The sequence below is a fragment of the Acinetobacter sp. YH01011 genome (genome assembly GCF_013420785.1).
Taxonomy (GTDB): domain Bacteria; phylum Pseudomonadota; class Gammaproteobacteria; order Pseudomonadales; family Moraxellaceae; genus Acinetobacter; species Acinetobacter towneri.
The window spans coordinates 57,318-267,661 of the sequence record NZ_VOYG01000001.1; the positions used below are offsets into that span (position 1 = coordinate 57,318).

The 210,344-nt window shown below is 41.4% G+C and carries 199 protein-coding genes, 2 tRNA genes and 2 pseudogenes; 115 read left to right on the top strand and 88 right to left on the bottom strand.

Annotated features, from left to right (window positions below; genetic code table 11):
- Positions 1-47: 47 nt before the first annotated feature.
- The 4 genes from FTT78_RS00310 (at position 48) to FTT78_RS00325 (ending at position 5,621) form a co-directional block, all read left to right on the top strand.
- Positions 48-797 (top strand): electron transfer flavoprotein subunit beta/FixA family protein, encoded by a 750-nt coding sequence (locus tag FTT78_RS00310; RefSeq protein WP_096901145.1) that lies wholly within the window; start codon positions 48-50, stop codon positions 795-797.
- Between the two features lie 18 nt (positions 798-815).
- Positions 816-1,748 carry an electron transfer flavoprotein subunit alpha/FixB family protein gene (locus FTT78_RS00315; protein ID WP_179990119.1) on the top strand — a complete coding sequence of 311 codons (933 nt, stop codon included), beginning with the start codon at positions 816-818 and terminating at the stop codon, positions 1,746-1,748.
- A 403-nt stretch (positions 1,749-2,151) separates the two neighbouring features.
- Positions 2,152-5,127, top strand: a complete 2,976-nt coding sequence (gene gyrA / locus FTT78_RS00320) for a DNA gyrase subunit A (RefSeq protein WP_180043349.1) — start codon at positions 2,152-2,154, stop codon at positions 5,125-5,127.
- 68 nt (positions 5,128-5,195) lie between these two features.
- Positions 5,196-5,621, top strand: a complete 426-nt coding sequence (locus FTT78_RS00325; protein ID WP_179990115.1) for a DUF3887 domain-containing protein — start codon at positions 5,196-5,198, stop codon at positions 5,619-5,621.
- 27 nt (positions 5,622-5,648) lie between these two features.
- Here the strand turns inward: FTT78_RS00325 and FTT78_RS00330 are convergent, their stop codons facing one another.
- From FTT78_RS00330 to FTT78_RS00360, 7 genes are all read right to left on the bottom strand, one after another.
- Positions 5,649-6,749: an ABC transporter permease gene (locus FTT78_RS00330; protein ID WP_096901141.1), complete on the bottom strand. Its 1,101-nt coding sequence runs from the start codon at positions 6,747-6,749 to the stop codon at positions 5,649-5,651.
- A complete protein-coding gene (locus tag FTT78_RS00335; RefSeq protein ID WP_131261184.1) occupies positions 6,746-7,876 on the bottom strand; it encodes an ABC transporter permease in 1,131 nt (376 codons plus the stop codon). The genes FTT78_RS00330 and FTT78_RS00335 overlap by 4 nt, the downstream gene beginning before the upstream one ends.
- The gene (locus tag FTT78_RS00340) at positions 7,876-9,006 is read right to left on the bottom strand and encodes an HlyD family secretion protein (RefSeq protein WP_180043348.1); all 1,131 of its coding nucleotides are present in this window, start codon (positions 9,004-9,006) and stop codon (positions 7,876-7,878) included. The genes FTT78_RS00335 and FTT78_RS00340 overlap by 1 nt, the downstream gene beginning before the upstream one ends.
- An 11-nt stretch (positions 9,007-9,017) precedes the next feature.
- On the bottom strand, positions 9,018-10,499 hold the full coding sequence (locus FTT78_RS00345; RefSeq protein ID WP_004971852.1) for a TolC family protein: 1,482 nt from the start codon (positions 10,497-10,499) through the stop codon (positions 9,018-9,020).
- A 397-nt stretch (positions 10,500-10,896) separates the two neighbouring features.
- Positions 10,897-11,710 (bottom strand): IS5 family transposase gene (locus tag FTT78_RS00350; protein WP_180043346.1). Its coding sequence is split into 2 segments (ribosomal slippage): positions 10,897-11,322 and positions 11,324-11,710, totalling 813 coding nucleotides; the frame shifts between segments, so codons are not numbered across the junction.
- Entirely contained in the window at positions 11,700-12,014 is a 315-nt protein-coding gene (locus FTT78_RS00355; RefSeq protein ID WP_035310653.1) for a hypothetical protein, read from the bottom strand. The genes FTT78_RS00350 and FTT78_RS00355 overlap by 11 nt, the downstream gene beginning before the upstream one ends.
- Positions 12,015-12,255: 241 nt before the next feature.
- Positions 12,256-12,699, bottom strand: coding sequence for a hypothetical protein (locus FTT78_RS00360; RefSeq protein WP_180043344.1), 444 nt, complete (start codon positions 12,697-12,699; stop codon positions 12,256-12,258).
- 254 nt (positions 12,700-12,953) lie between these two features.
- Between FTT78_RS00360 and serC the strand changes: the two genes are divergently transcribed.
- The gene (gene serC / locus FTT78_RS00365) at positions 12,954-14,033 is read left to right on the top strand and encodes a 3-phosphoserine/phosphohydroxythreonine transaminase (RefSeq protein ID WP_004971842.1); all 1,080 of its coding nucleotides are present in this window, start codon (positions 12,954-12,956) and stop codon (positions 14,031-14,033) included.
- A 96-nt stretch (positions 14,034-14,129) separates the two neighbouring features.
- On the opposite strand, the gene FTT78_RS00370 is transcribed toward serC, so the two are convergent.
- On the bottom strand, positions 14,130-14,270 hold the full coding sequence (locus FTT78_RS00370; RefSeq protein WP_004971840.1) for a hypothetical protein: 141 nt from the start codon (positions 14,268-14,270) through the stop codon (positions 14,130-14,132).
- A 489-nt stretch (positions 14,271-14,759) separates the two neighbouring features.
- A complete protein-coding gene (locus FTT78_RS00375; RefSeq protein ID WP_019837949.1) occupies positions 14,760-15,692 on the bottom strand; it encodes a hypothetical protein in 933 nt (310 codons plus the stop codon).
- Between the two features lie 239 nt (positions 15,693-15,931).
- Between FTT78_RS00375 and FTT78_RS00380 the strand changes: the two genes are divergently transcribed.
- Positions 15,932-16,399 (top strand): YaiI/YqxD family protein, encoded by a 468-nt coding sequence (locus FTT78_RS00380; protein WP_004971836.1) that lies wholly within the window; start codon positions 15,932-15,934, stop codon positions 16,397-16,399.
- Positions 16,400-16,411: 12 nt separating this feature from the next.
- A complete protein-coding gene (locus FTT78_RS00385; RefSeq protein ID WP_179989282.1) occupies positions 16,412-17,323 on the top strand; it encodes a DMT family transporter in 912 nt (303 codons plus the stop codon).
- A 76-nt stretch (positions 17,324-17,399) separates the two neighbouring features.
- On the opposite strand, the gene FTT78_RS00390 is transcribed toward FTT78_RS00385, so the two are convergent.
- Positions 17,400-17,963, bottom strand: a complete 564-nt coding sequence (locus tag FTT78_RS00390; RefSeq protein WP_004971830.1) for a PilZ domain-containing protein — start codon at positions 17,961-17,963, stop codon at positions 17,400-17,402.
- Positions 17,964-17,988: 25 nt separating this feature from the next.
- Between FTT78_RS00390 and FTT78_RS00395 the strand changes: the two genes are divergently transcribed.
- Both FTT78_RS00395 and lolD read left to right on the top strand, forming a co-directional pair.
- Positions 17,989-19,224, top strand: coding sequence for a lipoprotein-releasing ABC transporter permease subunit (locus FTT78_RS00395; RefSeq protein WP_104853304.1), 1,236 nt, complete (start codon positions 17,989-17,991; stop codon positions 19,222-19,224).
- Positions 19,217-19,900 (top strand): lipoprotein-releasing ABC transporter ATP-binding protein LolD, encoded by a 684-nt coding sequence (lolD, locus tag FTT78_RS00400; RefSeq protein ID WP_180008355.1) that lies wholly within the window; start codon positions 19,217-19,219, stop codon positions 19,898-19,900. The genes FTT78_RS00395 and lolD overlap by 8 nt, the downstream gene beginning before the upstream one ends.
- Here the strand turns inward: lolD and FTT78_RS00405 are convergent.
- A complete protein-coding gene (locus tag FTT78_RS00405; RefSeq protein ID WP_180043280.1) occupies positions 19,897-20,124 on the bottom strand; it encodes a hypothetical protein in 228 nt (75 codons plus the stop codon). The genes lolD and FTT78_RS00405 overlap by 4 nt on opposite strands.
- Here FTT78_RS00405 and FTT78_RS00410 point away from each other — a divergent pair.
- Positions 20,033-22,468, top strand: a complete 2,436-nt coding sequence (locus FTT78_RS00410; RefSeq protein WP_180043341.1) for a DNA internalization-related competence protein ComEC/Rec2 — start codon at positions 20,033-20,035, stop codon at positions 22,466-22,468. The two genes, FTT78_RS00405 and FTT78_RS00410, sit on opposite strands and share 92 nt — an antisense overlap.
- On the opposite strand, the gene FTT78_RS00415 is transcribed toward FTT78_RS00410, so the two are convergent.
- A complete protein-coding gene (locus tag FTT78_RS00415) occupies positions 22,425-23,414 on the bottom strand; it encodes a lysophospholipid acyltransferase family protein (RefSeq protein WP_004971822.1) in 990 nt (329 codons plus the stop codon). The two genes, FTT78_RS00410 and FTT78_RS00415, sit on opposite strands and share 44 nt — an antisense overlap.
- A gap of 127 nt (positions 23,415-23,541) precedes the next feature.
- On the opposite strand from FTT78_RS00415, the gene sppA reads away from it, so the two are divergent.
- A complete protein-coding gene (gene sppA / locus FTT78_RS00420) occupies positions 23,542-24,564 on the top strand; it encodes a signal peptide peptidase SppA (RefSeq protein ID WP_180043339.1) in 1,023 nt (340 codons plus the stop codon).
- Positions 24,561-25,379, top strand: a complete 819-nt coding sequence (locus FTT78_RS00425; protein WP_004971819.1) for an alpha/beta fold hydrolase — start codon at positions 24,561-24,563, stop codon at positions 25,377-25,379. The genes sppA and FTT78_RS00425 overlap by 4 nt, the downstream gene beginning before the upstream one ends.
- 89 nt (positions 25,380-25,468) lie before the next feature.
- Here the strand turns inward: FTT78_RS00425 and purN are convergent, their stop codons facing one another.
- Positions 25,469-26,098 carry a phosphoribosylglycinamide formyltransferase gene (gene purN, locus FTT78_RS00430; RefSeq protein WP_179990107.1) on the bottom strand — a complete coding sequence of 210 codons (630 nt, stop codon included), beginning with the start codon at positions 26,096-26,098 and terminating at the stop codon, positions 25,469-25,471.
- A gap of 10 nt (positions 26,099-26,108) precedes the next feature.
- Complete coding sequence (purM, locus tag FTT78_RS00435; RefSeq protein ID WP_104853216.1) at positions 26,109-27,179, bottom strand: phosphoribosylformylglycinamidine cyclo-ligase; 1,071 nt, start codon at positions 27,177-27,179, stop codon at positions 26,109-26,111.
- A gap of 134 nt (positions 27,180-27,313) precedes the next feature.
- Between purM and cxpE the strand changes: the two genes are divergently transcribed.
- The 4 genes from cxpE to FTT78_RS00455 all read left to right on the top strand — a co-directional run bounded on the left by cxpE (position 27,314) and on the right by FTT78_RS00455 (position 33,665).
- A complete protein-coding gene (gene cxpE / locus FTT78_RS00440; RefSeq protein WP_167845886.1) occupies positions 27,314-28,534 on the top strand; it encodes a chloramphenicol efflux transporter CxpE in 1,221 nt (406 codons plus the stop codon).
- 14 nt (positions 28,535-28,548) lie between these two features.
- On the top strand, positions 28,549-29,253 hold the full coding sequence (gene hda, locus FTT78_RS00445) for a DnaA regulatory inactivator Hda (protein WP_004971812.1): 705 nt from the start codon (positions 28,549-28,551) through the stop codon (positions 29,251-29,253).
- Between the two features lie 122 nt (positions 29,254-29,375).
- On the top strand, positions 29,376-31,193 hold the full coding sequence (gene rbtA, locus FTT78_RS00450) for a rhombotarget A (RefSeq protein ID WP_167845887.1): 1,818 nt from the start codon (positions 29,376-29,378) through the stop codon (positions 31,191-31,193).
- Between the two features lie 57 nt (positions 31,194-31,250).
- The gene (locus FTT78_RS00455) at positions 31,251-33,665 is read left to right on the top strand and encodes a CSLREA domain-containing protein (RefSeq protein ID WP_228153770.1); all 2,415 of its coding nucleotides are present in this window, start codon (positions 31,251-31,253) and stop codon (positions 33,663-33,665) included.
- 100 nt (positions 33,666-33,765) lie between these two features.
- Here FTT78_RS00455 and FTT78_RS00460 read toward each other — a convergent pair whose 3' ends face one another.
- From FTT78_RS00460 to FTT78_RS00480, 5 genes are all read right to left on the bottom strand, one after another.
- Positions 33,766-34,167: a DUF3106 domain-containing protein gene (locus FTT78_RS00460; protein WP_004971806.1), complete on the bottom strand. Its 402-nt coding sequence runs from the start codon at positions 34,165-34,167 to the stop codon at positions 33,766-33,768.
- Positions 34,157-34,477 (bottom strand): hypothetical protein, encoded by a 321-nt coding sequence (locus FTT78_RS00465; protein ID WP_004971804.1) that lies wholly within the window; start codon positions 34,475-34,477, stop codon positions 34,157-34,159. Before FTT78_RS00465 ends, FTT78_RS00460 begins: the two co-directional genes overlap by 11 nt.
- A complete protein-coding gene (locus tag FTT78_RS00470; protein ID WP_180043365.1) occupies positions 34,474-35,088 on the bottom strand; it encodes an RNA polymerase sigma factor in 615 nt (204 codons plus the stop codon). The genes FTT78_RS00465 and FTT78_RS00470 overlap by 4 nt, the downstream gene beginning before the upstream one ends.
- Before the next feature lie 156 nt (positions 35,089-35,244).
- The gene (locus FTT78_RS00475) at positions 35,245-36,021 is read right to left on the bottom strand and encodes an RNA methyltransferase (protein WP_004971802.1); all 777 of its coding nucleotides are present in this window, start codon (positions 36,019-36,021) and stop codon (positions 35,245-35,247) included.
- A gap of 50 nt (positions 36,022-36,071) precedes the next feature.
- Positions 36,072-37,046: a class 1 fructose-bisphosphatase gene (locus tag FTT78_RS00480; RefSeq protein ID WP_096901127.1), complete on the bottom strand. Its 975-nt coding sequence runs from the start codon at positions 37,044-37,046 to the stop codon at positions 36,072-36,074.
- Positions 37,047-37,223: 177 nt separating this feature from the next.
- Between FTT78_RS00480 and FTT78_RS00485 the strand changes: the two genes are divergently transcribed.
- Positions 37,224-37,409 carry an NF038105 family protein gene (locus FTT78_RS00485; protein ID WP_004971800.1) on the top strand — a complete coding sequence of 62 codons (186 nt, stop codon included), beginning with the start codon at positions 37,224-37,226 and terminating at the stop codon, positions 37,407-37,409.
- Positions 37,410-37,565: 156 nt separating this feature from the next.
- Here FTT78_RS00485 and pal read toward each other — a convergent pair whose 3' ends face one another.
- The 6 genes from pal to ybgC form a co-directional block, all read right to left on the bottom strand.
- Positions 37,566-38,135 (bottom strand): peptidoglycan-associated lipoprotein Pal, encoded by a 570-nt coding sequence (gene pal, locus FTT78_RS00490; protein ID WP_004971799.1) that lies wholly within the window; start codon positions 38,133-38,135, stop codon positions 37,566-37,568.
- Positions 38,136-38,205: 70 nt separating this feature from the next.
- A complete protein-coding gene (gene tolB, locus FTT78_RS00495; protein ID WP_026438303.1) occupies positions 38,206-39,489 on the bottom strand; it encodes a Tol-Pal system beta propeller repeat protein TolB in 1,284 nt (427 codons plus the stop codon).
- Between the two features lie 193 nt (positions 39,490-39,682).
- Complete coding sequence (gene tolA, locus FTT78_RS00500) at positions 39,683-40,870, bottom strand: cell envelope integrity protein TolA (RefSeq protein ID WP_180043336.1); 1,188 nt, start codon at positions 40,868-40,870, stop codon at positions 39,683-39,685.
- 3 nt (positions 40,871-40,873) lie between these two features.
- Positions 40,874-41,323: a protein TolR gene (tolR, locus tag FTT78_RS00505; RefSeq protein ID WP_070154130.1), complete on the bottom strand. Its 450-nt coding sequence runs from the start codon at positions 41,321-41,323 to the stop codon at positions 40,874-40,876.
- Complete coding sequence (gene tolQ / locus FTT78_RS00510; RefSeq protein WP_104851739.1) at positions 41,323-42,021, bottom strand: protein TolQ; 699 nt, start codon at positions 42,019-42,021, stop codon at positions 41,323-41,325. Before tolQ ends, tolR begins: the two co-directional genes overlap by 1 nt.
- Before the next feature lie 27 nt (positions 42,022-42,048).
- Positions 42,049-42,456: a tol-pal system-associated acyl-CoA thioesterase gene (gene ybgC, locus FTT78_RS00515; protein WP_004971791.1), complete on the bottom strand. Its 408-nt coding sequence runs from the start codon at positions 42,454-42,456 to the stop codon at positions 42,049-42,051.
- Between the two features lie 228 nt (positions 42,457-42,684).
- Here ybgC and FTT78_RS00520 point away from each other — a divergent pair, with 228 nt between their 5' ends.
- On the top strand, positions 42,685-43,263 hold the full coding sequence (locus tag FTT78_RS00520) for a hypothetical protein (RefSeq protein WP_180043334.1): 579 nt from the start codon (positions 42,685-42,687) through the stop codon (positions 43,261-43,263).
- Positions 43,264-43,345: 82 nt separating this feature from the next.
- Here the strand turns inward: FTT78_RS00520 and ruvB are convergent, their stop codons facing one another.
- From ruvB to FTT78_RS00535, 3 genes are all read right to left on the bottom strand, one after another.
- Positions 43,346-44,353 (bottom strand): Holliday junction branch migration DNA helicase RuvB, encoded by a 1,008-nt coding sequence (gene ruvB / locus FTT78_RS00525; RefSeq protein ID WP_180043332.1) that lies wholly within the window; start codon positions 44,351-44,353, stop codon positions 43,346-43,348.
- A 242-nt stretch (positions 44,354-44,595) separates the two neighbouring features.
- Positions 44,596-45,198, bottom strand: coding sequence for a Holliday junction branch migration protein RuvA (gene ruvA / locus FTT78_RS00530; RefSeq protein WP_179989042.1), 603 nt, complete (start codon positions 45,196-45,198; stop codon positions 44,596-44,598).
- A gap of 129 nt (positions 45,199-45,327) precedes the next feature.
- A complete protein-coding gene (locus tag FTT78_RS00535; protein WP_104851741.1) occupies positions 45,328-46,668 on the bottom strand; it encodes a deoxyguanosinetriphosphate triphosphohydrolase in 1,341 nt (446 codons plus the stop codon).
- 264 nt (positions 46,669-46,932) lie between these two features.
- Between FTT78_RS00535 and FTT78_RS00540 the strand changes: the two genes are divergently transcribed.
- On the top strand, positions 46,933-47,250 hold the full coding sequence (locus tag FTT78_RS00540; protein ID WP_096901118.1) for an NGG1p interacting factor NIF3: 318 nt from the start codon (positions 46,933-46,935) through the stop codon (positions 47,248-47,250).
- Between the two features lie 540 nt (positions 47,251-47,790).
- Here FTT78_RS00540 and FTT78_RS00545 read toward each other — a convergent pair.
- Both FTT78_RS00545 and FTT78_RS00550 read right to left on the bottom strand, forming a co-directional pair.
- Positions 47,791-48,567, bottom strand: coding sequence for a nitroreductase family protein (locus tag FTT78_RS00545; RefSeq protein ID WP_180043330.1), 777 nt, complete (start codon positions 48,565-48,567; stop codon positions 47,791-47,793).
- Positions 48,568-48,717: 150 nt separating this feature from the next.
- Positions 48,718-49,518, bottom strand: coding sequence for an enoyl-CoA hydratase-related protein (locus FTT78_RS00550; RefSeq protein ID WP_131261168.1), 801 nt, complete (start codon positions 49,516-49,518; stop codon positions 48,718-48,720).
- A gap of 411 nt (positions 49,519-49,929) precedes the next feature.
- Here FTT78_RS00550 and FTT78_RS00555 point away from each other — a divergent pair, with 411 nt between their 5' ends.
- Positions 49,930-50,502, top strand: coding sequence for a nicotinate-nicotinamide nucleotide adenylyltransferase (locus FTT78_RS00555; protein ID WP_096901115.1), 573 nt, complete (start codon positions 49,930-49,932; stop codon positions 50,500-50,502).
- Positions 50,503-50,580: 78 nt separating this feature from the next.
- Here the strand turns inward: FTT78_RS00555 and FTT78_RS00560 are convergent, their stop codons facing one another.
- From FTT78_RS00560 to dapD, 5 genes are all read right to left on the bottom strand, one after another.
- The gene (locus FTT78_RS00560) at positions 50,581-51,039 is read right to left on the bottom strand and encodes a peroxiredoxin (protein WP_096901114.1); all 459 of its coding nucleotides are present in this window, start codon (positions 51,037-51,039) and stop codon (positions 50,581-50,583) included.
- A 70-nt stretch (positions 51,040-51,109) separates the two neighbouring features.
- The gene (locus tag FTT78_RS00565; RefSeq protein WP_004971768.1) at positions 51,110-51,514 is read right to left on the bottom strand and encodes a hypothetical protein; all 405 of its coding nucleotides are present in this window, start codon (positions 51,512-51,514) and stop codon (positions 51,110-51,112) included.
- A 13-nt stretch (positions 51,515-51,527) separates the two neighbouring features.
- The gene (gene queC, locus FTT78_RS00570; RefSeq protein WP_136144778.1) at positions 51,528-52,199 is read right to left on the bottom strand and encodes a 7-cyano-7-deazaguanine synthase QueC; all 672 of its coding nucleotides are present in this window, start codon (positions 52,197-52,199) and stop codon (positions 51,528-51,530) included.
- A gap of 89 nt (positions 52,200-52,288) precedes the next feature.
- Positions 52,289-52,999: a 7-carboxy-7-deazaguanine synthase QueE gene (gene queE, locus FTT78_RS00575; RefSeq protein ID WP_180043328.1), complete on the bottom strand. Its 711-nt coding sequence runs from the start codon at positions 52,997-52,999 to the stop codon at positions 52,289-52,291.
- A gap of 80 nt (positions 53,000-53,079) precedes the next feature.
- On the bottom strand, positions 53,080-53,901 hold the full coding sequence (dapD, locus tag FTT78_RS00580; RefSeq protein WP_004971762.1) for a 2,3,4,5-tetrahydropyridine-2,6-dicarboxylate N-succinyltransferase: 822 nt from the start codon (positions 53,899-53,901) through the stop codon (positions 53,080-53,082).
- 299 nt (positions 53,902-54,200) lie between these two features.
- On the opposite strand from dapD, the gene carO reads away from it, so the two are divergent.
- A complete protein-coding gene (gene carO, locus FTT78_RS00585) occupies positions 54,201-54,932 on the top strand; it encodes an ornithine uptake porin CarO (RefSeq protein WP_180043326.1) in 732 nt (243 codons plus the stop codon).
- Between the two features lie 57 nt (positions 54,933-54,989).
- Here the strand turns inward: carO and FTT78_RS00590 are convergent, their stop codons facing one another.
- The 7 genes from FTT78_RS00590 to FTT78_RS00620 form a co-directional block, all read right to left on the bottom strand.
- Positions 54,990-56,186 carry an outer membrane protein transport protein gene (locus tag FTT78_RS00590; protein ID WP_180043324.1) on the bottom strand — a complete coding sequence of 399 codons (1,197 nt, stop codon included), beginning with the start codon at positions 56,184-56,186 and terminating at the stop codon, positions 54,990-54,992.
- Positions 56,187-56,373: 187 nt separating this feature from the next.
- A complete protein-coding gene (locus FTT78_RS00595; RefSeq protein ID WP_096901109.1) occupies positions 56,374-57,297 on the bottom strand; it encodes a CysB family HTH-type transcriptional regulator in 924 nt (307 codons plus the stop codon).
- Positions 57,298-57,349: 52 nt separating this feature from the next.
- Positions 57,350-58,411, bottom strand: a complete 1,062-nt coding sequence (locus FTT78_RS00600) for a sulfate/molybdate ABC transporter ATP-binding protein (protein WP_180043322.1) — start codon at positions 58,409-58,411, stop codon at positions 57,350-57,352.
- Positions 58,412-58,422: 11 nt separating this feature from the next.
- On the bottom strand, positions 58,423-59,316 hold the full coding sequence (gene cysW, locus FTT78_RS00605) for a sulfate ABC transporter permease subunit CysW (RefSeq protein WP_096901108.1): 894 nt from the start codon (positions 59,314-59,316) through the stop codon (positions 58,423-58,425).
- Entirely contained in the window at positions 59,313-60,146 is an 834-nt protein-coding gene (gene cysT, locus FTT78_RS00610; protein WP_004971748.1) for a sulfate ABC transporter permease subunit CysT, read from the bottom strand. The genes cysW and cysT overlap by 4 nt, the downstream gene beginning before the upstream one ends.
- A gap of 87 nt (positions 60,147-60,233) precedes the next feature.
- The gene (locus tag FTT78_RS00615) at positions 60,234-60,839 is read right to left on the bottom strand and encodes an alpha/beta hydrolase (RefSeq protein ID WP_179989036.1); all 606 of its coding nucleotides are present in this window, start codon (positions 60,837-60,839) and stop codon (positions 60,234-60,236) included.
- A gap of 319 nt (positions 60,840-61,158) precedes the next feature.
- Positions 61,159-62,166 carry a sulfate ABC transporter substrate-binding protein gene (locus FTT78_RS00620; RefSeq protein WP_178318838.1) on the bottom strand — a complete coding sequence of 336 codons (1,008 nt, stop codon included), beginning with the start codon at positions 62,164-62,166 and terminating at the stop codon, positions 61,159-61,161.
- Positions 62,167-62,326: 160 nt separating this feature from the next.
- Here FTT78_RS00620 and pabC point away from each other — a divergent pair, with 160 nt between their 5' ends.
- The 5 genes from pabC to mtlD all read left to right on the top strand — a co-directional run bounded on the left by pabC (position 62,327) and on the right by mtlD (position 67,681).
- Positions 62,327-63,160 carry an aminodeoxychorismate lyase gene (pabC, locus tag FTT78_RS00625; RefSeq protein ID WP_154320893.1) on the top strand — a complete coding sequence of 278 codons (834 nt, stop codon included), beginning with the start codon at positions 62,327-62,329 and terminating at the stop codon, positions 63,158-63,160.
- Positions 63,153-64,217 (top strand): endolytic transglycosylase MltG, encoded by a 1,065-nt coding sequence (mltG, locus tag FTT78_RS00630; RefSeq protein ID WP_136144436.1) that lies wholly within the window; start codon positions 63,153-63,155, stop codon positions 64,215-64,217. Before pabC ends, mltG begins: the two co-directional genes overlap by 8 nt.
- Positions 64,218-64,219: 2 nt before the next feature.
- Positions 64,220-64,828, top strand: coding sequence for a dTMP kinase (gene tmk / locus FTT78_RS00635; RefSeq protein WP_131261157.1), 609 nt, complete (start codon positions 64,220-64,222; stop codon positions 64,826-64,828).
- A 118-nt stretch (positions 64,829-64,946) separates the two neighbouring features.
- On the top strand, positions 64,947-65,357 hold the full coding sequence (locus FTT78_RS00640; RefSeq protein WP_096901103.1) for a PaaI family thioesterase: 411 nt from the start codon (positions 64,947-64,949) through the stop codon (positions 65,355-65,357).
- A 194-nt stretch (positions 65,358-65,551) separates the two neighbouring features.
- Complete coding sequence (gene mtlD / locus FTT78_RS00645) at positions 65,552-67,681, top strand: bifunctional mannitol-1-phosphate dehydrogenase/phosphatase (RefSeq protein ID WP_180043320.1); 2,130 nt, start codon at positions 65,552-65,554, stop codon at positions 67,679-67,681.
- Positions 67,682-67,859: 178 nt separating this feature from the next.
- Here mtlD and nadB read toward each other — a convergent pair whose 3' ends face one another.
- Positions 67,860-69,494: an L-aspartate oxidase gene (gene nadB / locus FTT78_RS00650; protein WP_154320890.1), complete on the bottom strand. Its 1,635-nt coding sequence runs from the start codon at positions 69,492-69,494 to the stop codon at positions 67,860-67,862.
- A 331-nt stretch (positions 69,495-69,825) separates the two neighbouring features.
- Here nadB and FTT78_RS00655 point away from each other — a divergent pair, with 331 nt between their 5' ends.
- The 11 genes from FTT78_RS00655 (at position 69,826) to FTT78_RS00705 (ending at position 79,276) form a co-directional block, all read left to right on the top strand.
- Positions 69,826-71,208 (top strand): Do family serine endopeptidase, encoded by a 1,383-nt coding sequence (locus tag FTT78_RS00655; protein ID WP_131261155.1) that lies wholly within the window; start codon positions 69,826-69,828, stop codon positions 71,206-71,208.
- 167 nt (positions 71,209-71,375) lie between these two features.
- Complete coding sequence (locus FTT78_RS00660; RefSeq protein WP_004971726.1) at positions 71,376-71,831, top strand: thioesterase family protein; 456 nt, start codon at positions 71,376-71,378, stop codon at positions 71,829-71,831.
- 309 nt (positions 71,832-72,140) lie between these two features.
- Positions 72,141-73,958, top strand: a complete 1,818-nt coding sequence (lepA, locus tag FTT78_RS00665; protein WP_004971725.1) for a translation elongation factor 4 — start codon at positions 72,141-72,143, stop codon at positions 73,956-73,958.
- 21 nt (positions 73,959-73,979) lie between these two features.
- A complete protein-coding gene (lepB, locus tag FTT78_RS00670; RefSeq protein WP_004971724.1) occupies positions 73,980-74,807 on the top strand; it encodes a signal peptidase I in 828 nt (275 codons plus the stop codon).
- Positions 74,808-74,831: 24 nt separating this feature from the next.
- Entirely contained in the window at positions 74,832-75,203 is a 372-nt protein-coding gene (locus FTT78_RS00675) for a DUF4845 domain-containing protein (protein ID WP_004971723.1), read from the top strand.
- Positions 75,175-75,876: a ribonuclease III gene (gene rnc / locus FTT78_RS00680; protein WP_004971722.1), complete on the top strand. Its 702-nt coding sequence runs from the start codon at positions 75,175-75,177 to the stop codon at positions 75,874-75,876. The genes FTT78_RS00675 and rnc overlap by 29 nt, the downstream gene beginning before the upstream one ends.
- The gene (gene era / locus FTT78_RS00685) at positions 75,873-76,901 is read left to right on the top strand and encodes a GTPase Era (RefSeq protein ID WP_004971721.1); all 1,029 of its coding nucleotides are present in this window, start codon (positions 75,873-75,875) and stop codon (positions 76,899-76,901) included. Before rnc ends, era begins: the two co-directional genes overlap by 4 nt.
- A 22-nt stretch (positions 76,902-76,923) precedes the next feature.
- Complete coding sequence (locus FTT78_RS00690; RefSeq protein ID WP_019837686.1) at positions 76,924-77,124, top strand: NF038104 family lipoprotein; 201 nt, start codon at positions 76,924-76,926, stop codon at positions 77,122-77,124.
- An 8-nt stretch (positions 77,125-77,132) separates the two neighbouring features.
- Positions 77,133-77,846 (top strand): DNA repair protein RecO, encoded by a 714-nt coding sequence (gene recO / locus FTT78_RS00695; protein WP_178865723.1) that lies wholly within the window; start codon positions 77,133-77,135, stop codon positions 77,844-77,846.
- Positions 77,847-77,857: 11 nt separating this feature from the next.
- Positions 77,858-78,583 carry a pyridoxine 5'-phosphate synthase gene (gene pdxJ / locus FTT78_RS00700; RefSeq protein WP_167846448.1) on the top strand — a complete coding sequence of 242 codons (726 nt, stop codon included), beginning with the start codon at positions 77,858-77,860 and terminating at the stop codon, positions 78,581-78,583.
- 39 nt (positions 78,584-78,622) lie between these two features.
- Positions 78,623-79,276, top strand: coding sequence for a tRNA-(ms[2]io[6]A)-hydroxylase (locus tag FTT78_RS00705; protein ID WP_004971715.1), 654 nt, complete (start codon positions 78,623-78,625; stop codon positions 79,274-79,276).
- A 281-nt stretch (positions 79,277-79,557) separates the two neighbouring features.
- Here FTT78_RS00705 and FTT78_RS00710 read toward each other — a convergent pair.
- Positions 79,558-79,633, bottom strand: a tRNA-Asn gene (locus FTT78_RS00710).
- 250 nt (positions 79,634-79,883) lie between these two features.
- On the opposite strand from FTT78_RS00710, the gene FTT78_RS00715 reads away from it, so the two are divergent.
- A complete protein-coding gene (locus FTT78_RS00715; RefSeq protein WP_179990066.1) occupies positions 79,884-80,342 on the top strand; it encodes a hypothetical protein in 459 nt (152 codons plus the stop codon).
- 124 nt (positions 80,343-80,466) lie between these two features.
- Positions 80,467-81,294, top strand: coding sequence for a DMT family transporter (locus FTT78_RS00720; RefSeq protein ID WP_180043318.1), 828 nt, complete (start codon positions 80,467-80,469; stop codon positions 81,292-81,294).
- A gap of 195 nt (positions 81,295-81,489) precedes the next feature.
- Here the strand turns inward: FTT78_RS00720 and FTT78_RS00725 are convergent, their stop codons facing one another.
- Positions 81,490-82,725, bottom strand: a complete 1,236-nt coding sequence (locus FTT78_RS00725) for a pyridoxal phosphate-dependent aminotransferase (protein WP_004971708.1) — start codon at positions 82,723-82,725, stop codon at positions 81,490-81,492.
- Between the two features lie 218 nt (positions 82,726-82,943).
- Between FTT78_RS00725 and FTT78_RS00730 the strand changes: the two genes are divergently transcribed.
- Positions 82,944-83,123 carry a hypothetical protein gene (locus FTT78_RS00730; RefSeq protein ID WP_004971707.1) on the top strand — a complete coding sequence of 60 codons (180 nt, stop codon included), beginning with the start codon at positions 82,944-82,946 and terminating at the stop codon, positions 83,121-83,123.
- Positions 83,124-83,180: 57 nt separating this feature from the next.
- On the opposite strand, the gene FTT78_RS00735 is transcribed toward FTT78_RS00730, so the two are convergent.
- The gene (locus tag FTT78_RS00735) at positions 83,181-83,969 is read right to left on the bottom strand and encodes a hypothetical protein (RefSeq protein WP_004971705.1); all 789 of its coding nucleotides are present in this window, start codon (positions 83,967-83,969) and stop codon (positions 83,181-83,183) included.
- A 252-nt stretch (positions 83,970-84,221) separates the two neighbouring features.
- Here FTT78_RS00735 and uvrB point away from each other — a divergent pair, with 252 nt between their 5' ends.
- From uvrB to FTT78_RS00760, 5 genes are all read left to right on the top strand, one after another.
- Positions 84,222-86,249 (top strand): excinuclease ABC subunit UvrB, encoded by a 2,028-nt coding sequence (uvrB, locus tag FTT78_RS00740; RefSeq protein WP_104851763.1) that lies wholly within the window; start codon positions 84,222-84,224, stop codon positions 86,247-86,249.
- A gap of 170 nt (positions 86,250-86,419) precedes the next feature.
- Positions 86,420-87,019, top strand: a complete 600-nt coding sequence (locus tag FTT78_RS00745) for a lipocalin family protein (RefSeq protein ID WP_004971700.1) — start codon at positions 86,420-86,422, stop codon at positions 87,017-87,019.
- 177 nt (positions 87,020-87,196) lie between these two features.
- On the top strand, positions 87,197-88,120 hold the full coding sequence (gene rarD / locus FTT78_RS00750; RefSeq protein WP_154320882.1) for an EamA family transporter RarD: 924 nt from the start codon (positions 87,197-87,199) through the stop codon (positions 88,118-88,120).
- A gap of 265 nt (positions 88,121-88,385) precedes the next feature.
- Positions 88,386-89,843: a glyceraldehyde-3-phosphate dehydrogenase gene (locus FTT78_RS00755; protein ID WP_004971695.1), complete on the top strand. Its 1,458-nt coding sequence runs from the start codon at positions 88,386-88,388 to the stop codon at positions 89,841-89,843.
- A 217-nt stretch (positions 89,844-90,060) separates the two neighbouring features.
- Positions 90,061-90,423: a helix-turn-helix domain-containing protein gene (locus FTT78_RS00760; RefSeq protein ID WP_004971692.1), complete on the top strand. Its 363-nt coding sequence runs from the start codon at positions 90,061-90,063 to the stop codon at positions 90,421-90,423.
- A gap of 64 nt (positions 90,424-90,487) precedes the next feature.
- On the opposite strand, the gene FTT78_RS00765 is transcribed toward FTT78_RS00760, so the two are convergent.
- The gene (locus FTT78_RS00765) at positions 90,488-91,684 is read right to left on the bottom strand and encodes an MFS transporter (RefSeq protein ID WP_167845911.1); all 1,197 of its coding nucleotides are present in this window, start codon (positions 91,682-91,684) and stop codon (positions 90,488-90,490) included.
- Between the two features lie 215 nt (positions 91,685-91,899).
- Between FTT78_RS00765 and cgtA the strand changes: the two genes are divergently transcribed.
- Positions 91,900-93,114 carry an Obg family GTPase CgtA gene (gene cgtA, locus FTT78_RS00770; RefSeq protein WP_004971687.1) on the top strand — a complete coding sequence of 405 codons (1,215 nt, stop codon included), beginning with the start codon at positions 91,900-91,902 and terminating at the stop codon, positions 93,112-93,114.
- 27 nt (positions 93,115-93,141) lie between these two features.
- Positions 93,142-94,275, top strand: a complete 1,134-nt coding sequence (proB, locus tag FTT78_RS00775) for a glutamate 5-kinase (RefSeq protein ID WP_004971685.1) — start codon at positions 93,142-93,144, stop codon at positions 94,273-94,275.
- Between the two features lie 101 nt (positions 94,276-94,376).
- Here proB and FTT78_RS00780 read toward each other — a convergent pair whose 3' ends face one another.
- The gene (locus FTT78_RS00780; RefSeq protein WP_096901090.1) at positions 94,377-95,081 is read right to left on the bottom strand and encodes an SIMPL domain-containing protein; all 705 of its coding nucleotides are present in this window, start codon (positions 95,079-95,081) and stop codon (positions 94,377-94,379) included.
- A 494-nt stretch (positions 95,082-95,575) separates the two neighbouring features.
- Between FTT78_RS00780 and FTT78_RS00785 the strand changes: the two genes are divergently transcribed.
- The 9 genes from FTT78_RS00785 to FTT78_RS00825 all read left to right on the top strand — a co-directional run bounded on the left by FTT78_RS00785 (position 95,576) and on the right by FTT78_RS00825 (position 106,368).
- A complete protein-coding gene (locus FTT78_RS00785; RefSeq protein WP_004971681.1) occupies positions 95,576-96,949 on the top strand; it encodes a diaminobutyrate--2-oxoglutarate transaminase in 1,374 nt (457 codons plus the stop codon).
- 4 nt (positions 96,950-96,953) lie between these two features.
- Entirely contained in the window at positions 96,954-98,486 is a 1,533-nt protein-coding gene (locus FTT78_RS00790; RefSeq protein WP_179989311.1) for an aspartate aminotransferase family protein, read from the top strand.
- Between the two features lie 474 nt (positions 98,487-98,960).
- Entirely contained in the window at positions 98,961-99,983 is a 1,023-nt protein-coding gene (locus tag FTT78_RS00795) for a substrate-binding domain-containing protein (protein ID WP_180043316.1), read from the top strand.
- A 100-nt stretch (positions 99,984-100,083) separates the two neighbouring features.
- Positions 100,084-101,463 carry a phosphate ABC transporter permease subunit PstC gene (pstC, locus tag FTT78_RS00800; RefSeq protein ID WP_004971674.1) on the top strand — a complete coding sequence of 460 codons (1,380 nt, stop codon included), beginning with the start codon at positions 100,084-100,086 and terminating at the stop codon, positions 101,461-101,463.
- Positions 101,463-102,851, top strand: coding sequence for a phosphate ABC transporter permease PstA (pstA, locus tag FTT78_RS00805; protein ID WP_180043314.1), 1,389 nt, complete (start codon positions 101,463-101,465; stop codon positions 102,849-102,851). Before pstC ends, pstA begins: the two co-directional genes overlap by 1 nt.
- 15 nt (positions 102,852-102,866) lie before the next feature.
- Complete coding sequence (pstB, locus tag FTT78_RS00810) at positions 102,867-103,793, top strand: phosphate ABC transporter ATP-binding protein PstB (RefSeq protein ID WP_004971671.1); 927 nt, start codon at positions 102,867-102,869, stop codon at positions 103,791-103,793.
- Positions 103,794-103,888: 95 nt separating this feature from the next.
- Positions 103,889-104,533, top strand: a complete 645-nt coding sequence (locus FTT78_RS00815) for a hypothetical protein (RefSeq protein WP_180043312.1) — start codon at positions 103,889-103,891, stop codon at positions 104,531-104,533.
- A gap of 73 nt (positions 104,534-104,606) precedes the next feature.
- Positions 104,607-105,569, top strand: a complete 963-nt coding sequence (gene sohB / locus FTT78_RS00820; RefSeq protein ID WP_004971667.1) for a protease SohB — start codon at positions 104,607-104,609, stop codon at positions 105,567-105,569.
- A 172-nt stretch (positions 105,570-105,741) separates the two neighbouring features.
- Positions 105,742-106,368, top strand: coding sequence for a cytochrome b/b6 domain-containing protein (locus tag FTT78_RS00825; protein WP_004971665.1), 627 nt, complete (start codon positions 105,742-105,744; stop codon positions 106,366-106,368).
- Between the two features lie 30 nt (positions 106,369-106,398).
- On the opposite strand, the gene FTT78_RS00830 is transcribed toward FTT78_RS00825, so the two are convergent.
- From FTT78_RS00830 to FTT78_RS00850, 5 genes are all read right to left on the bottom strand, one after another.
- Complete coding sequence (locus FTT78_RS00830) at positions 106,399-107,019, bottom strand: DUF2238 domain-containing protein (RefSeq protein ID WP_004971662.1); 621 nt, start codon at positions 107,017-107,019, stop codon at positions 106,399-106,401.
- A gap of 91 nt (positions 107,020-107,110) precedes the next feature.
- Positions 107,111-108,499: an adenylosuccinate lyase gene (gene purB, locus FTT78_RS00835; RefSeq protein ID WP_019837658.1), complete on the bottom strand. Its 1,389-nt coding sequence runs from the start codon at positions 108,497-108,499 to the stop codon at positions 107,111-107,113.
- A gap of 55 nt (positions 108,500-108,554) precedes the next feature.
- Positions 108,555-109,286, bottom strand: a complete 732-nt coding sequence (gene hflD / locus FTT78_RS00840; RefSeq protein ID WP_004971659.1) for a high frequency lysogenization protein HflD — start codon at positions 109,284-109,286, stop codon at positions 108,555-108,557.
- Positions 109,287-109,298: 12 nt separating this feature from the next.
- Positions 109,299-110,432: a tRNA 2-thiouridine(34) synthase MnmA gene (gene mnmA, locus FTT78_RS00845; RefSeq protein WP_004971657.1), complete on the bottom strand. Its 1,134-nt coding sequence runs from the start codon at positions 110,430-110,432 to the stop codon at positions 109,299-109,301.
- Between the two features lie 4 nt (positions 110,433-110,436).
- Positions 110,437-110,922, bottom strand: coding sequence for an NUDIX hydrolase (locus tag FTT78_RS00850; RefSeq protein ID WP_096901080.1), 486 nt, complete (start codon positions 110,920-110,922; stop codon positions 110,437-110,439).
- A gap of 133 nt (positions 110,923-111,055) precedes the next feature.
- On the opposite strand from FTT78_RS00850, the gene FTT78_RS00855 reads away from it, so the two are divergent.
- Positions 111,056-111,262, top strand: coding sequence for a DNA-binding protein (locus FTT78_RS00855; protein ID WP_104851773.1), 207 nt, complete (start codon positions 111,056-111,058; stop codon positions 111,260-111,262).
- Between the two features lie 42 nt (positions 111,263-111,304).
- Here FTT78_RS00855 and FTT78_RS00860 read toward each other — a convergent pair whose 3' ends face one another.
- The 4 genes from FTT78_RS00860 to FTT78_RS00875 form a co-directional block, all read right to left on the bottom strand.
- Positions 111,305-111,835 (bottom strand): gamma carbonic anhydrase family protein, encoded by a 531-nt coding sequence (locus FTT78_RS00860; RefSeq protein ID WP_004971648.1) that lies wholly within the window; start codon positions 111,833-111,835, stop codon positions 111,305-111,307.
- A 106-nt stretch (positions 111,836-111,941) separates the two neighbouring features.
- Positions 111,942-113,090, bottom strand: a complete 1,149-nt coding sequence (gene dacC, locus FTT78_RS00865) for a D-alanyl-D-alanine carboxypeptidase PBP5/6 (RefSeq protein WP_004971646.1) — start codon at positions 113,088-113,090, stop codon at positions 111,942-111,944.
- Between the two features lie 117 nt (positions 113,091-113,207).
- A complete protein-coding gene (locus tag FTT78_RS00870) occupies positions 113,208-113,600 on the bottom strand; it encodes an MCR_0457 family protein (protein ID WP_004971644.1) in 393 nt (130 codons plus the stop codon).
- Positions 113,601-113,917: 317 nt separating this feature from the next.
- A complete protein-coding gene (locus FTT78_RS00875) occupies positions 113,918-114,289 on the bottom strand; it encodes an MCR_0457 family protein (protein WP_026438310.1) in 372 nt (123 codons plus the stop codon).
- A gap of 211 nt (positions 114,290-114,500) precedes the next feature.
- Between FTT78_RS00875 and surE the strand changes: the two genes are divergently transcribed.
- The 3 genes from surE (at position 114,501) to FTT78_RS00890 (ending at position 117,236) form a co-directional block, all read left to right on the top strand.
- Positions 114,501-115,277 (top strand): 5'/3'-nucleotidase SurE, encoded by a 777-nt coding sequence (surE, locus tag FTT78_RS00880; RefSeq protein ID WP_096901077.1) that lies wholly within the window; start codon positions 114,501-114,503, stop codon positions 115,275-115,277.
- A gap of 106 nt (positions 115,278-115,383) precedes the next feature.
- Entirely contained in the window at positions 115,384-116,211 is an 828-nt protein-coding gene (locus FTT78_RS00885) for a peptidoglycan DD-metalloendopeptidase family protein (RefSeq protein WP_096901076.1), read from the top strand.
- Between the two features lie 95 nt (positions 116,212-116,306).
- Positions 116,307-117,236: a LysR family transcriptional regulator gene (locus tag FTT78_RS00890; protein WP_180043310.1), complete on the top strand. Its 930-nt coding sequence runs from the start codon at positions 116,307-116,309 to the stop codon at positions 117,234-117,236.
- An 82-nt stretch (positions 117,237-117,318) separates the two neighbouring features.
- Here FTT78_RS00890 and FTT78_RS00895 read toward each other — a convergent pair whose 3' ends face one another.
- The gene (locus tag FTT78_RS00895) at positions 117,319-118,530 is read right to left on the bottom strand and encodes an aspartate aminotransferase family protein (protein ID WP_131261143.1); all 1,212 of its coding nucleotides are present in this window, start codon (positions 118,528-118,530) and stop codon (positions 117,319-117,321) included.
- A 161-nt stretch (positions 118,531-118,691) separates the two neighbouring features.
- Between FTT78_RS00895 and grxD the strand changes: the two genes are divergently transcribed.
- Positions 118,692-119,033, top strand: a complete 342-nt coding sequence (gene grxD / locus FTT78_RS00900; RefSeq protein WP_019837647.1) for a Grx4 family monothiol glutaredoxin — start codon at positions 118,692-118,694, stop codon at positions 119,031-119,033.
- Positions 119,034-119,156: 123 nt separating this feature from the next.
- On the opposite strand, the gene FTT78_RS00905 is transcribed toward grxD, so the two are convergent.
- The gene (locus tag FTT78_RS00905; RefSeq protein ID WP_180043308.1) at positions 119,157-121,850 is read right to left on the bottom strand and encodes an ATP-binding protein; all 2,694 of its coding nucleotides are present in this window, start codon (positions 121,848-121,850) and stop codon (positions 119,157-119,159) included.
- A gap of 194 nt (positions 121,851-122,044) precedes the next feature.
- Between FTT78_RS00905 and FTT78_RS00910 the strand changes: the two genes are divergently transcribed.
- The 4 genes from FTT78_RS00910 to rpmE all read left to right on the top strand — a co-directional run bounded on the left by FTT78_RS00910 (position 122,045) and on the right by rpmE (position 126,263).
- Complete coding sequence (locus tag FTT78_RS00910; RefSeq protein WP_004971628.1) at positions 122,045-124,243, top strand: MFS transporter; 2,199 nt, start codon at positions 122,045-122,047, stop codon at positions 124,241-124,243.
- A gap of 1 nt (position 124,244) precedes the next feature.
- Positions 124,245-124,646, top strand: coding sequence for a lactoylglutathione lyase (gene gloA / locus FTT78_RS00915; protein WP_213064880.1), 402 nt, complete (start codon positions 124,245-124,247; stop codon positions 124,644-124,646).
- Positions 124,647-124,836: 190 nt separating this feature from the next.
- Entirely contained in the window at positions 124,837-125,835 is a 999-nt protein-coding gene (locus FTT78_RS00920; RefSeq protein WP_180043306.1) for a bile acid:sodium symporter family protein, read from the top strand.
- A gap of 203 nt (positions 125,836-126,038) precedes the next feature.
- Positions 126,039-126,263 carry a 50S ribosomal protein L31 gene (gene rpmE / locus FTT78_RS00925; protein ID WP_004971624.1) on the top strand — a complete coding sequence of 75 codons (225 nt, stop codon included), beginning with the start codon at positions 126,039-126,041 and terminating at the stop codon, positions 126,261-126,263.
- 86 nt (positions 126,264-126,349) lie between these two features.
- On the opposite strand, the gene FTT78_RS00930 is transcribed toward rpmE, so the two are convergent.
- Genes FTT78_RS00930 through epmB form a run of 3 tightly spaced genes read right to left on the bottom strand, consistent with a single transcriptional unit; the run spans position 126,350 to position 131,231 of the window.
- The gene (locus FTT78_RS00930; RefSeq protein WP_004971622.1) at positions 126,350-128,473 is read right to left on the bottom strand and encodes an EAL domain-containing protein; all 2,124 of its coding nucleotides are present in this window, start codon (positions 128,471-128,473) and stop codon (positions 126,350-126,352) included.
- Positions 128,455-130,200, bottom strand: coding sequence for a hypothetical protein (locus FTT78_RS00935; protein WP_004971620.1), 1,746 nt, complete (start codon positions 130,198-130,200; stop codon positions 128,455-128,457). Before FTT78_RS00935 ends, FTT78_RS00930 begins: the two co-directional genes overlap by 19 nt.
- A gap of 14 nt (positions 130,201-130,214) precedes the next feature.
- Entirely contained in the window at positions 130,215-131,231 is a 1,017-nt protein-coding gene (epmB, locus tag FTT78_RS00940) for an EF-P beta-lysylation protein EpmB (RefSeq protein WP_096901068.1), read from the bottom strand.
- Positions 131,232-131,543: 312 nt separating this feature from the next.
- Here epmB and efp point away from each other — a divergent pair, with 312 nt between their 5' ends.
- From efp to FTT78_RS00995, 11 genes and pseudogenes are all read left to right on the top strand, one after another.
- Positions 131,544-132,113, top strand: a complete 570-nt coding sequence (gene efp, locus FTT78_RS00945; RefSeq protein ID WP_004971615.1) for an elongation factor P — start codon at positions 131,544-131,546, stop codon at positions 132,111-132,113.
- A gap of 577 nt (positions 132,114-132,690) precedes the next feature.
- Entirely contained in the window at positions 132,691-134,790 is a 2,100-nt protein-coding gene (locus tag FTT78_RS00950; protein WP_131261139.1) for a carbon starvation CstA family protein, read from the top strand.
- 10 nt (positions 134,791-134,800) lie between these two features.
- Entirely contained in the window at positions 134,801-135,106 is a 306-nt protein-coding gene (locus FTT78_RS00955; protein WP_171324790.1) for a YbdD/YjiX family protein, read from the top strand.
- A gap of 157 nt (positions 135,107-135,263) precedes the next feature.
- Positions 135,264-136,223: a MoxR family ATPase gene (locus tag FTT78_RS00960; protein ID WP_096901148.1), complete on the top strand. Its 960-nt coding sequence runs from the start codon at positions 135,264-135,266 to the stop codon at positions 136,221-136,223.
- A 7-nt stretch (positions 136,224-136,230) separates the two neighbouring features.
- A complete protein-coding gene (locus tag FTT78_RS00965; RefSeq protein ID WP_167845921.1) occupies positions 136,231-137,139 on the top strand; it encodes a DUF58 domain-containing protein in 909 nt (302 codons plus the stop codon).
- Positions 137,140-137,144: 5 nt separating this feature from the next.
- A complete protein-coding gene (locus tag FTT78_RS00970) occupies positions 137,145-139,172 on the top strand; it encodes a DUF3488 and transglutaminase-like domain-containing protein (RefSeq protein WP_179989321.1) in 2,028 nt (675 codons plus the stop codon).
- Between the two features lie 32 nt (positions 139,173-139,204).
- Positions 139,205-139,281: transfer RNA gene (locus tag FTT78_RS00975), tRNA-Val, on the top strand.
- A gap of 204 nt (positions 139,282-139,485) precedes the next feature.
- Positions 139,486-140,022: pseudogene (locus FTT78_RS00980) on the top strand (ABC transporter permease); the annotation flags it as partial.
- Positions 140,023-140,138: 116 nt separating this feature from the next.
- Positions 140,139-140,318: a hypothetical protein gene (locus tag FTT78_RS00985; RefSeq protein WP_004971601.1), complete on the top strand. Its 180-nt coding sequence runs from the start codon at positions 140,139-140,141 to the stop codon at positions 140,316-140,318.
- Between the two features lie 418 nt (positions 140,319-140,736).
- Positions 140,737-142,059, top strand: a complete 1,323-nt coding sequence (locus tag FTT78_RS00990; protein WP_096901065.1) for an NCS2 family permease — start codon at positions 140,737-140,739, stop codon at positions 142,057-142,059.
- 99 nt (positions 142,060-142,158) lie between these two features.
- Entirely contained in the window at positions 142,159-143,160 is a 1,002-nt protein-coding gene (locus FTT78_RS00995) for an adenosine deaminase (protein WP_096901064.1), read from the top strand.
- 105 nt (positions 143,161-143,265) lie between these two features.
- Here the strand turns inward: FTT78_RS00995 and FTT78_RS01000 are convergent.
- A pseudogene (locus FTT78_RS01000) lies at positions 143,266-143,701 on the bottom strand (cytochrome b).
- Between the two features lie 517 nt (positions 143,702-144,218).
- On the opposite strand from FTT78_RS01000, the gene FTT78_RS01005 reads away from it, so the two are divergent.
- Both FTT78_RS01005 and rnhB read left to right on the top strand, forming a co-directional pair.
- The gene (locus tag FTT78_RS01005) at positions 144,219-144,605 is read left to right on the top strand and encodes a hypothetical protein (protein WP_004971594.1); all 387 of its coding nucleotides are present in this window, start codon (positions 144,219-144,221) and stop codon (positions 144,603-144,605) included.
- A gap of 89 nt (positions 144,606-144,694) precedes the next feature.
- On the top strand, positions 144,695-145,279 hold the full coding sequence (gene rnhB, locus FTT78_RS01010) for a ribonuclease HII (protein WP_286416765.1): 585 nt from the start codon (positions 144,695-144,697) through the stop codon (positions 145,277-145,279).
- Between the two features lie 156 nt (positions 145,280-145,435).
- Here rnhB and csrA read toward each other — a convergent pair whose 3' ends face one another.
- The 3 genes from csrA to alaS all read right to left on the bottom strand — a co-directional run bounded on the left by csrA (position 145,436) and on the right by alaS (position 149,980).
- On the bottom strand, positions 145,436-145,690 hold the full coding sequence (gene csrA, locus FTT78_RS01015) for a carbon storage regulator CsrA (RefSeq protein WP_004971589.1): 255 nt from the start codon (positions 145,688-145,690) through the stop codon (positions 145,436-145,438).
- A gap of 250 nt (positions 145,691-145,940) precedes the next feature.
- Positions 145,941-147,221, bottom strand: coding sequence for an aspartate kinase (locus tag FTT78_RS01020; protein ID WP_004971586.1), 1,281 nt, complete (start codon positions 147,219-147,221; stop codon positions 145,941-145,943).
- Positions 147,222-147,286: 65 nt separating this feature from the next.
- Positions 147,287-149,980 carry an alanine--tRNA ligase gene (gene alaS / locus FTT78_RS01025; protein WP_180043304.1) on the bottom strand — a complete coding sequence of 898 codons (2,694 nt, stop codon included), beginning with the start codon at positions 149,978-149,980 and terminating at the stop codon, positions 147,287-147,289.
- Between the two features lie 462 nt (positions 149,981-150,442).
- On the opposite strand from alaS, the gene FTT78_RS01030 reads away from it, so the two are divergent.
- From FTT78_RS01030 to FTT78_RS01055, 6 genes are all read left to right on the top strand, one after another.
- Entirely contained in the window at positions 150,443-151,477 is a 1,035-nt protein-coding gene (locus tag FTT78_RS01030; protein ID WP_004971581.1) for a type I glyceraldehyde-3-phosphate dehydrogenase, read from the top strand.
- Between the two features lie 135 nt (positions 151,478-151,612).
- The gene (locus tag FTT78_RS01035) at positions 151,613-151,927 is read left to right on the top strand and encodes a hypothetical protein (protein WP_004971580.1); all 315 of its coding nucleotides are present in this window, start codon (positions 151,613-151,615) and stop codon (positions 151,925-151,927) included.
- A 164-nt stretch (positions 151,928-152,091) separates the two neighbouring features.
- Positions 152,092-153,258, top strand: a complete 1,167-nt coding sequence (locus tag FTT78_RS01040; RefSeq protein WP_096901061.1) for an ATP phosphoribosyltransferase regulatory subunit — start codon at positions 152,092-152,094, stop codon at positions 153,256-153,258.
- A gap of 69 nt (positions 153,259-153,327) precedes the next feature.
- Positions 153,328-154,647, top strand: coding sequence for an adenylosuccinate synthase (locus tag FTT78_RS01045; protein ID WP_004971574.1), 1,320 nt, complete (start codon positions 153,328-153,330; stop codon positions 154,645-154,647).
- A gap of 238 nt (positions 154,648-154,885) precedes the next feature.
- Complete coding sequence (locus FTT78_RS01050) at positions 154,886-155,194, top strand: hypothetical protein (RefSeq protein WP_004971573.1); 309 nt, start codon at positions 154,886-154,888, stop codon at positions 155,192-155,194.
- A gap of 156 nt (positions 155,195-155,350) precedes the next feature.
- On the top strand, positions 155,351-156,133 hold the full coding sequence (locus FTT78_RS01055) for a M48 family metallopeptidase (RefSeq protein WP_179988412.1): 783 nt from the start codon (positions 155,351-155,353) through the stop codon (positions 156,131-156,133).
- A 169-nt stretch (positions 156,134-156,302) separates the two neighbouring features.
- Here FTT78_RS01055 and FTT78_RS01060 read toward each other — a convergent pair whose 3' ends face one another.
- Positions 156,303-157,352, bottom strand: a complete 1,050-nt coding sequence (locus FTT78_RS01060) for an NADP(H)-dependent aldo-keto reductase (RefSeq protein ID WP_179989325.1) — start codon at positions 157,350-157,352, stop codon at positions 156,303-156,305.
- A 205-nt stretch (positions 157,353-157,557) separates the two neighbouring features.
- A complete protein-coding gene (gene crp, locus FTT78_RS01065; protein WP_004971566.1) occupies positions 157,558-158,262 on the bottom strand; it encodes a cAMP-activated global transcriptional regulator CRP in 705 nt (234 codons plus the stop codon).
- A 148-nt stretch (positions 158,263-158,410) separates the two neighbouring features.
- On the opposite strand from crp, the gene FTT78_RS01070 reads away from it, so the two are divergent.
- The 3 genes from FTT78_RS01070 (at position 158,411) to FTT78_RS01080 (ending at position 163,236) form a co-directional block, all read left to right on the top strand.
- A complete protein-coding gene (locus FTT78_RS01070; RefSeq protein WP_004971563.1) occupies positions 158,411-158,833 on the top strand; it encodes an OsmC family protein in 423 nt (140 codons plus the stop codon).
- A 311-nt stretch (positions 158,834-159,144) separates the two neighbouring features.
- Positions 159,145-161,724 carry an ATP-dependent chaperone ClpB gene (clpB, locus tag FTT78_RS01075; protein ID WP_180043302.1) on the top strand — a complete coding sequence of 860 codons (2,580 nt, stop codon included), beginning with the start codon at positions 159,145-159,147 and terminating at the stop codon, positions 161,722-161,724.
- Positions 161,725-161,952: 228 nt separating this feature from the next.
- Positions 161,953-163,236 (top strand): DUF945 family protein, encoded by a 1,284-nt coding sequence (locus tag FTT78_RS01080; protein WP_179995349.1) that lies wholly within the window; start codon positions 161,953-161,955, stop codon positions 163,234-163,236.
- A gap of 73 nt (positions 163,237-163,309) precedes the next feature.
- Here FTT78_RS01080 and rlmKL read toward each other — a convergent pair whose 3' ends face one another.
- Positions 163,310-165,514: a bifunctional 23S rRNA (guanine(2069)-N(7))-methyltransferase RlmK/23S rRNA (guanine(2445)-N(2))-methyltransferase RlmL gene (gene rlmKL / locus FTT78_RS01085; protein ID WP_167845927.1), complete on the bottom strand. Its 2,205-nt coding sequence runs from the start codon at positions 165,512-165,514 to the stop codon at positions 163,310-163,312.
- Between the two features lie 327 nt (positions 165,515-165,841).
- On the opposite strand from rlmKL, the gene FTT78_RS01090 reads away from it, so the two are divergent.
- From FTT78_RS01090 to FTT78_RS01105, 4 genes are all read left to right on the top strand, one after another.
- Positions 165,842-166,231, top strand: coding sequence for a hypothetical protein (locus FTT78_RS01090; protein ID WP_104851793.1), 390 nt, complete (start codon positions 165,842-165,844; stop codon positions 166,229-166,231).
- Between the two features lie 305 nt (positions 166,232-166,536).
- A complete protein-coding gene (locus FTT78_RS01095; RefSeq protein WP_004971550.1) occupies positions 166,537-167,553 on the top strand; it encodes an aspartate carbamoyltransferase catalytic subunit in 1,017 nt (338 codons plus the stop codon).
- 10 nt (positions 167,554-167,563) lie between these two features.
- On the top strand, positions 167,564-168,799 hold the full coding sequence (locus FTT78_RS01100) for a dihydroorotase (RefSeq protein ID WP_004971548.1): 1,236 nt from the start codon (positions 167,564-167,566) through the stop codon (positions 168,797-168,799).
- Positions 168,800-169,030: 231 nt separating this feature from the next.
- Complete coding sequence (locus tag FTT78_RS01105; protein WP_180043300.1) at positions 169,031-170,515, top strand: OmpA family protein; 1,485 nt, start codon at positions 169,031-169,033, stop codon at positions 170,513-170,515.
- A 277-nt stretch (positions 170,516-170,792) separates the two neighbouring features.
- Here the strand turns inward: FTT78_RS01105 and FTT78_RS01110 are convergent, their stop codons facing one another.
- The 7 genes from FTT78_RS01110 to FTT78_RS01140 form a co-directional block, all read right to left on the bottom strand.
- A complete protein-coding gene (locus FTT78_RS01110) occupies positions 170,793-171,431 on the bottom strand; it encodes a CoA transferase subunit B (protein WP_004971544.1) in 639 nt (212 codons plus the stop codon).
- Positions 171,432-171,434: 3 nt separating this feature from the next.
- Positions 171,435-172,139 carry a CoA transferase subunit A gene (locus FTT78_RS01115; RefSeq protein ID WP_004971542.1) on the bottom strand — a complete coding sequence of 235 codons (705 nt, stop codon included), beginning with the start codon at positions 172,137-172,139 and terminating at the stop codon, positions 171,435-171,437.
- Positions 172,140-172,238: 99 nt separating this feature from the next.
- On the bottom strand, positions 172,239-173,141 hold the full coding sequence (locus FTT78_RS01120; RefSeq protein ID WP_096901054.1) for a hydroxymethylglutaryl-CoA lyase: 903 nt from the start codon (positions 173,139-173,141) through the stop codon (positions 172,239-172,241).
- A complete protein-coding gene (locus FTT78_RS01125; RefSeq protein WP_180043298.1) occupies positions 173,138-175,132 on the bottom strand; it encodes an acetyl/propionyl/methylcrotonyl-CoA carboxylase subunit alpha in 1,995 nt (664 codons plus the stop codon). Before FTT78_RS01125 ends, FTT78_RS01120 begins: the two co-directional genes overlap by 4 nt.
- A 15-nt stretch (positions 175,133-175,147) precedes the next feature.
- Complete coding sequence (locus FTT78_RS01130; RefSeq protein WP_131261349.1) at positions 175,148-175,945, bottom strand: enoyl-CoA hydratase/isomerase family protein; 798 nt, start codon at positions 175,943-175,945, stop codon at positions 175,148-175,150.
- Between the two features lie 11 nt (positions 175,946-175,956).
- Positions 175,957-177,558, bottom strand: a complete 1,602-nt coding sequence (locus tag FTT78_RS01135) for a carboxyl transferase domain-containing protein (RefSeq protein WP_131261348.1) — start codon at positions 177,556-177,558, stop codon at positions 175,957-175,959.
- Between the two features lie 33 nt (positions 177,559-177,591).
- On the bottom strand, positions 177,592-178,764 hold the full coding sequence (locus tag FTT78_RS01140; protein ID WP_004971528.1) for an isovaleryl-CoA dehydrogenase: 1,173 nt from the start codon (positions 178,762-178,764) through the stop codon (positions 177,592-177,594).
- Positions 178,765-178,912: 148 nt separating this feature from the next.
- Here FTT78_RS01140 and FTT78_RS01145 point away from each other — a divergent pair, with 148 nt between their 5' ends.
- The 6 genes from FTT78_RS01145 to FTT78_RS01170 all read left to right on the top strand — a co-directional run bounded on the left by FTT78_RS01145 (position 178,913) and on the right by FTT78_RS01170 (position 185,003).
- Positions 178,913-179,539, top strand: a complete 627-nt coding sequence (locus FTT78_RS01145) for a TetR/AcrR family transcriptional regulator (protein ID WP_004971526.1) — start codon at positions 178,913-178,915, stop codon at positions 179,537-179,539.
- An 83-nt stretch (positions 179,540-179,622) separates the two neighbouring features.
- Entirely contained in the window at positions 179,623-181,311 is a 1,689-nt protein-coding gene (locus tag FTT78_RS01150; protein ID WP_180043296.1) for an AMP-binding protein, read from the top strand.
- A gap of 191 nt (positions 181,312-181,502) precedes the next feature.
- Complete coding sequence (gene bioB / locus FTT78_RS01155; RefSeq protein WP_131261347.1) at positions 181,503-182,495, top strand: biotin synthase BioB; 993 nt, start codon at positions 181,503-181,505, stop codon at positions 182,493-182,495.
- A 60-nt stretch (positions 182,496-182,555) separates the two neighbouring features.
- The gene (locus FTT78_RS01160; RefSeq protein ID WP_004971520.1) at positions 182,556-183,242 is read left to right on the top strand and encodes a class I SAM-dependent methyltransferase; all 687 of its coding nucleotides are present in this window, start codon (positions 182,556-182,558) and stop codon (positions 183,240-183,242) included.
- An 82-nt stretch (positions 183,243-183,324) separates the two neighbouring features.
- The gene (locus FTT78_RS01165) at positions 183,325-184,122 is read left to right on the top strand and encodes a thioesterase family protein (protein ID WP_104851802.1); all 798 of its coding nucleotides are present in this window, start codon (positions 183,325-183,327) and stop codon (positions 184,120-184,122) included.
- A 104-nt stretch (positions 184,123-184,226) separates the two neighbouring features.
- Entirely contained in the window at positions 184,227-185,003 is a 777-nt protein-coding gene (locus tag FTT78_RS01170; protein WP_180043293.1) for a Rossmann-like and DUF2520 domain-containing protein, read from the top strand.
- A gap of 70 nt (positions 185,004-185,073) precedes the next feature.
- Here FTT78_RS01170 and trmB read toward each other — a convergent pair whose 3' ends face one another.
- Both trmB and FTT78_RS01180 read right to left on the bottom strand, forming a co-directional pair.
- A complete protein-coding gene (gene trmB / locus FTT78_RS01175) occupies positions 185,074-185,790 on the bottom strand; it encodes a tRNA (guanosine(46)-N7)-methyltransferase TrmB (RefSeq protein ID WP_004971514.1) in 717 nt (238 codons plus the stop codon).
- Positions 185,791-185,975: 185 nt separating this feature from the next.
- Positions 185,976-187,427 carry a SulP family inorganic anion transporter gene (locus tag FTT78_RS01180; RefSeq protein WP_179989757.1) on the bottom strand — a complete coding sequence of 484 codons (1,452 nt, stop codon included), beginning with the start codon at positions 187,425-187,427 and terminating at the stop codon, positions 185,976-185,978.
- Positions 187,428-187,645: 218 nt separating this feature from the next.
- On the opposite strand from FTT78_RS01180, the gene FTT78_RS01185 reads away from it, so the two are divergent.
- Positions 187,646-188,257, top strand: a complete 612-nt coding sequence (locus FTT78_RS01185; protein ID WP_131261343.1) for a glutathione binding-like protein — start codon at positions 187,646-187,648, stop codon at positions 188,255-188,257.
- Positions 188,258-188,356: 99 nt separating this feature from the next.
- On the opposite strand, the gene FTT78_RS01190 is transcribed toward FTT78_RS01185, so the two are convergent.
- From FTT78_RS01190 to FTT78_RS01210, 5 genes are all read right to left on the bottom strand, one after another.
- Positions 188,357-189,139: a thiazole synthase gene (locus FTT78_RS01190; RefSeq protein WP_004971502.1), complete on the bottom strand. Its 783-nt coding sequence runs from the start codon at positions 189,137-189,139 to the stop codon at positions 188,357-188,359.
- Between the two features lie 13 nt (positions 189,140-189,152).
- A complete protein-coding gene (gene thiS / locus FTT78_RS01195; RefSeq protein WP_004971499.1) occupies positions 189,153-189,350 on the bottom strand; it encodes a sulfur carrier protein ThiS in 198 nt (65 codons plus the stop codon).
- Positions 189,351-189,392: 42 nt separating this feature from the next.
- Positions 189,393-189,758 (bottom strand): DUF423 domain-containing protein, encoded by a 366-nt coding sequence (locus tag FTT78_RS01200; protein ID WP_180043291.1) that lies wholly within the window; start codon positions 189,756-189,758, stop codon positions 189,393-189,395.
- A 170-nt stretch (positions 189,759-189,928) separates the two neighbouring features.
- On the bottom strand, positions 189,929-190,798 hold the full coding sequence (rpoH, locus tag FTT78_RS01205; protein WP_004971496.1) for an RNA polymerase sigma factor RpoH: 870 nt from the start codon (positions 190,796-190,798) through the stop codon (positions 189,929-189,931).
- A gap of 162 nt (positions 190,799-190,960) precedes the next feature.
- Positions 190,961-191,218: a sulfurtransferase TusA family protein gene (locus tag FTT78_RS01210; RefSeq protein ID WP_179994075.1), complete on the bottom strand. Its 258-nt coding sequence runs from the start codon at positions 191,216-191,218 to the stop codon at positions 190,961-190,963.
- Positions 191,219-191,695: 477 nt separating this feature from the next.
- Between FTT78_RS01210 and FTT78_RS01215 the strand changes: the two genes are divergently transcribed.
- Positions 191,696-191,908 carry a cold-shock protein gene (locus FTT78_RS01215; protein WP_004648643.1) on the top strand — a complete coding sequence of 71 codons (213 nt, stop codon included), beginning with the start codon at positions 191,696-191,698 and terminating at the stop codon, positions 191,906-191,908.
- A 110-nt stretch (positions 191,909-192,018) separates the two neighbouring features.
- Positions 192,019-193,170 carry an ATP-dependent RNA helicase RhlB gene (gene rhlB, locus FTT78_RS01220; protein WP_004971493.1) on the top strand — a complete coding sequence of 384 codons (1,152 nt, stop codon included), beginning with the start codon at positions 192,019-192,021 and terminating at the stop codon, positions 193,168-193,170.
- Between the two features lie 109 nt (positions 193,171-193,279).
- Here rhlB and FTT78_RS01225 read toward each other — a convergent pair whose 3' ends face one another.
- Complete coding sequence (locus FTT78_RS01225) at positions 193,280-193,657, bottom strand: hypothetical protein (RefSeq protein WP_004971490.1); 378 nt, start codon at positions 193,655-193,657, stop codon at positions 193,280-193,282.
- A 380-nt stretch (positions 193,658-194,037) separates the two neighbouring features.
- Between FTT78_RS01225 and FTT78_RS01230 the strand changes: the two genes are divergently transcribed.
- From FTT78_RS01230 to FTT78_RS01295, 14 genes are all read left to right on the top strand, one after another.
- The gene (locus FTT78_RS01230) at positions 194,038-194,613 is read left to right on the top strand and encodes a nitroreductase family protein (RefSeq protein WP_180043289.1); all 576 of its coding nucleotides are present in this window, start codon (positions 194,038-194,040) and stop codon (positions 194,611-194,613) included.
- A gap of 26 nt (positions 194,614-194,639) precedes the next feature.
- Positions 194,640-195,713, top strand: coding sequence for an NAD(P)H-dependent glycerol-3-phosphate dehydrogenase (locus FTT78_RS01235; protein WP_004971486.1), 1,074 nt, complete (start codon positions 194,640-194,642; stop codon positions 195,711-195,713).
- A gap of 154 nt (positions 195,714-195,867) precedes the next feature.
- The gene (locus FTT78_RS01240) at positions 195,868-196,323 is read left to right on the top strand and encodes a histidine phosphatase family protein (protein WP_004971483.1); all 456 of its coding nucleotides are present in this window, start codon (positions 195,868-195,870) and stop codon (positions 196,321-196,323) included.
- 46 nt (positions 196,324-196,369) lie between these two features.
- Positions 196,370-197,509, top strand: a complete 1,140-nt coding sequence (gspL, locus tag FTT78_RS01245; protein WP_131261339.1) for a type II secretion system protein GspL — start codon at positions 196,370-196,372, stop codon at positions 197,507-197,509.
- The gene (gene gspM / locus FTT78_RS01250) at positions 197,509-197,988 is read left to right on the top strand and encodes a type II secretion system protein GspM (protein ID WP_096902527.1); all 480 of its coding nucleotides are present in this window, start codon (positions 197,509-197,511) and stop codon (positions 197,986-197,988) included. The genes gspL and gspM overlap by 1 nt, the downstream gene beginning before the upstream one ends.
- Positions 197,989-198,099: 111 nt before the next feature.
- Entirely contained in the window at positions 198,100-199,101 is a 1,002-nt protein-coding gene (locus FTT78_RS01255) for a quinone-dependent dihydroorotate dehydrogenase (RefSeq protein ID WP_004971477.1), read from the top strand.
- 3 nt (positions 199,102-199,104) lie between these two features.
- Entirely contained in the window at positions 199,105-199,686 is a 582-nt protein-coding gene (locus FTT78_RS01260) for a CvpA family protein (RefSeq protein WP_004971476.1), read from the top strand.
- 25 nt (positions 199,687-199,711) lie between these two features.
- Positions 199,712-201,250, top strand: coding sequence for an amidophosphoribosyltransferase (gene purF, locus FTT78_RS01265; RefSeq protein WP_096902526.1), 1,539 nt, complete (start codon positions 199,712-199,714; stop codon positions 201,248-201,250).
- 96 nt (positions 201,251-201,346) lie between these two features.
- Positions 201,347-203,236: a M48 family metalloprotease gene (locus tag FTT78_RS01270; protein WP_131261361.1), complete on the top strand. Its 1,890-nt coding sequence runs from the start codon at positions 201,347-201,349 to the stop codon at positions 203,234-203,236.
- 170 nt (positions 203,237-203,406) lie between these two features.
- Complete coding sequence (locus FTT78_RS01275; protein WP_004971470.1) at positions 203,407-204,057, top strand: hypothetical protein; 651 nt, start codon at positions 203,407-203,409, stop codon at positions 204,055-204,057.
- Positions 204,058-204,120: 63 nt separating this feature from the next.
- A complete protein-coding gene (locus FTT78_RS01280; RefSeq protein ID WP_131261338.1) occupies positions 204,121-205,095 on the top strand; it encodes a D-glycerate dehydrogenase in 975 nt (324 codons plus the stop codon).
- A gap of 105 nt (positions 205,096-205,200) precedes the next feature.
- On the top strand, positions 205,201-206,637 hold the full coding sequence (locus FTT78_RS01285; RefSeq protein ID WP_171458219.1) for a M48 family metalloprotease: 1,437 nt from the start codon (positions 205,201-205,203) through the stop codon (positions 206,635-206,637).
- 49 nt (positions 206,638-206,686) lie between these two features.
- Entirely contained in the window at positions 206,687-207,061 is a 375-nt protein-coding gene (locus tag FTT78_RS01290; protein WP_131261337.1) for a GFA family protein, read from the top strand.
- A gap of 64 nt (positions 207,062-207,125) precedes the next feature.
- A complete protein-coding gene (locus FTT78_RS01295; protein ID WP_131261336.1) occupies positions 207,126-207,488 on the top strand; it encodes a hypothetical protein in 363 nt (120 codons plus the stop codon).
- 225 nt (positions 207,489-207,713) lie between these two features.
- Here FTT78_RS01295 and FTT78_RS01300 read toward each other — a convergent pair whose 3' ends face one another.
- Together FTT78_RS01300 and rpsU are read right to left on the bottom strand one after the other, a co-directional pair.
- On the bottom strand, positions 207,714-208,160 hold the full coding sequence (locus tag FTT78_RS01300; protein ID WP_131261335.1) for a GatB/YqeY domain-containing protein: 447 nt from the start codon (positions 208,158-208,160) through the stop codon (positions 207,714-207,716).
- Between the two features lie 31 nt (positions 208,161-208,191).
- A complete protein-coding gene (gene rpsU / locus FTT78_RS01305; RefSeq protein WP_001136722.1) occupies positions 208,192-208,407 on the bottom strand; it encodes a 30S ribosomal protein S21 in 216 nt (71 codons plus the stop codon).
- A 146-nt stretch (positions 208,408-208,553) separates the two neighbouring features.
- On the opposite strand from rpsU, the gene tsaD reads away from it, so the two are divergent.
- A complete protein-coding gene (gene tsaD, locus FTT78_RS01310; protein WP_131261334.1) occupies positions 208,554-209,570 on the top strand; it encodes a tRNA (adenosine(37)-N6)-threonylcarbamoyltransferase complex transferase subunit TsaD in 1,017 nt (338 codons plus the stop codon).
- Between the two features lie 94 nt (positions 209,571-209,664).
- Here tsaD and FTT78_RS01315 read toward each other — a convergent pair whose 3' ends face one another.
- Positions 209,665-209,922: an EexN family lipoprotein gene (locus tag FTT78_RS01315; RefSeq protein WP_131261333.1), complete on the bottom strand. Its 258-nt coding sequence runs from the start codon at positions 209,920-209,922 to the stop codon at positions 209,665-209,667.
- Between the two features lie 125 nt (positions 209,923-210,047).
- On the bottom strand, positions 210,048-210,344 hold a 297-nt coding region (locus FTT78_RS01320; RefSeq protein WP_306669874.1), incomplete at its 5' end, for a transposase.

Below are 210,344 nucleotides of genomic sequence, written 5' to 3' on the forward strand. Positions count from 1 at the left end.
ATTAACTTTTCTCAATATTTACTTTTGCTAAAACAGCCGAGGATTACATGAAGGCTCTTGTTGCTGTAAAACGTGTGGTAGATGCCAACGTTAAAGTTCGCGTTAAGCCGGATAATAGTGGAGTTGACCTAACTAACGTTAAGATGTCAATTAACCCATTCTGTGAAATCGCAGTGGAAGAAGCGGTTCGTTTAAAAGAAAAAGGAACTGTTTCAGAAATCGTAGTGGTATCCATTGGTCCTAAAGAAGCGCAGGAACAAATTCGTTCTGCAATGGCGCTTGGTGCAGACCGTGGTATTTTGGTTGAAACAGCCGATGAGATTGGTGCACTTGAAGTGGCTAAAATCTTAAAAGGTGTTGTTGAACAAGAACAACCACAACTTATTTTATTGGGTAAGCAAGCTATTGATGACGACTCTAACCAAGTTGGTCAAATGCTAGGCGCTTTACTTGGTGCAGGTCAGGGTACTTTTGCTTCAGAAGTAAAAGTAGATGGCGACAAAGTTCAGGTAACACGTGAAATTGACGGTGGTTTACAAACTGTTGAGCTTGCACTTCCTGCAATCATCACCACTGACTTACGTTTGAATGAGCCACGTTATGCGGCACTTCCAAACATCATGAAAGCACGTAAAAAACCGCTAGACACCAAATCTCCTGCAGATTATGGCGTTGCAACAGGTACTAAGCTGAAAACTGTAAAAGTTGAAGCACCTGCTGAGCGTAAAGCGGGCGTACAAGTGAAATCTGTAGATGAGCTTGTAGAAAAATTGAAAAACGAAGCGAAAGTGATCTAATACAGAAGGATAAAAATCATGAGTATTTTAGTTATCGCTGAGCACGACAATAAAGCACTAAATGGTGCAACATTAAACGTTGTTGCTGCAGCTCAAAAAATCGGTGGTGATATCACTGTATTGGTTGCGGGTTCTGGTGCACAAGCAGTTGCAGACCAAGCAGCTAAAGTTGCAGGCGTAAGCAAAGTATTACTTGCTGACGATGCGGCTTATGCAAACCAATTGGCTGAAAACGTAGCAAAACTTGTTGCAGAATTAGGCAAAGGTTATAGCCATATCCTTGCTGCCTCTACAACAACAGGTAAAAACATTTTACCGCGTGCGGCTGCACTTCTTGATGTTAGCATGATCACAGACATCGTCGCTGTAGATTCTGCAAAGACATTCAAACGTCCAATTTATGCAGGTAACGCGATTGCAACTGTAGAATCTTCAGAAGCGATTGTGGTAGGTACTGTACGTGGTACAGCATTTGACCCAGTGGCTGCAGAAGGTGGTTCGGCTGCGGTTGAAGCTGCGAGTGTGACAGGTGATGCTGGTATTTCTAAGTTCGTGTCTGAAGAAATTGTGAAATCAGAGCGTCCAGAATTAACTGCAGCACGTATTGTAGTTTCTGGTGGTCGTGGTGTAGGTTCTGGTGAGAACTATCACAAAGTACTTGATCCATTAGCAGACAAACTTGGTGCAGCACAAGGTGCTTCACGTGCAGCGGTTGACGCGGGCTTCGTACCAAACGACATGCAAGTTGGTCAAACAGGTAAAATTGTTGCACCTGATTTGTACATCGCTGTGGGTATCTCTGGTGCGATTCAGCACTTGGCAGGTATGAAAGATTCTAAAGTGATTGTTGCAATCAACAAAGACGAAGAAGCACCAATTAATGCAGTAGCAGACTACTGGTTAGTGGGTGATTTGAACACTGTTGTTCCAGAATTGGTTTCTAAAATCTAAGTTCTGAGCACAGTTCAAGACGCCTCTATGTGAATTGCATGGGGGCGTTTTTTATTGTCTTTTTTTAATTAAGATGCAGTGATTGGTTTTAAGTACATTATGTGAACTTAGCGTATATGTGGGTACATATCGAGCAAGTATATGTTGAAGATATTTTGACGTGACTCTTAAAAATATGAAGCACTTTTGTTTCTTGAGTGTGAATATTTTTTGCCTAAAAAATCACCGTTAAATTTAAGTAAATTAACAAGATTAAGATCATCTCTAAAGCACAAAAACACAGGCGTATATGCTATAATTTTTTGCTAGTTTTTATTTTTAGCCTGCATTTCAGGCTAATCATTTGCAAGTTTTACGACATATAAAATGCAAGCAAAATTTGTTTGCAGAATAAGGAGTATGCATGAGCGTATCGGAAATTAGACCGATTGCCATTGAGGATGAACTCAAGCACTCGTATTTAGACTATGCGATGAGCGTGATTGTGTCACGTGCGCTGCCAGATGTACGAGATGGTCTAAAACCTGTGCATCGTCGTGTGCTATTCGCAATGCACGAATTGGGCAATGACTACAACAAAGCTTACAAAAAGTCTGCCCGTGTAGTCGGTGACGTCATCGGTAAATATCACCCTCACGGTGATTATGCAGTTTACGAAACAATTGTTCGTATGGCGCAAGATTTCAGTTTGCGTTATCAATTGGTCGATGGTCAGGGTAACTTCGGTTCGATTGATGGCGATAGTGCCGCAGCCATGCGTTATACCGAAGTCCGTATGCGCAAACTTACTCATGAACTGTTGGCCGATTTAGAAAAGGACACTGTCGATTGGGAAGATAACTACGACGGCTCTGAGCGTATTCCTCAAGTGATGCCTACTCGTATTCCAAACCTATTGGTCAATGGTGCTGCAGGTATTGCTGTAGGTATGGCGACCAATATGGCACCGCACAACATGACTGAAGTGGTGCATGCATGTTTGGCTTATGCAGACAACCCAAATATTTCAATTGAAGGGTTGATGGAACATATCACAGGTCCAGACTTCCCTACAGGCGGTATTATTTACGGTAAATCAGGCATTGTTGATGCTTACCGTACAGGTAAAGGCCGTTTGCATATTCGTGGTAAGTACCATTTTGAAGAAGATCAAAAATCTGGTCGTACCACCATCGTCTTTACTGAAATCCCTTATCAGGTCAACAAAGCCAAAACCATTGAGCGTATTGCTGAACTGGTGAAAGAGAAGAAACTCGAAGGTATTTCAGAATTACGTGATGAGTCTGATAAAGAAGGGATGCGTATTGCAATTGATCTGAAGCGTGGTGAAAACGCTGAAGTGATTGTGAATAACCTGTTCTTAAATACGCAGTTAGAAAACTCATTCAGCATCAACATGGTCTGCCTAGACAATGGTCAGCCAAAATTGATGAACCTGAAAGATATTATTGCGGCATTTATTCGTCACCGCCAAGAAGTAGTGACCCGCCGTACCATGTTCGAGTTGCGTAAAGCGCGTGAACGTGGACACATCTTAGAAGGCTTAACCGTTGCGTTGGCCAATATTGATGCCATCATCGAAACGATTAAATCTTCTGCCAACCCAGCCGAAGCGCGTGAGCGTTTACAGGCAGGCGAGTGGGCAGCAGGTGGTGTAGTTGCGTTATTGGAAAAAGCAGGTTCAGTTTCTGTACGTCCAGATGAAATTGAAGGCGAAGACCCTAACCGCCCGTTTGGTTTAGATGGTCAGGTCTATCGTTTATCACCTGCGCAAGTGACCGCAATTTTAGAATTACGTTTGCATCGTTTAACAGGTCTAGAACAAGACAAATTACATGCAGAATATTCTGAAATTTTGGCACAAATTGCTGAATTAACTGCAATTCTAAATGATTTTAATTTGCTAATGGGCGTGATTCGTGAAGAGTTGGCGCAAGTTTTACAACAATATGGCGATGCACGTCGTACTGAAATTGTAGAATCGCGTATTGATTTCTCGCGTGAAGATTTAATTCCAGAAGAACAAGTGGTACTGACAGTATCACAAACAGGTTATGCAAAAACTCAACCATTGTCAGATTACGCAGCACAGCGTCGTGGTGGTCGTGGTAAATCTGCAACGTCGATGAAAGAAGACGATTATGTGCAGCATTTAATTGTGACTTCTAATCACGCAACGGTGCTGTGCTTTACTGATGTGGGTAAAGTCTATCGTCTGAAAGTGTTTGAAGTGCCGCAAGCATCGCGTGGTGCGAAAGGTCGTCCAATGGTGAACTTGTTGCCGTTAGATGCGAACGAAACCATCACCGCGATTTTACCTGTCATTGATGCACCGAAGAAATTTACCGAGCGTTTGGCAGACTTCCGTAGCTATGTGAAAGCCAATGCGGCACATCTGCAAACTAACGCGATCATTGCCGCTCAATATGCAGAATTAGAAGCTGCCTTTACTGAATTAGCAAATGGTGATGATTTATCTGACGCATTACGTGTGCAATTGAAACAATTGGGTGTAGAGCTTTCTGCAACCGATTTAGATGACGAGATCATTGCAGAGTTTGCATCACAAGCTGAAGCCTTACGTAAAAACTTCTATGTCTTTATGGCAACGGCATCGGGTACGGTAAAACGGGTTGAATTGGAACAATTCAGTAACGTGCGCTCGAATGGTTTACGTGCCATTGAATTGAATGAAGACGATACCTTAATTGGTGTTGCAATTACCGATGGCGAACAGCAAATTATGTTGTTCTCTAATGAGGGTAAAGCCATTCGTTTTGCTGAAACCGATGTACGTTCAATGGGTCGTGCGGCCAAAGGCGTACGTGGTATGCGTGTCAGCTTCGGTTCAGCACAAGTTGAAGATGTAGAAGATGTAGAAGTCGATGGCGATGATGAAGACAGTTCAGATTCAGCACTCATCAGCCGTATCGTATCGCTAGTCGTAGTACCAGAAACAGGCGAAGTTTTGTGTGCTTCGGCGAATGGTTATGGTAAGCGTACACCTGTAGATGACTTCCCAACCAAAAAACGTGGTGGTAAAGGTGTGATTGCCATTAAGACCTCTGAACGTAATGGTGAATTGGTCGGTGCAGTTGCTATTGATGAAAGCAAAGAACTGATGCTGATTTCTGATGGTGGTACTTTGGTGCGTACGCGTGCATCTGAAGTAGCGCAAACAGGCCGTAATGCACAAGGTGTACGTTTAATTCGCTTGGGTGAAAACGAAACATTGGTGGGCGTAGAAGCGATTGAAGCTGTTGAAGAAGACGAGTTTGTTGAAGCGATTGAAGGTGCAGAATCTTTAGTGGCTGAAACGGATGCAGTTGCTGAAACTGAGCAAGTGGAAAAAGACGGTGAAAATTCAGTAGAAGAATAAGTTTTTTACTGATAAAAAGGGCGCTTCGGCGTCCTTTTTTATAAACGTTGACTGCATAAGGGTAAGCGATGAAAACCAAATTAATGTTGTTGGCAGCAGCGGTTGCATTGAGTGGCTGTAATTCAATGGACAATATTCCAGATCCGAGTCCTGAACAGGAAAAGGCGGCACAGCTAGCCTATGAGGATTTGCGTGATGGGAAGTATGACGAGTTTTTGGATCAGTTAGAGCCGCAGTTGCAAACCCAGTTTAAGGACAATGAAAAGCTGATGAAACGCTTTTCACGTTCAATTCCTCAAGGTGAATACAAGTCTAAGACTTTAATGACCAAAGAGATTGAAGAAGCAACCGATCAGCTTGGGCAATATAAGGTCAGCTATGAAATTGCCTATCCAGAAAATCTGGTTCAGTATGATGTTAGTTTTGACAAGCCGAATGGTAGCAACAAGATTCATAATTTCAATATTCAAGTCTTTGGCGAATCGGGTAAATAAGTGGAATAGGAGCATTGCTATAATGCTCTATCTGCTTTGATGACCAGAAATTAAACGTCGATAAGCCAAAAAAAAGCACAAGCTACCGATCATTCCAAGATAGAGCAATTTAGGCAAGATCAGTGTTGTAGGCACACCCATCTGATTGAGTTGAATAAACATCTGCACAATTTGGGTAGAGGGCAGGATTTCGCCAACGACTTGCATCCAGGTGGGCATGGCAGCATGCGGCCAGGCCGCACCAGATAAAAAGAACAGTGGAATAGAAGTGAATACAATGACATGCCCCGCACGTTCCGGCAGATCCAGAAAACTAGCAAATAAGCAGGTCATGCCAATTATCGTGTAGATAAAAACCGCAACAGCCAGCAGCATCCCGAGCAGGTTGCCACCGCGCGGATAATCAAATAGCCAGAAGCTAAAGCCGAATAAATAGAAACATCCCAGACAACCAATGGTGAAGACCGCTAAACACATCCCAATCAATGCATTTGTGTTTAATTCTATTTTTCTTTCCCGATATACCAAAATCAGCATACTCAAACCCAAAAGAATGGTTTGGTGGATAATTAAAGGTGCAACCGCAGGAAAGACATAGCTGCCATAGCCGGACAGCGGATTAAATAAAGGAATTTGATGCACAGAAAGGGCAGGTGAAAAATCCGAGACCTTGCCAAAGCGTTCAGTATAATCTGCCAAAGTTTGCTCAACTGATGTGGCTAAGCCCAGACCAATTTGTTTGGTTACTAAAAAGTTGGCTGTACTTAAATACAGGCCAATGCCACCTGTTTCACCATGCCTTAAGCTTTGCGATAAATTGTCCGGCAGAAGTAAAATACCATCGGCTTTTTGTGATTCCACCCATTGTTTGGCCTCGGAAAAATTGCCGGTAATCGCCTCAATCTCCACATTGGGGCTTTGTGCCACTTGACCAATAATACGGGTGCTTAAGTTACTTTGTTCTTCATCGACAATAATAATCGGTAAGGCTTCAGCCTGCTGTGCCTGATAAGCGGTTGGATAAAAAAAGCTGTAAAACAAGACGGATAGAATAAGCGTGGTAAAGATCGTGCCGTGACTGACAATATCCTTAAAGCTTTGCAGATAGTAAAACCAGAGGGATTTCATTGGACTGCTCCTTTAACTATTTTTTTAAGAAACAGATAAGCCAGCAGAGCGTAAACTAGGGCATAGATCAGCAGCATGAATCCAGCTTGCAGTGAAATATGCAATGGACTACCAATCACCCATTGTTCAGTTTGTAATTTGGCATAGGGCGTAAACGGAATAATATTGGACCAGAGCTGGGTGAATAGGGGCGCATTATTTAAAGGTAAAGTCACACCGGCAAAACTTAAAGATGAACCACCATAGACCGCAATGATGCCAAAAGATTTACTTAAATCTTTGGTTGCCAGAACCACTGCACTGCTTAAAAATGCATAAGCGCTATATAGCAGAAATTGTGCCGATAGAATCAGAGCGAGCGAGCCGGCAACAAACCAGCCGCGAATTTCAATCAGCCAGAACATCCAGATCCAGGTCCATAGACTAAAAATAGCCACATAGATCAGGTTCTTAGACAGCAATGCCATCCAGATGGATGAGTTGCTAATCCAGCTTGTTAAGGTCTGCCGCTTCAGTTCCTGACCGACGGAAAATGCCACACAACAACACAGCAGTAAATGCAGAATTGCCGGAATGACATAGGGTTCCAGATAGAATTCATAATTCAGCTGCGGATTATACAGCGGAGATATTTTAATATGCGGTGACGGTGCTTCGAGAGAGGGGAGTCGGTTGCCCAGATATTGCTGTCCGCTAAATTCAGCGAGTGCTTGTAGGGTACTGACCAGCATGGCCGAGGAAATGGTATTTCCAATACTGAAATAACTCTGGTTAAAAGCAATACTGATGTCAGCATCCTGGGCACGAACCAGACGTTGCTCGGCACCGCTTGGAATATGGATATAACCCCAAATTTTATTTTGATTTAACAGGCGCTCAATTTCAGCTGTTTGTTCCGACACCGTAGCAATTTTAAGAGTATGATTCAGCGCCACATGTTGATAAATGCTTTGACTCAGCGCACTCTGGTCTTGATCAATAATCGCAATCGGTAAATGATCCGATTTCCCTTGAGCAAACATGCTGCTGAATAAAATAATCACCAGTGCAGGTGCCAGCGTGACCAGACACAGATCCCATTTTTCGCTGAGCAGATAGCGCAGTTCGCGCCATATACCCGTCCACATTATCGGGTCTCTTTCAGTTTAAATAACACGCTCATCCCGACTTTCAGTTCAGAAATCGCTGGTGTGGGTACAAGATGCAGCTTAAAACTGCGCACATCATAACCGCCGGTTTGACGTGTGGTCTTAATGGTGGCAAATTCACCTTCAGCACTGATCTGTCTAATTTGAAAAGTGGCGGTTTTATCTAGGGCGGGAATATAACCTTTAATACTGCTCATTTTCTGAAATGGGGCATATTGGTTTTCACGAATATTCAGGCTCACCCACATTTGATCTTCAATCAGGCTGACCACAGGGACTGCGGTGGCTACCAGCTCCGAGACTTTGCCATAGGTTTTAGACACCGTTCCGTTTACAGGTGCTACTAATTGGGTTTCTGCTTCTAAAGCATTGGCTTCATCCAGCGCAGCCTGGGCAATATCTACTTGTGCATCGGCAGAACTCTTTTGCTGCGAGGTGCTGCCACGTTTGGCACGTGCGTATTGCTGATACGCTGCTTCTGTCATTTGCGCCGCTGATTGACTGGCTGCATACAATTCATCACGGCGCTGGCGTGAAATCACACCTTCCTTCAATAAATTTGCACCACGCTCATAAGAAACTTTGGCTAAATTTTGCTGTGCTTTCAGCGATTGCCAGTTGGCATACAGACTGGCGATATTTTCTTCCTGCGAGCCACGTTCAGCAGTCGATTGTAAGGCCAGCGCAGATTGTAAAGCCGCTGCGGCTTGCTGTTTTTTGGCCTGAATTTCCGGGCTGTTTAAGCGCACCAGTACATCGCCTTTTTTGACCCGCTGACCTTCTTCTACATAGATTTCTTCAATACGGCTTGGCACTTTGGTCGCCACCTGAACTGTTTCAGCTTCTACACGACCCTGCAATTCAAGCGGAGCCGGTTGGTAGCTTTTCCACAATCCAAAAGCGATGACTGCCAGCAGAACTGGAATCAGGGCGAGCAATAAATATTTTTTCTTTTTAGCGATTTCAGGAGCTTGTTGTTGCTCGGTCGAAGTCGTCGCGTTGTTTTCTATTTCAGTTTTTGTTTCTACCTGTTGCGCAGGCGATTTTTCTGTATCGCTGGATGAAGCCACTTCATTCACAGGATCATTGGGTTTTTGATCTTCGTTCATGTTCGGCTCCATTAGCGAATATAGTGGGTGTTGGCATGTTGAATGTAGGTTGGAAATTCTGCAATCGAGCCATGGCTTTGTAATAGTGTGGCCAGTGACATCACATATTTGTAAGCATTCAAGGCAGTTTCAGCTCGTAGTCCGCTCAGCATATTTTGTGCATCGATGACCTGTGTGGCGGTGCCCGTATCTTCTTTAAAAGACAATTCTTGGATGCGTAAATTTTCCTGTGCGGCTTTCAAGTTTTGTGCCAGAAGTACATCACTTTGCTGTGCACTAAGTGCTTCGCTATAAGATTTATAAATCAGATTTTCAATTTCCTGCTGGGTGCGTGCAGTAAGCAGTTCTGTTGCAGAGCGTTTGAGTTCGGCAGCCTGAATATTCTTGTTTTTATCGATCCCGGAAAACAGGTTATAGCGTGCGGCAACCCCGACAATCCAGTTTTCATTTTGATCCAGACTATATTCGCCAAAAGCAAATACATTTGGTTTTTTCGCTGCTTGCTGGGCTTTCACATTGGCTTGGGCCAATTGGGTATCCAGCTGCATTTTTTGAATCAGCGCAGAGTTCTGACTAAAAGTTTTTAGCAGATGATTTAAGGCCTGTGGCTCGGTTTTATTGACAAATAAAGGCGTCGAAAGCTCAGTGATGCTACTTTCCTGAAGCAGATTATTCAGCTGGAACAGCGCAGCATTCAAATTGGCCTGCGTATTTTGCTGGCTGCGCTCGGCATTATTACGTGCCACTTCAAATTGCATACGCTGGCCTTTACTGATAAAACCTTGCTGTTCCATTTTTAAGGCATTGCGATAATGCTGCTGCATGGCATTCAGATTAAACAGCGCAGCTGCATGCAATTGCTTTTGGAGCTGCACATTAAAATAACTTTGAATCAGTTCAAAACGCTGCGTATCTTGCTGCTGTTTGTTGCTGAGCTGACTACGACCGACCTGAATATTGGCAATTTCTTTGGCACTACGGGTGAGGCCTCCAGTATATATTGGCATAATCACGGAAACAGTGGGGCGAATCACCTGATCTTCAAGGATGACATTAGACGTATCCGGAATCAGACCAACTCCGCTATGAATAGTATTGTTAAGTCCATCACGCAGTGGATCGGTAATACCTGCAGGTAGATCCACGCCATTACTGGCCTCCCACTCATTAAGCCGGCCATTCACGCCTTGAGAGAGTGAATTCTCCAGATTATTTTTAAATTGCTTTAATGGAATATCGACTTCACTGTGAAAGGCATAGGCACGAACATTCAGGTCGACACGTGGCAGACCTACGCCTTTTACTGCTTCAGCTTCAAGTTTTGAAGCCTGTTCCAGACTTTGATAGGCTTGGCTGCTATAAGAATTTTGCAACAACTGACGTTCAGCATCCTGAAAGCTGATGCTCTGTGCATGAGCAAAGCTGCCATACATCATAGATGCAAGCAGATTTAAACCCCAGACAAGCTGTCTTTTATTTTTCTTTAAGTTCATAAAGTCGCTAAACTGATTTAAAGCCGGTAATGTTATCCCGCTAGTATAAATCAAAGGTCCGCAGATAGAACTAGTGTAAAGTTATAGTATTGTTTCTTGTACATTTGTCTATAAAAAGCACGCTTATGCGTCCTCTAATCTTCTTTTTTTACCTTTTCTTTTTAAATAGCGTTTTTTAGCTACTTTTTCTCTATATTCTTTTAAAAGTCTTGGATTTTTTGCGATTAATTCATCCATATTGCTTTTTCCCCCCTCGAAATTCAGGATGTTGCTCTCGCATTTTTTTACATTCACTCTTTTCTCGCCAGATTTTAAAGAATAAATAAAGCTTGCTGAAGCATCTCTACGTAAAACTTCTTCTTTAAATAAAGGGGTGGCAATAGATCTCTTACGAAAGTTAATTTAAGAGCATCCAATTCACCATTCCAGCAATTAAATTCATTCTTAGACCAAATCGTTTCCGTCTATTTCTATAGCGTTCTGTTAATATCCGAAAATGTTTAAGTTTGCCGTTGATATGTTCAATTGTGATCCTACGCCGACTGATTTCTTGGTTGATCTGTTTTGCTATTTGGGGTAATGATAAATTGTTAGGTTTCTTGATTGGAATGAGTAACTTACTCTTAATCTGATGAAATCCTTTATAGGCTAAATCTGCCATGATATAAGGATAAATAATCATCTCCTTCAAATGCTTACGCGCAATGTTCAGATCGTGTTTTCTGCCATCTTCAATCTGTATACTTACAATTTGCTTTAATTGGGGGTTAAAAATGACCTGTGTTTTTAGCGTATGTTTCTTCTTTTTACCACTATAGAATTTTCTTTGTTTTTTTGGGACGCTCAATCTGTGACTCAGTAACATCAACGATTACATAATCCCCCTCATTAAACTTTTGATTCCTTTTCGGCAATGCGAAAATCCGTGATTGAATCAGAGCATTTTCAACTTTCTGAATCGTACGATTCACATTACTTTCAGCTAGGTTATAGTCGGCGGATAACTCAATTTGAGTTCTATAACAGCGTAAGTAATTTAAAGTTAACAACAATTGATCCTCTAAACACAACGAATGAGGTCTTCCAGATTTTTTCTTGGCAAGTTCAGCATGTTGTAACACTGATACCATTTTTAAGAATAATGGACGAGGAACTCCAACAAGTCGTTTAAATTCTTCATCATTAAATCTTGTTAAATTTTCATATTTCATGAGATGAGTATAAACAATTTTTTACTTTCGCAAGAGGTCTAATATTAGTGAAAAAATAATTAGTTTTATAGCTAATCATAGATTCCAAGATATTTTGAGGTAACAAAATTACAGGTCCAACAACTTTATTAGGCCCCCAAGGAGCGTGAGGAAGTGAAAATTTTGATTTTTTCCATTCGTTATCGATTGCACAAAAGAAATGAATAGCCTCTTTTGTTTCAGTCGTTTCTATACCTAATTTTTCACATTGTTCTAATGTATATTCTGCAAAATGTTTAAAGCAAATATTAGGGTTTGTTGACAATTCGTCTATGTTTGCGGCAACGCATATTTTTTAGCTGCTATAAGGCATGGGACAGGAAATTTAGTCATTTTAAATGACTGGCACATAACGCAATAGCAGCAAAAAATATGCTCGCCCTGAAAGGCTGTGGCTAAAACTTTCTCAGATTGCGTTATGAAACTTAGCAATAATCTCGCTATTCCTTGCGTTTCATGCCTGATCTGCTCAGTTTTAGCCTACAGCGCAAGCCATTTATGAAATGTCAACAGACCCTAGTCGTTATATCTGAAATAGTGTCCGGACCTATACCATCTGCAACTAATATTAATTCTTCAAGATCTTCTAATAAGCCTGTCTGAGCTACCTGAGAAGACTTTAAGCATGTGAGTATATATTCAACTTTAATATCGTGTGATCCTTTGCCATTTACTCCTTCTTTAGTTGCACCAATGCCAGTATATTTGGGCTCAGGAAAATGGGAGCATAATTTTCTTGCTTTAATTTCATCTTTTTCTTTAAGAGCTTCCATTAAACATTTCATAAAATTTTGCTGAGTAGTCAGAGCAGACTTGGAATGTATGTTCTCACAACGAGTTAAATAATAACTATCAATGTATAAGCGAGTATCTGTTTCCAGATTAGGGTCAAAGAAGTCAACTTCAAGTAAATTTTTATCTACCTTAAAGTGATTGAGGAATGTTGTCATTGTTTATTTCTCCTTTAATATTTATTTAAAATATCATTTAATTAGGAGTAGTGGGTGGTTTTTTGATCAATTTGCGACAGATATTGTCGCACACATTTCAACCTCTTTTTTTGATTTAGTAAATTTATCCCTCGAATCTACATTGATTTTTTGACTCTATCTTGGCTCATAGATTGAAATAATTTTGTGCAAGACCCTGCCAGATATGGTTAAATGCCATCATTTTATTGTGTTTCACTCTGAAAGGAAAAATCATGCGCGCGTACAACTTCTGTGCTGGTCCTGCAGCATTACCGACTGCCGTACTTGAAAAAGCTCAAGCTGAAATGCTTGACTGGCATGGCAAAGGTCTTTCGATCATGGAAATGAGCCACCGTAGTGCCGACTATGTTGCCATGGCTGAAAAAGCGGAAGCAGACCTGCGCAAACTCATGAATATTCCTGAGAACTACAAAGTATTGTTCTTGCAGGGTGGTGCATCGCTACAATTTTCTGCGATTCCATTGAATTTGTTGGGTAAAAACAACAAGGCAGATTATATCCACACGGGTATTTGGTCTGAAAAAGCCTTAAAAGAAGCGCAGCGCTATGGCGATATTCATGTCGTTGAAGCGGGTATTCAGATTGAAGGTAAGCATGCCATTAGCGAACAAAGCCAATGGAACTTATCTGCCGATGCTGCCTATGTGCATTATGCAGATAACGAAACAATTGGTGGTTTGCAGTTTGCCAATATTCCAGAAACAGACAAACCGTTGGTATGTGATTTCTCATCAAGCATTTTATCTGCACCTTTAGATGTATCTAAATTTGGTCTGATTTATGCAGGTGCGCAAAAAAATATTGGCCCAGCAGGCTTAACCATTGTGATTGTACGTGAAGATTTGCTTGATCAAGCCAAGCCTGAAATTCCAAGCATTTTGAAATATTCAGCACAGGCAAAAAATGATTCCATGGTGAATACACCTGCAACTTATGCATGGTATTTGTCTGGTTTAGTGTTTGAGTGGTTATTGCAAAACGGTGGTGTAGATGCGATTCATCAAGCTAACCTAGAAAAAGCGAAATTATTATACGGTTATATCGATTCAAGCGATTTCTACGCGAATCCAATTTATAGCGCAAACCGTTCAATTATGAACGTTCCGTTTACTTTGGCTGATGCCGCACTGGAAAAACAATTCTTGCAAGAAGCTGAAGAAAACCGTTTGTTGAACTTGGCAGGTCACCGTTCTGTAGGTGGTATGCGCGCAAGTATTTATAATGCAGTGCCATTAGATGGCGTACAAGCTTTGGTTAACTTTATGGATGACTTTGCAAAACGTCACGGTTAATTGATAGTAGTAAAAAGCAAAAACCCAGCTGAATTAGCTGGGTTTTTTTTTATAGAAATAGGTGAAAAGTCATAGAGGCTTGTTGATGAGTGAAACTCAGAACACAAAATAGTGTAAGCCGTAGGCGGAGAGCAGCATGCCTAATGCAAAAAATAGGCAAGACATCGGGTCGAGCTGATAGCGTTGCTCAAGTTGATGTTCTACATGCTGTAAGTTTTCTTCTTGCACGATTTTCATAGATATTATTTTCCGATGATCTATTTATCGTTAAATATTTAAATACGGCTATATTTTTAGCATAAAAAATTGATTAAATAAAGTACTAATTTTATTTTAAATATAATATCTGCCAATAATGAATTAATTCTGTGTTGATTTTTAAAATCCGCACCACTCAAGGCTTTCAGATTATCTACGGTGCTTGGTGCAGATGTTTGGGTTTTAAAATAACTTATCCACATATTCGATTTAAAATATGGCTGATTTTGAATTTATAATAAATTTAAAGCTGTGGATAACTGCGTTTTTTTGAATTTAAAATGCTTAAATAAGCATCAATATATTCATACTATCAATAGCACGCTTTTAACAATCAAAAATTGATTATAAGCCATCAGTGAAATAAGTATTGAAAGTTCCTTCTCCCTGAGGAGAAGGCGAGGATGGGGGGATGATGAATATGAATTTATTATTTAGACAGCTACTTTGAGGTTTATTTTTAATAAACTACTGTTTTATATTGTGAATATTGGCTTGAATCCAAATATTGCCACGAATGTATTGTCCAATTTCAAAGTTTTGGTGCGCAGGATTTTTAGTTGCAAGACGAATTAAAATCGCAGGCTGATTTTCATCATGAATTAGAGTGACATCATAAACAGTATAGGCTTGATTCATGAATTCAAAACTGGTTTTACCAACAACATTGCCCTGAAACCAAGCTTCATCTTCCTGACCGATATTTTCGCCATATAAATATGCGACCATTTTAGAAAAATCCACCGTTACAGGTGCTTTGTCATCTTCGGACTTAGGTTGCCATGCGTCAATTTGTTCTTGCAGATTGGCAGGTGCAACACCATCATTGGCTGCTAAAATATCATTCAGCGCACGATGGTGTTTAATTGACGCAGGATCATCGACCACCAATTGTTCGCCTTCAGCAACAGCTTCAAGTTCATACGCCCATGCGTTTAAATGCACCCAGTAGGTTTGATCTTTTTGGTATTGTTGATGGTTGACGCTGTATAAACTGTCAAAAGCATAGACAATACTGTTGTTGCCTAAATTGAGTCGAAGCACCGCTTGAGTGTTAGATTTGCAGCTAATGATACGTTCAATTTTAGCTTCAACTTTGTAAGGACTTTCAAAGCAAGGGAAAGCCGTTTTTACAGCTTGTGGTTTGTTATTTTCAACCGCAATCACTTGTGTCAATTGAATTGCCTCTTTGCTTGGGCCTTGAATCAGCCATGTGCTTTGATCCATTTCTGCTTCTTGGCGGCATAAACCCATTGGCATAATTGGTGCATCTAGAGCCAGTCCTAACCATTTTGGAACTTCGGTGCAGGGTTCATCCGTGAGTAAATTCCAATGTTCAACATGGCTGCCGAAGTTCTGATCTTCAATGCGGATGATTTCTGGTCTATTTTGATTGTTCATAAGCACTTTGAGATGTTGGGTTCTTTTCTTTACTCTTAGATCGAGGGTTATTTCGATTTTTCAAGTCTTTGGCTGAAATTTCATGTAATGCCACTGCATTTGTACAGATTGTGGACAGCGATGCAGCAGAAACAAAATCACATCCATCTACACTTTAGCATGCAATTCTGAGCATTTTAAACATACTGCAATGTAATGAGTTTGATACACTAGTCGCATATTATTATCAGGGTTGCACAGTGCTGCCATTTAAACTTTGGGTTGATGCAGATGCATTACCTAAAATTCTAAGAGAAGTCATTTTACGTGCTTCAGATCGTTACCAACTTGAAGTCACTTTTGTTGCCAATCAATCGGTCGGGATTACGCCTTCGGTACGGATTAACTCTATTCAAGTGATGCATGGTGCCGATGCCGCCGATCAGGAAATTGTAGATCGCATGAAGGAACACGACATTGTGATCACGCAGGATATTCCACTAGCGGCACAAGTGATTGAAAAGGGCGGAATAGCGATTCATCCACGTGGTGAAATTTATACTGTTGCCAATGTGAAAGCGCGTCTGCATTTGCGTGATTTTATGGATACTTTGCGTGGTGCAGGCGTACAAACAGGTGGGCCAGCACCTATTTCAGAACGTGATAAACGTGAGTTTTCAAGTAGTCTAGATCAAACCATCCAAAAGCAAAAACGTAAAACTGCTTAATACGAGTCACGCATGCCTTCTAAAACCAATATTATGATGACCTATGCCTTATTGGTTTTCATTTGGGCAACAACGCCTTTGGCAATTGTCTGGAGTGTGTCAGATTTACACATGCTTTGGGCTTTGGTGCTACGTTTTTTCATTGCTTTGCCCTTAGCTATTATTTTATTGCTGCTGTTAAAAGTGAAATTTCCACATCATCTACAAGCGTGGCATAGTTATTTGGCAGGTTCGTTTAGTCTGATCGGTTCACAAATTTTCACCTACATTGCCACCGCTTATTTAAGCTCAGGCATTATCGCCCTGATGTTTGGTCTGACCCCCATCATAGCAGGTTTGATTGGTCGTTTTGTGTTTCAGTTGCATTTGGCACGTATTCAATGGATCGGAATGACAGTGTCCATTTTAGGGCTTGGCATCATCTGCTTTGGCGGCGAAACACAGCATGTGCATCCTCTGGGTATTGTTTTAATGCTGTTTAGTGTATTGACCTACACCATGTCTATTTTCTGGGTGAAAAAAGTTAATGCGCAAGTTGAACCTGTAGCACAGGCAACTGGCTCGATTTTGGTATCAACCATTGCGGCTTTATGTATTGTGCCGTTTATTTGGCAATATGTACCGACTAGTTTGCCGAGTCTTAAATCTATCGCAGCTTTACTTTATACCGTGATCATGGCTTCTTTGATTGCAATGTTCTGTTATTTTAAATTGGTGCAGAATATTCAGGCGACCACCTTATCTTTAACCACCGTCATGACGCCAATGATTGCTTTGTTGATTGGTGCTTTACTCAATCAAGAAGCTTTATCGGTCATGGTATTTTTGGGCGCTTTGGTTTTATTGTCAGGCTTAGTGCTGTATTTTTATCGTGATCTTAAAGCAAGTCGGGCATTGGCTCAGAAAATCAAAACACCATCCTAACGATATGCAAAGATGGCGTTATCCACGTGATTTTATATACGCGAACATGCAGAAATGATTTATTTTATTTCTTAGATTATGCTTGTTTTAAAGCAACGGCTTCTGCAAGTTTGACGCGATCTTGAGGGTGTAGAGTAATAAAATACGCCCCAGTACGATATTGTCCATTTTCTTCTTCACGGCTGTAAACCACTTGCGCGGTTGCGGCTATATGGAAAAAGTTTTCAGGATGGCTGAGCGTGACATGAATATAACTGCCCGTGTTTAATTCACGTTCACTATAAAAACTGAAACCACTTTCTGAAAAATTGACCTGTTCAGGGATAGGTAACATGCTTTGTACAATTGCATCGTATAAAGACCCTGTAATAAGGTTTAATTTTTGGTTGAATAAGGATAAGATTCGAGCAATTTGTTGATCTTTTTCAGTTAATTGTTCTAATTCGTAGTTTAATGCATGATCAAATTGATCTAATTCTGCGAGTAGTAGAAAATAACGCGGTAAAACAAAATTAGCATCGTAAGGGTCGTTCAGCGCAACATCGTCAGAAATGATCTGGTAATTGATTCTCAGGGCAGCATCAATTCGTGACATGACACGACGTTCAGACGCGACGCTTTGATGCTGTAAATTTTCCATAATGTATTACCTCGGACTTGATGGTATGTTTAAACCAATCTCGCTATATATAGGGTTGAGATATACGCGCGCTCGGCGCAGTAACCACTTTATTTCTTTTATTGCCTTAGTTTCGATGATCGGTCTAACTTTGGGTGTTGCCGTCCTCATTACCGTACTTTCGGTCATGAATGGTTTTGATCGTGAATTAAAAAATCGTGTCTTGGGCATGATACCTCAAGCCACTGTTTCATCAACACAAATTTTAACAAATTGGCCAGAACTTGCAACGAAAGTTGAGCAACATAAGCATGTTGTTGGTGCTGCACCATTTACGCAATTGCAAGGCATGTTGACTGCACAAGGGCAAGTGTCGGGCATTATGGTCACGGGAATTGAACCCGAATACGAAAAGAAAGTATCCATCATTCAAAACCACATGGTTGCAGGCAGTATCGACAATCTGAAAAAGGGTGAGTTCGGTATTGTTTTGGGCAAACAAATGACTGATGCCTTGGGTTTGGGTTTAAACGACAGCATCACCTTGGTTTTACCTGAAGCAACGCCATCCCCTGCAGGGGTTGTACCGCGTTTTAAACGCTTCAAAGTGGTTGGTATTTTTAGTATTGGTGCAGAAGTCGATTCGATGATGGGATATATCGCCCTGAATGATGCTTCGACTTTGCTGCGTTTACCCGATGGTGCGCAAGGTGTACGTTTAAAACTGGATGATATTTTTGCTGCACCACAAGTATCTCGAGATATTGTGCAAGAGCTACCTGCCAATTTTTATGCTTCGGACTGGACTTATACGCACGGCAACTTGTTTAGCGCCATTCAAATGGAAAAGGCGATGGTGAGCCTATTGTTATTCCTAATTGTTTTGGTGGCTGCATTTAATATCGTGTCTTCTTTGGTGATGGTTGTGACCGATAAAAAATCGGATATTGCGATTTTAAGAACTTTGGGTGCATCACCAAGCACGATTACCAAAATTTTTATGGTGCAAGGTACGGTCATTGGGGTTATTGGTACGGTTTCAGGTGCAATCTTGGGGATTATTTTCGCGTCTAGTATCAGTGGTTTTATTGCATGGTTGAATAATGTATTAGGGCTAAATTTATTTGATGCTTACTTTATCAACTACTTACCTTCATATTTAAGATGGCAAGATGTGGTGGTGATTGTGAGCTTGTCGTTAATTTTAAGTTTCTTGGCGACGATTTACCCTGCGTTACGTGCCGCGAAAATTCAACCAGCAGAGGCATTGCGTTATGAGTAAGATTGTTCTGGAAGCCAAGCAAGTTTCTAAACACTTTACCGATGGCAAAACCACTGTTGAAGTGATTCGTGGTCTAGATTTACAAGTTCAGCAAGGGCAGTTTGTGTCGATTGTCGGAGCGAGTGGTTCGGGCAAAAGTACCTTATTGCATGTGTTGGGTGGTTTAGACCGTCCAAGCACAGGCGAAGTATTTTTACATGGGCAGCGTTTTGACAATTTAGGCGAAGCTGAACGCGGCTATTTGCGTAATCGATACCTCGGTTTTGTTTATCAGTTTCACCATTTATTGCCTGAGTTTAGTGCGCTTGAAAATGTGGCGATGCCGTTAATGTTACGCGCAGGCACGAACTATAAAGAGGTGAAGGCACAGGCAGAGTATCTGCTTGAGCGTGTCGGTTTGTCGCATCGTTTAACCCACAAACCGGGTGAGCTTTCTGGAGGGGAACGTCAGCGTGTTGCATTGGCACGTGCGTTGGTGGCGAAACCCGCACTCATGCTTGCCGATGAGCCTACTGGAAACTTAGACCGCAAAACTGCAGTTAAAATTTTTGAATTGCTGCGTGAATTACGCAGTGAATTTAACATGGCGATGCTGATTGTGACCCATGATGAAGAACTGGCAAAATCTGCCGATACCATTCTGCACATGCAAGATGGTGTTTGGGTAGATGCTTAGGGGCATAGCTCGTAAAGCCGCTCAAAAGCGATTGCGTTTAAAATAGCAATTGCTGGAATAAGATTGTTTTGTTGAAGCCCACTTCGGTGGGCTTTATGATGCATGCCAATAAAAATAATAAGTTTAATATTCATGCTGCAATTGATGGGACTAGCTTGGGTGATTGGGATCGCCTGTGTCGGAATACGTTCTTCTTCTTTTCCAATACATTCATTGACTTCCATGCCTAGTGCAATGGTTTTACTGATTTTATGCAGTATCGTTGTGCAATACTTGTTGCAAGCTCGCTTATCTTCAATCTATTGGAAATGTTTGAATGTAGGAGTGGCAGGTGTTTTGAGTCTTGTTTTCGGTTTGATCTATGCGGATACGCAGATGCAGCAGCGTTTGCAATGGCGTGAACTACAACCTGAATTTGCTGAAGTCGTGGTTTATGTCAGACAGTTAAATCAGCTAAATGACAACAGCATTTCACAAAGGGTTGAGGTGTTAAACCGACATCCTCAAACAGTGACATGGTTAGCAACTTTAGCACAAACTCAGGTAGATCAAGAGCAAAATTTAGAACTTGGACACTATTACAAATTAAGTGGAAAAATTCGCCCTGCGCATAGTTATGCCACAGCAGGTGCATTTGATGTAGAGCGGTGGTATTTACAGCAAAATATTATGAGTGGTTTTCGGGTTGAGCAGATTCAGCCTATCTCGGCTGAACAAATTTATGCCATGGGGTTTACACAACATTGGCGTGCCCAACAGACGCTATGGGCAAAATTTCGATTATGGATTGAACAGCAGCGTTATCAAATTCGACTGTTTATTCAGCAGCAACCTTTGCATCATCAAGGTTTAATTCTTGCATTACTCACAGGAGATAAAAGCCTATTAGATGCAGAAACTGAAGCACAGTTTCAGCGTTTTGGAATTAGCCACTTATTGGCTATTTCAGGGCCACATGTGCTGATTTTTGCAGGCATGCTATGTTGGGCATTACGTCAGCTGATTAGGTATTACCGTCCGCATTGGTATTTGTGGATGCCTAAACAATACTTGCTCATGTTGCCATTTTTAAGTTGTGTATTGCTGTACACCGCCTTTGTCGGTTTTGAAATTCCTGCATTAAGAACCTTGCTGATGTGCAGTCTAGTGACAGTAATGTTAGTGCTGAAGCAGAAGCTTCAAGGCTTTGCCTTGCTGATTTATAGTGCTGCCTTATTATTATGGTTTGATCCTTTAAGTGTACTGTCTGCTGCTTTTTGGCTGTCTTACGGGGCCTGTTTTATTCTACTGCGTATTTATCAGAGCTTGAGTGCGCAACCACGTATAGAGCTGAATCGTTGGCAGCAACTGAAACATGCCAGCAAAATTCTAATCGAGTCGCAATGGAAAATTTTTATTGCCTTATTTCCTTTGGTGATTGTGTTTTTTAAACAAGTGGCGTGGATTGCACCGCTTATTAATATCATCGCAATTCCATTGATTGGTATGCTGATCGTGCCTTTAGATGTTTTGGCAGGAATTTGCTTTTTTATTTTTGAACCCTTGGCGTCAATACTGTTTCAATTGAATGATCTAGCTATGGCTTTGTTGCGCTTGATTTTTCAGGGGATGGAAACCATTTTTGCACCACAGTTGCATACTTTGTCGATGTCTGTGGTGGTATATGTCTGTCTTTGTCTAGGCTTATTTCTGCTATTTTTACCACAATCGGTATTACCTAAAACTTGGGCAATCTTGTGTTTTGTTCCGTTGGTTGTAGTAGATAGCCAGCGGCAACCATTTGAATTAACAGTACTCGATGTGGGGCAGGGACAAGCTTTATTTTTACGTTCAGGTCATTACAATATGATGATTGATGTGGGCGGTTCTTATGATGAAAGTAAGTTTAGTATTGGACAGCAAATTTTACGTCCATTTTTAGCGGTACATGGCGTCAAGCAACTGGATTTGGTGATTTTAAGCCATTTAGATCAAGACCATAGCGGTGCATTTTCTTATTTGCAAAATGAAGTCAATATTCAGCATGTCTTTGCCAATCAGACCGTAGATGTGGCAGTAAATAGCAAGTTTAATTTGTGTCAGCAAGGGCAACAGTGGTCTTTACCACATCAGGTACAGATACAAGTTTTATCTCCTAAACCGAGTCAATTACCTTATGCCGCACAGCAACAAAATGAGTTGTCATGTGTGTTGTATATTTCAGTGCCATCCGCACAGCCATATCAGCATTTTTTAGTGATGGGCGATGCAGGTTGGGCAACTGAATATCAATTGTTGCAGGAATATCCTGATTTAAAAGTAGATGTGTTAATTTTGGGTCATCATGGGAGTAAGCACAGTTCTGCCTATGATTTTTTAGCACATTTTAAACCCAAATTGGCCGTGGCATCTGCAGGTTTTGATAATCGTTATGGACATCCTAGTTCTTTAGTTCAGCAACGCTTGGCTGCGCTCAATATTCCGTTCATGAACACCATACAACAAGGCAGCGTACGTTTTTCTGTAGATGCACAACAGCGTATGCTTATACAGCCGTATCGGCAGCAGAAATTGTGGTTGCAGCGTTAGTTTGGTTCTGTGTCTGGGCACGTACAGCCTGCACATCTGCCAAGGCTTCTTGCACAGGTTTATGATAGACCCCGCGTAAATCTGGATGGGCTTTATAGCGTTTATAACTCCAGTGATAATGTGTAGGATAACGACGGATCAAATCTTCAATTGCACGGTGAATAATAGCTGTCCCTGCATTGGCATCACACTGATAAATGTGCTCATCTATCGCTTCGATATACATATCAAAGCCTTGATCTGCATTTCTTAACGCATATAAGAACAAAGCTTTTGCTTTAGTTTTCTGAATCAATTTGGCGCTTAAATTACTCGATTCCAACGGAATACCAAAAAAAGGAATCATCTCACCACCTATATTTGGGGTATGGTCTGGCAAAATGACAGTGGTTCCGCCTTGTTTGAGTGCTTTAAAAATTTGACGTACCCCAGATTCATCTGTTGGGACTAAATGTGCCTGTTCACGGCTACGTGCTTGGCGCACAAAATCATCTGCCGCAGGGTTTTTGACAGGTTTATACATGATGGTCATTTGCGTATATTGAGCGATCCACGCATTCATAATTTCCCAAGTGCCAAAATGCGGCACAATTAAGACCAAACCCTTTTGTGCAGCCAGTGCATCTTGTAATAGTTCTAAACCATGTACCTGATGGATTCTTTGAATATTTTTTTGATTGCTTGATCCCCAAATATGAAAAAACTCAAAATAAGAGGTCAGTTCGTTACGAATTGCTTGCTGGGTAATCTGTTCGCGTTGTTGTGAGTTCAGCTCAGGAAGCGCAATTTGTAGATTGAGTTGAATAGTTTGAGAGGTTTTACTCAAACGCAGTGTATTGACCAAAAAAGCCAAAGATTTTGCAAAAAAACGCGCAACTGTTAAAGGTTGTCGACTGACAAAATCAAGCAGGCGCGATAAAGCCGTTGTCGGTGCAGGTTCGGTCATAACGACAGCATCAATTGATAGAAAGGATAAAGATGTAAAATATTATAGGAGAAAATACAGGCTTTAGACAGTTTTTGCCAATTCCGTGTATATAATGGAGCAAATTTACTATTTTTTGGATTGTTTCATGTCCGATTGGCCACCAAAACCACAAAATGAATCACAACAAATATCTCCACAAGCACAGCAGCCCACAGGCAATGAGTGGAAACTATTAGAAAAAGCTGTTTTAGCTTCAGTTGAAGAACAACGTCGTGCACGTCGTTGGGGGATTTTCTTTAAGTTTTTAACTTTTGCTTATATATTTTTACTGTTGGTGATAATGGGCAAAGGGTGCAGTACTACGACGACGAATCCATCTGCGGCGAGTCCGCACATAGCAGTAGTCGATATTGTTGGAACGATTGCATCAGATAAGCAAAGTGTGAATAGCAACGACACCATTAAGTCGCTGAAAAAAGCCTATGAAAATAGTAACAGTAAAGCCGTTGTATTGAACATCAATTCACCTGGCGGTTCACCTGTACAGTCCGATGAAATCTGGCAAGAAATTCAATATCTGAAAAAACAGCATCAGGATAAAAAACTGTATGCTGTCATTGGCGATACTGGTGCCTCAGGTGCCTATTATATTGCCTCTGCTGCAGATGAAATTATTGTCAATCCATCTAGTTTGGTGGGTTCAATTGGCGTAATTATGCCAAATTACGGCCTGAGCGGTTTAATGCAGAAGATGGGTGTGGAAGATCGTACTATGACCTCAGGTGAAAATAAAGCCTTATTGTCGATGACACAACCTGTTGATCCTGAACAGAAAAAACATGTGCAAGCCGTATTAGATAATGTGCATGGCCACTTTATTCAAGCAGTGAAAGATGGACGCGGCGCGAAACTGAAATCACAAGATCCTGCGATTTTCTCAGGTCTGTTCTGGACAGGTGAGCAAGCCGTGACTTTAGGCATTGCCGATAAGATTGGCAGTTTAAATAGCCTGAAGCGTGATTTAAACCTAGATAAAACAGTGAACTATACCATTGAACATAGTCCTTTAGACTCTGTGTTGGGTCGTATGGGTGCAGCAGTGGGAGAGGGCTTTGCCACTTCTTTATCTCAACATATTCAGACTGAGCAAAACGCGAAATTACAATGAAACCACTGATTCATTTTGCGCATGCCAATGGCGTGCCATCGAAGGTTTATCAAAAACTGTTTGATTTACTTAAAGATGATTACGATGTGATTTACGTCCCTTTGTTGGGGCCAGATAAGCGTTATCCGATTGATAATCATTGGCAAAGCTTAACCCAACAAGTGATTGATAGTGTTGTACGTCAAGCTCAGGGACGTAAAGTGATTGCGTTGGGGCATTCTTTAGGTGCAGTGTTGTCGTTTCAAGCCTCTTTACAACGCCCTGAATTATTTGAACAAGTGATCATGCTTGATCCACCTTTAATTATGGGTAAAGCATCGGTGTTTTTACATTTTGCCAAAATGTTTAAGCTTAAAGCAGTAGATCAACTGTCGCCTGCATCTTTGTCTTTGCGCCGTCGTGATCATTGGGAAAGTCGTGAGCAAGCAGCAGACTTATTGCGTCCGAAAGGTTTTTATCAAGATTTTGATGCCGACTGTTTTCAGGCTTATATCGAGCATGCTTTGACTGATGACCATGTACGAGGCGGGGTACAATTGACCATTCCAAAAATGGACGAGGTCAATATTTTTAGAACCAATCCATCACTGTGGTGGTTACCGCAAGCAAAACTGCAAGTGCCGACAGAATTGGTGATTGCAAAAAAAGGGCCGTTCTTAAAAGCAGGTTTCCCACAAATTACCGCCAAGAAATTCAACATTGCTTATCAGGTGGTTGAAGGTGGACATATGTTCCCTTTAGAAAAACCTGAAGCGACGGTGCAGTTGATTAAAGATTTGATTCAAGCACAGCAGAGTAAAGCTGCTTCTGTTTAATTCAGTCTGAACCAAATACGAACCATAAAAAACGCCTGATCAACAGGCGTTTTTTCGTATATATCAAAAGCTACATACTTAAAGAATATTTAAAAATTGCAAAACTGCACAGGTTGTTGTAACAGTTGTTGGCGATACATCACACCTTGCGCAGTGTGCTGAATGGTTCCGTTACAAATCCATTCAACCACTTGCGGATAAATCAAATGCTCCAACACATGCACACGGTTCGCCAAGCTTTCGGCATCATCGTGGATGTTTACTTGCAACACACCTTGTGCCAGTGCTTGACCTGCATCTAATTCAGCAGTGACATAATGCACGGTACAACCATGTAAAGTATCGCCTGTATTGAGTACACGTTGATGGGTGTGCATGCCTTTATAATGCGGCAAGAGTGAAGGATGAATGTTGAGCATTTTACCTTCCCAAGCGTGCACAAATTTGGCACTTAAAATACGCATAAAGCCCGCAAGCACCACCAAATCAACATCCCATGCAAGTAATTGTTGATGCATGACATCATCAAATAATTCACGACTCGGATATTGTTTGTGCTCAATCACTGCAGTTTGAATCCCTGCTTGTTGAGCGCGTTGTAAAGCATAAGCATCAGGCTTATTGGAAATAACCCCAACAATTTGCCCTGAAAGATTGGCATCTATCAGGGCTTGTAAGTTACTTCCGCTGCCTGAAACGAGGACAGCTATTTTGATCATCTGAGTCAAATCACGCAAAAATTACGCGAATTTTTTCATCTGCGCCTTCAACGGATTCGGCGTTGTCTTGAATATGACCCATCACCCAAGCTTTTTCGCCAAGGCTGTTGAGAAGTTCAACTGTTTTGTCTGCATCGTTGGCATCTACAACAACAACCATACCTACACCACAGTTAAAGGTGCGATACATTTCAAACTGTTCTACACCGCCTTCACGTTGTAACAATTTGAACAGTTCTGGCCATTCCCAAGATGATTCGTCAATCACTGCTTGCGCACCATTTGGCAATACACGTGGTAAGTTACCTGGTAAACCGCCACCCGTAATGTGCGCCATAGCATGCACATCAACTTGTTTGCACAGTTCAAGCATTGATTTGACATAAATGCGTGTTGGTTCCATGGCAACGTCAGCCAGTGGACGACCATCAACCAGTTGAGTTAAATCAACATTTTTTACGTCTAAAATTTTACGAAGTAAAGAGTAACCGTTTGAGTGTGCACCTGAAGAAGCGACACCAATCAGAACGTCACCAGCTTTTACTTTAGAGCCATCAATAATTTTGCTTTGCTCAACCACGCCCACACAGAAGCCTGCAAGATCGTAATCTTCACCTTCATACATGCCTGGCATTTCAGCAGTTTCACCACCTACAAGCGCACAGCCTGCAAGCTCACAGCCTTTACCAATTCCTGTAACAACATTGGCTGCAACGTCTACATTTAAGTGACCTGTTGCATAGTAGTCTAAGAAGAATAAAGGTTCAGCACCGCACACCAGTAAGTCATTTACACACATTGCCACCAAATCTTGACCAATTGTGTCATGGCGGTTTAGGTTCAACGCTAAACGTAATTTAGTTCCTACACCATCTGTGCCAGATACGAGCACAGGTTCTTCATAACCTTTCGGAATTTTACAAAGTGCGCCAAAGCCGCCTAATCCACCCATCACTTCAGGACGAGTCGTGCGCTTAGCGACAGATTTGATACGATCGACTAACGCGTCGCCCGCTTCAATATCGACACCAGCATCTTTATAGCTTAAACCAGTGGTTGGGTTAGAAGTTGAGTTGCTCATAATGAAGTCTCCGCATTCGCGGGGCGATTATACCTGAATATACGAAACTCTTATGTTATTTATGCGCTAAAATGCTATCTTTATTCAAATATTTTAACTTCTATAACGAATAAACTGAAAAAAGGCGAATTTCTATGGTCGATCGTACCTTGCGTCGCATTTTTATCCTGTCTGGGATAGTTCTGCTCCTTTGGGTGCTGTACTTATTAAAACCGGTTGTCATTCCTTTTGTTGTTGCATTTTTCATGGCTTATTTATTTAGCCCATTGGTTGAACAATTTTGCAAAGTCGGTTTGCCACGTTGGCTATCTATCAGTTTGGTTTTTATTGGGATTGGCATCGCGCTGACTTTGGCAGTTTGGTACATCATTCCTTTGGTTTGGAAGCAGTTGATGATTGCGCGTGACAGTATTCCTGTCGGTATTAACTGGATCAATTCGACCTTCTTGCCGTGGGTGTCTTCGACTTTTCATATTGAAGAAATGGAAATTGATACCTCGCACATGAGCAGCATCGTCATGGATTATGTGCAAACCAATTATAGTGCCGATAGTATTCAGGCCATGTTATTGAGTGTTGCACAGTCTGGTCTGAATTTTATTCAAATTGGTGGTACCGTAGTGCTGATTCCAATTATTGCTTTCTATTTTCTACTCGACTGGCAGCGTATGCTCGACAGCCTGCGTCGCTTAATTCCGCGTCCTTATGAGCAAAGCACTTTAGCTGTGGTGCAAGAATGTCACAGTGTATTAGGTGCTTTCGTTAAAGGTCAGTTTTTGGTGATGATCTTGTTGGGCGTCGTTTATGCGACTGGATTGCAACTGATTGGTTTAGAAGTCGGTTTGATTATTGGGATGGTTGCGGGACTTGCTAGTATTATTCCGTATTTAGGTTTCGCTGTAGGGATTGTTGCAGCCATTATTGCCACTTTCCTACAATTTGGCATTGACTGGATGCAATTGGTTTTAGTCCTTGTGGTCTTTATGATTGGACAGGCGGTGGAAGGCTATATTCTACAACCGTTTTTATTGGGTGATAAAATCGGGCTTTCGCCAGTCGCGGTGGTGTTTGCTGTTTTAGCAGGTGCACAACTGGCTGGATTCATGGGTATGTTGATTGCTTTACCAGTAGCAGCAGTGATTGTGGTTTTACTGCGTCATTTACGTGATTTTTACGAAAAAAGTTATTTGTATGGGCAACCTGTGGTGGTGTCGGAAGATGGTGCATCGGGTGACATCAGCATTGATACAGCACAAGTTCATATTGATATTGAGCTTGATCCTCAGTCAGCAAATTCACTGCAACAGACTGAAAAATCAAGTAAGATAAAGCCCTCAGATCAGCAAAACTCCTAGGTGATTACAATTCTATGCGTCAACTGCAGTTAGATATCGAGCCTCAATTAGATGCACGGATCAGTGATTTTTCTGGTCCGGGTTGGGGGCATGTGATTGATGCAGTTCGACAGCTTCATGCAGGATTGGTCAATCGCTTTTATGTCTATGGTGGTGCGGGCACAGGCAAAAGTCATTTATTGTCTGCAATTTGCGATTCCTATTTAGAAATTGGCAAATCAGCTATTAAAGTATCCTTACTTGAATTATTGGATGCCCCAACAGAAGCAATTACCTCTTTAGACCGTTATGATTTGGTTGCTTTAGACGATATTGAAGCGATTAGTGGTGTACCACATTGGCAACGTGCGGTGTTTCACTTAATCAATTACAGCAATGAGGTTGGTGGTCAGTTGGTGTTTTCATCACGTTTTGCACCGATTGAATTAAAGCTTGAATTGCCCGATTTGCAATCACGTTTGACGCAGGCAGTGAGTGTTAAAGTGCCTTCAGGCAGTTTGTATGCAGACCGACAAGCTTTAGTGAGTTCCGTGTTAGAGCGTCGCGGGATTATCATCGACCCACAAATTATTGATTATTTGTTGTTACATGGCCCACAGCAGACCTCGATTTTGCTGCAAAGCCTTGAACAGTTGGTGCAATTACTTAAAGGAGAGAAAACGAAATTAAGTGGAGCAAACCTGCGTCAGATTTATGCTTTAATTGACGAATATCGGTAAAAATTAAAATTACTTGAGAATTTGCGCAAGCTATGCCAAATTATTCGGAAAATAATTCGAAGTTGCAGGGAATTTGCAACTAAAGAAGAAAAAAAACAAAGAAAATTACAAGGAGTACGCTTATGCTCAAGCAGAGCATCGGCATTGGTATGCTGTTTATCGCAGGTCATGCATATAGTAGTAATATCATTGTCACCACCACTGCTGACACCAAAGCAGATGATCAACAATGTTCTTTGCGTGAAGCCATTGAGTATATTAATTTAGGCATGCCCGAAGAAGGCTATTTGGGCTGTGGCGGCAAAAATGCCTCAAGTGTGATTTTATTAGAAAAGAAAGCCGTCTATCAAATTGATACTCAACTTAAAATTACAGAAAACCTTGAAATTAAAACCACCTATGACAGTAGTCTGAATGATAAAACTGCCCCAGGTTTGAATAATGCTACGATTCAGATGCGCGGCAATGAGCGAATTTTCCACATTGAAGATAGCAAGGATCGTTTCTTAAAAGTTTCTTTAAAAGAATTAACTTTACAGGGCTGCGGTGAGGAACGCTGTCGTCAGCAACAAGGTGGTCTGATTTATAATAATGAACATTTAATTTTAGACTATGTGAAACTGAGTCAGGGTGTAGCCAATCAAGGTGGGGCAATTTATAACCTCGCACAAATGACTGACGAGAAGATCCCTGCAGGTTTTATTGAGATCAAAAATAGCTTGCTTGAAGCTAACCAAGCGCAGGAAGGTGGCGTCATTTATACGCAATTCCCACGCTTTGTGATTACAACTTCAGTATTTAAAGGCAACAAAACCATATCAGTTGCTTCAGCCAATCTCTATTCTGCAGCAAGTTTGGCAGATGAAGAAATCAAAGCCTTTCCTAGTATGGGGAATATGATCGTGAGCAGTACTTTTACTGCAAATGAAGGCTATGTCATGAATGTGCTGGATGATATTGGTGTCAATAACATTAGCTTGATTGGTAACAGCCGTGGTGTGTATCTCAACGCACCTTTGGGTAAAGCCTATATTGCCAATAGTGTGATTTTGGGTAATCCACATCCTGTGAGTGTGAATACTGCAGCAAACTGTGTGCAAGCAGGTTCAGATGCAACAAGATTGCAAAATAATTTAGTCGGCGCAGGCTGTGGAGCAGGCGATAGCAACTATCCAAATACGCTATGGACTGCAAATTCGGTGCTTGCAGGTAATCTGCTTGAAGGTGCATGCCAAACCCTCAGTCAAGATAAAACGGCACTCTTTTGTCCATATCAAGTTCCTGAAAACTCATTCTTGGGCTTTATGCGCCCACGCGTATTGCTCAATTATAACAGCCTGAAAGATTCTGTGGTGTTGAATCAGGGGCAATTACAACTGGGGGATAATACGGTAGTCGGTTGTGCTGCTTCAGATCAGCGCGGTAAAAACCGTCAGTCAGATATTACCTTATGTGACCGTGGTGCAATAGAGGTGATGGTTCCTGAAACTATGGGGCTTATAGGTCAAGATATTTTGGCGGGTCAAATTGCTAAAATGTCGGTGAGTGATTTGTTGGGTGATAGTGATTTGGTGCCTAAAGAATTTTGTGATCAAGTCTATCCAAACAATCCGACAGGCCAAGCATGGCAAGCAGGTTGTGTGCAAATTGAGCAACTCGATACACGTTCTAAAGGAAAATTGACCGTAGATGAGTTGGGGAATTTGGTATATACCCCAGATTCTGCTTGGCATGGTGCAGATGTTTTTAAAATTAAATTAGTCACCAGTACCACACGTTTTAACAGCACAACACCTTATATGGAAGTGAAAGTCCAAGTTATTCAAGAACATGAAAATCGTATGGAAAGCGATAAAATAAAAGTTTCTGGCGGTGCATGGAGCGCTTACGGATTAATGGCTTTATTGGGCTTGTTGGGTTTACGCCGTAGAAAAGCATAAAGGATGAATATGAAAAATAATAAAAAAACACTATTAGGGATAATGGTGCTGTCTGCTATGTCGCTTATGGCAGCAGATAATCGTGTGATTCAGGTCACGACCTTTGAAGATCAAAATGGTGAAGACTTAAGCAAATGTTCATTACGTGAAGCGTTAGTTGCGGCCAAGCAGAATATTGCGTTCGGTGGATGTAGCGCAGGCAATACCAACCGTGGTGCAACCGATATGATTCAGTTGCAGGCTGGGGAATATATCTTAAACTCAGAATTACGCCCGCAATCTATGGTGCGTATTTATGGGGCGACAGCGGTCGACTATAACCAAGTAGATCCAATTACACATCGTTATCCTTCAATTGCACCGTTAAAAACCACTATTAATGCACATGGCAATAGCCGCATTATCAATACTTCAGATACCCAAGCCAGCGTGGCGCTATACGATGTCATTCTAAAAAATGGGAATGCCCATGGTGGTGGTAATGCAAACCCTGCAGATGCAGGCAAGGGTGGTGCATTATTTGTGGCAGGCCCATTAGCTGCGAACAATGTCGAAATTCAAAATTCGCATGCAGAACAAGGTGGTGCAATTTACGTTGTTGCTCATCAAGCGGAGCGTCAAGTCAATTTAGAGAATGCTTATATCCATGCGAACCAAGCCAAAGTAGGTAGTGTGTTGGCAATGGATTGTAGTGCCAACTTGGTCAATACACGCTCTATGGTGAAAATTGACCGCAGCAGTATTGTGAAAAATGGTGCTGCAAATAGTCTTAGTACTTTTGATCTTTGCGGCCAACCAGATCTTGCGTTGACTGCCAGTACGATTGCACAAAACCAAGCTGATACCAGCAAAGGTCATATCTTTAACTTAAGTAATGCAGAAAATCATCCGCTTAGCACTTTGTCACAGGTGTATTTGCAAAGTAATACCATTGTTGAAAATAAAGCATTGAGTACTTTGTTTTATGACAATTATCCACGTATTGTCCTCTCTTTTAATATGTTGGCCTTTAACCAAGGTAAATCTTGTCGTTATGCATTCCCTGCGAGCTTAGAGCAGGCGCGCAACATCAACACAATTCGCAATGCCTTATTCGCAATGGGATCAGCGACAGAGCAAGGCGAGTGTGATTTGCCTGAAACAGCAAATAGTTCTTATGATGGTGCTAAAAATTTGGATTTGACAGGGCTTAGCTTTGATCAAGTATTGCAGCCCTTGCAAGAACCATCTGCTTATAATTTATTCCTGCCGTTGTATTATCCAAAACTTGGTTCAGACCCTGCGAAAGATTTGATTGATGTAAACAGCATGGGGTGTAGTGATTATGAACAACGTGGTTTAGCGCGGGTGAGTAATGCAACTTTAACTTTAAATCCTGATGCAAAAAATACCTGTGAAATTGGCTCTGTAGAAGTGATGCGCTTAAATGCAGCCGATATTCAAAGCTTGCGTAATGTCTCTTATGAAAGTTTATTTGCCAATTATCAGCAACAAATTGACCGTATTCAGTCTGCGATAGATCAAAGTAAAGATGCTGCATCTTCGGTCGTTTCTCAATCGCGTACTGATTTGAAAACGATGCAGGATTTGTTGGCGAATACCAAAGCTAAGCAGCAATATCGTGCCATTTATGTTGATCCATTTGCGATGGCATTAAAGCAAGATGAACCAACTGCAGATGGGAAATTTGTTCAGTTAAGACAGCTTAATTCTGACAACTTTAGCATTAGCACTGAAGTATTGGGGATTGGTGCAATTTCGGGTTCAGGTACCACATTTAGTACCGATAAATTGACCCAAGATCCACTATTCAAATGTGAATGGGATGCACAGTTGCAACGGATTGTGATGTATCGACTGAATGATAAAGTCACAGAAGCAACCGATTCAGCGTATTGTAAATACACCATTACCTCAAAATTGGACAGTAATTTGCATTCTTCGGGCTTACTTGAAGGTAAATTTAGCAATATTGCCCCAATTGCAAAAGATGATCGTGTACGACTTGAATATGGTACAGACCTCAAAGTGAGTTTTAATCCATTGCTGAATGATAGCGATGCAGGCGATGGTTCTATCAGCACTTTGAAAGAAAATACCAATAAGCCTGCATTCTATAAAGATAGTACAGGACAAGAACTGGCAATTCGTTTTACACAAGTACCTTCAGGTGTGGTACTTACGGCAGATCGTCAAGCACCTTGTCCTGGGGATTATGCACGTGAAATTTGTTATGGTGGCAATATTCAGGTTCAAGTACGAAATAGCTTTAGCCCATTTGATTATGAGCTGAAATACACGATTTTCGATCATGAACTGGAATTATCGCCTGAAGCGACCATTACTTTAGAAAATACAGCGAAAAATACCAATTATGAAGCCAGTGGTGGCGGTGGGGGAAGCTTAGGTTTCTGGGGTATGTTTGGTTTAATCGGATTGGCGTTCTATCGTCAACGTCCAAGAAAATCGTAATCTACCGACTCTTTATTGCAAAAGCCTCATCTGTTTTACACGATGAGGCTTTTGTTATTGGTGACTTCAAGTACTTTCTATTATCCATGAACAGATAAAATTAGTGACTCATTGCAGGCTGCTGATATTTAAGAATGTATTCCTGACGAATTAAAGGTCGTTGTTCAGGTGTTGCTTGTTGCAAGCGTTGTCCTAATTCACGACGTTCTTGCGTGCTCATTTTTTGCCAAGTTTCACGCATTTTTTGTTTTTCGCTATCAGGCAGTTGAGTAAACCAATCCATCCGCTGCTGTAAAGCTACGCTTTTTTCTGCAGGAATTTCTTTTAAGTTTTGATAGCGCTTAATTAAGGCCAATTGTTCTTCTTCAGAAAGAGTTTCCCAGGTTTCTGAAATTTGCGTATCTGCATCTTTGGAAAAAATCCAAAAACGCTCAAACCCTGCAAAACTGGTTTGTAAAAAACTGAGCGCACAACACGCAATCACAATTCGTTTAGCTGCCATGTGGAACTTTGTCCTCACCCAACACCATTAACATTTCTAAATCTTCCACCATTTGTGGAGAAAGTTTAGGAACAGATACAGCTTGATTCTGCGGCTGTGTGGTCATTTCCATTGAATTTGGCAAGACCACAAAACCTGCAATTGCCGCAGCCAATGCAAAACCTGACATTTTCCAAAGCCCATAGCGCGATGTTTTCTTGTCTTGAATATTGTCCAAGACATGATTCATGACCGCGGCTTTGTCTTGATGGTGGCGAGCCAATCCATCAAGTTTAGATGTCACTTGTTTTAAGAAATCATCTTGTTTCATTCTGATGATCCTCCCAGATACGGATTCATATGTGCCAAACTGTTGCGTAAAGCTTGAATAGCACGGTGATAATGCGTTTTTACACTGCCTTCAGTGCAGTTCATAATTTGTGCGGTGGTTTGCGTATCAAAACCTTCCCAAGCACGTAACATAAAAGCTTGTTGTTGCCGCACAGGAAGCCCCGCAATTGCTGCCTGAATTTCTTCTACAGTCACAGCTTGATCTAAAAACTCTGCAGGATTGAGTGCTTGCTCATCGACAATATCAAGTTGTTCAACATCGTCATCATCTAAACTGATTTTTTTGAACCATGAAAACGGTTGAGCGCGGCGAGCTTCTTTACGACGCCAATCTTGTAATTTGTTATTTAAAATGGTGTAAAACAGGGGATACCATTCCTCTGTGGCTTTGTCAGCATAAGATTTATGCAAGGAAATAAAGGCTTCTTGCACCAAATCCATAGCAATGCCGTGCTGTCCTTGCGTTGCACTTTCCATCATCACTAAGGCACGCCCCGTTACTTCTTGCATAAAATTCTTCAGACGTTGCTCAGCCGTACTCTTAAGAGCACTCAAATTTTCCGAGTGTGACGACTTCGGGTTTAAATCCATAGAGATGGAAAATCCTGTCATTGGATACCCACGATTATTTTTAACATCATATTTTTATAACGCTAAAAACAATGGTTTGGTTGACATTGCAAGTTATTATTTTCAGTCTAATCTATTTTTTTTGCAGGGCTAGTCTTTTTAAAATAAATTAACCATTTACAGACGTTGGCGTACCATTTCAAAGAAACAGATTGAGCCTGCAATTGCCACATTCAAAGATTCCTGTCCACCTGGTTGTGGAATACTTACCGCTTCTGCATGCTGTAAGGCATAATCGGACACACCTTGACCTTCATTGCCTAGAATCCAGACGCAAGCCTTACGCAGATTTTTGGAATAGAGACTTTCTGCATGGTGTGAACTGGTCACATATACAGGAATCTGAAATTGTGCTAAGACATCTTCGAGTTCAATATTTTCAAAGGTATGCAAGCTAAAGTGTGCGCCCATGCCTGCACGTAACACCCGTGGCGACCAAAGTGAGGCAGAGCCTTTGGTACAAATAATTTGTTCAATACCTGCTGCTGCTGCAGAGCGCAATAAGGTGCCGACATTACCCGGATCTTGCACATTTTCTAAAATCAGTGTGTCTGCTTTAAAGTCTAAAGCTTGGCTTGAACTTGGCACGTCGACAATGGCTAAACAGGCAAGGGAAGTGCCTAAAGTGCTTAAATCTTTATATAAAGATTCGCCAATGACAAAGACCACGCCTGTGTATTTAGCCAAAATACGCTCATAGTCAGGATGGCTTAGTGCATGTTCGGTGGTAAAAATCGAATTGATTTTTTTATTTTCATGTAACCACGCCAGACACAAATGTGTACCTTCAAGTACCGTTTGTCCCTGTTTTTTGCGATAGTTATTTTGTTCAATTAAACCACGTAAGTGTTTAATTTTCGGGTTATCTTTTGATTCTAAAAAAATCGTAGGCATGCGATAAAATCCACAGCAGTCAGCGAATGGCCGACTGCTGTTGTTAAAAATTATTGATGGTAGCTGCTGACCAAATCGACTTCATTTTTTGAGCCAATGATGACAGGCACACGTTGATGTAGGTCTGTGGGTTGGATGTCTAAAATACGCACACGACCTGTGGTTGCCGCACCGCCTGCTTGTTCCATGAGCATACTCATTGGATTGGCTTCATACATTAAACGTAAACGACCTGCTTTTTTCGGGTCTTTTAAGTCGTATGGATACATGAAAACCCCGCTACGGCAAAGGATACGGTGAATATCGCCTACCATACATGCAACCCAACGCATGTTAAAGTCTTTTTCGCGTGGCCCAGTTTTACCAGCCAAAAGCTCATCAATATAGCGTTTTACAGGTGCTTCCCAATGGCGTTGGTTTGAAGCATTGATCGCGTATTCTTTTGTATCGGCAGCAACTTGAATGTTGTCTGCAGTCACCAAAAACTCTTGGCTTTCTGGGTCAAAGGTAAAGAATACCACGCCTGCACCAACAGTGAGCGCCATCATGGTAGATGGGCCATACAGGACATAACCTGCAGCAACTTGTTGTGTACCTGCTTGCATAAAGTCTGCAGCTTGGGTCACGGCATGTTTTGCAGGTAAAATTGAGAAAATAGTACCCACACACATATTGATGTCGATGTTGCTTGAACCATCCAGTGGGTCAAATAACACTAAATATTGACCATTTTCCTGAGCAGGAGTGAATTCGTCTAATTCTTCCGACGCCAAACCACCCACATTAGGATGTTTTTGTAACGCATCAATTAAATAATCATTTGAAATAACATCTAATTTCTTTTGTTCTTCGCCTTGTACGTTTTCATTTTGCGCACTGCCTAATACGCCCGCCAACGCACCTTTTTGTAATGTTTGGTCAATTGTTTTGCAAGTATTGGCTATAGTTTCAATTACTTGAGCAAGTTCGGGTGTTAAATTTCCAGTTTGTTGTTGTAGAAATTGGGAAAGGGTGCGGTATGACATGACTGGAAAACTCCGAATGACTGCAAAAATGAGGATAACAATATGCTGCAATAGTTTAGATGAGAACGCGTTAAAAGAAAAATTAAACTCGACTATTTGCTGTGATTTTACCCTTGCAAGTCCTGCAGAAAGTGCTATGTTGATGTGAAGGATTTAATTTGAGATAGGAGCACAGATATGACAACGTTAAAGTTTGATGCGACTCCAACGCCAAGCGAAGGGATTAGTTTAGACGATATTTCTGAGGACAAGATGAAAGCCGCTTGGAAAGATTACGAGTCTAAACCTGAATATAAAAAGTTTAACAAGCATGATTTGATTGAATCTATGCAAACTGCAAAAGCTGATGCCGAGTCGGAATAACTGAAGCAAAGCTGTATTTCTGCACTTATCTGTTAGTTTTTAAAATATTCGTTTGCCCAGTTTTTTATGTCATAAAAAAGCGCCCTTGTAATAAAGAGCGCTTTTTTCGTATTGGGGAAACACGTTCTAAACGAGTTTTTCCCAAACAGCAAATTATTATTTCAATAATGGTGGAACAGCTTCGTAGTTAATTTCTACGCGACGGTTTTCTTTCCATGCATTTTCATCATGTCCAGGGTTGACTGGCATTTCTTTACCATAGCTCACTGCTTCAAGCTGACCTGCGTTAACGCCGCTGGTGATTAAGAAGCTCTCAACCGCTTTGGCACGACGCTCGCCTAAAGCCATGTTGTATTCGCGTGTACCGCGTTCATCGGTATGACCTGTAAGCGCTACTTTAGAGTTGGCATTCGCCATTAGAAACTGTGCATGTGCTTGTAGGGTCTGGTAATCATCATTAGATAATTCGCTGCTGTCGTAGTCAAAATGCACCACGCGCTTTGCCAAGAAAGCTTTGTTGGCTTCGGTTACACCTTTGGCAGATGCACCTGCAAGGTTTTGTGCATTTAAAGCTGCATCTTCACTCAAACCTTGGGTGTTGACTGTAGTTGCACCACTTGGTGTTTGACCTGCTTGTGAGTCAGTCGTTGGTTTGCGGTTTGCACAACCTGTCATCACTAAAGCCGATGCCAAAACAGGGAGTACCAATAATTTAACTGCGTTCATCCTCATCTCCATGAAGCTTGATTTTTGGTTTTAAAACAGAACTGAAAAGTGTTTACCTTGCGGGTACTCATTATTTTGGTGCCCACGCAGGTTCACGCACTTCACCTTGTTCACTAGGTAAGTTCATGCGGAAGCGACCGTCTAAAGACATAATTGACAATAAGCCACGTGCGCCTTCGCGCGTTGCATACACCACCATTTGCCCATTTGGTGAGAAGCTTGGCGACTCATCCAAACTGGTTGGGGTTAAAATATTGGTGATATTGGTGTTGATGTCTTGAATTGCGACTTTGTAATTACTGCCACTTGGGCGATGCACCAATGCCAGTTTACGACCATCGGCACTGAGCGTACCACGTGCGTTAAATGCACCGCGGAAGGTTAGGCGTTTGCTGCTGCCTGTGGCAAAGTCATAACGATAAATTTGTGCGGAACCACCACGATCTGAAGTGTAAATAAATGATTTACCATCTGGTGCATAACGTGCTTCGGTATCAATCGCACTGTCATTGGTCATGCGTCGCAGTTCACGGGTGCTTAAATTCATTTGATAAATTTCTGGATTGCCATGCATGGATGCGGTAAACAACATACTTTGACCATCTGGTGAGAAGCTTGGAGCACCATTTAAACCACGGAAACTGGCTAATTTTTCACGCTGACCTGTCGCCAAATCTTGCACATAAATAGCAGGGCGTTTGGTTTCAAACGACACATAGGCAATTTTTTTGGCATCTGGTGTCCATGCAGGCGATAAAATAGGATCACGCGAAGTCAAAATGGTTTTAGGCTGTTCACCATCAGTATCGGCAATTTGCAGGGTATAGCGTTGTTCAGGTGTTGCAGGGTTGCGCAGTACATAAGCAATGCGTCCGCTAAAGTCACCTTTAATGCCCGTGAGTGCTTCATAAATGGCATCACTGATCATGTGTGCAGCAGAACGTACGCGTGACGCAGGCACGCTTAATAATTCATTCAATAAGTATTGCTGTTTTTGCACATCATAAAGTTGGTAATGAACTTCATAACCGCCTTCTGCAGTGGCTTTGACATTTCCCGTCACCACATAAGGTACACCTGCGGCTTGCCATGCAGCTGCATTTGGATTGTTCATGCTTGCAGTTGCAGCAAGGTTTTTAGATGAACTGGTGAATTTGCCTGAACGGTTTAAATCGTTTTCTACAATAGGATAAATACTTTGATCATTGCCAAACGGCACAATCGCAATTTTAGGTGCTTCTTCTGGTGCTTTGGCAATTTCTAAATGCAGTTGTGCAAAAGATTGTGTGCTTAAAACTGGGCTAAGCGCAGTTAAAATAGCAAGACAAAGTAGGTGTTTACGCGTTGTTTCCATCATTCGCTATTTTCTCAAATCAACATAACTTTTTTGGATGTAATTGTGGTACATAATGGCATGCTTTGGTAGGAATGAAAGCATGAATTTATAATAAAACTGTTATAACACTGTGAAAATTTAAATTTATTTATACTCGTAAATATTTTGAGAAGGAGTTAGCCAAATAGATGTTATTCGGCTAACTGGTAACTTATTGCGCTGTAAAGGTAGAGGTGAAGCTACGTGCTTCGCGTCGTGCATCTGGGTCTGATGGCATCGGATAAGGTGCGGCAGCACGAACAGCAGCTTCTACACTGGCTTTCATGTCAGGGTCGCTAGAATTAACCACGACAGACTGAACTGCGCCACTGTCACTTAAAGTCACGCGGGCAGTTGCACGTTGACCCGAAGAACCAGCTGGGGTATCCCACGCTCGTCTGATTTTATTTTCGAAATCGCGTTTAGCAGTGGATGCAATGCGTCGTACTTCAGCCTTTTTCTGAGCAGCTTCTTCTGCAGCTTGTTTGGCAGCTGAGGCTTTGGCTTCAGTATCGGCACGTGCCTTCGCTTCGGCATCAGCTTTGGCTTTTGCATCTGCGTCAGCCTTACGTTTTGCGTCGGCATCAGCTTTGGCTTTTGCATCTGCAGCAGCTTTACGTTTTGCGTCGGCATCAGCTTTGGCTTTTGCATCTGCTGCAGCTTTACGTTTTGCATCGGCATCTGCTTTGGCTTTTGCATCTGCGTCAGCTTTACGTTTTGCCTCAGCATCTGCCTTGGCTTTTGCATCTGCTTCAGCTTTGCGTTTTGCTGCTGCATTGGCTTCGAGTTGACGTCTTTCTGCCGCTTCTGCTTTTTTCAGGGCTTCGGCTTCTTTACGACGTACAGCATCTGCTTCAGCACGTGCTTTGGCATCGGCTTGAGCTTTTGCTTTGGCGTCAGCTTCTCGTTGAGCACGTTCTTCGGCGCGTGCTTGTTGAGCTTTTAAGCGTTCAGCTTCTAGTTTTTGTCGCTCTGCAATTTGTTTGGCTTCAGCAGCTTGTCGTTCTGCACGTGCTTGAGCCTCTGCTGCTTGTGCAGTTTTTTGTGTATCAACTTGAGGAGCGGGTGGCGTAGGAGCCGCTGCAGGTGTTGGAATGACAGGGGCAGGTTCAAGAGCAGGCTCGGCTGTTTGAGTAATTTGCTCTGCTACATTTTCATGTGTGGTTTCAGCAGATTTAGTTTCTAATAAGGGTTTTAAATCTTCTGGTTTTATTAATACCGTTTTAATGGGTTTAGGCGGCTCAGGTGCTTTACTCATGCCCAAATAAAGCAAGCCAACCACTGCGATAAGGTGGACACCTACGGTGAACCCAATCGCGATGGCTTTTTGTTGAAAAGGTGGCTTTTTAAAATCTTTCATAAATTACTTTAAAGGCTCGGTCAGCAATCCAACTTGGGTTAAACCCGCATCTTGTAAGTCAGACATTAACGCAATCACATCACCATAAGGGCGTGTATTATGACCGCGAATAACAACCTGAAACTCTTTGTTTTCAGCTTTGGCTTGAATTTGAGCATCGGTCAAAATTTGTTTCAGTTGGGCTAATTCCAAAGGTTCGGCTTTGTGTTCTTTGTATTCTAAAAAATATTGCCCATCTTTATTTAAAGTCACCAAAGCAGGGGCATCTTTCGATTCAATTGGATTACCATTGGCTTGAGGTAAATCGACTTGAATCCCACTGGTAATCATCGGTGCAGTAACCATAAAAATCACCAATAACACCAACATGACATCAATATAGGGCACTACATTCATGTCACTTTTGAGTGGTTTCTTAATGCGCTCGAAGCGTCCTGAGCGTTGAATGGCCATTAGTCGTGATCCTTAGTATTGCCTAAAGATTGACGTTGTAATAAAGCCACCATTTCTTCGGCAAATAAAGCACGATCAGAATAAATCGCTTCGCCTTTGGCGGTGTAATGGTTAAAGGCAAGTACCGCAGGAATGGCGGCAAATAAACCAATGGCTGTGGCAATGAGGGCTTCGGCAATCCCTGGTGCGACTGTTGCCAATGTGACTTGATCGACATCTGCCAGTCCAATAAAGGCATTCATAATGCCCCAGACGGTACCAAATAAACCAACGTATGGCGCAACCGAACCAATGCTGGCTAATGCACCTAAGCCTTGTTCAAGTTGAGCTTGGTCGCGGCTTAAACCGACACGTAAAATACGTTCTGTGCCTTCAATGGTTTGTGTTGCAGGCGCTTGGCGCTTTTTGAGTTTTAAAAACTCACCTAAGCCTTGATAGAAAATATCTTCCAAACCGACACGTTTTGAATTGAGCTGTGCGTTGTTGTAAAGCGTATTTAATTCTGCACCAGACCAGAAGATTTTTTGGAAATGCTGATCATCTGCCTGTGCTTTTTTATAGCTCATGTGTAACTTGGCAATCAGATACCAACTGTATAATGATGCTAAAAGCAGCGAGAGCATTACCAGCTGAACAACAGGACTTGCTTGTAAAATAAGATCTGATACTTGAAGAGATGATTCGAGTTGTGTTGCCATAGTTACTACATGTGCCAATTCATTTTTTTAATCTTGTCCTAATTCTTTCAGAATAAGGCTACGAATTTCATCTGGCAGACGACGTGGTTTCATATCTGAACCAAGACAGGCCAATTCAACCTCGCCAGATGCAAGCATGATTTCACCACGATAAATATTTTGTTGCAATACAAATGATGACGCTTTACACGAAACTACACTTGCTGTAACAGTAATTAGGTCATCCATTAAGATTGGACGTGAATATTTCACGTTAATTTTATGCACGACAAAGTTGTAATCTTGTTGATGCCAATAATGATCAACACCCGATGCACGAAGCCATTCGGTACGGGTACGTTCCATAAAGCGAATATGGTTGGCGTGGTAAACAATGCCGCCTGCATCAGTATCTTCCATATAGATACGAATTTTAAATTCAAATTTATTCGCCATGATGATGTTCCGCTTCAATGTTGCAAAGTTGTTTGATAAGCAATACTTATAGCTTACGCCGTGTCTGTGAAATTGACGTGAATCGGGGCTATAAGTCAAGCTGTGTATAGCGTGGCAGTTTATCATTCTCAACGCTTCGTCCAATGGCACAAGATTTCAAACATGCTTTTAAGTTAAAATTAGCTGCCTGCCTGATACATGCAGATGATCCACCCCAATGAGCAGCACATGAGCCGTTTAGTTAAATTTTTTGTGGTAATTGCCATATTGTATTTGTTGTGGATGACGCTGTTCCAGCCAGATGGAGGAATTGCGGATAGCACAACCTATCAGTCATCGCAGCAAGTGCATCAATTTAAAGACTATACCATTCAAGCTTTGGAAACCTATGAAGGTGAGTTTCGGGTATTGTCACGTGAAAATTATAATTTTGGACGTGAAGCCGAACTTAGCCCTGTCGATTTTGCTTTGGGATGGGGCGAAATGGCCAAGCCTGAAGTGTATAAACAGTTGTCTATTCGTCAAAGCAACCGTTGGTATCATTGGCGTTATGAACAAGCACCACCGATTCCTGTGCAAGAGATTGCAAGTTTGAGCGCTAATACGCATTTAATTCCTGCCACACCCGCGATTGCGACACAGTTAAAACAGATTGATGAAGATGATTTGATTTATTTGAAAGGTAAATTGGTTGAAGTTACTGCCGCAGATGGGTGGCAGTGGCGCAGTTCTTTAAGCCGTCATGATACAGGGGCGGGCGCGTGTGAATTAATGCTTGTTGAAGATGTGCGTGTCATCGAAAATTAGGGTCTATCTACAGACCCAATTGACCTAAATATTTAATAGCTTAAAGGGAGATAGCTCCCTTCAAGCTATTTTTTCCTTTGAGCTATTTTTCTTTTGGCTCTGGCGGTGTCATCCCAAATTGTAAATACGCCATATTGGTGGCAATACGCCCGCGAGCGGTTCGCATTACATAACCTTGTTGAATTAGGTATGGTTCAATTACATCTTCCAAAGTGCCAGAGTCTTCAGCCATAGCAGCGGCCAAAGCTTCCACACCTGCAGGCCCACCATCAAAACGCTCTAATAACATTGATAAATAACGACGGTCTAAGGTATCTAAACCATCTTTATCGACATTCAGCATATCTAGCGCACGTTGTGCCATCTCTTGCGTGACTTCACCTGTGCCTTTGACCTGCGCATAGTCACGAACGCGACGCAATAATCGGTTGGCAATACGTGGTGTACCACGTGAACGACGAGCGACTTCATTGGCTCCTGCATCGGTCATTGGCACACCCATTAAACTCGCCGAGCGTTTGACAATATGGGTCAAATCTTCAACCGAATAAAATTCCAAACGCTGCACAATACCAAAACGGTCACGTAACGGTGAGGTGAGTAAGCCTGCACGTGTGGTAGCGGCGACAAGGGTAAATGGTGGCAAGTCCAGTTTAATGGAGCGTGCTGCAGGCCCTTCACCAATCATGATGTCCAGTTGATAATCTTCCATCGCTGGATACAAAATCTCTTCAATCACAGGTGAAAGACGATGGATTTCATCAATAAATAACACATCGCCTTCTTCAAGATTGGTCAGCATGGCGGCTAAATCACCTGCGCGTTCCAAGACAGGCCCTGAAGTGGATTTAAGATTGCCGCCCATTTCACGGGCAATAATATTGGCGAGTGTGGTTTTACCTAAACCTGGTGGTCCAAAAATCAGGGTGTGGTCCAGTGCTTCTGCGCGTCCACGGGCTGCACCAATGAAAATTTCCATTTGTTCACGCACTACAGGTTGCCCAATATAGTCATCGAGTGAAGTGGGGCGAATGGCGCGATCAATTTGATCTTCGGGTTTTTCAGAACCACTGATTAGACGGTCTTGCATATCGTGTTAACTAATCTCTTGAGCTGGGCATTTTGATGCTGCATGCACAGCCTCAAAGTATGAGTTGCGTTTAAATGCCTTTGCGAAGGCATGATTTTACTTTTGAAAGATCAAAAGTAACAAAAATCTTATGTTGAGTTGAGGGTATATCCCTATACCCCAACTCAACGGGCGACATCCATGTCGCCAGTCATGTATCCAATATTGGAAAGATGAACTTACGCTAGGTTTGTTGGCATCTTTTATTTATTCATCGACTTTAATGCTGCACGGATAATATCACTGGCTTCAGTAAAATCGGCCTTAACTGCATTAATCAGTTTTTGTGCTTCGGCAGGTTTATAACCTAAAGATTGTAAAGCGGCTTCGGCTTCGGCAACAGCAGAATTGCCTGTAAACTGGATTTGAGTCATTGTGGAATTGCTGCTGCTCACTTCGTTGGACATGGCTTTAAAGCGATCACGTAATTCAATCATTAAACGTTCAGCAGTTTTTTTGCCCACACCTGGCACTTTAATCAGGGTATTAATATCTTCATGTTCTACGGTGTGAATCAGTAATTCGACACTCAAGGTTGATAAAATACCTAGCGCCATTTTTGGGCCGACACCATTGACTTTAAGTAAGGTTCGGAAAATGGTTTTTTCTTGGGCTTCTAAAAAACCATATAACAATTGAGCATCTTCACGCACGGCTAAATGCGTCCATAGGGTAATTTTCTGCCCTTTTTGTAATTGGCAAAATGTGGTGAGCGGCGTGTCAATTTCATAGCCCACACCATTCACATTCAGCAACACGGTTGGTGCTTCTAAAGCCAATACTTCGCCAATAAGACATCCGATCATATTTGTGATTCACTGATTGATTTAAAATAAGTTGCTGTTCGCATAGTAGAGCGCATTTTCACAAAAGGCAAAATTCGTGCTTAAATTCTACGTCAATCTTATATAAGTTATTGATATACAGGTGATTCATCATAGCAGACCAACCTTATTGCCTTGTAATTCTTGCGATAAGTTATAGGCTTGGTGATCTGAAAACTTAGAGATAATGTCCAAGACTTGCATGATATTGTCATAATGATTATGCGCAAAATCTGCCCCTGAGCGTTGCAAGATGGACATTAAACGCTGCTCTTTAAAACTTAGGGTTTTATGGGGTGTGGTGAGCGGAATAAACGCATCCAAAATGTTTTGTAAACTTTGATGCGCAATAATTTCCAGCCCTGCCTTTTGTGGATGCTCGAAAATTTTCTCACGGGCTAAGTCTTTGGCGCGATTAATACCAATTTCAATATCTGCCGAGCAATATTGTAAAAGACTGCCTTTGAGCTGTCCCATTAGAATTTCCAAATGGTGTTTGGCAAACGCTGTGGTGACTTCATCGACCAAACGTTTCATGACCCGACCACGCAAAGCGGCAATTTTTTGTTGCCATGTGGTACGTGCCATCGCCAGTTCTGCTGGAATACCGTAGTCACCAATCAAGTTTAAAAAGATCGGTTCAACTTCTTCATAGCTGAGCATGTTTAAAATAATGCCATCTTCCAAATCAATTAAGGCATAGCAAATATCATCTGCTGCTTCCAATAAATATGTCAGTGGATGACGGCAATAGTGATAATCGCCCAATTGAATCAGACCAAGCTGTTCTGCAATTTGTTTGAGAATTTCTTTTTCGGCTTGGTAACAACCAAACTTATCACGTTGATTGGCAGGGCGGTTGCCTTGTTCGGCAATGGTTTTGGAGAGCCATGGATATTTTAAATAAGCGCCTAAAGTGGCATAGGTTAAACGCATGCCGCCATCATTTGGATGGTAGTCAATTTTGGTGAGTAGCCGTAAACCTTGCGCATTGCCTTCAAACTGACGGACATCGGCTTCTTCTTCATCACTAAGTTTGGCGAGGAAATTGCCGTGTGAAGCATCATCAAACCATTCACGAATGGCGTATTCGCCTGCATGTCCGAAAGGTGGATTGCCAATATCATGTGCCAAGCATGCGGCTTGAATAATCGCACCGACATCGGCAGGGGAAATCCACATAGGCAAGTGGTCTTTAATTTTTTCTGCAGCCAACATCCCTAATGAACGTCCAATACAAGACACTTCTAAAGAATGGGTTAGGCGAGTGTGAATACCATCGTGTTGAGTCAATGGATGGACTTGGGTTTTACGGTTTAACTGTCTAAAACTTTGCGAAAAAATAATACGGTCATAATCTTTATGAAAAGGGCTGCGCGCCTGTTCTGTACTTTGTTTTTTACTACCAATTCGAACTGTGGAAAGCAGTTCTAACCAACGCATTTGAGTCATTTATCATTATTCACTATGTGCTTGTTTTGCATCATGCCAAAAAAATGACAAAAGCTCTAGGGGCGTGCGACATGGCTTGTCTTTTTAAATCTAAATTCATACAAAATGGGGGATAAGTTTGTGGCGAAGCGTACTTTAAAGTTTTTTTGGGGAACTGTATAAATTGAGGATTGGATGATGCGTATAGGTTGCCAAAATAGCAACAATGCTCAAATTTTTATGCTAATTTCTAATTAATTGTGAAATGGATAGCGAAGCTTAAATATGCTCAAACTGATTTATTATGTGCCTGAATCTCATCTTGAAGAAACCAAACTGGCTATTTTTGCAGCGGGTGCAGGTGGAATTGGCAATTATGAACATTGTGCATGGCAGGTTTTAGGCACAGGGCAATTTAAACCTGTCAAAGGAGCAAATCCGTTTGTTGGCGAGTTAGATGCTTTGGAACACGTTGCCGAGTGGCGCGTGGAAACTATTGTACCTGAGCAAAATGCTCAGGCAGTCGCAAAAGCGCTCAAGGCAAGTCATCCTTACGAAGAGCCTGCCTTTGAGTTTATGCAACTTTTAGATATTAATTTTTAAAGACTTAAATACCAATTTTTAAAGAAAAATAGAATTGTACGATCACTCATATATGGATTGGGGCAAATATAAGTTGCGTAGATAGAGTTTACTTTTCACGGGCGAAAAGTAACAAAAGCCCTCTGTTAGACTGATGGTACGTCCTGTACCACAGTCTAACGGGCGACATCCTTGTCGCCTTATCACGAGTCAAAATGTGGCTAGGTTTTAAAAATACAGTTGAAATATTAGGGTCTGTTGACACTTCATCTATGTTTGCGACGTGAGAGATATATCTCGCAAGGTTTTTTAGCTGCTATAAGGCATGGGGCAGGAAATTTAGTTATTCTAAATGACTGACTCATAACGCAATAGCAGCAAAAAATATGCTCGTCCCCTTGCGCAGCAAACAAAGCAGCGCTTTGTTCTTGCTCATGTGGCTAAAACTTTCTCAGATTACGTTATGAAACTTGGCAATAGTCTCGCTATTCCTTGCGTTTCATGCCTAATCTGCTCAGTTTTAGCCTACAGCGCAAGCCATTTATGAAATGTTAACAGCCCCTAGACTTTCTGAATAAACAGGTCACGGTCAAAACGATATTGCGGGAAAAATACACCATCTTCGGCACGTTCACCTGCAGCAATAACCATAACTGGGTGCTGTTGATCATTCAGCTTTAATAATTTGCGTACCATTGGTTCATCAAAACCTTCCATCATACAGCTGTCAAAGCCATGTGCACGAAGTGCTAATACCATATTTTCACAAGCGAGTGCAGTGGTTTTACTGGCCCAAAGTTTTGCATCGGCAGGGGTGAAGGCAGTGACAGGTAATTGTTTATCTAAACTACGAGCAATTTTAAATGCAACTTTCTTAAAGTTACCTACTGTGTTTAGGTAACCAGTCATGTAGTTATAAGGAATAAATTTGTAATACTTTTTCACTGCAGCAGGAGCTTCAGGAAAAGGAAACTCGCTGATGTTCTTTTTGGCCATTTCATCCACCCGGTCAGTGCGTGCTATACACACAATGAGCTCTGCAGCGGTGCGTGCCGCAAGCTGTCCTAAACAGGCTTTGACCAGTTGCTTTTTCTTAGCAGGGTTTTGCACCACAACAAATGTCCACGGCTGCAAGTTAGATGAGTTTGGTGCGAGTAAGGCCATGTCTAAGCAATCATCTAAAACCTCGGCAGGTATGGCTTTGTCAGTAAATTTACGTACCGAACGACGGCTTTGAATGACTTTTTTAAAGTTTTCTATATCAATATCTTGTGGTGCAGGCTCAAAATAACGTTCTTTTTTTTCAGCTTTAACATCAGCTGGATTTGGATTAGACATTACAATTTTCCTCAATTTTTTAATGATTGATAGCACATTGCAGAATATGGGGGCGAATAAAGAAAAAACCACATTCAGCCAAAATGAATGTGGTTTTAAAACGTCTAGTTTACTTGAAATGGGTGTAAGTACATTTCAGCTAAACAGCGCTTAATTAAATTGGCTGAAATCAGGTTTACGTTTTTGCATAAAGGCCTGCACTGCTTCCATCATTTCTGCTGAGCCGACACGTTGCATAAAAATCTCAGCTTCATGGTCAATCCAAGCCACAATTTCATCGACATTATGTTTCATGAGGGCTTTAGATTGTTTAAGTGAAGCTAATGGTAAAGCTGCCAATTGTGCTGCTTTTTGTTGCGCCGTTGCATAGACATCAGTTTCAATGCTATTAACTAAATTTGCCGATAATGCCGTTTCGCTATTGAATTTTTGTGCAGTTAGCAACAGTTCAGCCGCCTTGTGATAGCCTGCTTGTTCTACCAGAAGTTTGCTTGATGCACCTTCAGGCGATAAGCCCAAGCTCACAAATGGAATTTGGAATAGGGCAGTATTGTCGCTATACACCAAATCTGCATGCAATAAAATTGTGACACCAATGCCAATCGCCACCCCACGTACAGCTGCAATCAGCGGTTTAGAAAACTTGGCTGCAGATTTTAATAAGATGAATGGAGGACCTTCGGCAGCAGGTAGTTGTCCTTTAAGTGCGGCAGACTTCATAAAGTCTTGCATGTCATTGCCAGCACTAAAATCTGCATCTGTGCCACGTAAAATTACACAACGTACTGCGTTGGACTGATCTGCTTCATCTAAGGCTTGTGCAATCCACAAATATAATTCACCATACAGCGCGTTTTTTGCTTCTGGTCGGTTGATGGCTAAAGTCAGTACGCCATTGTCTAAATTCGCATTCAAATGTGGGTGAGGTTGTTGAATACAGCTCAGTGTCATCGTACTATCCTTGCTTTGATTGGTTTGAATTTATGGCTCATTATGTCGCAAATTCGCAGCGCTGGCACAACTCATGAGTTCATAAAAAGTTAGTGAATGATGAGATTTGCGTTCCTAATTCAATGTGAAATTTATTTAGAATTTGGGGTTGTTCATTTAAAAAATGAATAAGCAAGGCGGAATCTTAACGTCTATTAATTCTATTTTAGGATTAACCTTCGGTTCGACCTACTTTTGTTTTGGCAAAAGTAGGCAAAACCATTTGTCATCCACGAAACCTGCCCAATTATTGTTTTTGATTTATTATCTTGCAAAAACAATAATGAGTTGATACCACGCAGGTTGTGGATGACATTTCCGCGTATCAGATAGCATCATGTTGTTATCAAAATTAGGATTGGCGTATTTATTATGCAATATACGTTTGATTATTTGGTTTTCATTGGCCGCTTTCAGCCATTTCATTTGGCGCATTTGCAAACCATTCAAATTGCGTTAGCACGTAGTCATTATGTGATTTTGGCATTAGGTTCTGCACAAAATGAGCGCAATTTAAAAAATCCGTTTTTAGCCAAAGAACGTGAGCAGATGATTTTGTCTAACTTTTCACCTGAGATGCAAGAACGGATTAAGTTTGTGCATGTCGTAGATGTCTACAATGATGAAAAATGGCAAAAACTAGTCAAATCTTTAGTCGGTGAATTGATTCAACCGCAAGATCGTGTTGGTTTAATTGGGCATTTTAAAGATGACTCGTCTTATTATTTAAAGTTTTTCCCTGAATGGGAGATGGTAGAATTAGACAGCTTGCAAGATGCCATGTCTGCTACGCCTGCACGTGAGGCTTATTATCGTGGGGAAATACAGCCTAATTTTTTCCCGCAAGGCACAATTGATTTCTTAACCGCATTTCAAAACACGGAAATTTATCGTCAATTACAAGACAAATACCAGCAGCAGGATAGCAGTAATTTGACGGAGTAATCCAGTTTTTAAATGAAAAAGGATGATTGAAAAAGCTTTCAATCATCCAGAACATTGTGTTTTTTTAGAGGCTGAAAATTAAGCCTGTAAAGCGGTTAAATCCGCAAGCACTTGCTCGGCATGTCCTGCAGCTTTGACTTTACGATATTCTTTCAGTAATTGACCTTGATGGAAAATAAAAGTAGAGCGTTCAATGCCCATAACTTTTTTGCCATACATATTTTTTTCTTTAATCACATCAAACAACTGACACAATACTTCTTCTTTATCGCTAATCAAGTTGATGCCTAAAGATTGTTTTTCGGTAAAGTTTTGATGGGCTTTGACTGAGTCGCGCGAAATGCCAATGATGGTGGTATTAAGCGCATCAAATTGTGGCTTTAGCGCAGTAAAATCGACAGCTTGTGTGGTGCAGCCTGGGGTAGAATCTTTCGGGTAAAAATACACCACTAACCAATCTGTACCAAGTTCGGTTAAATTGACTTCGCCTGTGGTTGCAGGAAAAGCTTGATTTGGTAATTGAATTGTCGTGCTCATATTTTTCTCCAAAATCATGCACATAAAAAACTAGCCACATAAAGTGGCTAGTTGAAATTGTTAAGAAAAATTATTTTTTCTCAGCCGCTTTCATTGCTTCTTCAGTTAAGGTTTTTAATTTACCTGTAAGCTGAGGACCAAAACAAGTTTGCAAATCTTTATTTTGCTTTTGTACAAAAGCTAAAGTCGCAGGGCTCTTTTTCTGGTTAATTGCGCTTTGAATTTCCCATTTTTGAGCGTTGGTTAATTTACCATCTGCTTCTACTGCACAAGTACAATATTTGCTTACTTCAGCTGTAGTCAGTTTTTTGCCTTTTGCAGTTTCTTCTTTACAAACATTAATTAAAGCTGCTTTTACATTGGTGCTTTTATATGCTTGTTGCAACTTGTCATTATTTGCGTGTGTCGTTGTTGCGAATAATGCAGCAACAGACATAATCGCAGAAACTATAATGTTTGATTTTAAATTTTTCATACACTTTACCTTGTTATGACGGTATATAACGCGTTGGGTCTGCAACACCGGCATCGGCAAAACCTTGTTTGCGTAAGCGACAGCTGTCACATTTACCACAAGCACGTCCTTGGTCATCTGCTTGGTAGCAAGAAACCGTTTGACTATAGTCTACGCCATGTTCAATACCTAAGCGAATAATATTTGCTTTGGATAAATGTAACAAAGGTGTCTCAAATTTTAACGGTTTGCCTTCTACGCCAACTTTGGTTGCCAAGCGTGCCATATTGGCAAAAGCATCAATAAATTCAGGACGACAGTCAGGATAGCCCGAATAATCTACCGCATTAATACCAATCACAATTGCTTCTGCATCAAAAACTTCGGCAGCTGCCAAAGCATAAGACAGGAAGATGGTATTACGCGCAGGCACATAAGTCACAGGAATACCTTCTTGCTCATGATCAGGTACTTCAATGCTGTGATCGGTCAGGGCAGAACCGCCCAAGTTGCCTAAATCAATATTAATCACACGATGCTCAATGCCTGCATTTTTAGTCAAGGCACGTGCAGCATCTAGCTCTGTAGTCGAGCGTTGACCATACATAAAACTAAGTGCAATACATTCATAACGCGCTTGTGCCCATGCCAAACACGTGGTTGAGTCTAATCCACCAGATAACAATACAATGGCACGAGGGCGCATAATTGAACTCCAAATTTTAAAATATAGCGATAGAACTTGAGCAAAAGTGTGAAGATTGACGTCAATACGAATGGGGATTCGTGAGGAGATTAACGACCTGTTTCATCATTCCAAAGCAATTTATGTAATTGCAATTGGAAACGAACAGGGAGATGGTCGGCTAAAATCCACTGTGCCAAATCACGTGCAAGTTGTGGCAAGGCGACTGCACCTTTTTCGACAGCAAATGCAGGGGAGAACCACACTGTATCGACTTTTTTATGCAACTGATATTGCTCAACTTGCTGCTTCGCCCAAAGATAATCGTCATGATTGCAAATCACAAATTTGATTTGATCATGTGGGTTTAAAAAATCTAAATTTGATAATAAGTTGCGTGACATTTCACCCGATGCAGGGGTTTTTAAATCCAGCACCTTCGACACACGGTTATCCACTTTAGAAATATCTAAAGCTCCACTGGTTTCCAAAGACACTTCACAACCTAAATCTGCCAAGCGTTGCATGAGTGGCAGTACATTCGGTTGAGCCAGAGGTTCACCGCCCGTCACACATACATACGGTGTTTTAAATTCTAGCGTGGTTTGGATGATGTCATCTAAAGATTGACGTTCGCCACCTTCAAAAGAATAAGTGGTATCACAGTAATGGCAACGCAATGGACAACCCGTTAAACGAATAAACACGGTTGGCAAGCCCGATGTATTGGCTTCGCCCTGCAATGAATAGAAAATCTCCGTGATGCGTAAACCCGCAGACGGATCAGAAACAGGAATAGCGGAAGATCGGAGGGTATTCATAAAATTCATCACAGTATGTAAAAAAACAAAAATCTCTACGGTCATTGCTGGCCGTAGAGATGGAGAAAACTAAAAAAAGTTTAGTCTTCGCGTAATAAATCGTTCAAACTGGTTTTTGCACGGGTTTTCGCATCTACTTTCTTCACAATGATAGCAGCATACAAGCTATAAGTGCCACATTTAGAAGGCAGGTTGCCAGAAACTACCACCGAACCTGCAGGTACACGACCATAATGGATTTCGCCAGTTTCACGGTCATAAATTTTGGTCGATTGACCAATATAAACGCCCATAGAAATGACCGAACCTTCTTCTACAATCACACCTTCAACAATTTCAGAACGTGCGCCAATGAAGCAGTTGTCTTCAATAATTGTTGGATTTGCTTGAAGTGGCTCAAGTACTCCACCAATACCTACACCACCCGATAAATGCACGTTTTTACCAATTTGTGCACATGAACCTACCGTTGCCCATGTATCAACCATGGTGCCTTCATCTACATAAGCGCCAATATTGACATAAGATGGCATTAACACCACATTTTTGGCTTGGAATGAACCTTTACGTGCAACTGCTGGCGGTACAACACGCACACCTGCTTGTTTGAATTGCTCGTCAGTCCAACCTGTAAATTTCGTGTCTACTTTGTCGTAGAAACGCAAATCGCAAGATTCAATTGGCTTGTTATCATTGAGTTTAAAAGATAACAAAACTGCCTTTTTTAACCATTGGTGAACGATCCACTCACCATTAATTTTTTCAGCAACGCGTAATGTGCCGTTATCTAAACCTGCAATTGCTTGTTCAACTGCCTGACGAATTTCAGCGGGACAATCTGCAGCGCTGAAATTAGCGCGGTCTTCAAATGCTTGTTCAATGATTGTTGAAAGCTGAGACATCGATGTTCTTACCAGAAAAAAATTTTCCAAAGATTTTACACTATATTGAGTGAGGAATAGATAAAAATTGGAACAGATTGGAATTTATCCTTGGCAAAATAAAACAAGTTAAGTTGAGCGCTAAATTGTTGAAGTTTTGAAAATAAATGCTTTTGCAATAAACAATAAGAATAAGTTTGTATCAAAAAATAACAAAAACGGGGTGAATTTTGCATAAAAGCTGAGCGCAACATGCTCTATAGTTTTCTCATGACAAAACGAATGAAAATTCAAAAAGTTTTAGTTTGAGGAGAAACACAATGAAAACTTTACATACAATTTTAGCCGCTTCGGTATTGGCAGCAGTTGCAGGTTCTGCAATGGCAGATACAGCTGTGGTAAAAGATGGCTATGCGTTTGATCGTAACCAACTCATTCCAACAGGTGTACGTGCTGAAGTTGGTACAACAGGTTATGGTGGTGCCTTACTTTGGACTGCAAACCCGTATGTGGGTTTAGCGCTGGGTTATAACGGTGGCGATATTTCTTGGTCGGATGACTTATCTATTAATGGTACTAAGTACGATATGGATATGGACAATAACTTGACCTATTTAAATGCTGAAATTCGCCCATGGGGTGCAAGTCCAAGTAAATGGGCACAAGGCGTTTATGTAGCTGCTGGTGTTGGTTATATTGACAATGAATACGGCTTAGATAAGCGAAATAAAAATGCTCAAGGAACTATTCATGTAAATGATGTTGCTTATATTGGTGAGGGTGGTGTAAAAGGCAAACTCGCTTATGAAAATGACATTGCGCCATATTTAGGTCTAGGTTTTGCTCCAAAGATTAACAATAATTGGGGCGTATTTGGTGAAGTTGGTGCTTACTACACTGGAAATCCGACAGTTGAGTTAGAGGAATATGGTAATCTAGTTGGTGGAGTACCAATTGCAGAATCTGTACGTGCCGAAGCACAAAAAATCCGTAATGATGACAAATACGAATGGATGCCAGTTGCGAAACTAGGTGTAAGTTATCATTGGTAATATCTATTTAGCTTGAGCTAAACCAAAAAAACGAGCTTCGGCTCGTTTTTTTATGGTTTAAAAGCGGTGTGCCAATTTTAAATGATAAACCCACGCCTCACGTTGTTCGAGTGAAGAAAAACTTGAAATTTGAGTGATCAATGACTGTGGTTGTACCGTGTCTGGCTTGGCAAAGTGCAAATAATGCAGACCTGCAATCATAAACGTTTTGGGGTTAAAGTGATAAACTGCGCCCGTACCAACACCAACATAACCATCTACAGGGTTTAAACTTGAGGCAGGATTACCTGCACCAGAATCCCATAATCCTTCCACCGCAGTGATCCACTTGGGTGACCATTGATGGGCAAAACCCAAACGCGTAGACCATTGATTCTTTTGATAATCAATCAGGTTGAACTGATTACCTAGTCCTTCAGATTGCAGAATTGCTGCAAATTGAGTGGGTTGAATTTTAAAATATTGCCAATTGACCCATCGCAATGATCCATACAGAAAATTTTGTGCAGGTAAACCGGTGTGAAAATCTAAATTCACCGATTCAGGGGTCTGAATTTCAGTTGCTTGTTGTGGTGCAATCTCTAAAGGAAATCCCCAAATACTTTCGCTTGCATTGGTACTGTGCTTGATTTTAGAGCGATAGGTAATTGCTGTATTAAATGCATATTCAGGAATTTGGTAGCTTACACCTGCCAACCAACCCCACGCATGGTCTTTTGGAAAATGTACGTGATAATCAAAAAAGGTATAGTCAACTTGTGTACCAATTTTCAGATCACCTGAAAATGACTGGTAACTCAGACCTGTAAAGAGGTTCCAATGTTGTGTGGGTTGATAGCCAATAAGCGCTGTAATATTTCTTGAGTCAAACTTAATATCTGCATTTTCTATAGGTAAAGGTTCGCCTGAAAGAATAGGACTATAGTGATAATCCACATCAACAAAATAAGGTTGGTCAAATAATAACGCCACAGAAATTTGTGGATGTGGTTGTAATTTTAATGCAGCTTGGATGAAGTGTTGATTATTGACTAAATTGCCTGTTGAAAAATCTTGAACGCCTAATTCGGCAATATTTTGTTGATGCTGTACCTGACCTGAAATATTGGTATCCACGTGTAGCAAAGCGACTTCCGCATAATTTCCTTTTTCAAATAATGCATGTACCGATTGACCGCTACGTTCTAAAGCGGCAGCAGAGGCATAACCTAGCGGCAGAACACACAGCAATCCAACAAAAATGTGAAATTTCATGTTACGTCCTTGGTCTAAATTATAGAATTGTGTTTAAAATCAAATTACGCTTTTTATTGTTGATTATATTTTATTCATGTTTCTGATAAATTAAAATCATTATTTTGATTATTTCTAGGCATTTAGATCAGCAAGAATTTTGCCAGAGAACTAAAAGAGAGCCTAGGCTCTCTTATGCATTATTGTTTTATTCTTCAGGATAGGCGATACGTTTTAAAGCTTTAATATCGGCATTCGGTGCACATAAAGAAATAAACTCATAGCCGTAACCACGTAGTAAGTGTCCTTTGCGAACCGCAATCCACGTGGTGTTTACCCCAAAAATATCGGTCTGGATTTGTTTTAGGCGGTAATCACGTTCTGCATCGTATGCCACATTGTTCACCACACCTACGCCCATGCCCAATTCAACATAGGTTTTAATGACATCTGCATCGAGTGCAGACATGACGATATTGACATCAATTCCTGCATCGGTAAATGCTTTGTCAATTTTAGAACGTCCCGTAAAGCCGCCGTGATAAGTGATGATTGGATATTCTGCCAAATCGGTCAGGCTAATCTCAGTTTTACTGGCTAAAGGATGATCTTGCGGGGTAATAATGCTGTGGCGCCAGTCATAATAAGGCACACTTGCCAAGTTCTCTTCAGTGGTTAGAGATTCGGTTGCAATACCAATATCGGCTTCACCTTGTAGCAGCATTTCGGCAATTTCAACAGGGCTGGCTTGTTGCAAAATCAAATGTACTTTAGGGAATTCTTTTTTAAACAAATTCACAATAGGCGGCAGCACATAACGCGCTTGGGTATGTGTAGTCGCAATGGTGAGCGTGCCTTCATCGACTTTATTAAAGTCATCGGCAAGGCGTTTAATGTTATCTGCATCAACCAACATGCGTTCGACAATACTCAGCAAAGCTTGTCCTGGCTCGGTTAAACCTAGTAGACGTTTGCCTTTGCGCACAAAAAGCTGCACACCAAGCTCATCTTCAAGGTCTTTAATGTGCTTACTCACGCCCGATTGAGAGGTGTATAGTGCTGCAGACGCTTCGGTTAAATTAAAGTTTTGCCGAACGGTTTCTCTAATAATTCTAAGTTGTTGGAAGTTCATAGTGGTGCAACCCTAAAAAGGATGGAGCGGGTTAGGCTCCATCTTGATGTCCTTATGCGACTTGATTTTCAAATAAATGTAAAGTGGTTACACTTAACCAAACCGTTTGATTTGGGCGGAATTGGTGCAGTTTCGCTTCATCTGCAGTGAGTGCAATTTCAATTAAATTCCCTTGGCGATCTTGCAATTCTGCAACTACTTTACCAGCAATCCAAACCTCACGTAAGAAGGTCGCTTGAATGGTATTTTCCTGTGGTTGGGCATGAATATGCAACTCATCTGGACGCGCAAATGCAATCACTTTGCCTTGTGGTGCATTTGGTTGATTGAGAAGTTGTACGCGATCTTCACCAATTTGCACAACCCCTTGATGATGTTGTCCTTCAAAACGGTTGGCTTGACCTAAGAAGTCAAATACAAACGGAGTTGCAGGCTGTTCATACACTTCACGCGGTGAACCAATTTGTTCGACATTACCTTTGTTCATGACAATAATTTGATCGGCAACTTCGAGTGCTTCTTCCTGATCGTGGGTCACGAAAATTGAAGTGATGTGTAATTCATCATGCAAAGTTCTTAACCAACGACGTAATTCTTTACGCACTTTGGCATCAAGCGCACCAAAAGGTTCATCCAATAACAATACGCGTGGTTCTACCGCTAAGGCACGTGCCAAAGCAATACGTTGACGTTGTCCACCCGATAACTGTGCAGGATAACGGTCTGCTAAAAAGCCTAACTGTACTAAGTCAAGTAAACGCATAACGCGTTTTTTAATCTCGGCTTCTGATGGTCGGGTTGCACGCGGACGTACCCGTAAACCAAACGCGATATTGTCAAATACAGTCATGTGGCGGAATAGGGCATAGTGCTGGAAAACGAAACCGACTTGACGTTCGCGTACATGCACTTTGGTTGCGTCCTGACCTTCTAAAATCACTTGCCCACGATCTGCCGATTCTAGCCCCGCAATAATACGCAACAAGGTGGTTTTACCACAGCCTGAAGGCCCAAGCAGTGCTACCAATTGACCATCTGGAAAATCGAGGGAGATGTCTTTAAGTGCATGGAATGCACCAAAATTTTTTTCAATATTTTTAACTTGAATACTCATGCGGTCATTCCTTAAGAAACAGTTGAATCTTCATTGCGTTGGTTTTGCTTTTCTTGGCGAATTTCAACCCAAGTTTTTAAAATCAGGGTCACAATCGCGAGAAGTGCCAAGAGAGAGGACACCGCAAACGCAGCACTAAAGGTATATTCGTTATAGAGAATTTCGACGTGCAGCGGTAGGGTGTTGGTTTCTCCGCGAATATGCCCCGATACCACAGATACCGCGCCAAACTCACCCATTGCGCGGGCATTACATAGAATCACGCCGTAAATTAAACCCCATTTTATATTTGGCAAAGTGACTTTCCAGAAGGTCTGCCAACCCGATGCACCTAATACAATCGCAGCTTCTTCTTCCTCTGTGCCTTGCGCTTCCATTAAAGGAATCAATTCACGCGCCACAAAAGGTACAGTAATGAAGATGGTGGCAATCACAATTGCAGGTACGGCATATAAAACTTTGATGTCGTGTTCCATCAACCAGCCGCCCATCCAACCTTGTGTACCAAAAATCAGGACTAGCATTAAACCTGCAATGACAGGAGAAACTGAAAAAGGCATATCAATTAAGGTGGTGAGAATCGACTTACCACGGAAATTGAATTTCGCCACTGACCACGCTGCGGCAATACCAAATACCACGTTTAAAGGTACGGCAATGGCTGCAGTGAGTAAGGTTAATTTCACTGCCGATAAAGTGTCAGGATGCACCAATGCTTGGGCATAGACACCAATGCCTTGTTTAAACGCTTCGACAAAAACCAAAATCAGCGGCAAAATCAGACAGCTTAAGAAGAAAATGAAGGCAATTGCAATCAGGGTATAGCGTACCCAAGTCGGTTCACGTGTTGCATCGCGTGATTGTAGTTTTTCAGCCAAAGCATTGCTGTTGGTATTTAAACTCATCGTGCAGTTCTCCCTGTGCGACGACTTGCCCATGCTTGTAATAAGTTAATTAAGAACAGCATGACAAAAGAAATCAGCAACATCACCACAGCAATTGTGGTTGCACCTGCGTAGTCATATTCTTCTAAACGAGAAATAATCATTAAGGGTGCAATTTCAGTTTTAAATGGTTGGTTACCTGCAATGAAAATCACCGAGCCATATTCACCCACGCCACGCGCAAATGCGAGGGCAAAACCTGTAATCAGTGCAGGCAATAAAATAGGGAAAATCACTTTGGTGACAATTTGAAAGCGGTTAGCCCCTAGCGCAGATGCTGCTTCTTCCAACTCGGTTTCTAAGTCACTGAGTACGGGTTGCACGGTACGCACAACAAATGGAATACCAATAAAAATCAGGGCAAGGGTAATCCCGATAGGGGTATACGCGACTTTAATGCCTAATGGTTCTAAATATTGTCCAATCCAGCCAGTCGGTGCGTATAAAGAAGTCAGGGCAATACCCGCAACTGCAGTAGGCAATGCAAAAGGTAAATCGACCAAAGAATCTATAATACGTTTGCCCGGAAAGCTGTATCGTACCAAACACCATGCCAATAATAAGCCGAAGACGACATTAATAAAGGCTGCAATGAGCGCAGCGCTAAAACTGAGTTGCAAAGATTTTTGGATACGTTCTGAACTTAAAATTTCCCATAAACCATCCCAACCGATACCCAGCGATTTAATAAATACAGCCGATAAGGGAATAAGAACAATTAAGGATAAATACGCTAGGGTAAAGCCTAGAGAAAGACCAAATCCTGGCAGCACTTTGGATCGCTGCGACATGATGACTCCTCAAAAGAGAGAATGAGTGTTTGAAAACAAACAGATAAAAGTAAAAGATAAATTCGGCACAAGCATAATTTGCGAAGATTAAATTGCAAATTTGAATAAATACTTGTTGTTATCAGAAATACTGATATGTGATTGCATATTTTCTGCAATCAAATAATCATAAATTTCAGGAAATGCCCCAAAGCCTGATGCAACATTAATATGACCCACTTGTCCTAAATTAATCGGTGTTAATTGCCATGCTTGGGCAAGTGCCTGTGCATCTGCAAAACTTAGCCACGGGTCATTTTCACTGATCAATAAGCGTGTCGGTACAGCCAATTTAAGTTGCTGAAAATATGCCGAATAATTGCTTTGGCTATATTGTGCAAAACCAGACTCACCAAAACGGGCAGGGTTAGCAGGTGCAACCAAAACCACATTTTTTATTTTCGCCTGCAGTTCAGGGTGCTGCGCCAATGCTGCCACTGTGGTCAGACAACCAAAACTGTGCGCCACAATTTGAATGTCGTCCTGAATTGGGGCAACTGTTTTGACAAATTCAGCAACCCAGTTCTGTAAAATTGGGCTATTCCAGTCTGACTGTTGTACACGCGAGCAAGACATGAGTTGTCGTTGTAACCAAGATTGCCAGTGAGCATGTTCACTGCCACCTACACCTGGAACAATTACGGTATGAATCATGTCGATGCTCCTTCGCATATTTCAGCCTGAAATCATGATCTGCATAATGCTTAAATATGAATTAAACCCATCATTTTTAGCTTTGGCTGTGATCACTTGGATTCAAAATTCAGTAAGATAATGCTGTAAAATTCATGTTTTAAATAATCTGCAACAAGGATAGCTAGAGTTTCTATGCAAAAAAAATAATTAAAAATGAATTTTATATGAATAAAAGAGATATATGTGAATCAGGTAAAAATGCGTTTGTGAAAACACCCGCATTTTTCAATTTGGGTGTTTTCAGCTAGCGCTTTGGTATGATTTACCTTTCGGAGTATTATTTGGTTTGGTTGGCTTTGATAATCTGATCGAAAATGCCATCATTTTCAAAGTGTTGCTTCTGAACTTTGCTCCATCCACCAAACTCTTGATCAATAGTCACCAACTTCAATGGTTTAAATTGCGACTTATATTGTGCCAACACCGTAGCATTACGTGGTCGGTAATAATTCTTCGCAGCAATGTTTTGACCCGCAGGCGAATAGAGATAGTTTAAATAGGCTTTGGCTAAGTGTTGATTGCCATCTTTTTGCACATTTTTCTCTACAATCGCCACAGGCGGTTCAGCCAAAATAGATAGAGAAGGCGTGATGATCTCAAATTTACCCGGTTGTTCACGCACGGCTAAATAGGCTTCATTTTCCCAAGCTAACAAAACATCACCAATGCCACGTTCTGCAAAAGTGGTGGTTGAGCCACGTGCGCCTGAATCCAATACTTTGGTTTGTTTATAAATTTGGCGAACAAACTCTTGCGCTTTAGCATCATTGCCCGCAGGTTGATGTTTTGCCCATGCCCACGCTGCCAAATAGTTCCAGCGTGCACCGCCAGATGTTTTTGGATTTGGAGTAATGATTTCCACACCAGGTTTGACCAAATCGCCCCAATCTCGAATACCTTTCGGGTTGCCTTTACGCACTAAAAATACAATTGTGGATGTATAAGGGGTCGAGTTGTGCGGAAATTTCTTTTGCCAGTCTTTAGGTAATAGACCGCGTTTGGCAATTTCATCAATATCGGCAGCCAGTGCCAAAGTCACGACATCGGCACCTAGACCATCAATCACCGCACGTGCCTGTTTGCCCGAACCGCCATGTGATTGTTTAAAGTTAATGTTTTGCCCGGTGGCTTTTTTCCAGTACGCACCAAAATCTTTGTTAAAGTTATCGTATAATTCACGGGTTGGATCGTAGGAAACATTCAGAAAGTCTTTTGCAGAAACGCTCAAGGTTGTTGCCGAAAGTACTGCCGCCAGTAGTCCAATTTTCAGTTTTGTAAAGTTCATGTTTGACCTCAGGTATTAAATCTGTTGTTGAATGAGGCAAGCATATCGGTAGTCTATTTGCTGAAAAAATAATTTAAAATGCGGTGAATATCAGTAAATGATAAATATAAATTTCTTCATTGTTTTCTATATTTAGAGATAAATAACGAGTACTTCTTCCATGCAGTGTTATAAAAATGCCAAGCCTACCGAGCAGATTCATGTGTTAGATCGCGCGTTTCATTATGGTGATGGATGCTTTAGCACTGCACGTATTCGCCAAAATCAAATTGAATTACTTGACCGCCATTTGGCGCGTTTGCAATATGCTAATCGCCAACTTTCTTTAAATGCCAATCTTGAGTTAATCACTGAAACGCTGACACTTTTAAAGCAGGCGCATGGCGAGTTAAATGGTACTTTGAAGATTGTTTTAAGTCGTGGTGTGGGGCAGCGTGGCTACAGCTTGCCTGATCATCCTGCCGATGTTTGGGTGTTTTTCTATCCACAAGTACAAGCGGCTTTAGATACGGCATATCATTATGACATCATTCAAAGTGGCATCTTGGCACAAGCGATTGGACTAAGCATGCCGAATTTAGTTGGGCTGAAAAGTCTAAACCGACTTGAACAGGTATTGCTCAAACAAGAAGCCGATCAAAAAGGCTGGACAGAAGCTTTGGTTACTGATGTACAGGGCAGTGTGGTTGAAGGTGTGAGTAGTAATTGTTTCATTCGTATAAACAATACATGGATTACCCCGCAACTTGGTTATAATGGCGTGCACGGTGTCATGCGGGCAGAAATTTTATCGCGCATGCAACAACAGAATTTGCATTGTGAACAGCGTGATGTTCATGTTTCGGAAATTGCGCAGATTCAAAGTCTGTTTTTCTGTAATGCCTTAACGCCCATGAAAATTGTCAGCCATTTAGGGCAGCAGGTTTTAGATGTGCAGCCGTGTGTGGAACTATTTAAGCAACTTCAACTGAATCAGATTCATTCTTATGTCTAAGCGTCCATCAAAATCTAAAAAGAAAACCAAACCTATATGGTCTAAGCGTGCTATTCAGGGTGCGCTTATTTTTGTACTCGGACTGTTTTTGGTCATTGGCATGATCTTATGGTCAAGCTTATTTAAAGATTATCCTGTTGAAGGCAAAAAACAATTATTGGCGATTAATGATGGTGATACCTATTCACGCTTTATTGATCGTTTGGCAGAACAAGATCATGTGAATTTTCCAATTGTTTTAAAGCTCTATCAACGAGTGATGATTCACGACAGCATGAAAAAAGGCGTGTATGAAGTCCGTCAGGGCATGAGTGTGCGTCAGGTTATGGAAATGATCGCCAATGCTGAAAATGCACAAATGAACCGTATTTTGGTGATCGAAGGCACGACTTTTAAACAATTGATTGATGCGTTAAAGAAAGATGAGTTGGTCACCAAAGAAGTGTCGCATTTGCCGTATGATCAAATGCTAAAAGCTTTAAATATTCCTTTTACACATCCCGAAGGTTTATTTGCGCCGAATACTTATTTCTTTGCCAAAGGTGAAACTGACCGTAAAATATTAACCGATTTATATCAGCGTCAAATGAAATCATTGGATGATGCTTGGAATAATCGTGCAGCAGATTTGCCCTATAAAAATAAATATGAAGCTTTAATCATGGCATCTATTATTGAAAAAGAAACCAATGTTGATGCTGAATTAGAGCAGGTTTCGGGTGTGTTTGTACGTCGTTTAAAACTGGGGATGCGTTTACAGACTGACCCAACCGTGATTTATGGTATGGGAGAGCGTTATCAGGGCAATATTACCCGTCAGGATTTACGCACTCCAACGCCATACAACACCTATACCATGAGTGGTTTAACGCCAACGCCAATTGCATTGCCAAGTCAAAAAGCCATTGAAGCGGCGATGCATCCAGATCAATCTGACAACATTTATTTTGTGGCGACAGGTAACGGTGGGCATAAATTTAGCACCAATTTGCAAGATCATAACCGTGCCGTACAGGAATATTTAAACGTACTGCGCATGAAAAAATCAGGGGAATAAGCATGTTTATCAGTTTTGAAGGTACTGAAGGGGTAGGCAAAACTACACTTATTCGCCGTATTCATGATTATTTTACTGCACAAGGTCAGTCGGTGGTTTTAACCCGTGAACCGGGTGGAACCCCTATGGCAGAGCAAATTCGTGCTTTGTTGCTCGAGGTCAACCATGAAGAAAAAATGTGTTCAGACACTGAGTTATTGTTGATGTATGCAGCGCGTGCACAGCATTTAGATCGGGTGATTTTACCTGCGTTGGCTGCAGGAAAAACTGTACTGTGTGACCGTTTTAGTGATGCGAGTTTTGCTTATCAGTGTGCAGGACGTGGTTTGAGTGAAAGCAAGTTGCAGACTTTAAATAATAACTTTGTGGCACGTATGCCTGACTTAACTTTCTGGCTGGATGCACCGATTGAACTGGGTATGACCCGTGCACGGGCACGTGGTGAACTTGATCGTTTTGAACAAGAGAAAGCAACTTTCTTTGAGAAAGTAAGAGGTGGCTATCAAACTTTGTGGGAGCGACACCCTGAGCGAGTGAAGCGCTTAGATGCAACACAAAGCCCCGATCAAGTATTTGCACAGGCGATGCACTATTTGCAAGCTAAGGCATAACAAACAAAGGTATAACAAGCCAATGGGTCATGGTTATGCATTTGATTGAATGGAAAAATCTTCTATAGTGGAAATGCTTTAGAAGATTTTTTTATTTAAATAATAGCGAATAGTAAATATGACCAAAGACGAAATTATTGAATTTTTAAAAGTTGAGTTTCCGCAAAGTTTGGAAAAATGTGAAATTGTATCCATCACCCCACGTGGGGCATTGGTGAATTATCACATCGATGAACGTGATTTACGTCCAGGCGGCACAGTATCGGGGCCGACCATGATGACCGTTGCAGACTATGCACTTTATATCGCCATTTTAGGCGAATTAGGTTTGGTGGCTTTGGCGGTGACCAGTAATTTAAACATCAACTTTTTACGCAAGCCCGCAGCAGGCCGTAATTTACGTGGTGAATGTCGCTTAATGAAAGTAGGGAAAAACCTCGTGGTCGGTGAGGTTTGGGTATATTCCGAAGGTGTAGATGATGCCGTGGCGCATGTCACAGGGACGTATTCGATTCCACAGATTGGCTGAGAATAAAGTCAGCTTTATCTTAATTTTAGTTACTTATATTTACCATGTGGTTACATATGTACACATACCACATGAAAATCAGGGTTTTATTGGTTAAAAAATAATCACAAATATTTCATTTTATGTTTTTCATATAGATCAAATCTGCTTTTGTCTAAGCTAGCAACCCGTAAGTAATAAAACAAGGGAGCTAAATGCTTAAATTTAAGAACAATATTGTTCATGGAGCAATCTTTGATATGGATGGAACAATGTTTGATACTGAACGATTACGGTTTCAAACATTGAAGCAGGCATCTCAGGAGCTCATTGGCGTTGAATTTTCAGACGTATACCTCATGCAATGTTTGGGTTTGAGTGCAAAGAGCGCTGAACAACTGGCTCAAGCAGAATATGGTGCAGACATTCCTTACCGTGAGATCCGTCAGCGTGCTGATGAACTAGAACTAGAAAGTGTGCGCAATTTTGGTGTGCCCATTAAAAAAGGTTTGTTGCAGGTATTAGAGCGGTTACGAAAGTCTGGCTTGAGAATGGCGGTTGCTACGTCTAGTCGTCGTGCCATTGCCGAAGAATATTTGATTAATGCCAATGTCTATAAGTTTTTTGATGTATTAGTTTGTGGCGATGAGGTGCAACAGGGCAAGCCACATCCTGAAATTTTTATAACAGCCGCACAAAAAATTAATCTAGAACCCAGCGAATGTTTCATGCTGGAAGATTCTGAAAATGGAATCAAATCTGCACATGCAGCGGGTGGCATAACCATACTATTTCGGGATATCAAAAAACCTAATGCTAATATGTTGTTACTCACGCAGCATTATTACGCAAGTATGCAAGCTTATTTAGATGACTTAAATCAAGTTATTCCTGTATTGGAAATGCCGAGTTTACAAGAGGCCTTCCCGCAAACTTTAAATCAGTTGAGTGTGGGGATTCATGGTTTTGGTGCAATAGGTGGGGGCTATTTGGCCCAAATTTTATCGCACTGGGATGGCTATACCCGTCCTAAACGTATTTATGCTTCTACACGGAATACCTTATATCGTTCTGCAGTAAACGCCTTTGGAACGTATTCAATTCGTTATGGACAATGTTCTTATGATGAACGAATTGAAAATATGCACATCATTGATGCGGAGAACTTGCAGCAGATGCAGCAAATGTATGTGGAGTCGAGCCTAATTGCATTATGTTTGCCTGAACATGCTTTACAGCAAGAGGCTAAAGTAATTGCGCAGGGCTTATATGCCCGTTTTATAGCGCAAGTTGAACTCTATCAGCCTTTAACTATTTTGGTAATTTTAAATAAAGTTGGGGCAAAACAGCTCTTGATGACGCATATTCATCAGGCGTTAGAGGCGTTGTTGGATTCCGATACGGCAGCCAAAATTATGGAGCAGCATTATTTTTGCGATACTGTCGTAAATAGAATGGTCTCTAAATTAAGCGATCAAAACTTATATCGCCAATTACGCATCAAGTATAATATTTTTAAGCAATTTCAGTTGGATGACGAAGCAGAGCCAATTGAAATTGAAGACAATACTCGATTGCAGCCTGAGCAAGAGCGTCAAGCCACCTTATATGTAGAAGATTTAAGACGCAATTTTCAGCCCAGTCACATTTTGCAAAGTATGGATTTAATTTTATTTCATGCTGAAAGTGACATGCCTATTTATGTGGAAAATGCCAGTCCATTATTGCAACACATGCGTCAAATGATTTTGGTAGATGATATTGCCGAAATCCAACTCATTAAAAATCGTTTATGGAATGGTGTACATGCCATGATGGCTTGGTTATCCAGTTTAATAGGGCATAACAGTATTGGTGTCGCAATGGCAGACCCATTGGTTGCAGATTTTACCCGCGCTGTTTCGGCACAAGTAGCGTTGGGATTAGCTGCACAGTTGCAGCATCGTCAGCAAAACTTAAAGCATCTGGCACAGAGCTTTCTGGACTCATGTGAACATGCCTATAAAGACCCGTGTCAGCGTGTGGCACGTGACCCTTTGCGTAAACTCTCAGCCAATGAACGGGTGATGGGTGCTTTGATTTATCATCTGCAGCATGATTTAGCTGCAAATTATGTGCAGAAAGGAGTGGTGTTGGGCTATCTGTATGCAATTAAAATGCAGCAGTTGGGGGCTCAAGCAGCATTACAGCATTTGTCAAAACAATTGCAAAATGCGCCTATAGACGAACAGACACGGCAGCAATTGCAGTACATAATTAGCCACCAATTACAGCAACTATTGGCTGGTCAAGTTCGCTTAGAAGCATTTATTCAAGATGGTACTCAAGTTGCAGCCGTAATCTAAAACTCAACTTGATGAATTCTTGGGGGGAGGTTTAGTAAGTTAACGTCATCATATTCAAAATGATAAAATATCGAATCGTGTTATGGAACACGATTCGGTGCTTTCTTGCATTAGAATTCAAATGCACTTTATTCACAGATACTTTTATGCAAATGCTGTTGTGTAACAAGCAATCAGATCACTCATTCACCAATGGAGTTTCCACTTGGAAATTTGGTGGAATGAGCACAGTTTTACGCAATTCAGGCGCAAGCTCTGGATAATCTAGCGTGAAGTGTAAACCACGTGATTCTTTGCGTTGCATGGCACAGCGCACAATCATTTCAGAAACCAGAACCAAATTACGCAGCTCAATCAAGTTTTTACTGACTTGATAGTCCTGATAATACTCGGTGATTTCACGTTTTAGCATTTCAATACGGTGTAAGGCACGCTCTAAACGCTTAGTGGTGCGTACAATGCCGACATAGTTCCACATGGTTGCACGTAGCTCATCCCAGTTTTGTAAAATCACCACATCTTCGTCAGGGTTCGTCACTTGCGAATCATCCCAAGCAGGAACTTCAGGCGAGCTATAATCTGCAGTGTAATGGGCTTCAATATGTTTGGCGGCAGCCATTCCATAGACAAAACATTCTAAAAGAGAGTTACTTGCCATACGGTTAGCGCCATGCAAACCTGTATAAGAAGTTTCACCAATCGCATATAAACCTGCAATATCGGTTTGACTATGTTCATCCACCATTACTCCGCCACAAGTGTAGTGGGCAGCAGGTACAACAGGAATCATATCGGTAGTGATATCAATGCCCAATTCCAGTAAACGTGCATACAGCGTTGGGAAGTGTTCTTTCACAAATTCTGCAGGTTTATGGGTGATGTCTAACCACACATGACGAATACCTAAGCGTTTGATTTCATAGTCAATCGCACGTGCTACAATGTCACGTGGCGCCAATTCTGCACGCTCATCAAAACGCAGCATAAAACGCTCACCATCGGGTAAACGCAAATATGCACCTTCACCACGCATGGCTTCAGTAATTAAAAACGAACGTGCTTGGGGATGATACAAACAGGTCGGGTGGAATTGATTAAACTCCATATTTGCCACACGGCAACCTGCACGGTATGCCATGGCCATACCATCACCTGTGGCAATGTCTGGGTTAGATGTATATAGATAGGCTTTCATTGCACCACCGCAGGCAAGTGCGGTAAACGGAGCAAGGAAGCTATGCACTTTTTGTGTTTTTTCATCTAGTGCATATAAGCCTAAAGTGCGATTGCTTTCATTTAAACCTAATTTTTGCGAGGTAATTAGGTCAATCGCAATAAAATTTTCAAAAATGGTGATGTTTTGCTGTTCTTGGACACGTTGTACTAAAGTGGTCGAAATTGCGCGTCCTGTTGCATCGGCTGCATGAATAATACGTCGCTGTGAGTGACCGCCTTCACGGGTTAAGTGCAACTGTTCTTGTTCATCTAAAGTAAATTGAACACCTTGTCTCAGCAGAAAATCTACCGAAGGTTTGCCGCCTTCTACGGTTTGTTTGACGGCATCCATTTCACATAAATGCGCACCTGCAATCATAGTGTCATCTATGTGTTGTTCAATTGAATCTGTTTCATCAAGCACTGCCGCGACACCGCCTTGCGCATAGAAGGTGCTGGCTTCAGTGAGGGTAGATTTCGCCAAAACGGCAATATTGAAATGCTGGGGTAATGAGAGCGCTAAACTCAAACCTGCACCACCACTTCCCACAATAATCACATCAAATTGATGTGTTGTGTTTAAATTAGGCATGTCCATCAGCTAATTTGAAAAAAGTTGGATAATGACACCCCTTTTTACAGAAAAAGGCAAGTGCGAAGTGGATTTGAATAATGAAAAAAAAGAATAAACTGGCAACTTTTATGGAATATCCCACTTTTATTGTGATTCGATTCCACGCTTTTCATTTATAGCACTTTGGCGCATCATTTTTGATGGGTCAAATATAAGATGCTATCTCAGCTATCCTCCACAGTGCCTGCCAAACCGTAATTGAAAAAGATTCAACATTTTATTACGCAAAAGCCTATTATTTTGTGCTAAATAAGGTGAGTTCAAAGTCATAATTATTATTGAGTGAATGCTATTTATGAAAAATCGCAACTTAAAAAAAGGTTTATATGCGGCTGTTTTTACTATGGCAACTGTGCAGACTCAAGCAGCACCACCAGTAGACTTTTCTAATTTGGTTGAGCAGGTTAGTCCTGCGGTGGTGAGTGTCAATGTTGTCAAAAAAATGAGTCAGGAAGAACTCTTACAACAACAAGTTCCAGAAATTTTACGCCGTTTTTTTGGCAATCAAGTGATTATTCCTCAACAGCAAATTCCACAAGAAAAAACAGGTTACGGCAGTGCCTTTTTTATCAGTAAAGATGGATACCTTTTAACCAATCACCACGTTGTTGAAGATGCTTCTAAAGTTACCATTGTACTGAATGACCGCCGTGAACTTGATGCAACTGTCGTGGGTAGTGATGAACGTACCGATGTCGCGTTATTAAAAGTGCAGGGCAGCAGTTATCCAGAACTGCGTACAGGCAATGTCGATCAATTACGTGTAGGTGAGCCTGTACTTGCGATTGGTTCACCATTTGGCTTTGACTATTCTGCATCGGCAGGAATCGTGAGTGCCAAAATGCGTAATATGATGGGTGAAACTTCAGTGCCATTTATTCAGACCGATGTGGCGCTTAACCCAGGTAACTCAGGCGGGCCACTATTTAACCAGCGCGGTGAAGTGGTCGGCGTGAACTCCCGTATTTTTAGTGGTACGGGTGGTTATATGGGCTTGTCATTCTCCATTCCTATTGATGTTGCCATGGATGTTGCCGATCAGTTAAAGCGTAACGGTAAAGTGACTCGTTCTTATTTAGGGGTGAGTTTGCAAGATATTGACCGCAATTTGGCAGAATCTTATAAACTCAGTAAGCCTGAAGGTTCATTAATTACTCAAGTTGCACCAAACTCACCTGCGGCACGTGCAGGTTTGCGCGCGGGCGATGTGATTCTTAAATACAACGGCACACCTATTTCCAGAACGTCTGAATTGTTGAACTATTTAAACCGTTCAGTGCCAAATCAAAGTATTCAGCTTGAAGTATTACGCGATGATAAACGCCGTAATATTACCGCTACGGTGAGCACAGCACCTGACGACACGCCTGCCAAAAACAACCCTGATACCGCAGCCAAAGGCCCTGTTTTAGGGGTGTCGATTCGTGATTTAAGCGTTGCAGAACAACGCCAATTAGATATTAAAGGCGGTGTGTTGATTCAGGAAGTGCGTCGTGGTGGTTCGGCAGCTCAGGCACGTATTATGCCAGGTGATGTGATTGTGCAACTGAATAACACCACCATCCAAAATGCCAACCAATTTGTTGAAACAGTATCTACCTTGAAACAAGGTACAATTGCGCGTGTGGTGATTATCCGTCAAGGGCAACGTGCGATTATTGGCATGCGTATTCAATAAGTTGATGTGGCATAAAATCGTAAATCTATCTAAAATTTAGAATCTTGCTAAACTTTAAATAGCCACTTATTTTAAGGAAGTCGCTCTTGAATTAGGGCGACTTTTTTATGTAACTCGGTATTTTTGTTAGACTAGACCGACATCGCCGTTTTAGTTAAAAGGATGACATGAGCAGCATATTTGATTTAAAAATCACCGTACAGCCAGAACATATTGATATTTTAGGGCATGTAAATAATGTGGTGTATGTGCAGTGGATGCAGGATGTAGCATCGGCACATATCGAAACATTAGGTTTAGGGGTGCTGGAATACTTAAAACTAAAACATGCGATGGTGGCGGTGGAACATCATGTGCAATATCGTAAAGCGGCACTCGAAGGTGAGGAGCTGATTTTGCGTACATGGTTAAGTGATTTGAATGCGTTGTATTCATTCCGCCAATATGCGTTTTATCGCCCTCAAGATAAAAGTCTGCTGTTTATGGGCAATACACAATGGGCTTGTGTGGAAATTGCTACAGGTCGTCCAAAACGCATGTCACCGACATTTACGCAAGCCTATCAACCCCTTGCTGCTGATGTGAATCCGTTGGATTTTAGTGAGTATGATTCATTAAGATGAGTTGAAGCACCAAGTGTAGCGTCATTGAAAGTTGCTGCATGTTATTGCTGTCGATGTTGTTAAAGAGGGTATTCACCTGTTTCAAATAGCATGAAGTATTCTTCAATTCTCACTTTAATTACGACACACATCTCTGCATAAAAAGCCTGAAACTCTCGAATAAAAAGAAAAACGCGTGAGGCTGCAAAAGGAAGTCATTATTATGGATACATTGAAAAATCCATCTGCTATAATCCTTCGCAATTTCTATTCGGCTTTTGCTCTGCATGAATTTTGAGGTGCAGAGCGTGTTATTTTTCAAGGTAACCCATGGCGCAAGCTAAAAAAACTGTTGATATTAAAAACATCCGTAACTTTTCGATCATTGCCCATATTGACCATGGTAAATCGACTCTAGCAGATCGTTTCATTCAAACCTGTGGTGGTTTACAAGATCGTGAGATGCAAGCTCAGGTGTTGGATTCTATGGAGCTTGAGCGTGAGCGTGGGATTACCATTAAAGCCACCTCAGTGACTTTATACTACAACCATCCAAATGGTCAGGAATACCAGTTAAACTTCATTGACACCCCAGGACACGTTGACTTTTCCTATGAAGTATCACGTTCTTTGGCAGCTTGTGAAGGTGCGCTATTGGTAGTCGATGCGGCACAAGGGGTAGAAGCGCAATCAGTTGCAAACTGCTATACCGCAATTGAGCAAGGCTTAGAAGTTTTACCTGTACTGAATAAAATTGATTTACCGCAGGCAGAACCTGAGCGCGTGATTCATGAAATTGAAGAAATTATTGGTATCGAAGCGCAAGATGCACCCACCTGTTCGGCTAAAACAGGTTTAGGCATCGACAATGTATTAGAAACCTTGGTGAATGTCATTCCTGCACCACAAGGTGATCGTGATGCGCCATTGCAAGCCTTAATTATTGACTCATGGTTTGATAACTATTTGGGCGTTGTGTCGCTGGTACGTATCAAGCAAGGTCGCGTGCGTAAAGGCGATAAAATGTTGATGAAATCGACAGGTCAAACGCACATTATTACCTCAGTTGGTATTTTTAATCCAAAACATACCGAAACAGGTATTTTGGAAGCAGGTGAAGTTGGCTTTGTTATTGCGGGTATTAAAGATATTTTTGGTGCGCCAGTGGGTGATACCATCACACTCGCAACTACACCAGAAGTAGAAACCTTACCAGGCTTTAAAAAAGTTAAGCCGCAGGTTTATGCAGGTTTATTCCCAATTGATGCCAGCGACTTTGAACCGTTCCGTGAAGCCTTGCACAAACTACAAATTAACGACTCAGCTTTGTTCTTTGAACCTGAAAGTTCAGATGCTTTAGGCTTTGGTTTCCGTTGTGGTTTCTTGGGCATGTTGCACATGGAAATCGTACAAGAGCGTTTAGAGCGTGAGTACGATTTAGACCTAATTTCATCAGCTCCAACGGTTATTTATGAAGCTGTGATGAAAAATGGCGAAACGGTTTATATCGACAGTCCATCTAAAATGCCTGATGGTTCAACTGTAGAAGATTTGCGTGAACCGATTGCGGAATGTCATATTTTAGTGCCGCAAGAATACTTGGGTAACGTCATGACCCTATGTATTGAGCGTCGTGGTGTGCAAAAAGACATGAAATTCTTGGGTAACCAAGTGTCTATTACTTTTGAAATTCCAATGGCAGAAGTCGTGATGGATTTCTTTGATAAATTGAAGTCATGTTCACGTGGTTTTGCATCGTTAGATTATAACTTTGTGCGTTTTGAAAGTTCATCTTTGGTTAAAGTGGATGTACTGATTAACGGTGAAAAAGTTGATGCCTTAGCGATGATTTGTCACCGTCAGGATGCACGTCACCGTGGTATTGCCTTGGTTGAAAAAATGAAAGACTTGATTCCGCGTCAAATGTTTGATGTGGCTATTCAGGCTGCCATTGGTGCACAAATTATTGCGCGCTCAACCGTGAAAGCGATGCGTAAAAACGTACTTGCGAAGTGTTATGGCGGTGACGTTTCTCGTAAGAAGAAACTACTTGCCAAGCAAAAAGAAGGTAAGAAACGTATGAAGCAAGTGGGAAGTGTTGAAATCCCGCAAGAAGCTTTCTTAGCTGTACTTAAAGTCGAACGCTAAAATTATAAGGATAATAAACCCATGGATTTTGATTTTAATTTGATTCTCGTTCCTGCCACATTATTTTTTATTGCGGTGTGGCTGCTCGATAAATTTGTATTTAAGCAAAGAGCAACGAAAGGGCGAGGCAATGAAAACTTCATTATCACATGGGCTTATGATTTTTGGCCTGTTTTGGCAGTGGTGATGGTACTGCGTTCATTCCTGTATGAACCATTTAATATTCCGTCAGATTCTATGGTGCCAACCTTAGAAACGGGCGATTTTATTTTGGTGAACAAGTTTGAATATGGCGTGCGTTTGCCAATTATTAACAGCAAAATTATAGATGTGGGTTCGCCTGAGCGTGGCGAAGTTGCGGTGTTCCGTTATCCACCACAACCAAGCATTAGTTATATTAAGCGTATTGTCGGTTTACCAGGCGATCATATTGTTTATGATCATGGTCAGCTGAGCATTAATGGCGAGAAAGTAACGAAAACCCCAATCCAGTTTAGCCGTGAAAAAGACAGTCTAGATACACCTACTTCAATTTACCATCAGGAAACTTTAGGGGCGCATACATTTACCATGCGCGAGCTTGAAGGTGTAAACGTGGCGCGTCAGGCACCATTCCTGAACTATGTAGACAATGGTAAATATTCAGCAGAAAATGGTTTATATTGGGAAGTCAAAGTACCTGAAGGTCATTACTTCGCGATGGGGGATAACCGCGATCAAAGTGCTGACAGTCGTTTTTGGGGTTTTGTACCAGAGGAAAACCTAACAGGTCGTGCATTCTATGTGTGGATGCATAAAGAGCCTGGGTTTAATTTGCCGTCATTTAGTCGTAACGGCAAAATTGATTAATACAGCAGATTAGGAAAATAAAAAATGCGTCATCAACAAGGGGCATCCTATATTGCAATTTTAATTGCAATTATTGGTTTTGCATTTATGGCAAAAGTGGCAATTGCGGTTTGGGGACCATATTTCGATGATCGAATGTTGGACAATCAAATTGAAGAGCAATTGTTGAATGGGCCAAAAAACCTATCACCACAAAAGTTTATTGGTGAAATGGACAAGCGTTTAAGCATGAACAACATTCGCGATATTAAATTTGCAGATGTAGCTCAAGTGACCAACGTAGATGGTTTAGAAGTGAAAAAAGAATATGAAATAAGAAAACCTTTCTTATTGAATATTGATATTGTAATGAAGTTCGAGAAAAGTTTTGATCAAAGCTCAGTCCAAGCTAAATGAGACCCGTCTAGCCAGCCGAATCGGTTATCAGTTTAAGCAACCTGAATTGCTTAAACTGGCTTTGACTCACCGCTCGGTGAGTCATAAACACAATTACGAACGTCTGGAATTTCTAGGCGATTCGTTATTGGGAATGATTGTTGCCAATTATTTATATGTGGCTTATCCACATGAAAATGAAGGGCGTTTAACGCGCATGCGGGCAACACTGGTACGTCAGGAAGCCTTAGGCAAAATCGCCAATGATTTAAAGCTCAGCCAAAATTTAATTCTCAGTACAGGTGAATTGAAATCTGGCGGTCATCATCGTGAGTCTATACTGGCAGATACCGTAGAAGCGATTATTGGCGCTATTTATGTCGATAGCGGTGATTTGAATTTGCTGCAAACGATTGTGCTAAAATGGTACAGCCCTTATTTAGATCATATTGAGCCAACCGATCAACTCAAAGACCCTAAATCACGCTTACAAGAGTATTTACAAGCACGTAAAAAACCTCTCCCGGTTTACGAGGTTGTAGATATTCAGGGCGATGCACCGAATCAGCATTTCATTGTGGAATGCCGAGTCGATAGCTTACCTGTAATGAAGGGTGAAGGTTCAAGCCGTCGCTTTGCCGAGCAGGCAGTTGCGGCAGATATTTTAAAATTCTTGGAGCAAAAGTCTGAATGACCATCCATTCCGATCACGTAGATGCTGATCACGAGTCGAATAACGACGCCAATGACCTAATTAACCAATTCTTTAGCGGTCAGGGAACTGAAATTCCATCTGATTTCCGCAGTGGTTTTGTTGCGATTGTTGGTCGCCCGAATGTGGGTAAATCGACCCTCATGAACCACTTATTGGGTCAAAAACTATCCATTACTTCACGTAAACCGCAAACCACACGTCACAAAATTGTGGGAATTGATTCACGTGAAAAATCTCAGGCTGTGTTTGTAGACACACCAGGGATGCATAAAAAAGAAGTCCGTGCCATCAACAAAATGATGAACCGTGCTGCATCATCTGCTTTGCGTGATGTGAACTTGGTTTTGTTTGTGGTGGATGCACAAAAATGGACGCAAAATGATGAGTTAGTCCTAGAAAAGCTGAAAAATGCAGAAATGCCAGTGATTCTGGTGATTAACAAACTCGACACTTTTGAGAATAAAAATCAGGCTTTGCCGATTATTCAAGAACGTGCCAAGTTAATGAACTTTGCCGAAATTGTACCTGTATCGGCATTGCGCGGCGCGAACCTAGATCATTTGCGTGACACGATTGAACGCTATTTGCCATTCCAGCCACCGTTGTATTCGCTAGATCAAATCACAGACCGTTCAGAACGTTTCTTGGCATCTGAAATTATCCGTGAAAAGATCATGCGCCAATTGGGCGAAGAACTGCCTTACGATTTAACCGTGCAAATCGAATCATTTAAAACTGAAGATGCGGTTTTAAATGAAAAAACGGGTCGTATGAAAGCACCATGTACCTATATTGATGCCACTATTTTTGTAGATCGCTCTGGTCAAAAAGCCATTGTGATTGGTGAAAAAGGCGCGAAGCTGAAAAAAATTGGTATGGATGCACGGGTCGACATGGAAAAAATGTTCGAGCAAAAAATCATGCTGACGCTTTGGGTGAAAGTCAAAGGTGGTTGGTCTGATGATGAACGTGCATTAAAAAGCTTAGGATATAGCGATATCTAAGTTTGACGAAAAGGGAACTGTGATGATGAAAGTGTTGGCCATTGTGGCATGTATGTTTGTCTTGCAAGGTTGTATTCACAAAGTTGTGACAGTTCCCGTAAAAGTTGCCTACAAAACTACAAAGGGTGTGGTGAAAGGCACTGCTGCTGTAGTTGGTGCTGTCATTCCAGATGGTGATGACGAAGAAAAATCCAAACAAGAATCCTCTAAAGAACAGGATTAATTGACGCTATCATGCGTAATGAAATCTTGCATGGTTATTTAATCCATCATCGAAAATACCGCGAACGTAGCCATATTGTGCACTTGTTTACCCGCGAACATGGGCGGGTTGATGGTATTTTAAGACAAATGCCACCGCCACAATATCAACCGATTCGCATACAAGCTTCGGGAAAATCAGACCTTAAAAATTTCACCAAGCTGGAAATTGTCAATCAACCGGTTTTCTTCTTTGGTGATGCATTTTTTTCAGGCTTTTATTTAAATGAAATCGTGCTGCGCTTATGTTCTGCCGAAGTGGAAATGCCAGAAACTTTTGTGCAATATCACCAGACTTTGGCGCATTTACAACACTTATCTAGTCAGGAAAATCCCAATCTATTCTTAAGACAAATTTTACGTCAGTTTGAACATGCATTATTGGAAGAATTAGGCTATGCGATTGATTTTTCAGTCGATGCGAACCAAGAGCCAATTCAGCCCAATCTACATTATCATTTTCAACTGAATGATGGTTTTATCCCTACCGCACAAGCATCACGGGCTAACTTAGTCGGTACACAGATCCTCAGTATGTGCGACTATGAAAAAGGTAGGGATTTTAACCCAGAGCAGTTACAATTACTGTCTCGGCTGTATCGACAAATGATTAGTTCACTGTTGGGTGATCGACCTTTAAAAAGTCGCCAATTGTGGATTCAGAATTCTCAAACCCAAGCGTAATGTAGGAACCTATTATGGCTTTACTCGGTGTCAATATTGACCATGTGGCAACTTTAAGACAAGCGCGTGGCACGAACTATCCAGACCCTGTGAAGGCCGCATTAGTTTGTGAACAGGCGGGTGCAGAGGGGATTACTTTGCATTTGCGTGAAGACCGTCGTCATATTCAGGATGATGATGTGCGTCGTATGCGTCCGTTGCTAAAAACTCGTATGAATTTGGAAATGGCAGTTACTAAAGAAATGATCGAGTTTGCCAAAGAAATTCGTCCACAGCATGTATGTTTGGTACCTGAGCGCCGTGAAGAAGTAACCACTGAAGGTGGTTTGGATGTAGTAGGCAATTTTGCAGCAGTTAAGGCCGCTACTCAGGAATTAACAGCAATTGGCTGTGATGTGTCACTGTTTATTGATGCAGATCTTGCACAAATTGATGCGGCCGTTGCATGTGGTGCACCGACCATTGAAATTCATACAGGCGCGTATGCCAATGCAGAAAATGAAGCTGCACAGCAAGCCGAATTGACCCGTATTGTTCAGGGCGTAGAATATGCAGCTAGCCGTGGCTTAGTGATTAATGCAGGGCATGGCTTGAACTTGGACAATGTAGGTGCAATTGCCGCTATTCAACACATCCATGAGTTAAATATTGGTCATGCTTTAATTGGTGATGCTGTATTTGTCGGCTTGGAACAGGCTGTTAAACGCATGAAAGCTGCGATTGATGCAGCGCGTTAATCTGCATATTTAAAATTGAAAGATAAAATTTGAAACGTTATGTCCAGCATAAATTATGATGAATTGATGCAGCCTGTGATAGCATTTTTAGGCTGCGAAACACCCAAAGAATGGTTGAACGAAGCATTAAATAATTTAGATATTTTGATGCAAGATCATGCTAACTGTGAGAAAAAAGCAGCAGGCACAGCCATGAATCTGATGTTTCGTTACAGCTTTTTTACCGATTTGCAGGTCAAACTGGCACAGTTGGTACGCGAAGAAATGCTGCATTATGAGCAGGTGCTAGAGTTCATGGCAAAGCGTGGGCAAATGTGGCAGGGTTTAAGTGCAGGGCGTTATGCAGGCGGTTTACGTAAAGAAATCCGTACCTATGAACCTGAAGCACTAATTGATGTTTTGGTGATAGGTGCCTTTGTAGAAGCACGTTCATGCGAGCGGTTTTATGCGCTTGCGCCATTGGTAGATGAAGAATTAGGTAAGTATTACCGTTATTTACTGAAATCAGAATCACGGCATTATGAAGATTATTTGGCACTGGCTTTGGATGTAGCAAAAACAGCAAAACTGAAAAACCCTGAAGAAGATATTCAGGGGCGAATTCAGCATATACGTGAAGTGGAAAAGAATCTTATTTTAAGTCCAGATGATCTGTTCCGTTTTCATAGTGGTGTGCCTGTGCAAGCCGCTTAAAACTTGTAGATGATCTAAGATAGAAAACGGAACTTCGGTTCCGTTTTTTTATCAATCAAGTTATTGCTTAGGTATTTTGATTGTGGATTGTTGCCTAAGTCACTTAGAAATGATCAAGGCTAAGATTAGGAATTACATTAAGCTGAATTGCCCAAAACAGTTACATTCATCTTTTTGAACGATTAAGGCATGAATCGCTGCTTGGTTATTTACAGACCACATCATCTATAAATTTTAGGCAATAAAAAACCCAAGTCGTTATGCTTGGGCTTTTTAGAATTTGGCTCTCCCACCTGGGCTCGAACCAGGGACCTGCGGATTAACAGTCCGTCGCTCTACCGACTGAGCTATGGGAGAATCTGAATGCGATTATAAGCAGATTTAAGCAAGGGTCAAGCATAAATTGTCATGTTTCTTTCATTTTGACTTTATATGCTTTTTATTTGAACAAAAAACAAAATTTTATTAAAAAATCACCCACAAGACTTGCGTTACACAAAATCGGTTGTTAGTCTGAGTGACAGAACAAAGCGTTTAAGTAGCATCTTAAACAGTGTGGATTTAACCCAACTTGCCAGCACTAAAATGGCTAAATCGGAGTAAGCGAATGAATACGCTCAGCATTTCTGACATTTTTTCTCAATTTTCTTATTATCAAGAACATTATCTTTCTATCTTGTCTACGCCTGAACAATACTACACTGCTGTAGAAGGCGCGTTTATTCATGTCTGGCCTTTGGCACCTCAAGATTTGTATTTGGGCGATTTATTGCAGTTGTGGTTTAGTGAAAAATGGCTCATTCAATCGACCTGCCAATTGCTTTCAGACCATCCAGACAACGGCACAAAAAAACCATTGCAGCGTGATCATGATTTGTATTTGTACCAACTGGCGGGCAGCGCGCTTTCGGGGAGTAACCGTTCACGCGTGTGGTCTGTGTCTGAACAAAAACAATTGCGTGTAGAATTAGACTTTACTTTTCGCTATTTATGTGAATATAAAGGAACATCTCAACCTACAGTGTCTAAATCAGAACTGATTACTGCGTTGAAAAACAGTGTTTAATCTATGATGATTGATCATTGCCAGCCAAATAGATTTGCATTGAATCGAGTTAAATGACTCGCACCAAAATAGTGTTATAAACTGCGATAAAAATTTGCGAACAGCTTGAAAAGGATATTCAGCCGTGTGGATTAAAATATGCATTGCCATGCTCGCATTTGCTGCAAATTCTTTGCTGTGTCGTTTGGCATTGGCTGAACAGCAAATTGACCCTATGAGTTTTAGTTTGCTCAGGGTTGGCAGTGGGGCAGTGTGCTTAGGCATATTCTATGCTGTTTTGCAGGTTCAACAACCAATTCAATTCCAATGGAAATCTGCATTAAGCCTTGCTGTATATCTACTCGGTTTTTCGTTGGCATATTTGCATATAGATGCAGGCATTGGTGCATTGATTCTATTTGGCGCAGTGCAAATCACCATGATCAGTTATGCAATTTTGCATGGTGAGCGCATGACTTTGCCGCGCTGGGTCGGGTTAGGCTGTGCTGTATTGGGGATGGGCTTGTTGCTATTGCCTGAAGCCAGTACGCCAACGTTCAAATATGCGCTGATGATGTTACTGGCAGGTATTGCATGGGGTTTTTATAGCATTACTGCAAAGACGATGCAGCATGCTTTAACTAATACTCTGTCTAATTTCATTCTGGCGACTCCGCTTGTTGCTGTATTTTTTCTTTGGTATTTACCCGAAAGTTTTATCACTTGGCAGGGGGGGGTTTTGGCGGTCTTGTCGGGTGCATTGGCTTCGGCTGGAGCGTATGTGTTGTGGTACAGCATTGTGAAAAAAATTGATCACATTACCGCAAGTACTGTGCAACTTTCTGTGCCGTGTTTGGCGATTTTAGGCGGTGTAATTTTTCTAGGCGAACAACTCACCCTGTTGAAGGTCGTGGCAACCTTGATTGTGTTATGTGGTATTTTGATGGTGATTTTAACTAAACCACGTGTATAAAACCGTTTAGATTGCAGCGGGTTTGGTCTTTTATTGAATTTCTTATATCTATCAAGAAATGATCTTGAGGCTTTTTAAAAGCGTTATTTGTGATCTCTCTCCTCAGAAATGAGGAAAAATGATGAGTGAAAAAACGTAATTAAAACAAAAACCCACGATTCAATCGTGGGTTTTGTTCATCTAAACAGGTTTAGATTATTTTGCAGCTTTTTCAGCTTCGATTGAAGCAATCGCTTCATCTACACCTTCAATTGATTCAGCAGCTTTTTTGATACGTGCAAGCGCATCTACAAGTACTTCGTCTGCAGTTGCATAAGAAATACGCATGAAACCACCTAAACCGAACGCATCACCAGGAACAACGGCAACACCAGTTTCTTCCAATAACCAAGCAGAGAATTCTGTGCAAGATTTTAAGCCTTTCGCACGAATTAATGGTTTGATGTTTGCATACGCATAGAACGCGCCATCTGCAGGTAAGCAAGAAATACCTTTGATGTCATTCAAGCCATTTACAACTAAGTCATGACGGCGTTTGAATGCTTCAACCATTGGCTCAAGTACGTCTTGTGGGCCGTTCAATGCAGCTTCTGCAGCAACTTGCGAAATAGAAGTTGGGTTAGAAGTCGATTGAGATTGAATTTTCTTCATCGCACCAATTAGTTTAGCAGGGCCCGCTGCATAGCCAATACGCCAGCCAGTCATTGCATAAGCTTTAGACACACCGTTTAACACGATTGTGCGGTCATAAAGGTCTGGTGCAACTGTCGCGATGTTATAGAACTCATCATCCCAACGGATTGGTTCGTACATATCGTCAGATGCAATGAATACTTCAGGGTATTTGCGTAGTACAGCAGCCAAAGCTTCTAATTCAGCTTTAGTGTAGATCATACCTGTAGGGTTAGATGGGCTGTTTAACACCACTAAACGTGTTTTGTCAGTGATCGCAGCTTCTAATTGTTCAGGCGTGATTTTGAAACGTTGTTCTTCACCACATTCCACAATGACTGGCACGCCTTCAGCAATAATCACCATATCTGGATAGCTTACCCAGAACGGTGCAGGGATAATCACTTCATCACCCTTGTTTAACAAAGCCAACGCCAAGTTAAAGAATGATTGCTTACCACCACAAGACACCAAAATTTGGTTCGCTTGGTAGTCAAGATTATTGTCACGTTTTAATTTTGCGATAATGGCTTTTTTAAGACCAGGCGTACCGTCAACAGCAGTATATTTTGTAAAACCGTTATTAATTGCTGCAATAGCTGCATCTTTGATGTGTTGTGGTGTATCGAAATCCGGTTCACCTGCACCCAAACCAATAACGTTATGACCCGCAGCTTTAAGTTCAGCGGCTTTATTGGTTACTGCAAGTGTTGGGGACGGTTTGATGGCATTGACACGATCAGAGAGACGTACGTCCACGGCATATTCCTTCTTATAGGGATAAAAAAATAAAAAGCATATTATCTTAGCCTAAATTCGATGTCTGCGTCGTTTAAAATTGCATCAAATTAATAAAAAATCACCAAATTAGACCAATTTCCTATGAAATCGTGATTAAAACTGCTGTGAGGTGGAAGTTTCTCGCATCGGGCGGCAAAAAACTTTAAAATAGTCCAAATTTTATAAGAGTGATGGTCATGAGTAAGCAGCAGCCTACTTCAAAAAAACCATTGGTGAATCTCCCATTCCCAATGCCAAACACAGCGCAGGATAATGATCAGGCGGTACATAATTCGGTGCGTCCTAAACCTGAGCAATATGCGGATAAGACTTGGCCACCGCCACGTGGTACTCGTCGTTCGATGGGTAAGCGCTAAAAAAAATGCCACAATTACGTGGCATTTTTTATTGATGGGGATTTAAAAGTATTGAAATTAACGAACATGCTTACGCGCTTTGTTGGCAGGTTTTGGCGGCGAGATTTCACGTACGCCATGCCATACATCGCTAAAATCTTGCTCGTTGATATTATACAATTCCAATAAAGCCAAAATCGCTGCACCAAATAGCATTGGGCCTTCTGAATTATTTTGGAACTCGAATACCTTACCATTTAAGTTGTGCAAAATATCCTGAATTTCAAAGACCCGATCACGCCCATTGCTGTCAGTTGGGTACATTTGTGTATTCAATATGATTTTAGCCAAGGCTTTTTCATTATCGCTCAATGCCAAGACTTCAATTAATTCATCGGTGGCAGGGGTAAAAATCACAGAATCACGGTAAATGGTGTGTAGTAATTTTTGCGTTAGTTTAGGCAATGCTTTTTCGACAAAAGGACGAAACGACGCAGGAAAAATCACATTATGGGCAATGCCTTTAAACATAGGGGCAATTTCTTCAACCGTATAACCTGCAATACCACAACCAATTGAAGTTAAAAAATACTTCATTTTAGGATGGTTTTTGGCATAGATTTTAAAGTCATCCACATAGTGCTGAATTTGCGATAGTGGCATTTGTTGTAAATGTTCATTCATGGTTGGAATGGCAAAACTTTGTCCTGCCCAACCGCGCCCGACGCCTTCAACGGCACCAAAAAATTCTTTGGCTGTTCGTGCTGCACCACCTGCATGTTGTCCTGCCATGTTACTGCCAAATACGAAAACAGTATCTTCAGGGAGGCTTTTGATAATTGATTCGTCGTGATATTGGTAAGTCATGAATGTGTGCTTTTATGGTTGTCGTCCTGAAATTTCATGTTGCCTTTGAATAGCCAGTGGGTCAAGTCTTAAAGCAGTTTCCCCGTGCTCAATTTAGTCGTAGCACATCTTCGTTCTAACAGCGTCCACTACAGAATTAAAACCGAGCAATGGCTTTGTAGCTACGCAACATCGCCACAACATATTCGGATGTCCTGAGTGTAGGCAAATCTGCTAAAATATTAGGTCGCATCAAACCTGAGAGCTGCATTTGTGAGTGATAAGCAACCTTTCGATTTAGTCACCAACTATCAACCTGCGGGTGACCAACCACAAGCCATTGAAAAATTGGTTCAAGGGATAGAACAGGGCTATCATGATCAGCTATTACTTGGGGTTACAGGCTCAGGTAAGACTTATACCATGGCCAATGTGATTGCCAGAACACAGCGTCCGACCATTGTCATGGCACATAACAAAACGCTGGCAGCGCAGTTGTATGGTGAGTTTAAAGCGTTCTTTCCGAACAACGCAGTCGAATATTTTGTCAGTTATTATGACTATTATCAGCCTGAAGCCTATGTACCATCTTCCGATACTTTTATTGAAAAAGATGCGGCTATTAATGATCATATTGACCAAATGCGACTCTCGGCCACACGTGCTTTGCTAGAGCGTCGTGATGCCATTATTGTCGCATCGGTATCTGCAATTTACGGTTTGGGTGACCCCAATGCTTATATGAGCATGTTGCTGCATGTGGTGCAAGGTGATCGGGTGAATCGTGATGATTTGATCCGTCGTTTGGTGGAAATGCAATATAGCCGTAATGAGCTAGAGTTTTTGCGCGGTACTTACCGTATTCGTGGTGAAATTTTAGATATTTTCCCTGCTGAATCTGATCAGCATGCTATTCGCATAGAATTATTTGATGATGAAGTCGATTCGATTCGTTGGTTTGATCCATTAACAGGCAAATTGGTGCGTAAAGTGCCGCGCGTGACTATTTATCCTAAAAGTCACTATGTTACGCCTAAGGATAATTTGGAACGTGCGATTGGTACCATTAAAGAAGAACTAAAAGAGCGTTTGGTGTTTTTTCGCGAACATGACAAATTGCTAGAAGCGCAGCGCATAGAACAACGTACCCGCTATGATTTAGAAATGATGCAGCAATTGGGCTATACCAACGGCATCGAAAACTATTCACGACATTTGTCTGGACGACCTGCAGGCGAAGCACCGCCCACTTTGTTTGATTATGTACCTGATGATGCCTTGCTGATTATTGATGAATCGCACGTGACCGTTCCGCAAATTGGCGCGATGTATAAAGGTGACCGATCACGTAAAGAAAACTTGGTGAATTATGGTTTCCGTTTACCTAGTGCGTTAGACAACCGTCCAATGAAATTTGAAGAATGGGAGCGCATCGTCCCATCCACAATTTATGTGAGCGCTACACCTGCACAATATGAGTTGGAAAAATCGCAACAAATTGTAGAGCAAGTGGTGCGTCCAACAGGATTGATTGACCCAGAAATTGAAATTCGTCCTGTGTTAACGCAGGTGGATGATGTGCTGTCTGAAATCAATTTGCGTAAAGAATTGAATGAGCGGGTGTTGGTCACCACTTTAACCAAACGCATGGCTGAAGATTTGACCTCGTATTTAAAAGAATACGGCATTCAAGTGGCTTATTTACACTCTGATATTGATACCGTAGAACGCGTCAAAATTATTCACGAATTACGTACAGGCGTGCATGATGTCTTGGTTGGCATTAACCTGTTACGAGAAGGTTTAGACATGCCTGAAGTGTCTTTAGTGGCAATTTTAGATGCCGACAAAGAAGGCTTTTTACGTTCAGAACGTTCGTTGATTCAAACCATTGGACGTGCAGCACGTAACTTGAAAGGTAAAGCAATTTTATATGCAGATCGCATTACCGATTCAATGCAAAAGGCGATAGATGAAACAGAGCGTCGTCGTGCCAAACAAATTGAATTTAATGAATTGCACGGCATTACTCCACGTAGTGCAGTGCGTCAGGTGATTAAAGAAATCGACACAGGTGAAGTGCTGAACGATGAGCAAATTGATGAAAAAATCAATGCACAAAGCCGTGCTTTAAGTGACGATGAACAGCACATTTTGGCTGATCCTAAACTGTATGCCAAACATATTGCCAAACTTGAAAAAGAGATGTTGAAAGCATCTAAAGAACTGCAATTTGAACAAGCGGCTCGTTTACGTGATGAAATTTTGCGTTTAAAAGCGCAAATGTTGCAATCTGGCTAAATTGGGGCGAATTGCACTGTCAGTGTAAGTGCGAGTTTGCATACTAAACTTGCTATGTAAAATTTGAGTTGCAAAAATTACATATCCATACAGTAAATTGAAATGCTTGCGGTTATTTTTGAAGAAGATAAACAAAATTGACTGAACATTAGAGTTTAGAGGTTGGGACAATGGCTAAAAAACTTCCGTTTGCAGGTGCGCGACTTGCCAAAATTGCCCTTGGTGGTGTGGTGCTGATTGGTTTGGGTGCTGCGACTATGGCATATTCCAAAACCAATGAACCGATGAAAACGGTAGAAAAAGTCGAATTAGATAAATATTTAGGCGTTTGGTATGAGGTTGCAAGAAAGCCTTTATATTTCCAAAACAAATGCGGTTCAAATGTAACAGCAGCATATACATTGAATGAAAATGGCAATGTGCAGGTGGATAACCGTTGTATTGCAAAAGATGGCAAACAAATGCGTGCTTTGGGCGAAGCTTTTGTACAAAATGCGCCTTTTAACAGCAAACTCAAAGTTAGCTTTTTACCTGAAGTCATTCGTTGGTTGCCTGTAGGGCGTGGTGATTATTGGGTGTTAAAGCTAGATGATGACTATCAAACTGCCTTGGTGGGTGAACCACGCCGTAAATATTTATGGGTACTTTCACGTACGCCGCATCCTGATCAGGCTGTCGTGACTGAATATCTGAACTATGCCAAATCACTCGGTTATGACTTAAGTGATGTGATTTATACCAGACATACGCAAACTAAAAAGTCAGACTAAGTTGCAGCAGCTCCAGAGCTACTTATAGATATAAGCAGACAAACGTATGCAGACCAATTGACCACGCAAAAGCTGCGTGGTTTTTTATATCCTGTCATTTTAAATTTTGAACATTCGATCAATCTCTAAAACAACGTATATATGAGTATAATGCCGACTGATATAGGGGAGAGTCGGATGTATAAAGGCATTGCACTATCGGTTTTAGCATCGGTCACTTTTGGGGTGCTGTATTTTTATACCCAATTACTCAAACCTTTAGACAGCGAAGAAACTTTTGCGTGGCGTATGTTGGCAACTTTGCCATTCCTAACTTTGTTTATGTGGTGGTCGGGAGATTTAAAACATATTTCCGCGATTTTTCAGCGGCTCAAACAACAACCACAATTCATACTTTGGCTGATTTTTAGTTCTTTTTTATGCACTACGCAATTGTGGTTATTTTTGTGGGGGCCGATTAACGGGCGTGGTTTGCAGGTTTCTTTGGGTTATTTCTTATTGCCTTTGATCATGGTTTTGCTTGGCTGTGTGCTATATAAAGAAAAGTTATCGACTTGGCAGATGGCAGCAGTTGCCTTAGCCGTGCTAGGTGTCAGTCATGAAATCTGGCGCATTGGCACGGTGGCGTGGGAAACCTTATATGTGGCATTTGCCTATCCTTTATATTTCTTTTTACGTCGGGTCTTTCAAACCGATCACTTGGGCGGGTTTTGGTGGGATTTACTGCTAGTTATTCCTGTCGCGGTATATTTAGGCTTTTATTATAGTGACAGTGTAAATGTCATCGCAGCTTTTCCATATTTAATTTGGTCGGTACTTGGATTGGGCTTTTTAAGTGCATTGGGACTTGGCAGTTATATTTTGGCCAGCCGCCATTTGCCTTTTGTGATTTTTGGTTTACTGAGTTATTTAGAACCTGTGCTGTTGGCTTTTGTGTCTATGTTGTTAGGTGAACGAGTTGAAGCAGGGGAATGGCTGACTTATATCCCAATTTGGTTGGCAGTTGCATTATTGGTGGTTGAAGGGTGTTTGCATTTAAGAAAACAAAAAATGAATCAGCAAGATTTACAGCAGAAGATTCAACAGTCATCTGGACAATAAAAGCCGTCGCTGTGGTGAGATATTCAAATTTCCAAGAGGATAATCGAGTTTGGCATCATCCTCTTTTTCTTCTAAAAAATTGAACTTTTGTTGAAAAAACTAAAATCACAAAAATAATTACAACTATTTTATGAATTTATAGTGAATATATAGGAAAATAGTCGGGTCAGTACCAGCTTTTGATTCAATCTTGACGACAATTCCATTACAATTATCGGGTTTTGAAATTCATGCCTAGATATACAATTAATTAGAGGACGTATCTGTGAGCAAAGAGACTATCATCGCCCTACACGCAGAGCACCAAGGTCGCTGGAAAAACCGTGAAGAAATCGCGGAACGTATGATTGCTTTACTCGGTCAGTTGTACCGTGAAAAAAATATCATGGTTTCAGTTTTTGGTCGTTCTTTAGTTAACCGTTCTGTGATTCAAATTTTGAAAGCACACCGTCGTACTCGTATGATGGACGTAGAACTTTCAGTTGTTCACACTTTCCCATTGCTTGAAGCTTTGGCAAAAGTAGACAACATCGGTTCAGCAGAAATCGACTTAGGTAAACTTGCTGTTGAATATAAAGAAAAAGGCGGCGATGTAAATGCATTTGTTGCAGACGCTGTGAAATCTTTAGCGGGCAATCCAACAACTGTAGAAAGCAAAGATGTTGTACTTTACGGTTTTGGTCGTATTGGTCGTATCCTTGCGCGTTTAATCATTGGTCAATCTGGTCTTGGCCGTGGCTTAAACCTTAAAGCAATTGTGGTACGTAAATCATCTGATGGTGATTTAGAAAAACGTGCGTCTTTATTGCGTCGCGACTCTATTCATGGTCCATTTGCAGGCACTATTTCTGTAGATGAAGAAAATGAAGCAATTATCGCAAATGGTAACTTCATTAAAGTGATCTATGCGTCTAACCCATCTGAAGTAGACTATACGGCTTATGGCATCAACAATGCATTGGTGATTGACAACACAGGTAAATGGCGTGATGCAGAAGGTCTTGCACAACACCTTCAATGCCCAGGCGCTGCACGCGTAATTTTAACTGCACCTGGTAAAGGTGACATGAAAAACGTGGTTTACGGTGTTAACCAAGCTGACATTCTTGATGAAGATACCATCATTTCTGCGGCAAGCTGTACAACAAACGCGATTACACCAACTTTAAAAGTGTTGCATGACAAGTACACCGTTGTGAATGGTCACGTTGAAACTGTTCACTCATTCACTAACGACCAAAACTTGATTGATAACTATCACAAGGCAGATCGTCGTGGTCGTGCAGCAACATTAAACATGGTTATTACCGAAACAGGTGCAGCAAAAGCAGTGGCGAAAGCATTGCCTGCATTACAAGGTAAATTAACAGGTAACTCTGTACGTGTTCCAACGCCAAACGTATCACTTGCAATCTTGAACTTAACGCTTGAGAAAGAAGTAGATCGCGAAGAAGTGAACGAATACATTCGTCAAATTTCAATTCACTCTAATCTTCAAGGTCAAATTGGTTATACCAACTCGACTGAAGTGGTTTCAAGTGACTTCATTGGTTCGCGTACTGCAGGTGTATTTGATGCGCAAGCAACCATTACTTCAGGCAACCGTTTAACTGCTTACGTTTGGTATGACAACGAAGTGGGTTATAGCTGCCAAGTATTGCGTATTGCTGAACAAATGGGCGGCGTAAGCTATCCTAAAGTTCCTGCTGAAACAAATGCATAATTTGTAGATACAGAATTTAAAATCAAAAAGAGCTTCAAATGAAGCTCTTTTTTTTGCATTTATTTCATTCTTAAATATAAGGATGAGTGTTGAAATTTCCACCTAATACGCTATCCTAAACTTACCAAAATAAAGTCTATGCTAAAAAGTAAGTAAATTTGATTTTGCTTTCAAGCTTTCAAAGCCTGAACAATAGAAATAACAGAAGGATACCGTTATGCAATATGCAACCAGTCACTTACTCGGGCAAGTCCTTGCTAAAGATTGTCCATCACGGATTCGTTTAGAACATTTAGCCAATAAATGGTCAATGTTGGTGTTGCATTGTTTAAGCGAAGGTTTGCACCGCTTTAGTGAGCTAAGACAGCGCATTGAAGGGGTGAGTGAAAAAATGCTGGCGCAAACCCTGAAAACTCTTGAGCAAGATGGGTTAATTTTACGTACAGTTTACCCAACGGTGCCGCCTAAAGTGGAATATCAACTCACTTTTGAAGGCTCACAAATTGCAGCAAGAGTGAATCAACTGATTGAGTATTTAGAACAGCATTTGCCTGAAACTTCACAGCAATCTTCTCACTAATGGATTACTCATCTTTTAGGGAAGTCGCTGTAGATGTTCCTACTCCAAAGCACATTCTGGATGATTAAATAGTGCGTCGATGTGAAAAATCATAACGATCAATCAGCAAAATCCCGATGGCAAATACCAAAATACTGACAACACAACCCATCCAGCCCCGGTGTTGCCATGCGTAGACCGCCGTCAGTGAACCAAGTGCTGCACCTGAAAAATAAATAGTCATATATACCGCATTAATGCGGGAACGTGCGGTGGCATCAATTCGGTACACCAAGTTTTGATTCAATACGTGAAAAGCAGTTAGACCAAAATAACTCATCAATACGCCAACGGCATAAGCCACAATATTCTGCTGTGCAAAAAAGAGTGGAATGCAAGAAAACAACATCAAGCCAATACATAATATTGCGACAAAATTCTCACGACCTTTGCCGACCGTTTTACCCGACCAACTTGACGAGAAAATTCCAATCACACCCAATAAACCAAAAAGCCCAATTTGAAAATCACTAAAATAATAAGGCGGATTGGCTAAAACAAAAGTCATGGAAGTAAAAACCAAGGACAAAATGGCAAAGCCCAAAGCGCCCGCGCACGCTCTACGAATTAAATGTGGTTGGGTTATAGCCAACTGAATTAAAGAACGATAAATGCCTGCCACAGTCAAATTTTTATTGGCAGCTGTAGAGGGAAGTTTTGTCCACATTAAGCCTGCAAAAAGTAGGGTGATGATGCCGCTGCTGAAATAGACAGCTTCCCAAGACCAATAGGTCGATACAAAACCCGCGAAAGTGCGCGATAAAATAATCCCCATTACCAAGCCACTCATCAATTTGCCGACAATGGCAGCACTCGATTCAGGTGGACTGATGCTAGATGCAAATGGAATAAGCACTTGTGCAGAAATCGCACCAAAAGTGGCACATACGGTAAAGAAATACAGCATGGCTAAATTGCTGCTAAAAGACAGCAAAATTTGCGAAAACGCAGCAAAAACCATCAGACTGACAATCAATTTACGCTTATTTAGCAAGTCACCTAAAGGCACGAGTAACATTAAACCTAGTCCATAGCCTATTTGTGCCAAAACCACAGCAAAGCCTGCCTGACTGGTGCTAATTCCTAAACTTTTTTCAATTGAATAAATTAAAGGCTGATTAAAATATGCCGATCCCGCACACAAGCCACAGGCGGTTGCTATGAGTAAAATAAATTTAGGCGATAAAGCAGGCGTGGTTGTGGTGGCAACAGCATTAGACATGGCGGCAGAAAGCAAACAAGGGTTAAAGCACTATAAGAACTTAGATGAGGAAGGAGAAATAAGAAAAAACGATCATATCATTGCTAAAAGAAATGAGTGTTTTGAACAATCAAGGATAAAAAGCATCTACGCATACGATTGCATAAATATAATTCGAGAAATTCTCTAAAATATGGCAGAATATACGGCTTTTAAAGTTTTAGAGGATTGGCAAGATGCGCTTTGTTGATGAAGCAGTCATTACCGTAGAGGCTGGCGACGGTGGCAATGGCGTAGCCAGTTTTCGCCGAGAGAAATTTGTACCATTTGGTGGGCCAGATGGCGGTGATGGTGGTCGTGGCGGCAGTATTTTTATTCAAGCCGACGACAACGCAAGCACCCTTGTAGATTATCGTTATACCCGTAAATTTCGCGCTGAACGTGGTAAAAACGGGTCGGGCGCAAACTGTGCAGGTCGTGGCGGTGAATCTGTCGTTTTGACCGTTCCAGTGGGCACAACCATTGTAGATACAGACTCTGGTGATATTATTGCAGATTTAGTCGAAAGCGGTCAGAAAGTATTGGTCGCTCAAGGCGGTGATGGTGGTTTAGGGAATACTCACTTTAAATCATCTACCAACCGAACACCGCGTAAATTCACGCATGGTACCAAAGGTGAATTCCGTGAAATCCGTTTGGAGTTGAAAGTCCTTGCCGATGTAGGCTTGCTAGGCATGCCAAACGCGGGTAAATCGACCTTTATTCGTGCCGTGTCTGCGGCAAAACCAAAAGTTGCTGACTATCCATTTACCACCATGGTGCCAAATTTAGGCGTGGTGGATGCAGATCGTCATCGTTCTTTTGTCATGGCAGATATTCCAGGACTAATTGAAGGTGCAGCAGAAGGCGCAGGTTTGGGGATTCGCTTCCTGAAACACTTGGCGCGTACTCGTATTTTACTGCACATTGTGGATGTTCAACCTATTGATGGTTCTGATCCTGCGTACAATGCCAAAGCAATTCTGCAAGAGTTGGAAAAATTCTCTCCAACTTTGGCAAAGTTACCAATCGTGTTGGTGTTGAATAAACTTGATCAACTTCCTGAAGATTCACGTGAAGAATGGTGTAAACACATTCTTGAAGAATTGCAGTGGGATGGTCCTGTGTTCAAAACTTCAGGCTTAATGTCTGAAGGTACACAGCAAGTGGTGTATTACTTGATGGATCAAATTGAGCAACAACGTGAACGCGAAGTTGAAGATCCTGAGTACGCAGCAGAAATGAAAGCATTCCGTGATCAGCTGGAAGCTGAAACACGTGAACAAACCATTGCCGCGAAAGAAGCGTATCGTGAGATGCGCCGTCAGCAACGTCTTGCAGGTATGCTGGGCGATGATGACGAAGACGATGATGGTGAAGATGGCGAAGTAGAAGTGTACTACGTACGCTAAGCGCTACAAAAAGTGACTGAGGACAAGATGATAGAAGTGGTAGATGGGCAACGTCAGCTCAAGGGTTGTAAACGAATCGTTGTTAAAATCGGATCATCTTTACTCACAGCCAATGGGCAAGGTTTAGATTTGGATGCAATCTCGCATTGGGCGGGACAAATTGCAGATCTACACAATGCTGGACACGAAATTATTTTAGTGTCATCGGGAGCTGTGGCTGAAGGTATGGTGCGAATGAAACTTGAGCATCGACCCACCGATCTACCCAGTCTTCAGGCATGCGCTGCCATTGGTCAAATGGGCTTGATTCAAACTTGGTCAAGTGTGCTGGAAAAACACCAGATTCAAACTGCACAAGTCCTATTAACCCATGATGATTTGGCAGATCGTCGTCGTTATTTAAACTCGTGCGATGCATTGCAAAACCTGATTGAATGGCGCGTGATACCAGTCATTAATGAAAATGACACAGTGTCTACTGACGAAATTCGCTTTGGTGATAACGACACTTTGGCTGCGATGGTGGCAGGGCAGGTACATGCAGATTTGTTGATTATTTTGACCGATCAGCAAGGCATGTTTGACTCCGACCCACGTTCTAATCCAAACGCAAAACTGTTCCATACTGTACGTGCTTTGGATGAAAGTCTGTTTGATATGGCGGGTGGTGGCGGCAAGTTTGGGCGCGGTGGCATGCTGACCAAAGTCCGTGCAGCGCGTTTGGCGGCTAAATCGGGTTGTCCAACTTTAATTGCCAGTGGTGAAAGTGACAATGTGCTTGCGCGTTTAATGGCGGGCGAAATGTTGGGTACACTGTTCATTACTGACAATGACCGTATTGCAGCGCATCAACAGTGGTTGGCGGCACATTTACAAACGGCAGGACGTTTGGTGATTGATGATGGCGCAGTCAAAGCCATTAAAGAAAATCATCGCAGTTTATTGCCTGTGGGTGTAAAAGCGGTAGAAGGGCATTTTGAACGTGGCGATGTGGTGGAGTGTGTAGATACACAAGGTCATCGTGTCGCTGTGGGACGTGTTAATTTTAGTTCACGTTCTGCAGATTTGGTCAAAGGCTTGGCTTCTGACAAAGTGCATCAGGTGTTAGGCGAGGCACGTTCGTTGGAGATGATCCATCGCAATCACATAGCGATTTATTGATGATGCTGTAAGTTATCATTCAATTGAAGTTATTAAAAAACCCGCTTGGAATATCTAAGCGGGTTTTTTATTACTTAAACAACGCATGTCATGCTTCAAGTTTATTTAAACTGAATCGTTCCATTTGCATTGACTGTAATTTTAGATTCACCTGCTGCCATATCTTGATCAGCTACAGCCGTTTCTGCGACAGCAAATTTAGCCATACTCGCGCGCATAACAGGTTGCGGAAAATAAGAATTGGTGTTTAGGTTCAAATTAACCAAGTTATAGCCCGATTTATTCCAAGCCTGACTGAGCATTTGCGCACGTTGTTGAAAGTTTTTAGATGCTTCGACCATCAACTCATTTTCAACTTTTTTACGTTGTGCATCCGACACGCTAAAATTAATAGATTGGGTCTGAAAGTTTTGTTGTAGCTCGCTCACCAATTGGCTTGCTGCTTTAAAATCGGTACTTTGTACCCGTACCTCTGCACGACCGCGCCATTCTTTTAACTTACGACTGTCATTGTCGTAAATTGGATAGGTGGTTTGTGAGCCCGTTTCAACTTTCACTTGTGGATACTTACGTGCAGTTGCAATGGCTTGGCTCATTAACTGGTTAATTTGTGATGCAAGTTCAGCAGGCTGTTTGTGACTTTTTTCAATATATAACACAGCGTGCATTTGATCATTTGAAACTTCGCGTGTAGCTTCGGCTTGAACATTGACGATATTGTAATTTAAAGATTCATTTTGTTGGGCAAAAGCAGTGCTTGCAGCACCAACAGCCAACAGGGTAGCAGCGAGAGAAAGTAAGCGCATATTTTGACCTATTATTCAGGGGATCAGGATTTATGAAAAGCGTTTGAATTGATTTAAATAGTAACTTTGCTTTGTGAGGATTTTTAGTTGAATTTGTGGTGGCTTTGTAAAATATGCGTTAAAAATTGCAGCAAAAAAGCATTTATAAAATTCAATAAAAATAATGATCTATACTATTTTGAAAATAAATGCTGCATGACTTGAGAGATTGTGCAAAAAAACGTATAAAGGAAGTGGAAAGAGTTAAATTTTCTTTCCTTTGTCACAATGTAAGATGATAATTCAATCGAATCATCTGCAAGATATGTTTTTTCGATGAAATTAGGCAATATTTGGGTTAAACCTGTTTATTTTCTAGAAAAATTAGGTATTATCCCGCTTCCTAGTCTTGAAGAACAAAACTCTATCTCGCTAGATCAAAAAAGCACCGAGTCAAAGGACCGCAAGTCACCAGACTTATTTCTTTCAACCCATATCAGAGATGGTAATTCGATATGAGCGTTACTTCTGTAAACCCTGCCAACCATTCCACAAACGAATACTACTTGACTCGCCAAAGTCAGATGGAATCGAATGTGCGTAGTTATCCTCGTAAATTACCGTTAGCGATAGCGAAAGCACTGGGTTGTTGGGTTACCGATGTTGAAGGTACTGAGTACCTAGATTGTTTGGCTGGGGCAGGAACCTTGGCATTGGGCCATAACCATCCTGCGGTGGTTCAAAGCATCCAAGACACTTTAGCGAGTGGTTTGCCATTACATACCCTAGATTTAACGACACCTTTGAAAGATGCTTTTACTGAAGCGTTACTTTCACACATGCCTGGTGGTCAAGAAGAATACTGCTTGCAGTTCTGTGGTCCTACAGGTGCAGATGGCACAGAAGCGGCAATCAAACTTGCAAAAACCTATACAGGTCGTAGCTCAGTCATCAGCTTCTCAGGTGGCTATCATGGTATGACTCATGGTTCATTGGCGATGACAGGTAACTTGTCTGCAAAAAACGCAGTCAATGGTTTAATGCCTGGTGTTCAATTTATGCCATATCCGCATGAATACCGCTGCCCACTTGGTATTGGCGGTGAAGCGGGTGTAGATGCTTTAACGTATTATTTTGAAAACTTCATTGAAGATGTAGAAAGCGGTGTAACTAAGCCTGCAGCTGTGATTCTTGAAGCAATTCAAGGTGAAGGCGGTGTAGTAACTGCACCAATTAAATGGTTGAAAAAAATCCGCGAAGTGACTGAAAAGCACAACATCGTTTTAATTTTAGACGAAGTTCAAGCGGGCTTTGCACGTTCAGGCAAAATGTTTGCATTTGAACATGCAGGTATTGAGCCAGACGTGATTGTAATGTCTAAAGCTGTTGGTGGTGGTTTGCCATTGGCTGTACTTGCAATTAAACGTAAGTTTGACGCATGGCAGCCTGCAGGTCACACGGGTACTTTCCGTGGTAACCAATTGGCAATGGGTACTGGTCTTGTGGTGCTTAAAACCATTAAAGAACAAAACCTTGCACAAAATGCGCAAGAGCGTGGTGAGTTCTTACAAGCTGAATTGAAAAAATTAGCTGTTGAATTCCCATGTATTGGTAACGTGCGTGGTCGCGGTTTAATGATTGGTATCGAAATTGTAGATGAACGCCAAGAAAAAGACCGTTTAGGTGCTTATCCAGCAGACTCTCAATTGGCTGCTGCTGTTCAAGCTGCATGTTTTGACAACAAATTGTTGCTTGAGAAAGGTGGTCGTGGTGGTACGGTAATCCGTTTACTTTGTCCACTCATCATTACTCAAGAAGAGTGTGTAGAAGTCATCGCTCGCTTCAAGAAAGCAGTTGCTGAAGCGTTAGTCGCAGTTCGAGGCGCATAAGTTTATGGTAGATTTTGCAGAACATCGTAAAGCGTTACTCTGCAATGATGCTCAATCCATTGCTGACTACAGTGCAGCAATGGAACAAGCGACTCAAGCAGTCGCGGCATGGTTGCAAAATGACAAAATGTACACAGGCGGCAGCATTAAAGAATTGCGTGAAGCGATTTCTTTCCAGCCTGCAAAACAAGGTTTGGGTGTACAAAAGTCATTGGAACGCATGGTTGAGCTTTTCTTAAACAAAAGTTTAAAAGTTCATCATCCACATTCTTTGGCACATTTGCATTGTCCAACTATGGTGGCAAGCCAAATTGCAGAAGTTCTCATTAACGCAACCAACCAATCTATGGACTCTTGGGATCAAAGCCCTGCAGGTTCATTGATGGAAGTACAACTAATTGACTGGTTACGTCAAAAAGTTGGCTATGGTGCAGGTCAAGCGGGCGTGTTCACTTCAGGTGGTACGCAGTCTAACTTGATGGGTGTGTTATTGGCGCGTGATGCGTGTATTGCAAAGAACTGGAAAGATGAAAACGGTAATCCGTGGTCTGTTCAGCGCGATGGTATTCCAAGCGATGCAATGCGTAATGTGAAAGTCATTTGTTCTGAAAATGCACACTTCTCTGTGCAAAAGAACATGGCGATGATGGGTATGGGCTTCCAATCGGTTGTTACTGTACCTGTTAATGAAAATGCACAAATGGACGTGGTTGCACTTGAGCAAACCATGGCGCATTTAAAAGCTGAAGGTAAGATTGTTGCATGTGTGGTTGCAACTGCGGGTACAACCGATGCGGGCGCGATTGATCCGCTTAAAAAGATTCGTGACATCACCAATCAATATGGCGCGTGGATGCACATTGACGCAGCTTGGGGTGGTGCATTAATTCTTTCTAACAGTCATCGTGACATGCTTGATGGTATTGAGTTGTCTGATTCTGTGACACTGGATTTCCATAAGCATTATTTCCAAACTATTTCGTGCGGTGCGTTCTTACTGAAAGATGAAGCGAACTATCGTTTCATGCACTATGAAGCAGAATATTTGAACTCTGCTTATGATGAAGAACATGGCGTACCAAACTTGGTGTCTAAGTCATTGCAAACAACGCGTCGTTTTGATGCGTTGAAACTTTGGATGACGATTGAAGCATTAGGTGAAGAGCTTTACGGTTCTATGATTGATCATGGTGTGAAGCTAACCCGTGACGTTGCTGATTATATTAAAGCGACTGCAGGTTTAGAATTGTTGGTTGAACCACAATTTGCTTCAGTGTTGTTCCGTGTTGTGCCTGAAGGTTATCCTGCAGAGTTCTTGGATAGCTTGAACCAAAACGTGGCAGATGAATTATTTGCACGTGGTGAGGCCAATATTGGTGTAACTAAAGTCGGTAATGTTCAATCATTGAAGATGACGACTTTAAGTCCAGTGGCAACACTTGAAAACGTGAAAAACTTGTTAGGCCTAGTATTGGCAGAAGCAGATCGCATTAAAGATGCGATTGTCGCGGGTACTTATACGCCACCAATCGACTAATGCTTTCATTATTCAGATTGTTATGAAATACAACAAAAGAAGTCACTACGGTGGCTTTTTTTGTGTCTGATTAAAAATATTGCAGTGAAGTGTTGTACCGTTCTTGCTTGAATTTTGTGATGGATTGGGTGTTTTGGGCTCAAATAATGCACTGCGGATGTCATAAAAATTACGCAATTGGCGAATAAACCATCAATTTTGGTAGAAAAAACCATAAATAATGATGACATTGGCATGAATTATTACAATTTGAAATTTAAATACTGAAAAAAATAAGCACTCTAGTGTTTTATTAGTTATTGATTTTAAATCATTTAAAAATTATTTCAGATACGAAAAGCAAATATAACCAAAGCGTAACAAAGCTGTAACATGGTTGTCATATTATAAAACCACAATGCAGTTATCGAAATAAGTACAAAACTTAATAACAAGTGACGTACTCCGAACTTGCATACTATGAGAGAGAACAGAATGCGCTTTACTAACATCGCCATTGCTTTAGCCGTATCTGCAGCAGCTGTAACAACTGCTAACGCAGCTCGTGACACCATCCAAATCGCGGGTTCTTCAACCGTTCTACCATACGCAAGTATTGTAGCAGAAGAATTTGGTAATACTTTCCCACAATTCAAAACTCCAGTTGTTGGTTCAGGCGGTTCTTCAGGTGGTTTGAAGCAGTTCTGTACAGGTGTGGGTGATAACACAATCGACATCGCGAACTCATCTCGTAAAATTAAAGATTCAGAATTAGTTGCTTGTAAAAAAGCAGGCGTAAACCAAGTTTTAGAAATTAAAATTGGTTACGACGGTATCGTATTTGCTTCTAACGCAAACAAAGCGGCTTACAAATTAAAGCCTTACCATGTATATGCAGCAATTGCAGCTCAATTACCATCTAAAGGTAAAATGGTTGCTAACCCATATACACGTTGGAACCAAATTGACAAAACACTTCCAAACGAGCCTATTACACTTGTAATTCCAGCGTCTAACCACGGTACACGTGAAGTGTTCCAAGAGAAAATGGTTGATGCAGGCTGTGAAGCTTATGCTGCAATCAAAGCATTAGACAAAGATGCGCAAAAGAAAGTGTGTACTACTTTCCGTAAGGATGGTCGTGTAATCGAAATCGCGGGTGACTACACAGAAACACTGGCACGTTTGAAAACTTCTCCAAGCGCAGTAGGTGTATTCGGCTTAGGTTTCTATGACCAAAACCGTGACCGTTTACGTGTTGCAACTGTAAACAACGTAGCGCCATCTGAAAACACAATTTTAAATGGTTCTTACCCTGTATCACGTCCATTGTTCTTCTACGTGAAAGGTGAGCACCTTAAATCAATCAAAGGTTTACCGCAATTTACTGAATACTTCTTGAGCAAGAAAGTATCTGGTAAAGGTTCTAAATTAGACAAAGCAGGTTTGATCTCTATGTCTGACAAAGAGCGTGCACAAGTTCTTGCTAACTTCAAAGCTGGTAAAGCGGTTAAGTAATTTGAGTTAAAGCAGCTGATGGCAGGGAACAACCTGCCATCGGCTTTTTGCTAAGAAATGTTTTTTCAAAAACACAAATTGAAAAAACAGTGGAGAATACATGAATCTGCTACTCATAGGTGTGTTATTGGCGATTATCGCCGTAGCCTATCAAATCGGGTTAAGCAAGAGCCGTAACCTAGCAGGTAAGGGAAATAACTCTGCAATGTTACATTCACGCCCAGGATATTATGGCGCGTTGGTAGCATTATGGTGTGGTATTCCTGCTTTTTTAATTTTGATTGTTTGGAACTTGGTTGAACCAAGTATTCTAGAGCAAGTGGTAATTAATAATGTGCCAGCGCACATTGCTGCAAGCCTAGACCCTGCAAGTACAAGTGTTTTGGTTGATCGCGTACAAGCCATTGCATCTGGTTTTGGTGTAAGTGATACACCTGCTGCATACGAAGTTGCAGCGGCAGAGCAATTAGCGAAAATTGAAACCATTGGTTCTTATGCCAAACTTGCGGTGGTGATCTGTGCGGCCTTATTTGGTTTGCTGTGGGCAAAGAAACGTGTTTCACAACAATTCCGCGCACGTAACCAAGTTGAAAAAATCATCAACATTTCTTTGGCATTATGTTCTGGTGTTGCGATTCTAACTACGGTTGGTATTGTGATGTCCATGTTCAGTGAAGCGATGCGATTCTTTAGTTTCGTTAGCCCACTGGATTTCTTCTTTGGTACAGTCTGGAACCCTGGTTTTAGCACCTCGGGTAGTGCAGATGGCAGTTATGGTTTACTTCCATTACTGTGGGGTACATTGATGGTGAGTGGTATTGCTTTATTAGTTGCAGTACCTATTGGTTTAATGATCGCCATTTACCTTGCAGAATATGCATCGCCTAAATTCCGTGCATGGGCAAAGCCGACCATTGAAGTTTTAGCAGGTATTCCGACCATTGTGTACGGTGTATTTGCCATGATGATCATCGGCCCGTTCCTTAAAACTGCGGGTGCAATCATTGGACTAGATATTAATGCCACGAGTGCATTAACTGCTGGTTTAGTGATGGGCATCATGATTATTCCTTTTGTATCTTCATTGTCTGATGACATTATTACGCAAGTGCCGCGTGCGCTACGTGATGGTTCTTTAGGCTTAGGTGCAACCAAATCTGAAACCATTCGTCGCGTGGTGATGCCAGCTGCATTACCAGGGGTGATTGGTGCATTCTTACTTGCTGCGTCACGTGCAATTGGCGAAACCATGATTGTGGTGTTGGCTGCAGGTAATAGTCCTTTACTACACGCAAACCCATTAGAAGCGGTATCTACGGTTACGATTACGATTGTGAACCAATTAACAGGTGATACAGATTTCGCAAGTCCGCAGGCATTGGTTGCTTTCGCACTTGGTTTGACCCTGTTCGTGATTACCTTAGGTTTGAACATTGTTGCACTATACATCGTGCGTAAATATCGTGAGCAATACGACTAATGAGTACTTCAAATACATCGTCTTTGGATCAGTTAGATCCACAAGCTGCTGCCGAATTACGTGAACAACGTAAAAAAACCATCGCCAGTTCATTGGGTAAGCGTCATCGTAAGGAAAAAACCTTCCGCTTGATGGGTTTCTCGGCAGTTATTGCAGGTTTATTCTTTGTCGTATTGTTATTCGGCAGTATCTTATCTAAAGGTTTGCCTGCGTTCTGGCAAAGCAGCATGAGCCTTCCAATTTACTTCGATCCAGCGATTGTCAATGCAGGTCCAAAACCTAAGGCGATTGCAGGTGAGTCACCAGCACAATACGAAGACCGTATGATTGCGTGGCAAACCGAAATGGGTATGGTCGATTGGGATGCTTTAATCGTGAATGGTATTGTGGCGAAAGACAAAGCGCTTGAAGCTAAGCGTGATGATCTTGGTTACTTATATACCAGTTCTGAAGCATACCGTATTCGTGACATGGTCTTGGCTGATCCTTCTTTAATTGGTCAAACCAAAGAAGTGAAAGTGCTTGCAGATGCGAACGTTGATGTATGGTTAGAAGGCAAGATTGACCGCAGCTTACCAGATGAGCAGCAACAATTAAGCCCTGAAGTACGTCAATTGGCAGATCAGCTCGAATCACAAGGTATTATTAAAAGTACTTTCAATACCAATATTTTTGTTAGCCCAGACTCACGTAGTTCTCCAGCGACTTCTGGTTTGGCAGGTGCATTCATGGGTTCATTATTCATGATGCTGATTGTGATCTTTATTTCGATTCCAATTGGTGTTGCATCAGCAATTTACTTAGAAGAATTTGCGCCAAAAAATGCGATTACTGATATTATTGAAGTGAACATCAATAACTTGGCCGCTGTACCTTCTATTGTATTTGGTTTGTTGGGTGCCGCGATCTTTATTGGTTGGATGCATTTACCATTGTCTGCACCATTGGTCGGTGGTTTGGTACTGAGTTTAATGACTTTACCAACCGTGATTATTACCACGCGTGCATCATTAAAAGCAGTGCCACCGTCTATTCGTCAAGCTGCTTTAGGTTTGGGTGCTTCTCGTTTACAAACTGTGTTCCACCACGTACTCCCACTTGCATTGCCGGGTATTTTAACGGGTGCAATTATTGGTGTCGCACAAGCTTTAGGTGAAACCGCACCATTGTTATTAATTGGTATGAGTGCTTTCGTTGCCAGTGTACCAGCAACTCCACTTGATCAATCTACTGCGTTACCTGTGCAAATTTTCTTATGGCAGGGTAATGAATTGCGTAACTTCTTCGAGGGACGTACCGCTGCAGCCATTATCGTACTACTTGCGCTAATGATTGGCTTAAACAGCCTTGCAATTTGGTTACGTAAGAAGTTTGAAGTACGCTGGTAATTGAGGGCAGAGAATATGAATGCTGTAGCAAGCACAGAAAAACAGAATTCCTTAGAACAGGATAAGCAAGTGAATCCACAACAAAGCCAATTTACATCTACCGATGTAGAACAGAAGCAATCATCGACTTCGTTTGTTTCACAATTTGATACGCAAACTTCAAGCAAAAAAGAAGCGAAATCTTCAAATGTAAAGTTAAGCACCAATGACGTGCATGTGTATTATGGTGAATCTGAAGCGATTAAAGGTATTGATTTAAATATCTATGAAAATGAAGTGATTGCCTTCATTGGTCCATCAGGTTGTGGTAAATCTACGTTCTTGCGTACTTTAAACCGTATGAACGACACGATTGATAGCTGTCGTGTAACGGGTAAAGTAATGTTGGATAACCAAGACATTTATGACCCGAACCTTGACGTGGTGTTATTACGTGCGCAAGTGGGCATGGTGTTCCAGAAACCAAACCCATTCCCAAAATCAATTTTTGAAAACGTAGCCTATGGCCCTAAACTGCATGGTTTAGCACGTGATAAGTACGATTTAGAAGAAATTGTAGAAAACAGCTTGCGTAAAGCAGGTTTGTGGGATGAAGTGAAAGATCGTTTGAATCAACCAGGCACAGGTCTTTCTGGTGGTCAGCAACAACGTCTTTGTATTGCGCGTACCATTGCGGTAAGTCCAGAAGTAATTTTGATGGATGAACCATGTTCGGCACTTGACCCAATTGCAACGGCAAAAGTAGAAGAGCTAATTTCTGAACTTTCTACTCAATATACGATTGCGATTGTAACGCACTCAATGCAACAGGCAGCGCGTGTATCTGACCGTACCGCATACTTCCATTTAGGTGATTTGATTGAAGTGAATGCAACTGAAAAAGTATTTACTCAGCCAGACCATCAATTAACAGAAGCATATATTACAGGTCGTTTTGGTTAATCTGCTTAAGTCCTGAAAGCTATTAAAACAGAATCTTAGGATTCTGTTTTTTTGTTATAGTATTGATTGTTTTGTACGCGCAGCGAAAATAAAAAATGCAGTTTCCTTCACAAGAAGAACGACAACAGGCAAAATCAGCACGCCAAGCCACGAAAAAAATAATCGATGCCTTGTTTGGATTTCAACATAGTGCAGAGACGATAGCAGCACTTTTGGTTTTGCTGAGTATTTTATTGGCAACGTTTTTTAACCATGATGGGTGGTTTCCAACTTCTCAAAGCCCCAATATGAGCAATTATCATCGTTGGTTGTATGATCAATTTGTGATAGTTTCAGGTGTGATAGTGCTTGTTGTTTATTTTAGGGTACAGCAGCAAGCAAGTGATCCCCATTTTCGGCAGGCTTGGCGAGACTATATTGATGCCAATGCTAAATTTAAGTTTTATCGCTATGTAAAAGCACAACAAAAAAATAAGTTACCGTTCTTGCACAGTGCAGTAGGTGAATTTCTTTGCGTAATGTGTTTCTGCGTAGGTTTAGTGTGTTTCTATTCAATGCTTACACCTTCAGATCATGAGCGTAGAGGTAGTTTTCTACTGTTTGGTTGGTGGCCGATCAACGCACTTATTATTGGGATTTGCTATCAGGGGCAAATTTGGTTTGCTGTACGTTTAATGGCTGTTCGGCAGATTTCTAAACGATATTTACGATTGATTCAAAAAGAAGCTGCTTTAAGATAGAAAAAGTATTGAAAAAGTCGAAATTGACCTAATGTAGTCCTAATAAACCGAATTAAATTGAGAACTCATTTTTATGTTATTTCATTTACCTAAACTACCTGCCGAAATTCGGATTAGTCATTTGAATGCGCGAATTAATGAACAACGAAAAAAAATTGCGCAAACCACGGCATCTAAACTCGAGCTATTACAACTTTCACAACAAATGGCACGTGAAGCGCGCGCCCGTAAAAAGAACAATCAAAAAATTTATGTGTTGGATTTTAAAGGTGATACTGCTGCGTCTGCTGTAGAGCAATTGCGTGAAGAAATCACCCTAATTTTGGCAACGGCCAAAGCTGGACGTGACCGTGTTGTGGTACGTTTGGAAAGTCCAGGCGGTATGGTGCATGGTTATGGGCTTGCAGCTGCACAATTGGTACGTTTGCGTGATGCAGGTTTCCATCTCACGATTTGCGTCGATAAAGTCGCAGCAAGTGGTGGCTATATGATGGCATGTATTGGTTCAGAAATTGTGTCAGCGCCATTTGCGATTTTGGGTTCTATTGGCGTAGTGGCACAAGTGCCTAACTTTAATCGCTTGCTCAAAGAAAAAAATATAGATTTTGAGATGTACACAGCAGGTCAATACAAACGCACTGTGACCATGTTTGGTGAAAATACCGAAGAAGGCAAGGCTAAGTTTGAAGAAGAATTGCAACAAACTCATGTACTATTTAAACACTTTGTCGAAAAATACCGTCCACAACTGAATGTTGAAAAAGTGGCAACAGGTGAGCATTGGTATGGTCAGGATGCACTGGATTTAAACTTGGTAGATAAGTTACAAACCTCAGATGAATACTTACTAAGTTTGTTGCCACAGCATGATATTTATGTGATTCAAACCCGTAAAAAGCCAACTTTGGGTGAAAAACTGGGTTTGCAAGCTGCACAAATGGCAGACAGTTTGATTCCTGCAGTGATGAATAAACTGGTTGATAGCCTAAGCAAAGCCAACAGCAGTTTGTTGCAAATCCGTGATCCTAAACTGTAATAGTGATGATCTAACTTCTAAAATTTATCTAAAAATTGCGCTCAATTGAGCGCAATTTTTTTATTCACTTTTATTCAAAAATATAGAGTCTTTGATTTAAGCATCTTAATTTTCAATTCAGCTTGATGTTATATCTTTGTGATAAGAACAAAACCACCTTGATAGATTGAATATGCAAACAAATAGTGTGCCCGCGAAGCAATCAACATCTACAGATTTAATGATTCGCTTTTTGCATGTGGTGATGCTGCTAAGTTTTACAGGGGCTTACTTAACAGGTGATGCGGAAGAATGGCATCAGTTACATATGGCTTTTGGCTATACGTTGGGGATTAGTTTAGCTTTACGAATCGTATGGCAGGTGTTGAGTATGTTGAACAGCACACAGCCGACAGGAATTTCTAAACGTTTAGGCATGATTCAACAATTTGTAAAACGCGATTGGAAACAGCCACAGCAGTTTTTTTCATTACCGTTTTTAAAGTCAGGCAGTTCCAGTGCGTTTCAATTCAGTATTTTGTTGATTTGGTTGGCATTGCCTTTAACTGTGTTGGTTGGATTTTTCACCGATTATACCCAAAGTCATACTTTAAAAGAGCTACATGAATTTGCAGCAAATTTATTCTTAGCTGCGGTATTGGTGCATTTAGCGAGCTTAACTTTAAGCAGCGTATTGTTTAAAAAATGGCTTGCCAAAACCATGTTTTGGGGGTCGGGTAAACCTGCAGTATTAACGGTGTTGATCTGGATGATTTCAGTCGCAAGTTTAGCTGGCTTCTGGTGGTGGTATTGGCAATAAATTTGGATTTAGTACGAAAGAGGCATCCTGTTAGGGTTTCTTGATCAAGTAGAAGCATCCCATCAGCATTGCTCCTATCGTTGCTAAAAGCATATCCATGTGTGCATCCCAAATATCACCTTGCTGACCATTATAATTTTCAGCATCTTCTGGCGATAAGCCAAGCGCAATGAGCCATTCCACCCATTCATAAATTAAACTGCTTGCCATGATAAATTGAATGACCAAAAGATATAAAACGATAGGTTTGTTTTTTGGAAACCAGACTTCAAACAAGCGCAATAAAACAGGATAGAGCAAAATACCATAAGCCAAATGCACAAAACGGTCATACATATTGCGTGACCAACCCATGCTCTGATCTAAATTGAAGCCAAAGCTGTGCAAAATCCAATCATTATAGGGCACATAAGAATACAGATAATGTGCTCCGACAATATGAATCAGTAAAAATATTAAATACAGCACAAAGCTAGAAAAACTCAGTCCTACTTTTTTAAACGCAATCAATAAAGCCGCGAGCATAAAAACTGTGCCTGCCTGATGCAGTAGATACGATTCAAATTCCAGTGGTTGAATACTGGCAGCAAGCATGGCGAGTATAACCAAGCCTAAAGCACAGTAATGTTGAATGCGGAATTGATTTTGCATGTGATGTTTAAGTTGGAAGATTTGTTTTATTCTAATAAAAATGCGAAGCCGAAGCTTCGCATTTTTGTATTGTGATGAATGCTTTTACAAATTAGATTTTAGCAATTAAATCTTGAATTTGTTTTGCTTGTTCAGCTGCATTACCTGTGTAAGTTGCAGGCGTCATTGTCGCTAAACGTGCGCGATCTGCTGCAGGAACGCCTTCCAACTCATTACCATTCACGAAATCTACCATCATGTCACGTGTCATAGCTTGACCACGTGTAAGAGCTTTTAATTTTTCGTATGGTTTTTCGATGTTGTAACGACGCATCACAGTTTGAATTGGCTCAGCCAATACTTCTTGAGCATTGTCTAAATCTTCAAGAATACGTTGTGCGTTCAATTCAAGTTTGCCAATACCTTTAGAGCAAGCTTCAAATGCGATCAAGCTTTGTGCAAAACCAACACCCATATTACGCAATACAGTCGAGTCAGTTAAGTCACGTTGCCAGCGAGAGATTGGTAATTTTTCGCCTAAGTGAGCCAAGACTGCATTGGCGATACCCAAGTTACCTTCAGAGTTTTCAAAGTCAATTGGGTTTACTTTGTGCGGCATGGTTGAAGAACCAACTTCACCTTCTTTCAGTTTTTGCTTGAAGAAACCAAGTGAGATGTAGCCCCAAACGTCACGGTTGAAGTCGATTAGAATGGTGTTGAAACGACGTAGCGCATCAAACAATTCTGCCATATAGTCGTGTGGCTCAATTTGAGTCGTGTATGGGTTAAAGCTTAAACCTAAAGACTCTACAAATGCTTGAGAATGTGCAGGCCAGTTGATTTCTGGGTATGCAGAAAGGTGAGCGTTGTAGTTACCTACTGCACCATTGATTTTGCCCAAAAGCTCAACTTGCTTGAACTGTTTGATTTGACGTGCAAGACGATATGCCACGTTTGCCATTTCTTTACCCAAAGTTGTTGGGCTTGCAGTTTGACCGTGAGTACGTGACAACATTGGTTGATCTGCGTGTTTTTCTGCCAATGCAACAATCGAATCAATGATTTGCTGCATCGCTGCAACCAATACTTCACGACCATTTTTAAGCATTAAAGCATGTGACAAGTTGTTGATGTCTTCTGAAGTACAAGCAAAGTGAATGAACTCACCTGCATTTTTTAACTCATCAATGTTGGCAATTTTTTCTTTTAAGAAATATTCAACTGCTTTTACGTCATGGTTGGTGGTGCGTTCAATTTCTTTAATGCGGTTGGCATCATCTTCAGAGAAATCTGCAACAATTGCATCTAATGCAGCATTCGTTGCAGCACTGAAAGCAGGTACTTCGGTAATTTCAGGACGATTGGCAAGCGCTTGTAACCAACGCACTTCAACAGTCACACGAGCATGGATTAAACCAAACTCAGAGAGGAAAGGGCGGAGTGCATCACATTTGCTTGCATAGCGCCCATCTAATGGAGAAAGTGCGGTTAAAGCGTTCATATCGATTCCTTAAACTTTGGAATTAAACCTAAAACAAAAGCGTGTTCAGCATGGTTTAAACCACCTGATACTGTAAACGCGCCAGATCTTGAATATCACGTAATAATTTACGTTTGCTAAATACCATGCCCCATGAACTGCCACCAAGTTGACGCCAAAGGTGTGCCATTTGTAAGCCTGTAAAAAGCGAAGCTCGAATTCGGTTGGTATGTGCAGAATCCTTAAATGCTTCTGCATTGCCACGTACCATAATGCGCGGGTTAATTTGTCCCGCAGTATCGACATAAGTTTGGGCTAAATTGGCAATAATACTGGGATGCAAATAGTTATGATCAAAAAATGAAAGTTGTTTTAAGATTTTTTGCTGTGACTGCTCAATAATTTCGACGTATTTAGGATTGCTATACACTTTCTTTTCTAATTGTAAGAGTGCCATCGCATACGACATGGGTAGTTTGGTATTGGATAGTTTAGGTAAACGCGATTTAGGAGCAGTATTAAAAGGTTGGTTGATGCTGCTTTCTAGCGTTTTTAAACCCAAAGAAATATCGGCCAAATGATTAAAAAAATCCAAAGTTTGCGAACTGTGGTTGCTACTTGGACGGATATTTAAACTGGCTTTAATCAATTGCTCAAAATAAAAGTTACCGCTTTCACCAATACTTTGTCTGCCTGTGAGTGCAGTCATGTGCGTGAGCTGGGTGGCTTGAAACACACCCGCTAACGCCAAGGCACGATTTTGGCGAACATTCAGAGTTGGTGACTGTTGAAACGGTAACTCTGTCATCCAAAACAATCCTTAAATAAAATCGGGTTTAGGTGCATTGGTATGGTGAATCACACCACCACCTAAACACACTTCGCCTGAATAGAATACGACACTTTGACCAGGAGTGACTGCACGTTGTGGCTCATCAAATTCCACACGTACACCGCCAGGCATGCTGTCATCATTGAAAATTACACAGTCCTGATCATCTTGGCGATAGCGAGTGCGACAAGTACAACGGAAGCCTGACGCTGGAATTTCTTGTTCACCTGCCACCCAATCAATTGCTTCGCTCCATAAAATAGTGCTTTGCATGAGTGGATGTTCATGACCTTGACCAATCACTAAACGATTGTTTTCAATATCTTTATGCAGGACAAACCATGCACCTTCAGCAACACCTTTTAAGCCGCCAATACCAATCCCGCCACGCTGACCGAGCGTATAGTACATTAAGCCGTGATGTTCACCAACCTCTTTGCCATCGTCTAAAACAATTTTTCCAGCTTGAGCAGGCAAATATTGTTTTAAGAAATCATTAAAGCGACGTTCACCAATAAAGCAAATCCCTGTCGAGTCTTTTTTCTTGGCAGTGACTAAATCTAGTTCTTCGGCAATTTTTCGGACTTGCGGCTTTTCAATTTCGCCCACAGGGAACAAGGTTTTATTGATTTCACGACCATGCACTGCATGTAAGAAATAGGTTTGATCTTTATTTTTATCTAAACCACGTAACAGTGGAGCGTATGCTTCACCTTTGGAGTTGTACTGCGTTCCACCACGACGAGCGTAGTGACCTGTGGCGATAAAATCTGCGCCTAAATTCATGGCGTGATCTAAAAAGGCACGGAACTTAATTTCTTTATTGCATAAAATATCTGGGTTTGGCGTGCGTCCTGCGGCATATTCGGCAAGAAAATGCTCAAAAACCCGATCCCAATATTCCATCGCAAAGTTGGCTGTATGCAACTTAATGCCTAGCTTGTCGCACACCGCTTGCGCATCGGCAAGATCTTCCATCGCGGTGCAATATTCAGTGCCGTCATCTTCTTCCCAGTTTTTCATGAAAAGCCCTTCAACCTGATAACCTTGTTGAAGTAGAAGTGCAGCAGAAACAGATGAATCTACACCACCTGACATACCGACGATGACACGTTGTTGCATAGGATTAGGCATCCAAACTAGAAATAAGGGGAGAATTTTGGTGCTCGTAAATGAGCGATAAAGGATAAGATTGACCACTGAGCGCATCTTGAACCGCTTTCAGTACCAACGGACTTCGGGCACGTGCCGATTCAGCCAGTTCGTCTGCAGACATCCATACTGTACCAATAATATCGGGATCGAGCTGGGCTTGCGCATCATGTTGCAGCGATTCGGCTAGAAAGCAGAAGCGATAATAGGTGCGGTCAGGAAACATAGGCGGAGTATAGCTATAAATACCGAGTAAGGCATTAATTTTCACCCGATGCCCAGTTTCTTCCATGGTTTCACGTATTGCTGCTTCAATTAAGCTTTCGCCAGCTTCAACATGCCCTGCAGGCTGATTAAACACGCTATGCGTCACACCTTCTGTATGTTCTTCAACAAACAGGAATTTTCCGTTTTTTTCGATAACGGTGGCGACAGTAACGTGAGCAGTCCAAGCGGTCATTGAAAAGCACCATGGGGTAAAACGCATATTCTACAAAATTTAGGGGGATGTGGCTATGTTGAAAGGGGATTTCTTTAAAACTATAAATGTAGGTTTGTGTAGTTGTGGGAAGATGTGAGGGGTACTTTGTTCTTTGATTCATTTGGTGATGCTGGATGTGATCTCATTTGCGCTAGGTGTTGTTGCCAAAGTCAAAGCTATTGCACAAATAGAAAAAGAGGCAGATATTGACCGTAAAGCTTTGTATAAAACTCTAAGTCAAGATTCAGCCTCTCGATTTGATAAGATTAATCATGTCATTCATACACTGAGTTTAAAATTAACGGTGCAGAACGTGTAATCCCTCAAATTACAACAATCAAAAAGAACTTTGAGGGGTGGATTATTGATAATTCCCCGCCACTTTTACATAGTGCCGTGCAGAATAAGGCAAAAACTCTTTTTCCTTGTCGGTTAAAGGACGAACTTTTTGCACAGGGCTACCCACGTACAAATAGCCACTTTCCAAACGCTTACGCGGTGGCACTAAAGACCCTGCGCCAATCATTACATCATCTTCAATAATGACATCATCCAAAACAATTGTGTTGATGCCCAATAACACCCGATTGCCAATGGTGCAGCCGTGTAAGGTCACACCATGTCCAACTGTGACATCTTCGCCAATAATCAGCGGTGAACCTTCAGGTTTGTCGGCTTTTTTATGGCTAACATGCAGCATGGCATGATCTTGCACATTGGAATTTTGACCAATCCGAATATGGTTAACATCACCACGAATCACGGCAAATGGCCAAACCGATACATTTGCGGCCAAATGCACATCACCAATCACCACCGACAATTCATCTACATAACAGCTTGCGTCAATTTTTGGGGTTTGCTCTAAATAAGCACGCACATTTTTTTTCATGATGGACAAATCTTTAGCTTATAAATTTAGGATTGAGGACAGTATAAAATAAAAAAGCACACATGCGGGCATGTGTGCTTTGCGCTTTAGTCTAAGCTTATGAATCTTAGAATAAGTTGCTAAAGAATTGTTTGATATGGTCTAGCATACGTGCAAAGAAACCCGCTTCTTCCACTTCCTGCAACGCCACCAATGGTTTTTCAGCAATCACTTTACCATCTAAGGTTGCGACATATTTACCAATCACTTGACCTTTTTTCAAAGGAGCAGTCAATTTAGGTTGAACCACCAATTGAGTTTTAATTTGGTTGGCTTTGCCTTTTGGCATGGTCACGTTAAAGTTTTCTGGCAAACCAATTTGTGCTTCTTTGCTTTTACCGTACCATACTTTTGCTTTAGCTAAGACTTGGTTGGCAGGCTGTACACGTACAGTTTCGTAGTTTGCATAACCCCAAGCTAACAATTCACGAGTTTGAGTTGCACGAGCTTGCATGGTTGGCGCACCAAAAATCACCGAAATTAAACGCATTGGGCCACGTTTAGATGAAGTGGTTAAGCAGTAACCCGCTTCGTTGGTATGACCTGTTTTTAAACCATCCACGCTTGGGTCGGTATATAACAGGGCATTACGGTTGCCTTGTTTAATTCCATTAAAAGAAAACTCTTTTTCAGAATAAATTGGGTAGTATTTTGAGCTGTCATGGATGATGTGCTGCGCTAAAGTCGCCATATCTTTTGCGGTAGAAAAGTGACCTTCAGCAGGCATACCCGTAGAGTTCATAAACTGGGTATTGCTCATGCCAATACGTTTGGCTTCTTCATTCATCATGTGAACGAATGTGCCTTCATTACCTGCAATGTGCTCTGCCATGGCTTTAGATGCATCGTTGCCCGATTGCACGATAATTCCGCGTAGCATTTCAAGTACGGTTGCTGTGCCATTTAAAGGAACATACATACATGATTCTGTGCTGCTGCCACGACACCATGCAGACTCATTCATGCGGACTTGTTCATCTTCCGTGAGTTCGCCTTTTAATAACTTTTGTTCAATGATGAAACTAGTCATCATTTTGGTCATTGAGGCAGGGGCGAGTTTTTCGTTTTCATTTTTTGAAGCTAAAATTTGTCCCGTCTCATAATCCATCAAAACGTATGATTTGTTATTGAGTTCTGGTGGTGTAGCTAAGACAGTTGCTGCATAAGAAAAGCTTGGTAATAGTAATAATGCAGCAAGGGCGCTTTTTGGGGTCATTCTAAGAGGTTCCAATACTTGAGGTATGCACAAAAGAGCTAGCATTTTAGGGCAAAGCTCAGCCGACTTCTATGGGAGAAATCGGCTTATTGATAAAAGTATTGTAACCAAATTGTATTATCTGCTATATGCTGTCAATTCTTGGCAAATTGCTTGGTTTTTGGCTGTTCCAGCAGCTTTGGCATCGGCACGGGCTTCTTTTAAAATTGGCTGGAAGCTTTTTTGTTTGCTGAGTTTACTTAAGGCAGTAACAGCGTCTTTTTCTTTAGGCATATATTCTTGGGCAAGTTTTGTATAACCCTGATGAAATTGATCTTGTTCTTTGACTAGTGAAGGGCAAACTTCAGATAACACATAAATAGCGGCTAATTCTTGCTGAGTCACTTGTTGTAATGGCGTCACTTCAATATTTTCTTCTTGCGCAATTGCGGCTTGACTTAAACCCAAACTGAGCGCAACTGCGCCAAAAAAATGAACTGCACGTGAATTTTTTAAGCCAGAAAATTGCATATCAAGTACCTTAAATATTGTTTGAACTGAATCTACCGATTCATTTAAGTGCTTATAAGATGAATCATTTATTTGCGAATTGAAAGAGTGAAAATGTATTAAAGCTGTGTGATCTGAGCGCAAATCATGTATAAAAAGTGAAGATTAAAGTCTGAAATTTGAAAATCAGTGGCTTGATATAAAGCGTAAAATAATAGTGGAAAAATACCAGATATAAAAACTAAGCATAAAATTTAAGGCAAACTTTGAAAGTTTGCCTTAAAGGGTGAGTATGCAAAATTATTTACAGGCTCAAAATAGTATTTAAATCATGTGATTTAAAGTGCTAATTCTAAAGCTTCCTGACACACTACTTTTTGCTCTTCTTTGGCTGTATCTTTTGCTGCTTCACGCGCTTCAGCTAAAACGGATTGATATTCTGCGTCGGCTTGTAGTTTGGCAAGCGTCATGTTCGATTCTGAATAATCTTGTAGATAAGTTTGAATCAGTGCTTGAATATTGGCATCTAATTTTGCATTTTTTCCAATCAGTGCAGGGCACATTTCAGTCATGACTTGTGCCGCTGCAACATCTTCTTTCACAATCGTATTGGCTTCTGCTGCAGTCAAATCTTCTGCAATTACAGACTGCGTTAATACAGCAGCAAAACCTAGACCCAATAAACGACGAAATGACAAAGCTAAAATCATGAGAATCACATATATTTTTGGATGGATGTTAAGCGCTAAATATATATAATCTTTTGTATATTTCAATGAAATGTGCTGATCAGTCATTTTGTTGTCGTGTGCTTATTAAATGTGCTTAGGCATGAATCAGGCACAAACAAGTTTAAGATTGAACCGACGTTGCTATATTTTAGTATATAACCTTTATATTTGTTTTATCTGAGATTTTTCTGTGAATATTTTGATAGCCAATGATGATGGCGTGTTTGCACCTGGTATCCAAGCTTTGGCGAAAGCCTTAAAACCTTTGGGTCGCGTGGTGATTGTTGCACCCGAAAGTGAACGCAGTGGTTTTTCGAGTGCGCTGACTTTAGACCGACCATTACGTCCTGTGCAAATTGCTGAAGATGTCTGGGCAGTGAATGGTACACCTGCAGACTGTGTCTATTTGTCGATGAATGGATTGTTCGATTTCGAATTTGATTTGGTGGTCAGCGGCATTAACAGCGGTGCAAATCTAGGGGATGATGTACTGTACTCAGGCACAGTCGGTGCGGCATTTGAAGGACGTTTGATGAAACAGCCTGCGATTGCGGTATCACTTGCAGGGCATAATGTACGTGCTTATCAGCATCCGCAAGATTATATGCAGGCAGCGCAGTGGGTACATGACTTTATTGCTCAAGGTTTACCAAGTTTACCTGCACGACATATTTTTAATGTGAATATTCCAGATGTGCCAGTGTTGCAGGGCACAAAAATTACCTATCAAGGACAGCGTACCCAATCTAAGCCAATTACTAGTCAGGTCGATCCACGAGGGCGTCAAGTGTATTGGATTGGTTTGTCGGGCGAGGCAGTGGCTGCACCGAAAAAAGGCTTAACTGAAATTGAGTCTGATTTTTTTGCGGTAGCAAATGGCTATGTCAGCGTGACACCAATTCAGATGGATGCCACCAATTATGACGTTTTGCAATCATTGCACAGTCAATTTTCCCAAATTGGCTAACTAATGTTATAACTTTGTGAAAAAGTAGCTTGTAAGCCTCATTACAAGGACTTTTTTGCTACTCTTAGCGCAATAGAAAATATTTAGAATTTGTAGAGAGGAAAGAATGCCTGTGGTGTTTCAGTATCGTTTATTTAGCACACCAACAGCATTGTTGAAAACCTTAGTGTTATCAAGTGCTGTTGTGGCTACCGTCGTGTTGAGTGGTTGTGCCTCTAAACCTCAAGTGAATAATTCTGCGCGTTATGCAACAGCGCCGAATTTTTATACTGTGCGTTCGGGTGATACTTTAAGTGGTATCGCTGCACGTTATGGTTTGAGCTATCTCAGCATTGCAGAAATGAATGATATTGCACCGCCGTATCGTATTTATGTCGGGCAGTCGATTCGTTTGAAAGCGGGCAATGCACCACGTACAACAAGCACTCGCCCTGTAACACAGGCTGCACCAATTCAACGTCAAACAGTCACATTACCAACGACACCTGTGACACCTGCACCGGTAACATCGACTACAACCACGACCACTAGCTCAACCACACCAAGTACACCTGTGCGTAGCAGCACATTGCGCTGGGTGAAACCATCACAAGGTGCTGTGATTGCACAGTTTAATTTGGCAAGTAATATCAAAGGAATTCGTTACGGTGGCAATGTGGGCGATCCAATTTATGCCGCAGCAGATGGGCAGGTGGTTTATGCTGCAGATGGATTAAAAGAATATGGGAACTTGATTTTAATCAAGCACATTGATGGTTATATCACCGCCTATGCACATAACAGTAAGATGAATGTGAGCAGTGGTCAAAATGTCACAGCGGGTCAAAAGATTGCTGAAATGGGTTCTTCTGGTGCAACACGTACCATGTTGGAGTTTCAGGTACGTCTAGATGGCAAGCCAATCAATCCAACTAATGTTTTACCAATAAATTAAATATCACGAATACAAAGCATAAATTTCACCGTATAATACAATAAGTTGCTTTTATCGATAGATGAGGGCAACGATTATAATTTCAGAGGGAATTTATGTTAGATCAACTTCGAGCAATGGGTGTATTTGCTTGTGTTGTTGAAAAAAGCTCGTTTAGCGGTGCAGCACGTGATTTAGGGATCACCACCAGCGCCGTCAGTCAGCAAATCCGTTCACTAGAACAAGATATGGAAGTCACGCTTCTGCATCGTTCTACTAGAAAACTGAGTTTGACTGAAGCAGGACAAGCTTTTTTCCACAGTTGTCAAGAAATGCTCGCCGCTGCTGAGCGTGGTAAAATACGCATTAATGAGTTAAGAGATGATTTGGTCGGTGATTTAAGAATTGCCACCACTCCAGAATTAGCCGCGAACCATGTGATTCCCGCACTTTCTCATTGGCTGTCTGCCCATCGTGGCTTGTCTGTACATCTAGAAACCGACAATCAATACATTGACCTGATTGATGGTCGTATTGATATTGCGCTGCGTATGAGTCCAAAAATTGAAGATCAAAACCAGCATGTGATTCCTATTGCACTTATTGACCAAGTTTTAGTCGCATCACCTAGTTATTTAAATCAAACCGCGCCCATTTCACGTCCTGAAGATTTAAAACATCACGAGTTAATTCCATTAACCATTATGAAGAATTTTCAGCAACTCAATTTTAAGCATATCAGCACTGCTGAAAATGTGGATGTAGAGTTGGGCTCGCGTCTATCGACCAATAATGTGTTGGTGTCTAAATCTTTGTGTATGCAAGGGCATGGGCTTGCGCGAATTTTGCATTTGGATATTCAAAAAGATTTGCTTAATGGCAGTTTGGTTGAAATTTTGCCTGAGTGGAAATTACCCGCATTTACCTTGTATGCAATCATTTCCAAACATGAGCAACAACCGATGAAAGTACATCGTTGTTTGGAAGCCTTAAAACAATATTTTTCTCAATTGCCGGGTGGGCGAGTGTTTCAAGAAGCATCTTAATTGAATGTTGATAATATACTGATCGACCATTTAGTTAGCAAAAAGCCGCAGTTCAAACTGCGGCTTTTTGTTAGGGATTTATTTAAGCCAAGAATTTTTTAATCATTGCTACAAGGCGTTCAATCAATTGATCTGCCTGGGCTTGAGTAATATTTAATGTTGGCAATAAACGCACTACAGAACCTGCAGTTACGTTAATAATCATTTTGTATTCATCGCGGGCAATATCGACCAACTCTGCACATGGTTTTGGTAATTCAATACCAATCATCAAGCCAAAACCACGCACGCTTACATTTTGGTCTGCGAGTTGTTGACGCAATTGTTCCACAATGTAGCCACCCATTTTTGCTGCATTTTCTACCAAGTTTTCTTTCTGGATGGTGTCAATAACAGTGTAAACCACGCGTGAACCTAACGCAGTACCACTGTAGGTTGAGCCATGATTACCAGCAGTAAGAACGCCCACACCACGACCTTGAGTCATGACTGCACCAATTGGGAAGCCATTGCCCAAACCTTTCGCTGTAGTCAATACATCAGGCACAATATTGGTGTGCTGATAAGCAAAGAATTTACCTGTACGACCATTTCCTGTTTGTACTTCATCCAGCATCATCAGCCAGTTGTGTTGATTACAAATACGGCGGATGTCTTCTAGGTAGCTAAAGCCTTGTGGTGCAGTATTCACACCGCCTTCACCCTGAATCGGCTCGACTAAAATAGCCACAATATCAGGATGCTGAATCGCAGCTTCTTCAATGGCTTCGACATCACCAAAAGGCACACGAATAAAGCCTTCAACCAAAGGTGCAAAACCTTCCTGAACTTTTTTATTGCCAGTTGCAGACAGGGTAGCCAAAGTACGACCGTGGAAAGAGTGATCTGCAACAATAATTTTAGGATTGGCTACGCCTTGCATATGACCGAATTTACGTGCAATTTTAATTGCACCTTCGTTAGACTCTGCGCCACTGTTTGAAAAAAACACTTCTTCCATGCCAGCAACTTGCGCCAATTTTTGTGCAGCAGCAGTCTGCCACGGCACTTCAAACAAGTTACTGGTGTGAATTAAGGTAGCCGCCTGATCTGCAATGGCTTCGGTAATTGCAGGGTGTGCGTGACCTAAACCACATACGGCAATGCCTGTAAGTGCATCTAAATATTCTGTGCCATCTTCAGTATAAAGATAAGAACCTCGACCGCGGACAAAGCTGATCGGCTGACGGCCAAATACAGGCATCAAATGTGATGGTTGATCAGTTTGCACAGGAGCAAGGGTAATGTTATTCATGACTAACTCTTATCTGTTAGGTTGGAGGGAAAAACTTATATAAGCAAAATCTACTGCAGATGAAAAGCCTAATTGTAAATAAAATTGGATTTATTGCTTTAGACGTACTGTTTTGCTCGGTTTTGGGTATAATGCCACACAGATGAGTTGAGGATTTACCAATGACTGAACAAGTACGCGATACCGAAGCGTTAATTCGTGAACAAATTGCTAAACATGCTGTTCTTCTTTACATGAAAGGCACACCACAATTTCCACAATGCGGTTTTTCTGCGCGCGCAGTAGAAGCACTCAGTCAAATTGGTCGTCCTTTTGCTTATGTGAATATTTTAGAAAATCAGGATATTCGTACCACTTTGCCAAAAATTGCCAACTGGCCAACTTTCCCACAATTGTGGATTAACGGTGAGTTGATTGGTGGTAGCGATATTATGTTGGATATGTTCCAGAAAGGTGAGTTAAAGCCTTTAGTTGAGCAATACAGCCCAGCACCTGAAGCTTAAAGTATTGGACTTGGGTCACACTAGACCAAAGTCATCCATACAAAAAAGTTGATATAAAAAAAGCGCCTTGGCGCTTTTTTTATATCTGGAATTCACTTGAATAGCTGATTTGAATCACTGCACTTAGTTTACCGCAGTACTTTCAGTTGCAAGTTCAGCAGTTTCAGCCGACTCAGCAGTGACTTCATCAGAAGTTGCCGCATCAGATGGTTCAGCCGATTTCTGTTTTTTCTTGGCTTTTTGCGCTTTGTCCTTTTTCTCTGGGTCTTTTTTGTCCTTTTCTTTCTTGGACTTTTTCTTTTTCTTTGGCTCTTCTTCAATTTCAGCACCATCTTCAATGGCTTGCCAATACTCAAGTTGTTCCATCACTGCAGCGTAAATTGAACCTTTACTGTAACGTCCTTTTTTAGTGAGTTTACCCACAGGACGCGCCATTAAAATTTCTAAGGCTTGGTCAATGGTATCAATGGCGTGAATGTGGAACTGACCTTGTTCTACCGCTTCAATCACATCTTTACGCAACATAAGGTGCTGCATATTTTGACGTGGAATAATCACGCCTTGCTTGCCAGTTAAACCTTGCAGTTTGCAGGCATCAAAGAAACCTTCAATTTTTGCATTCACGCCACCAATTGGCTGTACTTGACCAAGTTGGTTCATGGAGCCTGTAATGGCCCAAGATTGGTCAATAGGTAGTTGGCTGATTGCAGAAATCAAAGCAGAAAGCTCTGCCACTGTTGCACTGTCACCATCAACCTGACCATAACTTTGCTCAAAGGCAAGGGCAGCAGAAAAATGTAAAATTTGCTCACGGCCAAAATGTGCTTTGAGGAAACTGGCCATCAACAACACGCCTTTGGCATGTAAAGAACCGCCAAGTTCAACACTGCGTTCAATATCTAAAATATCGCCGCCGCCTTGATAGACTGAGGCGGTTAAGCGCGAAGGTAAGCCAAACTCGACATCGGCATAGTGAATGACCGACAGGGCATTAATTTGCCCTAAACGATGTCCGCGAGTTTCTATTAACTGCGTACCGCGTGATAAATCTTGCCAGTACAGTTCTCTTAAATAGCCTAAGCGATATTTGCGATGATCCAGTGCGGTATTGATATGCTGTTCGGAAACCGTTTTATCGCCCGCCTGTGCCGCATGGTGATGCGATTCACGAATTAAATCCCCCAAGGTGAGGGCATGTAAGGAGAGTGAGCTTTGATCTTCAGCTTGACGACTTGAGTCAGTAAGTAAAGCTGCCAAAGCAGAACGGTCAAATGGTAATAATTTGTCAGATTGCACATAGTCGGCAATCAGCTGCATATATGCCTGCTCGTTTTCGTCATTACGTTGTAATGTATCGGTAAAGTCGGCACGGATTTTAAACACGCTGCCAAGTTCGGGTTCTAGCTCTAAAATTTCATAATAAATTTCAGGCTCTGCCAGTAAAATCACTTTAATATTTAGTGGAATGGCTTGTGGTTCAATTGAAATGCTGCCTGTTAAAGTTAGCATGTGTTCCAAAGATGAAAGTTTCAATTGCCCCGATTTTAAAGCGCGTTTCAGTCCTTGCCATGCATAAGGCTGTTCCAGTAACTGCTCTGCTTCGAGCATCAAAAAGCCGCCATTGGCTTTATGTAAGCTACCTGCACGAATTAAGGTGAAGTCAGTGGTAATGGTGCCGTTTTGCGTGAGTTGTTCTACATGCCCCAATAAATTGTAATGGGTTGGAAAATCTTCAAAAATAACAGGTACACCGCTGTTGGGTTTGTGCGTCACAATAATATTGGCTTGGTAGCGCGCAGGAATACGGCTAAAGGTGCCAGGACGGAAATCATCTTCTTCCTGTTCTAAAACAAACTCGACATTATTAATAATATCTTCGGCATAGTATTGTAAATATTCAGTCAAACCTTCGACACTAGGATATTTATTGTGAATAATATCAATGCGTGGCATTACCACTTGTTTGGCAATATCACGGTTCAGGTCTTGTACTTTGTCACGTGCGTCATCTTCTAAATCGCCTAAATGCAAACCCAAACGCTCCAGTTTTTTATTCATATAACGAATATTGGACGCAATTTCTGCACGGGTTTTGCTGTCCAAGGCGTTAATATCTTCCTTAGACATTTCCTGCATTTTGTCATTTTTCAGATGCACGGGTACAAAGCAATGTTCATCTTCCTGCGCAATCAGTTTTAAATCGAGTTCTTCACCTTCACTGGTCAGCTCAATTAAGGCTTGTTGCTGTTCATCACCCGCTTGCTGACGAATCATTTCAATGCGGTTGTGATAGGTTTCTGCGGTAAAGCGACGTTCGAGTTGCTTTAAAATAGTTTGCCAAGTTTGATGTAACAAACTTTGAAATTTAGGCGCTTGACCTGCAGGCAGTTGCAAGGCAATCGGTTGGCGCGGGTGTTTGAAATTATTGACATAAACCCAGTCATTCGGTGTGGGCATGCTCTTGGCATGTTGCTGCAGCAAACGCTTGACCATGGTACGTTTGCCCAATCCCGCCGTACCCACTGCAAAAATATTGTAGCCAGAATATGGCAGGGAAATACCTGCTTCCACCGAAGCGCGTGCCCGATCTTGTCCTAAAAAATTATTCAGCGGTTTAATGCGTCGGGTCGAAGCGGGAATGTTATCGTAATTTGGAATATGGGTTAGTTGTGTTGCTTTGAGTCGTGTATTTTCTAAAGTCGTTTGTATTTCGCTTTGTTCAAAGGCAGAGCTGAGAAGCGGTTGTTGTTCATCTTGCGCTGCTGTTGTTGTGTTGGTTGTCATTGATGGGGTGATTTGATCAAGTCTTTGGGTCACTGTAGAAATCCAAAACGAAATATTGCAGTTAGAAGTTTAAAGGTATACAGGTTTAAGCGGAAAATTCAAGCTAAGCCGTAATTTTTACTACAAAATGACAAAGCTGTTGTGGATAATTTCATAAATACTGTTGAAACAGAAGCTATTCCGCGATTGAATAACAACAATTTGACTTGATAGAAAATAATAATCGAATGACCACACAACAGACTGGGCAAACTTCAGCACAAAATACAGGGTGGAAAGCTGCATTTACGGCATTTTTAGACCGTCGTGCGCTGATTATGCTGTTTTTGGGCTTCTCTGCAGGTATTCCAATTTTACTGATTTTTTCCAGTCTATCTTTGTGGTTGGGCGAAGCAGGCATTGACAAAAGTGCGGTCACTTTCTTTAGTTGGGCTGCCTTGGGTTATTCCTTTAAATTTGTCTGGGCACCATTAATTGATGAATTACCCGTACCCTATTTAACCAAAAAACTGGGGCGACGTCGGGCATGGCTGCTCATCGCCCAATGTTTAATAGTCTGTGCAATTGCAGTCATGGCATTTTCTGACCCAGCTTTGGGGCAGGCACATTTATATCAAATGGCATTGGGTGCAGTATTACTAGGCTTTTCTGCAGCCACGCAAGACATTGTGATTGATGCTTACCGTATCGAATTGGCTGAAACTCAAATGCAAACCGTGTTGGCATCGACTTATAACGCGGGCTATCGCATTGGGATGATTGTTGCAGGGGCAGGTGCTTTATTTTTGGCTGCATCTTTAGGTACTGCTAAAGGCAACTATATTTATAGTGCATGGAAAATTACTTATTTGGCGATGGCTGCGGTGATGCTGATTGGCATTATCACGACTTTGGTGATTCGTGAACCGCAAGTGAATCGGGTCAGCAAACATTATCAACGACGCGACTATTTTCGTCTGGTTACGGTGTTTTTTGTTGCGGTATTCAGTTTTGTATTGTGCTACGTCTTTTCGGGTAATTTTACCGAAGCCTTAAAACAACAATTCCAACTCAAAGATGCATTTTTATTATTTTCTATAGAAGCTTTACGTTTTATTGCATCGGGTGCGGCTGCTGTAGGCATGGGCACAATTTTGGTCAAATTGGGCGCAGTCAATAAACAGATGGCATTTGAAACATGGGTGCATCCTGTTGCAGATTTCTTTAAACGCTACGGCATGAAACTGGCACTGGTGTTATTACTCTTGATTGGTTTTTATCGAGTTTCAGACATTATTGCAGGTGTAATTTCCAATGTGTTCTATCAGGATTTGAACTTTAGCAAAGAACAAATTGCCGAAGCGGTTAAGGTTTATGGGGTCATTTTCAGTTTAGTGGGTGGCTTCTTGGGCGGTTTACTGGCACAGCGTATGAACATTATGAAATTAATGTTTGTTGGCGCGGTGTTGGCATCATCCACCAATCTTATTTTTATTGGTCTGGTGAAGTCAGGACAGCAACTGAGCGATGTGCAAGTTTCTGTGGGGCAGCAACAATATCAAACCCAGGCCGATGAAGTTGGATATTGGAAAGTGGCTGTGCCTAGTCAGGTTTTAGCAACACAGGATGAAATTCAGGTACGTGCGCAATACCAAACGGGCGATACGCCGTCACGTTTAGTGTCGATGCCGTATTTGCACCAAACTGAGATTGAAACTGCACAACTCCAGTTTTTACCACTGACTTCGGATAATCGTATTAGCGAAAATGAAGCCAGCAACAGTATTGTCGTACGTGGGCAATATGCAGGGCCTGCCTTAACCGAACAGCAAAAAATTGTACTGCAGCTAGATGGTCAAAATTTTGATGCAAAACTAGATGCACAAGGAATTTTTACGGCAGCGATTGCAGGGCAGCTTTTGGCAGACTCACCAAGTAAACAACTGCAAGCCGTATTATTGAATAGACAGCAAACAGTACAACAACACAGCCAAACCTATCAGGTCGATTTAAACACACATGAAGGCAATGCTTTGGATGTAGATATACAACCTTTGCCGATCGTTCAATCATCTTCAAACAATATGGTTGAAATTCAGGGCAAGGTGATTAAGCCATATAGCACAGCATGGTTATATTTTGCGATTATTGTCGATAACTTGGCTTCAGGTTTAGCGGGCGCGGCTTTTATCGCATTTTTATCCAGTTTAACCAGTGTGTCATTTACTGCTGTGCAATATGCAATTTTTAGCTCACTCATGACCTTGACTCCTAAGATTTTAGGTGGTTATTCAGGTACTATAGTGACCAATATTGGTTATCCAAACTTTTTCCTCATGACCACATTAATTGGAATCCCTATTTTAATTTTAGTGGTGTGGGTGGCGAAATTGTTACGTGACCATCAACACATACAAGCAAAACCGATTGAACAAAAGGATGAATGACATGCGCATGCTGCATACCATGTTACGTGTAGGTAATTTAGAGCAATCATTAAAATTTTATACAGAAGTTTTAGGCATGACTTTGCTGCGTAAGCGTGATTATGAAGAAGGTCGTTTTACCCTTGCTTTTGTAGGCTATGGCGATGAAGAAAATCACACCGTTTTAGAGTTGACGCATAACTGGGATACAGACAGCTATGATTTGGGCAATGGCTATGGTCATATCGCAATTGCGGTAGAAGATGCCTACAAAGCATGTGAAGAAATTAAAGCGCGTGGTGGCAATGTGGTACGTGAAGCAGGGCCAATGAAAGGTGGCGTGACTGTCATTGCTTTTGTTGAAGACCCAGATGGTTATAAAGTTGAATTGATTCAGCAAGATCAGAACGCACGTAATAACTAAGTCTTCATCAGTGAAGCAGTAAAAACCAAACCTTTATGGCGCAATAAACTGAATGTTGTTCAGTATTCATTTTGAAAATATTGAACATCGCCTGAAAATGCTCGCTTTTTGAATATTGCTCAGTAATATACCTTTATCGAAAGGTAAAAATTGCTGGGCTTTTTTGCAACAGTAAAAGAATATACAGGATGTGTTTATGTTGAAGTTATTGGCATTGGATCGCTTTACCATTCTTTTGTTTGTGATGGTCATCCTCGCCAGTGTCGTGCCTGTGTCAGGGCAAGCAGCCGAAGTTTTTAGTGTGATTACGACAGTTGCCATTGCAATCTTATTCTTTTTGCATGGGGCGAAATTATCACGTGAAGCTGTCATTCAGGGCATGATGCATTGGAAATTGCATGCGTTGGTATTTACTTTTACCTTTGCGTTATTCCCAATTTTAGGTTTGCTGGCAAAGCCAATTCTAGTGCCAATGCTCGGGCAGGAGCTGTATTGGGGCTTTTTGTTCATGTGCTTTTTGCCTTCAACCGTGCAATCTTCAATTGCCTTTACGTCAGTGGCAAAAGGCAATGTTGCCAGCGCAGTCTGCAGTGCGTCATTCTCTAATTTAATTGGGATGTTTATTACCCCAGTTTTAGTAGGCATCTTTATTTTAGGGCAGTCTGAACACGGTTTTGACCCGACAAATTCGATTATTCAAATTACTTTATTGTTATTGGTGCCATTTATTTTGGGGCAGTTATTACGTCCTTATGTTTTTCCTCAGATGTTGAAATTACCAAAGCTGGTCAAGGTATTTGATCAGGGTTCGATTTTGATGGTGGTTTTTGGTGCATTTAGTGGGGCAGTGGTAGCAGGATTGTGGCATCAAGTTAGTGGTATGACTTTATTGCTGTTGATTATTGCTTGTTCCGTGTTATTGACCCTTGTGATGTGGTTGGCGTGGGTTGTGCCGCAATGGTTGGGTTTTGCACGTGAAGACCAAATTGCCGCATTTTTTTGTAGCTCCAAAAAAACCTTAGCCAGTGGTGTACCGATGGCGCAAATTTTATTTATTGGGCAGCCGTTGGGGATGATTGTTTTACCGATCATGATTTTCCATCAAATTCAGTTGATGGTGTGCGGTGTGATAGCCAATTATCTCGAAAAGCAGCCTGATTCGACTGAACCTCAGGAATTAAATTCCTAAGAATAATTAGCTTTAAAATATTTTATTCCGTATAATATTGCCCAACTTGTTGTGCTTAGCTCTGACGGTATCCGTCTCGGTGGGCCAAAAGAATGGTCTGTTGTGGTGTTGGTCTGCTTTTAAAGCATGTCCTCATTTTTTTAATGAGAGTGACCAATTGCGATGACAGCTTAAGCCTTCTTAAATCTTAGGAGTAATCGACGATGCGCGCCGATATTCACCCAAAATATGAAAAATTAGTTGCAACTTGTTCTTGCGGTAACGTAATCGAAACTCGTTCAGCAGTTGGTAAAGAAACTCTTTATCTTGACGTATGTTCTGCATGCCACCCGTTCTACACTGGTAAGCAAAAGAACGTTGACACTGGCGGTCGTATCGACAAGTTCAAACAACGTTTTGCTGGTATGTCACGTTCTATCAAACGTTAATATCCAGTACGAAAAAAACGGGCAATTGCCCGTTTTTTTGTGCCTTAAATTTTAGGGTCTACAAATAGACCCTAATGCACAAGACCTTATTGGTCTTGCACATCAATTAAATGATCGAGTTTTTTCTGGAAATAATCACCCTGAATAAAGCGCGCATCGACATTCCACGCATTCGCAAACAGGTTCATATCATTTAAGTCACGCAATAACACTTCTACAGGTTTAATTTCACTATAAATGCTCAATTGTTCCTGTAATTCTTGCGTCGAGTCATCAGCAGCCAGTTTTTCAGTCAGTGCACTGTGCAAGGTCAAGTAGTGAATATCGACTTGTTTCAAGATAGATTCACTATAAATCGAATGACCAAAATCACGCAGAGAAATTTCAGCGCCGTGCTGACGTAATAAACTGATTTGTTTCTGCGCATCACCTAAGTTTTGGCTGATGTCTTCTTCAGAGAATTGCAAAATTAATGGATGGCTGAGGCGGCTACCAATAATCGTTATCAGTTTAGACACAAACTCAGGGAAGCTGCGGTCTTGTAATAAAACAAATTTGTTTAAATTGATAATCAGCTTCGCTTCAGGATATTGGGTGATGAAGTTGTGCAATTGTTTACAAGCTTCGACCAAAATCCAACGATCCAGTTTAATGGATAATTCTGGGTCTTCAGCCAAATCTATTAAGCCTGTCAGTGATTTCCATTCACTATTGAAAATAAAGCCACTAGTTACTTCATAGGTATATAAATTGGTGTCTTGCTTATCATAAAGTTGTTGATACTTCAGATGAATTTCACCACGATCAAGACTTTGACGTATCGCTGCAATAATCGCAGATTCACTATACGATTGTGGTACAGCTGCAGCAGATTCAATTACATTTAAGTTAGATTCACCAAAGGACAAGTCTAAGGTTAAACCTGAGTTATGTTGTTCTTGCTGTTGTGGTAATGCGTTGGCAAAACCTTGGCTAATCAGTTGCTCAAAACTGCTTTCATTTTGAATGTCTGGAGTGAATGGCACATAACCAATACGCAAATTAAGTGGGTAAGTATGTTGATCTACCGTAAGTAATTGCGGTTTCGTGAGTGAATTTAAGCCAATCAGTTTCGATTCTAAAATTGCAGGCGATTCTGCTTGGAACAAACCAACCACTAAACCATTACTCACATTAAATAATGGTACATTGGTCTGTTCTTTTAAAAAATTTTGAATGTTGGTAAAGTAATTTTTTGTGGTTTGCCAGTCGGCTTGGAAAATTGATTCAGGACAGTTCGCCAAAGAAAACACCACCAAAGCATTGGCACTAGAAGGCTGTTTGGCTAAAGTGCGATTTACCAATTGGTATGTGCTTGGTTTTGCCGCTGCTTTGTCTGCTGTCGTTTGAGCAGGGACAGTATTTTGCGCCGTATTTTCAATATCTATGGTGATTTGTATGGCGTCGTCAGCTGCTCCAACAAATTCAATTTTGAGTGGGTTTTGTTTTGCTAATAGCGGGTTTTGGCTATGAATATCAAAACGGCCGTGTTCAAATTGTCCTTGACTGACTTTCTTAAAGCGGAATTTAAAATCTGTAATATCTTGCGGTTGCAATAAATCCAATAATGGCAAGCCAATAAGGTCATCTTCACTTTTTAAACCAAATAGCTGTAAATATTCAGCATTGGCTTGTGCATGAATTCCTTCCTGAATAATGGCTACTGCTTTGCTACTGTCTTCGACCAACGCCTGAGCTTGTGATTGCGCATTTTCCAGTTCAGTCATAAGTTGTTCTTGTGACTGCTGTAAGCGACTAAAAGACAGTGCGCGAATTAAGCCAAAATAGAAGCGTTCGGGGTAATCTAAATTGATAATGTCATAGATGCCTTTGCGCACATAACTGGTGTATTGCGTGGCATCGTAATCGTCTGGTTTGAGCAAAAGTAGCGGTAAATTTGGTTGCTGTGATGCACGAATTAAAGTGAGTGCCTGATCGACTTTTAGGTCATAAGCACGACCAAAGATCACCAAATCCCAAGTTAAATGTAATTGTTTTTCAAAGTTTTTAATGTCATCTAATAGATAAGCCTGAACACGGTGCTCATTTGCAGTGAGTTGTTCACAAATTTGATTAAAACGTATTTGGTTGTCATCGATTATGAGTAAACGTGTTTCGGTACGTTTGAGCTTTTTAGACAATAATGGATTTCTCACTTTAATGCTTCCCATAAATCGTGATTTTTAACTTCATTCACTTGTTTCTGAATAAAACCATCAAGTAAAGGCTGTTGTTGGTCATTCAACAACTCAAAATCAAAGCGCATAAAGCTTTGGGTAATCAATAACGGCTTAATTAAGAACACTTTTAGTTCTTCTTCACCTAAACGTAGCTGTACGGTTTGTTTGTCACGTAATAATTGCAGACTTGGCAAAATCAATGAGGTATTGACTTCATTGACCTGCGTACTTTGTACCAATAATGCTGGATGATAATGTCCTGTATGCCGATCTGTTTTAACAAAAACAGCACAAGGGTAAATATCTTGGGTTAAAATTTCCAAGCCAAGTTCTAAGCTTTTTTCAGCAGATTGTTTAATCCAGCGAATGACACCACCACGCCACGGACTTTGGCTATTTTCCTGAACCAGAATAAATTCACCTGTTTTAAGGTTTTTCGGTGTTTCACCCGTCCATTTAATACGATAGCCATTGACACTAATATCTAAAACATCGGCATTGTAAATTTGTTTGGCTTCACGGTCTAAGGTTTTAACAGCGCTAATATCTACCGTAGAGTTGGTATGCATGGCATTGATAAACTGGCTTTCATTCTGGAATTGGTAGTTATCGCCCAAAGCCAGCGTTTCATTGAAGTTTTTACCATTAGACAGATAAAAATGTGCCACAGTCAAACCAAAGCAAATTTTAATCCGTGCCGAATATTCATAACGCTCATGCACACGTTCTGCTGTATTGGTCAAAATATTGTGCAAGTGGAAATGCAAAGCAGGGGTTAAGAATAGCTTTTCATTGCGTGATAAATGTTCACCTTTACGACCTTGAACTTCATTTAAATGATCGAGTAGGGGTTGAGTTGCAATAAAAATATTGGCATGAAAACCTTGGCTTTGGTGCGTATTGTAAATAGGTGGATGATCTTTGCTTGCATCGACCACATAACGTGAAAGCGTCGTTTCTTTGGGTAAAACTTGAATCAGTTTTGCCCAATCAAAGCTACAGAGATATAAGCCTTGAATTTCTGCAGGTCGAATTTGATGGGTATTGAAAATTTCCAATAAAATCAGCTGTGCATAGGCTTGAGCAATATTAATCAGTTGATGTTGTGTGCCTTGTAACTGATTAATATTATTTAAATAATAATGTTGTTGAATGGCTGTATCTAAAAGTTGGTGTGCAATTAACCACTGATTTGGCAAGGCGTGGCTATAAAGCATGTGTTGTTGATAGCGCAGTAGAGCTAATTGTTGTAAAGCATAATAGCTAGATAGAACTCGTGCAGTTTGTAAGTTCTTTTTTAAATTAAAGGCAAATAAAGAAAATTTTTGTTGGGTGAGTTGTTGGTGGCTACGTCGGGAAATATTAATATAGACTTTGGCGAAATGACTGCGTAATAACAGCGCGAGTTCAATAATATGATCGTTGCGGTCATTACTAATCAAAGCCTGGTTGAAAAAATGCTTTTCCAGACTGGTAAGCACATTTTCAAGTGTCGGATGAATAGCTTGAATTAAGTCAAAACGTAATGTTTCCTGACATTTCAGTTCTGAAATTTCTAAAAGTGCATTAAATAGAGCTTGGGAAGAATCACCCAATTGTAAAATGGATAAATCCGCTGCCCATGCCTGAATGCTTTTAACCGTATTTTGACAAAAACTCAATTGCTCCAGCTTTAGTTCGCTGGGAACTAGAAAAAGATCTGAAGTATTCATATTCATGATTGTTATTTAACTCAATAAGTTGAAACCCCAAAAAGCGGTGTCTTGTTTTTTTCGCCCGCAATTTCCCTAACGAGTTTAGGAACTAAATAGCCGGGTAAGTTCGCTAAAAGCTCTTTATAGATGTGATCAATGTCTTGCGGCATTAAATCAAAATGATGCGCTCCTTTTACTTTATCTAACACGTGTAAATAGTAAGGCATCACCCCTGCATCAAAAAGACGATAGCTTAAATCGACCAAGACCTGAGCAGAATTATTGACCCCATTTAATAAGACTGCTTGATTCAGAACGGTGATGTTTTGTTCGACTAACTTGGCAAGTTGCGAACAGGTAAAGTCATCTAATTCTGATGCGTGGTTCGAGTGTACCACTAGAATAATACGCAGCCTACTATTTTTTAGTAAGGAAATCAGCGATTCATCGACACGGTTGGGAATAACAATCGGAACTCGTGAATGAATTCTCAAAAATTTTATTTGCGGAATAGACGCCAATCGCTCAATCCAGATATTTAATTTACGATTTGACAAAGTGAGCGGGTCGCCACCACTTAAAATCACTTCATTAATATCGGGCTGACTTTCAATGTAATTACGGATATTGTCCCAGTCTTCAGTTTTTGGCAGATTTTCCTGATAAGGAAAGTGCCTGCGGAAACAATAACGACAATGTACTGCGCAAGCACCAGTCAAGGTCAGCAAAAAGCGTGATTTATATTTGTGTAAGACTCCAGGTTGTTGATTGGCTTGTTCCTCACCCAAAGGGTCGGTCACAAATCCAGGATGATCTTCCAGTTCTAAATGATGCGGCAGAACCTGTAACAGTAAAGGATCGAGTGGATTGCCTTTTTGCATTTTGGCCACAAATGCACGCGGGATACGCAATTTAAACTGATTGGATGCCAGTAAAGCACCTGACAGCAACTGCTGTTCAGACAGCTCTAAAATATTTAACAATTCGCGTGGGTCGGTGATCAAGTCACTGAGTTGAGATTGCCAGTTTTGTTCTTGGTACAGGTAGTTGATCATGCCAGAAAAGATTTAAATATGAGGTGAAAGGAACCAAGTACACATCTATTTAGCGTAGATGAATTCTTTGTTCATTGAGCGTGAATGCCGCGAATGATTAATCGCTTTGAATCAGAATCATTACAAAACAGCTGATTTTACTGATATCTTGAGGTGATCGGTAGTGGATTTTCATTGCTTCGTTATGGCTTGCTCATTTACAATACGTCCGATGAAAAAAGATGTTGCAAGATGGCGAGCATCGCAAAGCTGCGTTGGTCATTTGCTTTGTAACATAAATAGTTAAGTTAGTCAGTTTGGAGTGTGCCAGTCATGGCCTATTATTCTACGAATGATTTCAAGTCAGGCCTTAAGGTTATGCTTGATGGTAACCCATGTTCAATCATGGAAAATGAATATGTAAAGCCAGGTAAAGGTCAAGCGTTTAACCGCGTAAAACTTCGTAACCTTCGTTCTGGTAAAGTTTTAGAAAAAACATTTAAGTCTGGTGATTCACTAGAAGCAGCTGACATTGTAGAAGTAGAAATGGAATACCTCTACAACGATGGCGAAATGTGGAACTTCATGGATCCTGTATCTTTTGAGCAAATTGCTGCTGACAAAACCGCAATGGGCGATGCTGCAAAATGGTTAAAAGATGATTCAAACGAAAAATGTACCATTATGTTGTTTAACGGTGTGCCTTTAACTGTAAACGCACCAAACTTCGTGGTATTAAAAATTGTCGAAACTGATCCGGGTGTACGTGGCGATACTTCTGGTGGTGGCGGTAAACCAGCGAAATTAGAAACAGGTGCAGTGGTACGTGTTCCTTTATTCGTACAGCAAGAAGAAAGCGTTCGTGTAGATACACGTACAGGTGAATACCTAGAACGCGCATAATGATTTATTGATAAATCATAAGTAAAAGAGGGGGATGATTCGCGTCATCCCCCTTTTTTGTTGATTTGATTATGTGGTAAAAGAATAGGTGAAAAGTATAGGAAACTGTTGGTGCTCCATTTAAGTGTACGGTAGCGCACACTATGGATGTAAGGGCAGCAGACATCAAAATAAAAGGAGCAGGATCAACCAAGGATTTAGGAATTAAAGCAAGGGTCTGTAGACATTTCATAAATGGCTTGCGCTGTAGGCTAAAACTGAGCAGATCAGGCATGAAACGCAGGGAATAGCGAGACTATTGCCAAGTTTCATAACGCAATCTGAGAAAGTTTTAGCGACAGCCTTAGCAAAAACAAGCACTGCTTTGTTTGCAGTGCAAGGCGCAGCGAAGGACAAGCATATTTTTTTGCTGCTATTTCGTTATGAGTCAGTCATTTAGAATGACTAAATTTCCTGCCTCATGCCTTATATCAGTTAAAAAATATGCGTAGTCGCAAACATAGACGAAGTGTCTACAGCCCCTAAATCTCGACAATAAAAGTAACGCTTAAAAAATGTAACAAGAAGAGAGATTGACATGGAAACAGTTCAACCGAAGTCAGGTCTGACTTCAAAAATTATATGGCTTTTGGTCGCTATATTGGGTGCAGTATCTTTTGGGATATTGGCAGTCAGTAGAGGCGAACACGTCAATGCAGTCTGGTTAGTTTTAGCTGCGGTCTGTGTCTATAGCATTGCATACCGCTTCTACAGTTTATTTATTGCCACCAAAGTATTTGAGTTAAATGAGCGACGCTTAACGCCCGCACATCGTTTGGCTGACGGTTTAGATTATGTGCCCACCAATAAAAGTGTGTTATTTGGTCACCACTTTGCCGCGATTGCAGGTGCAGGCCCTTTAGTTGGGCCTATTCTTGCAGCACAAATGGGTTATTTACCTGGCACGATCTGGCTTTTAGTCGGGGTGGTGTTGGCAGGTGCAGTCCAAGACTTTTTGGTTTTGTTTATTTCTACACGTCGTGATGGGCGTTCTTTGGGAGAAATGGCAAAACAAGAGTTGGGTTCATTTGCTGGTGTGATTGTCATGCTGGGTGCGCTGGGCGTGATGGTGATTATTCTCGCCGTACTCGCTTTGGTTGTCGTGAAAGCTTTAACCAATAGTCCGTGGGGTGTATTTAGTATCGCAGCCACTATCCCAATTGCAATTTTCATGGGTATTTATATGCGTTTTATTCGCCCAGGGAAAATTGCCGAAGTGTCCATTATTGGTTTTGTACTGATGATGATGGGTATTATTTATGGCGAAAATGTTGCACAGCATCCATTCTGGGGGCCTTTATTTACTTTAAGTGGCACAGAATTAACGTGGTGTTTAATTGCCTACGGTTTTATTGCTTCAGTTTTGCCAGTGTGGTTGCTATTGGCACCACGCGATTATTTATCGACCTTCTTAAAAATTGGTGTTATTGCAGGTTTGGCTGTCGGGATTGTGTTTGCAATGCCTGAAATGAAGATGCCTGCGGTGACCCATTTTATTGATGGTACTGGGCCAGTGTTTGCGGGTTCATTGTTCCCGTTCTTATTTATTACCATTGCCTGCGGTGCGATTTCAGGTTTCCACGCCTTAGTGTCTTCAGGTACGACGCCAAAACTGGTCAATAACGAAAAAGACATTCGGATGATTGGTTATGGCGGCATGTTGATGGAGTCTTTCGTGGCGATCATGGCAATGATTTGTGCCACGGTGCTAGACCCAGGCGTGTACTTTGCCATTAATGCACCCACTGCAGTTTTAGGTACAACGGTGGAAAGTGCGGCAGAAGCGGTACGAAATTTAGGCTTTGTAGTGACTCCAGAAGCTTTAACCATTTTGGCAAAAGAAGTCGGTGAAAGTTCGATTCTGTCACGTACTGGTGGTGCGCCAACTTTTGCAATTGGTATGGCACATATTATCACTGAGATTTTTAATAACCGCTCGATGATGGCATTCTGGTATCACTTTGCCATTTTATTTGAAGCCTTATTTATTTTAACTGCAGTAGATGCAGGCACACGTGCTTGCCGTTTTATGGTGCAAGATACTGTAGGTATTGTTATTCCTGCAGTGAAAAATTCACATAACTTCTTTGGTAACTTGCTTGGCACAGCAGTTGCGGTGGCTGGTTGGGGCTTCTTCGTCTACCAAGGCGTGGTCGATCCTTTAGGCGGTATTAACAGCTTATGGCCACTGTTTGGTATTGGTAACCAAATTTTGGCAGCGATGGCACTCATTTTAGGTACAGTGATTCTGTTTAAAATGAAAAAAGAAAAATATGTTTGGGTGACGATTATCCCAACGGTTTTCTTGTTCATTACTTCAATGACCGCAGGCTGGCAAAAGATTTTCCATGACAATCCAAAAATTGGTTTCTTGGCGCAAGCGGATCGTTTTAGTGCAGCAATTCAACGTAATGAAATTTTAGCACCTGCTAAAACAGTGACTGAAATGCAAACCATTGTGATGTCCAATCAAATTAATGCCGTGTTATGTGGTTTCTTTATGATTGTGGCATTTGTGATGTTGTTCGCTGCCATTGGGGTGATTCGTCGTGCATTGGCAAATCCAACGCCAACCGTACATGAAGCCGAAGCGATTTATCGCGATCCTGAAACGATTCAGCCGAATAGCGGTCATTAGGAGTGAGCACATGATTAAGCTTAAATTTGCCCAACAAGGTAAAACGGTGATTTACAACATCATTAAAATGACCATCATGTCGCAAAAGGATTTGATTCTGAATCCGAAAAACTGGTCGCGTATCGCTACTTTATGGCAGCGTTTGCAACAAAGTTTTCGTTTAATGGTCGGTGTACCCGATTATCAGAATTATTTGGAACACATGCGTAAGCATCATCCAGATTTAGAAGCCATGGATCCGAAGACTTTTTATCGCTACTGTGTCGATGCGCGTTATCCATCGGCAAAAGGTGGTTTGAAAAAGTGTCCGTGTTAATCCCGTATCACGATGGAAACGTATAGAGATACGAGCTGTTTAAAACTTACTTTTTTAGGCAGTTTAGAATATCTCGAGGATTTCTTTGGAAATTTAGCAAAACGGTGTATGTTTAAACATGCGCCGTTTTTTATTGGGGATAAGGGGATTTACTGTGATTTGGGGTACAGAAAAAGTTCAAAAACAACAACTGACGCAAGCGCAGCAACAGCTCAATGCACAGATTGAATCTTATGCTGGAAAAATTCAGGCTTTTTTGACTGAAATAAATACCATTATTTTAGATAAAGAACAGCAGACCAAATTGGCGTTAAGTTGTTTGTTGGCGGGCGGGCATGTGCTTTTTGAAGATTTACCCGGATTAGGTAAAACGACTTTATCGAGTGCCTTATCGCACTTGGCGGGTCTGCAATTTCAGCGTATTCAGTTTACCAATGACATGCTGGCCAGTGATGTGATTGGCGTGAATATGTTTAATCAAAAAGAACATCAATTTGAGTTTAAGCAAGGCCCTATTTTTACCCAAATTTTATTGGCAGATGAAATTAACCGTTGTTCGCCTAAAACCCAAAGTGCCTTGTTGGAAGCGATGGAAGAAGGCGCGGTTACGGTGGATGGTGTGCGTTATAGCTTGCCGCAACCTTTTTGGGTGATTGCCACACAAAATCCACTGTTTCAAAGTGGTACTTATGCGCTGCCAGAATCACAGCTTGATCGTTTTTTAATGCGTCTGTCTTTGGGTTATCCATCGCGTTTTGCTGAAAAAATGTTGCTGCAACAAAACTCCAGACATGCGCTGATTGCCAGTTTGGCCCATATTTTTACTGAAACAGAAATTTTAAATTTACAGCAATTGGTCACGGAAATTTATGTGTCAGATACCGCGCTAGATTACTTACTCGACTTAGCCACAGAAACCCGTAAAGCGCGTCACGGATTATCTACCCGTGGTGTTTTGGCATTGAAAAAAGCAGCACAAGCACATGCTCTAATTGAGCAACGTAGTTTTGTCACTGCCGATGATATTCAAGCGGTATTTGTGGCAGTTGCTGCACATCGTATTGGATTGAGTGAGGCAGAAACTTTGTATGTGATGCAACAGGTTAAAGTGAGTTAGTACACGCATGTTTAAGCAGGCATGGCAAAACTGGATCAAGACACGTTTTAAATTTGATCGACACAAGGCCTTAAAACAAAAAGATATTTTGGTTTTTATTTACCAACAGGGCTATCTGTATTTAGTGCTGATTTTGATCACGTTTATTGCAGGCGTGAATTATGGCAATAACCTGATTTTAGGCTTTTGCTTTTTGATCAGTGCCATTTTATGTATCAGCTTTTATTTGACCTTTAAGCAGTTGCATGAATTAGAGATAGAAATTGTGACTACTGAAGTTGGGCAAGTGGGCGAAGTATTGCAATTACAATTGCATTTCAAACAAGAGGTCGCGCAGGCACGCTATTTATGGATTAAAGCCAATCATCAATTAGAAAAGGTTCTTATTCAAGACACCCAGCAGCAGTATGTATTGACATTTTTTGCGGAGCAACGTGGGCAGTTTAATTTCCCTCATTTACACATTTATTCGGTTTATCCTTTTGGCTTGGTACGTGCGTGGACTTATTTGAATTTGACACGTACCGCGTGGGTTGCGCCCAAAGCCGCCATGTATAGCGCAGAGAATAAACAGCATCAACACAGCTTTCAACCTGATTTAGACGAGTTTCGTGAGCTGCGTGATTTTCAATTGGGCGATTCTTTGCAAGCTGTGTCGTGGAAGCAAGCGGCACGAGGGCAAGGCTTATATGTCAAAGTTTTTGAACAATATCAGGATCAACAGAGTATCGACATTCACTATGAACACATGCCTGCACCGACCCACGAAGAAAAATTAAGTTTGATGATGGGTTTGGCCGAGCAATGTGAACAACAACAGTTGAATTATGCGATGTTTTTGCCACATGCGACCCTTGAAAAAGGCGTAGGTGAGCGGCAGTTGAAACAGGCAAAAATTCTTTTGGCACAGGCTTGATGATCATGCACAATTCGATTCAGCAATCTATTCTGCTTAGCCTGATCTTAATTTTGGCTGCTCACATGCTGTTTAGCCCTGTGGCATTGAGTGTCATTTTCGGACTCATGTTGTTGCTGTTGTATCTTCACTATAAAAACAAGACAGCGCGTATTTCTAAAGTTTGGACTTATGGATTGACCTGTTGTGCCTTAGCCAGCATTTATTTGAGTTATAAAAGCCTGATTGGTGTAGAGGCAGGGGTTGCTTTATTAAGCACCTTTTTGTTTGCCAAAGCTTTAGAAAGTCATACTCAGCGCGACCTGATTATTTTATTTAATTTTGCGCTTTTTGTGAGCGCCAGTTCATTTTTATACAGCCAGAGCATGTGGATGACCGTGTTGGTCATTCTATGTTTAATCAGTTGTTTAATTGGGTTATATCGGATTCAAAAAAGTGCATTTTCAGATTATGCGTCGCGTCATTCGAGCAGGCAAGATGCAAAGCATGACCTTAAAAATGTCGCCAAGTTTATCGCATACGCTTTGCCATTCTTTTTATTATTGTTTTTATTCTTTCCACGTTTACCGCCATTGTGGCATGTACCTATTCCTGATGCCAAAGGCGTGACAGGTATTAGTGACACGATGTCACCGGGCGATATTGCCGAATTATCACAATCTTCTGCTTTGGCATTTCGTATTGTGGGGAATATGCAGCAACTGCCGCCACGTTCAAAACTATATTGGCGGGCGATGGTACTTGATCAATATGATGGTCGCACATGGACAAGCAATTTTAGCAATCAACAACCCGTTCAGGCAGCACAATTACAGCCAGAGCAAGTCGATTTTCAGTATCAATATATTGCAGCAGACCCACGTGCACAGTGGATTATGGCGCTGGAAAAATCTGTACCGAATCAACACGGTTATGTATTACGCCGTGATTGGAGTATGGTGCCACAGCGTCAAAATGGTCGGATTCAACCGATTGCTTTGCAGTGGGTTGGGGAATCCGCACGTATTCAAGGGGATGATGCACAGAACGAGCGTTATCGACGCTTTAGCCAGCGTTTAAATGTTCAGGTACAGACGCAATCTGACCCAAAAGCTCAGCAATTTGCCCTGCAGATGTTTGCTCAAAGTCAGCAACAACCTGAACGCTACGTGCAGAATGTATTGCAGTGGTATCGCAATAATGGCTTTAGTTATACCTTAAAACCTGGAATGCTCGGACAAAACCGAGTCGATGAATTCTTGTTTCAGAGTAAGCAAGGTTTTTGTGAACATTATGCCTCAAGTTTTGCCTTATTGATGCGTTATGTCGGGATTCCAGCGCGTGTAGTCGTGGGCTATCAGGGTGGGGAACTTGCACCCGATGGACAAAGCTGGGAAGTACGACAGCAAGATGCACATGCTTGGACAGAAGTGTTGCTCAATCAACAATGGGTACGCATAGACCCGACAGCCATCATTGCACCTCAACGTATAGATGATGGTATGCAAAACCTAATGGCAGATGATCGGGCCGTTTTGGGTGCTGACACACAAATGTGGCAATACCAACATTCTAATTTTATTCGTTCTTTACGGGTGTGGAGTGATTATGCAAGTTATCAATGGCAAAGCAAGGTCGTGGGTTATGATGCCGAGTCACAGCGTCACTGGTTTGGACGCTTAGGGCTGCACTCAAACTATGCTTTGGCAGCGGTGTTGGTTTCAAGTATTCTCATGATCTTAGCAGGGTATTTTGGCTGGATTTTTTGGAAAAAACGTCAGCAAGGTTCTCGCATAAATCGTGCCTTAGACAAATTTTCTAAAAGATTGCCCGCTCAGTTGCAAAAACAGGATGCAGAAACAGTGAGTGTGTGGATGCAGCGTTTAGCAGCGCAGGTAGATGCAAATGAACAAGAGGCATTTAAGCGTTTAGGCGTGTGCTATCAACAATATTCTTATGCGCCTGAACATGACCGTGTTTCAGAGCAGGTGTTTTTTGATTTGCTTAAAACTTGCTCGGATGTGTTGAAAAAACACAGAAAGGACTTGTCTTAAAAATCAAAACTGAATATGATGCGAAGCACTTTAGGCGTATAGCTCAGTTGGTTAGAGCGCTACGTTGACATCGTAGAGGTCTCCAGTTCGAGTCTGGATATGCCTACCAATACATTAAAATTATATGTTGTTACATAACTTCATATAAGTAATAAAGCTCTGAATTATAACGATTTAGGGCTTTTTTATTGCTTTTCTTAAAGATACATAAATTCGCTTATAGTTTAAAAATATGTACACAGTGGTGTACACATGTAAGTTTTCGGCTTATTTTGCACTAGAGCTTTGAAGCCTCTTTCCACATTTCATTTGTGCACTGATTCGTGAGCGAGAATATGGCACCATTAAGCATTTAACGGTTATGCTAGTCACGGTTTTTGAAATTATGCTGGCAAAGGTTTTATCGATGAGCCTTGTGGTGCTTTTAGCAGCTTTTTTAGGCTTAAAAGTAGTGGTGCAGGGGGCATTACAGGTACCCATAGAAGGAAGTTTGCTGTTATTTTTCTTTGGAGCCTTGCTGACCTTATTTGCAACAACCTCAATGGGTATATATATGGCAACCGTGTCTAAATCGATGCCGCAATTCGGTTTGCTGATGATGCTTATTCTGATTCCCTTGCAAATGTTGTCTGGGGCAAGTACACCACGAGAAAGCATGCCAGAAATTATTCAAAATATCATGTTGATTGCAACGACAATGCATTTTGTAACATTGGCGCAAGCAATTTTATACCGAAATGCAGGATTGGATGTGGTCTGGCCTTCCTTTCTATGGTTAATCGCAATTGCAACAACATTTTTCTATGTATCTTGGAAACGTTTTAAAAATACCATTCATACAATGGCTTAATGTAATAGATTGAGTTTGATCGCTGAAGCACAAATTTTGACTGGGGCGTATTAAGAGTTACACCGCGCATAATTTTTGCTAATATGTATGAAAATTGTTCAATAAAAGTAAATGACATGAAACACATTCTTGTGCCAGTTTTGGTGGTGTTGGTCGTTTTATTAGGTTATCTCGTTTACTTGGAAGAGGAAACGCGAAAGCAGGCAGAACTGAACCGAGTTTTGACTGAATCTGCAAATTTATCGCTAGAAAAAACAGAAGCGGCTACACCACAGATTTTGCAAGTCACAGAATAAGCGTAGAAATTTCTAACATAATGTGTGGTAATTGCTTTATTCATCACACTTTTGTGTGCTTCACTTTATCGTAAAATTTTATCTTTAATTCAAAAAACTAGAATTTTTAAAAAATCCCTATGGTATAATTTGCCAATTGAAACTGCTTCATCACAACTCAAAGGTATTACTTTTGAGAGTGACTGAAGTAAAAAAAAGATGAACAAAGCTGCATAAAATTTATGCGGCTTTTTTATTTAGCATTCCGAATTTTTGATTTTGATAAAATCAAATGCTTGATTGTGAATTAAGTTTATCTTTTTCATGTAATTTTACATGCTCATTGGGCAAATCCATTGCCGCAACTGACACAGGCTTTTAAGTGCTGACTTAAAATTGCGTCATGCTGCAAATTCAGTTTATTTACAGGGGCTAGGTCATGACGACTCCTAATCCATCCTCAGCGGGAATGCTTGAGCGCTTATTCAAATTAAGCGAAAACAAGACCACATTCCGTACCGAGATTTTGGCGGGTGTAACCACATTCTTAACCATGTGTTACATCATTATTGTCAATCCGATGATTTTATCTGAAACAGGAATGGATCATGGAGCTGTCTTTGTCGCCACCTGTTTAGCCGCAGCTATTGGCTGCTTGGTGATGGGAATTGTTGCCAATTACCCAATCGCACTCGCACCAGGCATGGGGCTAAACGCCTATTTCACTTACTCGGTTTGTTTAGGCATGGGTGTGCCTTGGCAAACGGCTTTGGCTGCAGTTTTTGTATCAGGGATTATTTTCATTGCCATTAGCATGTTTAAAATCCGTGAAGCCATTGTTAATGCCATTCCCATGTCATTAAAACTAGCCATTGGCGGTGGTATTGGTTTATTCCTAGCTTTAATCGCCCTAAAAAATGCAGGTGTTATTGTTGATAATCCTGCGACTTTGGTGGGCTTGGGTGACTTAAAACAACCATCAGTACTGTTAGCGCTACTTGGCTTTTTAATGGTTGTAGTAATGCATCACTTTAAAGTACGTGGTGCAATTATCATCAGTATTTTGGTGCTGACTGCTATTTCAACAGCTTTAGGTTTAAGCGAATTTAAAGGTGTGGTTGGTGAAATTCCATCTATTGCACCTACTTTTATGCAAATGGACTTTGAAGGTCTATTTACAGCAAGTTTAATTGGCGTAATTTTCGTATTTTTCTTAGTCGATTTATTCGACTCTACAGGTACTTTAGTGGGTGTTTCACACCGTGCAGGCTTGTTGCAAGATGGTAAATTACCCCGTTTGAAAAAAGCACTTTTTGCCGATTCTTCTGCAATTGTTGCAGGTGCGGCATTGGGTACATCTTCAACAACGCCGTATATTGAATCATCTGCAGGTGTTGCAGCGGGTGGTCGTACAGGCTTAACCGCAGTGATTGTTGGCTTGTTGTTTATTGCCTGTTTGTTCTTGGCACCACTTGCGCAATCGGTACCAGGTTTTGCGACTGCACCTGCCTTGTTATTTGTGGGTGTGTTGATGATTCAAGGCATTGTGCATATTGATTGGGATGACATCACCGAAGCCGTGCCTGCATTCTTAACAGTCGTGTTCATGCCATTTACTTATTCTATTGCCGATGGCATCGCTATGGGCTTTATTAGCTATGCGCTGATTAAACTACTCACTGGCAAAGCCAAGTCTGTACCTTATATGGTGTGGATTATTGCTGCACTTTGGGCATTAAAATTTGCCATGTTTGGCGGTTAATATTCTTAAACTGAAAAGGGGTGTAAACTCAGTTTGCACCCTTTTTTATTTTGATCAATTTTTTAATATTCTCCCATAAAATAGCAAAAAGGACAGAACATGAATCAACTTGAGCTAATCTGTGCATTACCTAAAGCAGAATTGCATGTGCATATTGAAGGTACTTTTGAACCTGAATTGATGTTTGCCATTGCGCAGCGCAACCAAATAGACATCCCTTATCAGTCCGTAGAAGAAGTCAAACAAGCATATAACTTTCATAACTTGCAGTCTTTTTTAGATATTTATTATGCAGGCGCACAAGTGTTGGTGCATGAGCAAGATTTTTACGATTTGGCTTGGGCATATTTTGAAAAATGTGTTGAAGACCGTGTGGTACATACCGAAATGTTTTTTGATCCGCAAACCCATACCGAGCGTGGTGTGGCATTTGCAACCGTGATTAATGGCTTACAACGTGCTTGTGATGATGCGCAAACAAAATTAGGCATCAGTTCAAATTTAATTATGTGTTTCTTGCGTCATTTAAGCGAAGATGCAGCATTTGCCACACTTGAACAGGCTTTGCCTTATAAAGATCAAATTATCGCAGTGGGTTTGGACTCAAGCGAAGTTGGACATCCACCTTCAAAGTTTGAACGTGTCTTTGCCAAAGCACGTGAAGCAGGCTTTTTAGTCGTGGCACATGCAGGCGAAGAAGGGCCAGCCGAATATGTTTGGGAAGCATTAGATTTACTGAAAGTAAACCGTATTGATCATGGTGTGCGTTCTGAAGAAGATCCTGTATTAATGCAACGTCTAATTGCAGAGAAAATGCCGCTCACGGTCTGTCCATTGAGTAATTTAAAGCTATGCGTAGTGGATGATATGGCACAGCACAACATCCGCCGTTTATTGCAGCAGGGTGTTAAAGTGACAGTTAATTCAGATGATCCATCTTATTTTGGTGGTTATATGAATGATAACTTTGTTGCTATTAGCCAAGCTTTAGATTTAAGCAATGCTGAATTAAAACAATTGGCGGTTAATTCTTTTGAAGCTTCATTTATTTCGGCTGAAGAAAAGCAAAAATGGATTGAGCAAATTCAAGCATTGGGATGAGTTAAACTGAATTTAGATTAGCTTAGACTACAAAAAAGCAGCTTAATTTAAGCTGCTTTTTTGTGGGAGAACGATTTGAATCGCTTTAAACTCAAGCTTTAAAAATTATTTACCTTGTTGCGTCATACTACGCAATACATCGTCTTTATCTATAAAGTGATGTTTAAGTGCTGCAAGCATATGCCCAACCACCATTGCCCCTGCAAACCATGACAAATAAGTATGCACAGGTTTAACAATTGCTAATAGTTCGGGGTTCTTATCCACCAAGGCTGGAATTTCAAATAAATACAACACAGGCACAGGTTTACCCACGCTCCAGCTAAACAAACAGTCCGTGATTGGAATCGCAATCAGCATAAAATACAGACCTAGATGTCCTAAATGCGCTAGTGTTTTCATCAACGGTGACATGCTGTCAGGCAGTTGTGGCGCAGGGTGGGTGTAACGCCAAAATAAGCGAATCACCAATAAAAATAATCGCCATGAGCCAATGTAAAACTTGTGCGGTACGGGTGTAATATGAATGAGAACTGTTCATGTTGTGTTTCAGGCGAATAGTGTGCTTGCATGCTAAACAACAGCATGTAGCGAAAAAAGTATCCACCTGCAACGGAGTGTTGAAAATCTGCAACGCTGCAAAAAAAATAGCGTTCTTGAGGGGGCTGTTGATATTTCATAAATAGTTTGCGCTGTAGGCTAAAACTGAGCAGATCAGGCATGAAACGCAGGGAATAGCGAGACTATTGCCAAGTTTCATAACGCAATCTGAGAAAGTTTTAGCCACAGCCTTTCAGGACAAGCATATTTTTTGCTGCTATTGCGTTATGAGTCAGTCATTTAGAATGACTAATTTCCTGCCTCATGCTTTATATCGGCTAAAAAACGTTGCGAGATATATCTCTCATGTCGCAAACATAGAAGAATTATCAACAGCCTCTAGCCTAAGCACTTGAATGTAGAAATTGCAAAAAGCTATTCCTTCGCCAAACAAGTTTAGGCACAATAGCGGCATTGTTTCACCCAAATGACTTGAATATTAAATACAGGAAATATCCATGAAAAAACTACTCGCTGTATTGGCACCTATCGCTTTGGTTTTATCTGCATGTACCACCACTACAGGTACTACTACAGGAACGACAACTGCACCGACAGCAACTCAACAATTGGGTATGGCGGCGATTAAAATTGCAATTAATGCCAAGTGTGTGACTGAATTAAACAACATTCCTGCATGGCACACTGCGACACGTGTTATGACACCAACGCAAAAGCAAAATGTTCAAGCGGAAATTTGTGGTTGTGTCAGTGAAAAAGCACCACAAAACGTGACTGCAGTAGATTTAGCCACTGCAGCAATTGACCCTGCTGCACGTGCAACGATTGTGAGCAATGCAGTATCAAGAACCATTAATGCATGTGTGGCAGAAGCAGTAAGATAAGTTTACTGATTCTGTAAAATTAAAGATGGTGCGTGTTGATTCGCATCGTAAGATAGGCTGAAGATTTCAGCCTATTTTTCTGGAAAAAGATGATGAAAATTGCAGGTGTAGATGAAGCAGGGCGTGGGCCTTTAGTGGGTTCTGTTGTCGCTGCGGCAGTTATTTTAGATCCGAATAACCCGATTGAAGGTTTAAATGATTCTAAAAAACTGACAGAAAAAAAGCGTGAAAAGTTATTTGTTGAAATTCAGGAAAAGGCTTTGGCTTGGGCAATTGCAGAAGCATCTGCAGCCGAAATTGATGAACTGAATATTTTGCAAGCGTCGTTATTGGCGATGCGTCGTGCGGTGGAAGCCTTATCTATTCAACCTGAGCATGTCTTAGTCGATGGCAATAAAATTCCGCAGGGTTTAGCGATGTCTTGTGATGCCGTTGTTGGGGGAGATGCATTACATGCAGAGATTTCGGCAGCCAGTATTTTAGCTAAAGTGGCGCGTGACCGTGAAATGGTATTGCTTGATCAAGCATTTCCACAATTTGGTTTTGCCAAACATAAAGGTTATCCAACCAAAGCACATTTTGAAGCCATTGCACAGCATGGCGTGATTGCGGCACATCGACGTAGTTTTGCACCTGTGCGTAAAGCTTTAGAATTAATGGAAAACTCACAGTAATTTTCATGCAAAACTTGTGCTGAGTTGCCTGTAAAATAGTCTTTACATGCTTCGAATCAGCGAGCAACTCTGAAATGATGCGAGTTTTTAAAAAGCATTCAGCAGAAAAATTTAAAGCGGCAAATGAGCCGCTTTATATTCAATTACCTTAATCGTTTAACGATTAAAGTCATTTTGCGAGTAGTTATCTTCTTCAAATGAAGGTTGATAATCTTGATCTAAATGTTGCAAATGCTCATGCATGGCACGCTCGTGTTGAATACGTTGATAGATTTCTTCACGATGAACCGATACTTCTTTCGGGGCATTTACACCAATACGAACTTGGTTACCTTTGACACCAAGCACAGTCACGCTGACTTGGTCCCCAATCATTAATGTTTCTCCGACACGTCGGGTCAGAATCAGCATGTTTATCTCCTTGCAAAATGCTAAACCTGCATTGATTTTTAAAGCAATTTAAAAGTCACAACCAAATAAAAACCAGTAAATTTTAACGGAACGTATCATTATTTATTTTATAAGATACAGCGCTGCCAAAATTTATGAAAGCATGTTGCTCAATATAACAGAGCCACTATAAAAAAAACTATAGTGGCTCTATTTTTTTGTACTTTTTCGCAAAATTTGTCAGACAATTACATTTTCTGACAGGGGCGTATTAAGCGCGTGCGCTAGACTCACCGCTTTCACGATCTAGACCAAATACAGTGTGTAAAGTACGTACTGCAAGCTCTAAATAGTTTTCTTCAATAATGACTGAAATTTTAATTTCAGAAGTAGAAATCATGAGAATGTTGATGCCTTCATCTGCAAGTGCAGTAAACATTTTGCTTGCAACACCTGCGTGTGAACGCATACCTACACCTACGATAGATACTTTCACGATGTCACCACGTGTAGCGACTTCACGTGCACCAATTTCTTTGGCAGTTGCTTCAAGAATTGATTTTGCTTTGGCAAGTTCGCCACGGTTTACAGTAAAAGTAAAGTCGGTAGTACCATCTTCTTCTACGTTTTGGATGATCATGTCAACTTCAACATTGGCAGCGCCAATAGGTGACAAGATTTTAGATGCAATACCTGGCTCATCAGGCACACCTAAAATAGTTAATTTTGCTTCGTCACGGTTAAACGCGATACCTGAGATGATAGGTTGTTCCATGTTGTCTTCCAATTCAGTAGTAATGAGTGTGCCGACATTTTGTTTAAAATCTTCGTCGAATGCGCCATCATTGTCATTATCAAAACTTGATAATACACGTAAAGGTACTTGGTATTTACCTGCAAATTCAACCGCACGAATTTGCAATACTTTAGAACCTAAAGAAGCCATTTCTAGCATTTCTTCAAAAGAAATACGATCTACTTTTTTGGCTTTTGGTGCAACGCGTGGGTCTGTGGTGTAAACGCCATCTACGTCAGTGTAAATTTGACATTCATCGGCTTTCAATGCAGCAGCAAGTGCAACGCCAGAAGTATCAGAACCGCCACGACCTAAAGTCGTGGTGTTACCTTCAGCATCAAACCCTTGGAAACCAGCAACCACAATCACACGGCCTGCGTCTAGGTTTTCAGTTAACACGTCAGTATTAATCGCTTCAATACGTGCTTTGGTAAATGCGCTGTCAGTTTGAATACCAACTTGGCGACCAGTTAGTGATTTTGCTGCAACGCCAATAGAATTCAGCGCCATCGCTAACATCGAAATCGTCACCTGTTCGCCTGTAGACACCATTTGGTCTAATTCACGCGGATCAGGGGTTTCGGTAATGGCTTTCGCGAGAGCGAGTAGGCGATTGGTTTCGCCACTCATGGCAGAAACGACAACCACTACTTTGTGGCCATGATCATGCCAGCGCTTCACACGACGAGCAACATTTAAAATGCGCTCGGGAGTACCCATTGAGGTACCGCCATATTTTTGAACGATTAGTGCCATAGTTGTTCCATATAAGCCATGACCCTGAATTTACCTGCTCAGGGTCAGTTACACAAAAAGTGAGATTATTTTGCCGCAAGCCAAGCAGTTAAACCTGCCATCACCGTTGCAAAGTTCTCGTTAAGTGGCGCGCCACCTTGTGCCAAATCAGGTTTACCACCACCTTTACCACCTAGTTCTGTAGCCAAGCGTTTGATGATGTCTCCTGCTTTAATCGTAGCAGTAAAGTCTGGTGCAACAGAAGCGATTAAGCTGACTTTATCGCCTTCTACACCTGCAAGTACAATCACTGCTTGGTCGAGTTTGGATTTTACACCGTCGTGCAAATTACGCAGTGATTTTGCATCCATATTTTGTACAGTGGTAATGAGCGTGGTACGTCCAGCAAGTTCTTGTACTTGACTTAAAAGTTCAGCTGCTTGGAAGTGCGCTAATTTTTGATTGAGCTGTTCAATCTGCTTTTGAAGGCTAGATGCTGTATCGACCAATGTATTCACTTTTTCTAAAGTTTGGTCTTTTTGTGCTTTCAACAAAGCATTGATGCTGTTGATATCGCGTTCAGTTTTTTGAACGGCTTCAACGGCTTTGCTGCCTGTAATTGCTTCAATACGACGTACACCAGCTGCAACACCACCTTCAGAGATGATTTTGAACAGACCAATATCACCTGTACGTTTCACGTGAATACCGCCACAAAGTTCAATGGAGAAGTTTTTATCTTCAATGATTGAACCCATAGAAAGTACGCGAACTTCATCGCCATACTTTTCACCAAATAGCATCATTGCGCCTTTGGCTTTGGCTGCTTCAATATCCAGTAATTCAGTAGAAACTGCGGTATTGGCAATGACTTCTGCATTTACCAAACGCTCAATTTCTTGCAATTGTTCAAATGACACAGGTTGGTCATTGGCAAAGTCAAAACGTAAAATATCAGAAGCAACCAACGAACCTTTTTGCTGTACGTGTGCACCTAAAACTTGACGTAGGGCAGCGTGCAATAAGTGTGTTGCAGAGTGGTTGCGTGCAGTAGCTTCGCGGATGTCTGCTTTTACAATCGCTTCCACCGCTTGCGCAGCTTTTAAACTGCCCATGGTAACAATACCTTGATGAACAAAAGCACCGCCAGATTTTTTGGTGTCTTGAACTTCAAAAATACCTGTTTCGTTTTTGAATAGACCTGTATCACCAATCTGACCACCGCTTTCTGCATAGAACGGGGTTTGATTGAGTACGATTAAAGCTTCATCGCCTTCAACTACTTCATCGACTTGTTCGCCATCTTTGTAAATAGCCACAATTTGACCCTGACCAGTCGTTGCGTCATAGCCATCAAATTGAGTTTCACCTTCAACTTTTACAATTGAGTTGTAGTCAACTGCAAATTTACCTGCATCGCGTGCACGTTGACGTTGCGCTGCCATTTCAACTTCAAAGCCTGCTTCGTCAATGGTCAAGTCGCGTTCACGTGCAATATCTGCCGTTAAATCTGTTGGGAAGCCGTAAGTGTCATATAGTTTAAATACCACTTCACCAGGAATGACCGAGCCTTTAAGCTGTGCCAATTCACCCTCAAGCAATTTCAAACCTTGCTCAAGCGTTTTGGCAAATTGTTCTTCTTCTTTCAGTAATGCTGCTTCAATACGCGCTTGATTTGCTGCAAGTTCAGGATAAGCTTGACCCATTACTTCAATTAAAGGCTGAAGCATTTTGTGGAAGAATGAACCTGTTGCGCCAAGCTTGTTGCCGTGACGTACTGCACGACGAATAATACGACGCAATACATAACCACGACCTTCATTCGATGGATTCACGCCATCGGCAATTAGGAAGCAGCAAGAACGAGCGTGGTCAGCAACTACTTTGAGTGAAGCAGGGTAGTCTACAGGCTTGCCAGTTTGCTGTGCAGTTACTTCAAGAGCAGTCGTGTCTAAACCAATGATTTCAGCAGCAGCTTTTAACAGGTTCTGGAACAGGTCGATTTCATAGTTTGAGTTCACGTGTTGCAGAACGGCAGAAATACGCTCAAGGCCCATACCTGTATCTACAGAAGGTGCTGGAAGAGGGTGTAATACGCCATCTGCAGTGCGGTTGAACTGCATGAATACGTTGTTCCAAATTTCAATGAAACGGTCGCCATCTTCTTCAGGCGTACCTGGTAAGCCACCCCAGATATGATCGCCATGATCATAGAAAATTTCAGAACAAGGGCCGCAAGGACCTGTATCACCCATTGCCCAGAAGTTGTCTGAAGCATATTGGCCACCTTTGTTATCGCCAATACGGATAATACGAGAAGCATCTAAACCAATTTCTTTGTTCCAGATGTCAAATGCTTCATCATCGGTGTGGTAAACCGTGGCATATAAACGGTCTTTTGGTAGAGCTAACCATTGTTCACTGGTTAAAAATTCCCAAGCAAATTTAATTGCATCACGTTTGAAATAATCACCAAACGAGAAGTTACCCAACATTTCAAAGAAAGTATGGTGACGTGCGGTATAACCCACATTGTCTAAATCGTTATGTTTACCGCCTGCACGCACACATTTTTGTGACGATACAGCACGTACATAATCACGTTTTTCTAACCCAAGGAAACAGTCTTTAAACTGGTTCATACCTGCATTGGTAAATAACAGGGTTGGGTCATTGGCGGGTACTAGAGAACTCGATGCGACACGTGTATGCCCTTGCGATTCAAAGTAACGCAAAAATGCTTCACGAATTTCAGCTGATGTCATAAAACGAGTACTCACAACCAAGTCACTCCATAATTTCCGATTGGGCTAAACGCAAGACAGTCTGACAAAAATAATTCTTTTGCTGTCATGCAGGCTTAAAATTTTAAAAACGCCAAATTATAACGGAAAAAGCCATTATCACCAATCATTTTAGTGTGAATAGATGACAATTCTGACGCAAACTTGGTTGCGATTACGCAGAATAAATCTTTGCAATAGAAGATGATGAACATTTACATTCAAAGTAAGCGTTTACTGTAGGTCACGGAGTATGCCGAACTGCCATAAAGTAGAATACAAAATTTAAGAAAACGTAAATGTAAGCTAGAAAGTCAAAGCTGATATTTTTGATTTGCCGAATTAAACAACAAATTGCGTGAAAATTCGCAGAATTGATCTGATTTTTTTCAGTAAGGCCTCAAAATCTATTAACATAGTCTGTGCTTAAATTTTGATTTCATTATGAAAGGATCGGTCATGCAACGAGTGGCAATCAATGGCTTTGGTAGAATCGGGCGCAATGTGCTGCGGGCTTGGTTTGAAAATCCCAAAGACTTTCATTTTGAAATCGTCGCCATAAATGACATTGCCGATGTAGAAACCTTGGTTCATTTATTTAAATACGACAGTACCCATGGTCGTTTTAAAGGGCAGGTGGAAATTAGCCTTGAAAATGAACAGATTTTTTTGAATATTTCTGCAGGTTTGGCGCAATTAAAAGTTCAGGTGTTGAATCAGGCTCAACCTGCACAGTTGCCGTGGCAAGCTTTAAATGTAGATGTGGTATTGGAATGCACAGGGTTGTTTCGTTCCCGCGAGGCGGCAACGCAGCATATTACTGCGGGCGCCAAACGTGTGATTATTGGCGCTGCACCATTCGATACTGTAGATGCTGCGATTGTTTATGGTGTCAATCATCACGAAGTCAAAAATACTGACCAAATTATTTCCAGTGTGTCTTGCACCACGCAGGCTTTAGTACCACTGGTTAAAATTATTGATGACGCTTTTGGAATTGATACCGCATTAATGACTGAAATTCATGCAGTCACAGCCGATCAAACTGTATTGGATCAGGCGCATCGCGATTTACGTCGTGCGCGTGCATCAGGACAAAATATTATTCCTACAACTTCTTCTGCCCTAGGTGCTTTAAAACAAGTCATGCCAAAAATGGCAGATCGGATTGATGGTTACTCGATTCGTGTGCCGACCATCAATGTTGCAGCCATTGATTTAACTTTTATTTCTCAGTCGCCAATTACGGTGCACAAATTGAATCAGGTGTTGTGTGCTTCGGCAGCGCATGATTATGCCGAAATTATGCAAGTGACCGATGAGCCTTTGGTATCGAGCGACTTTAACCATTCACCTTATTCTTTAATTGTCGATTTAAGTCAAACCATGGTCGTGGGTCATCAAGCCAAAGTTTTTGCGTGGTATGACAACGAGTGGGGTTATGCCAACCGTTTACTAGATTTGTGTGAATCTTTTAGTCAGCGGGCGGTGTAAGCGGCTACTTTTTAAGACATATACAAAGTGTGAAAAGCGTGTAATAGTGATGACAGATTTTACACTTCGTATTCACGGTTAATTCACTGATTGATATAACAAAGTTTGCATAGAAAATTTGAATAGAGTAGTGGCATGATGATTATTTTATTGTGGGGATTTATTTTTTTGCTGGCACTTGCTGTCATTTTTCTGATTTGGTTGCAATTTAAAAATCAGGCAGACAGCAGCAGCGACGTGCAGCATCAACAGCAAGTCGAGCAAAAAGTATTACATTTAGAAGAGCATCTAAAAAAGACGTTGGAGATTATGCAAGATTTGGCTAAAAAGATGCAGGTTCAGCAAGATGCGCTAGATAAAACCGTGCAAAAAACCGCACAGCTTGAAATGCAAAATGCTGAGTTGGTCAGTTTATTGGCAAAGGCGGTGAAATCAAATCAGGACTTTTAAATGATGGCTTTGAAAGATGTGGTGTATTCATATTTTTTACCGCATATTTCAGAAAAAGTCAGGTGCATGAGCAAAAGTATCATGCTAAACTAGGAGAAATCGGGTGTGCTCCCGATTTTTTTATGCGGATTCGTTCCGCGCAAACAAGAATTTAGGTTTACAACATGCCCATTTCAGAGACATGGTTATTACCTGATGGTGTAGCTGATGTATTACCAGAACAAGCGCAAGTGATTGAAAGCTTGCGTCGTAAGTCACTGGATTTCCTCGCATCTCGAGGTTATCAGTTGGTGTACACGCCATTCATAGAATACATTGAATCTCTATCTTCTCTTTCAGAATCGAATCAAGATTTAGACCTTGCCACATTTAAAGTGATCGACCAACTTTCAGGTCGTTTGCTGGGTGTTCGTGCCGATATGACACCACAAGTGGCACGTATTGATGCGCATGTACATCCTGTAGATGGCATTGCACGTTACTGCTATGCAGGTACGGTTTTACATACCAAACCACAAGGTTTTAATACCACACGTGCACCATTGCAATTGGGTGCAGAGTTATTTGGTTCAGACAGCATTGATGCCGATGTAGAAATGGTTGATCTGATGCTCAGCTTGCTAAAAGAAGCAGGTTTGGCAGAAGGTGTGCATTTAGACTTGGGTCATGTCGGCTTGTTCCGTAGCTTGGTTAAACAAGCAGAATTAAGCAAAGCCACTGAACGTCAATTGTCAGATTTATATCAGCGTAAAGCATTGCCTGAATTGGCAGAATTTACCCAAGATTTAAATTTCGGTTCAGATTTTTATGCTTTAGGTCGCTATGCCAGTGATTTAACTGCTTTGCAGGCTCATTTAAGTGCTGATGTGTTGGAAAATACCGAATTTAAGCAAGCGTTTGAAGCCGTGAAAGCAACACAAGCTGAAATTCAGGCACGTTGGCCAAACTTGCATATTGGTATTGATGTGGTTGAGCTGCGTTCTTATCACTATCACACAGGTTTAATGTATGCAGTGTATGCGCCAAATCGTGCTGCACCATTGGCACAAGGCGGTCGTTATGATGGCATTGGTCAGCATTTCGGACGTGCGCGCCCTGCAACAGGTTTCTCTTGTGACTTGTTTGTATTAAGTGCAGGTCGTTTTGAATCATCGTCTGTTGTTGTTGCGCCTAAAGGCTCACAACCTGATTTAATCGCGGCTATCCAAAACACACGTGCGCAAGGCTTTAGTGTAATTCAATTGTTGGGTAATGATGATTTAAACTCGGTTCCATACGCAACGCACCAATTGGTTCTTGCAAATGGTGAGTGGACAGTCGAAAAAATTTAATCGCCAAGGCATGTTTCATGTTACAGGTCTTGGTTTTCAATTTTAACAGCATGATGTAATGAGGCTATTATGGGCAAGAATGTTGTGGTACTTGGTACCCAATGGGGCGACGAAGGTAAAGGTAAGATCGTCGACCTGCTCACAGATCAGGCGGCGGCAGTCGTTCGTTATCAAGGCGGACACAACGCAGGCCATACTCTCGTGGTTGGTGGTAAGAAAACTGTATTACACCTCATTCCATCAGGTATTTTACGTGAAAACGTACTGTGCTTAATTGGTAATGGTGTAGTACTTTCTCCTGAAGCACTCATTAAAGAAATGGGTATTTTGGAACAAGAAGGCGTGCCAGTGAAAGAGCGTTTACGTATTTCACCAAACTGTCCTCTTATTTTGCCGAACCACATTGCACTTGACCAAGCACGTGAGAAAAAACGTGGTAATGCCAAAATTGGTACAACAGGTCGTGGTATTGGCCCAGCTTATGAAGACAAGGTTGCACGTCGTGCGATTCGTGTTGCTGACTTGGTTCGTGGCGGTGAAGCACTACGCGCTCAATTGACTGAATTATTGGACTATCACAACTTCCAATTGACACAATACTACGGTGTTGAAGCAGTTCAGTTAGATGAAGTTTTAGCGCTATGTGACCAATGGCGTGAAGTGATTGCACCATTAGTGGTTGATGTAACGACTGAAATTCATAATTACCGTAAAAACGGTGACAACATTATGTTTGAAGGTGCGCAAGGTTCATTACTTGATGTTGACCACGGTACTTATCCGTATGTGACTTCATCGAATACAACTGCGGGCGGTGTAAGCTCTGGTTCAGGCTTAGGTCCATTACATTTAGACTACGTTTTAGGGATTACCAAAGCTTATACCACACGTGTAGGTGCAGGCCCATTCCCAACTGAGTTGGTGTATGATGCAGCAAATGACGTAGGTGATGCGATTGGTAAACACTTAGGTACTGTGGGTCACGAGTTCGGTGCTTCTACAGGTCGTCAACGTCGTTGTGGTTGGTTTGATGCCGAAATTTTACGTCGTTCAGTCGATGTAAACTCACTGTCTGGTATCTGCTTGACCAAGTTAGACGTATTGGACGGTTTAGAAGAAATCAAAATCTGCGTAGGTTATGAAAATACCGATTCAGGTTGTGTAGGTTCTTCTGATGCGCTTGCATACGAAAACTTAAAGCCAATTTATGAAACAATGCCAGGTTGGTCTGAATCAACTGTGGGTGCGACCAGTGTAGAACAATTGCCTGAAAATGCAGTGAACTACATCAAACGTCTTGAGCAGTTAATTGAATGTCCAATCGACATTATTTCTACAGGTCCAGACCGCGCAGAAACTATCGTATTACGTCATCCATTTGATGCTTAAGTCGTTGTGATTTAGCATAGCATTTAAGCTCTGATGATGTACTCAGCCCTGTCTAAATGATGGGGCTTTTTATTGCTGTTGTTTCAGTTTCAATAGCGACTCATTTTTGGAAACATTATAGATGATGCTGAGTGAGTTGTTTTTTCAAGACTAAAGTTGCAGATGACTGGCGCTGTGCAGAGCAGGGTGGCTTGTTACAATGGCTTTAGAAAATTAAATTTAATTAAGGTTATGCAGGATGCATAAAAATATTACCAGTACGATTTTTTATTCTTTATTGTTTGCGATGGGCGGCGCACCGACCATTGCCATGATGCTGATTTTATCGCAAAAGCATGATCCGAATATTATGTATCAGGCATTTATTGGTTTAAGCGTTATTTTTGCCTGTATTTTGGTGCCACTGATTCTGATTCAAAATGCTTACCTACTCTACAAACGCAAAAATCCAGAAATGGAAGAAAAAGTAGAAGTAGTGTCTAAAATTTACTTGGGTTTAAATGTTTTCTGTTTAGTATTTTGGTTGTGTTATCAATTTCTTTACTAGGGTAGTGATTGATCGCTCAGACATACAATCTGTACACAGCTTAGGCGTTGTTTACATAAATGATATGTTTATGAAGTGATTATAGATTTAAAGCCTTGAATTGATTTCATATAATTGATTGGTATGAAGATAGCTCGCAAGGCGGAGATTATTATAATGAACAAAAAACTGATGTTAAGTTTATGTGCCGCAGGCGCAATCACAGTTTCAGGGTGTACGACTGTTGCAGACATGGCGGGTGCAGATACTGCGACCTTAAATGCAACTGCTACCAAAAGCTATAATGAAATGGTGCAAGACGCACGCAATAAAAATCAGTTAGACACGAGTTCAACCACGTATAAACGTATCAATACTGTGTTTCAGCGTTTGATTCCACATGCCAACCAAATGAACCAAACTGGTCAGCCTTTCCAGTGGCAATTGGCGGTACTCAAATCTGATCAAGTCAATGCTTTTGTCGCACCAGGCGGTAAAGTGGTGTTCTACACTGGTATTGTGAATAAACTGAATTTAACCGATGCCGAAATTGCCGCAATTATGGGGCATGAAATGGTGCATGCCTTAGAAGAACACGCGAAAAGTAAAATTGGTGCACAGGCCTTAACCAATATTGCCTTGAACGTAGGTTTAAGTGCAGCAGGTAATAACGTTGGTCAATTGGGTGCAGCAGCAGCACAATTGGGTACGCAAATTGGGATTGGCTTGCCATATTCGCGTAATTTGGAAGGTCGTGCCGATCAGGGCGGTTTAATGCTGATGGCACGTGCAGGTTATAACCCGCAAGCTGCAATTACCCTTTGGGAGAAAATGAACAAGCTTGAAGGTGGTGGCGGTGCGTCATTCTTATCGACTCACCCATCGAACAGTCAGCGTATTGAAGCAATGCGTAAAAACTTGCCAGCAGCACAAGCGCTATATAACCAAAGTCGTCGTTAAGATGACCTTAGCCAGTTCAACTGGTTAAGATAAAACACAAAAAAGATGCGCATGGTTTTATGCGCATCTTTTTTTATGAAGACTTTTTGACTTTAAACAGCATAAAAATGATGAATTATTGCTGAGTTCATATTTTTAATTTCATTTTAAAGCAGTGCTTAAAATAAAATTAGGGCGCTGGATTGGGTTGTTGACGATGAATGGCTTCAATGCCTTGTAAAATTTCATCTGATAAGGTGATGTCAAAGGCATCAATATTTTCTTTGAGTTGCGCCATATTCGTCGCGCCAATAATGGTACTTGTCACAAAAAATTGCTGCTTGATAAATGCCAGCGCCAGTTGCGTCAAACTCAAGCCGTGTTGTTCTGCAAGTTGGGCGTATTGCTCGGTTGCCCATTCGCTTTGTGGATTACTGTAACGGCTAAAACGTGAATATAGCGTGACACGTGCATTGGCAGGGCGTGCGCCATGACGGAATTTACCAGTTAAATAACCAAAAGCCAAAGGTGAGTAGGCGAGTAGTCCAACACCTTCATAATGGGCGATTTCAGACATGCCAATTTCATAAGTACGATTCAGCAGGTTATATGGATTTTGTACGCTGACAAATTTACTTAATCCTAATTGTTCTGCCAAGTGTAAAAACTTCATGGTGCCCCAAGGGGTTTCATTCGACAGACCTATATAGCGAATCCGTCCTTTTTGAATTTCTTGTTGCAACGCGGTTAAGGTTTCAGCAAGGTCGGTTACTTCTTGCGTATTTTGTGCTTCTTGGTTGCCATAACCAAGTTTGCCAAAAAAGTTGGTTGGGCGTTGTGGCCAGTGCAGTTGGTATAAGTCGATATAGTCGGTTTGCAGGCGTTTTAAATTGCCATCCAGTGCAGAATGAATATCCTCTGCGTTAAAGCGGGTTTTGCCGTCTCGAATATGACTGCCGCCTTGCGAAGGGCCTGCAATTTTAGAGGCTAAAAATAATTTGTCACGTCCGCCACGTTGCTGTAACCAATTGCCAATGATGGTTTCGGTTGCACCTTGAGTTTCTACTTTTGGTGGTACGGGATACATTTCTGCGGTATCCCAAAAATATAAGCCTCGTTCTAGCGCATAATCGAGTTGTTGAAAGGCTTCTTGCTGGGTATTTTGTTCACCAAATGTCATGGTGCCTAAACAGATTTCTGGAACTAGAATGCCTGTTTTTGCCAAAGGTCTAAATTGCATCTTAGCATCTCGCTTAACATTGTCTTTATGAAGTCATGTCCTAAGAGGCTAAACCATTTTGAGCCGCTTGTGGCAGTTAAAATTGCTGATGCTTTGTAATGGTCGTAAGAATTATATTTTTATAGTTGAAAATGGCTATAAGTTATATACAGGCAATAAAAAAGCAAATCCGAAGATTTGCTTTTTTAATGAGCATATAGATGGTTTACTCGTCATCAAAGTTGCCATCAGTGGATTCATTTTGCTCCAAAGAAGCATCAAAAATCAGAATGGCTTTACCATCAGTTTCAATCATGCCTTGTTCTTCAAGTGTTTTTAGAACACGCCCGACCATTTCACGTGAACAGCCGACAATACGACCAATTTCTTGGCGTGTAATACGAATTTGACGACCGTTTGGCAAAATCATGGCTTCTGGTTGCGCAGAAAGATCAATCAAGCAACGTGCAATACGACCAGACACATCTATAAAGGCAAGGTCAGTTACCTTACGTGTAGTATTTTTTAAACGACGTACCAGCTGTGCAAAAACGGCATAGCTTAAGTCAGGATATTGTTTGCTGAGTTCGTGGAAGTTTTCATAAGTAATTTCTGCAATTTCACAGACATCACGAGTACGAACTTCTGCAGTACGTTGTGGATTCGATTCAAACAGACCCATTTCCCCAAAAAAGTCGCCTGGATTCAAATATGCCACAACAATTTCGCGATCATCATCTTCGCGAAGAATAATTGATACTGAACCTTTTAAAATCAAATATAACGATTTAGATTCAGTCCCTGCATCAACAATAGTTGTCCGTTTTGGATAACGGTTGATGTATGCACGTTTTAATAATGCTTTGACTGAGTCAGGCAGTTGTCCAGGGGACAATGCATCAGTGCTCAGCTGTGAAAAGTTTGAAGTCATGCTAACGGTTCCGAAAATGGATAAATAATAGATCGCACAAGACCTAGTCTGAACTTGTCACACAGTAGAGATGAAATTCCTTATCAACTCAAGTTATGTTAGTGTACAAATACCCGTGTCAATTTATAGTTTTTTTTAGGTAGTTGCAATGCAAACAAGTGTTCAGTGGTTAGAGAACGTTGCTTTTGAAGCCAAATCAGAAAGTGGTCATTCTGTGGTGATGGATGGATCTGCAGAATATGGCGGTGAAAACCGTGGTCCACGTCCTATGGAGTTAATCTTAATGGGACTTGGTGGTTGTGCTTCATTCGATATTGTGACTATTTTAAAGAAATCACGCCAAGAAGTGACGCATGTTGAATGTCAGTTAAAAGCAGAACGTGCCGATAGCATCCCTGCCGTGTTCACCAAAATTCATTTGCATTTTGTGGTCAAAGGCAAGGCTGTCAAGGAAAAGCAGGTTGCGAAGGCGGTTGAACTTTCAGCAGAAAAGTACTGTTCTGCAAGTAAAATGCTATCTGATGGTGGCGTCGAAATTAGCCATGATTTTGAAATTATTGAACAAGATTAAGCTTTGACTGATAGGTCATACAATGGTTGGTATATTTTGCCAATCATTGTAACTAAATATTTCAAATGGCATAAATAACAATCAAAAGCCTTTAATTGATTGATATGCAAGTGTATGTCAATGACTCAACTAAAATAAAAAATTACCAGACTAAACTTGAAATTTACTTTAATCAGTCCAATATTATTACTGAAATCTATCTGTTAATTTTAATTAAGATTTTGAAAAATATATAAAAAATTTAATTGAAATTTACGCCTGCGTTCCCATATATCCATCAAGTACACAATTTGTTGTGAGGAATAACAAGAATGCGTTTTGAAAAGTTTACCAACCGACTACAGCAAGCTTTATCCGATGCCCAATCTCTCGCGATAGGGAAAGATCATACTGCCATTGAAGGCATTCACTTATTGGCGACTTTGCTCGAAGAAGCTTCCAATGTCAGTTTATTACAACAAGCAGGCGCAAACCTACGTGATTTGCAAAGCAAATTACAGCAAGCGATTGCTGATGCACCGACTTTGGCCAATCCAACAGGCGATATCAACTTAAGTCCAGATGCGGTTAAAGCCTTGAATTTGGCTGACAGTTTTGCCCAAAAAGCAGGTGATGAGTTCTTGTCAACCGATTGGTTGATGCTGGGTTTGACCGAAGTGGGCGCGACCAAAACACTACTGAACAGTGTAGGCGTGACCTCAGATAGTTTGCGTAGCGTGATTGACAAAATTAGAGGGGATGAAAAAGTCATGAGCAATAATCACGAAGATCAACGTGACTCACTCAATAAATATACCATCGATTTAACCGAACGTGCGTTGGCGGGCAAGCTAGACCCTGTAATTGGTCGTGATGATGAAATTCGCCGTACCGTTCAGGTGTTGTCACGCCGTACCAAAAACAACCCAGTACTCATTGGTGAACCTGGTGTGGGTAAAACTGCGATTGTTGAAGGTTTGGCGCAGCGTATTGTGAATGGTGAAGTGCCAGAAAGCTTAAAAGGTAAACGTGTTTTATCTTTAGATTTGGGCTCATTGTTGGCAGGTGCGAAATATCGCGGTGAGTTTGAAGAACGCCTAAAAGCGGTCTTAAAAGACTTGGCGAAACAAGAAGGTGAAGTCATCTTATTTATTGATGAATTACACACACTTGTGGGTGCAGGTAAAGGCGATGGTGCCATGGATGCAGGCAATATGTTGAAACCTGCATTGGCGCGTGGCGAATTGCGCTGCGTCGGTGCCACTACTTTAGATGAGTATCGTCAATATATTGAAAAAGATGCGGCTTTAGAGCGTCGTTTCCAAAAAGTATTGGTCGATGAGCCAAGTGTAGAAGACACCATTGCAATTTTACGAGGTCTGAAAGAACGCTACGAAGTGCACCACGGGGTTAAAATTTTAGATTCGGCGATTATTGCCGCCGCTAAAATGTCGCACCGTTATATCACTGACCGTCAACTTCCCGACAAGGCAATTGATTTGGTGGATGAGGCAGCGTCACGGATTAAAATGGAGCTAGATTCTAAGCCTGAAGCCTTAGATAAATTAGAGCGCCGTTTAATTCAATTAAAACTGCAACTTGAAGCCGTGAAGAAAGATGAAGATGCAGGCAGCCGTGCTGAACTTGCACATCTGGAAAAACAAATTATTGAAGTTCAAAATGAATACAATGATTTGGAAGAAGTTTGGAAAGCGGAAAAAACCTTGGTTGAAGGCACTAAGCAAATTCAGACTCAGCTTGATCAGGCACGTATGGCATTGCAAAAAGCGCAGCGTGAAAATGACTTGGCGGAAATGTCACGTTTACAATACGGTGTGATTCCTGAGTTGGAAAAACAACTGGCACAAGATGAGTTGGTTGAAGAGAAAGAAGAACCAAAATTATTGCGTAACAAAGTGACGGACAATGAAATTGCTGAAGTCGTGAGTGCTGCAACGGGCATTCCTGTATCGAAAATGCTGCAGGGTGAACGTGAAAAATTGCTACACATGGAAGATTTCTTGCATAACCGTGTGGTGGGGCAAGATGAAGCTGTGGTGGCGGTGTCGAATGCGGTACGTCGTTCACGCGCAGGTTTGTCTGATCCTAACCGTCCAAGTGGTTCGTTCCTGTTCCTTGGCCCAACAGGGGTAGGTAAAACAGAATTGACCAAAGCGTTAGCGAACTTCTTGTTTGACAGCGATGACGCCATGATTCGGATTGATATGTCTGAATTTATGGAAAAACACTCGGTCAGCCGTTTGGTCGGTGCGCCTCCAGGCTATGTCGGTTATGAAGAAGGTGGTGTATTAACCGAAGCAGTACGTCGTAAACCGTACAGTGTGGTGCTGTTTGATGAGGTGGAAAAAGCCCATCCAGACGTATTTAACATCTTGTTGCAGGTGTTGGATGATGGACGCCTAACCGACTCGCAAGGTCGCGTGGTGGACTTTAAGAACACTGTAATTGTGATGACTTCTAACTTGGGTTCACACGAAGTACGTGAATTGGGTGACAATCCAACACGTGAAGAAGTGCGTACCGTAGTCATGGCCGCAGTTTCACAACATTTCCGCCCTGAGTTTATTAACCGTATTGATGAGTTGGTGGTGTTCCATTCACTGGAAAAAGCACAAATTCGTGGCATTGCCGATATTCAATTGGATCGTTTACGTGCGCGTTTAAGCGAACGTGACTTGAGCTTGTCGATAGACGATACTGCATTTGATCAATTGATTGAAGCAGGTTTTGACCCAGTCTACGGTGCGCGTCCATTGAAACGTGCAATTCAGCAACAAGTGGAAAACACATTGGCGCAAAAAATCCTCGCAGGTGACTTTGTTGCAGGTGATACGATTTTAATTAAAGCTGAAAATGGTCATTTGCTGTTTGAAAAAATGAAACTCAGCTAATTGGCTATGTGTAAGCAACTTTTAAGAAACCCAGCTTCGGCTGGGTTTTTTATGACTGACAATTTAGGTCACATAAGTAAAATTTTTGGTAAAAAATGACAGCTATTTTTAATATTTTGTGATGAATATTGTATTTAAGTGATTTATTTGCAAAACAATTATCTTTTTTAAAGAAGATTAATTATAATTTATTGTTCAATAAGAATAGATAAATTCTGAGCAGAATCTATGTCAAAAATAGTATGGGGTGGAATGGGGGTTGCAGTGTTGGCAGGAGCTGTCACTGCAGGAAATTTATATGCAGATAAGAGCCTGCGTGAGCATTATCAACAAAATTTAAATCCTGTACCCAATGTGAGCGTCCAATATACGGACTACGACATGGGGACTTTAACAGGTACTGCCAAATGGAAAATGACCATTATTGCAGACCCATGTAATGCTAAAGAAAAACTGGTGTTTCACGGACAAGATCAAATTCAGCGGACATGGAAAGGTTACCAAATTGATTCTAAAATGAATCTGGAACAAGGGCAGGGACAATTTTCCGAGTTCTTTCAGCAGCCTCTAAATGTGACAACGCAAGTGAATTGGTTGGGTGTATCGACCACGAAATTGAGCATACCTGCTATAGAGAAAAAAGAAGCAGGACTTGAAGCTAAATTTTCTCCTATGCAGATTGAGTTTCAGGCGAAACAAAGTCAGGGGCAGCAGAAAATTGTAAATATGAGTTTTGATGTGCCTCAATTGACGGTGCTGGATCAATTTGGACATCTTCAAGTAAAAGGCATGCAGTTTAAAACCAATCAGGCTTTGAATGTGCAGTCTTTAGAGCCGGGCTATTTCCAATTCAGTATTGCAGAAATGCAGCGTCAAGACCCAAAAGCAGTGGGTTCAGGCAAAATGAAAGACTTCAGTTGGCGTATGGATACTCAACTGCATGAGCGCACGGTAGATATTCAATCGAAATTTAAAATTGCCGAGTTAGGTTTAAATAATGTGCCTGCCATGCAAGACCTGCAAGTGAATTGGGATGTTAAAAACTTGCAGCGCAGTAAAATGCAGACGTTTCTTGATATTGTGCAAAAACAAAACAACTCATGCCTAGAAGCGGAAAACTTTGAGAAAGAAGTTCAACAAGCCTTGTTGGCTGTGATTAATGAGGGCTTTCAGTTCGAATCCAAGAAGAATCAGTTGAAATTAGGCACAGGCAGTATTCGGGCAGATTTGGTTGGTAAAGTGATGCCAGGGCATCAAACCACTGTAGAAGGCTTAGCGAAAATGTTCCCAAGTTTATTGGAAATGCAAACCGATGTGAGTTTTAACAAGCAAGTGGTCAAAACCATTATGAATAATTATATGAATGCTGCAGGTAAAAGCATGTCTGATCAAGAGTTGGAACAGATACTCAGTGCGATGCAAAGCAATCAGCAAATTCAACGTGATGGTGATGAATTTAAACTGTCGATGCATTATCAATATGGTGAAAAGAAGTTTTTAACTGGTCAATAATCTAGATACTGATCTACGATAAAACAAAGCCTGTTCAAATGAACAGGCTTTGTTGTATTGCCATATCGTTTATTTAAACAGGCGGGTGTTGAATTTTCCAAGCACGGTGGATTTTGGTGTTGCGTTTGAAATCTTGCCCAATGGTTTCATGGCTAATTTCCTGCACATCAAACATGGCTTCAATTTCTTCATCCATTTCAAAACCACGGTAGTTGTTGGAGAAGTACAGCGTTCCGCCTGTGGTTAAGCGGTTCATGGCACGCTTAATTAAAGAAACGTGGTCGCGTTGTACGTCAAATGTTCCGTAGAACTTTTTAGAGTTTGAGAAAGTTGGTGGGTCAATAAAGATCAGATCATATTGTTCATGACCTTCTTTGAGCCATTCAAAACAATCACTGGCAAAGAATTGATGTTGTTCATCGGCATGGTCTACCGTTAAACCATTCAATACAAAGTTTTCTTTAGACCAATTCAAATAAGTATTGGATAAATCGACGCTGGTGGTACTTGCTGCACCGCCAAGCGCGGCATGTAAACTTGCAGTTGAGGTATAACTGTATAAATTCAGGAAGTGCTTGCCACGTGCTTCTTTGGCAATACGTAAACGCATTTGACGATGGTCAAGGAACAAGCCTGTATCTAGGTAGTCGGTGAGGTTAACCAAAATTTTAGCCTGACCTTCTTGCACAATAAAACGCTTCGAGGCGGTACTTTGTTTGGTGTACTGGTTTTTACCTTCCTGACGGGCACGGGTTTTAATAAATACCGCATCGCGCCCTAAACCTGTGACAGCGCGAATGGCTTGTAAGGCAAGGTTAAAACGCTTTTTGGCTTTTTCAGGATCAATTTTTTTCGGCGGCGCATATTCCTGCACGTGCAAACGGTCGCCGTATAAATCGACTGCGACATTAAAGTCAGGTAAGTCTGCATCGTATAAACGCAGGCAATGCACATTTTCTTTCACCGCCCATTTTTTCAGGCTCTGCATGTTTTTTTGCAAACGGTTGGTGAAATCTTCTGCGCCTTCAATGGGTTCAAACTGTTGCGGTTGCCAATCTGCTAAGAATGGACGCGCGACTGTTGCAGGTTTGATCGTACCAAAACGGACATAAATTGGCAGTTTACCGTTCATCAAACGTAAAATTTGTGGGTCATTGAAAGCCAGCACATCGGCTTGTTCAACTTGGGCTGCAATGACGGCTGCTTTTTGATTTGGGAAATGCTTTTGCAAAAGGGCAGACAGACCCAAATATAAGGCACGGTTTGAGGCTTTATCGCCCAAACGTTCACCATAAGGTGGGTTGGTTACAATAAAGGCCTTTTTACCTTCGGCTTGAAAGTCGGGCCAGTCAGCCAAAGTACGTTCTTCAATTTGAATCTGATCGAGCAGACTTTCAAAACCTGCCGCAATAATATTTTGCTTGGTGGCTTTGACTGCTTCCCAGTCGGCATCGAAAGCATAGAATTTTGGCAAGGGCTGTTGTAATGCAGTTTGATGGCGTTCTGCCGCTTCTGCTTTAATGCTCATCCACAATTCATGGTCGTGACCTTGCCAACCGTTAAAACCAAAACGACGTACCAAACCCGGTGCACGGTCAGTCAGCATCATCAATGCTTCAATAATAAACGTGCCCGAACCACACATTGGGTCTAAAATAATGTCGGGTTGAATTTGTTGTAATTGACCTTTTTGCAGAATCGCTGCGGCAAGGTTTTCTTTAATTGGGGCATCGGTCATAAAACGACGATAGCCGCGTTTATGCAGTGAATCGCCAGATAAATCTAGGCAGTATGTATGTTCTTTTTTACCTGCCAACACGTATAAGGTAATTTCAGGCTGTTTGATGTCAATGCTTGGACGTTTGCCCACTGCATCCATAAATGAATCGACCACACCATCTTTAACGCGCAAGGTCGCAAATTGGCTGTTCACTTTAATGTCACGCTCTATATGCAAACGCACTGCAAAAGTACTTTGTGGCGCAAAAATCAGTGACCAGTCAAAGCTCAGCGCACCTTCATAAAGCTCTTCGGCTACATCGCGCGCGTCGTGACTAAATTCAATTTCGTGTGTGTGAATTGGTGTAAGGACACGTGAGGCTAAACGTGACCACATGCAGACACGATAGGCATTTTCGAGTGTGCCTTTGAAAATTAAACGACCCGGTAAACGTTCGATATTTTGAATACCTAAACCTTGCATTTCTTCTTGCAATAAGGTTTCAAGTCCATCTGCACAGGTGACCCAATATGTAGAAAGACGGGGTTTCGAATTCATGAAAATTTCCAAAAGCAATTCAGCAATCGGCTATTTTACCGTATTTTGTGCTAGAAAACTTAGTGATTTAGCGTGAATCGTGCAGAATTTTAAAGGTCTAGGTTTGAAGAGCTTCAGGGCATTTTTTACTGTTTTTTTCTAAAAAGGCAATGAGGATGTAATGACATCTCTAAAAAATTTTGAGTGATTGTATTGCGGAAAAATAAAAACCTGAATATTCACATGATTGGTATGTATTTTGCTCATACATTGTTGTGATGGTGAACATTTTGCAGATGAGCATCAAACACTGCAAAACAACAATGAAGCGATAAGGGGAATATTTAAATGACCACGGCTACTTTAAACACGGCACAGGCTTTAACAGCAAATAACGAGATTTTTTCAGTTGCCACTTTAATTTATACGCGATTAAGACGGGTCAGTGGACGTGTGATTGATGTCATGTATCTGGTTGAAAATTCAGACTATGCACGTGCTGTGCTGCAATTGGCGCTCGCTACACACGATGAGGAATTGTGCCGTTATGCGCTGCGCTTAAACAGTATATTGGCTAACTTAATGGATGCTGATGCAGAAATAACGTCGCCACAGACTGAAGCGCAGCAATTAGATGCAGTAGAAAATATAGAAAATATAGATGACTTGACTGAACCTACAGCTGAAGAAATTTATCGGGCGCAGGTGTCCCATCATTATATAGGGGCATTGCGTTAAACGGTGAATTGTACAGACTATGCCTACATAGCCTGAAGGTTGCGTAGGCAGTTGTAGGCGAAGATTGACCCACCAGATGTTCATCAAGCTCATATCAAGATGATTGGCTAGCAGAGCAGTTAAATATAAATGCCATCCTTTCACATCGCTTTGTAGAGTATTAAGCATGAAAGAAAGTGTAGATGAGTCTGCATGACTTAATTTTTAAAATCATAAGTTTCTTTTGACTAAATCATGCCAAGTTACACTGCTTTGCCAAATCAATTTCTGTATAATGCGTTAACTTAACGTATAAGGAATCTCTCATGCATTTGGCGGCATTGCATACTCCGAGCCAGATTCAATTGAATAAAGATGGGCATTTAAAACACTTTTTAACCATCGAAGGTCTTTCCAAAGAAACCCTCACCCAAATTCTGGACACAGCACAGTCCTTTTTCAATGAACAAAACCAACTGATCACCAATAATTTGCTCGAAGGGCGCACGGTGATGAATTTGTTCTTCGAAAACTCTACTCGTACCCGCACCACATTTGAAGCCGCAGCCAAGCGTCTTTCTGCCAATGTACTCAATATTGATATTGCCCGTTCAAGTACCTCTAAAGGTGAAACTTTGCGTGACACTTTGTGGAACTTAGAGGCGATGGCTGCTGACATTTTTGTGGTGCGTCATTCATCTTCAGGTGCAGCACATTTTATTGCTAAAACGGTTTGCCCAAAGGTTGCCATTATTAATGCGGGTGATGGCCGTCATGCACATCCAACGCAAGCGATGTTGGATATGCTGACCATTCGCCGTGAAACCCAACGACCTTATGAAGAATTAAGTGTTGCGATTATTGGTGATATCAAACATTCACGCGTGGCGCGTTCCGATGTGGCTGCCTTGCAAACACTGGGCTGTAAAGACATTCGCGTGATTGCACCGAACACCTTGTTGCCCTACGGTTTTGATGAATATGGCGCAGGCGTGCGTTTATTTAACAAAATGGAAGAAGGCATTAAAGATTGCGACGTGATTATCACCCTGCGTATTCAAAATGAACGTATTGATTCGCCAGCACTTGCCTCACAAGCCGAATTCTACAAAATGTACGGTTTAAACAAAGAGCGTTTGGCGCTTGCAAAACCAAACTGTATTGTGATGCATCCTGGTCCAATGAACCGTGGTGTCGAAATTGATTCAAGCATTGCCGATGGGCCTCAATCGGTGATTTTAAATCAAGTAACCAACGGTATTGCGGTACGTATGGCGGTATTGGCCTTGGCGATGCAAGGTCAATTGCAAGAACAAGGTTTGATTGACGCGATTGCGGTATAAGGAAAAAGTCATGGCGATTGTAAAAATTGAAAATGTACGTGTGCTTGACCCAATCCAGCAAATTGACCGCGTACAAACGGTATATCTTGAAAATGGCAAGTTGGTTGCAGAAAGTGCAGATATTAGCGAAAGCATAGATGCCCAAGGTCAATGGCTCATGCCAACTATGGTCGATTTATGCGCACGTTTACGTGAACCTGGTCAGCAACAACATGGCACGCTCAAATCTGAAGGCAAGGCCGCACGTGAAAACGGAATTCTGCACTTATTTACGCCACCCGATTCTAAACCAATCGTGCAAGACAACGGTGCACTCATTCATGGTTTGGTCGAAAAAGCCATGTTGGATGGTGGCATTTATTTAGAAGTGATTGGTGCACAAACTCAAGGTTTAAACGGCAAGCAGCCTGCCAATATGGCGGGACTGAAAAAAGGCGGCTGTAGTGCAGTGTCCAATGCCAATGCACCTTTTGAAGATGATGATGTCGTGATTCGCACACTGGAATATGCTGCAGGTTTGGACATGACCGTGGTGTTCTATGCCGAAGAACCGCAAATTGCTAAAGATGGCTGTGTGCATGAAGGTTTTATTGCATCGCGTCAGGGCTTGCCTATGATTCCAACTTTGGCAGAAACCGTAGCGATTGCCAAATATTTGCTGATGATTGAAGCCACAGGTGTACGTGCGCATTTTGGCTTATTGTCTTGTGGTGCATCAGTTGAATTGATTCAACAAGCTAAAGCCAAAGGTTTGCCTGTCACTTGCGATGTGGCGATGCATCAACTGCATTTAACCGATCAAATTATTGATGGTTTTAACTCGTTAGCGCATGTACGTCCGCCACTGCGCTCAGAGCAAGACAAAGCATTACTGCGTCAAGGTGTAAAAGATGGTGTGATTGATGCGATTTGTACTCATCATGAGCCGTTAAATAGCTCTGCAAAAATGGCACCATTTGCAGATACTTTGTCAGGTTTTACTGCATTTGATACTTATATTCCATTTGGGATTCAACTGATTCAGGAAGGTCTGTTCAGTCCATTGGAATGGGTAGAAAAAGTGACACTTGCACCTGCGCGTGTGGCAAAAATGCAAAGTCGTTGGGAACAGGAAGCGGGTTGGGTCTTGGTTGATCCAGAAGTGGAATGGACACTGAACAAAGAAACGATTGTGTCACAAGGCAAAAATACGCCTTTGATTAATCAAGTTGTAAAAGGCAAAGCAGTACGCGTCTTTACTGCTTAATATGCTCTGATTGATATTTTATTTTCAAGTTTAAATAAGAGTCAGCTTCGGCTGGCTTTTTTATTGAATTTTAACAATCCCCAAATAGAAAATCGAAGAAGAGACTCTACATTCCGTTGACTCAAATTTCACAACAAAATCAAAACACCACAATTTATTACATTTGTTTAAATTTTAAGCATATACACTAAAAAACAACTTGAAAACAAAGACAAAAAAGAGGGCATATATATGCAAACAGATTTTATAGACTTGCTCAAACAAAGTGTGTCATCCATTGTATTGGAAGGGGAAACCCAGCATTTGCTTGAAAAAAATCAGGCATTAAATAGTTTTTATCCCATTTTATTGTCTATTTTAAATTCACGACCTGAACTGATTGACAATCTGCTGCGACAACTGAATCCACGTGTGGGCGATGTATTTGGTTCAAATCTATCTTTAAAACAGCAGTTTTTAGATTTGGTCAGCGGCACAGCACCGCAAACCGAAATTGAAAACACCCTGAATCGTTCAATTGCACCAAGTTTAAACTTTTTGGAAAATCAGGCAGGTTCATCTGACCCAGTTGCAATTCAGCATTTACTGCAAAACAATTTAGATTCAATTCAGGCGGCTTTACCGCAGTGGGCAACAGCATTATTGGCTGCTTTGGTGGTAAATAATGCTGCGGGCCAAACCGTACATCAAGCACCTGAAGTCATTGTGACTGAGCCCGTAGAAGAACGCCGTTCGTGGTTATTGCCAATTTTAGCTTTAATTATTTTAATTGGTTTATTGGCATTTTTATTCCGTGCATGTAGTGACCGCAACCAAGCGCCTGCAACCACACAGACCCAAGTGGCAGCGAATCAGGCTGCAATGTTGCAAGTCAGTACAGGCAGTGATGGTAATTTGGTGACCTGTCAAATTTTGCTGAATAATCCAAGCTATATGGAAATTCTGCAGAATGAAGTGAAGCAAATTTTCAATCATCCAACAGGTTGTGGTGCAGAAAATTTTGCCAACTATCATTTGGAATTTATTGATCAGGACGTGATTCCAAGCGTTTTAAAAATGCTGAAAGGTGTACCGAATGTCAATTTAAACTGGGTGGGTAATCAACTGTCTATTCAAGCCGCGAACCCTGCCGATGCAGAGCGTTTAGCCAGTCAAATTCGTCCATTGGCTAAAAACATGACTGTAGTGACTCAGCAACCTGCAGAAACTACAGTAACCGATGTGAATCAGGCTGTAACCAGCAGTATTAGCAATGCCGAGCAGGCTTTGGCTGCAATTAATCCTGACAATATTCAAGCTTTGGATATTGCGACGGCACTCAATATGCAAATCATTAATTTTGATTCTGCATCGACTGAAATTCCAGCAGCCAATAAGTCTATTTTAGATCAGGCTGCGGTATTGATGCAGCGCGCGCCACAAGTGCAATTAACCGTGAAAGGGCATACCGATGCCGTAGGTGATGCCAATGCCAACAAAACTTTGTCACAACAACGTGCGCAAGCAGTGGTCGATTATTTAGTATCACGTGGTGTAAATCCGGGTCAATTGCAAGCCATTGGTTTTGGTTCAGAGCAGCCGATTGCGGCAAATGCAACGCCAGAAGGTCAATTTAAAAACCGCCGTATTGAGTTTGAAGTCTTGAATGTAGATACAGGCACGGTGCGTAGTGTGGAAGATGCTGGCGTGGTAGAGCAAAAGGCGCCTCAATCTTAAAATAGGTCTATTTTCTTGTAAGCCTTCACTTTGCAAAGTGAAGGCTTTTTTATTGTGGATCAATCCCGAAGTATTGTGCAAATATCGAAATTGAAAGTAATTTTTGGATGCTCTTTGGTTTGAGGAATAGTTTTATAAATTAGTGATTTGTTGAGTAGATTGAATAAGTTGAGTGGGAAAGTATGAAAGTCAAAACAAACCCTCTCCCTTGTATTAAGTTTTAAAGCAGTGCATCAAAACTTGCAAAGGAGAGGGTTATTCACTCGAGATAAATTCATCAAGCTGCGACTTTTTGTAAGGCAACACCTGTGACTTTTTGAATTTCATCAAAACTGACATCGGGTGCAAGTTCAATCAACTTTACGCCTTGTGGAGTAATATCAAGCACGCCTAAGTCGGTAATAATACGATGCACCACCGCTTTACCTGTGAGTGGCAAACTGCACTGCGATACAATTTTAGGCGTACCATCTTTGGCACAATGTTCCATCAGCACTACAACTTTTTGTACGCCTGCAACCAAATCCATTGCACCGCCCATACCTTTAACTTTCTTGCCGGGAATCATCCAGTTGGCAAGATCGCCTTGTTCAGAAACTTCCATTGCCCCTAAAATAGCGATATTGACATGCCCGCCACGAATCATGGCAAAGGAATCTGCGCTAGAGAAAAAAGCCGCACCTTTACGCGCTGTCACAGTTTGTTTACCTGCATTGATCAGGTCGGCATCTACAGTTTCGGCAGTTGGGAACTCACCAATGCCAAGCAAGCCATTTTCGGACTGTAACCAGACATTGATATGTTCAGGAATATAATTGGCGACCAGTGTGGGTAAGCCAATGCCTAAATTGACATAAAAACCATCTTCTAATTCTTGTGCAGCGCGCTGCGCCATTTGATTACGCGTCCAAGCCATGTCTTAAGCCTCCGCCTTTAAAGTCATTTGTTCAATCCGTTTTTCTGGGCTTGCATTGAGGACAATGCGGTTCACATAAATACCAGCTAAGTGGATTTCGTCGGGGTCTAAATCGCCAATTTCAACGATTTGTTCAACTTCGGCAATGGTGATTTTGCCTGCCATAGCACAAACAGGATTAAAGTTTTGTGCTGTTTTACGGAAAATAAGATTACCCGCTTTATCTGCTTTGTAGGCTTTGACCAAAGCGACATCTGCAGTCAAAGATTCTTCTAAAATATAATCTTTGCCGTTAAATTCACGGACTTCTTTGCCTTCTGCAATGACAGTGCCTACACCTGTTGGGGTGAAAAATGCAGGAATACCCGCACCGCCTGCGCGTAATTTTTCTGCCAGTGTGCCTTGCGGGGTAAGTTCAACTTCCAGTTCACCGCTTAAAAACTGGCGTTCAAATTCTTTATTTTCGCCGACATAAGATGAAATCATTTTTTTAATTTGTTTGGTTTCAAGCAATAAGCCTAAACCAAAACCATCGACCCCTGCGTTGTTGGAAATACAAGTCAGCTGTTTCACACCTGTATCTTTTAACGCAGCAATCAAGGCTTCAGGAATACCGCATAAACCAAAACCACCCACCGCCAAGGTATGCCCATCTTGAACCACGCCATTTAATGCAGCTTGTGCGCTGTCATATACTTTATTGGACATTTGTCACCTCTTTATTCTCTGCACGGCATTCACTTGCCATGTTGTGTTGTTGCCATCCTTATTGCTTATGTTCCAATGCTATTGAGGATGAAATGGGTTTTAAGCACAAACCTTTTGCCAGTAGGCATTGGCATAGTGAGATGGATTATCACGCTGTAAGATATTGCTGATGTTGCGACTGGCTTGCATCAGCGGCTCTAACCGCACACCTGTTTCAAAACCCATCTTGGACAGTAAATAGTACAAGTCTTCGGTAGACACATTGCCCGATGCACCTTTGGCATACGGACAGCCACCCAAACCAGCAATGGATGAATCAAATACACGAATGCCTTGTAAGAGCGATTGATAAATATTGGCAATCGCCATGCCGTAAGTATTGTGAAAATGACCTGCTAAAACTTTGGCATCGACCTCTGCCAAACATGCATCCCAGACTTTTTGCACACGGTCAGGGGTTGCTGTACCAATGGTTTCACCCAAAGACACTTCATAGCAGCCCATGTCCAATAATTGCTGTGTGACTTTTGCGACTTGTTTCGGGTCAATTGCGCCTTCATAAGGACAGTCCACCATACAAGATACATAACCACGCACGCGAATGTTGTGCGCTTTGGCTTGACGCATGACATCGCTAAATTTTTCCAAACTTTCTTCAATTGAACAGTTGATATTTTTTCGGGTAAAGCTTTCAGAAGCGGCGGTAAACACGGCAACTTCTTTGCAACCCACCGCCAAAGCCGACTCAAAACCTTTTGAGTTTGGGGTCAGTAAACTGAATTGAATGTTTGGGTTTTGTGGCAGGCTGGCAAACAGCACATCGCTGTCTGCCATTTGCGGTACCCATTTGGCCGATACGCAAGAACCGACCTCAATGCTGCTTAAACCTGTTTGCATTAAATCCAAAATCAGGTTTTTACGGTCTGCCAAAGTGAGTGGCGTTTTCTCATTTTGCAGACCATCTCGTGGGCCAACCTCTACAATTTTGACAAATTCAGTCATGCAACTTCCTCCGTCAAGGCTTCAAATTCAACCAGTTCATCGCCTGCTTTGACCTGATCGCCCGCTTGGAAGTACGAACTTGCCACAATGCCATCGAAAGGCGCACGAATTGAATATTCAATTTTCATGGCTTCCAGTGTCATCAGTACATCATCTTTTTTCACACGGGCATTGGCTGCCACCAAAACTTGGGTGATTACACCCGGCATTGGTGCAGTCAGATTGTTGGCATTGTCTTGTTGATCATCGCTGTTAAAGTTTGCTTGTACATAGCTAAACACATGACGCTGACCGTTTTGGAACAGGGTGATGCCTTGCGCATGTTGGTTAAATGCTATTTTTTGTTGCTGACCATTGATACAAACCTGTAGACGATGTGCATCCAAAAGCTCGCCTTGAACGCTCAGCGTTTGCCCATTGTAGTGAGCCTCAAAACCAGAAGTGCATGGTTTTAACTGGATTTTGAGTGTTTGGTCATTGCACTGTAATTGCACTGTGTGGGCGCTTTGCTGATTTAAGCGCCAGAAGTGGTCTTTTTGCCAAACCGCGTTGTTTGCCGCTTTGTTGTTTTGAATACGAGAAAGTACATCAATTAACGCAGCTGCAACGACAGTTTCTGTAGCGACTTCAGGTTTTGCGTTAAGTAAAAATGCTTCCTCACGTTGAATAAGCCCTGTATCCAAATTGGCATGTTTAAAGGAATCACACAGCACCAAACGATCCAAGAATGCAATGTTGTTGCCTAAACCATCGACGTGGAACTGACCTAAAGCATGGTGCATTTGCGTTAATGCTGCTTCACGGTTTTTACCCCAAACAATCAGTTTGGCAATCATTGGGTCGTAGTAGGTGCTGATTTCATCATCTTCGACAATCCCGCTATCGACACGTACGGCATCATTTTGCTCTGGATAATGCAGATAGCTGATTTGACCAATGGCAGGAATAAAGCCTTTTTCTGGTTCTTCGGCATACACACGCGCTTCAAGGGCATGACCATGAATTTGCAATTCATGTTGCTGTTTTGGCAATGGCTCACCAAAAGCAACTCGCAATTGCCACTCAACCAAGTCTTGCCCTGTAATCATTTCTGTGACGGGGTGTTCGACCTGCAAGCGGGTATTCATTTCCATGAAATAAGCAGTACCGTCTTGCTCGACAATAAACTCTACCGTACCTGCGCCCACGTAATTTACAGCACGTGCGGCATCAATTGCGGCTTGGCGCATAGTTTCGAGTTTATCTTCTGGCATTTTTGGTGCAGGTGCTTCTTCAAGCACTTTTTGGTGGCGACGTTGTACCGAGCAATCACGTTCAAACAAATGCACGTAGTTGCCGTGAGTATCGCCAAAAACCTGTACTTCAATATGACGTGGTTGAATCACATAGCGTTCAATCAGCACATCTTCATTACCAAAGCTAGAACGTGCTTCACTTTTACATGAAGCGAGTGAGCTGAGAAAGTCTTCACTGCGTTCTACTAAACGCATGCCTTTACCGCCACCGCCTGCACTGGCTTTAATGAGCACAGGATAACCAATGCTGTCGGCTTGTTGCTTTAAAAATGCCGCATCTTGATTGCTGCCGTGGTAGCCCGGAGTTAGTGGCACACCTGCTTTTTCCATCAAGGCTTTAGAGGTTGCTTTTAGACCCATCGCCAAAATGGCTTCAACTGGCGGGCCAATAAAAACAATATTGTTGTCTTTACAGGCAAGTGCGAATTGGTCATTTTCAGATAAGAAACCATAACCCGGGTGAATCGCTTGTGCACCTGTGCTTTTGGCTGCCTGAATAATACGTTCAACTTGCAAATAACTTTGTGCCGCAGGCGATTCACCAATATAAATGGCTTCGTCTGCCAGTTTAACGTGTTGTGATTGCGCATCGGCATCTGAATACACCGCGACAGTCGCAATCCCAAGTTTTTTTGCGGTACGAATTACACGGCAGGCAATTTCACCACGGTTGGCAATTAAAATCTTTTCAAACATCGTGCGATCCTTCTTTTATTCTGCCGTGGTCTTGATCCAAGCCGGGCTTTGTTTATTTAAAAAAGCATTTAAGCCATTTTTCGCCTCAGTTCCTTGGCGAACATGTGCAATATGCTGTGCAGTTTGTTGGAGTAAATCTTCGGTCAAAACTTGATGATTAACCATCTGAATCAGTTGTTTAGAAGCATGTTGCGCTTCTGGGCCACCAAGCAATAAGGCTTGCACAATTTCATCAATTTTGCTGTCTAAGTCTTCGGCTGAAGTGACTTCATGCGCTAAACCAATTTGCTGTGCCTGTTCTGCAGAAATACGCTCTGCCGTTAAAAAGTAACGTGATGCCTGACGTGCGCCAATCGCACGAATGACGTAAGGGCTAATGGTAGATGGTGCTAAACCTAAACGTACTTCAGAGGTCGCAAACTTGGCATCGGTGCTGGCAACGCAAATATCACAGGCAGCTGCCAAACCCATACCACCACCAAAGGCAATACCATGCACACGGGCAATAGTCGGTTGTTTTAACGTCGCTAAACTTTGCAGCATTTTTGCCAGTTTTAGGGCATCGGCTTGATTTTCTGCTGTAGAAGCTTGACCTGCCTGTTTCATCCAGTTCAAATCTGCACCTGCAGAAAAGCTTTTGCCGCGTCCTGCCAAAATCACCACTCGAATATCATCACGGCTATTCAGTGTCTGAAAGCAGGCGTGTAATTCTTCAATCACCTCTGTATTGAAAGCGTTATGCAATTCCGCACGATTAATCCAAACCGTAGCCACTTGGTTGTTCTGTTCGAGCTGTAAAAACTGATAATCCATTTTGTCACCTCTTACATGCGGAACACGCCAAATTTGGTCGGTTGGATGGGTGCATTGAGGGCAGCGGCTAAACTTAATGCCAAAACTTCACGCGACTGTGCTGGATCAATCACACCATCATCCCATAAGCGTGCAGACGCATAATATGGATGACCCTGACGTTCGTATTGTTCACGAATTGGCTGTTTGAACTGATCTTCTTCTTCTGCAGACCAGCTACCACCTTTGGCTTCAATCTGATCACGCTTTAAGGTAGACAATACGCTCGATGCTTGTTCGCCACCCATCACTGAAATACGTGAGTTTGGCCATGTCCACATAAAACGTGGTGAATAAGCACGACCACACATCCCGTAGTTACCTGCACCAAAAGAACCGCCAATCACCAAAGTCAGTTTAGGCACATTGGCTGTGGCAACCGCCATCACCAGTTTGGCACCATTTTTGGCAATGCCTTCATTTTCATATTGGCGTCCAACCATGAAGCCTGTGATATTTTGAATAAATAACAGGGGAATGTTGCGTTGGGTGCATAGTTCAATAAAGTGTGCGCCTTTTTGTGCCGACTCGGAAAATAAAATACCGTTGTTGGCAATAATCCCGACAGGCATACCATATAGTTTGGCAAAACCTGTAATTAATGTGGTGCCAAAGCGCGCTTTAAATTCATCAAAACGTGAACCATCGACAATACGGGCAATCACTTCACGTACATCAAACGGTTTACGCGCGTCAGTCGGAACAATGCCATACAGTTCAGAGGCATCGAATAATGGTGCTTCTATATGCTCAGGCTGCGGGTTTGGCTTTTTATTTAAATTGGCAACGATGTTGCGGGCAATTGCCAAGGCATGTTCATCATTTTCTGCCAAATGATCGGCTACACCTGAAAGGCGAGTGTGTACATCGCCACCACCCAAGTCTTCGCTGCTAACCACTTCACCTGTTGCGGCTTTAACCAGCGGTGGGCCGCCCAAGAAAATTGTCCCCTGATTACGCACAATGATGGTTTCATCTGACATGGCAGGGACATACGCACCGCCTGCGGTACAACTTCCCATCACAACGGCAATTTGGGCAATGCCCATGCTCGACATACGCGCTTGGTTATAGAAAATGCGTCCGAAATGATCACGGTCTGGAAAGACTTCATCTTGTAGCGGCAAATATGCACCGCCAGAATCGACCAAATAAATACAAGTCAGGTGATTCTGTTCGGCAATTTCCTGTGCGCGTAAATGCTTTTTCACAGTCAGTGGATAGTACGTTCCACCTTTTACTGTGGCATCGTTGGCAATGATCATGCAGGTCACGCCATTCACTTGACCGACACCCGCCACTACACCCGCAGCAGGGACATCATCCTGATAGACCTGATAAGCGGCCAACTGACCAATTTCAATAAATGCAGTACCCGGATCGATCAGGTGGTCAATCCGTTCACGTGGCAGTAATTTGCCACGGTCTAAATGTTTTTGGCGTGCAGTTTCGCCACCACCCAAAGCAATTTTTTGGACTTTTTCTCTGAGGTCATCGACTAGGCTTTGCATCGCAGCTTGGTTGTTTTTAAACTCGTCGCTGCGAATATTAATTTTGCTCTGTAATTGATTCATGCCAACATCCTTGTCTATTCTTGTGATTTATTTTTAGGCAGTTTCGTTAAACAATTCACGGCCAATCAACATACGGCGAATTTCTGAAGTACCCGCACCAATTTCATAGAGTTTGGCATCACGCCATAAACGTCCTGCAGAGAACTCATTGATATAGCCATTACCGCCCAAGGTTTGAATGGTTTCACCTGCCATCCATGTGGCTTTTTCGGCAGCGTATAAAATGGCACTGGCTGCATCTTTACGTAAACTACGGCTGTGTTCAGCTTTGTCACATTCTGCGCCAACGGCATAGACCAGTGCTTTACATGCCAACCAAGTCGAATACATATCGGCAATTTTGCCTTGCATAAGCTGGAATTCACCCAATGCCTGACCAAACTGTTTACGCTCATGAATATAAGGAATCACGGTATCCATGCAGGCATCCATAATGCCTAGCGGCCCTGCACTTAAAACTGCACGTTCATAGTCCAGTCCACTCATTAGTACTTTTGTACCATTGCCCACACCGCCCAAGACGTTTTCTTTTGGTACTTCAACATTGTCAAAGAACAATGGATAGGTATTTGAGCCGCGCATCCCGAGTTTGTCTAAATGGCTGCCATGGCTAAAACCTGACATGGTTTTTTCAATTAAGAAAGCAGTCATACCTTTGGCGCCTGCCTGTAAGTCAGTTTTGGCATACACCACCAAAACATCGGCATCACCGCCATTGGTAATCCACATTTTTGAGCCGTTGAGCAAGTAATGATCGCCTTTATCTTCAGCTTTCAGTTTCATGCTAACCACGTCTGAGCCTGCATTTGGTTCAGACATTGCCAAAGCGCCGACGTAATCGCCTGAAATCAGTTTTGGTAAATAGCGTTGCTTCTGTTCTTCTGTCCCATTTCGCTTAATTTGGTTCACACATAGGTTAGAATGAGCACCGTAAGACAAACCAATGGATGCTGATGCACGAGAAATTTCTTGCATGGCAATGATGTGAGCTAAATAGCCTAAGTTAGTGCCGCCGTATTCTTCACTCACGGTTAAGCCAAGTAAGCCCATATCGCCAAATTTTTTCCAAAGCTGGGCAGGGAATTCGTTATCACGATCAACCTGTTGAGCAATGGGTGCAATTTCCTTTGCACAAAAAGCAGCGATTGAATCGCGCAGGGCGATTAAGGTTTCATCTAAGCCGAAGTCTAAGCTTTGTAAAATCATGTGTTCATCCATCCTGTGGTTATATTTGTTGTTCCTAAAACAAGCATTGTTGTTGTGCTTAGGTTCTAACATACATCGAAAATTTAAAAAAGTGAACTAAAATTCACAAAATGATTTACAATTCATTTTATCTGGTTGAGAATAAGATATGAGTTATAAAAGATCATCATTGATGCAGGAACGTATGGAACAAAATCGCATGGCGATTTTAGATTCTGCTCGTGAACTTATTGCTCATGGGGGCTTTAAAGAAGCGTCTATCCAAGCCATTGCAGAACGCGCAGGCGTATCTACAGGTTTGGTGTATCGCTACTTTGAAAATAAAAGTCAGATTTTGATTGAAGTTTTATCGGATGCGATTCGTCGTGAGGTCGAAATTTTGGACCACATTGCGAAGTCAGATTTAAGTGCAAAACAAAAATTGCAAAAATCTGTCACCACTTTTGTGAAGCGTGCGATGAACAGCCCTCAATTGGCGTATTCGTTAATGTTCGAGCCTGTAGACCCAGAAATGGAACATGAGCGTTTTCGCAGTAAACAACTGATCAAACAGAGCATCAAGGAAATTTTGGCTGAAGGAAAAGTCAATGGTGAGTTTGATTTTGAAGATTTGAACACTGCTGCTTTAGGTGTGGTTGGCTCCATGACCTTTGTAGTGATTGAACCTTTAAACCCGTCTCGCAATGTGATGTTTGATCAAAATTATAAAGATTACTTTGTCAAACAAATTGCCGACTTTTGTGTAAATGCAGTGCGAAAACAGCAGGGAGGGTAGTAAAAACAACGCACAAAACAGGCAAAAAGTAATCGTCGTCATAATGGAAAACAGAATTACAAAGAATCAAGGAGATCGATTCAATGACACAAGTACGGTTAAGTTATGCCTATGGCACCAGTAATCAGCCTTTGTTAGGCATGACCATTGGTGAAAAGTTTGATCAGGCTTGCCAGCAATATGCAGATCAGGATGCTTTGGTAAGCGTGCATCAAAATGTGCGTCTGACCTATAAGCAACTGCAGCAACAGGTCAATGCCTTTGCCTGTAGTTTATTAAAACTCGGTTTTAAAAAAGGTGACCGCCTTGCCATTTGGTCTCCGAATTGTGTGGAATGGACGATCACTCAATTCGCAGCCTTTAAGGCAGGGGTGATTTTGGTGAATTTAAACCCAGCCTATAAAAGCAATGAACTGGAATTTGTGCTCAACAAAGTTTCCTGTAAAGGTTTGGTAATTGCATCGCAGTTTAAAAGTACCAACTATCAGGACATCTTAACGAAAATTGCCCCAGAGCTGTGTCAGGCAGACAATAAAGTCCTCAACGCCAAGCGTTTACCGCATTTAAAGCATGTGATTAAAATTGATGATCAAGCACATACAGGAATGCATCGTTTTCAGGATTTATTGACAGCTCCAACCACACACATGCTGAAAAAACTGCAACACATTGCTAGTGAGTTGCAGTTCGATGAAACCATTAATATTCAATTTACCTCAGGCACGACGGGCAATCCGAAAGGCACTATGCTGACCCACAACAACATTTTAAATAATGGTTACTTTGTAGGAGAAGCAATTCATTTAAGTCCACAAGACCGTGTTTGTATTTCCGTGCCGCTGTTTCACTGCTTTGGTATGGTGATGGGCAATTTAGCTTGTATCACACATGGTTCAACCATGGTCTATCCATCGGCAGTGTTTAACCCGCTCGATACCTTAAAAGCCATTCAGCAAGAAAAATGTACAGCTGCTTACGGCGTACCGACCATGTTTATTGCCATTTTAGAGCATGAACAGTTTGATGAATTTGATTTATCTAGCTTGCGTACAGGCATCATGGCAGGCAGTCCGTGTCCGCAAGAAATTATGCAACGCGTCATCGACCGTATGCACATGGCGCAAATCACCATTTGTTATGGCATGACCGAAACAGCGCCTGTGAGCGCACAAAGTTCGACTGAAGATTCGGTGGAACGTCGAGTCAGTACGGTGGGGCGTGTACATCCACATCTGGAAGTAAAAATTGTCGATGAAGAAGGCAAAGTCGTGCCGCGCGGACAGTTAGGAGAATTGTGTGTGCGTGGTTATTCAGTCATGCTGGGTTACTGGGATGAACATGACAAAACCCAAGAAGTCATTGATGTTGCACGTTGGATGCACACAGGCGACATTGCAGAAATGGATGATGAAGGCTTTGTAAAAATCAAAGGTCGCATTAAAGATGTGGTGATTCGTGGCGGTGAAAACCTGTTCCCGAAAGAAATTGAAGATTTCTTATATACTCACGATGCGGTCTGCGATGTGCAAGTAATTGGCGTGCCAGATCATCGTTATGGTGAAGAACTATGTGCCTGTATTATTTTGCATGAACACCATGAATGTACCGAAGAGGTAATTCGCCAATACTGTGCAGAACACATTTCACACAATAAAGTCCCACGTTATGTGCGCTTCTTTAGTGAATTTCCAATGACCGCTTCAGGCAAGGCACAGAAATTTAAATTACGTGAATTTATGCGTGAAGAATTAAATTTAAAGGAAATTGCTTAAGGCATTATTTCAGCTATTTACTGCTGCAAGATCGACCTTTTAATTTTGTCAGCACACACCCTTTATTTCTCACGCAGAGATAAAGGGATACTCTATACAGGAATAATCACACTAAAAATATATCGCATGCTTGGCTTAATAAAAGATGGCACAAGTTTAAGCATGATGCGTGATAATCAAGGATGAAAATAATGACCGTACGCAATGATTGGACTCGAGAAGAAATTCAGCAGTTATATGAACAACCTTTTCTGGATTTAGTCTTTGAAGCACAGCGTGTGCATCGCCAACATTTTGCTGCCAATACCGTACAAGTCAGTACCTTATTGTCTATTAAAACAGGCAAATGCCCTGAGGACTGCAAATATTGCTCGCAATCTGCGCATTATGATTCACAGCTTGAAGCTGAAAAACGTATTGCAGTTGATAAAGTCATTCAGGAAGCCAAAGAAGCTTTAGCATCAGGTTCTTCACGTTTTTGTATGGGCGCTGCTTGGCGTAATCCGCATGAACGCGATATGCCCTATGTTCTGGAAATGGTGCGTGAAGTCAAAGCTCTGGGCTTAGAAACTTGCATGACTTTAGGGATGTTAAACCAATCGCAGGCAGAACGCTTAAAAGATGCAGGCTTAGATTATTACAACCATAACCTAGACACATCGCGTGAGTATTATCCTAATGTGATTAGTACCCGCTGTTTTGATGATCGCTTAAACACTTTGGATATTGTGCGTCAAACAGGTATGAAAGTATGTAGTGGCGGTATTGTCGGTTTAGGTGAAGATACCCAAGACCGTATTGGTTTATTACATGAATTAGCGACTTTACCGTTACATCCTGAATCTGTGCCGATCAATATGTTAGTACCGATTAAAGGCACACCACTGGCTGAAGTAGAAAAACTGGATGTGATTGAGTGGATTCGTACCATTGCAGTTGCACGTATTATCATGCCAAACAGCTATATTCGTTTATCTGCAGGGCGTGAATCGTTATCCGATTCAGATCAGGCGTTGGCATTTATGGCAGGTGCGAACTCGTTATTCTCAGGTGAAAAGCTTTTGACCACACCAAACGCAGGCGAAGGCAAAGACAAACAATTGTTCCAAAAATTAGGCTTAGTGCCTGAACGTGCCAAGCCAACCGTTTCGGAATTGTCGGTAGATGCAATGGCTGTGGCTTAAGCAGATCTTGAAAAAGACTCAGATATTTAATGTCAGTAAATTAAAGAAGAATCATGTGATATGGCAAAAGATTTTCACAGTGCAACTGTGGTTGCAGGCTATGACAGTCATATTCGGAAACTCATTCCCGGATATGAATTGGTACATCAACACATCAATGCAATTTTAAGTAGTCATTTGCCCGAAACAGCACAAGTTTTAGTGGTGGGGTGTGGCACAGGCTATGAGTTGCAGTATTTACTGCAGCAACATCCACAGTGGCAATTTACGGCCATCGACCCATCTTTAAGCATGTTACAGCAGGCAGAAAAAAACATTCAGTCTGTGGCAGGGCATGAGCGAGTACGTTTTATACAGGCAGATACCCACCAATTTGCCCAACAAGCGCAGGTTGAAAATTTGCAGTTTGATGCGGCATTGGCGATTTTGGTGGCGCATTTTGTGCCAGTCGCAGAAAAAACATTATTTTTTCAAGATATTTACCAAACATTAAAACCTACAGCGATTTTATTAAGCTATGATCTGATGCAGCAGACTGAAAATATAGAACTGCGCTGGATGCAGAATTTGGCTTTGGATTGTGGTTTAACTACGACTCAAGCGGAAAAAATGCTTGCACGACTGGCCGATGATTTTCATTTAATTATGGCAGATGCGCAGGCAGCATTGCTTACTCAAGTGGGTTTTCGTCAGTGTAAAACATATTGTCAACTTATGAATTATTATGGTTTTTTTGCAGAGAAATAGTTGATCAATAACATTATTTAGTCAGTAATCTTTGTAGTAAAAGTATCCGCACAAGAAAAGTTAGATCAGGGAAAGAGAAAAAATGTCAGCATATTACACTTTACTCAAACGTGAACAACATGCCGATGGTGGCTGTACTGCGCACTATCGTTGCAACATTCATGCACAAGGCGCGTGGAATCCGCATGAACAACACATGGCACCTGCAACGGGTATTTTGTGTGCAGAACTTGAGCAATTTATGCCGCGTGATGATATGCGAATTGGTCGGGTCGGTTTAGATATTTTTGGCTTAATTGCCTTTGGTGAATTTAGTATCACCACCCGTATGATTCGACCGGGTAAAACCATTGAGCTGATTGAAGCGGAAATGTGTGCTGAAGGAAAAACCTGTATTGTGGCGCGTGCATGGAAAATGAAAACCTCAGATACACGCGCAATTGCAGGATTGGAAGATTTACCGATAGAAAACCCTGAATATTTGCCCGATTGGGATGGCATGCGTTGTTGGCCGGGCGGCTATATTCAAAGCATTGAAACCCGTGCGCATTTAGATCGTCGTGCAGGTAAGGGCATCGTTTGGTTAAGAAACCAATTGGATATGGTTGAAAATCAAAGCACATCTAGTTTTGTGCGTTTATTGGGGATGGTGGATACCGCCAATGGCGTAGTGCCACGTTTAGACCCGAATGCGGGTTGGGGTTTTCCAAATTTAGATTTGCAAATGCATTTACACCGTTTACCGCAAGGCGAATGGCTAGGCTTGGAAGTAACACAACAATATGGTGAAGATGGTATTGGCTTAACGAGTGCAGTTTTGCATGATACTCAAGGGCCATTTGGACGTAGTGAGCAGATTTTAACTTTGCGTCAATTCTAAATCTATTCAATATCAAACAAAAAACATCAGGACGAATTGCTTCGTCCTTTTTTTATTGGCATGCTGTGTGCAGATTATTTCATCTTATTTTATCTGAAAATATTATGCGAATTAGTTTGATTGGTGCAGGGCGCGTTGCACATCATTTGGCTCATGTTTTAAACGCACAGCATCAAATTGTGCAAATTTATAGCCGCAGTCTGGACAAGGCACAGCAGTTGGCTGCACAGGTTGGCGCAGAAGCAATTGCAGAAGTAGAACAATTTCATTCAGATCTAGATTTAGTGATTATTGCAGTGAGTGATCAGGGCATTGCACAGGTGATTCAGGAAGTTCATCGTGATTTAAATCATGTGTTGATTGTGCATACCTCAGGCAGTACTAAATTAGATGTATTGCAACAGCATCATGCGCGTTCAGGGGTATTTTATCCCTTGCAAACCTTTAGTTTAGAGCGTGAAATTGATTGGTCAGAAACGCCTTTATTTATAGAAGCTGCATTTGCTGAAGATCAGCAGCTTTTAATGACTTTGGCAAATAGCCTAAGCAAAAGGGTTTATGCCTATACTTCAGCACAGCGTTTGAGTTTGCATTTGGCTGCGGTATTTGCCTGTAATTTTAGTAATTATTGTTATGACATGGCCAAGCAAGTGGTCGATGCTCAGAAAGTAGATTTCAGTCTGCTGTATCCTCTTATTTTGGAAACTGCGCATAAAGCAACCCAAAATGATCCGCGTCAAATGCAAACAGGGCCTGCCATGCGGGGCGATCACAATATTTTAAAAATGCATCAGGACTTATTGGCAGTAGGGCAGCAACATGAACTTGCCAAAGTTTATGCGATGATGAGTCAACAGATTTTAAAGCGGCATCAATCTTAGCCATTTGATGAGATAAAACGAGTTCACATAAAAAATGCTTCCCAGTGGAAGCATTCTTTTCTAGCAGAAATTAGTTAATTTTCTTGAAGATAAAATCATTAATCTTATGACCTGCTTCAATTCCGCGACGTTCAAACTTAGTTTGTGGACGCCATTCAGGACGAGGGTAGCTATTGCCTTTACCCGCCAAGTTTTCTAAACGTGGACGGTTGTCCAATACATCCAGCATCCATTCTGCATACGGTTCCCAGTCGGTTGCTGCATGGAACGTACCACCTAACACTAATTTTTGCTCTACCAATTCCATGCGTTCATGAGCAACAAAACGGCGTTTGAAGTGACGTTTTTTCTGCCATGGGTCTGGGAAATATAACTGCACCGTATCAATGCTATTGTCTGGCATTTCACGCAGTACTTGAATTGCATCGGCATCTAAGACACGTAAGTTGCTTAAACCTGCTGTACCTGCTTCATAAACGCACTGTGCAATCCCTGGAATATGGACTTCAATCCCGACAAAGTTACGTTCAGGATTGGCCTGCGCCATAAGTACCAAAGAACGCCCCATCCCAAAACCAATTTCTACTGTAAGCGGGCGTTCAGGGTGTTCAAAATGTTGACGTAAATCGCCAACAGGATATTCCAAAATTAAGTCGCCGTATTGTTCCAAGGCGCTACGTTGTGACGTATTCAATGGTGAAGAACGGCGCATGAACGTTACAATTTCACGATGCTCGTTGAGGTTGTCCAGCTCGACAACGTGCTGGTCTAATTGATCGTTCGACATAATTTTGGCAAATCTAATAAATTCGAATGCGGTATTTTAAGTCCTGAGCCATTGAAGTCAAATTTTTTCGCTCTTTTTCGCAGCGCCGTGCAAGATTGCGATACATCTGCATCTTTTGAGCATAAAAAATGCCGAATCATTAAGATTCAGCATTTAACATCATCAACGGTATTTTAATACAATAATTACGAATGGGTACTGTATTGATCAATTAAGGTATGACTGGCCTCATTCAATCCAATAATATGCACTTTAATTTGTTGGGCTTTAAATTTGTTCACCACGCTATTCAGCATATTTACAGAGGTAATATCCCAAATATGCGCATGCGTTAAGTCGATGGTGACATTGCTAATATCTTCTGAAAAATCAAAAAACTGATAAAACTTTTCTGAACTGCTAAAGAAAATTTGCCCTGAAATCACATATTGGCGGGTATGTTCGCCCAATAAAAACGAACTGACTTTAACTTCACTTTCCAGTTTATTCACCAAAAATAAAGCAGAAAGCAGTACGCCAACAAAAACACCCAAAGCAAGGTTATGGGTAGCTAACACCACAATCACCACAGCTAACATGACTATATTGCTTTGTTTCGGATGCTTTTTAAAATTACGGATGGAATCCCAGTTAAAAGTCGTGAATGACACCATAATCATAATCGCAACCAAGGCTGCTATAGGAATATATGCCAACCAATCTTTGAGAAAAACCACCAAGCACAGCAAAAATACGCCTGCTGTAAGTGTAGATAGCCGTGTACGCGCCCCAGAACTGACGTTGATAATAGATTGCCCAATCATGGCACAGCCTGCCATACCGCCCATAAAGCCACTAACAATATTGGCATAACCCTGACCACGACATTCCTGATGCCGATCTGCTTCTGTGCCTGTGGCTTCATTGACAATCGTAGTGGTCATCATGGTTTCGAGTAAACCGACTGTGGCTAAGGTCATGGCATAAGGAAAAATAATAAATAAAGTTTCAAAATTCAGTGGAATGTCAGGCACTAGAAAAATAGGCAGCGTGTCGGGAAATTGTCCCAAATCGCTTACGGTACGCATATCTGCACCAAGTAATAAAGCAACCACACTCAGCACAATAATGCAGACCAAAGGCGAGGGAATGCTTTTACCAATTTTAGGAATGTATGGAAACAGATAGACTACCGCTAAACCTAATCCTACAAATAAATAGCCTAAGCCATCCATTTTCGATAATTCAGGCAGTTGCGCCACAAAAATTAAAATCGCCAAAGCATTTACAAAGCCATAAACCACCGATTGCGAAACAAAACGCATCAGTTTGGCAACTTTAAAATAACCTGCCACAACCTGAATCAGCCCTGTGAGTACTGTTGCAGCCAATAAATATTGCAAACCATGTTCTTTGACGAGGGTAATCATCAGTAATGCCATAGCGCCTGTCGCGGCAGAAATCATGGCAGTACGCCCACCAAAAAAAGAAATCGTGACCGCAATACAGAACGATGCATATAAGCCGACTTGCGGATCGACGCCTGCTATAGCCGAAAAGGCAATTGATTCAGGAATTAATGCCAAACCCACCACTAAACCTGCCAAAACATCGGTGCGGATATTGGAAAACCATTCTTCTTTTTTCAGGCTAATCACAATCTCAATTTCATGAAACTTTAAAGGGCTGTATGTTAAAACATCTAGAGATAAAAAAGCAGGCAAAACAGACTTGAAAAAGCCTGTCTTTTGCAGGATAGTCAAAGCGTAAGGGCTTTTTAAGACATTTACGCTTTTTTGCAATTTATAGGTTCAATCACTTGCAAGTTTGTGACAAGCGATTTACAACAGAGATAGTTATATAACAAGGATCAAATATGAAGCTTTATTATTCACCTGGCGCATGCTCTTTGGCAGCACATATTATTTTAAATGAAGTGAATGTCGATTTTGATATTGAGCGTGTAGATTTAAAAACCCATAAAACAGAAAAGGGTGCCGATTATTATGAAATTAACCCTAAAGGTTATGTACCTGCTTTAGAAATTAACCCAGGTTTAATTTTGACGGAAAACGTAGCGCTATTGCCATTTTTAGCGCAGCAAGACCCTAAACAGGATTTAATTCCGCCATCTGGTTTAGGTCGTGCTAAAGTATTGGAATGGTTGGGTTATTTAAACTCTGAATTACATGACGCTTACTCAGTATTTTTTGGCGCGCCTTTAGATGCAGAAGCCAAAGAAAAAGCCTATGCAGAAATTGATCGCTTGTTGACTTATATTGATCAAGCGATTGCATCATCAGACCATGAATATTTGGTGGATGATAACTTTGGTCCAGCCGATGCGTATTTGTTTGTTATCACTAATTGGTCAAACTATATTGAGCATGATTTAACTCCGTATAGCCATGTGGTTGAAATCCGTAATAAAGTTGCTGCGCGTCAGTCGGTACAAATTGCTATGCGTGATGAAGGCTTGATTCCTTAATCGGCTTTTACTTGCCAGAATCAGATAATAAAAAAGACGTTGAGTTAACACTTAACGTCTTTTTATTTGAGTTGTCGGACTTGGAAAAGACCCTAATGATTATTTAAAGAAATAACCCGTTTCAGGTGAGCTGGCATTCGCCATACGCTTACGTGGCATACGTCCTGCCAAATAAGCTTCACGTCCTGCTTCTACTGCTTTACGCATCGCAGATGCCATTAGCACTGGGTTTTGTGCTGCTGCAATTGCAGTATTCATCAGCACACCATCGCAACCTAATTCCATTGCAATCGCAGCATCACTGGCAGTACCCACACCTGCATCTACCAATACAGGTACTTTGGCATTTTCTTTAATAATCGAAATGGTATGCGGGTTAAGAATACCTAAGCCTGAACCAATTAAACTACCTAATGGCATAATTGCCACGCAGCCCATACTTTCCAATTCTTGCGCCACAATCGGGTCATCGGAAGTGTAGACCATGATCTCAAAACCATCGTCAATTAGCGTGCGCGCAGCTTTTAAAGTTTCGGTGATATTTGGGTAGAGGGTTTTTTCATCGCCCAAAACTTCTAGTTTGACGAGGTTGTGACCATCTAGCAATTCACGCGCCAACATGCAGGTGCGCACGGCACTGTTGGCATCAAAACAGCCTGCTGTATTTGGCAAAATGGTGTATTTTTCTGGTGGAATTACGGAAAGTAAGTTTGGCTGATCTGGATGTTGCCCAATGTTTACACGACGAATGGCAACCGTAACAATTTCTGCGCCACTGGCTTGAATCGCCAAATCTGTTTCGGTTAAATCTTTGTATTTGCCCGTACCCACCAATAAACGTGAATTAAAGGTACGTGAACCGATTTTAAAGGTATCTTGCATGGGTGCTCCGAGTTTAGCCGCCACCAACGGCATGAATAATTTCAATGCGGTCTTGATCGCAAATAGGGGTTTCGGCAAGTTTGCTTTTGGCAATAATTTTTTCGTTTTGCTCCACAGCAAAACGTTTGCCTTCTAAATCTAATGCCTGAATCAGTTGTAACAGGGTCGTGTGAGTGGTCTGTTGTGCTTCGCCATTCAGATAAATTTGCATGACCGAGAATCCATCTTCAAAATTACAAAATATAATTGAGCTTTATTTGGCATATTTCATGGCTTGCCACGCTAAGCTTAGCCAGCCTGCAATCATGAGTGCTCCATCAATTGGGGTAATCATGCCCAAGCCACGGGCTAAATCCAATGCCATGATATACAGTGAACCGCAGAAAAATAAAATACCCAGTTGAATCAGAATAAAACTGGCTTTAATAGGAAGTTGTGGAATTACTTTGGCCAATATGCCCAATGCTAAAAGTCCAAGGGCATGATAGAAAAAATAATCTGTTGCAGTTTGCCACCAAAGCAATTGCGCTTCAGTTGCACGGGCCTTTAAGCCATGTGCACCAAATGCACCGAGCATGACTGCTATAGCTAAATTCAGGGCAGAAATTGCAATCCACATACGCAAATTGACCTATTTAATTTTGCGCTTAACCTTAGCACATTTTTAGGGGCGGGAAAATCTGAGATTTGCCTGCCTGTATGTAGCTGTACCAATTAAAGACAATAAAAAAGGGCAGTTTGCCCAATTTTATTTTTCGATGTGTCTGCATCAATTTGGAGAATGTCAGTTTAGTTTGATGACATTGCCACTTTAATTTTTTCCATGGCATTTTTTTCGAGCTGACGAATACGTTCTGCTGAAACATTATATTCTGCTGCCAATTCATGCAGGGTCGATTTATCATCATCTAACCAGCGACGCTGCAAAATATTACGTGAACGATCATCCAACTGCTCCATAGCTTCATGCAGAGCAGAAGTGCTTTGTTCTTCGTAGTCTTCGTTTTCGACTAAACGTGCAGGGTCGTAACGGTTATCTTCCAAATACAATGCAGGTGCAACATAAGTTGAACCTTCATCGTCATCATCGCCCTGTGCTTCAAAAGCTGCGTCATAAGCGGTTAAACGACCTTCCATTTCCAAGACTTGTTCTGCAGTTACATTTAAGTCATTGGCAATAGATTGTGCTTCTTCAAGCGTCAGTTTTTTGCTAGATTTTTTGAGGCTACGCAAATTAAAGAACAATTTACGCTGCGCCTTGGTGGTGGCAATTTTAACAATACGCCAGTTACGAATCACATATTCGTGAATTTCAGCTTTAATCCAGTGCACGGCAAATGACACCAAACGCACGCCCATATTCGGGTCAAAGCGTTTCACGGCTTTCATTAAGCCCAAGTTGCCTTCCTGAATTAAATCGCCCTGCGGTAAACCATAGCCCGCATAACTTCGTGCAATATGCACCACAAAACGTAAATGCGACATGACCAACATTTTGGCCGCGTCTAAATCTTGATCGTAATAATAACGCTCGGCTAACTCTTTTTCTTGTTCAGCCGTTAAAATAGGAATTTGGTTAACAGTACTAATATAAGCCCCGAGGTTTACCCCTGGTGCAGATAATGACAGGGGCATCAACTGATTGCTGCTGTCACTCATGAGATCTCCTTATAGGATTAGGTAGGTAAAATAACCGATGTCTTTATCTTAATGCCAATATTCTACTTAAATAAGTAAAATTGGTGTAGATATGTAAATCTTTATAGCAATAAGCGGCGAATATTAAGTCATTAAAACAAATGAACAATCAAATAGATGCACTTATTGCGATGATTTTGGCTTGGCAACATCAATCACATAATGAAACTCTGTTGCCGAAATCTGACTTGCTTCACAGCTATATTGATGTAACTGACAATAACGCGCCACATCTTGCTGGCTATGCGGATCAGATGACTTCAATAAAAACCGTGCAGAATCTGATTGTTTAAGGGCACGTTTTAGCATCAATAAAGGCATAGGACAAGGTTGTCCCATGGCATCAATCACTATGATAGGTTGTTCAGCATCACACAGCATTGAAGTAAAAATTCGCCTTAAAAAACAGAATGATCATACTAGCAAATTCGCTCACAAATCCCAAATAAATTTCATCTGAAGCATCGGGGCTATTCATTGCGCGGCTTACTGCGCATAAGGGCAAGAGAATTGGCTTATTTTGTGAGATATTTGCAATAAAATTTATAGATCAAAATTGTGCTAAGTCACTTAACAGAAATAAAAATTTTCTATTTGTTCAACTCGTTTCAAACTGAACAAGATAAATCAAAAAAAATCTATTAATTGTCATAAAGCCGTGTTAAGCTCGATGCGTATTTAGGATTTTAGATAGACAATCGTTGTTTGTCGCCCTATTACAAATGGATGTAACCGGGATTTTGTTAATAGTTATACAGAATGATTACAAGCTTAGAAATAAAAATATTTTTAAACTTTGTTTGCTCTGCTGTTTGCAACACCGGGTGGTCCTTCTTTTTAATCAATGAGGATTAACTTATGACAGCTCGTGAACAAGGCGTAGTTAAATGGTTCAACGACACTAAAGGCTTTGGCTTTATCCAACGCAATGGCGGCGACGATGTATTCGTTCACTTCCGTGCGATCCAAGGTGACGGCCACCGTTCACTTCGTGACGGCCAACGTGTTGAATTCAGCGTAGTAAAAGGCCAAAAAGGCTTCCAAGCTGAAGAAGTACAGCCACTAGACTAATCACTCGATTATTCTAAAAAAACGCTCCAATCCTGATTGGGGCGTTTTTTATTTGTATTTCTGTTTATAATAGGTCAGTTTTTTGTCTGTATAAGTTCGAGCACATATTTATGTCATCTGGTTTTGAAACCTTAAATTTACATCCGCAATTGAAACAGGCTATTGATGCTTTGGGTTTCAAGGAAATGACGCCAATTCAGCAAAAGGTTTTAAAATTTACTTTGGCTGGACATGATGCCATTGGTCGTGCGCAAACAGGTACAGGAAAAACTGCTGCCTTTTTAATTAGTGTCATCAACGATTTATTGAATAACCCAATTCAAGGGCAGCGTTATCGTGGTGAACCACGTGCATTGGTTTTAGCGCCTACGCGTGAATTGGCTTTGCAAATCGAAAGTGATGCAAAAGACTTAACCAAATTTACCGACTTAAATGTGGTGACTTTGTTGGGTGGTGTAGATTTTGATAAGCAAAAGTCACAACTCAATAAAAACTTTGTCGATATTATTGTTGCGACACCAGGGCGCTTGATTGATTTTGTAGAACAAAAAGAAGTTTGGCTAGATCAGATTGAGTTTTTAGTGATTGATGAAGCAGACCGCTTGCTGGATATGGGCTTTATTCCATCGGTAAAACGTATTGTGCGTTATTCACCGCGTAAGGAACAGCGTCAGACGTTAATGTTCTCGGCAACTTTTAGTTATGATGTGTTGAACTTGGCTCAACAGTGGTTATTTGAACCTGTTACAGTCGAAATTGAACCTGAAAAGAAAACCAATGCCGATGTTGAGCAACGGGTATATATGGTTGCCAAAACCGATAAATACAAATTGCTTGAAGAAATTTTACGTGATGAGCCGATTGAAAAAGTCATGATTTTTGCCAATCGGCGTGATCAGGTGCGTAAGCTTTATGATCATTTAAAGCGTGATGGCTATAAAGTGGTGATGTTGTCAGGTGAAATTGCCCAAGACAAACGCTTAAAAATGCTGGATCAGTTTAAAAATGGCAAACATAACATCATGATTGCAACAGACGTTGCAGGGCGTGGTATTCATGTCGATGGTGTTTCGCATGTGGTGAATTTCACTTTGCCTGAACAGTCAGATGATTATGTGCACCGTATTGGTCGTACAGGTCGTGCAGGTACACGTGGTGTGAGTATTAGCTTCTTGTCGGAAGATGATGCGTTCTATTTACCAGAAATTGAAAAAGCCATTGGTCAAAAATTGCCATTAACACGTTTAGATGGTTATTGCTAATTACTCATTTAAGCTATTTTTTAGTTTAAATCCTGCTGTTCTTAGTTTAAAAGTCGCTCTCAGTGGAGCGACTTTTTTGTATTTGCTTCTTATGTCGTGCTGTAATAATTTACTTTGCCTGACATCTAAAGGTCAGCACAGTTTGATAATCATCATCACGGGCAATATCAGTATTACGTCCCGCAATTGTACCTAAAACAGTTGCTGCCGCCTGAATCATTTGTCCCGTTTGCTCATCGACTACACCTTTGAGTGCGCCGTTATAAGATGTTTTTTCATCAACCAAGACTGGAGCGGCACGAGTACCACAGGTTTTATTGGCAGCTGTAATTGCATTATTTTTGGCAATAATATTACTTTTACCTAAACCTGTGACTTCATATAGGTTGTTTTCTTTTTGAATGGCAAGAGAATTATTTGGCGTGGTGGCACATGCGGTTAAAAGTGCAAAAACGGCAAGGCTAGAAAAGGCGACTATTTTTTTCATATCTACCTCGGGGCTAAAACGCTGTAGCGCGTATTGTTTGTTGATGATATTTCAATTCAAATGTGTAGAGATTGAAAATAACAATTTGATCTAGTTGAACATAATTTGGATGGTTTTAGATGTAGACACTGTATAGGCTGTGTTGATAATTCGTCATTCATTTATACACATCAAACCCAATCCATAATGTATTTTCATGCTCTTAAACTATAGATGAATGCGTCAAAGCATCATTGTTTAGATGTGCTGAGCAGGTTCATCTTAAAAGTGCAGACATATAGACCCTAATCAGAATCTTGCAAATAAGCATACGGAAATAGCGCAATTTTTTGAGTTTATGCTAATCTTAACCGAGCTTTTTGAAATAGTTATATAAGTCAATGACGGATACAGCGGTAGAAATCGTTCATCAAAATATTCATCAACGTCAGTCTACGGGGCAGTTAGTTGAACCTGCACCAAATACTGAGCAGCTAGAAATGGCTTTTCAGGCAGCTTTAACCGCGCCAGATCATCATCGTTTAAAACCTACGCGCTTTGTGGTGATTACTGCCGAGCAACGTGCAGCATTTGGTGAGTTACTTTCTCAAGCCTTGGCAGACATGGGCGAAACCGATGCGGTTCAGTTGGAGCGAGTGAAACAGCATCCATTTCGTGCGCCACTTTTAGTGTTGGCGTTAACGCAATTTCAGGATCATCCAAAAGTGCCACGTTTTGAGCAGACTTTAAGTACAGGCGCTGCGGTACAGAACTTTTTACTGTCTTTGCAGGCGCAGGGCTTTGCAAGTATGTGGCGTAGTGGGGCAGTCGTTGAGTCGAACTTGCTGAAACAAGCTTTAAACTTAAATGCATATGATTTAATTTCAGGCATTATTTATGTGGGAACAGCGGCTAAAGCCATTCCTGCACGCGCTGAGTTGGATACGCAAGCTTATGTTCGTTATTGGAACGCATAAGTCTTTATTTTTAGGATATAACAATAATGTCAGAGTTAAATTTTGCCGATTTGGTTGAACCTGTTGCAATAGATCGAAAAACTGCGTTACGTATTACAGTGCTAGGTGGTGGCAGTTTTGGTACAGCAATGGCCAATACAGCAGTACGTAATGGCTGCGACACGATGATTTGGATTCGTGATGAAGCAACTGCCAAAGAAATTAATGAAACGCATATTAATCGACGTTATTTGCCAGATTTTCAGTTGGAGCAGGGTTTAAGAGCCGTTTCAGATTTGGAAACTGCAGTTCGTGACCGTGACATTATTTTAGTGGCTATTCCAAGTCATTCTTTCCGTGATGTGTTGCGTCAAATTAAACCTTTTATTAGTGCGCAAGCAGTGGTGTCTTTAACCAAGGGTATTGAAGCCAAAACCTTTAGTTTTATGAGCGATATTATCCGCGAAGAATTGCCTGAAGTGCCGTATGGCGTATTGTCTGGCCCAAACCTTGCTAAAGAAATTGTGGCGGGGCAGCCTGCAGGTACGGTCATTGCCAGTCATTCTGAATTGGTGCGTTATGCAGTGCAGCAAGCTTTACACAGTGCATTATTCCGTGTTTTTGCCAGCGATGATGTGAATGGTGTGGAATTAGGCGGTGCGCTAAAAAATATTTATGCTGTGGCGATGGGCATGGCAGCCGCTTATAACGTGGGTGAAAATACTAAGAGTATGATTTTAACCCGCGCTTTGGCAGAAATGAGTCGTTTTGCGGTTAAGCTTGGTGCAAATCCATTGACCTTCTTAGGGTTGTCTGGTGTCGGTGACTTATTTGCAACGTGTAGCAGTCCATTGAGTCGTAACTATCAAGTGGGTTATGCATTGGGCAAAGGCAAAACTTTGGAACAAGCCACAGAAGAATTGGGGCAAACAGCCGAAGGGATTAATACCATCGTGCAAGTGCGGGCGCGCTCGAATGAATTAGATGTGTATATGCCAATCACTTGTGCGCTTTATGAAGTGATTTTTGAAGGTGCGCCGCCTATGAATATTGCACTGTCTTTAATGAAAAATGGACATCGCAGTGATGTGGAATTTGTCTTGCCGCATCATCAAGTTTAGTTTTACATCCATAAAACTGCGCCACAGTAGGTAAAAACTTGCATGGAATATGACAGTTTGGTGAACTGAATTGTCATATTCTCAGGTTATACTGAGCGCATAATTTGAGTTAAATTGACACAACTTAATGTGTATCATCCTATAAGGAAATTCTATGCAACTGACTCTTGTTCGTCATGGTGAAGCCGCTCCTGCGATTATGGGCAATGATCATCAGCGTCCTTTGACTGAGCGTGGTCATATACAAGCACAAGAAACGGCAGACTATTTAAAAAATATCATTCAGCCCGATGTGTTTGTGGTTAGTCCTTTATTGCGTGCACAAGAAACCTTGGCACATTTGCAGCAATATTTTAAAGATGTGCCTGTGGTGGTCTGCAATACCATTAAACCTGAAGATGATGCAAAAGTTGCGGTGGAATGGTTGTCACAATTGCCGTATGAGTCAATTGCGGTGGTGTGTCACATGAATGTGGTGGCACACATGGCAGAAATTTTGACTTCAGAATCTTTCCATCCCTATCATTTGGCAGAAGCACGTATTTATGAGCAGGCAGTAATTGCTGCGGGACTTTCAACCCAAATCAAAAGTTTTATTCCAAACGCATAAAATAAATGTATAAAGTTAAATACAATTCAACGGTAGAACGATAATAATGCTGTATTTATGGATGCCAGAAGCCAATGGGGTTTGGCAATGGTCAAATGGGGAACACTGGACACAGGCAGATAATCTTGATGCCTTGATTCAGGCATTGCAATCTTTTCAAGGAAAAGATGCTGTGGTGTTTTTCCCAAGCCGTGATGTGCAAATTATGCAACAAACTTTACCTAAAGCCCAATATAAACAATTGGGTACCGATGGTGTGAAGTATTTATTAGAAGAATATACCGTATTGCCAATTGATGCGATGCAGGTGGTTCATCATTTTCAGCCACCTGAGCAAATAACCGTGCTGGGAGTTGCCAAGCATAGTATTGAAACCTATTTGCATGTATTAAGTTTGTTGCCAGTTAAAATCAGTGCATTGTTACCTGATTTTTTAATTTTGCCGCAACCTGAACCAGGGCAAACGGTGATTGGAAATATTTGCGGACGCTTGTTGGTACGTGAAAGTGAATTTTTAGGTTATTCAGTTGATGATCTGGCACTTTATCTAGATTATCAAACTGCAGAACGAAACTATAAAATCACCAACTTTAGTGCAGAACAAATGCAAAGTATTGAAGCATTTGCAACACAAGAACAATTAGAAAGCTTTCATTATGTAGTACCTGCATTAGTGAAAGCCAAACAGCATCCATTCAATATGCTGCCAAAATCCAAGCAAGACACGGGTGTTTCAGGTTATTGGAAAGCCTGTGCAGCAGTATTTCTTGGGATTTTAATTGTACAGTTTAGCTATGATGCACTGCGTTGGAGCAAACTTAAAAAAGTAGCAGATCAAACAGCGGTTCAAGCCATAGAACAATATCAATATTGGTTTGGTGCAAATAGTCGTATTACCGAACAAAATATTCAAAGCCAGTTTGAAAGTCAGGTACGCATGAGTAAAAATGCAGATACTCAAGCGCTGCAATTGCTCAGTCGTGTTGGCCCTGTGTTGATGCAAAATCAAATTGTGGCCAATCGTGTGAGTTTTGATGCCAATATGTTGAACATGGAATTGAATGCCAACTCGGCAGCGACCTTACAAGCGCTCACTCAGCAATTGAATCAGCAGGGTTTTAAGGTCGAGCTGGGTAATATTCAGCCGAGCGCGTCAGGTGCAGTAGGATTGGTGAAAATACAATAATGAAAGCCATGGAAAAAATGTCAACTTGGTTCGATCAACGTATTGAACTGATACAAGATTATCTAGATCGTTTAAATACACGTGAACGTGTTTTGGTGGTATTTACCACAATCTTTGTGATCGTTGCTGCTGTGGGTTCTGCGTTGTGGTATATGCATGCCGCAGCCGAAAAACAGCAAAAACGGGTAAATGACCTTAAAGATTTGGTGGTGGTGATGCAAAGTCATGCAGTCACCATGAAACCTGCCAATGATGCACAACTCAGTGCAGCCGATAAAATTCAGCGTGTGGCTCAGCAACAGGGTTTATCGGTTGCTTCGCAGCAAAGTGGTGACAAGATGCTACTGGTGGCGAGTCATGCCAATTATGCTGTGTTGGCAAATTTTTTAACCCAATTGGCGCAAATGGGTTTAAGTATCGAAAAAATGGAATTAATTTCTGAAGCAGGGCAGATTAAATTAACAGCGACAGTCCAGTAAAGGTTAAAAATAAAGTCCGAAACTCGGAAAATAAACCCATGTCAAGCATAGCGTTTTGACTGGGCTAAGCCTATAATATGGCGACTTAGAAAGCAGTAGACTTTTGCAGATATGTTGTATTCTCTAGCCCGCCCGTTGTTATTTTCTTTAGCACCAGAGCGTGCACATGAGCTGACACTATCACTATTGAAATCGAGCCATAAAATGGGCTTGATGCGTCAAAAGACTGTAGCGAAACCTGTGACTTGTATGGGAATTGAATTCCCTAATCCAGTAGGTTTGGCAGCAGGTCTAGACAAAAATGGTGCATATATTGATGCCTTGGCTGGTTTAGGCTTTGGGTTTATTGAAATTGGCACCATTACGCCACGTCCTCAAGCGGGCAATCCGCATCCACGTTTATTCCGTATTCCACAGGCCAAAGCCATTATTAACCGTATGGGTTTTAATAATGATGGGGTCGATCAGCTGATTGAAAACGTCAAAGCGGCAAAATTTAAAGGTATTTTAGGGATTAATATTGGTAAAAATGCCGATACGCCTGTTGAAAATGCGGTAGATGATTATCTGATTTGTCTAGAAAAAGTCTATAACTATGCCTCTTATATTACTGTAAATATTTCATCACCCAATACCAAAAATTTGCGCAGTTTGCAAAGTGGTGATGCGCTGACTGAATTATTGCAAACCCTCAAACAGCGTCAGTTGGAGTTGGCAGAAGAACATCAACATTATGTGCCGTTGGTCTTAAAAGTTGCTCCAGATTTAGACCCTGAAGATATTCAGTTTATTGCCAAGCAATTATTGCAATTCAAAATTGATGGCCTGATTGTGACCAATACCACTTTGTCGCGTGAAGGCGTAGAAAACTTGCCGCATGGCGATGAAGCTGGTGGTTTATCGGGCGCGCCTGTGTTTGAAAAAAGTACTGCATGTTTGGCAGCATTTTCAGCAGCACTGAAAGGTGAAATTCCTTTAATTGGTGTCGGTGGCATTTTGTCGGGCGAACAAGCGGTTGCCAAAAAAAATGCAGGTGCAAGCTTGGTTCAGGTGTATAGTGGTTTAATCTATGCAGGTCCTGAGTTGGTTCAAGATTGTGTGAACGCCTTATAACTTATGAATACCATTGATATCGTTATTCTGATTCTCTTGCTTATTGGAGGGTTGAACGGTTTGCGACAAGGATTTATTAAAGCCTTTGCGAACTTGGTAGGATGGATTTTTGCCCTAATTGTTGCGGCAAAATATGCAGTTGTCCTAGCACCTTCGATGACAGCACTCAGTAGCGATCCTGTGGTACAAAAAATTGCAGCCTTTGCATTTATTGTCTTGGTAATTGTGGTACTGACCTGGATTGTAACCGCTGTTCTAAATGGTGTTTTAAAGAGCTTGAAGCTTGGCCCATTAAATCGTTTGGCAGGCGGTGCATTTGGTACCTTGAAAGGCTTACTCATTGTCCTTATTACCATTCAAGGCATTGGTCCTTGGGTCGAAAGCTCGCCTTATTGGAAACAGTCTAAATTTGTACAAACTTTATTGCCGTATGCACCGTGGGCAACAGAACTGTCCAAAGACGCTGCCAATGAGGCTTTACAGCACATCAAGTCGAAAGATGCCGCGCCATCTTCCGACATCGCATCTGACGCAAAAGAAAATCGCTCTGGCGCAGATGGCTCAACGAATAATCCTTTTTATTAATCCCTAGCTGGTCTGCGAGGTTGCTATGTGTGGAGTTGTTGGTATAGCTGGTAAATCACCTGTTAACCAAATGTTGTTTGATGCATTAACGATGTTACAACATCGTGGACAGGATGCAGCTGGGATCGTAACTTGCCACAATGGGCGTTTGTTCTTGCGTAAAGATAACGGTATGGTGCGTGATGTATTCCATACACGTCACATGCGTGCGTTGCAAGGTAATTATGGTATTGGGCACGTGCGTTATCCAACTGCAGGTTCATCAAGCAGTGCCGAAGCGCAGCCATTTTATGTGAACTCGCCGTACGGGATTACTTTGGCACACAATGGTAATTTGACCAATGCCGAAGAAATTCACGAAGATCTGTTTAAAACAGATTTACGTCACATGAACACCGATTCTGACTCAGAAGTGTTATTGAACGTATTTGCACATGAATTGCAAAAACGTGGCAAATTAAACCCAACTTCAGAAGATATTTTTCATGTGATCAGCCGTGTGCATGAGCGTTGTAAGGGTGCTTATGGCGTTGTTGCTATGATTACAGGTCAAGGATTGGTTGGCTTCCGTGATCCAAATGGTATCCGTCCATTGATTTACGGTTCACGTGAAACTGAACAGGGCATGGAATATATTATTGCATCAGAATCTGTGGCAATTACTGCACTTGGCTTTAAAGTTGAACGTGATATTGCGCCGGGTGAAGCGATCTTTATTAATGACGCAGGTGAATTATTTACCCAGCAATGTGCCGCTAAACCTGAATATCGCCCATGTATTTTTGAGTATGTATATTTTGCTCGTCCAGATGCGACCATTGATGGTATTTCAGTGTATAAAGCGCGTTTGAAAATGGGTGAAAAACTGGCGCATAAAATTACCCAAGAGTGGGGCGAGCAACACGATATTGATGTCGTTATTCCAATTCCAGATACATCACGTACATCAGCTTTAGAATTGGCAAATACTTTAGGGGTTAAATTCCGTGAAGGTTTTATGAAAAACCGCTATATCGGACGTACCTTTATTATGCCAGGTCAGCAATTGCGTAAAAAATCAGTGCGCCAAAAACTGAACCCTGTAGAGCTTGAGTTTAAAGGCAAAAATGTACTGTTGGTGGATGACTCGATTGTCCGTGGTACGACCTGTAACGAAATTATTCAAATGGCACGTGATGCTGGGGCGAAAAAAGTATTCTTTGCTTCTGCAGCGCCAATGGTGAAATATCCAAACGTGTATGGTATTGATATGCCAGCCAAAGATGAATTAATCGCGTCTAACCGTAATGTCGAAGAAATTCGTGAAATTATTGGTGCAGACCGTTTAATTTTCCAAGATTTAGAAGATTTAAAACAAGCCGTTCGTACCCATAAAGTACCGCATTTAACTGAATTCGATTGTTCAGTATTTGATGGCGTGTATGTAGCTGGCGGAATTGACGAAGCTTATCTGAATGATCTTGAGCAAAAGCGCAACGACTTGGCTAAAAAAGGCAAAGATGGTTATATTGATGTCAATATTGATGCCGCGTCAGTAGACTTAACTGGTGTAAAAGAGAGTTAATTTTTTTTCTGATCAGCTCAGTGAGAAAAGCGGGAAATTCCCGCTTTTTTCATTTATGATGGTGGCTCAAATACAATGTAATTCAGGATGTTTACATTGAGGTCTGTGAGTAGTTACTTGATTAAAAACAAAAATATGATTTGGTCTGCAATTTTATGTTTGGTTGCAGTCGCTTTGACCCTGTTTATCTTAAACACAGTTTTGGGTCTGTTGGTCTATTATGTCGATTCAAGCCAATCCATCTATTGGCACAGTCTAAGCCCATACTGGATTACGGTCTTGGTGCTGATTATGACGGTATCCGTCATTTTGGAATTTTACGTTTTTCGCTCAGGTGGTCATTCTTTGGCAAAACAATTGGGTGCGCGTCGTTTAACCCAGTTCGAAAGTACCCCAGAAGAAAGTACCGCACTTAAACTGACCGAACAATTGGCCGATACCTTTCAAATCCCAGCGCCTACTGTATATGTATTGCCCGATGAAATTGGGGTAAATGCCCTCACTGCAGGCTTTAGTCATAAAGATATTGTGATTATTTTGACTTGGGGTGCTTTGCAAAACTTGGATGAGCAAGAGCTTTATGGACTACTCAGCCATGAGTTTAACCATATTTTAAGTGGTGAAACCATTGATAATACCAAGCTTAAAATCCTCTACAGTAGCCTAACCACGTTTAGTAAGTGGGGCAGTAGCATCGCCAAACTTGGCTTTGGACAACATCGTGATGCACCGCCACATAAGTTAGCGACTTTTTTTGTTGCTGTAGGTGGTGGTATCTGGTTGTTTGGTAGCTTGGGCGTGTTGATTACCCGCTTAATTAAATATATTAGTCTAAGCGGACGTACCTTTAAAAATGATTTAAAAACCAAACGTTTGATTCAAAATAATGCCAATATTCAAACTTTGCTGCGAATTTATGTGCATCATGCAGGGTCGCAAATTCATAGTGAATATTCAGAATCTATTTCCCACATGTGCTTTGCTAACTCGCTCAGTCCGCAAAGCTGGATGAACATTCATCCAAGTATTGAAGCCCGTATTTTTGAGCTTGATCCAACCTTGGTACAAGACTTACAGCTAGAAAATTTGAAGCGTTTACGCAATCAGCCTTTGTTTAGCCTATTTCGTTCGTTAGAAGAAATGAATGCTGAATATTATGCGCCGTGGAGTTCACCACAACCTTTGCCTTTGCTGCGCTTATCGCCAATTAGCTTTGCAATTAATGATGCAATTAAGCCCCTCAAGCCTGAAATTCGTAATAACATGCCGCGCCCAGAGTTGATTCAGCGTGCCTTACAAACGTCAACGGGTTCGCGTGAGGTGATTGTTGCTATTTTAATGATTCGCCAATATCGTGAATTTATTCCTGCTGAAGCAGAAGTCAGCCGTGCAATTGTAGATGCTTTATTAAATTTGGATGGGCGAGTACATATCTCGATTTTCCATGAAGCATGTAAAAATATTGGTGGTATGCCGCTGAGTATCGCACGGCAGTTTTTAACCAAATTGGCAAAAATCATTCAGGAAGATGGTGAAATTGGTTTGTTAGATGCTTTGCTGCTTGAACGAATCAAGTTTGAATTAAACTTACTGCCTTTACATACACCTGCAGCGTTACACGAAGTTAAACCGCAAATTGTACGTTTAATCGATGCTTTATTGCATGTGCAGCAAATTAATAGTGTTAATCAGTTAGATGTACGTGAACGTATTTTAGAACGTGTTTTAACTGCAGATGAATTGATTGATTATGAAGAAATTTCAGATGAACCGATTGATTTATCAGAAATTTTAAATGATATGGCAGGTTTGCTGCTGCGTGATCGACTGATGGTGTTAGGCATTGCTGAAATTTGTTTGTGGAATGACCGTATTATCACCCAAGATGAATTGGATGTTTTGGAGTTGCTCTATTGGCGTTTAGGTTTTAAAACCGAAGAAATTGTCGAGCAAATGCAAAAACAAAACAGTTTGATGATTGTGTGACACTGATTGACTAGGTGTGTTTAAAGCAGATTTTGAAAAAATACGAATAGGTCAGATTGGGTGAAAGAAAGCACAGCATTGTGCAGCCTTTCTAGGTAGAATAGGTGCTATCTTGCATGTTGTTCTGTGATAAATACGTGCAGCGAAAAATTAGATGGGTGATGATAAACATGATGGGGCATCAGCGTGACATTTTAGCCAGTTTGGGAATCGATATTTGGGTTTCCAGAATGGCTGTGTCTCAAACTTTGCCACAATCATCGGTTTGGCGCGACCAAGCTGCACCTGAAATACACAGCGAAATTATTGTTCCTGCTGCAGTACCTCAACAATTAAAACAACAACAGCCGATTATTCACGAAAAGCCTAAGCAAGAACCATCTCCGCAACATACGACAGTTGAAGCGGCCGCGCCAGAAGTTGTTCCTGAAGCGCGTGTCATGCTGCAAATTGAAGCATTTAGTATTGAAGCTTTGCAGTTGCCACATTGTGTCATTTTGGTAGAAAGCACTACCTTGAGTCAGGAACAGCAACAATTGTGGCGTAATATTCAACATGCGCTACAGGCCGAATATCACGTATTGCAATGGCCTTTTGCTTTAGAAGTATTACAAGACGGCATCGGGGTAGAAAATTATGTGCAAGGTTTTGTTGATGTCTTGAGCACAGATAAAAACATGCTGATTTTAGGTCAATTACCACATTTTAAATCTGAACAATGTTTGCATTTAGCCAGCTTGCAAGAGATGTTAGATCAACCGCTGTTGAAAAAAAGTCTGTGGGATGCGATACAAATCACATCGTTACAGCCTAAAGCCTAAGTCAATTCAGATATTTAAAACTCTACATATACAAGCAATTGTAGACACGAAACAGGGATAATCATGCGTAAAAAAGTGGTAGTGTTTAGTCAAATTGATGCAGAAATTTTAAGTAAGCTAGAGCAAGATTATCAGGTGGTGCAGGTCAGCCCGAAGTTGGGTGACGTGAATCAACAGTTGCTTGAGCATGTGCAAGATGCCGATGGCATGATTGGTGCAGGGCGCTTGCTTAATCAAAGTAACTTACATACTGCGACTAAACTCAAAGTGATTTCGAGTGTAAGTGTCGGTTATGACAACTATGATGTAGATTATTTAACCCAGCAAAAGATTAGTCTTTGCCATACACCGCATGTCTTGACTGAAACCACAGCGGATTTAGCCTTTACCTTGCTAATGAGTGCCGCACGGCAAGTTCCGTATTTAGATCGATGGACCAAACAAGGGCAGTGGAAACGTACCGTAGGTGCAGCGCAGTTTGGACGGGATATTTATGGTAAAACCATTGGTATTGTAGGTTTGGGGCATATTGGTGCTGCTATCGCACGTCGAGCATTTCATGGTTTTAATATGAAGGTGGTGTACCACAATCGTCGTGAAAAAATGGAAGTGGCGAAGGCATTTAATGCAGAATATTTAAGTCTGGATGAATTGCTGCAACAGTCTGATTTTGTGGTACTGGCAGTCGATTTAAATGCAGACTCTAAAGCCTTAATTGGTCAGCGTGAACTTGATTTAATGCCGTCTCATGCAATTTTGGTCAATATTTCGCGTGGTTCGGTCATTGATGAGCAGGCACTTATTCAGACCTTACAAGCAGGCAAAATTTTTGCCGCAGCTTTGGATGTCTATGACAAAGAACCACTGCAAGAATCACCATTATTTGAGTTAGATAATGTCGTGACTTTGCCGCACATTGGTTCAGCAACTGCAGCAACTCGTCGACAAATGGCAAACTTAGCCTATAAAAATTTAGTTGATGCGCTGGAAGGACGTCGCCCGCAATATGTTGTTAATCCTGCTTGTTATACGTCTTAAAGTTAAAGATGATTTGGTAAAAATTGATAACACATCATTGCAAATGCGTTCATTTTTCAATGTTATAGTGAATCATTATGCAAAATATGTATTTGAGATCATCCATTGAAACATCTATTACTGATCTGCGGTTTGAGTTTTGCCAGTATTGCGACAACCCAAAGTGCCAATCTAACCACCACACCACAATTTAATGTGCCTGAAATAGGCAGTGGTGTGGGATTAATTGATCAGCAAAAAGAACGCAGTATTGGTGAAAAAGTCTATCGGGAAGTGCAGCGTAAAATGCCTGTCACGCAAAACCCGTGGCTGGAAGATCAATTAATCAATACGTTTTCGCATCTACTCAGCCAAACTCAATTGGGGCAACCCATTGGGCTACTCATTATCAATGATCCACAAATTAATGCTTTTGCTGTGCCGGGTGGTTTATTTGCGTTAAACACAGGTCTTATTAATTCTGCCCGTAATATGGATGAAGTTGCGGGCGTGATGGCGCATGAAATTGCGCATGTGTCGCAACGTCATTACAGTCGCTCTCAAGAGGCATTTAAAGGACAGGGTTTGTTGGCACTCGCTGGGGTTGTGGTTGGGGCATTGGTTGCCTCACAAGCCGATGGTGATGCAGGCGCAGCGGTGATGATGGGTTCTCAAGCCGCTTTAATGGATCAGCAATTGACTTATAGCCGTAATCAGGAACGTGAAGCAGACCGTATTGGCATGCAATATATGTATAGCGCAGGCTATAACCCACAAAGCATGGCAGACTTTTTTGAGGTGATGCACCGTACTACGAGTCGAGTGAGCTTCTTACCTGACTTTTGGTTTACCCATCCCTTAACCACAGAGCGGATGAGTGAGGCGCGTTTACGTGCCAATCAATTGCCACCAGTGCCAACCTCGCTGCGTGATGAAGACTTTGAGATTTTAAAGTTATATAGTTTGGTGGTTTCGCAGCAGGCGACAGAACAGCAGCTTAAAGCATTTGCAACCCGTAACCATTTTGCGGCGAATTTGGCTTTGGCGTATTTTTATAGTCAACAGGGCGATTTTGTTCTGGCACAGCAGAGTATTGATCAGGCTAAAAGTCATAATCGTTTACATAATTTATTGACACTTATTCAAACTGACATTTATTTAGGGCAAAATAAAATTGATTTAGCGCATAAGACCATTAGTTCACCTGCGCGCATTATGCCAGAAAATCGTGCCCTAAATTTTAAGTGGGCTGAAGTGTTGATTCGTCAGAATCAGTCAGCACAGGCGCAAACGATTCTGCAAGGTTTTTTAAAGAAAAATCCACGTGATTTATCGGCATGGAATTTAATGCAGCAAGCAGCAAATGTAGATCGGGCATCGCCACTGCGCACGGTAAATGTGCTACGGTATCGCGCAGAGGTGCAATATTGGTCGGGCTGGGAAGAAGAGGCGATTAAATCGTTATTACATGCACAACGCTTAGCTAAAGATAATCAAGCTATGTCGGCAAATATAAAAAACCGCGTGACCGAAATGCAAAGAGAACGACAGTTAAAAATATAACTTAAAAGGTGTAAGTTGAACCAATAACAATAAATACAAGGAGTTTAAAATGATTGAGGGACAATGTTTATGCGGTGCGGTGTATTATCGTTACCATGCCGAAATTGAAAAAACAGTATTGTGCTTTTGCCAGCATTGTCGTCGTGCACAAGGGGGGATTTTAGGTTGGAATAGCCCAGTTTCCCGTGAAAAATTTGAAGTGGTACGCGGCTTAAAATATCTGAAAGAATATTTTCATAGCCCCAATAAGGCGCGAGTATTTTGTCAGGAATGTGGGAGTCCAATTTATTCCTATCGACTCGATTTACCCGATATTATTCGCTTGCGTTTAGGGACTGTGACGCAGGGTCAAATCCCCGAACCTTCTGAGCAGGTTTTCACACAATACAAACCAAACTTTCTGACAATTGCATCGTGTGAGTAGTACTTGACGGAGCATACAGTGCTAGAATGAAACCGAAATTGCGTGATGTTGTTGTTGAATGAAAATGAAAAAATATATTTATTTATGCCTAACTTTGGGGATGTTATTACCGACAGTCTATGCTGCGAGTGCGGAGCAATATGTGATGGCGGTTGAAGAAATTAATGCACAATATAAGCAAGATACCCGACAATTTTTACGTGGCCTAAACCCACAGCAGCAAGGCTTTAGTGCGCAGCAACAACAGCAGTTTTGTGGTATTGTGAGCCGTTATGTAGATCGTTTATATCAGGCAGCGGATGAAAATCGTGCTTATTTAGACCATCGTTATCAAAATATTAATAAACAGGACGTCATTCAGCAGGTGAGTTCATCTAAAGAAATGCAATTACTTAACAAGTATCAGGTAAAGTGTGATTTAAAATGAGCTGTTTTGGAGGTGAGTGCAAAAGCATATCAACCTTCAACATAAACTTTATCCAGCCAATGATAGAGATAGATAAGCAAAAAGATCAAACAATGTTGATGGGAAAATATAGCTATTCACTATGCAATTTAAAGATCAGCTCAGAGAACCTGAGAGACAGAATGTTTCAGCATAACTATACTAATTAAATTCAATCAATATTTTGAAGAATATGGTTTAGGTCATTTAGCTTAATTTAGCTTTAATTTTTGCAGATACTTGTGCAGGATCGGCGCGCCCGGCTATGAGCGGACGCAGAGAGTTCATCACCTTACCCATATCTTTCATGCTAGTAGCTTGTTGCGCTTCAATTGTTTGCGCAATCATGGAATCAAGTTCTTCCTCAGTCATAGCTTCTGGTAGAAATTGAGATAAAACCTCAATTTCGGCTTGTTCCTTACTAGCTAAATCTTCTCGGCTAGCGCCTTCAAAGGCTTTAACCGATTCTTTACGTTGTTTAATTTGTTTCTCAATGACCGCAAGAACCTGAGTATCGTCAAGCTCTTTGCGCTCATCAACTTCAATTTGCTTAATTGCCGCCTGTAGACTACGAATTACCGTTAACTTATCCATTTCTTTCGCGCGCATAGTCGCTTTTAAAACGTCAGTGATTTGGTTTTTTAAAGTCGTCATTATTTAATCCAGACAGGCAATCACAAATTAATTAGTAAAGGCGAGTAGTACGTACTGATTCACGCGCCAATTTCTTTTGGTAGCGTTTAACAGCAGCAGCTTTTTTGCGCTTACGTTCTTGAGTTGGTTTTTCGTAGAATTCACGCTTACGTACGTCAGCTAAAACACCTGCTTTTTCGCAAGAACGTTTGAAACGACGGATAGCTACGTCTACTGGTTCGCCTTCTTTCAATTTAACTTGTGGCATGAAGAATCCTCATTAAGTTATGGATAAGACCTGGGCGAAATTGCCCACGATCACAAGTGAAGGTCAGTATTTTACTCATTTACATCTCATATCACAAGTCTATAATAGGTTTCGCAATAGAATTGATACAGGTTATAGGCAATTTAATGATCGTTTTAGGCTTAGAAACATCTTGTGATGAAACAGGACTCGCCCTGTATGACAGTGAGTTAGGTTTACGTGGACAAGTGCTGTACAGCCAAATTAAATTGCATGCTGAATATGGCGGAGTGGTACCTGAACTGGCTTCACGTGACCATGTGCGTAAACTTATTCCATTAATGAATCAATTGCTTGAGCAAAGTCAGGTCAAAAAATCTGAAATTGATGCAGTGGCTTATACTCGTGGACCTGGCTTGATGGGGGCACTCATGACAGGCGCATTATTTGGGCGCACTTTGGCATTTGCCTTAAATAAACCTGCAATTGGGGTGCATCACATGGAAGGGCACATGCTTGCGCCATTGTTGTCTGCCACACCGCCAGAATTTCCTTTTGTAGCGTTATTGGTTTCGGGTGGTCATACTCAGCTCATGGCCGCCTATGGTATTGGGCAATATGAACTGTTAGGCGAGTCGATTGATGATGCTGCGGGCGAAGCCTTTGACAAAGTCGCAAAAATGATGGGCTTGCCGTATCCAGGCGGGCCAAATATTGCCAAACTGGCGGAACAAGGTAATCCATTGGCATTTGAGTTTCCACGGCCAATGTTGCACCAAGGTTTGGAGTTTTCATTTAGTGGTTTAAAAACTGCAGTTTCAGTGCAAATGAAAAAACTAGGTGATGAAAACCGTGATGCGGATATTGCAGCAAGTTTTCAGGAAGCTGTGGTGGATACGCTAGTCAAAAAATCAGTGAAAGCCTTAAAACAAACACGTTTAAAACGCTTAGTGATTGCAGGTGGAGTAAGTGCAAATACGCGTTTACGTGAGCGTTTAGAAGCAGATTTAGCTAAAATTCGTGCAACGGTTTATTATGCAGAACCTGCATTGTGCACCGACAATGGTGCAATGATTGCTTTTGCGGGCTATCAGCGTTTAAAAGCAGGGCAGCAAGATGGTTTATCGGTTACGACTACACCACGTTGGCCAATGACGGAGCTTACCAATCCAACTGCGGGTTAAGTTGTTCGTAGCATAAAATCAATCAGAGGCAATAATCTGCCTCTGACTTTTATGCTAAGTTTTTACATTAATATTAGAAACGAATACTTAAAACTTAGCGAATTGCGTCCATTAAACCTTTGGTAAGATCTTTCATCATGCCTTGCATCACAGCATTCCCCGCATTGTTGCAGTTTTCTAATTTTTTACCTTCTAGTGATTTACCTTGATTGGCTATTTCTTCGCACTTCTGCAAAACTTTTTTAGCCTCATCTAAGTTCTCGGCATAATATTCTTGCGTTTTCACTTGTGTACATGCTGTAAGCGTTGTGATTAAACTTACCGTTATTAACAAATTTTTAAATTTAAACATTATTTTTTAACCGTTGTTTGTTTTAAAGAGATTACATCTTAAGCGAATAATGGGTTCAGAAAATAATACAATGGACTAAAGTTGATCTTGTTAACTAAAATTAAATAATTGTAATATAACCCCAGTTACGGATAAGCCAAAGATTTAATCACATGAATTTTAGGCTTATTCTTTTGGCAAAGTTGATACGCACATAGTGCAGAAAATACGCCTGCTAAAAAACCAGCAATCGAACGATGTTTACTCGTAACTAAGTGATATTTTTCTTTCAATAATCCTATCAATGTTTCAATTTTTTTACGTTGTCGTAGATGAAATTCATCAGAAAATGGCAATAAGGTCACTCTCATATTTTTTCTTGGATAAGTAATTAAATCAATGCCTTGCTCTTTAAGTGTTTCTTTCAATGGTTGGCTAATGTA

Coding starts and splice junctions, on each gene's coding strand:
- FTT78_RS00310 (WP_096901145.1), top strand. CDS start 48: ATGAAGGCTCTTGTTGCTGTAAAACGTGTGGTAGATGCCAACGTTAAA.
- FTT78_RS00315 (WP_179990119.1), top strand. CDS start 816: ATGAGTATTTTAGTTATCGCTGAGCACGACAATAAAGCACTAAATGGT.
- gyrA (WP_180043349.1), top strand. CDS start 2,152: ATGAGCGTATCGGAAATTAGACCGATTGCCATTGAGGATGAACTCAAG.
- FTT78_RS00325 (WP_179990115.1), top strand. CDS start 5,196: ATGAAAACCAAATTAATGTTGTTGGCAGCAGCGGTTGCATTGAGTGGC.
- FTT78_RS00330 (WP_096901141.1), bottom strand. CDS start 6,749: ATGAAATCCCTCTGGTTTTACTATCTGCAAAGCTTTAAGGATATTGTC.
- FTT78_RS00335 (WP_131261184.1), bottom strand. CDS start 7,876: ATGTGGACGGGTATATGGCGCGAACTGCGCTATCTGCTCAGCGAAAAA.
- FTT78_RS00340 (WP_180043348.1), bottom strand. CDS start 9,006: ATGAACGAAGATCAAAAACCCAATGATCCTGTGAATGAAGTGGCTTCA.
- FTT78_RS00345 (WP_004971852.1), bottom strand. CDS start 10,499: ATGAACTTAAAGAAAAATAAAAGACAGCTTGTCTGGGGTTTAAATCTG.
- FTT78_RS00360 (WP_180043344.1), bottom strand. CDS start 12,699: ATGACAACATTCCTCAATCACTTTAAGGTAGATAAAAATTTACTTGAA.
- serC (WP_004971842.1), top strand. CDS start 12,954: ATGCGCGCGTACAACTTCTGTGCTGGTCCTGCAGCATTACCGACTGCC.
- FTT78_RS00370 (WP_004971840.1), bottom strand. CDS start 14,270: ATGAAAATCGTGCAAGAAGAAAACTTACAGCATGTAGAACATCAACTT.
- FTT78_RS00375 (WP_019837949.1), bottom strand. CDS start 15,692: ATGAACAATCAAAATAGACCAGAAATCATCCGCATTGAAGATCAGAAC.
- FTT78_RS00385 (WP_179989282.1), top strand. CDS start 16,412: ATGCCTTCTAAAACCAATATTATGATGACCTATGCCTTATTGGTTTTC.
- FTT78_RS00390 (WP_004971830.1), bottom strand. CDS start 17,963: ATGGAAAATTTACAGCATCAAAGCGTCGCGTCTGAACGTCGTGTCATG.
- FTT78_RS00395 (WP_104853304.1), top strand. CDS start 17,989: ATGTTTAAACCAATCTCGCTATATATAGGGTTGAGATATACGCGCGCT.
- lolD (WP_180008355.1), top strand. CDS start 19,217: ATGAGTAAGATTGTTCTGGAAGCCAAGCAAGTTTCTAAACACTTTACC.
- FTT78_RS00410 (WP_180043341.1), top strand. CDS start 20,033: ATGCTGCAATTGATGGGACTAGCTTGGGTGATTGGGATCGCCTGTGTC.
- FTT78_RS00405 (WP_180043280.1), bottom strand. CDS start 20,124: ATGGAAGTCAATGAATGTATTGGAAAAGAAGAAGAACGTATTCCGACA.
- FTT78_RS00415 (WP_004971822.1), bottom strand. CDS start 23,414: ATGACCGAACCTGCACCGACAACGGCTTTATCGCGCCTGCTTGATTTT.
- sppA (WP_180043339.1), top strand. CDS start 23,542: ATGTCCGATTGGCCACCAAAACCACAAAATGAATCACAACAAATATCT.
- FTT78_RS00425 (WP_004971819.1), top strand. CDS start 24,561: ATGAAACCACTGATTCATTTTGCGCATGCCAATGGCGTGCCATCGAAG.
- purN (WP_179990107.1), bottom strand. CDS start 26,098: ATGATCAAAATAGCTGTCCTCGTTTCAGGCAGCGGAAGTAACTTACAA.
- purM (WP_104853216.1), bottom strand. CDS start 27,179: ATGAGCAACTCAACTTCTAACCCAACCACTGGTTTAAGCTATAAAGAT.
- cxpE (WP_167845886.1), top strand. CDS start 27,314: ATGGTCGATCGTACCTTGCGTCGCATTTTTATCCTGTCTGGGATAGTT.
- hda (WP_004971812.1), top strand. CDS start 28,549: ATGCGTCAACTGCAGTTAGATATCGAGCCTCAATTAGATGCACGGATC.
- rbtA (WP_167845887.1), top strand. CDS start 29,376: ATGCTCAAGCAGAGCATCGGCATTGGTATGCTGTTTATCGCAGGTCAT.
- FTT78_RS00455 (WP_228153770.1), top strand. CDS start 31,251: ATGTCGCTTATGGCAGCAGATAATCGTGTGATTCAGGTCACGACCTTT.
- FTT78_RS00460 (WP_004971806.1), bottom strand. CDS start 34,167: ATGGCAGCTAAACGAATTGTGATTGCGTGTTGTGCGCTCAGTTTTTTA.
- FTT78_RS00465 (WP_004971804.1), bottom strand. CDS start 34,477: ATGAAACAAGATGATTTCTTAAAACAAGTGACATCTAAACTTGATGGA.
- FTT78_RS00470 (WP_180043365.1), bottom strand. CDS start 35,088: ATGGATTTAAACCCGAAGTCGTCACACTCGGAAAATTTGAGTGCTCTT.
- FTT78_RS00475 (WP_004971802.1), bottom strand. CDS start 36,021: ATGCCTACGATTTTTTTAGAATCAAAAGATAACCCGAAAATTAAACAC.
- FTT78_RS00480 (WP_096901127.1), bottom strand. CDS start 37,046: ATGTCATACCGCACCCTTTCCCAATTTCTACAACAACAAACTGGAAAT.
- FTT78_RS00485 (WP_004971800.1), top strand. CDS start 37,224: ATGACAACGTTAAAGTTTGATGCGACTCCAACGCCAAGCGAAGGGATT.
- pal (WP_004971799.1), bottom strand. CDS start 38,135: ATGAACGCAGTTAAATTATTGGTACTCCCTGTTTTGGCATCGGCTTTA.
- tolB (WP_026438303.1), bottom strand. CDS start 39,489: ATGGAAACAACGCGTAAACACCTACTTTGTCTTGCTATTTTAACTGCG.
- tolA (WP_180043336.1), bottom strand. CDS start 40,870: ATGAAAGATTTTAAAAAGCCACCTTTTCAACAAAAAGCCATCGCGATT.
- tolR (WP_070154130.1), bottom strand. CDS start 41,323: ATGGCCATTCAACGCTCAGGACGCTTCGAGCGCATTAAGAAACCACTC.
- tolQ (WP_104851739.1), bottom strand. CDS start 42,021: ATGGCAACACAACTCGAATCATCTCTTCAAGTATCAGATCTTATTTTA.
- ybgC (WP_004971791.1), bottom strand. CDS start 42,456: ATGGCGAATAAATTTGAATTTAAAATTCGTATCTATATGGAAGATACT.
- FTT78_RS00520 (WP_180043334.1), top strand. CDS start 42,685: ATGAGCCGTTTAGTTAAATTTTTTGTGGTAATTGCCATATTGTATTTG.
- ruvB (WP_180043332.1), bottom strand. CDS start 44,353: ATGCAAGACCGTCTAATCAGTGGTTCTGAAAAACCCGAAGATCAAATT.
- ruvA (WP_179989042.1), bottom strand. CDS start 45,198: ATGATCGGATGTCTTATTGGCGAAGTATTGGCTTTAGAAGCACCAACC.
- FTT78_RS00535 (WP_104851741.1), bottom strand. CDS start 46,668: ATGACTCAAATGCGTTGGTTAGAACTGCTTTCCACAGTTCGAATTGGT.
- FTT78_RS00540 (WP_096901118.1), top strand. CDS start 46,933: ATGCTCAAACTGATTTATTATGTGCCTGAATCTCATCTTGAAGAAACC.
- FTT78_RS00545 (WP_180043330.1), bottom strand. CDS start 48,567: ATGTCTAATCCAAATCCAGCTGATGTTAAAGCTGAAAAAAAAGAACGT.
- FTT78_RS00550 (WP_131261168.1), bottom strand. CDS start 49,518: ATGACACTGAGCTGTATTCAACAACCTCACCCACATTTGAATGCGAAT.
- FTT78_RS00555 (WP_096901115.1), top strand. CDS start 49,930: ATGCAATATACGTTTGATTATTTGGTTTTCATTGGCCGCTTTCAGCCA.
- FTT78_RS00560 (WP_096901114.1), bottom strand. CDS start 51,039: ATGAGCACGACAATTCAATTACCAAATCAAGCTTTTCCTGCAACCACA.
- FTT78_RS00565 (WP_004971768.1), bottom strand. CDS start 51,514: ATGAAAAATTTAAAATCAAACATTATAGTTTCTGCGATTATGTCTGTT.
- queC (WP_136144778.1), bottom strand. CDS start 52,199: ATGCGCCCTCGTGCCATTGTATTGTTATCTGGTGGATTAGACTCAACC.
- queE (WP_180043328.1), bottom strand. CDS start 52,999: ATGAATACCCTCCGATCTTCCGCTATTCCTGTTTCTGATCCGTCTGCG.
- dapD (WP_004971762.1), bottom strand. CDS start 53,901: ATGTCTCAGCTTTCAACAATCATTGAACAAGCATTTGAAGACCGCGCT.
- carO (WP_180043326.1), top strand. CDS start 54,201: ATGAAAACTTTACATACAATTTTAGCCGCTTCGGTATTGGCAGCAGTT.
- FTT78_RS00590 (WP_180043324.1), bottom strand. CDS start 56,186: ATGAAATTTCACATTTTTGTTGGATTGCTGTGTGTTCTGCCGCTAGGT.
- FTT78_RS00595 (WP_096901109.1), bottom strand. CDS start 57,297: ATGAACTTCCAACAACTTAGAATTATTAGAGAAACCGTTCGGCAAAAC.
- FTT78_RS00600 (WP_180043322.1), bottom strand. CDS start 58,411: ATGAGTATTCAAGTTAAAAATATTGAAAAAAATTTTGGTGCATTCCAT.
- cysW (WP_096901108.1), bottom strand. CDS start 59,316: ATGAGTTTAAATACCAACAGCAATGCTTTGGCTGAAAAACTACAATCA.
- cysT (WP_004971748.1), bottom strand. CDS start 60,146: ATGTCGCAGCGATCCAAAGTGCTGCCAGGATTTGGTCTTTCTCTAGGC.
- FTT78_RS00615 (WP_179989036.1), bottom strand. CDS start 60,839: ATGATTCATACCGTAATTGTTCCAGGTGTAGGTGGCAGTGAACATGCT.
- FTT78_RS00620 (WP_178318838.1), bottom strand. CDS start 62,166: ATGAACTTTACAAAACTGAAAATTGGACTACTGGCGGCAGTACTTTCG.
- pabC (WP_154320893.1), top strand. CDS start 62,327: ATGCAGTGTTATAAAAATGCCAAGCCTACCGAGCAGATTCATGTGTTA.
- mltG (WP_136144436.1), top strand. CDS start 63,153: ATGTCTAAGCGTCCATCAAAATCTAAAAAGAAAACCAAACCTATATGG.
- tmk (WP_131261157.1), top strand. CDS start 64,220: ATGTTTATCAGTTTTGAAGGTACTGAAGGGGTAGGCAAAACTACACTT.
- FTT78_RS00640 (WP_096901103.1), top strand. CDS start 64,947: ATGACCAAAGACGAAATTATTGAATTTTTAAAAGTTGAGTTTCCGCAA.
- mtlD (WP_180043320.1), top strand. CDS start 65,552: ATGCTTAAATTTAAGAACAATATTGTTCATGGAGCAATCTTTGATATG.
- nadB (WP_154320890.1), bottom strand. CDS start 69,494: ATGGACATGCCTAATTTAAACACAACACATCAATTTGATGTGATTATT.
- FTT78_RS00655 (WP_131261155.1), top strand. CDS start 69,826: ATGAAAAATCGCAACTTAAAAAAAGGTTTATATGCGGCTGTTTTTACT.
- FTT78_RS00660 (WP_004971726.1), top strand. CDS start 71,376: ATGAGCAGCATATTTGATTTAAAAATCACCGTACAGCCAGAACATATT.
- lepA (WP_004971725.1), top strand. CDS start 72,141: ATGGCGCAAGCTAAAAAAACTGTTGATATTAAAAACATCCGTAACTTT.
- lepB (WP_004971724.1), top strand. CDS start 73,980: ATGGATTTTGATTTTAATTTGATTCTCGTTCCTGCCACATTATTTTTT.
- FTT78_RS00675 (WP_004971723.1), top strand. CDS start 74,832: ATGCGTCATCAACAAGGGGCATCCTATATTGCAATTTTAATTGCAATT.
- era (WP_004971721.1), top strand. CDS start 75,873: ATGACCATCCATTCCGATCACGTAGATGCTGATCACGAGTCGAATAAC.
- FTT78_RS00690 (WP_019837686.1), top strand. CDS start 76,924: ATGATGAAAGTGTTGGCCATTGTGGCATGTATGTTTGTCTTGCAAGGT.
- FTT78_RS00705 (WP_004971715.1), top strand. CDS start 78,623: ATGTCCAGCATAAATTATGATGAATTGATGCAGCCTGTGATAGCATTT.
- FTT78_RS00715 (WP_179990066.1), top strand. CDS start 79,884: ATGAATACGCTCAGCATTTCTGACATTTTTTCTCAATTTTCTTATTAT.
- FTT78_RS00730 (WP_004971707.1), top strand. CDS start 82,944: ATGAGTAAGCAGCAGCCTACTTCAAAAAAACCATTGGTGAATCTCCCA.
- FTT78_RS00735 (WP_004971705.1), bottom strand. CDS start 83,969: ATGACTTACCAATATCACGACGAATCAATTATCAAAAGCCTCCCTGAA.
- FTT78_RS00745 (WP_004971700.1), top strand. CDS start 86,420: ATGGCTAAAAAACTTCCGTTTGCAGGTGCGCGACTTGCCAAAATTGCC.
- rarD (WP_154320882.1), top strand. CDS start 87,197: ATGTATAAAGGCATTGCACTATCGGTTTTAGCATCGGTCACTTTTGGG.
- FTT78_RS00760 (WP_004971692.1), top strand. CDS start 90,061: ATGCAATATGCAACCAGTCACTTACTCGGGCAAGTCCTTGCTAAAGAT.
- FTT78_RS00765 (WP_167845911.1), bottom strand. CDS start 91,684: ATGTCTAATGCTGTTGCCACCACAACCACGCCTGCTTTATCGCCTAAA.
- cgtA (WP_004971687.1), top strand. CDS start 91,900: ATGCGCTTTGTTGATGAAGCAGTCATTACCGTAGAGGCTGGCGACGGT.
- proB (WP_004971685.1), top strand. CDS start 93,142: ATGATAGAAGTGGTAGATGGGCAACGTCAGCTCAAGGGTTGTAAACGA.
- FTT78_RS00780 (WP_096901090.1), bottom strand. CDS start 95,081: ATGCGCTTACTTTCTCTCGCTGCTACCCTGTTGGCTGTTGGTGCTGCA.
- FTT78_RS00785 (WP_004971681.1), top strand. CDS start 95,576: ATGAGCGTTACTTCTGTAAACCCTGCCAACCATTCCACAAACGAATAC.
- FTT78_RS00790 (WP_179989311.1), top strand. CDS start 96,954: ATGGTAGATTTTGCAGAACATCGTAAAGCGTTACTCTGCAATGATGCT.
- FTT78_RS00795 (WP_180043316.1), top strand. CDS start 98,961: ATGCGCTTTACTAACATCGCCATTGCTTTAGCCGTATCTGCAGCAGCT.
- pstC (WP_004971674.1), top strand. CDS start 100,084: ATGAATCTGCTACTCATAGGTGTGTTATTGGCGATTATCGCCGTAGCC.
- pstA (WP_180043314.1), top strand. CDS start 101,463: ATGAGTACTTCAAATACATCGTCTTTGGATCAGTTAGATCCACAAGCT.
- pstB (WP_004971671.1), top strand. CDS start 102,867: ATGAATGCTGTAGCAAGCACAGAAAAACAGAATTCCTTAGAACAGGAT.
- FTT78_RS00815 (WP_180043312.1), top strand. CDS start 103,889: ATGCAGTTTCCTTCACAAGAAGAACGACAACAGGCAAAATCAGCACGC.
- sohB (WP_004971667.1), top strand. CDS start 104,607: ATGTTATTTCATTTACCTAAACTACCTGCCGAAATTCGGATTAGTCAT.
- FTT78_RS00825 (WP_004971665.1), top strand. CDS start 105,742: ATGCAAACAAATAGTGTGCCCGCGAAGCAATCAACATCTACAGATTTA.
- FTT78_RS00830 (WP_004971662.1), bottom strand. CDS start 107,019: ATGCAAAATCAATTCCGCATTCAACATTACTGTGCTTTAGGCTTGGTT.
- purB (WP_019837658.1), bottom strand. CDS start 108,499: ATGAACGCTTTAACCGCACTTTCTCCATTAGATGGGCGCTATGCAAGC.
- hflD (WP_004971659.1), bottom strand. CDS start 109,286: ATGACAGAGTTACCGTTTCAACAGTCACCAACTCTGAATGTTCGCCAA.
- mnmA (WP_004971657.1), bottom strand. CDS start 110,432: ATGCAACAACGTGTCATCGTCGGTATGTCAGGTGGTGTAGATTCATCT.
- FTT78_RS00850 (WP_096901080.1), bottom strand. CDS start 110,922: ATGACCGCTTGGACTGCTCACGTTACTGTCGCCACCGTTATCGAAAAA.
- FTT78_RS00860 (WP_004971648.1), bottom strand. CDS start 111,835: ATGAAAAAAAATGTGCGTGCTTATTTAGAGCAAACCCCAAAAATTGAC.
- dacC (WP_004971646.1), bottom strand. CDS start 113,090: ATGACCCCAAAAAGCGCCCTTGCTGCATTATTACTATTACCAAGCTTT.
- FTT78_RS00870 (WP_004971644.1), bottom strand. CDS start 113,600: ATGCAATTTTCTGGCTTAAAAAATTCACGTGCAGTTCATTTTTTTGGC.
- FTT78_RS00875 (WP_026438310.1), bottom strand. CDS start 114,289: ATGATTTTAGCTTTGTCATTTCGTCGTTTATTGGGTCTAGGTTTTGCT.
- FTT78_RS00885 (WP_096901076.1), top strand. CDS start 115,384: ATGCCTGTGGTGTTTCAGTATCGTTTATTTAGCACACCAACAGCATTG.
- FTT78_RS00890 (WP_180043310.1), top strand. CDS start 116,307: ATGTTAGATCAACTTCGAGCAATGGGTGTATTTGCTTGTGTTGTTGAA.
- FTT78_RS00895 (WP_131261143.1), bottom strand. CDS start 118,530: ATGAATAACATTACCCTTGCTCCTGTGCAAACTGATCAACCATCACAT.
- grxD (WP_019837647.1), top strand. CDS start 118,692: ATGACTGAACAAGTACGCGATACCGAAGCGTTAATTCGTGAACAAATT.
- FTT78_RS00910 (WP_004971628.1), top strand. CDS start 122,045: ATGACCACACAACAGACTGGGCAAACTTCAGCACAAAATACAGGGTGG.
- gloA (WP_213064880.1), top strand. CDS start 124,245: ATGCGCATGCTGCATACCATGTTACGTGTAGGTAATTTAGAGCAATCA.
- rpmE (WP_004971624.1), top strand. CDS start 126,039: ATGCGCGCCGATATTCACCCAAAATATGAAAAATTAGTTGCAACTTGT.
- FTT78_RS00930 (WP_004971622.1), bottom strand. CDS start 128,473: ATGGGAAGCATTAAAGTGAGAAATCCATTATTGTCTAAAAAGCTCAAA.
- FTT78_RS00935 (WP_004971620.1), bottom strand. CDS start 130,200: ATGAATATGAATACTTCAGATCTTTTTCTAGTTCCCAGCGAACTAAAG.
- epmB (WP_096901068.1), bottom strand. CDS start 131,231: ATGATCAACTACCTGTACCAAGAACAAAACTGGCAATCTCAACTCAGT.
- efp (WP_004971615.1), top strand. CDS start 131,544: ATGGCCTATTATTCTACGAATGATTTCAAGTCAGGCCTTAAGGTTATG.
- FTT78_RS00950 (WP_131261139.1), top strand. CDS start 132,691: ATGGAAACAGTTCAACCGAAGTCAGGTCTGACTTCAAAAATTATATGG.
- FTT78_RS00955 (WP_171324790.1), top strand. CDS start 134,801: ATGATTAAGCTTAAATTTGCCCAACAAGGTAAAACGGTGATTTACAAC.
- FTT78_RS00965 (WP_167845921.1), top strand. CDS start 136,231: ATGTTTAAGCAGGCATGGCAAAACTGGATCAAGACACGTTTTAAATTT.
- FTT78_RS00970 (WP_179989321.1), top strand. CDS start 137,145: ATGCACAATTCGATTCAGCAATCTATTCTGCTTAGCCTGATCTTAATT.
- FTT78_RS00985 (WP_004971601.1), top strand. CDS start 140,139: ATGAAACACATTCTTGTGCCAGTTTTGGTGGTGTTGGTCGTTTTATTA.
- FTT78_RS00990 (WP_096901065.1), top strand. CDS start 140,737: ATGACGACTCCTAATCCATCCTCAGCGGGAATGCTTGAGCGCTTATTC.
- FTT78_RS00995 (WP_096901064.1), top strand. CDS start 142,159: ATGAATCAACTTGAGCTAATCTGTGCATTACCTAAAGCAGAATTGCAT.
- FTT78_RS01005 (WP_004971594.1), top strand. CDS start 144,219: ATGAAAAAACTACTCGCTGTATTGGCACCTATCGCTTTGGTTTTATCT.
- rnhB (WP_286416765.1), top strand. CDS start 144,695: ATGATGAAAATTGCAGGTGTAGATGAAGCAGGGCGTGGGCCTTTAGTG.
- csrA (WP_004971589.1), bottom strand. CDS start 145,690: ATGCTGATTCTGACCCGACGTGTCGGAGAAACATTAATGATTGGGGAC.
- FTT78_RS01020 (WP_004971586.1), bottom strand. CDS start 147,221: ATGGCACTAATCGTTCAAAAATATGGCGGTACCTCAATGGGTACTCCC.
- FTT78_RS01030 (WP_004971581.1), top strand. CDS start 150,443: ATGCAACGAGTGGCAATCAATGGCTTTGGTAGAATCGGGCGCAATGTG.
- FTT78_RS01035 (WP_004971580.1), top strand. CDS start 151,613: ATGATGATTATTTTATTGTGGGGATTTATTTTTTTGCTGGCACTTGCT.
- FTT78_RS01040 (WP_096901061.1), top strand. CDS start 152,092: ATGCCCATTTCAGAGACATGGTTATTACCTGATGGTGTAGCTGATGTA.
- FTT78_RS01045 (WP_004971574.1), top strand. CDS start 153,328: ATGGGCAAGAATGTTGTGGTACTTGGTACCCAATGGGGCGACGAAGGT.
- FTT78_RS01050 (WP_004971573.1), top strand. CDS start 154,886: ATGCATAAAAATATTACCAGTACGATTTTTTATTCTTTATTGTTTGCG.
- FTT78_RS01055 (WP_179988412.1), top strand. CDS start 155,351: ATGAACAAAAAACTGATGTTAAGTTTATGTGCCGCAGGCGCAATCACA.
- FTT78_RS01060 (WP_179989325.1), bottom strand. CDS start 157,352: ATGCAATTTAGACCTTTGGCAAAAACAGGCATTCTAGTTCCAGAAATC.
- crp (WP_004971566.1), bottom strand. CDS start 158,262: ATGACTTCAAACTTTTCACAGCTGAGCACTGATGCATTGTCCCCTGGA.
- FTT78_RS01070 (WP_004971563.1), top strand. CDS start 158,411: ATGCAAACAAGTGTTCAGTGGTTAGAGAACGTTGCTTTTGAAGCCAAA.
- clpB (WP_180043302.1), top strand. CDS start 159,145: ATGCGTTTTGAAAAGTTTACCAACCGACTACAGCAAGCTTTATCCGAT.
- FTT78_RS01080 (WP_179995349.1), top strand. CDS start 161,953: ATGTCAAAAATAGTATGGGGTGGAATGGGGGTTGCAGTGTTGGCAGGA.
- rlmKL (WP_167845927.1), bottom strand. CDS start 165,514: ATGAATTCGAAACCCCGTCTTTCTACATATTGGGTCACCTGTGCAGAT.
- FTT78_RS01090 (WP_104851793.1), top strand. CDS start 165,842: ATGACCACGGCTACTTTAAACACGGCACAGGCTTTAACAGCAAATAAC.
- FTT78_RS01095 (WP_004971550.1), top strand. CDS start 166,537: ATGCATTTGGCGGCATTGCATACTCCGAGCCAGATTCAATTGAATAAA.
- FTT78_RS01100 (WP_004971548.1), top strand. CDS start 167,564: ATGGCGATTGTAAAAATTGAAAATGTACGTGTGCTTGACCCAATCCAG.
- FTT78_RS01105 (WP_180043300.1), top strand. CDS start 169,031: ATGCAAACAGATTTTATAGACTTGCTCAAACAAAGTGTGTCATCCATT.
- FTT78_RS01110 (WP_004971544.1), bottom strand. CDS start 171,431: ATGGCTTGGACGCGTAATCAAATGGCGCAGCGCGCTGCACAAGAATTA.
- FTT78_RS01115 (WP_004971542.1), bottom strand. CDS start 172,139: ATGTCCAATAAAGTATATGACAGCGCACAAGCTGCATTAAATGGCGTG.
- FTT78_RS01120 (WP_096901054.1), bottom strand. CDS start 173,141: ATGACTGAATTTGTCAAAATTGTAGAGGTTGGCCCACGAGATGGTCTG.
- FTT78_RS01125 (WP_180043298.1), bottom strand. CDS start 175,132: ATGTTTGAAAAGATTTTAATTGCCAACCGTGGTGAAATTGCCTGCCGT.
- FTT78_RS01130 (WP_131261349.1), bottom strand. CDS start 175,945: ATGGATTATCAGTTTTTACAGCTCGAACAGAACAACCAAGTGGCTACG.
- FTT78_RS01135 (WP_131261348.1), bottom strand. CDS start 177,558: ATGAATCAATTACAGAGCAAAATTAATATTCGCAGCGACGAGTTTAAA.
- FTT78_RS01140 (WP_004971528.1), bottom strand. CDS start 178,764: ATGATTTTACAAAGCTTAGACTTCGGCTTAGATGAAACCTTAATCGCC.
- FTT78_RS01145 (WP_004971526.1), top strand. CDS start 178,913: ATGAGTTATAAAAGATCATCATTGATGCAGGAACGTATGGAACAAAAT.
- FTT78_RS01150 (WP_180043296.1), top strand. CDS start 179,623: ATGACACAAGTACGGTTAAGTTATGCCTATGGCACCAGTAATCAGCCT.
- bioB (WP_131261347.1), top strand. CDS start 181,503: ATGACCGTACGCAATGATTGGACTCGAGAAGAAATTCAGCAGTTATAT.
- FTT78_RS01160 (WP_004971520.1), top strand. CDS start 182,556: ATGGCAAAAGATTTTCACAGTGCAACTGTGGTTGCAGGCTATGACAGT.
- FTT78_RS01165 (WP_104851802.1), top strand. CDS start 183,325: ATGTCAGCATATTACACTTTACTCAAACGTGAACAACATGCCGATGGT.
- FTT78_RS01170 (WP_180043293.1), top strand. CDS start 184,227: ATGCGAATTAGTTTGATTGGTGCAGGGCGCGTTGCACATCATTTGGCT.
- trmB (WP_004971514.1), bottom strand. CDS start 185,790: ATGTCGAACGATCAATTAGACCAGCACGTTGTCGAGCTGGACAACCTC.
- FTT78_RS01185 (WP_131261343.1), top strand. CDS start 187,646: ATGAAGCTTTATTATTCACCTGGCGCATGCTCTTTGGCAGCACATATT.
- FTT78_RS01190 (WP_004971502.1), bottom strand. CDS start 189,139: ATGCAAGATACCTTTAAAATCGGTTCACGTACCTTTAATTCACGTTTA.
- thiS (WP_004971499.1), bottom strand. CDS start 189,350: ATGCAAATTTATCTGAATGGCGAAGCACAACAGACCACTCACACGACC.
- FTT78_RS01200 (WP_180043291.1), bottom strand. CDS start 189,758: ATGTGGATTGCAATTTCTGCCCTGAATTTAGCTATAGCAGTCATGCTC.
- rpoH (WP_004971496.1), bottom strand. CDS start 190,798: ATGAGTGACAGCAGCAATCAGTTGATGCCCCTGTCATTATCTGCACCA.
- FTT78_RS01210 (WP_179994075.1), bottom strand. CDS start 191,218: ATGCTGTGTGATGCTGAACAACCTATCATAGTGATTGATGCCATGGGA.
- FTT78_RS01215 (WP_004648643.1), top strand. CDS start 191,696: ATGACAGCTCGTGAACAAGGCGTAGTTAAATGGTTCAACGACACTAAA.
- rhlB (WP_004971493.1), top strand. CDS start 192,019: ATGTCATCTGGTTTTGAAACCTTAAATTTACATCCGCAATTGAAACAG.
- FTT78_RS01225 (WP_004971490.1), bottom strand. CDS start 193,657: ATGAAAAAAATAGTCGCCTTTTCTAGCCTTGCCGTTTTTGCACTTTTA.
- FTT78_RS01230 (WP_180043289.1), top strand. CDS start 194,038: ATGACGGATACAGCGGTAGAAATCGTTCATCAAAATATTCATCAACGT.
- FTT78_RS01235 (WP_004971486.1), top strand. CDS start 194,640: ATGTCAGAGTTAAATTTTGCCGATTTGGTTGAACCTGTTGCAATAGAT.
- FTT78_RS01240 (WP_004971483.1), top strand. CDS start 195,868: ATGCAACTGACTCTTGTTCGTCATGGTGAAGCCGCTCCTGCGATTATG.
- gspL (WP_131261339.1), top strand. CDS start 196,370: ATGCTGTATTTATGGATGCCAGAAGCCAATGGGGTTTGGCAATGGTCA.
- gspM (WP_096902527.1), top strand. CDS start 197,509: ATGAAAGCCATGGAAAAAATGTCAACTTGGTTCGATCAACGTATTGAA.
- FTT78_RS01255 (WP_004971477.1), top strand. CDS start 198,100: ATGTTGTATTCTCTAGCCCGCCCGTTGTTATTTTCTTTAGCACCAGAG.
- FTT78_RS01260 (WP_004971476.1), top strand. CDS start 199,105: ATGAATACCATTGATATCGTTATTCTGATTCTCTTGCTTATTGGAGGG.
- purF (WP_096902526.1), top strand. CDS start 199,712: ATGTGTGGAGTTGTTGGTATAGCTGGTAAATCACCTGTTAACCAAATG.
- FTT78_RS01275 (WP_004971470.1), top strand. CDS start 203,407: ATGATGGGGCATCAGCGTGACATTTTAGCCAGTTTGGGAATCGATATT.
- FTT78_RS01280 (WP_131261338.1), top strand. CDS start 204,121: ATGCGTAAAAAAGTGGTAGTGTTTAGTCAAATTGATGCAGAAATTTTA.
- FTT78_RS01290 (WP_131261337.1), top strand. CDS start 206,687: ATGATTGAGGGACAATGTTTATGCGGTGCGGTGTATTATCGTTACCAT.
- FTT78_RS01295 (WP_131261336.1), top strand. CDS start 207,126: ATGAAAAAATATATTTATTTATGCCTAACTTTGGGGATGTTATTACCG.
- FTT78_RS01300 (WP_131261335.1), bottom strand. CDS start 208,160: ATGACGACTTTAAAAAACCAAATCACTGACGTTTTAAAAGCGACTATG.
- rpsU (WP_001136722.1), bottom strand. CDS start 208,407: ATGCCACAAGTTAAATTGAAAGAAGGCGAACCAGTAGACGTAGCTATC.
- tsaD (WP_131261334.1), top strand. CDS start 208,554: ATGATCGTTTTAGGCTTAGAAACATCTTGTGATGAAACAGGACTCGCC.
- FTT78_RS01315 (WP_131261333.1), bottom strand. CDS start 209,922: ATGTTTAAATTTAAAAATTTGTTAATAACGGTAAGTTTAATCACAACG.